The 230,686-nt window shown below is 42.7% G+C and carries 184 protein-coding genes, 3 tRNA genes, 1 pseudogene and 2 riboswitches (2 of these 190 running past the window's edge); of the genes and pseudogenes, 85 read left to right on the top strand and 103 right to left on the bottom strand.

Features of this window, described 5'->3' with window-relative positions; genetic code table 11:
• From msrB to JMW64_RS09235, 4 genes are all read left to right on the top strand, one after another.
• Positions 1–299, top strand: partial view of a peptide-methionine (R)-S-oxide reductase MsrB gene (gene msrB, locus JMW64_RS09250; RefSeq protein ID WP_045448234.1) — the 3' portion only. 127 nt of this gene lie to the left of the window's left edge; 299 of the gene's 426 nt are visible here — the last part of the coding sequence; the start codon falls outside the window, past its left edge; its stop codon occupies positions 297–299.
• A 161-nt stretch (positions 300–460) separates the two neighbouring features.
• Entirely contained in the window at positions 461–946 is a 486-nt protein-coding gene (locus JMW64_RS09245) for a glutathione peroxidase (RefSeq protein ID WP_201554359.1), read from the top strand.
• 304 nt (positions 947–1,250) lie between these two features.
• Positions 1,251–1,326, top strand: a tRNA-Val gene (locus JMW64_RS09240).
• Positions 1,327–1,377: 51 nt separating this feature from the next.
• Positions 1,378–1,454 (top strand) — tRNA-Asp (locus JMW64_RS09235).
• Positions 1,455–1,740: 286 nt separating this feature from the next.
• Here JMW64_RS09235 and JMW64_RS09230 read toward each other — a convergent pair.
• Positions 1,741–3,222, bottom strand: a complete 1,482-nt coding sequence (locus tag JMW64_RS09230) for an ATP-binding protein (protein ID WP_201554357.1) — start codon at positions 3,220–3,222, stop codon at positions 1,741–1,743.
• 1 nt (position 3,223) lies between these two features.
• The gene (locus tag JMW64_RS09225; RefSeq protein ID WP_201554355.1) at positions 3,224–3,991 is read right to left on the bottom strand and encodes a heavy metal response regulator transcription factor; all 768 of its coding nucleotides are present in this window, start codon (positions 3,989–3,991) and stop codon (positions 3,224–3,226) included.
• 223 nt (positions 3,992–4,214) lie between these two features.
• On the opposite strand from JMW64_RS09225, the gene JMW64_RS09220 reads away from it, so the two are divergent.
• The 3 genes from JMW64_RS09220 to copM all read left to right on the top strand — a co-directional run bounded on the left by JMW64_RS09220 (position 4,215) and on the right by copM (position 6,228).
• A complete protein-coding gene (locus JMW64_RS09220) occupies positions 4,215–4,823 on the top strand; it encodes a DUF411 domain-containing protein (protein WP_201554354.1) in 609 nt (202 codons plus the stop codon).
• Between the two features lie 77 nt (positions 4,824–4,900).
• Positions 4,901–5,368 carry a DUF305 domain-containing protein gene (locus JMW64_RS09215; RefSeq protein ID WP_227694161.1) on the top strand — a complete coding sequence of 156 codons (468 nt, stop codon included), beginning with the start codon at positions 4,901–4,903 and terminating at the stop codon, positions 5,366–5,368.
• Between the two features lie 125 nt (positions 5,369–5,493).
• Positions 5,494–6,228, top strand: a complete 735-nt coding sequence (gene copM / locus JMW64_RS09210) for a CopM family metallochaperone (RefSeq protein WP_227694159.1) — start codon at positions 5,494–5,496, stop codon at positions 6,226–6,228.
• A 307-nt stretch (positions 6,229–6,535) separates the two neighbouring features.
• On the opposite strand, the gene JMW64_RS09205 is transcribed toward copM, so the two are convergent.
• Positions 6,536–7,099, bottom strand: a complete 564-nt coding sequence (locus JMW64_RS09205) for a hypothetical protein (RefSeq protein WP_201554352.1) — start codon at positions 7,097–7,099, stop codon at positions 6,536–6,538.
• Between the two features lie 157 nt (positions 7,100–7,256).
• Here JMW64_RS09205 and JMW64_RS09200 point away from each other — a divergent pair.
• Positions 7,257–8,376 (top strand): annotated as a pseudogene (locus tag JMW64_RS09200) (IS3 family transposase).
• 43 nt (positions 8,377–8,419) lie between these two features.
• Here the strand turns inward: JMW64_RS09200 and JMW64_RS09195 are convergent.
• The 8 genes from JMW64_RS09195 to JMW64_RS09160 form a co-directional block, all read right to left on the bottom strand.
• The gene (locus tag JMW64_RS09195; RefSeq protein WP_201539972.1) at positions 8,420–8,734 is read right to left on the bottom strand and encodes a hypothetical protein; all 315 of its coding nucleotides are present in this window, start codon (positions 8,732–8,734) and stop codon (positions 8,420–8,422) included.
• A gap of 126 nt (positions 8,735–8,860) precedes the next feature.
• Positions 8,861–9,334, bottom strand: coding sequence for a hypothetical protein (locus JMW64_RS09190; protein ID WP_201539971.1), 474 nt, complete (start codon positions 9,332–9,334; stop codon positions 8,861–8,863).
• Positions 9,334–10,578 (bottom strand): hypothetical protein, encoded by a 1,245-nt coding sequence (locus tag JMW64_RS09185; RefSeq protein WP_201539970.1) that lies wholly within the window; start codon positions 10,576–10,578, stop codon positions 9,334–9,336. The genes JMW64_RS09190 and JMW64_RS09185 overlap by 1 nt, the downstream gene beginning before the upstream one ends.
• A gap of 9 nt (positions 10,579–10,587) precedes the next feature.
• Positions 10,588–13,278 carry a DUF2345 domain-containing protein gene (locus JMW64_RS09180; protein ID WP_201554350.1) on the bottom strand — a complete coding sequence of 897 codons (2,691 nt, stop codon included), beginning with the start codon at positions 13,276–13,278 and terminating at the stop codon, positions 10,588–10,590.
• A 172-nt stretch (positions 13,279–13,450) separates the two neighbouring features.
• Entirely contained in the window at positions 13,451–14,164 is a 714-nt protein-coding gene (locus tag JMW64_RS09175) for an OmpA family protein (protein WP_201554348.1), read from the bottom strand.
• A gap of 233 nt (positions 14,165–14,397) precedes the next feature.
• Positions 14,398–15,378 carry a type VI secretion system-associated protein TagF gene (tagF, locus tag JMW64_RS09170; protein WP_201554346.1) on the bottom strand — a complete coding sequence of 327 codons (981 nt, stop codon included), beginning with the start codon at positions 15,376–15,378 and terminating at the stop codon, positions 14,398–14,400.
• The gene (gene tssM / locus JMW64_RS09165; RefSeq protein ID WP_201554342.1) at positions 15,375–19,421 is read right to left on the bottom strand and encodes a type VI secretion system membrane subunit TssM; all 4,047 of its coding nucleotides are present in this window, start codon (positions 19,419–19,421) and stop codon (positions 15,375–15,377) included. Before tssM ends, tagF begins: the two co-directional genes overlap by 4 nt.
• Positions 19,422–19,487: 66 nt before the next feature.
• Positions 19,488–21,260, bottom strand: coding sequence for a hypothetical protein (locus tag JMW64_RS09160; protein ID WP_201554338.1), 1,773 nt, complete (start codon positions 21,258–21,260; stop codon positions 19,488–19,490).
• 417 nt (positions 21,261–21,677) lie between these two features.
• Between JMW64_RS09160 and JMW64_RS09155 the strand changes: the two genes are divergently transcribed.
• The 4 genes from JMW64_RS09155 to icmH all read left to right on the top strand — a co-directional run bounded on the left by JMW64_RS09155 (position 21,678) and on the right by icmH (position 25,728).
• A complete protein-coding gene (locus JMW64_RS09155) occupies positions 21,678–22,727 on the top strand; it encodes a M15 family metallopeptidase (protein ID WP_227694156.1) in 1,050 nt (349 codons plus the stop codon).
• Positions 22,728–22,758: 31 nt separating this feature from the next.
• Complete coding sequence (locus JMW64_RS09150; RefSeq protein ID WP_201554337.1) at positions 22,759–23,445, top strand: hypothetical protein; 687 nt, start codon at positions 22,759–22,761, stop codon at positions 23,443–23,445.
• Between the two features lie 9 nt (positions 23,446–23,454).
• A complete protein-coding gene (tssK, locus tag JMW64_RS09145; RefSeq protein ID WP_198330582.1) occupies positions 23,455–24,801 on the top strand; it encodes a type VI secretion system baseplate subunit TssK in 1,347 nt (448 codons plus the stop codon).
• Between the two features lie 114 nt (positions 24,802–24,915).
• On the top strand, positions 24,916–25,728 hold the full coding sequence (gene icmH / locus JMW64_RS09140) for a type IVB secretion system protein IcmH/DotU (protein ID WP_201554331.1): 813 nt from the start codon (positions 24,916–24,918) through the stop codon (positions 25,726–25,728).
• A gap of 259 nt (positions 25,729–25,987) precedes the next feature.
• Here the strand turns inward: icmH and JMW64_RS09135 are convergent.
• Both JMW64_RS09135 and JMW64_RS09130 read right to left on the bottom strand, forming a co-directional pair.
• Positions 25,988–26,063: transfer RNA gene (locus JMW64_RS09135), tRNA-Asn, on the bottom strand.
• A gap of 300 nt (positions 26,064–26,363) precedes the next feature.
• Positions 26,364–27,566 (bottom strand): pyridoxal phosphate-dependent aminotransferase, encoded by a 1,203-nt coding sequence (locus JMW64_RS09130; RefSeq protein WP_201554328.1) that lies wholly within the window; start codon positions 27,564–27,566, stop codon positions 26,364–26,366.
• 541 nt (positions 27,567–28,107) lie between these two features.
• Between JMW64_RS09130 and JMW64_RS09125 the strand changes: the two genes are divergently transcribed.
• From JMW64_RS09125 to JMW64_RS09090, 8 genes are all read left to right on the top strand, one after another.
• Positions 28,108–28,845, top strand: coding sequence for an SDR family NAD(P)-dependent oxidoreductase (locus tag JMW64_RS09125; protein ID WP_201554327.1), 738 nt, complete (start codon positions 28,108–28,110; stop codon positions 28,843–28,845).
• A 70-nt stretch (positions 28,846–28,915) separates the two neighbouring features.
• Positions 28,916–30,631 (top strand): NAD(P)/FAD-dependent oxidoreductase, encoded by a 1,716-nt coding sequence (locus JMW64_RS09120; RefSeq protein ID WP_201554324.1) that lies wholly within the window; start codon positions 28,916–28,918, stop codon positions 30,629–30,631.
• Positions 30,632–30,672: 41 nt separating this feature from the next.
• Positions 30,673–31,653: a DUF1365 domain-containing protein gene (locus tag JMW64_RS09115; RefSeq protein WP_201554315.1), complete on the top strand. Its 981-nt coding sequence runs from the start codon at positions 30,673–30,675 to the stop codon at positions 31,651–31,653.
• A gap of 83 nt (positions 31,654–31,736) precedes the next feature.
• Positions 31,737–33,233 (top strand): SAM-dependent methyltransferase, encoded by a 1,497-nt coding sequence (locus tag JMW64_RS09110; protein WP_201554314.1) that lies wholly within the window; start codon positions 31,737–31,739, stop codon positions 33,231–33,233.
• Positions 33,234–33,334: 101 nt separating this feature from the next.
• On the top strand, positions 33,335–33,745 hold the full coding sequence (locus JMW64_RS09105; RefSeq protein WP_060491490.1) for a DUF2177 family protein: 411 nt from the start codon (positions 33,335–33,337) through the stop codon (positions 33,743–33,745).
• Between the two features lie 126 nt (positions 33,746–33,871).
• Positions 33,872–34,417, top strand: coding sequence for an acyl-CoA thioesterase (locus tag JMW64_RS09100; protein WP_045451264.1), 546 nt, complete (start codon positions 33,872–33,874; stop codon positions 34,415–34,417).
• A gap of 104 nt (positions 34,418–34,521) precedes the next feature.
• On the top strand, positions 34,522–35,643 hold the full coding sequence (locus JMW64_RS09095; protein ID WP_193007306.1) for a cation diffusion facilitator family transporter: 1,122 nt from the start codon (positions 34,522–34,524) through the stop codon (positions 35,641–35,643).
• Between the two features lie 15 nt (positions 35,644–35,658).
• Positions 35,659–36,366 (top strand): DUF2059 domain-containing protein, encoded by a 708-nt coding sequence (locus tag JMW64_RS09090; protein WP_201554313.1) that lies wholly within the window; start codon positions 35,659–35,661, stop codon positions 36,364–36,366.
• 181 nt (positions 36,367–36,547) lie between these two features.
• Here JMW64_RS09090 and dps read toward each other — a convergent pair whose 3' ends face one another.
• Positions 36,548–37,030, bottom strand: coding sequence for a DNA starvation/stationary phase protection protein Dps (dps, locus tag JMW64_RS09085; RefSeq protein WP_045451268.1), 483 nt, complete (start codon positions 37,028–37,030; stop codon positions 36,548–36,550).
• Between the two features lie 371 nt (positions 37,031–37,401).
• Between dps and uvrB the strand changes: the two genes are divergently transcribed.
• The 4 genes from uvrB (at position 37,402) to JMW64_RS09065 (ending at position 43,062) form a co-directional block, all read left to right on the top strand.
• Positions 37,402–39,513 carry an excinuclease ABC subunit UvrB gene (uvrB, locus tag JMW64_RS09080; RefSeq protein WP_025652097.1) on the top strand — a complete coding sequence of 704 codons (2,112 nt, stop codon included), beginning with the start codon at positions 37,402–37,404 and terminating at the stop codon, positions 39,511–39,513.
• A 239-nt stretch (positions 39,514–39,752) separates the two neighbouring features.
• Entirely contained in the window at positions 39,753–40,805 is a 1,053-nt protein-coding gene (locus JMW64_RS09075; protein WP_201554312.1) for a pyridoxal phosphate-dependent aminotransferase, read from the top strand.
• Between the two features lie 548 nt (positions 40,806–41,353).
• Positions 41,354–42,406 carry a pyridoxal phosphate-dependent aminotransferase gene (locus JMW64_RS09070; RefSeq protein WP_227694154.1) on the top strand — a complete coding sequence of 351 codons (1,053 nt, stop codon included), beginning with the start codon at positions 41,354–41,356 and terminating at the stop codon, positions 42,404–42,406.
• A 278-nt stretch (positions 42,407–42,684) separates the two neighbouring features.
• Positions 42,685–43,062: a hypothetical protein gene (locus JMW64_RS09065; RefSeq protein WP_055123844.1), complete on the top strand. Its 378-nt coding sequence runs from the start codon at positions 42,685–42,687 to the stop codon at positions 43,060–43,062.
• A gap of 162 nt (positions 43,063–43,224) precedes the next feature.
• Here JMW64_RS09065 and JMW64_RS09060 read toward each other — a convergent pair whose 3' ends face one another.
• The 3 genes from JMW64_RS09060 to JMW64_RS09050 form a co-directional block, all read right to left on the bottom strand.
• On the bottom strand, positions 43,225–43,614 hold the full coding sequence (locus JMW64_RS09060; protein ID WP_045451282.1) for a hypothetical protein: 390 nt from the start codon (positions 43,612–43,614) through the stop codon (positions 43,225–43,227).
• A gap of 195 nt (positions 43,615–43,809) precedes the next feature.
• Positions 43,810–44,043 (bottom strand): hypothetical protein, encoded by a 234-nt coding sequence (locus JMW64_RS09055; RefSeq protein WP_201554311.1) that lies wholly within the window; start codon positions 44,041–44,043, stop codon positions 43,810–43,812.
• Positions 44,044–44,300: 257 nt separating this feature from the next.
• Positions 44,301–44,816, bottom strand: coding sequence for a hypothetical protein (locus JMW64_RS09050; protein WP_055123847.1), 516 nt, complete (start codon positions 44,814–44,816; stop codon positions 44,301–44,303).
• A 313-nt stretch (positions 44,817–45,129) separates the two neighbouring features.
• On the opposite strand from JMW64_RS09050, the gene recJ reads away from it, so the two are divergent.
• A complete protein-coding gene (recJ, locus tag JMW64_RS09045; RefSeq protein ID WP_201554310.1) occupies positions 45,130–46,959 on the top strand; it encodes a single-stranded-DNA-specific exonuclease RecJ in 1,830 nt (609 codons plus the stop codon).
• 73 nt (positions 46,960–47,032) lie between these two features.
• Here recJ and JMW64_RS09040 read toward each other — a convergent pair whose 3' ends face one another.
• From JMW64_RS09040 to JMW64_RS09010, 7 genes are all read right to left on the bottom strand, one after another.
• A complete protein-coding gene (locus tag JMW64_RS09040; RefSeq protein ID WP_045451289.1) occupies positions 47,033–47,698 on the bottom strand; it encodes a trimeric intracellular cation channel family protein in 666 nt (221 codons plus the stop codon).
• 261 nt (positions 47,699–47,959) lie between these two features.
• Complete coding sequence (locus JMW64_RS09035) at positions 47,960–48,595, bottom strand: trimeric intracellular cation channel family protein (RefSeq protein ID WP_045451292.1); 636 nt, start codon at positions 48,593–48,595, stop codon at positions 47,960–47,962.
• 121 nt (positions 48,596–48,716) lie between these two features.
• On the bottom strand, positions 48,717–49,871 hold the full coding sequence (locus JMW64_RS09030; protein WP_060491479.1) for a multidrug resistance efflux transporter family protein: 1,155 nt from the start codon (positions 49,869–49,871) through the stop codon (positions 48,717–48,719).
• A gap of 61 nt (positions 49,872–49,932) precedes the next feature.
• Positions 49,933–50,664, bottom strand: a complete 732-nt coding sequence (gene queE / locus JMW64_RS09025; protein WP_201554309.1) for a 7-carboxy-7-deazaguanine synthase QueE — start codon at positions 50,662–50,664, stop codon at positions 49,933–49,935.
• Positions 50,665–50,905: 241 nt separating this feature from the next.
• Complete coding sequence (dapD, locus tag JMW64_RS09020; RefSeq protein ID WP_060491477.1) at positions 50,906–51,727, bottom strand: 2,3,4,5-tetrahydropyridine-2,6-dicarboxylate N-succinyltransferase; 822 nt, start codon at positions 51,725–51,727, stop codon at positions 50,906–50,908.
• Between the two features lie 131 nt (positions 51,728–51,858).
• Positions 51,859–52,815, bottom strand: coding sequence for an alpha/beta fold hydrolase (locus tag JMW64_RS09015; RefSeq protein ID WP_201554308.1), 957 nt, complete (start codon positions 52,813–52,815; stop codon positions 51,859–51,861).
• Between the two features lie 135 nt (positions 52,816–52,950).
• The gene (locus JMW64_RS09010; RefSeq protein ID WP_201554300.1) at positions 52,951–54,684 is read right to left on the bottom strand and encodes an amidohydrolase; all 1,734 of its coding nucleotides are present in this window, start codon (positions 54,682–54,684) and stop codon (positions 52,951–52,953) included.
• 534 nt (positions 54,685–55,218) lie between these two features.
• On the opposite strand from JMW64_RS09010, the gene arsS reads away from it, so the two are divergent.
• Genes arsS through JMW64_RS08990 form a run of 4 tightly spaced genes read left to right on the top strand, consistent with a single transcriptional unit; the run spans position 55,219 to position 58,486 of the window.
• Complete coding sequence (gene arsS, locus JMW64_RS09005; RefSeq protein ID WP_201554298.1) at positions 55,219–56,217, top strand: arsenosugar biosynthesis radical SAM (seleno)protein ArsS; 999 nt, start codon at positions 55,219–55,221, stop codon at positions 56,215–56,217.
• Between the two features lie 12 nt (positions 56,218–56,229).
• A complete protein-coding gene (locus JMW64_RS09000; RefSeq protein WP_201554296.1) occupies positions 56,230–57,078 on the top strand; it encodes a DUF547 domain-containing protein in 849 nt (282 codons plus the stop codon).
• Positions 57,079–57,108: 30 nt separating this feature from the next.
• Complete coding sequence (locus JMW64_RS08995) at positions 57,109–57,828, top strand: TIGR04283 family arsenosugar biosynthesis glycosyltransferase (protein ID WP_201554294.1); 720 nt, start codon at positions 57,109–57,111, stop codon at positions 57,826–57,828.
• A 34-nt stretch (positions 57,829–57,862) separates the two neighbouring features.
• A complete protein-coding gene (locus tag JMW64_RS08990; protein ID WP_201554292.1) occupies positions 57,863–58,486 on the top strand; it encodes a TIGR04282 family arsenosugar biosynthesis glycosyltransferase in 624 nt (207 codons plus the stop codon).
• 155 nt (positions 58,487–58,641) lie between these two features.
• Here JMW64_RS08990 and mtnP read toward each other — a convergent pair whose 3' ends face one another.
• On the bottom strand, positions 58,642–59,547 hold the full coding sequence (mtnP, locus tag JMW64_RS08985) for an S-methyl-5'-thioadenosine phosphorylase (RefSeq protein ID WP_201554291.1): 906 nt from the start codon (positions 59,545–59,547) through the stop codon (positions 58,642–58,644).
• Between the two features lie 510 nt (positions 59,548–60,057).
• On the opposite strand from mtnP, the gene JMW64_RS08980 reads away from it, so the two are divergent.
• From JMW64_RS08980 to JMW64_RS08970, 3 genes are read left to right on the top strand one after another with little or no spacing between them, the layout of a single operon-like run.
• Positions 60,058–61,077, top strand: a complete 1,020-nt coding sequence (locus JMW64_RS08980; protein ID WP_201554289.1) for a TAXI family TRAP transporter solute-binding subunit — start codon at positions 60,058–60,060, stop codon at positions 61,075–61,077.
• Positions 61,058–61,618, top strand: a complete 561-nt coding sequence (locus JMW64_RS08975; protein ID WP_227694152.1) for a DUF1850 domain-containing protein — start codon at positions 61,058–61,060, stop codon at positions 61,616–61,618. Before JMW64_RS08980 ends, JMW64_RS08975 begins: the two co-directional genes overlap by 20 nt.
• Positions 61,590–63,680, top strand: coding sequence for a TRAP transporter permease (locus JMW64_RS08970; protein ID WP_201554287.1), 2,091 nt, complete (start codon positions 61,590–61,592; stop codon positions 63,678–63,680). The genes JMW64_RS08975 and JMW64_RS08970 overlap by 29 nt, the downstream gene beginning before the upstream one ends.
• Positions 63,681–63,807: 127 nt before the next feature.
• On the opposite strand, the gene lipA is transcribed toward JMW64_RS08970, so the two are convergent.
• The gene (gene lipA, locus JMW64_RS08965; protein ID WP_060491468.1) at positions 63,808–64,851 is read right to left on the bottom strand and encodes a lipoyl synthase; all 1,044 of its coding nucleotides are present in this window, start codon (positions 64,849–64,851) and stop codon (positions 63,808–63,810) included.
• Between the two features lie 174 nt (positions 64,852–65,025).
• Positions 65,026–65,436, bottom strand: a complete 411-nt coding sequence (locus tag JMW64_RS08960; RefSeq protein WP_227694242.1) for a carboxymuconolactone decarboxylase family protein — start codon at positions 65,434–65,436, stop codon at positions 65,026–65,028.
• Positions 65,437–65,905: 469 nt separating this feature from the next.
• Here JMW64_RS08960 and acnB point away from each other — a divergent pair, with 469 nt between their 5' ends.
• The 3 genes from acnB to JMW64_RS08945 all read left to right on the top strand — a co-directional run bounded on the left by acnB (position 65,906) and on the right by JMW64_RS08945 (position 69,789).
• Positions 65,906–68,509 (top strand): bifunctional aconitate hydratase 2/2-methylisocitrate dehydratase, encoded by a 2,604-nt coding sequence (gene acnB, locus JMW64_RS08955; RefSeq protein WP_201554285.1) that lies wholly within the window; start codon positions 65,906–65,908, stop codon positions 68,507–68,509.
• Between the two features lie 202 nt (positions 68,510–68,711).
• Positions 68,712–69,140 carry a DUF805 domain-containing protein gene (locus tag JMW64_RS08950; RefSeq protein ID WP_201554284.1) on the top strand — a complete coding sequence of 143 codons (429 nt, stop codon included), beginning with the start codon at positions 68,712–68,714 and terminating at the stop codon, positions 69,138–69,140.
• 205 nt (positions 69,141–69,345) lie between these two features.
• Positions 69,346–69,789, top strand: coding sequence for a PACE efflux transporter (locus JMW64_RS08945; RefSeq protein ID WP_201554283.1), 444 nt, complete (start codon positions 69,346–69,348; stop codon positions 69,787–69,789).
• Between the two features lie 127 nt (positions 69,790–69,916).
• On the opposite strand, the gene JMW64_RS08940 is transcribed toward JMW64_RS08945, so the two are convergent.
• Entirely contained in the window at positions 69,917–70,714 is a 798-nt protein-coding gene (locus JMW64_RS08940; protein ID WP_201554282.1) for an enoyl-CoA hydratase/isomerase family protein, read from the bottom strand.
• Positions 70,715–71,186: 472 nt separating this feature from the next.
• Here JMW64_RS08940 and JMW64_RS08935 point away from each other — a divergent pair, with 472 nt between their 5' ends.
• Entirely contained in the window at positions 71,187–71,999 is an 813-nt protein-coding gene (locus JMW64_RS08935; RefSeq protein WP_201554280.1) for an alpha/beta fold hydrolase, read from the top strand.
• Between the two features lie 212 nt (positions 72,000–72,211).
• Here JMW64_RS08935 and JMW64_RS08930 read toward each other — a convergent pair whose 3' ends face one another.
• From JMW64_RS08930 to JMW64_RS08900, 7 genes are all read right to left on the bottom strand, one after another.
• Positions 72,212–73,276 (bottom strand): HpcH/HpaI aldolase/citrate lyase family protein, encoded by a 1,065-nt coding sequence (locus JMW64_RS08930; RefSeq protein ID WP_201554278.1) that lies wholly within the window; start codon positions 73,274–73,276, stop codon positions 72,212–72,214.
• A 213-nt stretch (positions 73,277–73,489) separates the two neighbouring features.
• A complete protein-coding gene (locus tag JMW64_RS08925; RefSeq protein ID WP_201554276.1) occupies positions 73,490–74,686 on the bottom strand; it encodes a cysteine protease StiP domain-containing protein in 1,197 nt (398 codons plus the stop codon).
• A gap of 63 nt (positions 74,687–74,749) precedes the next feature.
• On the bottom strand, positions 74,750–75,577 hold the full coding sequence (locus tag JMW64_RS08920) for an HAD hydrolase family protein (protein ID WP_201554274.1): 828 nt from the start codon (positions 75,575–75,577) through the stop codon (positions 74,750–74,752).
• An 82-nt stretch (positions 75,578–75,659) separates the two neighbouring features.
• A complete protein-coding gene (locus JMW64_RS08915) occupies positions 75,660–76,967 on the bottom strand; it encodes a phosphoribosyltransferase domain-containing protein (RefSeq protein ID WP_201554272.1) in 1,308 nt (435 codons plus the stop codon).
• Positions 76,968–77,013: 46 nt separating this feature from the next.
• Complete coding sequence (locus JMW64_RS08910; RefSeq protein WP_201554270.1) at positions 77,014–78,087, bottom strand: J domain-containing protein; 1,074 nt, start codon at positions 78,085–78,087, stop codon at positions 77,014–77,016.
• 398 nt (positions 78,088–78,485) lie between these two features.
• Entirely contained in the window at positions 78,486–79,730 is a 1,245-nt protein-coding gene (locus JMW64_RS08905) for a trypsin-like peptidase domain-containing protein (protein ID WP_201554269.1), read from the bottom strand.
• 86 nt (positions 79,731–79,816) lie between these two features.
• Positions 79,817–80,980 (bottom strand): ATP-grasp domain-containing protein, encoded by a 1,164-nt coding sequence (locus JMW64_RS08900; RefSeq protein ID WP_201554268.1) that lies wholly within the window; start codon positions 80,978–80,980, stop codon positions 79,817–79,819.
• A 330-nt stretch (positions 80,981–81,310) separates the two neighbouring features.
• Between JMW64_RS08900 and JMW64_RS08895 the strand changes: the two genes are divergently transcribed.
• Positions 81,311–82,600 carry a TerD family protein gene (locus JMW64_RS08895; protein WP_201554267.1) on the top strand — a complete coding sequence of 430 codons (1,290 nt, stop codon included), beginning with the start codon at positions 81,311–81,313 and terminating at the stop codon, positions 82,598–82,600.
• A 105-nt stretch (positions 82,601–82,705) separates the two neighbouring features.
• Here JMW64_RS08895 and JMW64_RS08890 read toward each other — a convergent pair whose 3' ends face one another.
• The 12 genes from JMW64_RS08890 to queC all read right to left on the bottom strand — a co-directional run bounded on the left by JMW64_RS08890 (position 82,706) and on the right by queC (position 95,872).
• Positions 82,706–83,383: a hypothetical protein gene (locus JMW64_RS08890; protein ID WP_201554266.1), complete on the bottom strand. Its 678-nt coding sequence runs from the start codon at positions 83,381–83,383 to the stop codon at positions 82,706–82,708.
• A gap of 117 nt (positions 83,384–83,500) precedes the next feature.
• The gene (locus JMW64_RS08885) at positions 83,501–84,109 is read right to left on the bottom strand and encodes a TerD family protein (protein WP_201554265.1); all 609 of its coding nucleotides are present in this window, start codon (positions 84,107–84,109) and stop codon (positions 83,501–83,503) included.
• Positions 84,110–84,218: 109 nt separating this feature from the next.
• On the bottom strand, positions 84,219–84,971 hold the full coding sequence (locus tag JMW64_RS08880; protein ID WP_045451333.1) for a TIGR00266 family protein: 753 nt from the start codon (positions 84,969–84,971) through the stop codon (positions 84,219–84,221).
• A gap of 171 nt (positions 84,972–85,142) precedes the next feature.
• Positions 85,143–85,718 carry a TerD family protein gene (locus tag JMW64_RS08875; RefSeq protein WP_087813710.1) on the bottom strand — a complete coding sequence of 192 codons (576 nt, stop codon included), beginning with the start codon at positions 85,716–85,718 and terminating at the stop codon, positions 85,143–85,145.
• A gap of 468 nt (positions 85,719–86,186) precedes the next feature.
• Entirely contained in the window at positions 86,187–87,251 is a 1,065-nt protein-coding gene (locus JMW64_RS08870) for a DUF475 domain-containing protein (RefSeq protein ID WP_045445375.1), read from the bottom strand.
• Positions 87,252–87,525: 274 nt separating this feature from the next.
• Positions 87,526–88,101 (bottom strand): TerD family protein, encoded by a 576-nt coding sequence (locus JMW64_RS08865; RefSeq protein WP_055123872.1) that lies wholly within the window; start codon positions 88,099–88,101, stop codon positions 87,526–87,528.
• 275 nt (positions 88,102–88,376) lie between these two features.
• Positions 88,377–90,680 (bottom strand): bifunctional 23S rRNA (guanine(2069)-N(7))-methyltransferase RlmK/23S rRNA (guanine(2445)-N(2))-methyltransferase RlmL, encoded by a 2,304-nt coding sequence (gene rlmKL / locus JMW64_RS08860; RefSeq protein ID WP_201554264.1) that lies wholly within the window; start codon positions 90,678–90,680, stop codon positions 88,377–88,379.
• A gap of 228 nt (positions 90,681–90,908) precedes the next feature.
• Positions 90,909–92,096, bottom strand: a complete 1,188-nt coding sequence (locus tag JMW64_RS08855; RefSeq protein ID WP_227694150.1) for a mechanosensitive ion channel family protein — start codon at positions 92,094–92,096, stop codon at positions 90,909–90,911.
• A gap of 115 nt (positions 92,097–92,211) precedes the next feature.
• Positions 92,212–93,708: a dihydrolipoyl dehydrogenase gene (locus tag JMW64_RS08850; protein WP_201554254.1), complete on the bottom strand. Its 1,497-nt coding sequence runs from the start codon at positions 93,706–93,708 to the stop codon at positions 92,212–92,214.
• 193 nt (positions 93,709–93,901) lie between these two features.
• Positions 93,902–94,399: a peroxiredoxin gene (locus JMW64_RS08845; RefSeq protein ID WP_201554252.1), complete on the bottom strand. Its 498-nt coding sequence runs from the start codon at positions 94,397–94,399 to the stop codon at positions 93,902–93,904.
• A gap of 190 nt (positions 94,400–94,589) precedes the next feature.
• A complete protein-coding gene (locus JMW64_RS08840; protein WP_045445384.1) occupies positions 94,590–94,919 on the bottom strand; it encodes a hypothetical protein in 330 nt (109 codons plus the stop codon).
• 236 nt (positions 94,920–95,155) lie between these two features.
• Entirely contained in the window at positions 95,156–95,872 is a 717-nt protein-coding gene (gene queC / locus JMW64_RS08835; protein WP_167541684.1) for a 7-cyano-7-deazaguanine synthase QueC, read from the bottom strand.
• Positions 95,873–96,300: 428 nt separating this feature from the next.
• Between queC and ttcA the strand changes: the two genes are divergently transcribed.
• Positions 96,301–97,461: a tRNA 2-thiocytidine(32) synthetase TtcA gene (gene ttcA, locus JMW64_RS08830; protein ID WP_201554250.1), complete on the top strand. Its 1,161-nt coding sequence runs from the start codon at positions 96,301–96,303 to the stop codon at positions 97,459–97,461.
• 139 nt (positions 97,462–97,600) lie between these two features.
• Here ttcA and JMW64_RS08825 read toward each other — a convergent pair whose 3' ends face one another.
• From JMW64_RS08825 to ccoN, 6 genes are all read right to left on the bottom strand, one after another.
• Complete coding sequence (locus tag JMW64_RS08825) at positions 97,601–98,182, bottom strand: FixH family protein (RefSeq protein WP_201554248.1); 582 nt, start codon at positions 98,180–98,182, stop codon at positions 97,601–97,603.
• A gap of 345 nt (positions 98,183–98,527) precedes the next feature.
• Positions 98,528–99,937: a cytochrome c oxidase accessory protein CcoG gene (ccoG, locus tag JMW64_RS08820; RefSeq protein WP_201554246.1), complete on the bottom strand. Its 1,410-nt coding sequence runs from the start codon at positions 99,935–99,937 to the stop codon at positions 98,528–98,530.
• A 479-nt stretch (positions 99,938–100,416) separates the two neighbouring features.
• Entirely contained in the window at positions 100,417–101,553 is a 1,137-nt protein-coding gene (ccoP, locus tag JMW64_RS08815; protein WP_201554245.1) for a cytochrome-c oxidase, cbb3-type subunit III, read from the bottom strand.
• The gene (locus JMW64_RS08810) at positions 101,550–101,732 is read right to left on the bottom strand and encodes a CcoQ/FixQ family Cbb3-type cytochrome c oxidase assembly chaperone (protein ID WP_010199605.1); all 183 of its coding nucleotides are present in this window, start codon (positions 101,730–101,732) and stop codon (positions 101,550–101,552) included. Before JMW64_RS08810 ends, ccoP begins: the two co-directional genes overlap by 4 nt.
• Positions 101,732–102,370: a cytochrome-c oxidase, cbb3-type subunit II gene (gene ccoO / locus JMW64_RS08805; protein ID WP_045445396.1), complete on the bottom strand. Its 639-nt coding sequence runs from the start codon at positions 102,368–102,370 to the stop codon at positions 101,732–101,734. Before ccoO ends, JMW64_RS08810 begins: the two co-directional genes overlap by 1 nt.
• Before the next feature lie 9 nt (positions 102,371–102,379).
• The gene (ccoN, locus tag JMW64_RS08800; RefSeq protein ID WP_045445398.1) at positions 102,380–103,861 is read right to left on the bottom strand and encodes a cytochrome-c oxidase, cbb3-type subunit I; all 1,482 of its coding nucleotides are present in this window, start codon (positions 103,859–103,861) and stop codon (positions 102,380–102,382) included.
• Between the two features lie 861 nt (positions 103,862–104,722).
• Here ccoN and JMW64_RS08795 point away from each other — a divergent pair.
• Complete coding sequence (locus tag JMW64_RS08795) at positions 104,723–105,112, top strand: hypothetical protein (RefSeq protein WP_055123882.1); 390 nt, start codon at positions 104,723–104,725, stop codon at positions 105,110–105,112.
• A gap of 130 nt (positions 105,113–105,242) precedes the next feature.
• On the opposite strand, the gene JMW64_RS08790 is transcribed toward JMW64_RS08795, so the two are convergent.
• Positions 105,243–106,217 carry a hypothetical protein gene (locus JMW64_RS08790; protein WP_201554244.1) on the bottom strand — a complete coding sequence of 325 codons (975 nt, stop codon included), beginning with the start codon at positions 106,215–106,217 and terminating at the stop codon, positions 105,243–105,245.
• Positions 106,218–106,675: 458 nt separating this feature from the next.
• On the opposite strand from JMW64_RS08790, the gene JMW64_RS08785 reads away from it, so the two are divergent.
• From JMW64_RS08785 to JMW64_RS08775, 3 genes are all read left to right on the top strand, one after another.
• The gene (locus tag JMW64_RS08785; protein ID WP_055123885.1) at positions 106,676–107,911 is read left to right on the top strand and encodes a lipoprotein-releasing ABC transporter permease subunit; all 1,236 of its coding nucleotides are present in this window, start codon (positions 106,676–106,678) and stop codon (positions 107,909–107,911) included.
• A 155-nt stretch (positions 107,912–108,066) separates the two neighbouring features.
• Entirely contained in the window at positions 108,067–108,747 is a 681-nt protein-coding gene (gene lolD, locus JMW64_RS08780; RefSeq protein ID WP_045451357.1) for a lipoprotein-releasing ABC transporter ATP-binding protein LolD, read from the top strand.
• A 336-nt stretch (positions 108,748–109,083) separates the two neighbouring features.
• Positions 109,084–109,392 carry a hypothetical protein gene (locus JMW64_RS08775; RefSeq protein WP_045451359.1) on the top strand — a complete coding sequence of 103 codons (309 nt, stop codon included), beginning with the start codon at positions 109,084–109,086 and terminating at the stop codon, positions 109,390–109,392.
• A 181-nt stretch (positions 109,393–109,573) separates the two neighbouring features.
• On the opposite strand, the gene JMW64_RS08770 is transcribed toward JMW64_RS08775, so the two are convergent.
• Positions 109,574–110,149 carry a DUF2062 domain-containing protein gene (locus JMW64_RS08770; protein WP_227694148.1) on the bottom strand — a complete coding sequence of 192 codons (576 nt, stop codon included), beginning with the start codon at positions 110,147–110,149 and terminating at the stop codon, positions 109,574–109,576.
• 323 nt (positions 110,150–110,472) lie between these two features.
• On the opposite strand from JMW64_RS08770, the gene JMW64_RS08765 reads away from it, so the two are divergent.
• The 4 genes from JMW64_RS08765 (at position 110,473) to JMW64_RS08750 (ending at position 116,619) form a co-directional block, all read left to right on the top strand.
• Entirely contained in the window at positions 110,473–113,466 is a 2,994-nt protein-coding gene (locus JMW64_RS08765; protein ID WP_201554243.1) for a ComEC/Rec2 family competence protein, read from the top strand.
• A 206-nt stretch (positions 113,467–113,672) separates the two neighbouring features.
• Positions 113,673–114,728 (top strand): signal peptide peptidase SppA, encoded by a 1,056-nt coding sequence (gene sppA / locus JMW64_RS08760; RefSeq protein WP_201554241.1) that lies wholly within the window; start codon positions 113,673–113,675, stop codon positions 114,726–114,728.
• Positions 114,729–114,863: 135 nt separating this feature from the next.
• On the top strand, positions 114,864–115,754 hold the full coding sequence (locus tag JMW64_RS08755) for an alpha/beta hydrolase (RefSeq protein WP_201554240.1): 891 nt from the start codon (positions 114,864–114,866) through the stop codon (positions 115,752–115,754).
• Between the two features lie 76 nt (positions 115,755–115,830).
• Positions 115,831–116,619 (top strand): CPBP family intramembrane glutamic endopeptidase, encoded by a 789-nt coding sequence (locus JMW64_RS08750; RefSeq protein ID WP_227694145.1) that lies wholly within the window; start codon positions 115,831–115,833, stop codon positions 116,617–116,619.
• Between the two features lie 60 nt (positions 116,620–116,679).
• On the opposite strand, the gene dusA is transcribed toward JMW64_RS08750, so the two are convergent.
• From dusA to JMW64_RS08735, 3 genes are all read right to left on the bottom strand, one after another.
• Positions 116,680–117,651: a tRNA dihydrouridine(20/20a) synthase DusA gene (gene dusA / locus JMW64_RS08745; RefSeq protein WP_201554237.1), complete on the bottom strand. Its 972-nt coding sequence runs from the start codon at positions 117,649–117,651 to the stop codon at positions 116,680–116,682.
• Between the two features lie 132 nt (positions 117,652–117,783).
• Positions 117,784–119,085 carry an MFS transporter gene (locus tag JMW64_RS08740; RefSeq protein ID WP_201554236.1) on the bottom strand — a complete coding sequence of 434 codons (1,302 nt, stop codon included), beginning with the start codon at positions 119,083–119,085 and terminating at the stop codon, positions 117,784–117,786.
• 305 nt (positions 119,086–119,390) lie between these two features.
• Positions 119,391–121,031: a phospholipase D family protein gene (locus JMW64_RS08735; RefSeq protein ID WP_201554234.1), complete on the bottom strand. Its 1,641-nt coding sequence runs from the start codon at positions 121,029–121,031 to the stop codon at positions 119,391–119,393.
• A gap of 596 nt (positions 121,032–121,627) precedes the next feature.
• Here JMW64_RS08735 and JMW64_RS08730 point away from each other — a divergent pair.
• The 4 genes from JMW64_RS08730 to JMW64_RS08715 all read left to right on the top strand — a co-directional run bounded on the left by JMW64_RS08730 (position 121,628) and on the right by JMW64_RS08715 (position 125,698).
• Positions 121,628–122,917 carry an O-succinylhomoserine sulfhydrylase gene (locus tag JMW64_RS08730; protein ID WP_201555098.1) on the top strand — a complete coding sequence of 430 codons (1,290 nt, stop codon included), beginning with the start codon at positions 121,628–121,630 and terminating at the stop codon, positions 122,915–122,917.
• Between the two features lie 251 nt (positions 122,918–123,168).
• The gene (locus JMW64_RS08725; protein WP_045445429.1) at positions 123,169–123,498 is read left to right on the top strand and encodes a YbaB/EbfC family nucleoid-associated protein; all 330 of its coding nucleotides are present in this window, start codon (positions 123,169–123,171) and stop codon (positions 123,496–123,498) included.
• Between the two features lie 119 nt (positions 123,499–123,617).
• A complete protein-coding gene (gene recR, locus JMW64_RS08720) occupies positions 123,618–124,211 on the top strand; it encodes a recombination mediator RecR (RefSeq protein WP_201554232.1) in 594 nt (197 codons plus the stop codon).
• A 158-nt stretch (positions 124,212–124,369) separates the two neighbouring features.
• Positions 124,370–125,698, top strand: a complete 1,329-nt coding sequence (locus tag JMW64_RS08715; RefSeq protein WP_201554230.1) for a ribonuclease D — start codon at positions 124,370–124,372, stop codon at positions 125,696–125,698.
• A 39-nt stretch (positions 125,699–125,737) separates the two neighbouring features.
• Here the strand turns inward: JMW64_RS08715 and JMW64_RS08710 are convergent, their stop codons facing one another.
• The 5 genes from JMW64_RS08710 to gcvT form a co-directional block, all read right to left on the bottom strand.
• Positions 125,738–126,427, bottom strand: coding sequence for an esterase/lipase family protein (locus JMW64_RS08710; protein WP_201554225.1), 690 nt, complete (start codon positions 126,425–126,427; stop codon positions 125,738–125,740).
• Between the two features lie 146 nt (positions 126,428–126,573).
• Positions 126,574–129,471, bottom strand: coding sequence for an aminomethyl-transferring glycine dehydrogenase (gene gcvP, locus JMW64_RS08705; RefSeq protein ID WP_201554222.1), 2,898 nt, complete (start codon positions 129,469–129,471; stop codon positions 126,574–126,576).
• A gap of 76 nt (positions 129,472–129,547) precedes the next feature.
• Positions 129,548–130,330, bottom strand: a complete 783-nt coding sequence (locus JMW64_RS08700) for a nitroreductase family protein (protein WP_201554220.1) — start codon at positions 130,328–130,330, stop codon at positions 129,548–129,550.
• A 258-nt stretch (positions 130,331–130,588) separates the two neighbouring features.
• A complete protein-coding gene (gene gcvH / locus JMW64_RS08695; RefSeq protein WP_011280078.1) occupies positions 130,589–130,969 on the bottom strand; it encodes a glycine cleavage system protein GcvH in 381 nt (126 codons plus the stop codon).
• Between the two features lie 69 nt (positions 130,970–131,038).
• Complete coding sequence (gcvT, locus tag JMW64_RS08690) at positions 131,039–132,226, bottom strand: glycine cleavage system aminomethyltransferase GcvT (protein WP_201554218.1); 1,188 nt, start codon at positions 132,224–132,226, stop codon at positions 131,039–131,041.
• 188 nt (positions 132,227–132,414) lie between these two features.
• A riboswitch (glycine riboswitch) is annotated at positions 132,415–132,574 on the bottom strand.
• A 54-nt stretch (positions 132,575–132,628) separates the two neighbouring features.
• Positions 132,629–132,766: riboswitch (glycine riboswitch) on the bottom strand.
• A gap of 235 nt (positions 132,767–133,001) precedes the next feature.
• On the opposite strand from gcvT, the gene JMW64_RS08685 reads away from it, so the two are divergent.
• From JMW64_RS08685 to JMW64_RS08660, 6 genes are all read left to right on the top strand, one after another.
• Complete coding sequence (locus tag JMW64_RS08685) at positions 133,002–133,322, top strand: YcgL domain-containing protein (RefSeq protein ID WP_198330511.1); 321 nt, start codon at positions 133,002–133,004, stop codon at positions 133,320–133,322.
• Between the two features lie 324 nt (positions 133,323–133,646).
• Positions 133,647–134,288 carry a hypothetical protein gene (locus tag JMW64_RS08680; protein ID WP_201554216.1) on the top strand — a complete coding sequence of 214 codons (642 nt, stop codon included), beginning with the start codon at positions 133,647–133,649 and terminating at the stop codon, positions 134,286–134,288.
• A gap of 369 nt (positions 134,289–134,657) precedes the next feature.
• Positions 134,658–135,521 (top strand): AAA family ATPase, encoded by an 864-nt coding sequence (locus tag JMW64_RS08675; RefSeq protein ID WP_201554214.1) that lies wholly within the window; start codon positions 134,658–134,660, stop codon positions 135,519–135,521.
• 39 nt (positions 135,522–135,560) lie between these two features.
• Positions 135,561–137,672, top strand: coding sequence for a hypothetical protein (locus JMW64_RS08670; protein ID WP_201554212.1), 2,112 nt, complete (start codon positions 135,561–135,563; stop codon positions 137,670–137,672).
• A 2-nt stretch (positions 137,673–137,674) separates the two neighbouring features.
• Complete coding sequence (locus JMW64_RS08665) at positions 137,675–138,910, top strand: vWA domain-containing protein (protein WP_201554210.1); 1,236 nt, start codon at positions 137,675–137,677, stop codon at positions 138,908–138,910.
• 326 nt (positions 138,911–139,236) lie between these two features.
• Positions 139,237–140,433, top strand: coding sequence for a globin domain-containing protein (locus tag JMW64_RS08660; RefSeq protein ID WP_201554208.1), 1,197 nt, complete (start codon positions 139,237–139,239; stop codon positions 140,431–140,433).
• Positions 140,434–140,565: 132 nt separating this feature from the next.
• Here JMW64_RS08660 and JMW64_RS08655 read toward each other — a convergent pair whose 3' ends face one another.
• The 5 genes from JMW64_RS08655 to JMW64_RS08635 all read right to left on the bottom strand — a co-directional run bounded on the left by JMW64_RS08655 (position 140,566) and on the right by JMW64_RS08635 (position 146,617).
• The gene (locus JMW64_RS08655) at positions 140,566–141,381 is read right to left on the bottom strand and encodes a phosphodiester glycosidase family protein (RefSeq protein ID WP_201554206.1); all 816 of its coding nucleotides are present in this window, start codon (positions 141,379–141,381) and stop codon (positions 140,566–140,568) included.
• A gap of 72 nt (positions 141,382–141,453) precedes the next feature.
• Entirely contained in the window at positions 141,454–143,256 is a 1,803-nt protein-coding gene (locus JMW64_RS08650; RefSeq protein ID WP_087813738.1) for an FMN-binding glutamate synthase family protein, read from the bottom strand.
• Positions 143,257–143,463: 207 nt separating this feature from the next.
• Complete coding sequence (rtcA, locus tag JMW64_RS08645; protein WP_201554204.1) at positions 143,464–144,567, bottom strand: RNA 3'-terminal phosphate cyclase; 1,104 nt, start codon at positions 144,565–144,567, stop codon at positions 143,464–143,466.
• A gap of 109 nt (positions 144,568–144,676) precedes the next feature.
• Positions 144,677–145,339: a hypothetical protein gene (locus JMW64_RS08640; RefSeq protein WP_201554202.1), complete on the bottom strand. Its 663-nt coding sequence runs from the start codon at positions 145,337–145,339 to the stop codon at positions 144,677–144,679.
• A 45-nt stretch (positions 145,340–145,384) separates the two neighbouring features.
• A complete protein-coding gene (locus tag JMW64_RS08635) occupies positions 145,385–146,617 on the bottom strand; it encodes an RtcB family protein (protein ID WP_201554201.1) in 1,233 nt (410 codons plus the stop codon).
• Positions 146,618–146,871: 254 nt separating this feature from the next.
• Between JMW64_RS08635 and rtcR the strand changes: the two genes are divergently transcribed.
• The gene (gene rtcR, locus JMW64_RS08630; protein WP_201554199.1) at positions 146,872–148,602 is read left to right on the top strand and encodes an RNA repair transcriptional activator RtcR; all 1,731 of its coding nucleotides are present in this window, start codon (positions 146,872–146,874) and stop codon (positions 148,600–148,602) included.
• Positions 148,603–148,675: 73 nt separating this feature from the next.
• Here rtcR and JMW64_RS08625 read toward each other — a convergent pair whose 3' ends face one another.
• Entirely contained in the window at positions 148,676–149,503 is an 828-nt protein-coding gene (locus JMW64_RS08625; RefSeq protein WP_201554197.1) for an IclR family transcriptional regulator, read from the bottom strand.
• A gap of 175 nt (positions 149,504–149,678) precedes the next feature.
• Here JMW64_RS08625 and JMW64_RS08620 point away from each other — a divergent pair, with 175 nt between their 5' ends.
• From JMW64_RS08620 to JMW64_RS08610, 3 genes are all read left to right on the top strand, one after another.
• Positions 149,679–150,863 carry an acyl-CoA dehydrogenase gene (locus JMW64_RS08620; RefSeq protein WP_201554196.1) on the top strand — a complete coding sequence of 395 codons (1,185 nt, stop codon included), beginning with the start codon at positions 149,679–149,681 and terminating at the stop codon, positions 150,861–150,863.
• A gap of 187 nt (positions 150,864–151,050) precedes the next feature.
• Positions 151,051–152,250, top strand: coding sequence for a CaiB/BaiF CoA transferase family protein (locus JMW64_RS08615; protein WP_201554195.1), 1,200 nt, complete (start codon positions 151,051–151,053; stop codon positions 152,248–152,250).
• Between the two features lie 53 nt (positions 152,251–152,303).
• Positions 152,304–153,353, top strand: coding sequence for a histone deacetylase family protein (locus JMW64_RS08610; protein ID WP_201554194.1), 1,050 nt, complete (start codon positions 152,304–152,306; stop codon positions 153,351–153,353).
• Positions 153,354–153,415: 62 nt separating this feature from the next.
• Here JMW64_RS08610 and JMW64_RS08605 read toward each other — a convergent pair whose 3' ends face one another.
• Complete coding sequence (locus JMW64_RS08605; RefSeq protein ID WP_201554193.1) at positions 153,416–154,180, bottom strand: IclR family transcriptional regulator; 765 nt, start codon at positions 154,178–154,180, stop codon at positions 153,416–153,418.
• Between the two features lie 262 nt (positions 154,181–154,442).
• Here JMW64_RS08605 and JMW64_RS08600 point away from each other — a divergent pair, with 262 nt between their 5' ends.
• The 3 genes from JMW64_RS08600 (at position 154,443) to JMW64_RS08590 (ending at position 159,121) form a co-directional block, all read left to right on the top strand.
• On the top strand, positions 154,443–155,918 hold the full coding sequence (locus JMW64_RS08600) for an NAD-dependent succinate-semialdehyde dehydrogenase (protein ID WP_201554192.1): 1,476 nt from the start codon (positions 154,443–154,445) through the stop codon (positions 155,916–155,918).
• A 183-nt stretch (positions 155,919–156,101) separates the two neighbouring features.
• Positions 156,102–157,364 (top strand): 4-aminobutyrate--2-oxoglutarate transaminase, encoded by a 1,263-nt coding sequence (gene gabT / locus JMW64_RS08595; protein WP_193837042.1) that lies wholly within the window; start codon positions 156,102–156,104, stop codon positions 157,362–157,364.
• 314 nt (positions 157,365–157,678) lie between these two features.
• A complete protein-coding gene (locus JMW64_RS08590; protein ID WP_060491417.1) occupies positions 157,679–159,121 on the top strand; it encodes an APC family permease in 1,443 nt (480 codons plus the stop codon).
• Between the two features lie 95 nt (positions 159,122–159,216).
• On the opposite strand, the gene JMW64_RS08585 is transcribed toward JMW64_RS08590, so the two are convergent.
• The 6 genes from JMW64_RS08585 to JMW64_RS08560 form a co-directional block, all read right to left on the bottom strand.
• Entirely contained in the window at positions 159,217–160,590 is a 1,374-nt protein-coding gene (locus JMW64_RS08585) for an NAD-dependent succinate-semialdehyde dehydrogenase (protein ID WP_201554190.1), read from the bottom strand.
• An 83-nt stretch (positions 160,591–160,673) separates the two neighbouring features.
• Positions 160,674–161,801: an agmatine deiminase gene (aguA, locus tag JMW64_RS08580; protein ID WP_193008957.1), complete on the bottom strand. Its 1,128-nt coding sequence runs from the start codon at positions 161,799–161,801 to the stop codon at positions 160,674–160,676.
• A 52-nt stretch (positions 161,802–161,853) separates the two neighbouring features.
• Positions 161,854–162,723 (bottom strand): N-carbamoylputrescine amidase, encoded by an 870-nt coding sequence (aguB, locus tag JMW64_RS08575; protein ID WP_193008956.1) that lies wholly within the window; start codon positions 162,721–162,723, stop codon positions 161,854–161,856.
• A gap of 120 nt (positions 162,724–162,843) precedes the next feature.
• Positions 162,844–164,337: a Na+/H+ antiporter NhaC family protein gene (locus JMW64_RS08570; RefSeq protein ID WP_201554188.1), complete on the bottom strand. Its 1,494-nt coding sequence runs from the start codon at positions 164,335–164,337 to the stop codon at positions 162,844–162,846.
• Positions 164,338–164,540: 203 nt separating this feature from the next.
• Complete coding sequence (locus JMW64_RS08565) at positions 164,541–165,914, bottom strand: NAD(P)/FAD-dependent oxidoreductase (protein WP_201554186.1); 1,374 nt, start codon at positions 165,912–165,914, stop codon at positions 164,541–164,543.
• A gap of 1 nt (position 165,915) precedes the next feature.
• Positions 165,916–167,259 carry a glutamine synthetase family protein gene (locus JMW64_RS08560; protein WP_201554184.1) on the bottom strand — a complete coding sequence of 448 codons (1,344 nt, stop codon included), beginning with the start codon at positions 167,257–167,259 and terminating at the stop codon, positions 165,916–165,918.
• A 467-nt stretch (positions 167,260–167,726) separates the two neighbouring features.
• Here JMW64_RS08560 and JMW64_RS08555 point away from each other — a divergent pair, with 467 nt between their 5' ends.
• Together JMW64_RS08555 and JMW64_RS08550 are read left to right on the top strand one after the other, a co-directional pair.
• Positions 167,727–168,467, top strand: a complete 741-nt coding sequence (locus JMW64_RS08555; RefSeq protein ID WP_201554183.1) for a gamma-glutamyl-gamma-aminobutyrate hydrolase family protein — start codon at positions 167,727–167,729, stop codon at positions 168,465–168,467.
• Positions 168,442–169,185 (top strand): cupin domain-containing protein, encoded by a 744-nt coding sequence (locus tag JMW64_RS08550; RefSeq protein WP_201554182.1) that lies wholly within the window; start codon positions 168,442–168,444, stop codon positions 169,183–169,185. The genes JMW64_RS08555 and JMW64_RS08550 overlap by 26 nt, the downstream gene beginning before the upstream one ends.
• A 163-nt stretch (positions 169,186–169,348) precedes the next feature.
• Here JMW64_RS08550 and JMW64_RS08545 read toward each other — a convergent pair whose 3' ends face one another.
• From JMW64_RS08545 to carA, 8 genes are all read right to left on the bottom strand, one after another.
• On the bottom strand, positions 169,349–170,698 hold the full coding sequence (locus JMW64_RS08545) for a glycosyltransferase (RefSeq protein WP_227694143.1): 1,350 nt from the start codon (positions 170,696–170,698) through the stop codon (positions 169,349–169,351).
• A 149-nt stretch (positions 170,699–170,847) separates the two neighbouring features.
• Complete coding sequence (locus JMW64_RS08540; protein WP_201554180.1) at positions 170,848–171,720, bottom strand: TIGR03915 family putative DNA repair protein; 873 nt, start codon at positions 171,718–171,720, stop codon at positions 170,848–170,850.
• Positions 171,721–171,762: 42 nt separating this feature from the next.
• On the bottom strand, positions 171,763–173,031 hold the full coding sequence (locus JMW64_RS08535) for a putative DNA modification/repair radical SAM protein (protein ID WP_201554178.1): 1,269 nt from the start codon (positions 173,029–173,031) through the stop codon (positions 171,763–171,765).
• 137 nt (positions 173,032–173,168) lie between these two features.
• Positions 173,169–173,783 carry a hypothetical protein gene (locus JMW64_RS08530; protein WP_201554176.1) on the bottom strand — a complete coding sequence of 205 codons (615 nt, stop codon included), beginning with the start codon at positions 173,781–173,783 and terminating at the stop codon, positions 173,169–173,171.
• 184 nt (positions 173,784–173,967) lie between these two features.
• Entirely contained in the window at positions 173,968–174,936 is a 969-nt protein-coding gene (locus tag JMW64_RS08525; protein ID WP_227694141.1) for a hypothetical protein, read from the bottom strand.
• Positions 174,937–175,420: 484 nt separating this feature from the next.
• Positions 175,421–175,897: a transcription elongation factor GreA gene (gene greA, locus JMW64_RS08520; RefSeq protein ID WP_045445504.1), complete on the bottom strand. Its 477-nt coding sequence runs from the start codon at positions 175,895–175,897 to the stop codon at positions 175,421–175,423.
• 395 nt (positions 175,898–176,292) lie between these two features.
• Positions 176,293–179,562 (bottom strand): carbamoyl-phosphate synthase large subunit, encoded by a 3,270-nt coding sequence (gene carB / locus JMW64_RS08515; protein WP_201554174.1) that lies wholly within the window; start codon positions 179,560–179,562, stop codon positions 176,293–176,295.
• A 161-nt stretch (positions 179,563–179,723) separates the two neighbouring features.
• A complete protein-coding gene (carA, locus tag JMW64_RS08510) occupies positions 179,724–180,956 on the bottom strand; it encodes a glutamine-hydrolyzing carbamoyl-phosphate synthase small subunit (RefSeq protein ID WP_201554166.1) in 1,233 nt (410 codons plus the stop codon).
• Positions 180,957–181,392: 436 nt separating this feature from the next.
• Here carA and JMW64_RS08505 point away from each other — a divergent pair, with 436 nt between their 5' ends.
• The gene (locus tag JMW64_RS08505; RefSeq protein WP_201554164.1) at positions 181,393–181,929 is read left to right on the top strand and encodes a gamma carbonic anhydrase family protein; all 537 of its coding nucleotides are present in this window, start codon (positions 181,393–181,395) and stop codon (positions 181,927–181,929) included.
• 102 nt (positions 181,930–182,031) lie between these two features.
• Here the strand turns inward: JMW64_RS08505 and JMW64_RS08500 are convergent, their stop codons facing one another.
• Entirely contained in the window at positions 182,032–182,481 is a 450-nt protein-coding gene (locus JMW64_RS08500) for a hypothetical protein (RefSeq protein WP_201554162.1), read from the bottom strand.
• A 279-nt stretch (positions 182,482–182,760) separates the two neighbouring features.
• Here JMW64_RS08500 and JMW64_RS08495 point away from each other — a divergent pair, with 279 nt between their 5' ends.
• From JMW64_RS08495 to ppnP, 3 genes are all read left to right on the top strand, one after another.
• Entirely contained in the window at positions 182,761–183,462 is a 702-nt protein-coding gene (locus JMW64_RS08495) for an HAD family hydrolase (RefSeq protein ID WP_193216880.1), read from the top strand.
• A 116-nt stretch (positions 183,463–183,578) separates the two neighbouring features.
• Positions 183,579–184,674 (top strand): peptide chain release factor 2 gene (prfB, locus tag JMW64_RS08490; RefSeq protein ID WP_157292386.1). Its coding sequence is split into 2 segments (ribosomal slippage): positions 183,579–183,650 and positions 183,652–184,674, totalling 1,095 coding nucleotides; the frame shifts between segments, so codons are not numbered across the junction.
• A gap of 36 nt (positions 184,675–184,710) precedes the next feature.
• Positions 184,711–184,995 carry a pyrimidine/purine nucleoside phosphorylase gene (gene ppnP / locus JMW64_RS08485; protein ID WP_201554161.1) on the top strand — a complete coding sequence of 95 codons (285 nt, stop codon included), beginning with the start codon at positions 184,711–184,713 and terminating at the stop codon, positions 184,993–184,995.
• Positions 184,996–185,103: 108 nt separating this feature from the next.
• Here ppnP and JMW64_RS08480 read toward each other — a convergent pair whose 3' ends face one another.
• Positions 185,104–185,556 (bottom strand): GNAT family N-acetyltransferase, encoded by a 453-nt coding sequence (locus JMW64_RS08480; RefSeq protein WP_055123932.1) that lies wholly within the window; start codon positions 185,554–185,556, stop codon positions 185,104–185,106.
• A gap of 181 nt (positions 185,557–185,737) precedes the next feature.
• Here JMW64_RS08480 and JMW64_RS08475 point away from each other — a divergent pair, with 181 nt between their 5' ends.
• From JMW64_RS08475 to JMW64_RS08440, 8 genes are all read left to right on the top strand, one after another.
• Positions 185,738–186,868 carry a DNA topoisomerase IB gene (locus JMW64_RS08475; RefSeq protein WP_201554160.1) on the top strand — a complete coding sequence of 377 codons (1,131 nt, stop codon included), beginning with the start codon at positions 185,738–185,740 and terminating at the stop codon, positions 186,866–186,868.
• Positions 186,869–187,082: 214 nt separating this feature from the next.
• Positions 187,083–188,807, top strand: coding sequence for an AMP-binding protein (locus tag JMW64_RS08470; protein ID WP_201554159.1), 1,725 nt, complete (start codon positions 187,083–187,085; stop codon positions 188,805–188,807).
• Between the two features lie 89 nt (positions 188,808–188,896).
• Positions 188,897–189,688: an SDR family NAD(P)-dependent oxidoreductase gene (locus JMW64_RS08465; protein ID WP_201554158.1), complete on the top strand. Its 792-nt coding sequence runs from the start codon at positions 188,897–188,899 to the stop codon at positions 189,686–189,688.
• A 143-nt stretch (positions 189,689–189,831) separates the two neighbouring features.
• Complete coding sequence (locus JMW64_RS08460; protein ID WP_201554156.1) at positions 189,832–190,422, top strand: L,D-transpeptidase family protein; 591 nt, start codon at positions 189,832–189,834, stop codon at positions 190,420–190,422.
• 434 nt (positions 190,423–190,856) lie between these two features.
• Positions 190,857–193,454 carry an ATP-dependent chaperone ClpB gene (gene clpB, locus JMW64_RS08455; protein WP_045445524.1) on the top strand — a complete coding sequence of 866 codons (2,598 nt, stop codon included), beginning with the start codon at positions 190,857–190,859 and terminating at the stop codon, positions 193,452–193,454.
• Positions 193,455–193,643: 189 nt separating this feature from the next.
• A complete protein-coding gene (locus tag JMW64_RS08450; RefSeq protein WP_201554154.1) occupies positions 193,644–194,897 on the top strand; it encodes a PQQ-dependent sugar dehydrogenase in 1,254 nt (417 codons plus the stop codon).
• A 176-nt stretch (positions 194,898–195,073) separates the two neighbouring features.
• Positions 195,074–196,726 carry a BCCT family transporter gene (locus JMW64_RS08445; RefSeq protein WP_201554152.1) on the top strand — a complete coding sequence of 551 codons (1,653 nt, stop codon included), beginning with the start codon at positions 195,074–195,076 and terminating at the stop codon, positions 196,724–196,726.
• A gap of 235 nt (positions 196,727–196,961) precedes the next feature.
• Complete coding sequence (locus JMW64_RS08440) at positions 196,962–198,617, top strand: BCCT family transporter (RefSeq protein ID WP_060491392.1); 1,656 nt, start codon at positions 196,962–196,964, stop codon at positions 198,615–198,617.
• 123 nt (positions 198,618–198,740) lie between these two features.
• On the opposite strand, the gene JMW64_RS08435 is transcribed toward JMW64_RS08440, so the two are convergent.
• From JMW64_RS08435 to dnaQ, 9 genes are all read right to left on the bottom strand, one after another.
• Entirely contained in the window at positions 198,741–199,073 is a 333-nt protein-coding gene (locus tag JMW64_RS08435) for a hypothetical protein (protein ID WP_201554150.1), read from the bottom strand.
• A 319-nt stretch (positions 199,074–199,392) separates the two neighbouring features.
• Positions 199,393–199,764, bottom strand: coding sequence for a DUF3144 domain-containing protein (locus tag JMW64_RS08430; RefSeq protein ID WP_372815298.1), 372 nt, complete (start codon positions 199,762–199,764; stop codon positions 199,393–199,395).
• Positions 199,765–199,836: 72 nt separating this feature from the next.
• Entirely contained in the window at positions 199,837–201,003 is a 1,167-nt protein-coding gene (metK, locus tag JMW64_RS08425) for a methionine adenosyltransferase (RefSeq protein ID WP_045451444.1), read from the bottom strand.
• A gap of 162 nt (positions 201,004–201,165) precedes the next feature.
• Entirely contained in the window at positions 201,166–201,762 is a 597-nt protein-coding gene (locus tag JMW64_RS08420) for a DJ-1/PfpI family protein (RefSeq protein ID WP_201554149.1), read from the bottom strand.
• Positions 201,763–202,087: 325 nt separating this feature from the next.
• A complete protein-coding gene (gene nth / locus JMW64_RS08415; protein ID WP_201554148.1) occupies positions 202,088–202,783 on the bottom strand; it encodes an endonuclease III in 696 nt (231 codons plus the stop codon).
• 111 nt (positions 202,784–202,894) lie between these two features.
• Positions 202,895–203,743: an RnfABCDGE type electron transport complex subunit B gene (locus JMW64_RS08410; protein WP_201554147.1), complete on the bottom strand. Its 849-nt coding sequence runs from the start codon at positions 203,741–203,743 to the stop codon at positions 202,895–202,897.
• A gap of 109 nt (positions 203,744–203,852) precedes the next feature.
• The gene (gene nudC, locus JMW64_RS08405; protein ID WP_201554146.1) at positions 203,853–204,878 is read right to left on the bottom strand and encodes an NAD(+) diphosphatase; all 1,026 of its coding nucleotides are present in this window, start codon (positions 204,876–204,878) and stop codon (positions 203,853–203,855) included.
• Positions 204,879–205,128: 250 nt separating this feature from the next.
• On the bottom strand, positions 205,129–206,811 hold the full coding sequence (locus JMW64_RS08400) for a hypothetical protein (protein ID WP_201554145.1): 1,683 nt from the start codon (positions 206,809–206,811) through the stop codon (positions 205,129–205,131).
• 160 nt (positions 206,812–206,971) lie between these two features.
• A complete protein-coding gene (gene dnaQ / locus JMW64_RS08395; RefSeq protein WP_201554144.1) occupies positions 206,972–208,585 on the bottom strand; it encodes a DNA polymerase III subunit epsilon in 1,614 nt (537 codons plus the stop codon).
• A gap of 328 nt (positions 208,586–208,913) precedes the next feature.
• Between dnaQ and JMW64_RS08390 the strand changes: the two genes are divergently transcribed.
• Together JMW64_RS08390 and JMW64_RS08385 are read left to right on the top strand one after the other, a co-directional pair.
• Positions 208,914–209,471, top strand: a complete 558-nt coding sequence (locus tag JMW64_RS08390) for a hypothetical protein (RefSeq protein ID WP_201554142.1) — start codon at positions 208,914–208,916, stop codon at positions 209,469–209,471.
• Positions 209,472–209,562: 91 nt separating this feature from the next.
• Positions 209,563–209,868 (top strand): hypothetical protein, encoded by a 306-nt coding sequence (locus JMW64_RS08385; RefSeq protein WP_201554140.1) that lies wholly within the window; start codon positions 209,563–209,565, stop codon positions 209,866–209,868.
• 107 nt (positions 209,869–209,975) lie between these two features.
• On the opposite strand, the gene JMW64_RS08380 is transcribed toward JMW64_RS08385, so the two are convergent.
• Positions 209,976–210,386 (bottom strand): YkvA family protein, encoded by a 411-nt coding sequence (locus tag JMW64_RS08380; protein WP_201554138.1) that lies wholly within the window; start codon positions 210,384–210,386, stop codon positions 209,976–209,978.
• Positions 210,387–210,629: 243 nt separating this feature from the next.
• Here JMW64_RS08380 and JMW64_RS08375 point away from each other — a divergent pair, with 243 nt between their 5' ends.
• Positions 210,630–211,907 (top strand): LD-carboxypeptidase, encoded by a 1,278-nt coding sequence (locus JMW64_RS08375; protein WP_201554136.1) that lies wholly within the window; start codon positions 210,630–210,632, stop codon positions 211,905–211,907.
• Positions 211,908–211,939: 32 nt separating this feature from the next.
• Here the strand turns inward: JMW64_RS08375 and JMW64_RS08370 are convergent, their stop codons facing one another.
• A complete protein-coding gene (locus JMW64_RS08370) occupies positions 211,940–212,962 on the bottom strand; it encodes a GlxA family transcriptional regulator (protein ID WP_201554134.1) in 1,023 nt (340 codons plus the stop codon).
• Between the two features lie 201 nt (positions 212,963–213,163).
• Here JMW64_RS08370 and JMW64_RS08365 point away from each other — a divergent pair, with 201 nt between their 5' ends.
• The 5 genes from JMW64_RS08365 to JMW64_RS08345 all read left to right on the top strand — a co-directional run bounded on the left by JMW64_RS08365 (position 213,164) and on the right by JMW64_RS08345 (position 218,752).
• On the top strand, positions 213,164–214,969 hold the full coding sequence (locus tag JMW64_RS08365) for an acyl-CoA dehydrogenase (protein ID WP_201554132.1): 1,806 nt from the start codon (positions 213,164–213,166) through the stop codon (positions 214,967–214,969).
• A 22-nt stretch (positions 214,970–214,991) separates the two neighbouring features.
• Positions 214,992–215,999 (top strand): NADP-dependent oxidoreductase, encoded by a 1,008-nt coding sequence (locus tag JMW64_RS08360; RefSeq protein WP_201554130.1) that lies wholly within the window; start codon positions 214,992–214,994, stop codon positions 215,997–215,999.
• Positions 216,000–216,002: 3 nt separating this feature from the next.
• Positions 216,003–216,785 carry an SDR family NAD(P)-dependent oxidoreductase gene (locus tag JMW64_RS08355; protein ID WP_201554128.1) on the top strand — a complete coding sequence of 261 codons (783 nt, stop codon included), beginning with the start codon at positions 216,003–216,005 and terminating at the stop codon, positions 216,783–216,785.
• Positions 216,786–216,954: 169 nt separating this feature from the next.
• Positions 216,955–217,719, top strand: a complete 765-nt coding sequence (locus JMW64_RS08350; protein ID WP_201554126.1) for an SDR family oxidoreductase — start codon at positions 216,955–216,957, stop codon at positions 217,717–217,719.
• A gap of 220 nt (positions 217,720–217,939) precedes the next feature.
• Positions 217,940–218,752 carry an HpcH/HpaI aldolase/citrate lyase family protein gene (locus JMW64_RS08345; protein ID WP_201554124.1) on the top strand — a complete coding sequence of 271 codons (813 nt, stop codon included), beginning with the start codon at positions 217,940–217,942 and terminating at the stop codon, positions 218,750–218,752.
• 387 nt (positions 218,753–219,139) lie between these two features.
• Here JMW64_RS08345 and JMW64_RS08340 read toward each other — a convergent pair whose 3' ends face one another.
• From JMW64_RS08340 to JMW64_RS08315, 6 genes are all read right to left on the bottom strand, one after another.
• Positions 219,140–222,592: a tyrosine-type recombinase/integrase gene (locus JMW64_RS08340; protein WP_201554122.1), complete on the bottom strand. Its 3,453-nt coding sequence runs from the start codon at positions 222,590–222,592 to the stop codon at positions 219,140–219,142.
• A gap of 6 nt (positions 222,593–222,598) precedes the next feature.
• Positions 222,599–225,028: a site-specific integrase gene (locus JMW64_RS08335; protein ID WP_201554120.1), complete on the bottom strand. Its 2,430-nt coding sequence runs from the start codon at positions 225,026–225,028 to the stop codon at positions 222,599–222,601.
• 1,084 nt (positions 225,029–226,112) lie between these two features.
• Positions 226,113–226,787, bottom strand: a complete 675-nt coding sequence (locus tag JMW64_RS08330) for a HEPN domain-containing protein (protein WP_201554118.1) — start codon at positions 226,785–226,787, stop codon at positions 226,113–226,115.
• A gap of 42 nt (positions 226,788–226,829) precedes the next feature.
• Positions 226,830–227,201, bottom strand: coding sequence for a DUF6985 domain-containing protein (locus tag JMW64_RS08325; protein ID WP_201554116.1), 372 nt, complete (start codon positions 227,199–227,201; stop codon positions 226,830–226,832).
• A 10-nt stretch (positions 227,202–227,211) separates the two neighbouring features.
• On the bottom strand, positions 227,212–227,841 hold the full coding sequence (locus JMW64_RS08320; protein WP_201554114.1) for an HNH endonuclease: 630 nt from the start codon (positions 227,839–227,841) through the stop codon (positions 227,212–227,214).
• Positions 227,838–230,686, bottom strand: partial view of a helicase HerA domain-containing protein gene (locus JMW64_RS08315; RefSeq protein WP_201554112.1) — the 3' portion only. Its footprint extends 412 nt past the window's final position; 2,849 of the gene's 3,261 nt are visible here — the last part of the coding sequence; its start codon lies beyond the right edge, outside the window; it ends in the stop codon at positions 227,838–227,840. The genes JMW64_RS08320 and JMW64_RS08315 overlap by 4 nt, the downstream gene beginning before the upstream one ends.

Here is a 230,686-nt window from a genome sequence, read left to right as displayed (position 1 = left end):
TCTATAACGATGCGACTGATGACGGTATTTATCGCTGCAAAGGCTGCGGTGCGAGCTTATTTGACTCAAGCAATAAATTTGATGCCAGCTGTGGTTGGCCAAGTTTTGACCAAGGAGTTGATAACAGCGCTATCGAGGAGCATGTGGATAATTCGCTGGGCATGACGCGGACAGAAGTGACCTGTAGTAACTGCGGTGCACATTTAGGCCATGTCTTCCCTGACGGCCCAAGCGAGACGACGGGGATGCGCTATTGCATCAATTCTGTGTCTATTGATCTAGATAAATCTGAAAAGTAATTGTTAAAAAAATTGCTTAGAGTATTTTAGAGTCATGGCAGGGAAGCGCGAGATGCTGCCTTGCCAGTTATTAGCATTATTAATGTTTTCACTGTTATTGAAAAATGAGCACGGTTTAAAAGAATATCAAAATAATAACTTAATCGATTTAAGGACAAATGATGAGCACGATTTACGATTTTACTGCTGAGCGCATGGACGGTACTGCACAAGCGTTCTCTGATTATCAAGGTAAGGTGTTATTAATCGTCAATACCGCCAGCAAATGTGGGTTTACGCCGCAATTTGAAGGCCTAGAGGCGCTGTATCAGCAATATAAAGATCAAGGATTGGTCGTTATTGGTTTCCCTTGTAATCAATTTGGCGGGCAAGATCCAGAGAGTAATGATGAGATTGGCGCATTTTGTCAAAAGAACTATGGTGTCAGTTTTCCAATGATGGCGAAGGTTGATGTCAATGGCAAAGATGCTCATCCTATTTTTGATTGGCTCAAAGAGCAAAAGGGTGGTGTATTGACAGATGGTATCAAATGGAATTTTACTAAGTTTTTAATTGGTAAAGATGGACAGGTCATTGACCGCTATGCGCCAACCACCAAACCAGAAGCCATAAAAATGGATATCGAACAAGCATTAGCCAGTAAATAGGATCATGCTTGAAAATTTATTGGTTTTTTATAAAAATATAAATCCAATAAAAACATAGGCTTGTCAGATTAATCAATAAAAACCTATAAAATAGGTTAAAAAACTGAAAATACTGTTTGACAGCCATGTGTAAATCTATATAATACACACCCACAGCAAGGGGACTTAATTAAGTTCAATGTTGTTAGAATTTTTACTGACTTAAAGCGTGACAACTTTAAAGATTAAACTTTCTATAAAATTCCCTTTAAGGAATTTTAACTTGCGAAGCTAAAATTGCACTGCAATTTTTTAACGCTTCTCAGGGTGATTAGCTCAGTTGGTAGAGCGTCTGCCTTACACGCAGAATGTCGGCGGTTCGAATCCGTCATCACCCACCACTCTTTTTAGCGAGTGTCTCTGTAATAAGAGAAGATGCTAAGACGACCTAAGCAGCGGTAGTTCAGTTGGTTAGAATACCGGCCTGTCACGCCGGGGGTCGCGGGTTCGAGTCCCGTCCGCTGCGCCATATTTAGTAAAAAGCTAAAACAAATTTAAACTCTCGAGTTTAAGCAAGTTTCGCCTCAAACATAATTTTGTTTGGGGTTTTTTTGTGTTTAAAATTCCTCTTACAGCCTTTATCTATAAAGGTTGACTATTTTTCTTTATCAACTGATAGGGAATAGTCTATCTTCAATAGTGTATTCTTTATCAGTTTGGTTGCATACATTCTAACTTTTGAAAATCGCTGATCACCCGCTTTCTGACCACCTGTTCGGTGACCAAATGGTGACCATTTCTCGATCAAACCCGCCCTATGATTCTTTTAATAACTGTACGTTAACTTGAAAGTAATACTCATCCTTAATGGTAATACTGACTTTGCCGTTATGGGCATTGACGATCGCTTGTACGATGGCCAATCCCAATCCTGTGCCCGAGTGCTGATTATTGGATTTGTGATGACGATAAAAGCGTTCAAACAGTCTATCTGCTTCCGCTTGAGTTAGAGGCGTCTGCAAGCGATTAGTGATGGTGATGTTTAGCGATGGCTGCTGAGCCGTGTCTTTAAGGGCGTGAGCGTTATGTTTTATGAGGCTAGCAGTCTTAGAAACGGCGGTAATAGTAATGATGCTGTCGCTGGCGGCGTAGTAAATCGCATTGGATATCAAGTTGGCAAATAGCCTTTGTAACAAGCTCTCATCCCCTAATACCACATCAAACTCACCTTTTTTCTCAAAAGAGATACCGCGCTCTTCGGCTATCAGCTCAAAATAATCGATGAGCTTAATTATCAGTGAGTCGGTATCGACAAGATGACGTTGTGAGTCGTAAAGACCTTTTTGAGTTTTTGCCAGCAATAGCATATTGTTAATTAGCAGGGATAGTTGCTTGAGCGTGTCGTGTTGATGATGTAGCTGCTCGACATATTCTTGATGGTCTCTAGGTTTACTGAGCATCACTTGAGTTTGAGTGCTTAACGTTGCCAGTGGTGTGCGCAGTTCGTGAGCAATGTCATCTGAAAACTGTGATAATGAGGCAAAGTTGTGTTCGAGTTTATCCATCATGGCATTATAAGCGTCAGCCAAGGGTCGCAACTCGCTTGGCATTTCAGAGACGATGATTCTATCGTCTAACTGCTCAGCGTTGATACGTGCCATTTTTTGACTGATGGTCGCTAAGGGGGCGAATCCTAAATAGACGCTAAAAGCCGCCACTGATACCAAGATAAAAGTAATCGCAATAAGTATCAGAATAAGATGGTGATTAAACTGGGCAAGGTATTGATGGTGCACATCAATCGGTAGCGCGATGAATGCCAAGCGATTAGAGTGCTCAATGACCAGCGCGCGATAATGACGATGATTAAGCTGCAAGTCAAAGGGTTGATCGCGGTGCTGCTGCCATAGTTTTTCGACCAATTGGGAGTCATTGAGTTTATCAATAAAATCCTTTGGCTGACTATTGATGACTTGTCCATTATGGTCAGTGATAATTGTTTTAACTTCGTAATCTGGTCGAAAGATATCTACCACAGATGATGCTGTATTGGCGAGATGAGCAGGGTCGGCAAGGTTGTCAGAGCGCTGATCATCCGATGTCACCTCTGTCATGTACTGTCGTAAATTAAACGCAGCGTGAGTCAGGATCTCTGAGTCCATTTGTTCAAAATGATCATTAACCGAACGCTGTATCCATATGTACAAAAAAGCTTGAGATATCAGCACACATACCGTTAATACTAGGGTAGTGCGCCACAGTAATGACAAGCGTCGATGCTCCGGTTTATATGCCATGCTATTTCACTTCAACGTGGTTGAGTTTAGAAACTGTATTAGCCTCATTACTCATATCAATGCTAGTTTCATTATTGACTGTAGCGGCGATATTGTCCGCTTCTAGTTTATAGCCCATACCGCGTACGGTATGAATGAGCTTATTTTCAAAGCCATCGTCGATTTTACTTCGTAAGCGTCTTATCGCCACATCAATCACATTGGTATCGCTATCAAAATTCATATCCCATACTTGTGAAGCGATGACAGAGCGGGGCAATACTTCGCCTTGATGCTCAAGTAAAAACTGCAATAGCGCAAATTCTTTGGCCGTCAATTTGATAGAACCTTTATCTCGATGCACGCTACGTTTGGCGATATCCAGTTTTAAATCAGCTATTTGAAGCACTGTGCTGGCGTAATCTGCTTGATTGGCACGGCGTAGTAAGCTTTTGATTCTGACCAACAGCTCAGCGAAGGCAAAAGGTTTAGTGAGATAATCGTCACCGCCAATCTCAAAGCCTTTTATGCGGTCGCTAAGGTCATCTTTTGCGGTCAAAAATAATACAGGGGTGGTGTTACCAGCAGCGCGATAATTACTGACTAATTCAAATCCGCTCACATCAGGCAGCATCACATCCATCACCACGACAGTGAAGTCCTCAGTCATCAGAGCATGATAACCATCTAAACCTGTGGTTTTATGCTCAACGATAAAACCTGCCTCGCTTAAACCTTTTTTGATGTAGTCGCCAAGCGATAATTCATCTTCGACTAACAATACTTTCATAGCATACTCGCACCAATTATTTAGGATGAGATCAATATAAAATGTCTCTATTATTATCAATCATAGAGGAATACTGGTAATAAACCTATGCTCAGTCTAGAAGATGACAAAATTGTCATCTTGGCGTCATCTGACTGTCAGAGTGGCTATGCTAGTTTGGCATCAATACATCCTAATTTTAATATTCAACACCATGAAATATTCAACACTATGAGAAGCCTCTATGATTCCTTTTACCGTTAAGTTTGTTCGAGGGTCAGCGGTCTTATTAACCGCTGCCATATTATCAGCATGTGGACAATCTGACAGCAATGCTTCTAATGCTAGCCCCTCTACTGCCAATGCCTCTAACGCCAGCAGTGGTGAGGCAAACGCTATACAGAGTAGGCAAACAGTGACAGAGACACCAGCCAACAACCCAGACCTGCTCAAGAACGTGTCAGCCACTGTCTATAAAGATGCCAATTGTGGCTGTTGTAAAGAATGGATAGGGCACGCAGAAGATAATGGGTTAACGACAACTGCACATGATGTTGCAGACTTGTCATTATTTAAAGAGCGTTACGGTGTAACTGCTGAGATGCGTTCTTGCCATACCGCCGTTACCAGTGATGGTTATGTCATCGAAGGTCATGTTCCTGCTAAGTATGTGGCTAAGTTTTTGCAAAATCCACCAAAGCAAGCCATTGGTTTGGCGGTACCGGGTATGCCCGTCGGTAGCCCTGGTATGGAATATCAAGATAAGTTTATGCCATACCAAATTATGCAAATCAATAAAGATGGCACAAACCAAGTATACGCTGAGATTGAGTCCGCAGAGCAGCAGCTATAAGTTAATACTTTAGATAGATTTTTTAAATTTCAGCTACTCATTGTAGTACTGATAGCAGCATTGATGGAGACTGACTGATGAATCATACAGAGCAAAAACAGATGAACCCTTATGTAAAGTTCACCCTCATGATTCTGACGTCTACCGTGGTGATGTATATCATGATGTACTTCAATACTTATGAGTGGGATCATATTTATTTTAGTGAGACCAGAGCCTATATGGCGCTATATATGGGCGCAGGCATGGCAGTGATTATGCTCGCCTTTATGAGCAATATGTACAAGAAAACTAAGGTCAATGTAATGATTTATGGTCTTAGTGTGCTGATGTTTGCCGTGGGTATCTGGGGCGTCAGATCTCAAGCAACCGTCGATCAAGTGGATTGGATGCAGGCTATGATACCGCATCATTCAATTGCGATCTTAACCAGCTCAAGAGCCGATATAGAAGACCCTAGAGTACAGCAACTTGCTGACGACATCATCGAAGCACAAAAACGTGAAATCCAAGAGATGCAGGCACTGATCGAAGCATTAGAATAAATAGCCTTAAAACGCACTGCTTTTAGTACATAAATTAAATGATTTTTCCAACTGGTGGATCTTAGCTGATTTGCCAGTTTTTATATGAACCATAACTACCAAATGATCGTAATTAAGGACCTACCATGAAAATGATAAGAAACTCACGTCTTGCCATGCTTGCAGTTAGTGTCAGTGCCGTGATGATGCTTGGCGCTTGTCAGCCGACGAATGATGTAACAGAGGCTACTGTCAAAGACGAGGCGGCTCCCGTTAATAATGCTACAACAGACACTAGCGCGATGGATGCTCATGCAGGTCATGATATGTCAGGCGATGCGATGACGGGCATGCATAGAGAGTATAATGACTCTATGACTAAGATGCATGATGAGATGATGGCAGGCATGGCATACAACGATCCCGATGCTGCCTTTGCTCAAGGAATGCTCGGTCATCATATGGGTGCTGTTGATATGGCAGAGATTCAGCTAAAGTATGGTAAGGATGCAGAAATGCGTCAGTTGGCACAAGAGATTATTGACGCTCAGAAAGCTGAAATTGAGCAAATGCAGAACTGGCTTGCCAACCATCCTGATGCTGCTGAGCCAACGTCTGATACTGAAGCCATGCAGACAGCTTATGCTAAAGGTATGGATACGATGCATAGTGAAATGATGGCAGGTATCGCTGACCCTAACCCAGATATGGCATTTGCTCGTGGTATGTTGCCGCATCATATTGGCGCAGTAGATATGGCAAAGATACAGCTAAAGTATGGCAAAAATGAAGAAATGCGTCAATTGGCACAACAAGTAATTGACGCGCAGCAGCCTGAAATTGAGCAAATGCAAAACTGGATAGCCAAGCATAATAGTTAAATAACGAGTGCTTAAGAATGGATGTATTTTAGATAAAAAGCAGTGTCTTATATTTATTAAGGTACTGCTTCTTCTACTCTATATTTTTTAATCTTTTCTAAAATTCTGCTATTGTCTGTATCAATATTCACGTCGCCACCTTTGTCGACCATAAGCCTTAGAAGGTTGAGTCTCTTAGGTACGCCATTGATATGAGCAAGGCTTGCTAGGATAATATATCTGTGTTTAAACCACCCGAAGATGGCTTAAGTAAAATAGTAAAATACTAACCTTGCTCACCATCAAATTGCCAAATCACCATAACCAACTATTTAGATAACTCATTCACATTGTGTTCGTAGTATAAAGTCGTAGCTGGGCTATTGTAGTTGATGAGAATAGTGTTCTTGACTAATCTCCAATCGAAGACAGTGGCAACTTTAAAAACCTTGAGTTGTGTTGAGTTTGCATCCCTTATAATATCAGCAGCTAAAAGTGCGCTTTCCTCTGAGTTGTAGGTAACTTGATAAGCACCAAGATAACCTTCTCTTAGGTCTTTAATACTAATAACTGTTCCATCTATTGCGCAGGCATCTTTTAAAAAATCAGATCCAAAATCTGAAGTTAGGTTTTTCTCTATCCTTGATTTAGGTGTATTGCTTTTAGTAAAAGTTATGTTAGCTTTGCTAGTTAATAAATTTGATTCTTTAATACCCAGTTTGACAAATTCTTCATACATTAATAATAAAGGTTCACCAGTACAATTATTTTCAATACTAGATTCAATAAAAGTAGTTTCACTTTTTGCGATATTAGGCACGTCTTCAATAGCACTACTTTCTACTGAACACCCTAAAGGTGCAAAAAATAGAAACAGAATAAACTTTTTCATATGGAACCTCTTGATTTTGTAATGCACCATTATTTTTATGACCAAGCATACTAAGGAAGGACTAATGTCCTTCCTCTGATTATGGGACGTACTGAGCTATGCTGAAGAAACCATACACCTAAACTTGGTAAACTAGCGACTTGACAAGGAGTTTACCATGACCAAGAAAATCAGAACTTATAGCACAGAATTCAAAGCAGAAGCCGTCAAGAAGATAGCGGACAACGATGGGAATATTTCAGCGACTGCAAAGCAGCTTGGTATCGCCATGCAGACCTTATCTAATTGGCACAATAAAACCAATCAAGGCAAACTTGCAGGAACAGCTCAATATGATCCTGAACTCATGGCGGTGATCGAAGAAAACAAGCGTCTTAAACGACAGCTCAAAGTTGCTGAAGAGGAACGAGAGATCCTAAATGAGGAGGGATAAAGCGAAGCACTACTTCGCCCCGACGCAAGGGGAGAGCTATGCTCGAGTGAGGCAACGTCGTACTTTGCAAAGCACAGTTAGTCAGGTACGCCTTTATCAAAGATAACCAGCACTTCTTTAGCATCACCACTATGTGCCGCGTGCTAAGTGTTAAGCCATCAAGTTATTACGACTGGATAAATCGCGATATTAGTGACCAACAGATACATCGTAACCAGTCTGAGCTACTGGTTAGGGCTGTTCACAGTGAAACTCGTGAGCGCTATGGTGTTGAGCGACTGCATGCAAAGCTGATAGAGCAAGGGCACGATATTAGCTTGTATATGGTTAGAAGCATTAAAGAAGAACATGACATCAAATGCCGTCGTCACAAACGATTTAAAATCACCACTGACTCCAATCACAACAAGCTTGTCTATCCAAACATACTAAATCAGCAATTTGATGCTAAGCGTCCTAATGAATCGTGGGTCAGTGATATTACTTATATCTGGACCAATGAGGACTGGTTGTATTTAGCTGGAGTCAAAGACTTATACACCAAAGAGCTGGTCGGCTACGCCATTAATAAGCGCATGCCAGCAGATTTAGTCTGCCGTGCACTCAATATGGCAATCAAAAATAAAGGGCCAAGCCAAGGGCTAATTGTACATTCTGATAGAGGCAGTCAGTACTGTAGACATGCTTATCACAAGATCACCAAGACTATAAAACAAGATTTGCAGCCATCAGCGATATCATTGGCTATATTGAGTTGTACTACAACCAAACGAGGATTCAGAAGGGCTTGGGCTATAAAACGCCAAGACAGGTGTGGTTTGACTTTTACCGTCAAGCTGCGTAATTAAAATCTCCCAAGTTTAACTGTACGGATTTGACGGCAGGGGTCAGGGTGCTTCACCAGACTTAATATTGATTTGCGCAGTGGTGGTGGCACTAATACCTTGGCGCTTAGCACCATCTGTAGCAGGATTGATAATACCCATTTTTAGACTGGCAGCGACTTGTCCATCAGCGACGTTGAGCTGTGAGTAAGCTTGTTCTTTGCGATGATCAGTAATCCATTCTGCTAAGCCGTTATCCGTGTTGCGATAACCGCTCTCAATCGCTTGTTCGTTGTCCGTGGCAAATAGGCTAGGGCGAGTCGATGACAGCAGACTACCTGTATTAATCAGATGTTCGCTATCACCGATAGACTGCATGAGGGTTGGATCGTCGTATCAATAGTAGACCTCTTTCAAAATTGATATTTTGTTGACTCTTAATAACGAAGATTCTACAGATAGCGCTGACTTATGCAAGAGGTCTAGTTACTGCTTGAACATTATTTACAAAGTTGGTTTAACTGTATTTTCAAAATAGCTATCGGCTTGGTCAGTGGGAATAGCACATGTAGGATTAAAGGTTAAACTTTGACCTGTTGATTCGCAATTATTAACGTTATATACAGTCTCTTCATCACAATATCGATGTCTAGCATTATTTGCAAGCTTGATATTATATACGAAATATACATCATCATTGTATTGCATTTTATATGCATGGTTTGGAACTAGAGCATTATTATCATCAAAATAAATAACTGTATAGCCATCAAAATCAATAATATATTCTAGTTTAAAGCTGTTAATTTTTTTTCCATTTTTATCGAGCGTATGGAAAAGAGCTTTATCGTTTTTAGTCAGCCTCTGAAAGTCTTGTAATTCGATTGTTGGTTGAATAGATGGTGAACAGACGTTAGTTTTAGCAATACAACCCGTTAATAAAATGGATATGAATATTGTAAAATTAATATTTTTCATTAATAGACCTCTATGTAACCATAATAGTTAGTTGAAAAGTTAGTGACGCTAATACCTCTTCTCGGTAGATCTCTTGGAGAGTTGTTGGGCTCTTCACCCCAAGTAAATATGTTGAATTTTACACGTCCAATATGTAAAGAATCAGTTAATACATTACGTCCATCGCCATCAAAAAGCTGTAAACCGCCTTCATAAACTATCCAGTGAATTGAGTTAATATCTCTATCGCCTTTATTGTTACTAATCATTTTTGGCTGTATCATCATTATTATTTTTTTACCAGATTTATATTTCTTATCCATTTCAAATAATTTATCTATACTAAAATTTCTCTTATTAATTATTGTCTTTCCAACATCTAATAAACCCAAATCATGACTTTTTGTACTGCTATAGCTTGCCACCTCTTTACACATGCGAGTAAGCATTCCCATCCAGTTTACAGCGCCTAATTGGTCAAATGACCCAGTTTCGATACCATCGTATCTTAGATTGCTTTCACTACTACGTGTAGAGGCTAGCACTATCCAATCAACTTCATCCATTTTCATGTTTTTGTAGTCAGAATCGTCAGGCTTTATATCATACATTGAGCTTTTAGGCCTAATACTATAGCCATTACTTAGTTCGTAAATACCTGTTCTATGCAGCTCTACCGCTATTTTTTTGTATAAGCTACTACTACGTTGTATTAAAATATAGTATAGGCAGGCCATGCCGCAGAGTGAGGATTGTGCCTGATCAATTAACCAAGGTTTAGACATTCTTTGCTGTGCTTGAGTCAAGACTTTTTTGCCATCAAAATATCTAAAGCGGTTATGTACAAAGTATTTATTACTAACAGATTTTTTCGGTCGTGCTTGCATATGGCAACTTATTTCGATTTCACAACCTGCCATATCTTTATACTTGTCTTTCAACTCTAGCGTAAACTCAGGTCCTACAGTTATTGCCTTTAACGTTATAAACTTATTCCTAGAGGTACTAGGGCTCATATATTTAATAACCCAAACTATCTTCGTACTTTCGATACCCTTCTTCGAGCCTGCTAACTTAGCTAAGAACTTATAAGTTTTATTAAATACTAAGCCCTTTTTGTCAATTACGCCCGTTCCTTTATTATTTGCACCTATTGTAAGATCGGTTGTTAATTCAAAATTTACTAGCGTCGGTACGCTAATGCTTTGATTGTAGAGATTAAGCGTTCCTAATCTTGAAGAGGCTTTTGTAGTTGTTTTACCCATTTTTTTGTCCTAAATGCTATCGTCAGTTATTTCATGCAACTCAACTACGTTATCGTCTTCATCAAGCTTTAAATAAACTTCAATTTCTTCAGGGTTATTTGAAGAAAAACGTTCAGTTATTCCATGTTCATCAGTCTTTCCCGATATTTGCTCACCAGTAGTAAGATTAGTAGCTTCGTATTCAACAAATGCTAATGGGTTTCCATCATCATCTGTAAACTTGTATGCGATACTATAAAGAGTGCTTAATATTTTCTCATCAGGCAACCCCGCCAACCCCAACCCATCTACATCACCCCCAAACTTATTATGCTTACCAGCCTTCTCCGTAAACTGCTTTGCGGCTATCGTAATATTTGCGCCATCCAAAGTGATACTTGCACCACCAGCGGTCAGTGTAATTTTATTCGTCGCTACTATCTCAACCTCTTTGGTCGAGGAGGCTATATTGACATCTTGCTTAGCCGTGGCTTCAACCTTACCCGTATGGGCGGAGAGGGTGATATTCTCTTTGGCATTGGTCATGCTAAATTGACCATCGGCTATGATATTTAGAGACTCGCTACTGACTTGGTTATGACTCTCCCCACTACTGATCATCATATCTTGCTGCGTAGTACTAATCATCTCACCCATACTTCTGTGAATCAGCGTATCGTCACTGACATAAGCACTGTCTGCTGCGCTATCGATTAGTGTGTAGGGCATCGTTTGATGGGTTTTGGTTTGCTGTTCCTCTGCGATAGTCTCAAGCTGCGTCTTAATCGCTTTGTGGTCATTGACATGACGTCCAAGCCCTGTTGCCAATTGTGTTAAACGTTCGGCTAAGTGCTGACCACCTAATACAGTTTGGGTCAGGGTCGGGGTGTGCTGCTGGTAGTTATGCTGTCTAGATTGCGTATGAGTTTGCGGTTGAGTAGAAAGGACGAGGGCTTCGCCTGATTTTATATTGATTTGAGCGTTAGTAGTCGCATTGATGCCTTCGCGTTTGGCGGTGTCTGATGGATTGATGACCCCCATCTTTAGACTGGCAGATATCCCAGCACTGTCTATTTTTATCTGAGAGTAAGCTTTTTCTGTACGGTGGTCAGTCACCCATTCAGACAGGCCGTTGCCTGTGTTGCGATAACCGCTTTCAATCGCTTGTTCATTGTCCGTGGCAAATAGGCTAGGGCGAGTCGATGACAATAAACTGCCAGTGTTAATTAGATGCTCGCTATCGCCGATAGATTGCATGAGGGTTTGGTCATCCGCTCTATGGGTGAAGTGTGTGCCGTAGTTCGCGCCAGCTTGCGCCTCCAATCGGTTGATAGGCTGAGCTGGACTATCCAGTAAATAGCTGCGCGTGGGCGTCATATGGTTACGGCTATCGATATCGCTTTGCGCTTCGGTGATACCTGTCATCGGCGGTAGGGCATGTCTGCTATATAGGTGACCGACCCATGGGGTATCAGCGGTAATGAGGCACAGCTGAGTTAAATGAATGCCAGATGCTAATGTCGACGCATGACGCTGTTGGTGGCGTGTGCTTTGGGTCAGCCCTGTGACATGCGCCAGACTATTGCGTGCCAAATGAATGATATGAGTAGCACGGTAGTGCTGATTGAGCGCACTGTGATCGACAAGCATAAAAGTATCAGCAACACTCAAATCCGTAGCATGGGCTATGGCATGATAGATGCTATATCGATTTTGATGACTGTTTGCCACGATGGTTGCTTCGTCTATGGTTTCAGTATCTGTTACTGGCGCAAAAGCAGCTGGTGTGTCTAATGTGAGAGTGTGGTTATTCGAATGGCTTACTTCATCAGAGTTACTGCTCATCGCAACGTCAGCGGACTGCGTTGGGTGTGCAACACTGCTGCTATTAAAACGCTGCATCGTTACTGAATTTGGTTGGGTGATGACCTGCTCACTCAATGCCAATACAGGTGCATGGACACGGTCATGTAACACTTGCTGGTAACGCAGCCCGCCAATATTTAGGCTGATTCCATCGCTATCACTTGGATCTGCGGTGGTAATAATGAGCTTTGGTGGACTGTGCTCATTCGTTTGCTCATGGCGCAGATAGGCTGTGAGTCCTTGACGCGCAAGCCGCTCGCAAATATGTGTCCAGTCGCTTATTTGCCACTGGGTCATGCGTGCTGGTGACCAGTTAGCATCTTCACCATTGTTGCTGTCATCGATGATTTCTATATCCAGCGTAGCCGTGCGCTCTGCTACCATCGCTTGTACAGTCAAATGAGTATCAATGTGACCGCGTATATGCTGATGCAGACGATAAGTGATGGGCTGGGCGAGCAGGCGATAATAGCCGTAGCTGCCATCATGATCTAGCTGATGCACAGCCGTTATATAAAGATGACGAAAGCTTAGGCCACTTGGAATATCAAAGCTCAAGGTCAGAGGGCTACCGATGAGATTGGTTAATGGCGTAAAAGGAGGGTGATGCCGCTCATGGATATAAACGTGTAGCACATAAGTGTCGATACCGTGCTGCTGGTGTTGGCGATTACCATTGGGGTTTAGTTGAGCAATGATATCGGCTTCATCAGCGCTATGCATGAGCTTATCTTGCCACGCACCATGAGCATTGATGTCTTGGCGAGCGCTCGGATAGGGCGCTTGAGTGCTGCCTTCACTGGCATAGAGCCGATCAGGGTGCATAGGCAGCACGGTATTGGTCAAGCGTAGCATAGTTATGTCCCTATTTTTTTAGCAGTGGCTCTCTTTTAGCATTGGTGTTTTTTGTAGCATCGATATCTCTAGTAGCAATGACAGTATGTTTTTCAGCATTATCAAACCAGCTATCAGCACTTAACCGTCATTGCTTAGTGACCATTATCGTCATACGTTCTACATAGCGATGTTATTCATTAAGGGTAAATTCGATACGGCGATTGCGAGTGCGACCTTCTTCGTTGTCGTTACTAGCGATAGGATCTGAGTCCCCTTTACCAGTAGTACTGAGACGAGTCGAATTGATGTTTCGACCGATCAAGTATTGTTTGACGGCTTCTGCACGCTTATTTGATAGGGCAAGATTGGCAGTAGAATTGCCGACATTATCGGTATGACCGGTGATAAGAACAGGCTTATCACCGACCCGCTGTAACACCCCTGCCATATCGTCTAAGATACCAAGACCCATCGGCGTTAGATTGGTGCTACCAGACTCGAACTCGACGATACGGTTGCCTAAAGTCTCGTCTATGAGGCGTTGTTCACCTTCTACCACGACCAGCTGGTTTTCTAATTGATAGAGATCAGTTAGGCGCGAGTGAATACGGTTTTGAATGGCTTGCTTTTGCTCAAGGCTGCTTACCTTGCCATGTAAGCTAATGGTCGTCCCATGAATGTCGATACGCCCCTGACGAATGTTAGAGATGTCGCTATCAATGATAGTCGTGGCTATCTGTTGCCAGTTGGTTGGTATACTGATGTTCGAACGTACTTCGATTTCATCTCTGACAGGTTTATCAGGATACTGTGCTTTTAGTTTGTCGAGCAGTTGCTGTTTGTCTGAACTGGTAGCGACCACACCTTTGATGACCACTGGCACATTTTGTGAATTATTTGTCACATGAGTGTCGTTATGTTCCGCAAATACAACGGCGCTCATAGGTAGTGTGATAGCAGCGGCTAATAGCAGGTTTTTCGTGTGATTTGTTCGCTTGGATTTTGTTATTCTAGAGAGGACTTTCATTCAAGTACCTTTTTAATCTGTCTATTGTTGAGCAGTGACTAATTGCAGGGGTATGATGCATGGCGGCTACTATCAGCTGTTACGAATCAGCAGTTATCGTGAGCTATTATTTATTGTGCTAAAAAAGTTTTTTTAAACAATTGCCTGGTATCATACAGATATAAATTGTCTTGTAACAATACTTTATTAAACCGTGTCAATCCAATGTCTTCATCGATATAGCCTTGAGTCCAGTCGCTATGAGCGATGACTACCCAATCTTCAGGATAAGTTTTTTCACTTTCTGATATTTGCTTGAGTATACGTCCATCGGGTTTAGTAAAACTTATGAGCAGGCGATAGCAATTAGCGACACGATATAAGTAGGTATTCAAGTAGAGCTGGTGTGGCTGATAAAAACCATTGATGAGATCGTGCCAAAAAGTGGCCATGTGTATCGAGTTTTCTCTATCAGAGGTAAGTGACCAGCAGATGGCTTTATTCAAGCCATGGAAACCCTTAGTAAAGGTCGGTAAAAATAACAGGCCAGTGGCAATGATTTGCTGTATCAGCTGCGCTTTATCGATGTTCATTAAGATCGCTATATCATGCAACGTAGTGGTATTGATAAAATCATAGTAGTAAGTACTGGCATTATTATCGATGCTGAGTTGGCTATGGTTGAGGTGCTCCATAAGATCGCTATTATCAGTTTTGGATTTAGCCATACTTAAAACTTCATAAGTGTCATTCCAAAGCGCTGATGACTTGACGGGCAGATAGTTCATCCAGTTTTTCGGTTTATCGAGATGAAGCACGCCAAAACCTATCAATGGGTAATTTCTATAGCTACTATCGTGACTAGGGATCAAAACACCGGTGATAATCTCATTAGCTCTAGTGTCGATATGACTGAAATTTAAAAAGGCAAAGTTATGATTGCTGACATTGTCTATCGGAATTCCGCTAAATACACTTTCCGACACGGCTAGCGCTTCGCTGACCCATTCATCAATGGCATTGGTCTCAGAGATATGAGCGCGCGCCCGGACAAAGTCCCCGCGAGCAGGCAATTTTCCAAAATATACTAAAGGCAAAGAGTCTGGAGTCATGGCGTTTGCTCCTGCTCTTCAGTCACGGCTGAACGATCATCAGTAGCCGTCGTGGTATCAGTAGGCGGTTGTACTGGTGGACTATTTTCACTATTGGTATTAGGGACTATAGTAGATACGCGGGCTGGCGGCGTGACATTGCTTGTATTTTGCTCGCCAGTTGGTACTGGCTGATTGGTGCCAGAACCCGCATTGGGAGTATCGCCATCAACAGCATTATTATCAGAAATTGGCCTTGCTGTACGTGTGACACCAAGGGCAATAATCTCCTCTGGTAGTTTCATTCCGGTAAAGGGATTGGTAGAGCGACCTTGATCGGTAGTGGTACTACTGCCGCTGCCGCTGATGATTCTAAAGCGTACAGAGATAGTGATACCGTCACCAGACCATGCCATCTCAAAGATATCATTGCCAAGTTCAGTACGGCGTGCACTGTTAATGAGCCTTTCTACCCCAAAGCTGCCTGCTTCTTCAAAGACAGTAAAGTCTCTGCCATCATAGTCCTTGGCTCGAATACTGGCACCAGGTTGGCTACTTGGATTTGGCCATACAAACGTTGTCCACGCTTGAGTACCCATGCGATAACGCAACTGTTGACCATCGACTACAATGGTATATTCAGTCAAACCGCTGACGGGTAATGGCATAATTTGAAAAGTGGTTTGATTGGCAGCGCCACCAGTATTATTCGCACCAGCAGCGCCTGGGCTATTGCTGCCCATATAATTGGTAAAGTAACGGCCAAAATCAGCGACAAACTGCGGGTTGAGACCCAGACCTGCACCATTCCAGATTTTACTGGAGATTTGATCGCCGCGGCGAATGATAAAGGGCGATAACGTTTCGTTGACGAATCGCGCCACATAGCCATCTTCGCCGAAGAATTGACCGATCTCTGCAGGCGTCGCTTCTAAGTTTGCATTGGCGGTAAAGGGATACTTACTGCCTAAATTATCGAGGAAAGGCTTATAGACCTGCGCTTTCCAAACTTTATTAATCTCAGCCTTAGTGGGCGTCAGCAGCATGTTAAATGAACGAGTCAGTGGCTCACTCAACAACGGACGAACCAGTTGTTTTATTTCAGAGTTGGCTTGACTCAGGATCTGCTCATCTAATATCTGTAGAGATTTGGTTAACTCTGAGCCTTCGGGGCTGAGGGTTTGTGAGGCAAACAACAAAGCATCAGGGCCGATGTCGTCACTACGAGCGATATTGTTAAAACGGGTTCGGATATTGCCTAAACTGACTAAATAGCTGTCTAATAATGACAGATCCTGATTTTCTTCTCTTGGCGTTACTAGCGCGTGTATAGAGGAGAATTCTTGAGCAATCACACCTGAGCTTGCTTGTGCTACAGGCGCGGCGTTACTAGAGCTACCACCATTATTCATCGCAGCTTCTGCTTGTCGTAGCTCAGCAGGGCTTTGACGCAGGATAGTTTGCTTAAACCAGTTGACGAATGAGCGACGAGATTCGCCACCATTGCCAGCTGCTTGATTAGCCGCTTTATTGTCCCATTGAGTTTGGCGATCTACTGTCTCAAACAGGGTTTTTAACGGTGACTCTGTGGCACTAGACAGCTGATTTAATAAGACCGCGTGATCATCGAAGCCTGTGCTATCCCGAACATATACTTGCGATAAAAAACGTTTCCATTCACTGATATATTCTTGCTTATAGCGATTGACCAGATATTGTCGTATCTGTTCAGGGCTACCCGTCAAGGTAAGGTCATCTTGGCTACTGGTGGCCAACACCCAATCATCGGCGACCACTCTCGTAGTAGCAGCTTTATCAATCTCATCACTGACGAAAGCATCCCATGCCTCTTTAGTAAAAGTGCCTGAAATGACATAACTACCAAGCAGTGTTTCATTAGCATTGTTTTGCGTAATCTGTGCAACCGTGACCGATGGGAAGCGGGCAGATGCGCGCATTTTAATCTCAGAGTAAACCCGCTCACGAGCAGGTTGACCTTTGCTAACCTTGGATAAATTGCTACGGGTTTTGTCTATCAGCCCTAAGTCATTTTGGATCAATGGAAAGGCGGGGTCGTCGACATGAGCCAAGGTGAAACTCAAGATACGCTCAGCTTGGCGAATCATCTTGTCACGCGGCATGTCAGCGCGATTGGCTTCGAGCCAGTTGCGCCAAAAACGGGTCATCTGATCACTCAAATGACTGGCCTCTAAATTGTCATGATTGCCAAGCATGAGATAAGCTTTGAGCGCGTTATAAGCATCTTCAACGTCTGTGGGGTCCGACTGGATATAAGCATCATTAACGGCAGCATCAGAGGTGCCATCAGTGCTTGAGTCTTCTGTACGGACTTCTAATTGATCGGCATTGGTATTTACTTCGGTTAAAAACGTTTCGATATTTTGTTTGGTTGGCGCTAAGACGATGATGCTGATGCCGTTATAATATTCTGCTAGCAATTTTTGCTTAAGCTTATCGCCTTGATAGAGGCCAAAACTCAAAGACAGCGGCTTGTCGTCTTCATAGCCTTCAAGCTGCTCGATTCGACTTTGTAGAATATTGAGCGATTCAAGCTGGGATTGTAAATCACCGTTAGAATTTTTTTGTAGCGCTGCGACTTGCTGTAAGTCAGCCACGACACGCTCAGTGAGCTGTTTATTATTGGCATAAGACCATGTCCACAGACCGACAGCCGCACACAAAGTCACGACAGCAGCTAGCGTCGCAAGCGCACGATGACTGCGCTTGTGTCGATTTTTATGCTGCTTGACCAAATGCTTGTCTTTTAAAATAACTTTAGAAAATAGATCTTGTAAAAAATAGGGCTTGTCTGCGGCTTCTTGCTTCGCATTGAGCGGTATCGCAGGTGAGTGCAAATCGTAATTTTGTACCATTTGCAACGTCATTTGGCTGCTAACTTGCCCGTCCTGCAAGGCGCTGGTAAAGTAAAAGCCACGCAATATGGGCTTAAATTGGAAAGGGTTGTCCTCAAACAAAGCATGCATCAGCGTCCGTATCATGGGACGTAATGACTGAAACTCCATTGGGAAAGTCATTAGACTGGGAGATACCGTGCGCTGATGACGTAAGGATAGCTTAGTGGTGCTCAAATCTTTCAAACCATTGACCAATACGCCAAAATGTTCTTCGAATACGTCAGTAATATTGATGTTTTCTGGGTCTTCAGGGTAGGGGATGGTCGCGCCCCATACTTGGCTGCGCTCTTCTTGCTCATAGTCATTAAAGAAGTCACGGAAGCCTGAAATCAAATCCATTTTAGTAAAGACCACATAGACAGGCGCATAAACTTCTAACTGTTCAGTTAAGTCTTGCACACGGCTGCGCAGATTCTTGGCCAAATCCAACGCATAGTTTGGGTCGTTTTTGGTGAGTTCGGCGATACTGACCGCGATGATGATGCCATTGATCGGTGCTTTAGGTCGATTCTTTTTGAGTAGGCTTAAAAATGACAACCATTCTGAGCGATCTTCTTCATAAACGGAGTAACGTCCAGCGGTGTCGAGCAAGATACCTTCAGTCGAAAAAAACCAATCGCAATTACGTGTACCGCCGACGCCTTTAACGGATAGCTTGTTACCTTGTTCCATAAAGGGAAATTTTAAGCCAGAGTGTAGCACTGCAGAGCTTTTGCCTGCGGCTGGATTACCAATGACCATATACCACGGCAGCTCATATAACGCCGCTTTGCCTGTTTGATCGCCAATCTTTGATTTGCGAATGGTTTTAATGGCCTCTTGCATTTGCTGACGTAGCGCTTGCACTTCTTGAGCGTTTTCATCTTTGGCCACATGAGGGCTATCGTCACCTTGGCTCTCGTTGCCATTATCCTCCACTAAGTTTGCCAGCTCATCTGAGGCAAGCTTACGTTTTTTCCACAGATAATAGCCAAGCGCCCCCAGCACCGTACATGTGATTAGGACGCCAATGATTATGACAAAGGTTTTAATAGTCACATAATCATAAAGTAAGACTAGGGCGACTATGAGCCCCAGCGCCAATAATACTCTTGGGTTATAGATAAGATGAAAAAACCTTGAAAACATGCGTGCTACCTAGTATGAACTTAAGATAATAAAACGAGTATTTACCACGACAAAACACCATTAAAACTACGACTCAGATTTTTGAGAAGAGTCTAGCAACCAAAGCATATTGCAGTGCTTATGTTGAGTAATTAAAAATGATCTGTCTGACTCTTGTTGGTCTTCTTTGGCTAAGTCAATGAATAACGATAAGCTGATGAATGGCTTCAACCAATTATTCAATGGCATATAATGCCCTAAATGATGCTCATTTACTAGAGCGCCTTGTGCTATAAATGCTTCAAGAAAGCTCATATACGTTGATAAGTCATAAGGCTGATTTAATGGATTAATGTCAGACATGGCGGTAATGGATATGTCTGTTATAGAAACATTAGTCTTGTTTTTTTCTTTGCTGTTGATGTCAGACGATTTTTTTGCGGGCTTTACTATCTGTTTATCGGTGGTTTTTAGCGTGGTCGTATCGGTCGGCGACAGTGAAAGCATATTGTCTATTAATAGGTTTTTGATAGTCGTTAAATGATTCAAATAGCGACGTTTATCACTCAAAAGCTCAGTGCGATGAGCTGTAGCTATCTCCGTTAATAAAATACGGGTACTAGCGTCAATATTGAGTAGCTCTTGAGCCGCTTGATTCGAGAATAGCAACAGCGCACCCGCCTCAGTAGGAATGACATTGGTCATTTGCTCAGCATACAAATGAGTGTCTAACCATTCTTCACTTATCTGTGAATCTGCAATGAGAATTAAGCAAAGATCCGGCGCAGTTGATTTAGATAAAGGCAGCAGATGTCTATTGATGAATTCTGTAGGTGTGGCAATGGCGGTATTATTAGCTACGGTGTTTGCGATGTCAGTGCTGTCAGTTATGATGGTCGTAATAGCAATCCGTGTATCAGGAATACCGTAAATTGCTAACTGTTCTTTTATGGTCGCGATTAAAAATGCTGAATCGGCGCTGGAAGGTAAGCATAAATAAATAGGAAGATTGGTTAAATGACCAGCAGAGGCTGCTGTCATTTTGTCATCACCGTTCTCTTTACGGCTGTTATTTTCACTACTTACTTCGTTGGCACTCACCAAATAATGTTGCTGCCATTCGGGATGAATATGAATGGCTGCGTTGGACTGAATCGTATCTTGTTGATGATATTGGTAAAAGTATTCGGCAAGGCTAGACAGCATCTCCTCGCTCAAGACTAGCTGCTCATAAATTAATGCCTGTAAACGCAAGGTAGTATCATTTAACGCGGCTTTACGTTCGGTAACTCTCTCATCATCGAGATGGCTATCTAAATCATTGTCTAAATTACTGTTCGAATCTAAATAACGGTCTGAATAGCTATCGTCAAACTCTGAATCTGCTGAATAGGCATCAGAGATATTAGGATATGGTAGGGCAGCGGCATCAGGGAGTCTTGCAATCGGTTTGACCAACATTGGCATACCATCAATATCTGTCAAATCCTCGCTCAATACGGTTAGGTCTGCGTCATTTTCCACCACCTCAGACCAACAGTCTCCTTCTGGTAGGCAGACACGGCTATAGATAAATAACTGATAAGTATTGGGCGGCTTAATAGCGTCTGTTTTATTTGTTGTTCCATCAAGTATCTCTGGTGAATCGGTTGTTTGTTTATTCAGTTTTTTTTGCCACCATGAGAGCGCCATGATAGAGCCAAGAAACAATAAAGGGATGGAAACAAACCATAGTAATAAGCCAGATGAGGTCAGCTGTCGCGCATTGTCTTTAAAGTACATCCAGACCAAAATGAGATACAACACCAAAATCATGACTAAAACAGATCGGCCGTATGACAGTATTTTTTTTGCGCCCACTTATTTAAACTCCCTATTTGTTGGGTTGTTATTATAATTATTACCATGTAGACAAGCTTTTCGATCCAAATTTTATGATATCTACAAGCTTGTTTTTACTATACTAGTTAACTTTATTTGTCTTTTTTATAATTCGATTGTAATGATAGGAATCACTTTGAAAATGTTGTTAAACTATAAATTCGATAACCAGTGAGGGTCTTAGGAATTATTAAGTAAATTTTTATAATGAAATGGTATTTTTAAGTTGTCTGTAGATAAGCGAATGGATAGAAATAAATAAAAATTAGTGTAATTAAGTTAGCTTTATTTTAAAAGGAGATGATTTGTCTATATAATACTGACGAAATCATAATTATCAACGCCTGTTTATTATTATTTTGTTTTTATCGTCTCAACTGTCGCTGACTCTTGCCTATGATTTACTTGACTGTATCGGTCTTTACATTGCTCTCTATCCTCATGATGGTCATGCTTTTTGATCGGCAGCTATGTGGGCGACTATTAGATAAGGTAATGGTGTTTTTTCATCGATTGCCTAGCCTAAAATTCAAGCATCCATCAATAAAGACACCAAAGAAGGTATTTCATTATCGTATCAAGCAGTTTATTCGTTTTATTTCGGATATAGATGTTTCTCGTATTCCAGTGATATCGGCATTGTCTTTTTTGATTGTCATGGCAACGGTTGGATTGTGTTATGCCCTGATTACCAATCATTCTCTGGAGGTTTATCATGCCAACGATACCGTGGCTAGCACGACAAATTTGCAAATCAGCCAACTACTCATAGGAGAGCGTCTGCGTCCGCCGTCGCCTCCGCCAGAGGAGCTGTTTGCTGAACTAGAAGCTGAGATTGCAAGCTATCAAGCTGACAAGACAGAGGAAGGCTATTGGCCAAATAATCAGACAAATATACCTCAGATTGATAGACCGCTCATGCTCCCTGAGCCTGATTTGTCTGACTTAAACACGCAAGATCATAGCACTGGCTATTCAGGTGACATGTTGGCTGCACATCTAAACAACGGTCATATCAATATCAAAAATGCTGACCGTAATTGGCAAAAAATGAACTCAGATTTTGTTCAACGGCTGTTGACTGTGTATAAAGTAATGAGTGACCAATATGGCTATGACATGGTGCTGTTAGAAGGCTATCGTAGCCCTGCAAGGCAAGCAAGACTATTGAAAAAAGGGACTCATGTAACGAAGGCAGGATCATACAAGAGCTATCATCAGTTTGGTTTGGCGGGCGATAGCGCCTTTATCAGAAATGGTAAAATTGTCATAAGCGAAAAGGATCCTTGGGCAATGCGAGGCTATAAATTATATGGTAAAGTAGCCAAATCTGCCGGACTTGTGTGGGGTGGTGATTGGCGCATGATGGATCTTGGGCATGTCGAGCTGCGCAAAAAAGGCGTGCTCGGTCGCCCAGAAATGGCTGAGATTTTGACCAGTCAATAATGATAATAAAAAGCTAAGGTAAACTGAAAGTATGAATAAATGTATGACATTGCCAGTATCATTAATCGCCGCCACTTGCTTGCTAAGTGGTGCGATCGCCGGATGCAGCACTGATAAATTGAGCAAGTTAAATGACAAGGTATCGGCATTGGCAGGAGAGCCTCCTACTATAGATGCCATGAGCCATATCGTTGATAATGGCAAAAATAGTGCTGATTTGCAAAGTTTAAAAGCACAGTTAGAGCTGCAGCAACAGCAGCTAGCGACCATGAATGCTGAGCAGCAAGCATTACAAGAAAAATTGAAGCGTCAGCAGATTACCCTAAATATCAAACCCACCACTAATGCCAATGCAGGGCGTACCAAAGTAGGCACAGCAAGTACGGCCTATATCGCATTTTTGGAGGAGGAGAGTCAGTTTACGGATATTGAAGCGCTGGCTGCCAAAGAGATCAGTATTATTCCAAATCGTGAGAGCAGTCTGACCGTGAACATTCCACAAGACGCGCGCTTTATCGCTATTAAAGTGGGGCTGAGATATACCAAAAAACGTTCACAGTTTCTTATCCCACTTGCCAGTCTCAATTTTGATACGCCACTGGCAATCAATATTGGTGGATGCGATGTCAGCATTACTGAGGGTGTTGACCCAGCACTGGCACCTACATTTACTACCAAACTTAAATATTATCAGCAGCCACTAGTCAGCTGTTCTTAGGAGATTGTCTTGAGTAAACACAGGGTATTATGGGGAGAAGGGTTGTTTTTGCGACCCCAACATTTTCAGATTCAAGACACTTATCATGACTCGCAACGCGCTTTGAGTATGATGCTGGTGCATCCTTATGCTTATGGAGTATCTGATGTTCAGATTGATAAGCAACTTTTGGAAAGCAATTTACTAAGCTTTCAAAGTATTTATGCGGTATTGCCAGATGGTACGATATATCATGCGCCTCGTACCGACACTTTACCGAAAGCCATTACCTTAGATACCCAAGACAATGGCGATGAAGTTTTCGTATTTTTGAGTTTAGAGATTGTCCATAGTGGCGGCAGCAATATACAGACGGATCGTAGTGACAACCCAACACGCTATGTAAGGGGTGCTATTGAGGCGCAAGATCTATATAGCCAAGCGGCTGAAGCAGTCATTGACGTGATTAAACTGTCGCCAAGTTTGCAATTAAGCCATTCTGCGCAAGCGCCTAGCCAAGATACCGTGTCCTTATTGGTAGCCAAGCTCGTGCGTACCACTCAAGGCGTCTATCAAGTCGATGATGATTATATCGTCCCAAGTGTGCATATTACGAGTAACCCTGCGCTTATTGGTCACGTATATCGTTTGATGACGATGATTAATACCAAGTCTACGTCACTGTATGACCATCATCGTCAATCTAACAATGACTTACTGGAGTTTCGCTCCTCAGATATTGCCTCTTTTTGGCTATTGCATACGCTAAATACCGCATACTCTCAGCTCAGTCATTTATATAATAATGCCAAACTACATCCAGAACGCCTTTATGAAGCATTATTAAATGTCGCCAGCCAATTGGCTACTTTTAGCTCATTATATAAGGTGGGCGACTTACCTTCTTATCATCACGATAATGCCAATGACTCATTTGTTAGTATCATTTTAATCATTCGTGAGCTACTCAATACCGTCATTGCCAGTAACTTTATCTCGATTCCATTACGTCAGAATAAGCCATCTTATTATACAGGCGAGCTAAGTAGTGACAAGATCACACGTGGCTCACAGCTGTATCTGTCTGTTAGCTCATCATTGCCGATGCACGAGCTCATCGACATCGTACCACGCCGATTTAAAATTGCGACGCCTGACTCAGTAGAGAAACGTGTGTTGTCAGCGCTGCCAGGCTCTTCTATTTCACATGTCAGTCAAGTACCCAGTGCGATACCAGTGAGACCAGGCTTTAGCTACTTCACCATCGAACCGGTAGGCGAGCTATATGACGAAATGCTCAAATCTGAATCTATCTGTATTTATGTGCCAAATGGCTTTGATGATTTAAAAATAGAGCTGATGGCTATCGTACAGTAGTTCTTTTTGTCTCTAGAGGTGCTGAGGTTGCAAGATGAGTATGCACTAGGGCGCGCTCTCATTTTGAGGACACGCCCTCAGTAGTATTTGAAATAATAAGCATTAGGAATAATCATGTCAGGGAATAATTCAATGGGTTCTGCACCTTCGTTGTTAGATTCAGGCGAGGTGGCTTCAAAGGTCTCAGCAACTGGTCTAGATAAGCGTATCAGTAGTCAGTCGCTGGTAGACATAATGTATGACGGCTTTTACTTGGTGTTTTTATTGCGCAATCATTATTTCAGTACAGAGCCGCGACAATTTCGTCAAAAAATATATGATTTTTTAGACAAGTTCGAGATGAATGCGCGCAAAAAAGGATTTCTGTCAGAAGATATCCATGAAGCTAAGTATGCGTATTGTGCATTGATTGATGAGACCATCATGACATCGCAAGAGCCCGAGTTTCAAATCCTCAAAGATGCTTGGGAGCTAAATCCTTTGCAGTTGGATTTATTTGGCTCACAAATTGCTGGTAATGAGTTCTTTGAGCGTTTAGATGGGCTACGCGAGCAAGGAGAGAGGCGTCTGCCTGCTCTGGAGGTCTATCACTATGCGATGCTGCTTGGCTTTCAAGGGAAGTATCGTTTAGAGGCGCCAGAGAAAATTCGTTATCTTATCTCACGTTTAGGGGATGAAATTGAGCATCTACGGGGTAATAAGAACGAGTTCTCGCCATTTTGGGCGATACCCGACCAAATCAAACACACGCTCACGAGCGAAACGCCACTATGGGTCATACTTACGGTCATGGCAGTGTTGTTGACCGCGATATTTGCTACCATGTGGCAGTTTACCAATAGTTTCTCGAATGAGCAGCTGTCAGCATACGACAATGTGATTCAAGAAAACAAAGAGCAAGCTCATATCTCAATTTTCCTACCTTAATTATTTTCCTTACTTTAAATGCTAACTTTTTTAACAGTTTTTATTTCAGCTGCATACGTTGTGCTGAAATAGAAACTGTTAGGACAGCAAGGTAATGGGTGTTATATCGTTGGCTACTTATTTTTCTACTGAGTTTCATATAAATTTCTTCATGCCAATGAAAAGAACAGCCATAAAAAAACCCTCATCAAAGAGATGAGGGTTTTGGCAAATGCCATAATTGAATTAAAGATAATTCAAGAAATTTACAACTAAAATGTGGCTCTCCAACCTGGGCTCGAACCAGGGACACACGGATTAACAGTCCGTTGCTCTACCAACTGAGCTATTGGAGAATAAGCTGCAAGTGTTTAAAACCTTACAACGAGCCTTAGAAGTCTCTAACGAGTTCTTGCTAAGTGGGGCGTATTCTAGCAAAAATAAAAAATACGTCAAGCCTTTTTTGCATAATTATCAAAGATAATTATTTTAATAAGGGGATAAGGCGTTTTTCGAGGTTTTTTGTCAAAAAATCCAGCAGTCATGAGATAAATAAAAAAGACGCCACATAGGGGATAGGTGGCGTCTTCGTTTATAAGCGCATGTTTAAGCACATACTTAAGCGTAGTAATTTTAAGACAGTGGCTGTTTATTTATTATTCAGTAATGTCTAAATCAGCAACCGCTTTTTCGATACGTGATAAGGCGTCTTTTAGCGTTGCTTCATCAGTCGCGTAAGAGATGCGCATATAGCCACCAAGACCAAAGGCGTCACCAGGCACCACTGCAACGCCAACTTTCTCTAACAACCATGCTGAAAATTCAGTACATGATGACAGGCCAGCGGCTTTGATGAGTGGTTTGATATCAGGATACACGTAGAAAGCGCCATCAGGACGCAGACAGGTAATACCTTTAATCGCGTTCAAACCATCAACGACTAGATCACAACGCTTTTCAAAGGCTTCTACCATTGGCGTGAGCACGCTTTGATCGCCACTGATAGCGGCTTCGGCAGCCACTTGGCTGATCGATGTTGGGCATGAGGTTGACTGTGATTGTACTTTTTTCATCGCCCCAATCAGCTTGGCAGGGCCACCAGCGTAACCAATACGCCAGCCAGTCATCGCATATGCTTTTGACACGCCATTTAAAGTAATTGCCCGCTCTTTTAGCTCAGGTGCTGCATTCAGAATATTATAGAACTTATCGCCCGTCCAGCGGATGTGCTCATACATGTCATCTGACACAACATAAACTTGTGGGTGCTTTTTCAGCACGTCAGCGATGGCTGTTAGCTCATCCAACGTGTAAATCATACCTGTTGGGTTAGAGGGGCTGTTTAGTACCAGCATTTTAGTTTTGTCAGTGATGGCGTCTTCTAATTGCGCAGCGGTGATTTTGAAATCTTGCTCAGCAGGGCATTTGACGATGACTGGCACACCTTCTGCTATGATGACCATGTCAGGATAGCTGACCCAGTAAGGTGCCGGAATGATGACTTCATCACCTGGATTGATAAAGGCTTGCGCAAGGTTAAAAAACGACTGTTTACCACCGACTGATACCAGGATTTCATTGGGCTCATAGCTGATGTTGTTATCACGTTTGAACTTCTCAATGATGGCTTTTTTGAGCTCTGGCGTACCATCGACAGCGGTGTATTTGGTAAAACCGTCATTAATGGCATCGATTGCTGCTTTTTTGATGTGCTCTGGCGTATCAAAATCAGGTTCACCCGCACCCAGACCGATTATGTCTTTACCAGCTGCTTTTAGCTCTTTGGCTTTATTGGTAATCGCTAGCGTAGGCGATGGCTTGATGTTGTTGACGCGGTCAGAGAGGTGCAATTCGCTCATGAGAGATCCTTTTTATAGTGGAGTGGGATTGGTGAAGCACTATCATTAATTGTATAACGTTTGAGATGTCATTAGGACACGATATCAGGCAGTTTCAAAAACTGTCGCAAGGGAAGTTGATTTTTGAAAATAAATAACCGTTAATAAAGACAAGCGCTTTTAACAGGTTGGATATTTTCATGATAAATACGCTGACTAATCAGCCATTTAATGTAAAGCTATTTTTGATTTTTAGTATTGTAGCATGCCGCAATTACGCTGTCTTATAGGGCTAGTAACATAAAACGACAGACCTAAGAGCAATTTTTCCAGTGCGTGAGAGTAGACAGGTTCAGTCAATTAAGAGACGCATTGATTGCGAAACCACAACAATAAATCGATAGCCTTGCGCTATGATTGTTTAGATTTAATAAATAAAATGGATGATACCTTAATAAAAAAAGGTTAATGCCGTCAGCTGACTAAAGGTGATAAGCAAGTATTTGACACCTGAATGCATGGTAAGTTTTGTGCTATCAGCACACATAAAAGGACGTTTACGATGACTGACTCTACTAAGAAATTACATATACTTATTACTGGCGCGACGTCTGGTATTGGCAATCAATTGGCAAAAGACTATCTACTAGAAGGTCATCATGTCTATGCCGTTGGTCGAGACGATAGCGCATTGGCTGAGCTTGAGTCACTAGGCGCAGAAATGATTGATTTAGATCTCATGGATCGGGATAAAGTTATCGACGCTTTTGGAAAAATTGAAGAGGTTGATTTGGCGATTTGTGGCGCTGGCATGTGCGAATATTTGGACATGCCAAACTTCGATAGCGCCTCGTTTATGAAAGTGATGTCGGTAAATATGGGTACGTTGTCACATGCTATCGAAGGGATATTGCCAAAACTAATCGCCTCAAAAGGTCGCTTGGTTGGCATTGGTTCAGCATCTGCTTATGTGCCATTTGCTCGTGCCGAAGCTTATGGCAGCTCAAAGGCTGCCATCCATTATCTAATGAAAACTTTGCAAATCAGCCTTGCACCGCATGATGTGTCGGTAAGTTTGGTCGTGCCTGGTTTTGTCGAGACACCAATGACTAAGCAAAACGATTTTCCCATGCCCTTTATTCAAACAACAGCGGAGGCAAGCCAAGCTATTCGTGATGGTATCGAGAGTGGTCACGATGTGATTGAATTTCCCAAGAAGCTCACATTACCGCTAAAGGTGTTGGGTACGTTGCCAGATTTGGTCTGGCAGCAAGTCAGTGAAAAAATCAATAAAAAATAACTTATATTGAAAAATTGCAAAAAATAAATTACTAAAACAAATTACTAAAAATATGGAAAGGAACGCATCAATGCTGTTTAACCACCGTAAACGTAAGAACCTAGAGACAGTCTCTCATGAAGCCAGCAGCCTCTCAAAACAGACGACTAACGCTCAAGCTAAAAAACGTATTGCTATCATTGGCTCAGGTGTATCAGGATTGACTTGCGCTCATTATCTGGTGGCGCAACATGAAGTGACGGTGTTCGAGGCTAATGATTATATTGGCGGTCATGTAAATACCATCGATGTGGCGCTACAAGACGGCAAAAAAGCAAAGAGCAGCAATGTGGAAAACAGTGCCATAGATACTGGCTTTATCGTCTTTAATGAGCGTACTTATCCCAATTTCTTTCGTCTACTGCATGAGCTGCAAGTGCCGTTTCAATCGACTGACATGAGCTTTTCGGTAAAGAATACAGCGCGCCATTTCGAATACAATGGTCACACGCTCAATACTTTATTATCGCAGCGTAAGAATGCCTTCAATCCAAAGTTTTGGCAATTTATCAAAGATATTTTACAGTTCAATAAGCATATCAAGCAGCTACGCCAAGACTACGAAATGGCACGTAGTAAAGGGCAAGATGTTAGTGTTTTTACTGAGCAAACGCTGGGCAGCTATCTCACAGAAAAAAGTTATGGCAAGCTGTTTATAGACAACTATCTGCTGCCAATGGTTTCTGCCATTTGGTCAACCAGTCTGCATGAAGTACAAGACTTCCCACTGGTGTTTTTTGCACAGTTCTTTGACAATCATGGCTTGCTCGATGTGGTTAATCGTCCGCAGTGGTTTACGATCAAAGGTGGCTCAAAACAGTACGTCAATAAGTTAATTCCACGCTTCATCAAAGCGGGCGGTAAGGTGAGAGTAAACAGTCCCGTACAGTCTGTGGTTCGCGATGGTGAGCAAGTATTATTGACGGTTCAAAATAAAAGCATTACTGACAAAAATATCGAAAGCTTGAACGAAAAATTGGTATTTGACGAAGTTATCTTTGCTTGTCATGCAGACACCGCGCTCAAAATTTTAACAGACGCCAGTAAGGATGAACATGAGGTACTCAGTCATTTTCGCTTTACCAAAAATACCGCCGTACTGCATACCGATGTCAGTGTCCTACCGAACAAGCCGTTGGCATGGGCCAGCTGGAATTATCTGATTGATGAGAGTCTCGCAAATCAAAAAGCGCAAACATCAGCAAAACCAGTGCTGACTTATCACATGAATATTCTGCAACGCCTGACCAAAAAACACAATTATTTGGTTACGCTGAATCCAGAAACCGTTCATGAAAGTATTGATGATAAGCACGTCATTAAACGTATCGATTATAGCCATCCTGTGTTTGATAAAGCGATGATTAAGGCGCAAAGCAAATGGTCGAGTATCTCCGGTAACGACATGCACACACATTTTTGCGGTGCCTATTGGTTTAATGGTTTTCATGAAGATGGCGTACGTAGTGGTCTACGTGTCTGTCAGGCGCTCGGTCATGATATTGCGATAAAGGACGAGGTTGATCCGACTCATCTGCCTGATGCAGAGAGCGCACATACGCCGTTTCGTTATAAAGACCTGCCGGTAAAGGCAGATACCAAATTGCGCACACTTAATAAGCGTGAGGTTGTTACGGCGCTCACCAATCAGGAGCTGATTGAGTACATTGAACGTTTACAACCGACTGTTAAAAATGATGAACCAAAGCGAAAGCGTCGCTTATTTGGTCGTCATAACGTGCAGTGATTTTGGTAGTGAAATCAACGAACACTATTTAAGAGAGTGCTATGTCTATTGAAACCGACACGCCTAATAAGCTGTTACCCCATCAGTTGTTCCATGGGACGACTTGGCACAGTCGGTTACTGCCAAGTGTGCATAAATTTGCGTACCCATACCGTTATTGGGGCATCAATATCAGCGCATTGGCTAAAGGGCTGGAGCTTCCTGAAGTCAGTACAGGTATTAGTAGCAAAAATAAGCTTTTAAAAAAGTTGCTTTCAAAAGGGCGTCTGGTCAAAGGATTGCCATTATTCTCAGCAAAGAAAAAAGCCTTGCAGCAGTTTTGTCCTGATGATTACTTACAAGGTCTACCTTTACAAGAGCTAAATAGCCTAAGTAATTACTTAATAAATGATAAGCAGGATAATGGTCGTTCAAATTCTGTTCAAGCACTTAATCATCGCTTAAACCAAGCGTTTACTGAGCAAACGGGTAGTGCGCCAACAGGCGATATTATTGGAATGCTCGTTTGCCGCAATGCGGGCATATATTTTAGTCCAGTCAATTTTTACTTAGGTTTCGATGAGCAGCAGATACCGTCGCATTTATTGGCAGAAGTCTCTAATACACCATGGGATAAGCGCCATTATTATGGGTTTACACTCAATGGTGCGAATACTGAATTTTGTCATAATAAAGATTTTCATGTCTCACCTTTTAACCCGATCGATCAGCTATATCGTTGGCAGGTTAAGGTAAAAAAGCAGCCGGATAATTGCTTGCAAGTTCGTATTGCTATCGATATCAGCGATGCGCGCGGTGAGGTATTAAAAACGGGTATAAAAATGGCTGGCGTTCCAATGACCGCCATAACGATTCGTAACAGTCTGCGAAAAAATCCGCTAATGAACATGACCTCTGTAACCCGTATTTATTGGCATGCTTTCAAGCTTTATGCGATTAAAAAAGTGCCTTATATTCATTATGATGAAAAACTGGCCGATAGCCAACAGAACAAAGCACCGACTCCAAAAGATATTCTTTGATAGTTGTAGGGCTAACGACCAGCCAAAGAAATTTATCAGCTTAACGCTTAAGCATAGAGCATTTAAACAAGGATGAATATACGATGTCAGCACGACCAACCGACCGAGCACCCGTTTCGACATTAGGAAAATTGACCGCACAGATGAGTAAGGTCGTCAATGAGCGCGCCATTTTTCAGCCCGTCAGTGCGGGAATGAATCAATTGGCAAGAAAACTCATCTTTCGTGCATTAGCGCATATCCAGTTTGGTAGCTTGACTATAGTCGAAGCATTCGATGAGCAAGCACCTAATACCGTTAGCTTTGGTAAAGTATCCGATAGTGTCGCGAGCAGTTCGGCAGTGGGTCGCCATTCACTACACGTCACCTTGATGATTCATGATCCTGCTGTCTATCGGCAGCTGTTGCTTGGCGGCTCTATTGCGCTAGCAGACAGCTATATTAATGGTGAGTGGGATACGGACGATTTGACAGGGCTGATTCGGTTGGCAGCGCGTAACTTGGCGGTGTTGAATAAGTTAGAAAATCGTTTTGCAGGTGTGAGTAAGGCGTTTGAAAAAGCGAAGCATCGGCTACGTAGCAATGATCAGTCTGGTGCCAAGTCCAATATTTTAGCGCATTATGATTTGGGCAATGATATGTATCAGCGGTTTTTGGACGATACGATGATGTATTCAGCAGCAGTCTATCGTACGCCTGATGTATCACTGAGCGCAGCACAGCAGCATAAACTGGCGCTCATTTGCCAGCGATTACAATTGACGCCTGATGATCATGTGATAGAAATTGGCACAGGGTGGGGCGGTTTTGCTATTTATGCCGCCACACATTATGGCTGTCACATAACGACGACGACCATCTCTGATGCCCAGTATGATGAGGCGCAGCGCCGAGTCGATGCGGCAGGACTGTCTGATAAAATTACCTTGCTGAAGCAAGACTATCGTGAGCTGACAGGGCAGTACGACAAGCTAGTCAGTATCGAGATGATTGAAGCCGTTGGGCACGAGTACTTACCGACGTTTTTTGCCAAATGTAATAGCTTGCTCAAACCCACAGGGCTGATGGTGCTGCAAGCGATTACTTTTAACGATCAAAACTACCAAGATTATGTTAATTCAGTTGATTTTATCCAGACGCACATTTTCCCTGGTGGTTGTTTGCTGTCTAATCAAGAGCTGAATACACAGTTTACGGAACAAACCGATATGGTCATCAAGCAGCTACATGATTACGGTTTTGACTATGCTCATACCTTGCGCGACTGGCGTGCGGCGTTTATGGCACAGCGTGAAGAAATTAAGGGGCTTGGTTATGATGATGCCTTTATTCGCTTGTGGGATTTTTATTTTTGTTACTGTGAAGGTGGGTTTTTAGAGCGTACTATCGGCGTGGTACAGTTGACCGCAGTGAAGCCGGATAATATTGATGTGAGGCATTTCTCTGATTTGTCTTCTCATGACACTCTCACCGATGAGCAAAGCAGCCGCCTGATTCACGATATTATGAATTCTCATGAAAGCGGTAATGCCAACAACGGTGATGGCCAAGACGCCTCCAAACGAAACATAGCGTCTTAACAAGTTGCGTTTCAACAGGTAGTGTCTTAACAAACACTGACTTAACAAGCAGTTATGGAAACAAGCTGGGATTAAAAAACGCTAATTAAAAGGATGTGGTTATGGGTTATGTATTTATATATCTGGCTGCTGTGCTTATATTTTTGGGTATTGACGCAGTTTGGCTCAAGACTATGACTGGCTTATTTTATGAAAAGCGTATCGGGCATCTGCTTGCCGATGAGCCAAACATGATTGCTGCTGGCGTGTTCTATATGTTTTATCTACTGGCTCTCTGTGTCTTGATTTTATATCCACAAATTAAAGCAGGCGCTTCGATTGGTCATATATTCTTGCTTGGTGGCTTAATAGGGCTGATGGCCTACGGTACTTATGACTTTACCAGTTTAGCGTTGTACAAAGGTTTTACACTGGATACAGCGTTGGTTGATTTTGCTTGGGGTGGTATCTTGACAGGTTCAGTGAGCGCCATTGTTGCTTGGCTTGCTTATCGTTTTCATTGGTTGAGCTAAAGTTAAATAGCTTAAGATTTACATAACCTAGACCATTCAATGACAGAGTGCCGTTTGTGCTCTCTTGTGAGCTGCTGTATAAATGATACTTACTATTAACACGCCCTAAATCATTCAAGGATTTTTATGCCGCAATACAATACCAGCTCGACTGCCAAAAAAGCCCCATTAAATCATGAGCTATATATGTCGATACTCATGACGCCTGATATGGCGAATTTTATTGGCAATGTGCATGGTGGTGATTTGCTTAAGATGCTAGATCAAGTCGCTTACGCTTGCGCCAGTCGCTATAGCGGCAATTATGTGGTGACGCTGTCTGTTGACCAAGTGATGTTCCGTGAGCCTATATATGTTGGCGAATTGGTTACCTTTGCGGCAAGTGTTAATTATGTGGGGAATACTTCAATGGAGGTCGGTATTCGCGTCGAAGCAGAAGACGTTCGAGCCCGTACTGTACGCCATACCAACAGCTGCTATTTTACGATGGTCGCTATCGATGATAATGGCAAGCCCACACCTGCGCCGCCACTTGATATCAAAAATCCCATGCAGCAATGCCGCGCCGATGCCGCACTAGAGCGTAAAAACCTGCGTCTGGAAAGCTCGCATCGACCCAGTTGTGATATAGGAGATATGATTGGTGAGCTGGCTAATCTTCATGATCGTTAAGACAAATAGACCTTGTACAGTCAGTTAAACGGCTTTCAATATACGGTCTATTAATCTGGTTAAATATATATATCTGCGTTCAAAAAGCCTATATCGAGATTATTATGAGCTTAAAACCATCGGAAGCCGAGTCACACACTCCTGTTTCTCATCAGTCAGCGCCGCATAATAGTCGTGCTCGAGGCACTGGTACGCTCATTAAAGATACCACTTCTGATAGTGATTCTCGTTCTGTATTAGACGGTTCTGCTAAGTCGACCACTAATAAAGACAAGCAACATTCCGCTTCATTGGTAACGGTATTAATTGCCGTTGGAGCCAACATTATCATTGCGATTGCCAAAACGGTAGCAGCATTTATGACGGGTTCTGCTTCTATGATCGCAGAGTCAGCGCATTCGTGGGCAGATGCAGGTAACGGTACCTTATTAATCGTCGCCGAGAAAAAGGCGATCAAACCTGCTGATGAAAGCCATCCCCTCGGCTATGGCAAAGAAGCTTATGTCTGGTCGATGATTGCCGCTTTTGGTGTCTTTATGGCAGGTTCGATTGTCTCCATTTATACTGGTATCACCGAGTGGAATGCTGCGGAAAGCGAGACCAACTATACCATCGGTTTCATTGTATTGGCGATTGCGTTTGTGCTCGAAGGGTTTTCATTAGGGCAAGCTTACTTACAAAGTAAAAAGCATGGTGAAGCGATAAATGTCAGCGCCATTGGCTATGTGGTCGATACGTCAAACCCAACTTTACGTGGCGTATTCTTTGAAGACTTGGCAGCTGTCATTGGCTTGGTTGTCGCTGCTGCTGCCATGGGTATGCATGCTTATACGGGACAGCCGTTTTGGGATGCGCTCGGCTCTATCATTGTCGGAATATTATTGGGTGCGGTAGCCATCTTTTTAATTAGCCGTAACCGTGACTTTTTGGTCGGTTATAAAGTATCAGAGAGGATACATGGCTATGCATTGAGCGAGTTACTCAATCATCCAGATATAGATAGTGTGTCGTACTTACATTTGGAGTGGGTGGGACCCAAAAAGATATTTATGGTGGCGGCAGTCGATATCGCTGGTAATCAAAAAGAAAAAGAGATTGCCCAAAAATTCGAAATTATTGAAAGTCAGTTCCGTGCGAATCCTTTATTTCAGGAAGCTATCCTGACATTATCTGTACCCAATGCCGAAACTTTGAGCTTACCCAATAGTTATAACCAAGATGCCTGATAAAGAGAAACTAATATGAAACTAAGTCTTCAGTCTGCTATAGAGAGCCCTGTTGGGCGTTCAATCATGGTTCGCTCATTAAGTATGGCCGTTGTCACTATTAGCGCAGTAGCCAGTCTGACTCAAGCACAGGCTGAGCTGGTAATTCATAATGGGTCTGCTCAACAGCAAAGCGTAAGTATCAATAGAATAAGTGCGAATAGCGCTTCTATTAACAATACCGCTTTTATGAATAATAATATTTCCCCAACAGATACGTCTATCGTTAAGCTGATGGAAGTGATGCACATTGATGAGCAAATAGAATCTATCGTTAACGGGCAACAAGCGGCTATTAATGCTATCAATGTACAAACGCAAAATCGTACTGAGTCAGTAGGTGATGGTAACTTAAATAAACGCCAACAGGCGCTACAAGAGCAGATTCAAAAAGTGCTAGGTCAATATGCCAAGATAATGACCAATACTATCGGCGATACCACTGACAAGCAGACGTTGACGCAAGCATATATTAAGGCGGCAAAAACTTACTATACGCAAGCGGAAGTTGATGCCCAAATTGATTTTTATGATACAGAAATGGGGCAAAGTATTCTTGCTAAGCAACCACAAATTACCGCCGCTTTTTTACAGCAATCCTTGCCTGATGATACTAGTGAAACTGAGGCACAGCTGGATGAGCTTTTACCGCAGATGCAACAAATAATCCAAGGTGTTTTTTAACTGACAGCTAATAACTGATAATTTAACTATTTTAAAGCCCGTTTCTGAGCGTGAATCTTAAAGTTATTACACATAAATCATTAAACATAAGTTCGTACACACAAAAAAGGTCACTATAAAAGTGACCTTTTTTGCTGATATAGACTCTCTTATTGATATAACTGGTTTGAGTACAAAGATATTATTTCTTTGGCGCATTGGCACCGATGAACCAAGCATCTTTATCCACAGTACGGCTTATTTCTGTTAATAAGTCAGCGGTATCTTCGTCACCCGCATCACCAGCAGCATCAATCCCTTCACGCAATGATGCCGCAATGGTCTTATAACGATTGGTAAGCTCACGAACATGCTGATCGACTTCAGTGATATCAGTAGGGTAAGTCTCTAGGATAGAGTCCTCAACGACGCGTTTAGAGATACCATTGGCTTTACCGCCAAGGATAACAATACGCTCAGCGACCGTATCATAAGCTTCAGTCAAGCGACCATAAGTATCATCTAATAACTGATGAACACCGATAAAGCCAGTACCTTGCAAATTCCAATGACATTGCTTACTGTCCATACTCAAATCAATGAGATTCGCTAGATTAGCGTTCAATAAGTCGATCATTTTCTTTGCGGTTGCGTCATCTATTCCACTTGCGTAACGTTCTCTCATGTTCTACTCCGTTATGTGTATTATTTTAATGAAAATCTCATTTGTTGTTATTGGTATCTTACTAATGAACTACTTGTTGATTCGTTATAAATAATAGCAGCTTAAATGAAGATTGAAAGCCTCAAGCTTTAGGCTTTATTAGGTGGTCGTGTAATGAGTTTGTTAATCATGAAAAGCTTTGTAAATTTAGTAGTTGCTGTGTGCGTTTTTTATAACGAAGGTACTATTTATTCGTTATAAATAGGGCGTGTGACGTCATATATAGATGCTAATATTGTAAGAGAAGATGACAAGATAAAAGCCTTAATTACCTTTAAAAACCCTAGCTTAGACCCCACATTGTTATAAACCTTCAGAAGAAGAAAGCCATTATGCGAATGCCTGAACCGCGCTCGTCGCGTCAGTTAAATCAATTGGCCACTCAGCTCCAAGGTGAAGCTGAAATTAGTGGTGTCAATGCGTCTGGGACGCAAATATCAAGTCGTGCTTTTGAGATGGTTACCGAATTTGAGCCAGCAGGCGATCAACCGCAAGCGATTGAAAAGCTGGTCAACGGTATTAATTCTGGTATGGATGAGCAGTTACTACTGGGTGTAACAGGCTCTGGTAAGACCTATACCATGGCAAAGGTCATCTCTGAGACGCAGCGTCCAACCATTATCATGGCGCATAACAAAACGCTTGCCGCGCAGTTATATGGTGAGTTTAAGTCGTTTTTTCCGAACAATGCCGTTGAGTATTTCGTCAGTTATTATGACTATTATCAGCCGGAAGCCTATGTCGCGGCGAGTGATACCTTTATCGAAAAAGACAGCGCTATTAATGATCATATCGATCAGATGCGCCTGTCAGCGACGCGAGCACTCCTAGAGCGCCGTGATGCAATTATCGTCGCCTCGGTCTCGTGCATTTATGGTTTGGGTGATCCAGAAAGTTATTTAAAAATGCTGCTGCACGTCGTCGTTGGGGACAAAATTGATCGCACTGCTACCATTAAACGTCTTGTTGAAATGCAATATACGCGTAACGAGCTCGATTTTGGGCGTGGTACGTATCGGCTGCGTGGCGAGCTGTTAGATATTTATCCTGCTGAGTCTGAGCAGCTGGCGGTACGTGTGCATTTATTTGATAATGAAGTGGAGAAAATTACTTGGTTTGATCCATTAACAGGTAAGACGGTACGTAGCGTGCCACGTATTACTATCTATCCAAAATCGCATTATGTGACGCCGCGTAATAAACTAGAAGCTGCCAGTCATACCATCCGTGCTGAGCTTGAGCCACGTTTAGAGTATTTCCGTGAAAACAATAAACTGATTGAAGCACAGCGTCTTAAAGAGCGTACTCAGTATGATCTTGAGATGATTCAACAGCTCGGCTACTGTAACGGTATCGAAAACTATTCGCAGCACCTCTCCGGTCGTCCGTCAGGAGAAGCACCGCCGACCTTATTTGACTATATTCCAGAAGACGCACTGCTGTTCCTTGATGAGTCACATGTCACTGTTTCGCAAATCGGTGCAATGTATAAAGGCGATAGATCACGTAAAGAGAACTTGGTCAATTATGGCTTTCGTTTGCCAAGTGCGATGAACAACCGTCCGATGAAGTTTGAAGAGTGGGAGCGTATCAAGCCTAAGACAATCTATGTCAGTGCCACGCCTGCGTTGTATGAGCTAGAGCACAGCGAGCAAGTGGTCGAGCAAGTCGTGCGTCCAACGGGTTTGATTGACCCTGAGATTGAGATTCGTCCTGTATTGACGCAGGTCGATGATGTGTTATCAGAGATTACTAAGCGCCGAGAAAAAGATGAGCGCGTGCTGATTACCACGTTGACCAAGCGCATGTCAGAGGATTTGACCAGTTATCTGAAAGAGTACGATGTCAAAGTGGCCTATTTGCATTCGGATATTGATACCGTTGAGCGTATGCAAATCATTCATGAGTTGCGGACTGGCGTGCATGATGTACTGGTCGGCATTAACCTTTTGCGTGAAGGGTTAGACATGCCAGAAGTGTCATTGGTCGCGATATTTGATGCCGATAAAGAGGGCTTCTTGCGTTCTGAGCGTGCTTTGATTCAGACCATTGGACGAGCCGCGCGTCACATCAACGGTAAAGCCATTCTGTATGCTGATCGCATCACTAACAGTATGCAAAAGGCGATAGACGAGACCGACCGTCGCCGTGAAAAACAAGTAGCATTTAACCTTGAGCACAACATCACACCAAAAGGGGCGCGTCGCAGTATCACCGATAAAATCGATACGGGTGACGATCAGAATGCCAATGACAATCAAGTGATTCCTATCAAGAGCAATCTGCCTGATGTCGATATTAGTATCTTACGCAGTCCTGATTTGCTGGCGAAAGAAATCAATCGTCTTGAAAAGCTTATGAAGCAGATGTCACGTGATTTGAAGTTTGAAGATGCTGCAAAAACGCGTGATAAAGTGCTCGAATTAAAGGCGCATTTGATCTAATAGGTTATTTGAACTGCTGTTAATATCAGTTTGTATCTAACAAAAAGGTGAGTTGCTAATGGCGCAGCTCACCTTTTTTATGGTCTTCTTATGACCAAGATAGCCTCGCTTTTGTTTGAGATTATTAATAACTAATAATTGGTCATATCAAAACTTGTGTTTATATTAAATGCCCCTTAATATGATATCAATGAGCAATATGAACTTATAACAACGGACGTTGAGGCACATAATCCATCATGCAAAATAATAAATTCTTAGAATTAAATGCGAATGAAAACTCACTAGGTATGGCAGATTCTGCCAAACAAGCCATTATAGAGTCTTTAGGCGAGGGCTTTCGTTATCCAGATAATCCACGCGCAGCGCTCATTAGCAAAATTGCCACCATCCATGGTGTGGCAGAAAACCAAATCTCATTAGGCAATGGCTCGACTGAAAATATTCGAGCTACCTTACAAATGTTGCAAAACAAAGCATTAAAAGAGGGCAAGCATTTTCAGATGGTGATTCCTGTGCCAACGTTTGATTGTGCAGAGATGTATGCAAATTCCATTGGCGTGCCTGTGGTCAAGATACCATTAACTGCTGAAAACTATGATTATGATTTTGATGAATTACAAAAAGCAGCTGACGATTTTGATGGCATCAGCCTACTTTATATTTGCAATCCAAACAACCCAACTGGCATCATTACATCAACGCAAAAGCTTAAAACTTGGATAAGTGATGCACCAGATAACCATTACTTTTTATTAGATCAAGCTTACTTGGAGTATGTGTCAGATCCAAGCTTTGAGAGCGGTATTGAGTGGGTGAAACAAGGGTTATCAGACAATCTTATTGTTATTCATACTTTCTCAAAGTTATGTGCCTTAGCCGGTATGCGAGTGGGCTACGCGGTTTCTAACCCGCAAGCAATCGAGGCTGTCGAAGCGTTTATGTCTATGGACAACACCAACTTGTCAGGTGCGGTTGCTGCTATTGCCACGCTAAATGATACCAAGTTTTTAGCGCTAAGTTTGCGCAATACCAATCAGTCGCGCCAGATGATTGAGACAGTATTAGATGACCTTAGATTGCGTTATTTACCCTCACAGACCAATTTTATTTTTCATGAGATAAAAGGTGATTTAAAAACTTATATCGATAGAATGCGCGACCATGGCATCAAGGTTGGTCGCGAGTTCCCACCTGTTACAGGTTTCAACCGTCTAACACTTGGAACGCCTGATGAGATGGCAGCATTTATTAAAGTATTAAAGCTGTTCCGTGAAAAAGGCTGGGTCTAAGTAGTGCATTAAAAAATTGATAATTTGAAATATTGATAAACTAGCAAGACTAGCGCGTGTCCTCAATTCAATCGATTACTTGCTAAATGGGCTAAAAATGGCTAAATTTTGCCAAACATCGTCAAATAGCTTATTAATATCTTGATATTATTTGCGCTACTTTCCTTGTTTAACGGCAATTTATCTCATTTTTATCACCATTTTTAAAATGAGGACACGCCCTAGTTTTAGCAAAAATGCTAAGAATTTTACAAAGTGAGTTGCCTATAGGGTGGCTCTTTTTTATTTAACGGATACTATCAATAAATGAGCATCTTACTCATAACAGCCGCTAACGAGTTTCATCGCTCAGAGCGCTTGTAATCAGGGTAAATGCCACTTACCATAACCATTATTATCCGAATGCATCTCACCATCCATATATAAACCCTACTAAATAATCAGAGTAGCAAAAAAGACGAGCGCAAGTGCTACGGTCCGCTGGCTGAGCGAGTTTGACATTGTTCATCGCATATTTGGTATGGGTATCAATTAGGCGTATTACTATTGTGCTTACCAATCCATTAATAGAATTAAACTCTAACGAAAACTCATTGGGCATGGCAAACTCTGCCAAAAAAGCGGTTATCGATGCTTTAGATATCGGCTTTCGTTATCCAGATGACCAGCGTGCAGCTTTAATCACTAAAGTTGCGAAAATTAATGACGTGACTGAAAGTCAAACATCTCTAGGCAGCGGCTCCAGTGAGAATATCCGCACCGTCGTACAAATGCTGCAAAACAAAGCGTTAAGAGAAGGCAGAAACTTCCAAGTAATTGTGCCGCACCCAACCTTTGCTTATGCGGAACTATATGCAACCTCTATCAATGTGCCCGTGGTAAAAGTAGCACTGATGCCTGAAAGCTATTCTTTTGATTTACAAAATATGCAAAAAGTGGCTGATGATTTTGATGGTATAAGCTTGTTTTATCTCTGCAATCCCAACAATCCTACAGCGACGATTACTGACACAGATGAGTTAAAAGCGTGGGTAGGAACGGCACCAGACCATCATTATTTCTTGCTAGATGAAGCCTACTCAGAATATGTCACTGACCCAAGTTTTGAGAGTGGGATTGCGTGGATAAGAGCGCAGCGCTCAGACAATATTGTCGTGGTTCGGACTTTCTCCAAACTGTGTGCGCTAGCGGGTATGCGTGTCGGCTATGCCGTTGCCAGTCCGCAAATGATCACTGAGCTAGAGGCGTTTATCTCAGTGGATAACACCAATCTGTCTGGTGCTGTCGCTGCGATAGCAACCTTGGATGATGAGGCGTTTTTGGCGTTGAGTTTGCATACTGCCAATCAATCGCGTCAGCTGGTTGAGCAGACATTGGATGAGCTTGGACTACGCTACTTACCATCACAAGCCAGCTTTATATTCCACGAGATCAAAGGCGATGTACAAACCTATATCGATAGGATGTGTGACCATGGCATCGCTGTTGGTCGCGAGTTTGCGCCTATCACTGGCTTTAATCGCTTGACGCTTGGCAGACCTGATGAGATGGCAGTGTTTGTTGAGGTGTTGAAATCGTTTCGTGAGAAAGGCTGGGTGTGATTAAGCCAGATAGAGTAGTTTCATCATTAAAAAAGGGGACGCGCCCTAGTGCACAGCTTCCCTTTTTTATTGCAATAGGATAAAGGAGCCACAGCTAACATTCTATTTTTACCAACATCAAACGCAGTTTTACATATCCTGTCTTAAAAAATATCACGTCATCTTATAGTATTGATTCATAAAGCACGAATGAACAAGCAGCAGATTACATGCTGGACAGTGGCTGTAAAATCAGGTGTGCTAACGTATATTATAATTTTAAGGTCAGGGATATATCCATGTTTGATATCAAATCATTTTTTAAGAGAGAAGTAGAAAAAAAACTCATCAATGTAGATGATTATATTTTTATGCCTGAGCGAGTAGAGATGGAGCTGGAGGGCGGAGTATTAAATTGTGTACTCAACAGTGATGGTCGAGTCGATATTTTTTATAGTAAGCAAGGCGTGACAGAGGTCGGCTCGGCATCACGTAAGCATCCCTTTACGGCATTCGAAACTGAACTATATCATGGCGTTTATGATGACGTTATTAATGATTTGATCAAAGAAGTAGATAAGATTATCGATGGCTCTTCTAAGTATTTTAGTCGCAGCAAGATACTGCCCTTTACAGCAGCTTTGTCACAGAATCCAGTCGACAAAAACAAGTTCTAAGCCAAGTTAATAAGATAAGTGATGGTACAAAGACTTAGCAATAAAAAGGGTGGGTTATTTATAACGCACCCTTTTTATGGTCTTATTTTAATGTCTTAAAACTTGAATGTTGTGCAACCATATCTACCACACATCAGTAGATATATCATATTTTATTTCATTTCATTTCATAAAACTGGTATAGCAACTTTGTAGAGATTTTGCGACGACTTTCGTGACCAGCTGTGTGCGATATTGCGAATCGATAGCAGCATTGCCCAATTCAACGAGTGTCACTTGCTGCGGCGCTTGCTCACTGACGCAGCCACAAACATTACTTTTTACAGCTTCTTGTTGTGTGTCGGTCATAGCCACGCTAGCCACACGCCAAGCAGTTTGCTTTTCAATCTGACTGCGGCATTGGTTATCAATCGCTGATTTAAAGACATTCATACCAATCTCATTGGCAGTACCGATAGCAGTACCTGCATTATTATTCATGCCACCAGTCGTTGTGCATCCAGATAGAGCGAGGGTAGCGAGCATAGCCGTTGATATTAAGATTTTTTTCATGGGTCTGATCCTTTAAGATTTTTATTGGTTTTAAGGTTTATGCTTAATAGAAACTGGCATTTGGTACGAGTTGATGTTTGCTAATTGACACGTATTTTCTCCAAGCAGGTCGTATATTATCAGCAAAACTTATCAATAACACCACCAACTATTATTAGTATTGAATAAAGCTTTTTTTATCAAAGCTTGTCGTTATCAATCCAGCCACGCATAAGGGTGATAATATGCATAGGCTTTATAACCAATATAGCCGACAATCATCAATAAACCACCGACGATAAATAACCAAGTGGTGAGGTGTTCCCACGAACAATCATCAAAACGGTCATTAAATGCCGCCGAAATATTGGCGATGAAAAGAATGATGCAACCCAATAGCAATATCAGTGTTGACGTGAGCTCATAACTATCTACGCTAAAGTTTGGCATACCATAATCCAAAAATAAAATTCATCTTACTTTAACGATTTTAATCAATAAGGCAGGTGAATTGTTCATGAAGTATTGCTATATTTGGGTAGCGTGTCTATTATTTTCTACCGTAAATACTATTTAGCTAAATAGCATTCTGCACAAAGCAGCCAATTCAAACCCATATATGCGTAGCTCAGCACAAAAAAACCAGCTAAGGCAATGGCTCTTAGCTGGTTTTATTTTATAAAGTTAATGTCGGTTTTTTAACTGTTTTAGACATTTTTACCGTGTTGCTTTTGCTGAATATCTTTTGCAAGCTTGTAACACTCATTGATGTGGTCATTGGCGATTTTTTTGAAAATCATATAGCCCATTGTAGCAGCAACCATTTGCCCCCCTAGTGGGATGAATTTCGTTACTTGTTTGGCAGCAATACGACCACCAAAGCCTTGTACGGTCTTTTTAACAATACCACGAGTCGCCATCAACCCTGCAAAATCGACAGTACGATCTTTTAATGCGCCCCAATGAATGGCTCGTGATTCTAAGTCAACTGCCGCCTTACGGTCTTCAAGTAAGCCGAATCGCTCGCTAATGTCAGGTAATAGTTGAGTAAGCATACCTGCGTCTACTGCGACATCAAAAAATGGTACAGGAACGATGGCAACACCAGCAGAATATTTGGCGCGTTTTTTGACCAACTTTTGACATTCCTTTTTTACTTGTTCAAGATCCAAGCTAGGGTCAATGGTATTTGGTAGTTTTTCAGCCAGTGGTGTGGTTTTCATAAAGCATCCTTATATTATAAATGGTTAAAATAAAAAATCTCAATAGATAGCAAGTATCTCAGTTGCTTACCATTTTATGGATTTCTGAGCGGCATACAATCATTGCTTTGTAGCAAAATGCAGAAAAATGCAGTCGCTATACACCGTTTTTGTAAATGAAATATTATGCATATTATATGCACAGAGTATGAATTATTTGCTCTATGCTAGTATTAAAATATGGTTTATCACAATTTACTGCAACAAAAAACGATAAACCAAGCCGCCAAAAATTGTCATTGTGACCCTCTGCTAAAGCCAGTAGAATATGCACATGCTAAATTTAACCCCCCGTTATACCAGCACTCGCATCGACGAGTTGCCCGCCGCGCTGCAACCACTTGCCGCCCAATCATTGACGCTTGCCCGCCTGTATGCAGGTCGCGGCATTACTCAGCCTGATGAGCTAGAGACGCAACTCTCTGCGCTATTGCCAGCCGAAATGCTACATGGTGTCACCGAAGCAGTGCGTCTGTTAGACGTCGCCATCGATGACGGTCAGCGTATCCTTATCGTGGGCGATTTTGACTGTGATGGTGCGACCAGTACCGCATTAATGATGCGTGCGCTTACAAAAATGGGGGCAGTCGTTGACTTTTTAGTGCCCGACCGTTTTAAGTACGGCTATGGTTTGACACCAGAAATTGTCGAATTGGGTATTGAGAAGTATCATCCTGAGGTGATAGTGACCGTCGATAATGGTATCTCAAGCCATGAAGGCGTGGCTCGTGCGCAAGCCGATGGTATCACCGTGATTATTACTGATCATCATTTGACGACTAAAGAAACACCGCCTGCGGAGGCTGTGGTTAATCCCAATCAGCTCGATTGTCACTTCAGCAGTAAAGCGCTCGTAGGAGTGGGTGTGGCATTTTATGTGCTTGGACGCTTGGCTAAGCTGCGCCGCGAAGCTGGTAAATCTACCGTGCAAGTGAGTCAATATTTGGATTTGGTGGCATTAGGAACGATTGCCGACGTTGGGGTGCTTGATAAAAACAATCGCATTTTAGTGCATCATGGACTGGCGGCTATCCGCCAAGGGCGCTGCTCGCTCGGTATCTTGGCACTCCTTGAACAAGCAGGGCGAGATCCTAAACAGTTGCAGGCACAAGATTTTGGGTTTGTCTTAGGACCTCGTATCAATGCCGCTGGTCGTATGGACAATATGCGCATCGGTATTGAGTGTTTGTTGACGGATGACTGGAGTACGGCGCAGCGTTTGGCGCAAGAGCTTGAGCAGTTAAACCGGGCGCGTCGACAGGTAGAAGGTGAGATGCGCGCGCAAGCGGATAACATCGTACAGACATTAGCCGCTGCGGATACAGACATGGACGATGAGGCTACGGCGGATAACCGTGAAAGCGGCGATGTTATTGTTCAAAATAGATCTGAGAAAAAGACGAATAATAATCATAAACGCAGTATCGTTTTATACCAAGATGATTGGCATCAAGGTGTCATCGGCATCGTCGCTGGACGGTTAAAAGAAAGTCATTATTTGCCAAGTATCGTTTTTGCGCCTGCGGATACAGAGCGTACCGCTGAAGATGACCCTATCAAAGGCTCGGCGCGTTCTATCGCTGGCGTGCACATTCGTGATGCGATTGAGCAGGTTGCCGAGCGCCATCCTGATTTAATCAGTCATTTTGGTGGTCATGCGATGGCAGCAGGCTTAACGATCAAACGCCGTAACTTTGATGGGTTTGTTATGGCTTTTAATGACGTCATGGCACAGATGGATGAAGAGATATTTGCAGAGCAAAAATTCACTGATGGCGCGTTGCAGGCGAGTGACTTTAGCTTGTGGTTTGCTGAACACCTAGCTGATGCCAATATTTGGGGTCATGGCTTTGCACCGCCAATATTTGATGGGGTCTTTGAAGTGTTAAGCTTTAAGATATTAAAAGATAAGCACCTTAAGCTTTCGCTGCGTTACCCTGATGTACAATATCCGATTGAAGCAATTTATTTTAACTTTGATAGCGAGATATGGGATTATCGTGCAGAAAAAGCGCATGTATTATTTCAGCTAGACATCAACGAGTGGAACGGCAAACAAAGTCTACAGTTGATGGTAAGGGATTTAGCAGTCATACAGGAATGATGGCATTATCTTATTATAAGATACTCAACCAGTAGCAAATATAGCGTCGACTTTGTTTAAGGTTGACGCTTTTTTAGTATTTCCATTCGATGGTTGGAAACTGCCAGTCATAACGAATAGCGAGCATGCGTAAGGTAAAAATCGTACCCATAGTAGCGATGTCAGCAATCCAAGCTGTCACACCCAGATTGTGTAGTGCGAAATAGAGGATGCCGCCAGCCAAGGCTGCCGAAATATAAATCTCTTGCTGCAACACCAGCGGAATCTCATTGCAGATCATATCGCGGATGATACCGCCGACAATGATGGTAATCACCCCAAGTAATAATGCCACGGGCACATTTGCACCCATACTATCGGCAACCTTGATACCGATTAAGGTAAAAACTGACAGTCCAATAGTATCTGAGAGTTTGAGGAACTTATTAACGCGTTTAGAGTTGGGATGAAAGAATATTTGCATCACTAATGAAGAGAGGGTGATAACAGTCAGGTAGCTCATATCCACCATCCAAAATAGGGGGTGGCGATCTAAAATGACATCACGCACAGTGCCGCCACCGATAGCGGTGACAATAGACACCAGTAAACAACCAAAAACATCGAAATTTTTATGTTTTGCCAGTATCGTGCCTGAAATACTACAAGCGATAATACCAATCATATCAAAAAGATAAATGAGAGAGCGTGGGTCAAACGTAGTGATTAGTGCTGAAGGGTTCAATGCGATAGCCAGCATGAGCAAGTCTCACTAAGTTTGTATGATGATTGTCTGATTATTATAAGCCAATGCAGTAGAGCTTAGGGCGTGTTCTCATTTCAAAAATGATGATAAAAATGAGATAAATTGCCGTCAAACAAGGAAAGTAGCGCAAATAATATTGAGATATTAAGAAGCTATTTGACGATGTTTGGCAAAATTTAGCTATTTTTAGGCCATTTAGAAAGTAAACGATTGAATTGAGGACACGCCCTAGTGTTTAAACCATATGAATCGGTCTTATTTCACCAAACGTATAGAAGGCAGGTGCCAATCAAAACGCAATGCTAGCATCCGTACAGCAAAGATAACGCCCAGCATAATAAATTCATTCAATCCAGCATCTACACCCAAACGGTCAAGCAGCAGATAAGTGATCGAACCTACAATACTAGCAGAGATATAAATCTCGCGTTGAAGTAACAGTGGTATCTCATTACAGATGATATCGCGTAGCAGACCACCAATAATAGCCGTCCAAACCCCCATCATAATAGCGATAATAGCTGACATATCTTGTGTCAATGCTATCTTAAAACCAATCACGCTAAAAGCCGCTAACCCAATGGCATCAAACAGCTTCAATGCCTTATCAATCTTATGATACAGATGAAAGAATATTTGTAAAATAAGCGATGTCACTGTGATGACGATCACATAATTGAGGTCAGTCATCCAAAAGAGCGGATGACGGTCTAGCGCCATATCACGTAGTGTACCGCCGCCGATAGCATTGACCATCGCAACCAAGATACAGCCAGCAATATCAAAGCCTTTGTGCTGTGCCAGCAGTGTACCTGCGATCGCACAAGCAATCACACCAACCATATCTAATAAATATAATAAAATATCAGGAAAAATTAAATCATTAACCATGATTATATTACCAATATAATGGCCATCAAAATAGATTGGCTGGGCTGGGCTGGACTAGTTTGGTTTTGAAGTTGTTTATATCAATAATTTAAATAGAGTTAACCTAACTTTAGGTAGTAGTTTAGCCATCTTTTGCAAATAGAATAAGCCCAACGATAATCAGAGCAATACCTATTAAGCCCATAGCTGATGGCAGGGTATTATTGAGCAATAGCATACCGCCAATTAAGGCAAATATCACTTCACTTGCCTGAGTGGCATCAACCCCAGCCACTTCGCTTGAAGTTTCCGCTTTTTCACGGGCATATAAAAAGATACTGGTTGCCGCCACACCTGCCAATAAAGCCACAAGTAAGGTATTGAATACCTGTTTAGTATCAGGCAAATCCGGATGAACGACAAGACCCAAAACCAACCAAAATGGCAGACTGCCCAAGGTCATTAACCATACTTTGTTAAAGGCATTTTGTAGGAGGGTGGTTTTGATAGCAGGTATACGTGCGATTAAAGTTTGCAGCAAAGAGCTCGGCAAGGTTTGAGTGGGGTGGTTAAGGTTTAAGGAATCGACCGCGTCCGCCGTATAACTCATATCGGCTGACAACGCAGGTGCTTCTGTAATAAGTGAGGTTGTTTTTTTACTAATCTCGTTGGCTTGGATATCAATTTTTTGAGTGCTAGTAGGCGCGGCATTACGCTTGCGAGCGTTGTAAGATACCTGCCAAACCAACTGGTTACCAATGGGATAGCTAAAGGCAGCTACTAGGGCAGGCACGGCACCATAAAGCAGCATATCTTTCATAGGCACTGCATCAGCATCTAGCAAAGAAGCAGCATGCAGTCCTTCACTGATATTGACCAGTACCACGCCAGCAAATACTAATAACGCATATGCAATGAATTTTTTATCAAAACGTTGTCCGAATGCTAGCAAAACGAGTAGGCTTGCGACCACTGTAAACATAAAGGTCGCGGCGACTACCCAGCCTGCGACATGATCAGCCGCGTAGCATATTCCTGTATAAAAAATTCCAAAACCAATACTGCCCGTAATACACCAAAAGCCCCAATGTTGACGGAATATAGTCATCAGCTCTGTAATACGCCCAAAACCATGCTGCATAATTATAATAGCCGTGAGTATTAGCCACATAAATGCATAGCGAAGGCTAGCTGACCAAAACCAATGCCCACCAGCCGCACTCATAACTTCGTTTAACACAAACGTCGAGCTAAAAAATGCCCCCGATAATAAGCCCAATAAAATGAGTTTGACCATACCTATATTCCTATCCTTGGGTCGCTATTTATGTTGAATATCCATTTAGATGATTGGGCTATTATTTGCCTTTAGCATCTGCCCAGATGATTTTATGCAGTTGCAATTGGAAGCGTACGGGCAGAGCGTCAGCCAACATCCACTCTGCGAGTTCGCGCGCCAACAAAGGTACATCGGGGCTGCCGTCGTCGTCGATATCCTCTGCGACATTAAACATCGGAGAGAACCAAACCGTTCCGACCAAATCGTTTAGCTCATGCTCGATCAACATGGCTTTTGCCCAGTCGTAATCAGTACGGTTCATGATGACAAACTTGATTTGGTCATGCTGAGTGAGGTGGTCGAGATTTGACCATAGATTCTTATCGACTTCGCCTGAGCTTGGCGTTTTGAGATCCATGACTTTACTGACCGCTTTTGGCACGTTTGCTACCGTGAGCGCGCCTGCGGTTTCAAGCGAGATTTCATAACCGTCGCTCAGTAAGCGCTTCATTAGTTCAATGGCGTTCGGCTGAGCTAAAGGCTCTCCGCCAGTCAGACAAATACGCTTGCAAGGATAGCTTTTGATGGTCTCTATAATGGTTTCTAGCGACTGCCGCTCGCCGCCAGTAAAGGCGTATTCAGTATCGCAATAGACACAGCGAAGTGGACAGCCAGTCAAGCGTACAAATATCGTTGGCAAGCCTGAGGTCAGCGCTTCACCTTGCAAAGAATAAAAGATTTCTGTCAAACGTAGACCCGCTTCAGGATCAGTGACAGGAATGGCGGCGGTGCGTAATAGTGATTCACTCATAATATGTCAAATACAGTTAAAGATTGCTAATGGGATGAGGCATTTATCAATGGTAATAAAAAGGCAAGTTCTGGTATGGGCGTTTTGCGTTTGGATAAAGCCAAACCAAAAAAAGGGATTATAACGCACCACCCTCTATTAAGCTGCAAAAAAGACGCTGAAGTTTTCTTCAGCGTCTTTAATAAAGAGGATCTGTCGCTGTCCGTACGGTTTGGGTACGAAACTCTAAGTATCAAAAATACTAAGCTAAACGTAATAACTCATTGACTGATGTTTTAGCGCGGGTTTGTGCATCGACTTTTTTGACGATGATAGCAGCATATAAGCTATGCGTACCATCTTCTGATGGCAAGCTACCCGGTACAACAACAGAGCCTGCTGGTACACGGCCACGATGAATCTCACCCGTTTCGCGATCATAAATGCGCGTTGATTGACCAATAAATACACCCATCGAGATAACAGCACCTTCTTCGACGATTACGCCTTCAACGATTTCAGAACGCGCACCGATGAAGCAATTGTCTTCGATGATAGTTGGATTCGCTTGTAATGGCTCTAATACGCCGCCGATACCAACGCCACCTGATAAATGCACATTTTTACCAATTTGGGCACATGAACCCACGGTCGCCCACGTATCTACCATCGCGCCTTGATCGACATACGCGCCGATGTTGACATACGATGGCATCAATACCGCACCTGCTGCGATGAACGAGCCTTTACGAGCAACAGCGGGTGGTACAACACGTACGCCTGATTCTTTGAACTGCGCTTCGGTCCAGTTGGCAAACTTAGTCGGAACTTTGTCATAAAATTGCACATGTTCGCCCGCTGCCTGAACATAGTTGTCGTTTAAGCGAAAAGAGAGCAAGACGGCTTTTTTTGCCCATTGATTGACGACCCATTCGCCATCCTTTTTTTCTGCAACGCGCAATGTGCCGTTATCTAATTGCTCAAGCACTTGATTAATAGCATCACGCACGTCCTGTGGCATCGTGCTTGGGCTGTATTCGTTGCGTTTTTCAAAGGCTTGTTCGATGGTTTGTTGTAATGACATAAAGGTTCCTAAAGTTAGTGGAAGGTAAAGCATATATTATCGTTAAATAACTCGCACGACTTGGCGTAAAAACTTGCTTACCGTATTGTCGCTAATTTGGCGACTTTTAGCAAACGAGTTAACCGCTGCTGTTAATTGTCTGAGCTATGGCTTTCTATCCATTCTAAGATATCTTCATAGACTGTTTGGTGGTCTTTTTCATGCAAAGGCTCATGACGCATATTTGGGTAGAGTTGGATATCTACTTGACTGAAATTTTGCTTGTTTAAGCGCGTGACAATTTTACGGATGCCGTTGCCCATATCTCCGATAGGATCATCTTCGCCGCTGATAAATAGCATCGGGAAGTTTTTTGGGATAGTCATTGCCCAGCCTTTGTTTAAGCCAGTTTCCATCAGAAAGAATAGTGTCATAAAGCCATTATTGGTGAAATCAAAGCCCGTTAAGGGATCTGCTTCATAGGCTTCAATGGCGGCAGGATTTTCAGTTAACCATGCAAATTCTGATGAAGAGATGCGATCTTCAAGCTTACTATTCAAGACTTTATTCATCACCTTGGCAAACATTGCATTTGGTTTTTTAGGTGCTACTTTTGCCAGTACTTTATTGACTGGCAGTAGCACTTTAGTCAAGGGGTTGGCATCTGCTGTACCCATCAAAATAGCACCTGTAAAATTGTGTGCATGGTGCTTTAGGACATTACGCACAATAAACGAGCCCATAGAGTGACCCATTACAAAGTGCGGCACGTCAGGATGGCGGTTTTTTAAGCTATCTGCCATGACAATGACGTCTTTTAGCAGGGACTGTACTGGATGTTCTTCACCAAAAAAACCTAAATCTGCTGATGTTTTGACGGTTTTTCCATGTCCCAAATGGTCATAAGTTGCCACTGCGATACCATTATCCGCTAAAAACTGAGCGAAGTCTGCGTAACGTCCGCTATGCTCTGCCATACCGTGAACAATTAGTAACGTGGCTTTTACCGCTGTGTTTTCATGGCTTGGTTCAAAAAAATTATGATGCAAGTAATGAATATTATCGGAGGAGAGAATGTGGTCGCTACCTGTATCGGTGTTGGTACTCATATAGGATTCCTTAAACAGTTTTAATGAATGTTTTTAATAAATGGCTTTAATGGTTCATCATCTTAATGAATAGCAGGCATGATAATTTGAAATCGCCTGCTAAAATTTGGCTTATTATACGGCGCTTACCATGAACTATTGTACTGGACGTTGGTAAATCGTTTGACCTTCTTTAATGGTTGTGATGACTTTGATGTCTTTGAGCTTGCTTGCCTCTATGGTTAATGGGTTGGCATCTAAGATAACCAAATCAGCTAGTTTCCCTGGCGTCAAGGTGCCTTTGCTGTCCTCTTCAAAATACTCATAAGCGGCATTGCTGGTAATGGCTTTTAACGCTTGATACGGCGTCGCTCGCTCATTTTTACCAATGATTTTACCTGAGCGCGAAGTGCGATTGACTGCTGACCAGACTGTAAATAGCGGGTCAACAGGTGTCACTGTGTCATCAGAGTGATTGGTATATTTAAGTCCCATTCTATCAGCAGTGGCAATCGGGCTTGAAAAGGCGGCACGTTTTTTACCTAAGTTTTTAACGTGTACATCTCCCCAAAAGTAAGTATGGTTGGTAAAGAAGGACGGCACCATATTGTATTTTTTGAATGCGGCTAGCTGATCAGGTCGGGCAAATTGAGCATGAATGGGCACAGTACGGCGATCTTTATCAGCTGCTTGACCAGTCTTTTTGACCGCATACTCGTGTGCCTTGATGAGCATATCGGTTGCGCCATCACCATTATTATGGATAAAGAGCTGATTGTCGCGAGCATAGGCTTTGACAAACGTCTCGTTCAGCTCATCTTGGTTGACACTTGGTAGACCGCGGCAGTCCTTTTCACAATCTGGAACTGGCGTGAGATAAGGTTGGCTAAAATAGGCGGTCTTGCCTTGTGGCGAGCCATCTGCAACGATTTTGGTACCCTGTACTTTAAAGCCGTTTTGATAGGTTTTCCATACGAAGTTTTTATCAGCTAAATTCTCATCTAAGTCACTCACTCCTGCCAGTGCGACCAAGTCAATTTTAAGTTTGTCTGCATCGGCTTGTTTTTGAAAAAACTGAATAGTGTTTCGAGCCGTTGAGCCATTGTGTGCCGTCGTTATGCCATTCTTTGCATAATACTCTTGCGTCTGCTCAAAGAATTTGCCTTGATTCGGCGCTAACACTTCTAGCATATTGCGCACGAACGGATACATCGCCGTTTCTTGTACGAGACCGTTTGGTTCATTAGAGCCTTTAATTCGAGCAATATTACCGCCCGCTGGATTTTTACTGTCAGCAGTGATGTTCATCATGGCCAGCGCCTTGCTGTTTGCGACGCCCATGTGACCACTCGTGTGTTGTAAATACACTGGATTGTTTGGCAGTACTTTATCAATCTCGCTTTTGGTCGGATGACGCCCCTCGGCGAGCTGAGTTTCATCATAACCCCAACCAAAGATCCAGTCGCCATCAGCAATGTTATTGTCTATTTTATACTCTTTTAGCGTTTGCATCATTTTAGGAATACTATCGACTTGACCGATGGGCGGCGGGTTGAGATTGATCTGACCCATGGTGTTCGACACCATATCAAAATGACTGTGCGGATCGATAAAGCTGGGTAATAAGGTTTTATCTTGTAGATTAATCTGCGCGGCATTTTTATATTTCGATTGCGCCTCTTGTAAATTGCCCACATAGGCAATCTTGCCCGCTTGGGTGACTAAGGCTTCAGCCATTTGCGGCTGATCGCCCTCCATCGTGATGATGTTGCCATTGTAATAGACAGTTGCTGAGTTGCTCATATCCTTGGGCGCGGTCTGCATGGTAGTGCAACCTATGACACTCATTAATCCAATGCTCAGTACAGTTGGTTTTAGTAATGTGCTCATATTCATTACGTTATCCTTAAAGGTGATTTGATGCTTACATCCGTGTGTCATAAGCATTGGTACGTGGTGGGCTTTCTATATTCTAAAAGTATTCATATTTTATCAGTGACTGTTGTTTTAAAAGATAGGAATGTTGCAACCAATTTAGCGATAAAGCCTTGTGCGGTCAATGCTATTTAAGAGTTTTGCACTGACAACTGTGGTATTGCCAATTGGATGAGAAGGTCGATCTATAAAGCTGCTGAATATAATATCTTAAAAGCCAAATTGACAAGTGCTGTATGACATCCTACGAGACGTCATGCTCATTTGGCATAAAAGGTGAAAATCACGATATTAGTTGTCAATACTGTTTCACAATCAGGTATGATTAATTAGATAAAACACAAAGTGATAAGACTGGAAATGAGATGATAATTTTATGAAATAGTCATAAGAAGCAATTGCTTGCGTGTGAATTTTTCTTTTTTAACCTTTTATTTTTGCGTCATCCTTTTTGCTTTAGAGGTGCTACCAACGGGGTTTTATACCATTATGAAATCAACTATCGAATTACTCGAGCACACGGATTTCCCAGCGATCAAACGTCGTGAGTTAACCACGCTACAGGTCAATATGGGTTACTTATGCAATATGTCTTGTGTGCATTGTCATGTGGCTGCCAGTCCTTACCGCACAGAGATGATGTCGCGTGAGCTTGTTGAGTTGATTCTAGAAGTCTTGCAAGCAAAAAATATTGAGACGCTTGATTTAACGGGCGGTGCGCCTGAGATGCACGAAGACTTTAAGTATTTGGTCACAGCCGCACGTGCCTTGGGTGTAAAAGTAATTGATCGCTGTAATCTGACTATCCTGATGGAAGAAGGCTTTGAGGACATGGCACAGTTTTTGGCAGACAATGCGGTCGAAGTGGTGGCTTCAATGCCCTGTTATTCATTAGAAAATGTCGATAAGCAGCGCGGCAAGGGCGCATTTGATGACAGTATATTGGGGTTGCATAAGCTCAATGCGCTTGGCTACGGCAAGAAAGGGTCAGAGCTCACGCTGAACCTTGTCTATAACCCGCAAGGTGCGACGCTGCCGCCCAATCAACAGCAACTTGAAGCAGATTATAAGCGCGAGTTAAAAGCGCATTTTGATATCGAATTTCATCAGTTATTTGCCTTGATCAATATGCCCATTCAGCGTTTTGGTGCGGTGCTATTGGCTAAAAACCAATTCCATCCCTATATGGATTTGCTCAAAGCCAATTACGTGGCTGCCAATTTAACCGAAGTCATGTGCCGATCGACCATCAGTGTTAATTGGTTAGGAGAGTTGTTTGATTGTGACTTTAACCAACAATTAGAGATTCCAGTGCCCAACAAGTCCCGTCGGCATCTAAGCGATTTGTTAACGCAAAATCCTGCTGGCGATGATATTGCCATTGCAGATCACTGCTATGGCTGTACGGCAGGGCAGGGAAGTAGCTGCGGTGGTGCGCTAGAGGGAGAGATAACAGAGCAGGCGATAGAAGAAATATCCTCGATTTAACCGGAGTCAATCATGTCAGTATTTAATAGTACAAGACTTAATAGTAAAAGCCTTTTTTTAAGCAGTGGTTTATTAATCAAAGCGGCAGTGACCACCTCTATCCTGTTAGCCAGTATGGCAAGTTATGCGGATTTTAATCACAGCACTTGGGATAGCTTACTTGATAAAAACGTCACTATGACCAATGGTGGCAAAGCATCTGTCGTCAATTATAATGGTATGAAAGCGGATAAGAGCAAGCTTGACAGCTATATGGCGGCGACTAGTAAGGTTAGCCAGTCGGAATTTAACGGCTGGAGTAAAGACGAGCAATTGGCATTTTTGATCAACGTCTATAATGCTGGAACGGTAGAGCTAGTCTTGACCAAGTATCCTAACATCAAGTCGATTAAAGATATTGGTGGAATATTTGGTTCGCCATGGAAACAGGATTTTGTCACGCTATTAGGCAAGAAGCGTTCGCTTGATGACATCGAGCACAATCTAATCCGTGGCTCTAAACGCTATAACGAACCACGTATTCACTTTGCCGTAAATTGTGCGAGCATCGGCTGTCCTGCGCTATTAAATGATGCTTTTACAGGGCGTAAATTAGATAAACAATTAGAGCAAGTGACGAGTAAATTCCTCGCGGATAGCAGTCGAAACCGTCTCAAAGGTAATACGTTAGAGGTCTCGCCAATTTTTAAATGGTATAAAGAAGACTTTGAAACCAACTGGCGCGGCACTAATGATTTAGAAGGGTTTTTGGCTCGTTACAGCTCGTCTTTAGGGCTTAGTAAGTCGCAAACGGCTGAGCTAAAAGCAGGAAAAGTGAAGATTGGTTATACCGATTATAATTGGAGCCTTAATAATAAATAATGGTAACAACAAGTAAGAGTACTGCTAACTATGACGGCTATGGCGACGGTTTCTATCATTATTCCAGTGCTCAATGAGGCAGATAATTTGCCTTTATTGTTTGATAATATCAACAAGCTAAATCCAAACCCGCAGCAAGTAATATTGGTCGATGGTGGTTCAACAGATAATTCTATTGCCATAATCCAAAGTTTTATTAATAAGGTAATGCCTGATAATGATCGTAAAATTGATTGGCAAATGACTGAGTCTAAAGCAGGGCGCGCGCTGCAAATGAATACAGGTGCAGCGTTAGCAACTGGTGAGGTATTACTTTTTTTGCATGCCGATACGCAATTGCCAATGAATGCTATCGAGAGCGTTTCTAAAGCGATGAAACGGGCAGAGTGGGGACGTTTTGATGTGCAAATAGCCAGTCGTCAACCGACACTGCGATTGGTCAGTCAAATGATTAATTGGCGCTCACGGTTGAGCGGAATCGCGATAGGTGACCAAGCCATTTTTATTAGCCAGTTTTTATTTGAGCAAATTGGTGGCTATCCTAACCAAGCGTTGATGGAAGATATTGAGCTTTGCAAACAGTTAAAAGGTATTGCTAAACCTGCTTGTTTAAAAAGTAAAGTCATCACATCAGCAAGACGCTGGCAACAGCATGGCACTTGGCGGACGATTATTTTGATGTGGCATTTACGTTTTGATTATTGGCGCGGCGTATCAGCTGATAATATCAAAGCGCGTTATTATAAATAAAAGAATAAGCTCTTACAAAGAATAAACTCTTACCATGAATCAAAACCAACAAACTTGCATTATTCTTTTCGCCAAGTTCCCCGCACAGGGTATGGCAAAAACGCGCTTGCAGCCAGCTCTTGGTATTGAAGGTGCCGCGCAAATGGCGCATAAACTGCTATTGCATAGTATAGAACAAGCCGTCGCTACCGGCTTTACGATTGAGTTATGTGTCAGTCCTGCGCCAACTGATCCATGCTGGCAAGCGCTTAATTTGCCTGACTCACTGCAATGGTCAGCACAAGCAGAGGGTGATTTGGGTTTGCGTATGTTAACCGCCAGTCAGCAAGCGTTAACACGTTTCGAGCACGTTATTTTGATAGGTACGGACTGTCCGAGTCTTACAACCATTCGTATTCGACAGGCTGCCCAGCAGTTAGAAACACAAGATAGCGTCATGATTCCCGCTTTTGATGGTGGTTATGTACTGTTTGGCTTTAAGCAAGTTGCTGCTCGCTTATTTAGCACTATCGAATGGAGTACGGTGAGCGTAGCAAAGGTTACTCAACAGCGCTTGGCAGAATTGAGCTGGTCTGTAGCGTTGTTAGCGCCTTTGCCTGATATTGATGAGCCTGAAGATTTGTGTTACTTGCCAAATGGCTGGCTTAATGGTTATTGAGAATTGAGAATTGAGAATTGAGAATTGAGAATTGAGAATTGAGAATGCCTTATCATTCGAAGTTTTTAGGTATGAAAAAGCCATCGAGCTATTTTGTTGACCCTATTAGGTTGATTATAGTTCGATGGCTTTTTGATAATCATAAATGCGTATGGCTAAGGTAATAGTGCTGAAAGTCTGGTTTTAGTCTCTTCACTCATCGCCTTTACTGGCGTGACTAACGCTTGAGCTAAAGCCGTATGGGCAATAGAGTCGGGCTGTTCTACAGCGAGTATGGCGACCGCCTGCTTAATCACTGCTTGAGCGTTTTCAGCATTTTTCATTAGATTTCTTATGGCATAATCGGCGCTGACATCCTCTTCGGTAGGATGCCAACTATCAAAATCTGTGACCAATGCTAGCGTCGCGTAAGCCATACTCGCTTCACGAGCAAGCTTAGCCTCTGGCATATTGGTCATACCGATGATGTCAGCATTCATTTGGCGATACCAGTGTGACTCTGCACGAGTGGAAAACTGTGGCCCTTCGATACAGACATACGTGGCTTTTGCATGACATTGACCTTCAGCTATCTGCGCCTGAGTATAAGCACGCGTTAGAATATCCGCGACTTTAGGACATAAAGGATCCGCCATCGCGACGTGTGCCACTGCACCTTCCCCAAAGAAACTGCTGTTTCTATGCTTAGTCATATCGATCATTTGATCGGGAATGACCATATCTAAGGGCTTAAGCGCTTCTCTTAATGAGCCCACTGCCGATACCGAAATGACGTAACGTACGCCCAAAGTTTTGAGGGCATAAATATTGGCACGATAAGGCACTTCGGAAGGGGTGAATTTGTGACCTTGACCATGACGAGTTAGAAAGGCGACCGTCACGCCATTTAATTCACCTAAGACAATATCATCAGAAGGCGTACCGTAAGGCGTCGATATGCTGACACTACGTTTATTGGTTAAATCTTGCATCTGATAAAGACCGCTACCGCCAATGATGGCGATATCAGCGGATACCGATACTGATACTGCCGCTGACTTTTCTACACTAGATATTATCATAAAGGTTTTCCATATTTTTAGAGTAATAGATAACGTTGCCAAGATATGTGGTGACGAATTTGTAAATTTAGACGGGATCTACTTTAAGTGAGCTGCCTTACAAGACAACCGCTTAGGGTTTATATATAAAATATAATCAATCCTACAGTATGATAAAAATGCATTAAGAACGACCATTTAGTCATTTTATATCAGTATTTTTTGGTCAAATAACCTCGTTTATATTTAGATGATTATAAAGGTTTACAATAGACACAGACTTTGGTTAAATGAATTGTATTATGAAACATTGTTCCGCATAGCAAAACTATATTTGGCTATTGATTCATTACAAGAACTGCTGCTCCTTTACTTAAATAGCTTCGCATATCAAGTATGAGTGTAGAGGGAATCTGGATGGCAGTTTATTTATAGCAAGAATTGCTATATTATTACAGGTCTGTAACGCATCACTATTGATATATTGATGTCGTTAAGTGTATTAACTCGATTATTTCAAGGATGAATTCAATGCTCAACTCTCTAAAATCCCCGTTACTTTTATCAGCAATGTTAAGCGCCACTTTAGGTCTGACGGCATGCTCATCACCAAGTTCAGAAAGTACTGACAGTACGGCAACAGATAGCGCTGCTACTGACACTGCCGACGACAAGCTTGACACCAAGTTTCTTACCATCGCCACTGGCGGAGCATCTGGCCCTTATAACATCATTGGCACTTCATTATCAGAGGTCTATGTCAAAACTTTTGGGGTCAACTCAAAAACGCAAACCACTGGCGCTTCAGTCGAAAACGTCAACCTATTAACCCAAGGAAAGGTTGACATGGTGTTGGCGCTCAGTGATGTAGTCACCGACGCGGTCGAAGGCAAAAACAACTTTGATAAGCCGATAACCAACATACAACAGATTGCAGTCTTGTATCCTAATGTGGTGCAAATTGTCACCACCAAAAAATCTGGCATCAAAAATATTGAAGACTTACGTGGTAAGCGCATCGCTGTGGGCGATCAAGGCTCTGGCACAGAAGTAAATGCTCGGACGCTATTAGAAGGGTTTGGTATCACATATGATGATGTGACCGTCGACTATTTAGGCTTTGCGGAAGCAGCGGACGGTATGAAAGCGGGTAAAATTGAAGCAGCTTTCTTTAGTAGTGGTCTGCCAAACTCTTCATTGATGGAGCTAGAGCAGGGTTTAGACTTACAGTTGATTACCATTAATCAAGACAAGCTAAAAGAAATCATCGCAACCAAGCCTTACTTTAAGACTTTTGAGATTCCTGCTGGCACTTATGGCAATGACGCCGCGATTCCAACCGCAGCAATCATGAATGCTCTATTGGTTAGCTCAGAGTTGTCTGAAGCAGATGGTTACAAGCTGACCAAAGCGTTATTTGACAATTTAGACGGTCTAAAAACAGCGCACCAAGCGGCCAATGATATTAGCTTAGCAACCGCTCGTGAAGGTATGGTCGCACCTATCCATCCTGGCGCTAAAAAGTACTATGATGAGCAAGCAGCTAAATAAGCGATTAGGGTTATTAATTGGCGTGGCAGGCATTGCCGCGCTGGTTTGTTTTACGCTATGGCATCTCTTTGTCCGTCAGCCTGTGGTGGAAGTGCGTGTCGCAGGCATCGATGGTGCTAATGATAAAGTTTGCTACTTTGTCGAGCCAAATTTTCAACTGCGCTGGATACACTCTGTAGAAAAACAATGGTGGGAAGAGCAATACCAACGTATAGACAGCAGCAGTACAGAAGACGCTGAATTGCTGCTGACCACCACTTATTTTGAAGCTTTTGGGGCGGGCACACCTTCAACCGAAGCGCTTGCTCCCATACAAAAACCTGGCTATCTGGGTTATCAAATCAATAAGAAATTGCCTCAGCTTAATTGGGTGGTCTCACGGCTTACCAAAGGTGAGATTGACTATGGTAACTACCAGATGCTCATTCATCGCTGGGTGCCAGACTATTCTGAAGTAACGATCATGCCGAAAACGTATGGTTTCATTGATAGATTTAACAAGGATTTGTGTCATGAACTCCCAAGTGATGGATCACAATAATGTGACAACGATGTCAGATAACCATATCAATAACGACTTGCCTATACATTCCAACACGGATGCTGATACTCAGGTCGACGCTGAACTCGAGGCGCAAGCCCACAATAAAGCCATATTAGAAAAGTATGATAGAGAATCCATCACAAGGCACATCACTCAAGGACCAGTGAAGTATTTTATCGCTGGACTTTGCATTTTATATTCACTGTTTCATTTATATATCACCTTTAATCCCATGCCAGCGCTGCTACAGCGCTCTGTACACGTGGGCATTGGTTTTGCCTTAATTTTCTTAATTTTCCCCGCAAGTAAAAAAAGCAGCCGTCAGCGCGTTGCATGGTATGACTGGATTTGGTTTGCTCTGTCATTGTCTGGCATGGCTTATCTGATATATGAATATCAAGATATCGTGACCTCACGTGGCGGTATGGCCAATCAGATGGATGTGATATTTTCGCTGATTACGGTGGTCTGCGTATTAGAAGGTAGTCGCCGTATCACAGGTTGGATTTTACCGATATTGGCAGGGATATTCTTGGCGTATCCGTTTGTCAGCCATTTGGATTTTATGCCAGACCGGTTACTGACTCGTCCTTATGACATGGGTGATATCTTTGGTCAATTATTCCTAAAAACTGAAGGTTTATATTCTGTTGCGATTGGTGCATCGGTCACTTTTATCTTCTTATTTATTCTATTCGGTGCATTCTTAGCGCGCTCGGGAATGGGGCAGCTGTTTAATGATTTGGCATTGGCAATCGCGGGTCACAAAAAAGGTGGTCCGGCAAAAGTAGCAGTGATTTCTAGTGGCTTTATGGGTAGTATTAACGGCTCTGCTTTGTCAAACGTAGTCAGTACTGGTGCCTTTACCATTCCGCTCATGAAAAAGGTTGGTTACCACAAAGATTTTGCGGGTGCCGTTGAGGCAAGTGCCTCTGTTGGCGGGCAAATATTACCGCCAATTATGGGCGCGAGTGCCTTTATCATGGCGGAGACAACAGGCTTGCCGTATAGCACAATTGCGTTGGCGGCCTTATTGCCAGCGATATTGTATTATCTGGGCGTCATTGCGCAGGTGCATTTTCGCGCTGGTCGTCGCGATCTAAAAGGTATCGCTAAAGAAAGCTTGCCAGCCGTGAAAGAAGTGTTAAAAGCCCGCGGTCATATGCTGCTACCGATTGTATTTTTAATTTTCTTATTAATCAGAAACGTGCCCGTTGGTTATGCAGCGGCTTATACCATTGGTTTTACCGTTGTGGTCAGTATGCTGCGTAAAGAAACTAGGATGGGTTTCTCTGATATTTTGGGTGCATTAGAAGATGGCGCACGCCAGTCGCTCGCGGTAATGGCTGCCTGTGCAGTCGTCGGTATTATCATCGGAGTCGTGAGTCTAACCAGCTTTGGAACGGTGATGACCTCATCAATTGTCACACTTGGTGCAGGATCGTTATTTTTCACACTCATTTTGACCATGCTTGCCTCGATGGTATTGGGCATGGGACTGCCGTCTATTCCTGCCTATATTATTACAGCAACGATGGCAGCACCAGCCTTAGCTGGTTTTGATATTCCAATTTTATCAGCGCACATGTTTGTTTTTTACTTTGGTATTTTTGCCAATATTACACCGCCTGTGTGTCTAGCCGCCTTTGCTGGTGCGGGCATATCTGGTGGCGATCCGATGAAGACAGGATTTTTATCGCTGAAACTAGCTTTGGCTGGATTCATCGTGCCATTTATGTTTATCTATAGTCCAGCGATGTTAATGATTGATCCTACTGGGCTTGCAGTAACTGCTAAGGACTTCCCGCTACCACCTATTATCGATATTATCACGGTAGTATTGACGTCAATTACGGGTGTTCTCGCACTTAGTGCAGCATTAGAGGGTTATTTTAAAAGCGATATGAGCCCAGTAACACGCGTTATTTTGGCAATCGGAGCTTTGCTGTTAATCTATCCTGGAATAACGACTGGTCTAGTGGGTGGCGTGATCGTTATTGCTATCGCCATCCTTAATACTAGAAACAGTGGCGAGCCAACGCCAACTTTAACCATTTAAGGCGTTGCGGTTGAAGGTTTTAATAATTCATTAGAGTCATAAAAAAGGGTGAATAACAGTTTATGTTATTCACCCTTTTTACATGCTTAACTTAATTTTTAAGTATTAGCTCATTAAACCCCGACACTTAGCAGCCAAGTTTGCCTTCTGCTGCCAATGCTTTTTTGCTACGAATCGGTGCAGGGCAGTCTTCGCCGTAATATTGACGATCGGCAAAGTAGCTTGAGCGTACCATTGGGCCTGCCCAAATGTTAAAGAAGCCAATTTTTTTACCATAATCCATATAACGCTGGAACTCGTCTGGATGGACGTAACGATCGACAGGCGCGTGGTTTTTACTGGGTTGCAGATACTGACCAACCGTAATCATATCCACGTTATGTGCTTTTAGGTCATCAAGCAATGCATAAATCTCTTCTTCAGTTTCACCAAGGCCAACCATAAAACCGCACTTGGTCGCGATATCAGGGCGACGCTCTTTATAGAGTTTGAGCAAATCTAACGAATGCTGATAGTCAGAACCTGGACGGAAGGCTTTATATAAACGAGGTACGGTTTCGATGTTATGGTTAAAGACATCTGGCGGTGTTTCCGTTAACAAGTCTAATGCTACTTCCATACGACCACGGAAATCTGGTACCAATATTTCAATGAGGCAATTCGGGCTAAGTGCGCGAGATTCATTGAGCACTTCGACGAAATGCGCCGCGCCACCATCTTTTAGATCGTCACGATCCACAGAGGTGATTACCGCATACTTAAGCTGCAAGCCTAAAATAGTCTCGGCAGTGTGGCGTGGCTCATCTGCATCTAGCTCATTCGGACGACCATGACCGACGTCACAGAACGGGCAGCGACGGGTACAGATATCACCCATAATCATAAAGGTAGCCGTACCATCAGCGAAGCACTGCGGCAGGTTAGGGCAGGCCGCTTCCTCACAAACGGTATAGAGCTTTTGCTCACGCAAGGTGGCTTTGATACGAGCTACTTCAGCGGGCGAGGACATTTTAACCCGAATCCAATCTGGCTTTTTCTTTGCCTCGATGGTCGGAATCACTTTAATTGGGATACGGGCAACTTTATCATAGCCACGTAGTTTTTCGCCTTGAATGGCTTTTTTAGGTTTGACCTTAGCAGCAGGCACATGTGTTTGTACGGCAGTTGTCATAATAAAGTATCTCTTAACCCTTTATAGTATAAGGGTTTATGGAATTATTAGAATGTGTTGTGAGTGAGGACATTATAGCAGAAACTTAGGGGCTAATTTTCAATGAATAATGTTTAACTGATCATTTTGAGGTGGATCATTAAGGCTACTATGGTTTGTCTCGCAACCATAGTTTTAAATATCTATATCAATATCCAACTCATTCAGGGTTTCTATGGCAGCACGAAACGCTTCTTGGGTGGCAGGTGCCCCGCAATAAGGCAAGCTGTGCATTAATACTTCTCGAATTTCAGCGACACTTGCGCCATTATTGATGGCACCTCGAATGTGTCCTTTTAGCTCAGTTGGGCTTTTTTGCGCAATTAAAAAAGCAATGGTGATTAATGAGCGGTATTTGCGCGGCAGTACTGAGTCATCTTGCCATGTGCTGCCCCAAGCGTGTTCGATAATCCAGTCTTGTAATGGTTGGGTAAATCCAGTCGCGCTATCGAGTGAGCGTTTGACATGCGCTTCACCCATCACGTCAGTGCGAATTTTGAGACCGTTTTGATAATTAGCGTTACTCTTTATATGGCTGTTTTCCATATCGCTGTTTTCTCTATTTTTGTTTTCCATTGCACTACTATCCATATCATTATCCTTAATGTTTATTCATTTAATATATAGTTAATAAAAGCTGTTTTTTCAAGCGCTATCTTTCCACATGCTATTTTCAAAAGAATATTTTATCAAATAATATCCTACAAAGCGTCTAGCAGTCACAGCGTATGTATTTACTCATAAATCGAGCGGTGCTTGACTAAAATGACAAGCTGTATATCGATTGTGCAAGGCTGCTCAATCATATTGTTGATGGTACTATTTATATAATAAATGTTCAATATGAGCCCTTTATAACCGCTTTATGAGCCTTTTAAAGGCTGAGCCATTAACATTTAGGGCGTTTTAAGCTATGATTGCACCAATAATTATTCCATCTAGTATATAGACGCAGGCGGTCATGCTGACTACCCACGTAATGTACTAATACTCCCAACTGACGAGGACGACTATTGTGTTAGAAGCTTATCGTAAACATGTCGAAGAACGTGCTGAGCTAGGAACGGTTCCGCTACCACTGAATGAAAAACAAGTAGCAGAGTTGGTTGAACTACTGAAGAATCCACCAGCAGGCGAAGACGCGTTCTTGATGAACCTGCTAGAAAACCGTATTCCTGCTGGCGTTGACCAAGCGGCTTACGTTAAAGCGGCGTTTTTAGCAGCGATCCTTAAGGGTGAAACCTCTTCACCACTTATTAGCAAGCAAAAAGCCGTTCAAATCCTAGGCACGATGCAAGGTGGCTATAACGTTCAACCATTGGTTGCTGCACTGGATGACGCGGAAGTGGCACAAGATGCTGCTGAAGCGTTGAAAAAGACATTACTGGTGTTTGACGCGTTCAATGACGTGACTGAAAAAGCAGAAGCGGGCAATGCTATCGCTAAAGAAGTGGTGCAATCTTGGGCTGACGCTGAATGGTTTTTGAACCGTGATGCTGTGCCAGAAAAGACGACTTACACGACGTTTAAAGTGACTGGCGAAACCAACACCGATGACTTGTCGCCTGCGCAAGATGCGTGGAGCCGCCCTGATATCCCATTGCATTCATTGGCTATGCACAAAAACTCTCGCGACGGCATCACTGCTGACGAAGAGGGCATTGTCGGTCCAATGAAGCAAATCGAAGCGTTAAAAGAAAAAGGCCATCCGCTAGCTTATGTCGGCGATGTTGTTGGTACTGGCTCTAGCCGTAAATCCGCGACCAACTCAGTATTGTGGCTCATGGGCGATGATATCCCTAACGTGCCAAACAAACGTGGCGGCGGTCTAGTACTTGGTAACAATATTGCTCCTATCTTCTTTAACACCATGGAAGATTCTGGCGCATTGCCAATCGAAAAAGTAGCCGTTGATAACTTAAACATGGGTGATGTGTTTGACATCTATCCGTATGAAGGCAAAATCACTAAGCATGATTCAGATGAAGTGCTGTCTACGTTCAAATTGAACTCACCTACTTTGCTTGACGAAGTTCGTGCTGGCGGTCGTATTCCTTTAATCGTTGGTCGTGGTTTGACCAATCGTGCCCGCGCGTACATGGGTCTTGGACATTCAGATATCTTTGCTAAGCCAGAAGAGCCAGTTGATACGGGTAAAGGTTTTACCCTAGCGCAAAAAATGGTCGGTAAAGCTTGTGGTCTAGAGGGCGTACGTCCGGGCATGTACTGTGAGCCTAAAATGACGACTGTAGGATCGCAGGATACGACTGGTCCGATGACTCGTGATGAGCTAAAAGATTTGGCTTGCCTAGGTTTCCAAGCAGACTTAGTCATGCAGTCATTCTGTCACACTGCCGCTTATCCAAAGCCAGTTGACGTTGAAACTCAGCACACACTACCTGACTTTATCATGAACCGTGGCGGCGTAAGCTTACGTCCAGGTGATGGTATCATTCACTCATGGTTGAACCGTATGCTACTTCCAGATACCGTTGGTACTGGTGGTGACTCGCATACTCGTTTCCCAATGGGTATCTCTTTCCCAGCGGGTTCTGGTCTAGTAGCATTTGCTGCAGCCACAGGTGTTATGCCACTTGATATGCCTGAGTCTGTCCGTGTCCGTTTCGTTGGCGAACGTCAGGCTGGTATCACGTTGCGTGACTTAGTCCATGCGATTCCTTATCAAGCGATTAAAGAAGGTCTATTGACCGTTGATAAGAAAGGCAAAATCAACGAGTTTAATGGTCGTATCTTAGAGATCGAAGGTCTAGAAGATTTGACCGCTGAGCAAGCGTTTGAGCTATCTGATGCCTCAGCTGAGCGTAGTGCTGCTGGTTGTACCATCACTTTGTCTGAAGCGTCGGTGACTGAGTATTTAAACTCAAACATTACACTACTTAAATGGATGATCTCAGAAGGCTATGGCGATGCGCGTACTATCAGCCGTCGTATCGAGCAGATGCAAGAATGGTTAGCGAACCCAAGCCTATTACGCGCTGATGCTGATGCTGAATACGCCATCGATATGACTATCGATATGAGCACTATCAAAGAGCCTATCCTTTGCTGCCCGAACGATCCAGACGATGCAAAAACGTTGGCTGATGTCGCTGGCGATACCATTGATGAAGTATTCATTGGCTCTTGTATGACCAACATCGGTCACTTCCGCGCTGCGGGTAAACTGCTACAAGACGTACCAGCAGGTAGTTTGAAAACTCGTCTATGGATTGCGCCGCCGACTAAGATGGATGCGCGTCAGTTGATGGAAGAAGGTTACTACAACATCTACGCTCAAGCCGGCGCTCGTACTGAGATGCCAGGTTGTTCACTATGTATGGGTAACCAAGCACGTATCGCACCGAAATCTACGGCGGTATCGACGTCAACTCGTAACTTCCCGAACCGTCTCGGTCAAGGCGCTAACGTATACCTAGCTTCTGCAGAGCTTGCAGCCGTAGCAGCGGTACTTGGTAAATTGCCAACCAACGAAGAATATCAGCAGTACGCTGGTATGCTTGATAGCATGGGCGAGGAAGTGTATCAGTACATGAACTTCGATCGTATGGATTCTTATACTGAAGAAGCCGACAAAATTAACGTTGCTCAGTTGACCTAATCTTGAGAATTAAGTGAAACGTTTTAAAGAAAACCCCGTACCATCATGGTGCGGGGTTTTTTAGTTATAAAATAAAAAAGTATGAATAATTATTTGCAAACTTTTATTGAGTGCTTATAATCGGACTCACTAATTGAAAAACTCAAATTGCAACTTCTACCTCTAGAAATCATTGGTGGTAGAGTTTAGGGAACATAAAGATATGCTTAATAAAGCGACACCGCCACCATTACCAAGAAATATGACTACGGGCAGTCACAACGCTGAAGCAAACTATGGCATGATTGACTGGTTCAAAAAAGGACTCAGAAATTATGTCAATTTTTCTGGTCGTGCTCGCCGTAAAGAGTATTGGTACTTTTTTCTAGTACAAATGGGTGTGATACTCGTTGCAATGCTGCTAGATGCAATAATATTCAGCTCAGAGACATGTTTATTTTATCTAGTAGCGGTGCTTGGTTTATTCCTGCCTGGGCTTGCTGTCACTATCCGCCGCTTACATGACACTAGCCGCTCAGGATGGTGGTTTCTGATAGGTGTGATACCACTGATAGGCTCTATTATATTACTGGTATTTTTAGCGAGTGATACCAAGCCTGAAACCAATAAATGGGGTCTACCAGAAAAATAGGCTGGCTTAGGGCAGGTTAAATGGTTAATAAATCTGTTTACGCTTCTATATAAATGCACTGGCTGATTTTCTACGCTATCTTATGTATAATATAGGGGCAGGCGGAAACCGTGGCTCTGCATTTTACCTCTCTTTTCTATCTCGGGACGGACCGATACTTTGATATGCACTTTGCTGTTTAACTACAGGTGCTTTGGAGTCTTGGTTGATTACTTTATCCCCACTCAAACGTCGTATCGTCTATGTGACTATTTTCGAGCTTATCGCTATCATTTCTTCTACTTTCGTATTGATGAAGCTGAGCGGTAGCGACGCGGCAGAATCCTTACCAGTTGCTGTGATGGTGTCATTGGCAGCAGTGATTTGGAACTTCTTATACAATACAGCTTTTGAAGCGTGGGAACGTCGCAAGCATGTGGCAAAGCGTACCTTACTCATTCGCAGTGCGCATGCATTAGGGTTTGAAGGCGGATTGGTATTGATTTGCTTACCACTTTATATGATTTGGTATGACGTTGGCTTAATCAAAGCTTTTATGATGGAAGCGGCGTTACTGCTATTTTTCTTGGTTTATACCTTTATCTTTACCTTGGGTTTTGACAAGATATTTACCTTACCGCATCACTATAAGACAGCCTCTGATTCTTAAGAGTTAAAAGTGTTACTTAAAGATATGCTTAATACAGAATTTTCTTGATACTGTATGACCCAAAAATAAAAGGCTGCCATTAGGCAGCCTTTTTGATGATAGTGCAAAACAGAGTGTGATCAGGTTATTATTTACCTTGATAAACTGGCTTACGTTTTTCCATAAAGGCGGTAATACCTTCTTTAAAATCATCCGTTTTAGCAAGCATGGTCTGTTGATCCACTTCCATATCGAGCGCTTCATTGAGACCCATATAAGCGTGCGTGTTAATCATATGCTTCATTGACGCCAATGCTTTTCCGGGCAGATTGCTCAGGCGCGTTGCCAATGCCAATACGCTAGCATCCAGCTCGTCGCTACTGACGACCTCATTCACCAAGTTTAAGCGTGCCATATCTTCCGCTTTGAGTTTATCGCCAAGCATGACCATCTCAGTGGTTTTTGCCACACCGATCAATTGATTCAGTAAATAAATGCCGCCAGCATCTGGTATTAGACCGATATTGACAAAGGCTTGCACGAATTTGGCATTGTCAGCGGCTACGCGAAAATCACAAGTCAGTGCCAAGTTCATGCCAGCACCAGCGACGGCACCTTCTAATTTGGCGATAATAGGCTTATGAATATTACGCAACTTTAAGCTAATCTCAGCGACTTCGCCAACCATAAAGTTTAGCTTATTCGACAGTGCCTCGCTTTCCATGCCGTTTTCTAACATCTCACCGATATGCCCGCCACTTGAAAAGTTATTGCCTGCGCCTTGCAGGATGATGACTCTGACGTCTTTATCTTCATCTGCGTTCGTCAGTGCATTCATCATGGCATCTTTGAGCACTGTGCTAAAGGCATTCAGTGTTTTGGGATCGTTCATCGTGATGGTTGCGATATGGTTTTCTACTTGATATTCGACGAGAGGGTGTGACATGGTTGATATCCTTAATTGAGTTTTCTATAAAACGTTTTTGGTAACACTAGCTATTGGCAGTAAATGTGACAAATAATGCAATGCCAAATACTATAGCAGTTTGAGCTTATTATAAAAGCAGGATCTGTGCGCGCTTAAGACATGATTCAGGTATGGTGTTTTTTGCTGCTATCATATTACTAAAATTATTAAACCTACCATTCAAAAATAAGGCTACTATCTGTAGAAAGGTTGAATTATGCTAAGGCATGTCCTCAATTCAATCGAGCATTCTCTAAATGGGTTGAAAATGGCTAAATTTTGCCAAACTGCGTCAAATAGCTGATGAATATCTCGATATTATTTGTGCTATTTTCCTTGTTTGGCAGCAATTTATCTCATTTTTTTCACCATTTTTAAAATGAAGACACGCTCTAGAAGGCAGGTTTTAAAAGACTGATTTTTTATTTATTAAACCAACAAGGAAGTGGTTATGCCAATTATTCATGTCAATAATGTTGAACTTTATTATGAAGACAGCGCGCCAAACGATAAGCAAAAACCCGTCATGGTATTTGCCCATGGTCTGCTGTGGAATACACACCTATTTGACAAGCAAGTTGAGTATTTTAAAGCCGGTTATCGCTGTATTACGTTTGATTTTCGAGGACAAGGTCAGTCTGAAATAACCAAGTCTGGCTATGATATGGAAACCTTAACCGAGGATACATTGGCATTATTAGAGGCACTAGATATTCATAAGTGCCATTTGTTAGGGTTATCGATGGGCGGGTTTGTCGCCCAGCGTGTCGCACTCAAACGCCCTGAGCTATTGCTGTCGCTTACCCTGTTAGAGACTTCTGCTGATCCTGAAGATCCCAAAAACGTGCCGCAGTATCGTAAGCTGGTCAAAGCCATTCGTTGGCTGGGTCTCAAACGCGTGAGTAACAAGGTCATGCCTATTATGTTTGGCAATACTTTTTTGACAGATAAGTTGCGTAAGTCTGATCGTAAGCAGTGGTTAACGATGCTACAAGGCAATCGCAAAGGCGGAGTCATTAAGGCAACGACGGGCGTCATTGAGCGGGCAGGCACCTACGATCAGCTAGGGAGTATTACGGTGCCGACATTAATTGTGGTCGGTGATGAGGACACAGCAACCCCTTATTCAAAGGCTGAACGTATGCATTTTGCGATAGCAGGGTCTAAATTGGCAGTGATCAAGGGCGCTGGTCATACCGCAACCGTAGAAGAGCCTGAGCAGGTCAATCGAGTGGTTAACACCTTTTTAGCGGACTGTGTTTAGTTTTGAGTTGGTCTTGAAATAGCCTTAAATAAGGCATTGTTTTAATAATAATAGAGTAATGAAATCTTTGTGCTAAAAAAAGCCGTTATCTTGAATGTGATAACGGCTTTTTTATTGAGCGCATGTAAGAGGTTACATTTAAAATATTAATTTGAAACTTAGGCGCTTTCGTTCAGATTGAGGGCATGCCCTATTAACCTTAAGATTCTTATTTATAACCGTGCCGTATAGTCATTATTACCGTCATCAAGGGTGCCACATGCCTCGGCACGATTGACGATTTCTGTTGCCCAAGCGCGATGGGTAGCAGGCTCTAGCATAGTATTGTTATATTTAAACACCGCTTTTGCCTCGCTATGCAAGATTGCTTGCGCCTCATCTAAAATGCTCAATGGTACGCAATAGGCTTGTTGCACCAGCGCAATTTGGCTTGGATGAATGACCGTTTTGCCGACCAATCCTAAGCTAACATCGCGGGTTAGCTCTTGCATAAATAGCGTTGGCTGATCCAAATATTCAAAGACAGGAGCTGTTAAATAAAAGCCATGCGGCACAAAGCAGCCGAGCAGCTGATAGGCAAGGGTGCCGATAGGAGTATCATAAACGATGCTGTTTTTGGGACGGCGCAAACGCAATGCTGCAAATAAATCATTGCCACCGATACGCAAGGCAAATACAGGCTGGCTAAAAGCTTCTTTAAAACCGATGGCCAATTCCTGATTATGATGTGGATTAAATAGGGCTGCGGTTTCAAGCGTCGGCATCAATAGTTGCTCAGTACTCAGATTTTGGCAGGCCATACGCCAATTGGATAGGCTATACATGTCGACTTTCGGCATGACAAAGCCATCAATCAAATCGATATGGGCAAAACCTGAGAGCTGCTCTAACATCGCTGGATGACGCGGGCGTATAAATACCAGCGGGCGTGTTGGTTGTTCAATCTGAATGTCGGCATGTTTTGATGGGTCATTGATGCTATCGACATGCGTCGCCCATGTATGCAGCAACGTTTGCAAGCGCTGAAGTGCCAGCTCAACATCACTATGGCTGACGGCATCTTCTAGGCAGATGATAATACTATTAATCGTTGGTAATTTATCACGCTTAATGACTTGCCAAATATCTTGGCGAGTTGCTGGCATGTATAGGCTAGCCCCCAACTGATACGGGTGATGCGCATGTGGTTTGAGCATCGCATGACGCTTAGTAATGAGGTGAGCGTAAGACTGGGTGTTTTGATAAAGAGTAGACTCGTTGTTTTGCATATCTGACATAATTGGCATCATCAATAGTGATAAGTGAATGGTTATAAAATCTAAGAAGTATCATCAAGTGGTATGGCTTAGCAGCAATGACCGCAAACCCAAAAATACGTTTGGTAATGTCAAATTCGTTTAGCCGACAAGAAGGAGTAGTTTTACCTTTTTCTTTCGCTGCTTTGAGTTTGAGACGGGTCTGGTTTATAAAAACCGCGAGTGTAGCAATGATTAATGGTCTTCGCTACGTTGCTTGATAAGCGTGATGGCTTGATAGGGATGTATTTTATCACCTAATACACTAACAATGATATTTCGCTGGGTACATAAATGTCTTAGCAGTATGGTATCAGGATGATCAGCGCTGGCTAATAGTATGCGTTCAGGGTCACGGCGCAATATCGCCCGTGTTGCCTCTGCAATCGTTGGCTTAATGCGGTTACGATTTCTGATAGCGTAGTCTGCTGCCAGCTTGTCGATTAAAGCAGCTGTCTGATAGCGCGGCTGCTGAAACGTCGGAAAGCACTTCAAAGATGGGGCTAATGCACGGCGCGCTGCATCGATATGAGTGATGAAAGCTAAGCTATGGTCGACCTCAATTAAGTTATCATAAAACACGCTGCGGTGTAGCCCCAATGCTGGCTCGGTATATAAACTTCGCGAAATCAGTCCTGATACCGTACTATTTAATAGCCCTGACGGAATTAGCCAGTCATCGATACTAGCTGCAAGCCAAGCAACGCCAGCTGGATCAGCCAGCGTTAATAAGGGAATAACACCTGCGCCTTGATGAAAGATATTGGCAAAGTTTGCATGGTTAGGATCGCTAAATTTTTCTAAACTATGAGCAAGCTCTTGATAAATCGCGCCTTTACCTGTCCAGCCGTCAACAAATACGATAGGACTGTCTGGATAAGCATTCAATAGCATTTGTAACGCAACTGGATCAAGTCCGCGGTCGCGAATGATGCTGATACCATAATGCACGCTCGGCAAAGCATAGCTGCTATTAACGTCTGCTAACGCACGCTGCAATAAAACGCCAACTGGCAAACCTGCGCGCACCAAGCTGACTAAGACTAGCGGGCGCTCATTACTAACGGTATGTTCATTTCGAGATTTTTGAAAAATATGATGTAGCGTATAAGCCAAATTAGCAATATCAGTGGCAGTCCTCTCAGCTCCTTGCTCTAATGCTTGCGTGTATAGCTGCTCATGCATAGCAGTAGGCGCTTGCTCCAAGGTCAACATATCAGAATAATGACGTTGCCCACTTTGAATAAGTGCTTCTTTTTGACTGACTGGCACATCGGCGACCGCGTTTTTAGCGACTATATCGAGCAGTACGGTCACATCACTGGCAAGATAGCTGCCTGAGCCATATGCTTCTAATTTTTGAACATTAGGGTTCGTTATATGATGGGTCATAAAATCATTTCTACTTCTATAAACGGCGGCGATTATTGTTTTTATTTAGGAGGGATTAAGTGTTTAGAATGATTGAGAGCTAAGTCGTTCATGTAACTGACCATGATTGGGCATACCATACCAGTCAAGCAGCTGTAAAAATGGTAAATCAGCCAGACTGTCACCAAAGCCAAAGCTTGGTCGTTGACTGTCTAAATGATGGTCTAGCAGAAATTGTACCGCATGGCGCTTATGAACTGCGTGCGGCAATATCGCTAGATTATTCGCATTCACGTGCACATAAAAATCCTGCTCAAAGTCTCGTATTAACGTTGGCAGTTTTGCAGCGAGATCTACTAATGCTTGATGGTCTTTTTGCGCATGTTTGATAGCCAGATAAATGGTTAATTCTCTATTATCAGCGCCATCACTAAAGCTATCGATATGCGGTGTAAAGACCAGCTGGCTACTGTCATTTTTGCTGTGATTTGCGAATAGCTGGCTCAGCTGCTGCAATTTTTGTTGCAATGGCGCAAGCTTATTATACATATGCTGTTGCCACTGGGCTTGTAACGCACCGTCTTTGTCAAGAATAATCGCGCCATGAGTCAAAACTTGCCAGCTATCAAAAGGCAGTTTTACGCGCTGGATTTCACTACGGTCACGTGCCGTCACTACGATTAGATCAGTGCTAGCAAGTAGCCAGTTAAAAAACGTGGCTTGGCGCTGACTCATAAAACTTAATGGCTCGCCTTGTTTGTTAACGGTTGCGCAAACTAAGTTTTCAGCTTCAGTGGTGGGTAAGTCCCATGCGTCAATTTTACGCTGAGTTTGAAAGAGCGTATCGTCCAAATCCATTAGCGCGTAAGGCTTGAGAATATCAGGATTGGCTTGAAAAAATGGGCTGGTCATAAAGGTGTCCGTAAGGGTTGAATGTGAAAAGCAGAGCTGGATTTAGAGGATGGTTTTAATGGGACAGTTCTTATAAAATAATTTACAGCGTCGGACTCACCACCAATACATTCTCTAAACCTTTCCACATAGCATCAACGCTATCAGTGGACGTTTCCACACACAAGACAATCAAATCCCAATCGCTAGGTGTAACGTTATATGCAAAGTTGGTCATACCAAGCCCATAATTATCATTAAAACTTAGCATCGAGGTAATTGCGCCACCAAGCGCAATCGGTGAGCGGGTTAACGCACTAAAATTAACCGTATTCTTACTATTCTCTATATGCGTATGTTGCGCAAGCCATTCCGCCAATAAGAACGGCAACCAAACAAACTCATTACTGCCCAATACTAGAATTCGCTGTGGCAACTGCTCTTTATCAAACTGCTCTTTCTCAGGTTGAGCTTGCTTGTTAAAAACATTAAAGGCAGTTTGAAACCTTAAAAGATAATGATCAAACCCATCGGTGCTATCTAGGGTTGGGAAACGTCCCCAATTACCAGTATTACCTAGAGACTGACTGCCTGCTTCAGTTGTATCAACCGATGGCATCGTTATCGGTTCGGGATTGGGCGCATCCGTCCAAGTCCATGCACCAGACAGTAGATGATGACGTTGAAAGTGGATATTGGGCAGGCGTTTTGCGATTTGGTCAGACACAGCTTCATTTACATCGGCTGCATTCTGATTCTGGTTTAAAGACCAATCAACCAAAGTGGTAAGATGTACTTGCTCTAGTTGGTCAAGTCCTGCGTTACGAAGGGCAGTGACGACATTGACGCAAGTATTACCCGTCGATGCTTCATCATCCACCATAATCAAGGTTTTGCTCGTTAGTAATTGCGCTTGGGTCACTGTATCTGCACTTTGATAAATGAGATGCTGGCTGGCATGACTGTGGTCTTCGCTGAAAGTGGTTAATAAAGAGTCGCTGCTACTGTCCTTATTGTCATCATGTTGCGCATGCCGCGTAGAGTTCAATAGTAAGGCATTGGGATAACGCGTTTGCAGCGCTTGGTGCACACCGGCAGATAAGCCAACCGCCGTCTCTGCCATACCGATGACTAAAATCGGCTCAGGCAAATCGCTAGGAACCAAATTCGCCAAGTCAGTAAAAGCATGACGCATGGTACTAGGAGCCACTGGAATATGACGACCTAATACTTTTGAGACAAACAAAAAGGCACGTTTTGGGTTAATGCGTTGTGCAAACCCAAGTAAGTCTTCTAATTGATAATCGTTACTTGGTTCTGCCCCATTTTTCGTAGTGGCTGAATTGGTTTGATAGGTTAAATCAAGATTGCCGCGTGGTAGGGTAATGGTGCAGACATAGCTTTTTTTCATGGAAATACTGTTTGTAGTCATATAAAGGTTTCAACGTTATTGAGTGCTAAAATCGTAGTGTTTCTTTTGCAAGGTTTAGTTCTTGAGCTTTTTCTTGAAGTACCAGTTTTACAGATTCAGGTAAGTGAGTGTATTTGTCAGGATGAAAGTCTTTGATCTTTAACCTATAAGCTCTACGCATTTCGTCGATAGTAGCTCCTTCTAACAAACCAAGAACCTTTAATGCTTTTAGATTATCAGAAGCTTCTGTAGGTTTGTCTTGGTTTTTAAGGGTTTCAAAACCAGAGTAAGCATCCTCTAATATTTCATCGCTAATGCCCATTAATTTGCTCAGATTTTTAATCTCTGCTAGACCTTTTTCTATATGCAACCATTTTCCTGACTCTAAGTTATTGATTATTATTCGAGCTGATGCATAGAAAATAGTATTCTTGTCATTAGTAGTATTTGCTCTATTATTGAAATCCTTAACACATTCTCTTAAATCTATTGAAGTACCTGATAAGATTTTCATTTGATTTTTTAAAAAATCTCGTTCTTCTGGATTGTTTTCTATGTGATTTGAAAAAACATTTTTAATAACTTTAATATTGTCTTTGGACCAAGATTTTGAATCATTAGAATCACCTTTTTTTATGGAGTAGTAAGCCAAAATTTTTATTGTAGGAATGAACCATTCCATAATTAAAAAAGAGCTAGAGCTTATACGAATTTCCTCTTGAGATTTGAGTTTATCGAGAATAACGCCATCCTTTAAAAGCGTAATATTAAACTCTAAGGTGATATCTTTATTTCTAGGCAAAATTAAAGCATTGATAGGCACACTTATTGAGTAAGGACCATTATTATCGTTATTGCGAGCACCAGTTATAAAGTTGCCTTCTTCATCATTAAAAATATCATAATAACTTTTTACATTTTGTCCCTGATAAGCAAGTTCAAGAATAACAACTTCTGTTCCATAAGGAATAGTATCCATACTTAAGTGTAGATACTTGCCCTCTAGCTTCGTAGTGTAGGAATAGTTTCTAGTGGCAGTATTGTCTGAAACACTTTCATCGTCATTTGACAAAGCACCTATTATGAAAAAAACAGCAACTAAAATTATTATATAAATCATATCTATTTGCTTACTTTAGTTATTAATTTTTATTGGAATTTTTTCTTACATTTGTACTAAAATTTTTGCTTTGTATATATAGTTTTAAATAAAAAAGGTGCAAGTATTATCACATGCTACTAGAATTAATGCTCTGTGCTTGCTGTACCTACGTAGATAGAAATTGCCAAAAACTCATTTGAGTAGCGGTGTATACTTTTAAAAGTTGGGTAACTATGACTTTCTAATTATTTAAGTTAGATTCTATCAAGGTTAAAATCTTAAAAATAGGGTGTAGCTCAACACTTGTTATTTCTAAGCCGGGTTATTATGATAGCGCGTATCGAAATAATCAACTACTAAATAAATCAAGTGTTTAGATGTATTTATTTAAGGTTTATCGACAATATAGTGAATCATTAACCCTGACATCCTACTAACCACAAAGCACCGCGACTTTGCTTACTCAATTGCGGTGTGGTCAACGCGGCAGCTGTCGTGCGTGACATGCCATATGAGCCAGATGAGTTATCTAAACTCATTCCAGCGCTCGCCAGTAGGGCGGATAATAACTGAAATTTCACCGCATAGTTCATATTTTGTGCATGCTCGTGGACGAGGCTAGACGTCACCATCCCGATAACCTCACCAGTCGGCAGTAATAAAGGGCTGCCACTAGAGCCGGGTTGAATAGGCGCAGTAAATTGCAGATAGCGAATATCATCGCCAAACCCTGTCAGTCCTGAGATGCAGCCTTGCGTTACTTGTAATTGGCTACTCAATCCTGATAACGGAAATCCCAAGGTGGTGATGGTTTCACCTAAATTATCAGTACAACGCTGTGCTAAGGGTAAATAACTTGGCAGCGGCTCGCTTACTCTAATAATGGCTGAATCACTACCGATATCGCTGAGTACCACTTGCGCTTCACGATCGGGTTGCCCTTGCTGACGCACACCAATCATCGCCGCCGATTCAATGACATGATAACAAGTCAGTAAATGATAGGGATCGATAGCAAACGCTGTACCTGTCCAAGTTTCACCAGATTGAACTTGTCTGGGCGGACGCGCATCACTGTTAGGATAACCTTGCTGCTGTGCACGCTGGGTATCTTGGATAAGGGCATGCGTATTTGGCGGACGCATATCGAGGCTAATTTGCACATGATGCTCTAGGCCTGCCAATCCTTGGGTAGAGCTCTCACCAAGGGCACGGCATTTAAATTGTCCATTGCGCCGATATATTTCTAATATGATTGCTGCTTTAACATGGCGCTCACTTGCGATAAATTCATAACGAATATCGCCATTGTTTAGCGTTAAATTTACTTTGCTTAATTCGACAGCGGGTAAGTTGAGGCTTGGCTCATGATAAACATAAGCAATCAATTGTAAAAAGCTTACCCCTTGTTTATCAAATAATGCAGGCAAATCCAGTTGCCATGCGCTTGGATTATCCTTATTATTGAGCTGCGCCCACTCTTTCGGTTCATGCAGATAAGCAGGGCTACAAGCCGCTTTACGATGCTCATCTAAAGGCAGCCATAATAGCCCAAGCTGCTCGCCAAACTTTAGCTGATTTGTCGTCGCAAAAGCGACCGAACAATTCGATTGCGCGATAACCGTATTTGCCCCTAACACTAACGTGGTTTGTGCTGTCATCGCCTGCCTCTTGTTGAATATACTCGGTTGCCGTCGATTTTTACCGCCGATTTATTACTGCCGATTTTTTATTTCATTGTTTTTACTTACTCGCTAGCATCTTCTTCAATCTTTACGCTAACCATAATTGAGCGTACTTGGCAGGGAATGATTTGCTGTGCAATATCCTCAAGTTTTGGTTTATCGGTTAAGCCCAGCCAGTAGCCAAATCCAACTTGGGTTAAATCGACCCCGCTATGGGTGGTGTAATCGATGCCACCAGAGGGGCGACTGTTAATTTCAAGCACACGGTGCTGCCCGTCATCATCGGCCTTGGTTTGTACGCTGACGATACCATCGCAGCCAAAGGCTTTAATCAGTGGAATAACCACATCCATAACCGCTTGCTCGTAGTCGATATGCTGAATTTTCCCCGTTTTATAACGGGTGATGGCAGCCAATACTTCACCATATTCGCAAACGACATCGATAGAGTATTCTTGGCCTGATAAATAAGGCATTAGCAACATGGGAATTGGGCGTTCCTGCACCATGACACTGTTTGCATAGGCATTGATAAACTGCGTGGTATTGATTTTTTTCTCTTCGGTAAAGTATAAATGCTCAAAGCTATCGTACTGTTCCCCATCATTTTTGGCTAAGTCTAGTCGCCAAAATCCTTGTGCAAAGATACCCGTAACCGGTTTGACACATAAGGGCTGATCACCATGCATGTCAAGTAACGCCTCAAGCTCTGCGACGTTATCAAAGCGCCACGCCTCGGCAACGGGAATATCATGCTCATGACACTGCTGCATAAAGGAAAACTTATCATCTATCACTTCTAACGCTGCCACACTCGTTGCACCCGTCAATAAACGAATACCAGCCGCGTCAAAAGCCTCACGGTGGGCTTCGTAATCAATACCATTACGCCCAGTGAGCAATACTTTTACGTTGTTTTTCTGCGCTTGTTCTAACACAAACTGCCAACGCGGAATCAATGGCTCAACTGATTTGAGCACTACTTGCTCATCGTTATCTGCGGTGCTAGTAAAAGGCTCGCGGTAAACGCTATCGGAAAATTCAAAAATCTCAGGTCTATTGTGGCGGTGTGAAGCGATAATGTTGAACGGAGCATCAGCGTGATTTTTTAGGGTTTGTAGGCTGGCTAACATATCACGCTGGCTTGACTGACCTTCAGCTAACCAAACGGCAGGTGATGCGGCAGTTGATGTTGTATGATCGTTATCGTTAGCAGGGGTTTTCATAATTCTCTCAGCATTATCGTAGGTTTTAGATATAATTGAATAATTCACTATCGTCATCGCAACACCATCAGGAATATAAGCAAGCCTCAAACAGCAATCAAAAAACAAGCCGCAATATTGCTAATAGTAGGGGCTATTATATACAAATGCTAAGCGTTATAAATGCTGCTGACAAAATAGCATGAAGGATTTGTAAAAATATTTTTTAGGGTCATTGGCACGTTATTGAACGGTCGTACGCTTTAAAAGTCAGCGGCCATCCATGCTACTATATGACAATTATTAGCATAACAAACACACGCACATAATAAATAATTCAAAGGATGTATGATGAGCCAAATCCAACCTCAACAACTGATTGCTGGTGCCAATGCGCCACTGCCAACAGATCATATTAGCATTCGTATTTTAAGCCAAAGTGCGGTCGATTGCGCGGCATATCGACTGACAACTGACGGTAAAGTACGCGGCGATGGCGACATGATATTTTATGGGCAGACACGTAGCGATGATGGCAGTGTGAGTTTCCGTGGTCATGATAGCGATGGTTTTTTTGATATTAATTTACCTGCGCAGCCTGCAAATATCGAGAAGATAGCATTAGCGTTTTCTAGTGCGCAGACGCTTGCTCAAGTTGGCGATGTCGATATTCAGGTATTGCAAGGCAGCCAAGTGCTGATGACTTGTCAGTTAAGTGCTGCCGGACGTAATGAAAAAGCCATTATTTTAGCGGAATGTTATCGCCGCCAAGGTAGCTGGAAGTTCCGTTTTATCGCCCAAGGTTTTGAAGGGGGGCTGAAGCCTTTGTCTGAGCATTTTGGTGTTGAAATTGCTGATGAAGCGCCTGCTCAAAGCCCTGTACAAAACCAGTCACAAGGTCAAGCTCAGCCCATCAATACGCAGCGCCCAATCAATACGCAGAAGGCAGGTAGTGCACCTAAAACAAGCACGCCGCCGCCAATTCCTACAGCTTCTCCAAATCCGTCAATTAACTTAAGCAAAATCACTTTAACCAAAAATCAGTCTAGCATCAACCTAAAGAAACGTGATGACTTTGGTAAAATCTCTGTTAACTTAAACTGGAATCAAAATCCGACTGCTAATCAGCAAGCACCCAAAAAAGGCTTGTTAGGCGATCTGTTTAAACAACATAAAGCGGGCGGTATTGACCTTGATGTTGGGGCGATGATTCATCTAAAAAATGGTGAAAAAACCTTGATTCAGGCCTTGGGCAATCGCTTTGGTAGCTTAACATCAGCGCCTTACGTGTGTTTGCGTGCTGATGATAGAACGGGACAGGTGAGCGGCGGTGAGTGGCTAGATATTAACGGTCAGCAGTGGTCGCAGATAGAAGAGGTATTTATTTTTGCTTTCATTTATGAAGGTGCACCAAACTGGGCGCAGACCGATGGTGTCGTGACCATTCATGTGCCAGACCAACCCCCGATTGAGACACGTTTGACAGAAGGGACAGGTAATCTCCCAATGTGTGCGATTGCGCGTCTGGTCAATCAAAATGGCAGTATCAACGTTGAGCGTATTAATGAGTACTTTAAAGGCCATCAAGAAATGGACAAAGCCTTTAATTGGGGCTTTAGTTGGAAGCGAGGTAGTAAGTAAGTGCTTGAATAGCACCCCTTAATACAAAAAAACAGCCCCTCTATTGTCAATAGACGGGCTGTTTTTGTAATGCTTATTAATTGTTAGTTGCATTACTTGCTATGTTCAACTTTCAGAAATGCTTTGATTTTCATACCTATCTAACTGAATTTGTAACTGTGTTAGCTTTTTATTAATCATTTCACGATTTTTTGCTGACTTCATCCAATTGGGTAGTCTTGAAGGCATGCTGGCATTACCAGCATCGGCTGTTCTTTCTCTTAATGTTGCATTGATATAACTATGTAATTCAGTTAAATGGTTCTGATTAAATGCCCAAATTTTGCCAAATCGGCAGGGTACTTGTAAGAAAAGAGGAAGCCCAAAATCAGCGTCAATAGCTAACCTTGCATCATAACGTTGGTATTTATTCGCTCTTTCTACGGGTACTGTATTGGTTTTACCACAGTTTGAGCAGTCAATAGCAATAGTAGAGGGTAAAGCTCGTTTATAGGAGGATATTATTTCTTCATTAGCAGTCAATCGTGTACCACAAAAGCTACACGGGCAATCTCCTATTAAATTACATTGACCTACCCAGTCGGCTTGATCTTCATTTTTTACTAATGATAATTGGCAGTGTTTACAGACAAATTTAGCACACCAAACTTTGCGTTCACTTTCTATTCTGTATTGGTATTCATTTTCAACTTTATCTACAGTGTCACATTCGATACAGCATACTATACTTTGCTCGGCATAATAAGTTAGCCTGTAACCGTTATCAATGTGTCTTGCTTGCATATCTCTTTCACACTCTAAGCTTATTTTATTCATATTATAATAATCAAAAAAACAGCTCAACGAAAGTCGTTAAGCTGTTTGTATTGAAAATAATGAAATTTAAAAATAGATCAAAGATTACGCATGCGGCGTGATGGCAGGCATCAAGTCATGAAAAGTACGACCAGAAGCCGTTTCACCAATTGCATGCATTTTCCACTCATTATTATGACGATATACTTTTGCCATAATCATCGCGGTATGCCCACCTTGCGCTGATAAATTGTAGCGGGCGACTTCCTGATTGTTATTGGCATTGATGATACGACAAAATGCATTTTCTACCGTTTCAAAGGTTTGACCAGTGAAACTATTGACGGTAAATACTAGAGAGACGACATTGGCAGGGATTTTTGAAAGATCGACATTGATAACTTCGTCGTCACCATCGCCGTCGCCAGTGCGGTTATCACCAGTATGGACGATACTGCCATCTTTTGATTTCAGCTGACTGAACCAAATCGCATCGATGGCTTGTTTATTAGTATCAAACATGATGCACGAAGCATCTAAGTCAATCGAGTCGCCGCCGCTACCACCACCGAATAATTTGCCCAAGAACCCACCTTTTTTGTCTTGAGGGTTTTGAGCAACGTCCCAGCCTAGACCCAGTTTTACTTGGGTAAGCTCGCCGCCCGCTTCTTTGCTTAGGGAGATTTTCTGACCTTTTTGTAAACTAACTGCCATGTGATATTCCTTATACTACAGTGTTATAGTAATTGTGAGTAGAGGGTTAAATAAAGTCTATAATGACGAGGAGTCGTTGTAACATACAGCTTTAAAAACATAATAATAGCTATAAGATGTTGCCAAGCAAACTGTTACTGCCGCCGCGACCGCCTGAGCTAGTCCCTAAGACGCTTTGTAGCCAGCCTTGGTAGCTATCACGATTACGAGAGCAGATAATGACTTTGCCTGAGCCTGAGAAGTTTAAAACCATACCTTCGCCACTGGTGACCGAATTGATAATATTGCCCATAAAGCCTTTTTTCTTACTGGTGGCGACTGAGAGTTTGTATTCCAAACGCGAGTCCCAACAGACCACATGACCGTTATCAATGATGACGTCTTTACCAGGTTCGACATCAATCTCAAACAATGAGCCGAAACCCGATACCACTACCTGACCTTGACCTTGCGTCTGCATCACCATAAAGCCACCAGTATCACCAAAGACGGCGCCACCTAGATTACGTTGAATCTTAGCCTTCACATCAACGCCCGTTTGCGCCGCGACAAATGCGCCATCGCTTAAAGTATATTGCTGTGCACCGCAATCAATGATTTGCATATCACCGTCGAGCGTTGGCGCAAGTAAACAATCGCCTTCACCATTGACTGCTTCGATTTGCTGTTGAAATAGTGACTCGTCGTTGGCAAAACGACGCATGAGTGATTGCATCAGACCGCCTTGTAGCTTACCTTTTAGCTCAAGGTTTGATTCCATCATCACCATTGCATTGGCTTCACAATAGATGGAGTCGCCTTTTTTGAGGTTACAATGAAGAAATGGTTCAATGGTACCGATCAAGCTAAACGTGGCGGTCATAGGGGGCGAATCCTTATATCAGTATTCTATATGTTTATAAGTCATATCTGTAAGTCGGCTTAACCATAGATATTCGCTAGCCCATTACTTTTAAAGCCATCAAATGCGATAGTAGGGCACACTTGATGGCTTTTCGGGCTTATATTATTAGCGTTAGATGTTAGTTAGCTCTTAAACATTAACGCCATAAGAAGCCGCTAATGGTCCAAGACCACCGCTGAAGCCTTGACCGACGGCACGGAATTTCCAGTCACCACTATGGCGATATAATTCACCAAAAATCATCGCCGTTTCGGTGCTACCGTCTTCTGATAAGTCATAACGTGCGATTTCAGCATCGCCATTGTCGTTAATGACACGGATGTAAGCGTCACCCACTTGACCAAAGTTTTGATTGCGGCTTTGACCTTCATAAATAATCGCACAGATAGCGACTTTGCTTACGTCAGCTGGAATGCTAGCAAGATTGATTTTAATTTTTTCATCATCGCCGTCGCCTTCACCAGTACGGTTATCGCCAGTGTGCTCAACCGCGCCATTGTCTGACTTTAAGTTGTTAAAAAAGATGAAATCTTGGTCATTACGTACTTTACCTGCTTCATTGACCAAAAAGCCAATCGCATCTAAGTCAAACTCTTGACCGTCAGTAGCACGTGGATCCCAGCCAAGACCGACTGTAATATTGGTTAAACCTGGCGCTTCTTTTGATAAGTTTACGTTGCCGCCTTTTGTTAAGCTAATAGCCATATAAATATCCTTTTGATTAATAATTGAGTGGATTGAATGATAAAAAAATAAACTAAAATAGTGCAGTGGTCGATATATAAATGCAAACAATGAATAAATTTACTCGTATGCCACGCCCTGCATATCATTACGATTTACTATACTAAGCGATTGCTTACTAAGCAAGGCGTATTTTGTGTGATTACGATATGATTACTAAGGGACATATCAATGCTGCAAGTCTGATACTTCTTAACCGTTCGAGCAACAGTCGTTAAGGTGTTGTTATCAAAAAGTAAATTAGATCGTCAGGCAGAGCAACATAAAAAAGCACTTATTCAACGGGTATAAAATAAGTGCTTTAAAGCAAAAACGGGTCATACCAACTGCTTTGGTACAACCCGTCTATTTTTAAACTAACTTTATCTATCCACTTTATACTGTTTGATATTAAAAATTTTTGCTTGGTTTTTTAACATCGAACGAGCATCAAGTAATTGATTTGGCTTCTCGCTTACGATAATTGAGTGAAGCGACAAACGCCCAACCAATAAAGGTAATACCAATCAGACCAGTGATAAGCTCTGGTACATGGAATTTCACTGATAGCAGCATGATGATAGCTAAAGCACCGATAGCATAATGCGCGCCATGCTCAAGATAGACATATTCATCAAGGGTGCCTTTGTCGACCAAGAAGATAGTCATCGAACGTACAAACATCGCACCAATAGCCAGACCTAGCATAATAACGATTACGTCATTAGTAATCGCAAATGCGCCAATCACGCCATCGAAACTGAATGAAGCATCAAGGACTTCTAGGTATAAGAAACCGATAATACCACCTTTCATAATCGCGCTAGTTGCAGCACCAGTACTGTTACCTTGAGCGTCTAGTTCTTCTTCAAGATCACCCTCTAACATACCAGAGACCACTTGTACGCCAAGGTAAACTAAGATGCCCCATACGCCAGCGATTAGGACCGCAGCTGATTGCTCAGGCTTGGCAAATGATACGGCAATCATCAAGACGATAAGCGCGACAAACACGCTCATGGCATCGACTTTACCTAATTTTGCCAGACGGCTCTCAAGCCAATCGAACCAGTGTACTTCTTTTTCATCAAAGATGAAGTTTAAGAATACCAGTAACAAGAAAATACCGCCAAATGCTGAGATTTCGGCATGATGCGCCAATAATCTGGCTGAGTATTCTTTAGGATCGTTCAATGCCAAATCGATTACTTGCATCATACCAAGGTCGGCAGTAACAGCAACGATAACAATAGGGAATACCAAGCGCATACCAAAGACGGCAATTAAAATACCTACCGTTAAAAATATCTTTTTCCAAAACTCGTCCCAGCCTTTAAGGACTGAAGCGTTGACCACCGCATTATCAAACGATAATGAAATCTCCATGACGGCCAAAATAGCGGTAATAGATAGGGTGGTTATCATACCGCCCATACCGCCATGTGAATATCCCCACCATGCCGCGACCGCTAGGGCGATGGCTGTGAAAATAAAGTCTAAATAAAAATGTCTCATGACACATCCTGTCTGGTTGCATAAAGCTAAGGTCGGCCTACTATAGGCACAAACCACAAAAAAAGCGGTTATCGCTAACCACTTTTTTTGCATAATTCTAAACGAAACATAAAGCATTACTAGTCATTTAGCTATGAATAATTGTGACTATTTTGCAACCATATTTTACAGCCATTATCATTGCTAATGGTGAGTACAAATAGAGGGCTAATACCTGCTTTATATTTTGAGTTTAATGGTCATATAGTAGTCTAAGCATGAATAAGTTATCACATTAGATAACAACGCCATACTGTTGACACATGGCTTGCAAGCCGCCTGAATAGCCTTGACCAACGGCACGGAATTTCCACTCACCGTTGTGACGATAGACTTCGCCAAATACCATGGCCGTTTCAACAGAGTAATCTTCTGCCAAATCAAAACGTACCACTTCAGTGCCTGTCTCTTCATTCACGACACGAATAAAGGCATTGGCAACTTGACCAAAGTTTTGACTACGAGCCGCCGCATCATGAATAGTAACAGTGACGACAATTTTATCCACATCAGCTGGGACTTGAGTTAGATTCACTTTGACGACTTCATCATCTCCATCACCTTCGCCAGTGCGGTTATCACCAGTATGCTCAACCGCGCCATTATCAGACTTAAGCTGGTTATAGAAAATGAAGTCATGGTCGCCGCGTACTTTACCTGCCGTATTCAGTAAAAACACACTGGCATCAAGATCAAACTCAGCACCAGAAGTTGCGCGTTCATCCCAACCAAGACCGATAAGCAGCTTGGTCAAATTTGGGTCAGTTTTGGTGAGCGATAAGTTACCGCCTTTATTAAGTGATAAAGCCATGGGGTTATCCTTGTTATTAGAGTGATTAAGGGTTTGATAGTTAAGTTATATAAATAAAAACAATCGCAATAGTGGGATTAAAGCGCTCGTAAATCTACGCTTCACGGTTGCTTAGCTATTACTTAGCTAGTATTTAGTGACGCTCTATCATAACAACAAAAAATGACCCAATCAAAGCCGATTGGGTCATTGTTATGTGTACGACAAGACTGACTATAAAAGATGGCGTCTAAATGCGGTGGTCAACCTTCATATCCATCCATAAACCTAAATTATCAGCCCTGACGATGACGAATCTCAAAGCTCTGATGAATCGGCTTTTTAACATCAAAATCAAAACCAATGGTTTTTTGAGTGATATCAATAATTTCATAGCGCTCAGTCAACTGCTCATCGAGCTCAAAGCGGGTAAAGTTATTTGAAAAATATAAAATCCCGTCAGAGGTCAAGCGGTTCATCGCACGATTAATGAGGGCAGAGTGGTCGCGCTGCACATCAAAGGTACCTTGGAACTTTTTCGAATTTGAAAAAGTCGGTGGATCGATAAAGATGACATCAAATTGTTCAGTATTGTCTTTAATCCACTCAAAGATATCGGCTGCGACGAATTGATATTTATTACGGCTAACGTCCAGACCATTTAATACAAAGTTTTGCTTACCCCAGTCTAGATAGTTCTGTGACAAGTCAACGCTGGTGACTTTTTTCGCGCCAGCAAGCGCTGCATGTACACTTGCCGTACAGGTATAAGCAAATAAGTTCAGTACGGATTTATTACGACTGTTGTCTTTGATACGGGCACGCATATTACGGTGATCAATGAACAAACCCGTATCTAAATAGTCCGTAAAGTTGACGTAAAAATAAGCACCATCTTCACGTGCAACATGAAATTTACCACGCTTTTCTGTGGTGTTCTGTTTGCTATATTGGTCATTACCAGACTGGCGTGCACGGGTCTTGATAAATATTTGTTCACGGTTAATACCAAAAACTTCACGAATACCCATTAATGCCAAGTTGAAGCGTTTTTTAGCAGTCTCAGGTGGAATGGTTTTTGGTGGCGCATATTCTTGTACGTGCACATAGTCGCCATATAAGTCGACGGCGACTTTGAAGTCGGGCAAGTCAGCATTGTAAACGCGCAAATTACTAACCTTGTCTTTTTTAGCCAACTTCTTCAGCTTGGACAGGTTTTTTTGCAAGCGGTTGATAAAGTCTTGTCCCTCTTCCACTTCAATCTCACGTTTTTCGAAGCGACTAACGAGATTGCCCGTTTGTCCCGCAATCAACGTGCCATAGCGGAAATAAACGGTGATAGCACCATTATGACAGCGTAAGGTTTTTGGTTCTTTGATAGGTAAGATATCAACTTGCTCAACATTAGATGCCAATATGCCAAGCATCGGATCAATGCCGCTACCAGCAAAGCTGTCTTGCAAAATAAGCCCAATCGCCTGATATAACGGCTTAATCATCTCTTCGTCACCCAAACGTTCACCATAAGGTGGGTTGGTGATGATTAGAGGATTGCTCAATCGACCGTCATCGACTAGTGGCTTCAGAATAGTGCTCAGTTGGTCAAGCGCACGCGTCTCAAGATCAAGCAGTGGTAGTAAATCTTGCAAACCTGCGGCAATCAGGTTTTTCTCTGTTGCTAAAATCGCGCCGCTATCCGCATCAAACCCCAAAATCAGCGGTAATGTATCTGGTTGCTCATTAGCAATTGCTAAGGCTTCGCGGAAGCGTGTCTGGGCATCATCGATCATCTGTTGCCATAAGGCATCGTCATGATGCTGCCATTGATAAAAACCAAATTGATTGGCGGCTTTATCGATACCCACAGCATAATCGCAATGCATGAGTAGTGCTTCAATAATAAAGGTGCCAGACCCACACATTGGATCAATTAGCGCATTATAAAAAGGTGCATTGCCAGCTTCATTTTTCTTGTGCCAGCCTGCACTATATAGTAGAGCCGCTGCCAAGTTTTCTTTGAGTGGCGCTTCAGTCATCGCCACACGATACCCACGGCGATGCAAACTGGTACCTGATAAATCTAAATACAGCTCAGCTTGCTTATCATTCACGGTTGCAAATATAGAAAAGTCTGGGTTTTTACTATCGACGTTAGGACGGCTGTCGTAAACTTCATTGAACGTATCTGCAATCGCATCTTTGATACGTAGCATCGCAAACTGTTGACTGACGGCGACACGCTTGTCGACCGACAGACGAATGGCAAAGGTTTGCTCTAAACTAAACTGCTCAATCCAATTGACCGATTTTGCCAAGCCATAAAGTTGCTCAGCCACATCGTATTCGGCATTGATGTTTTTGCGTTTAATGAGCATTAATACCCGCGAGGCGACACGTGACCACAAACAAATACTATATAAGTCACGCAAAGTACCAGTAACTGCCAGACGGCCTGTACTTTTGATTTCACTTACAATACCAAAACTTGTCAGCTCAGTTTGGAGTGGTGCCTCAAGCCCATCGGCACAGGTGATAATAAGGTCAAGCGACAATTCTGGTGAAGCTGCTGTTAGAGATGCGGGTGCGGTTGTTTCGGTCATACGGATACCTGTGGGCTAAATTGATAAGTAATGCACATCATAAAATAAGACGTTTAACCGCCAATTTTACCATAATTCAGGGCAGGATAGTTTAAAGTGGTGGTGTTTATCAAAGAGAGATTCAGCAACGCTACCTTTCATAAAATCATGCTTATCATACTGAGGATGAAAACCTTACGCCTAAAAATTGTAGGGTAAATTGTTCAAGGGATAAATAATATAATGAGCTTATTTATCCGCTTTGGTCAGTGGTGGTGTTTCTGACACGACCTGCGTCGTAGTCGCAAAAGGTTTAGTGGCAATAGGATAATCCACATCCTTTGGCATAAGCAGACGCATATGAGGATAAGGAGTAGAAATATTAGCGGCGTCAAAGGCACGCTTGATATCTTCTTTTAGACCTTCTTTAATTTTGGGCATGCGCGCGACAGCGGCAGGCTTGACCCAAAAACGCACAATAAAAAACACTCCATACTCACCAATTTCATCCACGGTGGCCGAGGTTTCAGGACGGCTAAGTACCACATCGGTATCAGTAAGCACCTGCAAAATTTCCTTGCGAGCAGTATCGACATCATCTTCAAAGGCGATACGCACACGAATATCGAAACGTATGAAGTTCTTGGAGGTTAAATTGGTCACCTCAGAGGAGGCAACGTTAGAGTTGGGAATAATGACGGTGATGTTGTCTCGCGTCAAAATATGGGTGGTGCGTAACGCAATGAGTACGACGCGACCCTCGTTGTCATTGATATGAATCCAGTCGCCAACCTGAAAAGATTGTTCGAGTAAAATGGTAATACCTGCAATGAAATTAGCAAGCGTTGATTGGGCAGCAAAACCGACTGCTAAGCCCACAATCCCTAAACCTGCGACCAATGAGACGATATCGAAACCAAATTGCGCCATGACGCTGGCAAGTCCGAGTACCAATAGCAGCACTGACAAGATGTTTTGAAGCAGCTGCTCTATAGAAGCATTGAGACCATAATGCTGTAACACCTTATGGATAATCTGTCCAGATGACGCCCAAAGTACATAATAAATACCCGCCCATGTACTGGCTTTTGCAGTAGCTTTGATAGTCTCTGGTTCAAAATAAATCTGACTCATAATGGCAATCAAGCTGGCAACTATCCAGATATAACGCAAGACTGAACGGACAATCTTAGTACGGCGCTCATTCAGGCGGATTTTTGTCCTACTTTGCTTAAGGATGTAAATGGCAAGCCAATAAAAAAATCCCAACACTGCCAGCAGTATTAGGATTTTGATGGCAGTACTAGCGAGCTCTACCGCTTGAGACGACCAATCAAGTGACTCTTCATCGACAGAGCCACCAAGCGCAAGGTAGAGGCTAGTATGCAGGTCACGAACAATCTCTTTAAAAAAATCAGTAATACTAGCGATTGCCATTTTTTGGTCCATGCAGAGTTTTTAAAGTACCTCAAGTCGTCAGTGCTACCAAACACAACATGAGTGATGATTAATACGACACATCCTTGTTTTGAAAGTGTAGCTGAGCTGATGCTTAAAAGCTATCTTCCTGTGTGTCTTGGTACTGATAAGGTATTGCCATTTTGTGTTGAACATCGCGTAACGCGGTACGTAAGCCCTCTAATATCGTAGGATGATAAAAAGGCGTATCGAGCATGGTCTTAACACTCAAATCATTGGTAATCGCTGCCGCTAGAATGTGCCCAATATACTCGGCATCAGGACCCACCATACTAGCGCCTAAGATTCTATCAGTTTTTTTACAGCCATAGATATGTAGCAGGCCACAGTTGACGCCCATCACGCGACTACGTCCTTGATTGTCGAAGCTGACACTACCGATGACATATTCTAAGCTTGTATCCTGCTGAATGTCTGGTAGAGACATGCCGACGTTAACGATTTGTGGTGAGCAAAACACAATCGAGAAGGGCGTGGCGGGCGGGCGAATATGAGCGGCGTCTTCATTCTCGCAGACCATACTTCCAGCGCTATAGCCTTCATCACTGGCCACATGCAATAGTGGGAGATTGGCGTTGGCATCACCAACGATATAGACATCTAAATCACCAATCTGACCTGTTTTTTTATTCAAGTGCTTTGGACGATCTTTGTCGTCAAGCTCAACGCCTAAATGTTCGACTCCCAGCGGTTTGATATTATTGCGGCGACCAGTGGCAACCAGTACATACTCCCCTTGCCATTGTTGCGACTCTCCAGCACTGTCTTCATAATCAATGAACGCGGCTGAATGGTCATTATCCGTGGCTGTTTGCACGCCGACATCGCTGATTTTGCTGCCCAAATGCATGGTCAATTCGCGGCTTAAGCAATCGATAGCTTTGTTATTGATATCATCGTCTTTGAGACCTGCAACACGTTTGACACGATTAAACAAAGTTACTTCTACACCTAAGCGGTTAAAGGCTTGCGCTAGCTCTAATCCGATAGCGCCTGTACCGACGACGGCCATTGTTTTTGGTAAATTTGTGAGCTCAAAGATCGTATCAGAGGTGAGCATGGCGTCACTAAGCTTATCTGCCCAGCCATCTGGGATAAATGGAGAGCTGCCCGTGGCGATGATGATTTTGTCAGCGGCAATCAGCTCATCATTGACTTCAATGAATCCTTGGTTATTGATATGAGCGCGTCCTGAGATTTTTTTGTGATCAGGCCAGCTATCTACTTGAGCTTTGATATAGCTAGCAAAATGAGCACGCTCGTCCCGAACGCGTTGCATGACTTGCTTGCCATCTATCTGGACAGTGGCATGGACGCCAAATTCAGCAGAGTGATTGGCTTCATACGCGCGATCAGCGGCGGCAATCAATAGTTTGCTTGGCATACAGCCGACCGCAATACAAGTGGTCGTCCAGAATCCGTCATTAATAATAACAACATTATCATGGGTTTTACTGGCTTGACGAAAAGCATTTTGCCCAGCAGTACCTGCACCGATAACGGCAACAGATACTTGGCGAGTAGCTTTGGATGCTGTGTTATCCGCTGCAGTATCGGCTTGTTTATTCATATGATTCTCAAGTTATAAGATGTTTAGTATTCAGGGCTGTTTTTTAGATGAGTTTTTTAAGAGATTTCTCTGATAAGAGCTTGCTCTAAAAAATTATTAAAAAACTATTTTTAGCCTCTGATATCAAGCGTTTATCGTAATGATTATTAGCGTCTATTTTAAAATGCTTTTTTATGACTCTTAGTTTTATTGGTTAAGGTGCTAAGGTTTCAAGCAAACGTTCAGTGTAGCCTTTGGCACGTAGATTTCGCTGAGCATGGGTCAGCTCGCCATCTTTGTTAAAGATGAACGCTGAACGGACCAGCCCTAACGTTATTTTGCCGTACATATTTTTTTCTTTAATAACGTCAAAGTATTGGCATAGTTTTTCATCAGTATCGCTGATAAGGGCAATGTTTAAATCATATTTGGTGATGAATTTCTCGTGAGATTCATCACTATCACGTGAGACGCCGATAATGTCATAGCCTAAATCATCAAACTCATGGAGGTGAGCAGTAAATTCGGTTGCTTGAGTGGTACAGCCTGGCGTACTGTCTTTTGGATAAAAGTACAAAATAAGCCCTTTATCAGTATTGGCAATCATCTCTTGGAGATTGATTTCATCATGGATAAAGTTGCCGGCAAGCTTTCGTACTATCGTCACTGGAAAGTCAGGTAAGGTTAGGTTTTCTGTGGTCGGTTTTGCCATTGTAAAATCCTTATTCGTTTTTGTTTATGTCAGTACTTATGTAAGTGCTTATGCCGATTGGTAATCTATGCTGTGTGCTTATTATAAGCAGATTAGCAGCGATTCATCATCAGTTTTACACTTTGCGCCTGCATTGACAACAAAAAAGACTGGCAATAGCCAGTCTTTTGTATATCAAACGAGATGTGTATTACGCTGGTTTTTGTGGCTGTTTTAAATCTAAGCCAACGGTGCATTGCTGCAAATCTTTTTGCATTTTTTTGACGTAAGGCAGTCCAGACGGATCTTTTTTGTCTTGGGCATAGCTCTCAATTTCCCACATCTGACCGATGGTCATGTTGCTACGCACGCCAATAGTGCAATTGCATAGTTTGGTCGCATCGCCTTTGTCAGCGACTTTATATTTGACCGCACCATTAACGCAGGTATTGATGTTATTTTGCTTAATATCGGCAGCGTTTGCTTGTGGCATCACAAAAATGGCAGCTAAAGCTAGGGGTAATAATGGCAACAACTTCATAAATATCCTCTTACGGGTAACATCAATTTTCTAAATTTTGTACTCAAAGTCAAGCAAAAGTACTCATAGTTCGTTGACTAATATGGTTACTTATATCTTGTGATAAATGCAATCGCTCATACCATAACAAGTATGTGAGTTAAAATACAACGGCGGCGTGCTGTGTTAATGCAAGCGAATGTTTCGCTAATGTTGATTGCTATCACGCTTTCATGCAAGTGCAATCCCATCATTAACTAAGATTGATAATGGGTTGGGTCAGTGATGCCCGCCTGAGCAAATCCTTGACGGCGTAGGGCACAGCTGTCACATACACCGCAAGCAAGACCTTGTGCATCGGCTTGGTAGCAAGATATGGTTTGCCCATAATCGACGCCCAATGACAATCCAAGCTCAATGGTTTTTGCTTTTGACAGTTGCTGTAATGGCGTTTGAATGGATAAGTGATGACCGGTAACGCCCGCTTTGGTGGCAAGATTGGCCATATGCTCGAAGGCGGCAATATACTCTGGACGACAGTCAGGGTAGCCTGAGTAATCGACTGAGCTGACGCCAATGACGATATGATTGGCATCGGTCACTTCAGCAACGGCTAGCGCATAAGACAAAAATATCGTATTACGCGCAGGCACATAGGTGTTGGGAATAGCGTCGTTATCGATCTCATCACGCTTTTTATTGGGGAACTTATCCGTATCGCCATCAGGAACAATCATACTGTGATCTGTCAGCGAAGAGCCACCAAGCTGAGCGATATCAATATCGATGATTCTATGATTGACCTCGGCAGTCTCAGCGATGGCTTTTGCCGCGACCAGCTCACTATTGTGGCGTTGACCATAATTAAAACTGACCGCAGTCACCGACGCATAACGTGCCTTGGCCCAATACAAACAAGTCACCGAATCAAGCCCGCCTGACAGCAGCACAACGGCATTTTGGCTTTTATGCAGAGCATTTAAGTCAGTATCGAAGGCTTGATTATTAGAGGTACTTTGCGAAGTAACATTAGTCATAGTGGTATCTATTATTGGTTTGCGAAATGGGTTTGCGAAAAACGACTATTTTAACAAAAATACGCTCATTACAGAACCACGAAGCCATTATAAATACGATATGAAACCTTAATCAGCTCAAATGAGAAGTTTGTTTATAAAAGTGTGGAGCTATCAGCAGTGCTGGTCGAATGTTCAGCATTCTCTAAGCTAAGCCATAAAAAAGACTGAATATTTAATCTGATAGTTTAATCTCATCTTTTCAATCTGTTAGCAAATTTTGTTATAATCGCTGCTTTTAAAGCCACTGTGCTATTACCTCCTTGCTAAAGGCTTTATCCTTCCATTTTTTAGCAAAATTCCCTTGTAAAGATATTGAGTAACTTATGACCGCAGCAACCTTGTTTACGCCACAAATTACGCCTGAAATCGATGATATGTCAGCTGATACAGGTTTGGATAATCATGCTTGGGACGCTGATGGTGATAGCATGGAATATGAGGATGTTGCTGACGATCATACAAATGAAGACAGTATCGCCGCTGCACCGTCAACGTCTACTGAATCAGCAGAGTTCCGTAAACTGCAAAAGAAGCTGCGTAGACAAGTTTCTTGGGCGATTCGTGATTTTAATATGATCGAAGACGGCGATGTGGTGATGGTCTGTGTTTCAGGTGGTAAAGACAGCTATACCTTGCTGGATATTTTACTGTTACTCAAGCGCATCGCCCCGATTAACTTTGATATCGTCGCGGTCAATCTCGATCAAAAGCAACCCGGTTACCCTGAAGATATTTTGCCAGCGTATTTGAACGAGCAGGGCATTGCTCACTATATTTTAGAAAAAGACACTTATAGTATCGTTAAGAGCGTGGTGCCAGAAGGCAAAACTTATTGCTCGGCGTGTTCACGTCTGCGCCGCGGCTCATTATACGGTTTTGCTAAGCAGATTGGCGCAACCAAAATTGCGCTGGGTCATCATCGCGATGATATGTTGGCGACTTTCTTTTTGAATTTATTTCATGGTGGCACTCTTAAATCGATGCCACCGAAATTGCTCAGTGATGACAAGCAAAACCTACTTATTCGTCCATTGGCTTATGTCGAAGAAAAAGACATCATTGAATATGCTCGCTTAAAAGAATTTCCAATTATTCCATGCAACTTATGTGGCAGCCAAACCAACTTACAAAGAGCCATTATCAACGATATGTTGCGGGAATGGGATGATGCCCACCCACAGCGTTTGGCCTCTATTTTTAAAGCCATGCAAAACGTCGCACCGTCGCAACTAGCAGACCGTGAATTGTTTGATTTTGAGCAGTTAAGTCTTGATCGTGATGATAATGAACGTTTGTTTGAAGGAGATAACATCCAAGCTGGCCAGACCGAGAGCTTGGCTGAAATTGGCTTACCTGTATCGCCAAAAACTCAAGCGTTCAATCCGAAGTTTATGAGTGATAAACAGCAACTGCCAGAATCAGATAAAGCGACAGCAGATAATCGTATCACGCAAAAAATCCCAACGATTAATCCGGTTATTTGATGGTTCTATACTGAACCAGCTATCGCTAAAACCTTTAAATTGGCTATAAAAAACCAGCTCATTATCTACTAATGGCTGGTTTTTTTATGTGTTAATAAATCAATTATTAATCATGCTTATAATAGCAAGATTGGTAAAATCAACTTTCTGCAAAAACAGGTAATGGGTCAAAGCTAACTTTTGAACGTGGTAATTTCGCCACATCTTGCATACGCCAGTCATCTTTACCATCACTACTTACTTGTAGATAATATTTTGCTTTTAAAGGATCTATATCTACCTGCGCACTGTATTTATTGCCCTCGACATGTTGAAGTACGACATCGTGATCTTTTTTGATGTCGGTTGCATGTGAGATAGACAGCTCTAGTTTTTCAGGATAAGCCAGAGGATTGCCATTCAGCAGTTTACCTGATTGTAGACTCTGTTCAGGATAATTTAGATAGAATACAACATCACCATTATCTGCAAACTGCATTTCGCCGTGCAAATCTAAGTCATAAGTCAGCTTGTCACGTGACACATCATGATAAAGCGTCTTACCATCCATATACCAGTCGTCACGTACCACGCTATCCCGAATTTGATAAGAGTAATAAACAAAAAAGATACAGGCCACTACGACAAATGCTGGCATGCCAATAACAAAAATAACCACCATGTAATTCTTATACCATGGCTGAGTATCTTGATGCTTAAAATTTGATGCTGGAGTAGACATAAAATACCTATTAATCAGATATCTGCTTATCAGATATCTATACACTGTATCAATGGATAAGCTGACAGCGAAACAGCTGCCAGTTTAATGATAAATCGTCCACCTGCTAGCCACTGACTCACAGGTGAAATATAGAATTATATACTAGGGCGCATCCTCAGTCTGAATGAAAGCACCTAAATGGATTAAAAATGGTTAAATTTTGCCAAACTATATCAAACAGCTGGTTAATAGTACGATATTATCTATACTATTTTCCCAGTTTGGCTGCCATTTATTGCATTTCTATTACCACTTTTAAAATGAGGACGCGCCCTAGCTAAGCTATCAATCGCTCATAAAAACCTACTGCCCTTGAGTAGTAAATACGTTTTGTTTACTGACTTTATACTGACCATCTTCACTGGTCACATTTAGGGTCACTGATGTTTGTTCAAAATCGATGACCTTAGGATCGCCATAAATACTCACAGGCATATCAAAGCTTTCACCTGCTTCTAATGGTACATCGTTGAATCGCAGCGCCAAGCTCAAACCTTCTTGTGGAGCAAGGGTTATTGTATAGGTATGCGGCTCTTGTGTTTTATTAGTCAGCTTGACGATATAGCTGTTTTCAATCATGCCTTGATTATTCACTGAAGACAACTGATTACGGTCACGGCGAATATCAATCTCTAACGGTACACGGTCCGTCAATGCATAAATAACGCCACCACATAAAATAGTAATAACGGCTAAATAAGCAAATAGACGTGGACTGATGACGCGGGTATTTTCTTTTTCTGACAACTGTCGTTCTGTCGTATAACGAATGAGTCCACGTGGATACCCGACTTTATCCATAATTTCATTACAAGCGTCAATACAAGCAGCACATTGGATGCAACCAACTTGCAAGCCATCTCGAATATCAATCCCAGTCGGACAAACCTGTACGCACATGGTACATTCGATACAATCCCCTAAATGTTCAGGATGGGTGCCTTTTTTACGTGCCCCGCGAGGTTCGCCACGTTCATAATCATAAGACACAACTAACGTATCTTTATCAAACATAACGCTCTGAAAACGACCATAAGGACAGATCTGTACGCACATCTGCTCACGCATGTAGCCCGCATTGGCATAAGTGGCAAAGGTAAAGATAAACATTGATACCCATACCCATGTTGGCCAATCAGGAATAGGAATAAAACCAATGGTTTGCCAGCTCTGATATAAATAATCTGTTCCAGCGACATAACTGACAAAAGTTGCCGCGGTAATCACTGAAAATACTAACCAAATAAAATATATCAAAGAACGTTTAAAAGCTTTTTTGGCGCTCATCGGTTCTTTGTCAAACTTGATACGCTTGTTGCGATCGCCAATCACCCATTTTTCAACATATTGATAAAGATGTGTCCAGATCGTCTGAGGGCAGGCATAGCCACACCAAACACGCCCCGCATACACAGTCACCATGAATAAAGTGAATGCGGCAATAATCGCAAAGGCGGCAATGAAGTAAAAATCTTGGGTCAAAAAAGTCATGCCAAAAATATAGTAATGCTGCGAGGGAACATCAAGCCATATTGCTTGCCTACCATTATAACGTAACCACGGCAAAAGCAGAAAAGCGGTTAAAAGCGCATACATCGTGACGACACGAATGTTTTGATAGAAACCGGTGACAAACCTAGGGTGAACTCGATGCTTGGTCGCATCAAGGTCAATTTGCTGTACAGGGATTTTATTGGGTTGTGGTGCTGACATAAACGTGCCTCTTTTAAAAAAGAATCAGTTTGCTGGCATGATGAACAAACATCTTTAATCATCAGATGTATGAGTGTGTGATGTTATCAATGTCAGTAAGTAGCGGATAAAATTTTGAACAGAAAAATATTTTAACCCATCTACCAAATGATCGATTGCAATTAGCTTAATGAGAATGGGTGACTATCTTCTAAATTCGCCACTAATAAGTGGTTTTTAGGTAGTGTCATTTTAGCATTCTCCCTATCATAAATGGGGTAATAATCTTAAAAACCAATCAATATATCAGCATAATGATCGATATATTGGTCGTGCTCTATGCAGTATTAAACTGCATTTCATTTGCTACTCAAATTTTGACAATGCGGTAGCAGTTAATAAACTCTCATCAAAGAGTTTATAAAAAAAGGAGAACTGCAATAACAGTTCTCCCTTTATCAAATCTTATCCACTGATGCTATGACAACCATCTTTAAATATTAATTAGCCGTCGTTTCTACAGTGGTTGCTACTTGAGTAGCGGTTGGTGCTTTAGCAGCAGGTTGAGGGGTTTTATCTGATAATGAGTAAACATAAGCTGCAAGCAGCATAATACGCTCATTACCCAGTTTGGTTTCCCACTCAGGCATCACGCCAGCACGACCATAACGTAAGGTTTCGCGGATGGTCTCACGATCACCACCATATAACCAAATGTCATCTGTCAAGTTTGGCGCGCCAGTAGAAGTCATACCTTTGGCATCTGCACCATGACAAAGTACACAGTTAGTCGGCTCATTAAAGATTGCCTCACCTTGAGTGACTTGAGCTTTATCAAGCTCGTAACCAGGTTGGTTGCCAGATATTGATAGCACGTATTCAGATACCGCACGTACCCCATCTTCACCGATTTGATCACGCCATGCAGCCATACCACCAACTCGACCTTTATGTAGCGTGGTCAAAATGTTTGACGCTTCTCCGCCATATAACCAGTCATTATCAGTTAGATTTGGATAGCCTACCGCACCTTTGGCGTTAGAGCCATGACAGACCGCACAGTTCTGTAAGAACAAACGACTACCAACCTTTAAAGCATTCGGGTTTTCTGAAAGCTTTTCTACATAAGGAGATAGTTCTGCAGTTTTCTCATCAATTTGAGCTTGCAGATCTGCTGGTGGTGTTTCACTGCGGCGCATCGTTGCCTGTAACTCAGCAAGTGCCGCTAAGGTCTCTGTCGCACCACTAGCATCCGCTTTTGCTAAAATGTTTTTCTCAAAGTTATCAGTAAATACTTTGTTATTACTCTCAAGCTCGCTATATAGCTCGTTCTTAGAGGTCCACGGTACAATTTCGCCATCGACTTCTACAGTGGCAATACCTTCCCATTTTGATGGGAAAATACCTGGGAAAAATACCCAATAGGCAACACCCCAAGCGATAGATCCAAAAAATATCACGAGCCACCATTTAGGTAATGGCTTGTCGTACTCTTTGATACCATCATAAGCGTGGCCTGTCGTACCGTCATCTTCTAGTTCTGGCTTGTACTTCAATACCATTAGTAAGACACCGAGGATAGCAGCCCAACACATGATACTTAGTATGGTAATCCAAGAACTCCAAAAAAATGTCATCGTTTATCCTTATTGCGCTGCTCTTCAGACAGAGATTTTATATCCTCGTCATCAAGCGCAAGTTGTGCATCTTCTTCGAAGCGTTTTTTGTTTTTTGGCGAATACGCCCACCATGCAACACCTACGAAGGCAACAAAGGCAGAAACGGTCGCAATTGTTTGTAATTCACCAATACCCATTAGCGCTGTCCTTCCATCGCGGTGCCCAGTTGCTGTAGATAAGCAACCAAAGCATCAAGTTCAGTGGCACCAAGTACAGCATCTGGTGCTCCTTCGATATCCTCTTCAGTGTAAGGTACACCAAAGCGATCACGGAATAGACGCATTTTAGTTTGAACGTTTTCACCATTCACTTCGTTGGTAGCAAGCCACGGGAAGCCAGGCATTACTGATTCAGGTACTAGTGAACGTGGCGCAATCAAATGCTGCTTTTGCCAGTCTTCAGAATAACGACCGCCAACACGTGCCAGATCAGGTCCAGTACGCTTTGAACCCCATAAGAATGGGTGATCCCACGTAGATTCAGCAGCACGCGAGTAAGGTCCATAACGTTCAACTTCAGCACGTAGTGGACGAATCATCTGAGTATGACAAACGTGACAACCTTCACGAATATAGATGTCACGACCCTCAAATTCTAGTGCAGTCCATGGCTCCATAGAGGGCAGGGGAGCATTCACCCCACCTTCTTCAGGACCCTTGTTGTCATATATCAATGGTACGATTTCAACTAGCGTTGCAAAGCTAATAGCAATAACGATACCGATAACCAACAAGCCTGTATTTTTTTCAATAATTTCATGCGGTGTACCAGACATGATCGCTCCTTATACGTTAGCTGCTGAAGGTTTATCAACACTAGGTTCATGATCAGTAGGATCTGCGATATCGACAGGCTTACCTTCTGGCATTTTAAGTGTTTTATAAACGTTATATGCCATCACAAACATACCCGATACATACAATAGGCCACCAAAAGCACGACCAATATATGGGAAATGTGAGAACTCAACTGTATCAACGAAGCTATATACCAATGTACCGTCTGGATTAGTAGCCAGCCACATCATGCCTTGGCCAATACCTGAAATCCACATAGATACGATATAGAAAATAGTACCCGCTGTCGCCAACCAAAAATGCGTGGTGATTAAGCTGATAGAATACATCTTAGGTTTGTTATAAATACGTGGTAACAGTACATATAGCGAACCAATGGTAATCATACCTACCCAACCAAGTGCACCTGAGTGTACGTGACCGACTGTCCAATCCGTATTATGCGATAACGCATTCACTGTCTTAATCGACATCATCGGGCCTTCGAACGTCGACATCGCATAGAACGACAATGCCACAATCATAAAGCGAATGATCGGATCGGTACGTAATTTATCCCAGCTGCCCGATAGTGTTAGCACACCGTTAATCATACCACCCCAAGATGGCGCAAACAGGATGATTGAGAATACCATTGCTAGAGACTGCGTCCAATCTGGAAGCGCTGAATAATGCAAATGGTGACCACCAGCCCACATATATGACGCAATAAGTGCCCAAAAGTGAACGATAGACAAACGATAAGAATAAATAGGACGACCAATCTGTACTGGAACGAAGTAATACATCATTCCTAAGAAAGCTGCCGTTAGATAAAAACCTACCGCGTTATGTCCGTACCACCACTGCACCATCGCATCGGTCGCACCGCCAAATAACGAGTAAGACTTAAATGCGCTAACAGGAATCGCCATGCTGTTTACGATATGCAGTAATGCAATCGTAATAATAAAGGCTGCAAAGAACCAGTTAGCCACATAAATATGTGAGGTTTTACGTTTGATGAGCGTACCGAAGAAAACAATGGCATAAGAGATCCATACCAAGGCAATCAAAATATCGATGGGCCACTCAAGCTCAGCGTATTCCTTGGTCGATGTTAAACCTAAAGGTAGGGTAATAACCGCTGATACGATAACGGCTTGCCAACCCCAAAAGGTAAACCAAGCTAAATAAGGAGCAAATAACCTTGTCTTACAGGTGCGCTGAACAATATAGTAAGACGTTGCGAACAGGGCAGAGCCACCGAACGCAAAAATGACCGCATTGGTATGTAGCGGTCTTAAACGACTAAATGTCAGCCATGGAATGTCAAAGTTAAGTGATGGCCATGCTAACTGTGAAGCAATGAACACACCAATACTCATGCCGACGATGCCCCATACCACGGCCATTATCGTAAAGAATCTTACGATAGTAATTTCGTACTCACGGTCAACTGGGGCGACTGCTGTGTTTTGTAAACTCATTGGATGATTCCTTTACAGCCCGAATTATCAACAGAATTAACTAACTCTCCGCGCTATCTGCATCATAAAAGTAATAGTCAGATAAAAATAGAATCGCGGCACATGCTGTTTTTTGTCTCGCTTATCACCATAATATTATTAACTATCAATCTAAGCTTTCGCTTTATATCAGCTGGTATTGAGGCATAAAGGCGTTTTAAACGCACGACACTCACAGCTGGTCGATAGTAGGATTGTTAATAAATCATTAAGGTGAATAAGAAGATGCGCCGTTTTTGAGCATCAAACATCTAAAGAGGTGAAGTATTTATCTTAATTATTACCAAAAATGCTGTACTAATGAAGATAGATACCAATATCCATAGGGCCATAAAAAGGTACTGACCATAGACGTATGCTAGCGGCGGCTGACAAAAAAACATGTTTGCGTAATGTTTAGTTAAAACTCCCGACTCTGTTTAAGGGTATTGTAACGCAATCCTAATCAAATATCATCAGAACTATGCGGCAAAATACAAACTCTTTGGTAAAAATCTTAGCAAGCAACTTATTATAGCTGTGCAATTTGTCTATTTTATACCCAATTTTATCACGATTCTAGGAATACATTTTGGGGATAGAGGGACAGTAATTACTACGCTTAGATATCATGACCAGCAGCATTTTTGTAACAATGGCCGCATAAGCACTCTAAATAAGTTTTACTTATCATCAAGTCGACCCTTATAATGAGGCTAAATATAAGTGATGATAGCAGTTTTTGTACTGCTATTATGAGCAACTATTTTATCACTTGATATCCAGTCAGGCGAGTGAGCCAAACAACGGTAGCCTGAAATAACACCAATTAAGGACAATAATATGGCAGTTTTTTTGACAGATGAGTGGTTTGAGCAAGTTGAGCAAATGGGTAATGAGGCAGGCGAGCTAAATTTGCCGCCAGCACTGGCGAATATGATCGTCAATCTAAAAGTATCTGACACTGAGCAAGACATCGAAGCAAACTTTGCAAACGGTTTGTTGCATCGCGGCTTGAACGATGCCGCGACAACTACCTTGTTGCTTGACCGCAGTATCTTGCAGTCAATCATCACTGATTTCGATACCAATGAAATTATGGGTGCTTTTATGGGTGGTAAAATTCGCGTTGAAGGCGATATGTCACAACTGATGGCAGTACAAACGGCACGCCCAAGTGCTGAACAAAAAGAGCTATATACTCGTATTAAATCAATGACGACCATGGCTTAATTCTATATTCGCAGGGTTTTATACTGACGATTGTAAGAAGACAAAAAGCCCCTAATGCTTATTAGGGGCTTTTTATTTGATGATACATTTAATGGTCATTCTTAAAAGTAGCGGATGACTCGTAAAGTAGTTAACTGGCTTTTGATTGCTGCGCCGCACTTTGCTGGTTTTCTTTATAGATGGCAGCTTGTAGCCAGACGTTCGCTTGTACGTAGTCATGCACTTTAATAGAAGCCGTCTCTGGCGTGTTGAGCGCGCCGATACGAATCACGAAAGGATCGGCATCTTGTTCGCGTAGTATCACGACATCAAACAGGATAATGGATTTATCATTAAACACTGTTTTTTGCTTGCCGAGCACCTGACCTTGGCACCATGCTTCATCTTCTTGTCCCAAAGTATCACCGAATAGATAGGCACACATGTGACCTAAGTTGATCTCAACTGGTGCCATTTGCGCTTTGGTCTCTGGTTTCCATTCTTTGATTTGCTCTTGCAGATCATCGGGTATTTTTCCATCATTGGCGGCAACGATGTCGTTAAATGCACGGTGGTAGCGGATCGCTTCTTGATCTTCAACCATGATGACTTCGTTTTGCTCACTTAGCTTAATCTCATGTGCCCAAGCGCTAAAGTTCACAAAGTAAGAAGTGTCTCGCTGATATAAATGGCGATTGGTGGTGTAGAGCTGGTCAAAGGCGTAAATAATACTGCCATCAGCGGTACGCAAGCGTAATACAGCATCGTGTGAATTGTCATTGGCAATGATGCGCTCAATCTTACAATTGAGTCCATACGGGCTATCGACACAAGGATAAGCATTGATAAAGCATTCAGGCTTGCCATTTTTCATGGCCAATACTTGATTGATATGACAAGGCTGATTTTCAGACAGCAATAGGCAGCTGTCTTGAGCGCTGACATTGCTATTGAGACCTTTAGGCATGGCCGCCTTTTCGATCATTTTTTGTAGCCATTCTGGCACGTCATGACTCATGTCATCGGTCAGAATACGCCAATGATCGGCGTGACCTGCAGATTGCTCATCAGTCATGGTGATCTTGGTGGGAGATTGGACGTTTTTATATTGATAATTAATGGTCATGAAGATACTCAAAATTAGTCAGCGTGAGGTTTGGACCTGAAACGGCTATTGCTGGCTATCATAAGGCTCTATTTAACACGATAGATTTATGATAGTTGGCAACGTTGTCATCAGTAAAGGGTCAACAAACAACAATGAAATGAATGGTTAATGACAATTGTCCTTAGCATACAATATATAGGTATTGACGCAAGTAATAGCAAGCCCCTCATAAAAAATAGTAACAAAAGCCAGTTTTTTATTAAAAAATACGCCCAGTTTTTGCTAATGACTGGCACATATCAGCCAAATTGTGTCAAACTAGCTCCCTTTTGACGGCTGTCTTTGGCTCGTCTGAAACCCTGTTTTTGTGTTCGATTTATATGTGACTATGGCAAGTGCAGGTGTGAGATGCATTTGCTGTTGCTCGTTTTATAGTATATATAAAGTCGCACGTAGATAAGATAAAGAGTTTGAATATGTTTCGTCCTTTAGCGTTGTTTATCGGCTTACGATACACCCGAGCAGAGCGTAGTAATGGTTTTATCTCCTTTATCTCGCTTATCTCGATGATTGGTTTGACTCTTGGGGTTGCCGTATTGATCACGGTGCTATCAGTCATGAATGGTTTTGATCGGGAGTTAAAAACCCGTATTTTGGGTATGGTCCCGCAAGCAACGGTCGTTTCCACCGAGATTATCAGTGATTGGAAGCAATTGGCTGATAAAATTAAAGAAGATCCTGAAGTGGCAGCTGTAGCGCCCTTTATTCAACTGCAAGGGATGTTGACGTCAAACGGTCAGGTTGCAGGGATTATGGTCACTGGTGTCGATCCTGAATACGAAAAAGATGTCTCTATTATCAATGAACATATGGTTCAAGGCAGTATTGATACTTTACAAAGTGGTGAGTTCAATATTGTACTGGGTGAAGAGATGGTACAGTCTCTAGGGCTGCAACTGGGTGATAAAGTGACGCTAGTGCTGCCAGAGGCATCGCCTTCACCAGCTGGCGTGATACCACGATTCAAGCGCTTTACCTTGACAGGTATTTTTACCATCAGTCCAGAAGTGGATAGTCTCATGGCATTTATCCCGATGGGTGATGCGGCAAAACTGTTGCGTCTGCCAGACGGCGCGCAGGGTGTGCGTATGAAGCTCAATGATATTTTTACCGCTCCAATGGCAGCAGAAAAAGCCGCCGCTATTGCCCCTCAGCAGTTGTATCCTAATGATTGGACACAAACGCATGGCAACCTATTTGGCGCGATTCAAATGGAAAAAGCCATGGTCGGCTTGCTGCTATTTTTAATTATCTTAGTAGCAGCTTTTAATATTGTCTCCAGCCTAGTGATGCTCGTTACCGACAAAAAAGCGGACATTGCGATTCTAAAAACTTTTGGTGCGTCTCCTCGTTTGATTACCCAAGTGTTTATGGTGCAAGGCGTGGTCATCGGTGTGATTGGTACGATTGCTGGCACGATACTGGGCGTGATATTTGCGCTTACAGTGAGTGATATTTTAGGCTTTATTAATCAAGTCTTTAATTTGAACTTGTTTGATGCGTATTTTGTTAATTATTTACCATCAGAGTTGCGTGTACTAGATGTGGTATTGATTACAGGTGCGTCTTTCGTACTGAGCTTTTTGGCAACTATTTATCCAGCACGCCGAGCGGCTAAGATTCAGCCAGCACAGACGTTGCGTTATGAATAAATGATTTTATATGCCGCTTAAGTTTTTATATACAGTTTAAGTTATTAACAATGCTTGTTAGTTAAAATTAATTTTAATGCAAGTTTAGGCTGATAAATTGTTTGTAGCGCTGAATAAAGCATCAATACCAGTATAAATAGAATAAAGGAAAAGCCATGTCTGCCATTTTAGAGGCTAAAAATATCAACAAGATATATGATGAAGGGGCGGTTAGTACGCAAGTACTGACTGGCTTGGATTTGACCGTCCATGCTGGCGAGCGCATCGCCATCGTTGGCACCAGTGGTTCAGGCAAGAGCACTTTGCTACACTTGCTTGGTGGTCTTGATACGCCAACCAGCGGCGAGGTCTGGCTACATGGTCAATTGTTAAATAGTATGAATGAAACTGAGCGCGGTGCCATGCGTAACAAGCATTTGGGATTTATTTATCAGTTTCATCATTTGTTAGCCGAATTTACTGCCATTGAAAACGTTGCAATGCCGTTATTGATGCGACCAGAGGTCTCAACGACTTCAGCAAGAGAGCAAGCAATTGCGATACTAGAAAGTGTCGGACTTGAGCATCGTCTGGCGCATAGACCTGGTGAGCTATCGGGGGGCGAGCGCCAGCGTGTGGCTATTGCCCGTGCTTTGGTTACGAAGCCGTCGCTTATTTTGGCAGATGAGCCAACTGGTAATTTGGACTATGACAATGCGCAAAGCGTGTTTGGATTATTATCAGAGCTGCAAAATACCATGCAAACCGCACTATTAATGGTGACACATGATCGCAATCTCGCGGCGTTGGCGGATCGTCAGTTATTGCTACGCAACGGTCATTGGGAGCAGTATTAACTGTTTTTTAACGCTGCATTTTTTAACGCTTTATTTTTAATAGCGTAAATGGTTATTGTTATTAAGTAGTAGGGTGTGTCCTGATTTAAGTCAATTGATATCTACATGGGCTAAAATTTGTCAAACGTTGTTGAACTGAACCGCTGATTAATATCACTATGATCTGTGTTGTTTCTCTTGTTTAACGGCAATTTGTCTTGCTTTTATCATCATTATTAAATGAGGATATATTCTAGAACGACAAGATTATGTTCAACAGACACTAAGTTTTTAATAAAAATAAACGCAAAATGGGGCTGCAAAATGCCGCCAATTTATTGAAGAAGGACTGTTATTATGGATAGAGATGACGACCCAATCGCTGCTTTTGGCAGTGCCGAAGAAGGCAATGAACCTTTAAAACCCTATATGGATGTGACGTTATTCGAGACAATTGATAAACAGGCACAAATAGATCTATTAACACCCGTTTTTGATGCCATTACTTTGGCTGGCGTTGATTATGATCTAAAAGCTCAAGACAGTGCAACGGGCAAACGCTATACATTGCTTAAAGATGAAAAAGTGGTTGAAGTTTTCGTGATGGACACTAGCCTTACGGACAACATCCTTGCGGCCATAGAAAAGAATAAAGAAGCAGAGTGACTGGTATCAACAAAGAAAATGGCTTTTTTTTAAGTCATAGCCAGCTTAAGGTGATATCGAGACATAGCATAGAAAAATCGAGAGTAGATGGTGTTCTAGATTGCTATCGTTAGCGAATGGTTGACAGTAAAGGGTGGTTCGCTACGTTAAGGTTACCATGACTTGATAACAGCAGCATATATTAGGTTTTAGGTGATTTATCAGAAGGTTCTTGCTGACGTTTTTGCCAGCTCACGACGGTTTTGTAGCGCCAAACTGCCTTAAATGCCAGTCCACAAACGATGCTGGTCACAATTGCTAATATCGTCAAGCCTATGCAAAAAGCAGCAATCGATACCGTGCCGCGATAGGTAATAAATGGATTTGCACCATCTGATAGTGCCCATAAGCTAAAATCAGCAATCATCCTGCCGATAAGCCGCAGACTAATCATCGGTACGTCAAGGATTTTGGCACCGATATAATAGCCTGCATAAAAGATCGGCAAGCTCGTAAGTGGATTGGTAATCCAAGTCAAGCCGAGCGCCATGGGAACATTGGCACGAAAAATTAATGAGCCAACTAGAGCCAGCAGCATCTGCCCTGGCAATGGGAAAAATGCACTAAGCACCCCAATATAGACCGCTTTATTTAAGCTATGTCGATTAAAGTGCCATAATCGTGGATCAGCCAGATGCGGTGCGAACAGTTTTAAGGTGCGGCTTTCTAAGATTTTCTCTGGCGTAGGAAGCAGGTCTTTCAGACGTTTTTGGGGCACAGGATCGCCTTTTGTAATCGTTAGCTACAGTCCGCTCAATCGCATTGATGGTCTGCTATAAAGTAATATTATTCATAAAGTGTACAGCTGAGAATATATAGGATAATGATATCAGATTATCATCATCGCAATATGTCAGTCAGTATAGGGTAATAGTTATATAAATGCTATTGCATGACGTATCAGTTGTTGTTTCTGGTTTTAGTATCAATCTGTGTTTTGGTGTTTCGGTACATTTTCGTCATATTAAGTGGCTATTTATCATAACAAATGGCTTTATTTAGGCAAAAACTAATATTCACCTCATCAAGCAAGGAGCGCTGGTGTACTGGTTGATTGGTAGCTTGATTATTATCGCCATGATGGGCGTTTTGGCAGTCGCAGATAGTATGGCGATACCCACTAGCTCATCGTTAATGGATATATTAAATACTCCCATCTTATCTTTATCGCTCATTATTTTTGCTATTATCCTGATGGTTATTGCCCAGTTTAATGTACCTTCTGCAAAACCCAGCCATTTATCGCAACATACTGCTGGTCTCTCTTTACGTAATCCTTCATATAATATTTCACATAAATCTAAACTCTTCTTTCGTATCTTGAATCATGTTTTAGTTGCTGTATTGGCAATTGGATTAATCGTTGGCAGTGCGCTGCAAGCCCTGATTAGCCATCAACAAGCAGAATTAACAGAAATCACTGAGCCAATGCGTGTGCAAGCATTAGTCACTATCGAAGGGATAAGTGACAGCGTTTATGACGTCGCCACGGACAGTGGCTATCGACAAGTTGCTGTCATTAGTGATATATCACCCTTGGTGTCGGCGTTGGCGGTTGAAGATTTAGATGCCATGACCAGTAACTTTCTAATAGATGAAAATAATAGCCTAAGCAATAATAGATTGTATGAAAATAACTCAAATAACAATAATAATAACGGTAAGGATGGCACGTACCGTGTATTGCTCAATGGTTATCCAAAAAATTCATCAAAACAATCATCCAAGAAAAATTTGGATAATAATCCGTTTGACCGCTTAAATTATTTACAACCTGACGACCAGCTGCTTATGAGTTTAGCGCTTGCACCACTGGCGACCTCTGAGCAAGCGTTGAGCAATCCATCTGGTTTTGACAGTTATCGCTGGCTGCGAGGTCGTCATATTGATGGAGTCGCTAATATATTGACCGTTGGCACATCAAATGTCACCAATACTGAGGTATCAAAGCCAGCATTTGCCTCTTCTTCATATCTGCAGCGTTTTCAGACTTATATTAATCAAGGACGTTGGCAATTACGCCAGCATTTTTATCAAGATTGGTCAACACAGACCACAGCAGCGCAACAGGCAAAAGCGGTCACTTTAAGTTTGCTCACAGGTGATCGCAGTTTAATCAATCGCGATACCAAAGATCTATATCAACTGGCTGGTATTTCACATTTGCTGGCTATCTCTGGCACTCATGTATTGTTTTTAGCGATTATGCTGGCGGGTGCGGCGGTGTTGCTTTTTGATCGGCTATGGCCAAGGATTTATCGTTATGTACCGCGTTGGCAAGTGCGCTGGTGGGTGATGATCGCTGCTGCTTTTATTTATGCGCTATTTACTGGTTTTGATGTACCCGCTGCTCGTACCGCATGGATGTTATTCGCGATAGGTTTGGTACGTTTAACATTATTGCCGGTTAGTACGATGCGGGTGTTGTTTGCATTGGCAGTGTTGATGGCATGGTTTGATCCCTACGTATTATGGCAGGCAGGGTACTGGCTATCTTTTATCGCAGTGGCATTACTCCTTAAATTTGATGATGCATCATATACGCAATCAGCTGTCGTATCAGAAACGGCGTCTGCTCATAATGCCAGTGTAGTAGAGACTGCATTCAAGCGTGTTTGGATAATAGGCAAACGTGTATTCAAATTACAATTTTGGCTATTTATTACTTTATTACCTATTACATTGCTATTATTTGGCAAGGCGTCGCTGTGGGGTCTTGTCATCAATCTGTTTGCTATCGGTTTATTTGGTTGGGTGATTGTGCCGCTTAATCTGTTGGCAGGGCTGTGCTATCTTTTATCACCTGCTATTGCTGATAGTATTTGGCTGCTCGTTAGCGCCATTGTCGCGAAATTGCATGAACTGATAGCGTGGTTAACTTCATTACCAGCATTGTCAGAAGCGTGGCTTTATACCCCCGTGAATGTCGCCATATTGCTGATGGTACTATTAAGTATGTTGCCATGGCTACTACCACGAGGATTTATCAGTCGTTGGCTGGCACTGCCGCCGCTAACCTTATTAATGACGACGATATATGCCAATCAGCAATCACTAACGACGATACCGACCTTGTATATCTTACCAACGGGTGATCCCTATATAAGCGCTGCTTTGTTGCAGTATCCTGTTGTCAATAATGAGCAGTCATCCACAACAAATACGCATAAGACAAACATCAGCTGGCTATTTTTATCTGACCACAGACCCAATGCCGCACGAACGATGCCAAGTAATCTAAAGGCGAATAAGCTGTCGATGACATTGGCGCAGCAGCTGGGTAGCTTGTCAGTTGATACACTAGAAGGTATAGTCGTGCAGAGTAGTAGTGCTGGATTGACGGAGACGCTTACTACTGATAAGACGTATTTAGCTTCTAATGCTAGTGCTTCTGAGCTGTTGCCTTTGACGGTTTTTCAGCTTAATCAGCGTTTACCTATTAGTCAGTATTGGCAAGCAGGGCGCTCTGATCATTGGTTTGCATTTCAGCAAGCCTATAAAGTCACTAGCCAATCCAAGGACATGACGAATATCAGTGTGCAACGCTGTGAACAAGGCAAAACGTGGCAGTTGGGCAATGGTGACTTGTCCATACAAGCATTGACAGGATGGAGCAAAATAGACAGTCCGAGTGTTTGGGATTGTACGGTGGCTATAGATGCCAATTTGCCCATAAGGGTATTAAAGTATAATGCGGCTGATCCACTCAAATCAACACCTGCCACTGCGCAAACACTCACATCAAGTAGCCAGCCACCGACTCATCAAGCCAATATGCCTCAGGCACGTCTGATATTAAATGCAGATACTCATCAGCGTATTTGGCAAATGTGGACATTGTTATGTCCAGTTGAACCACCTGAGCAACCACGCCCTTTTCGTAATGTGACATGGCTAGGACATAGCACATCACAGATAACTGCTGAGGTGATAAATCGTCAAACTATCAATGAAATGATCACTTATGATGACAAAATGCTAGAAGCAACGTTGTCTCTCAATGCGGCAGTAGATACTACCAATATGACGCCATAAAAATATCGCTTATCTAATCAATGTTACAATATAGTGATATTTCCCAGTTATACTATTGAACCATGATTGAAATACCACCATACTTAGCAGCCTATGAATATAGATGACTGTGACCGTATTTGGAGTGACAAGCAGCTCCTTATTACTGACTGTATTTCTATCTTCTCTTTTTATTGCTTTAGACTGTTTCTGACTTAGGAAGTTATATGCCCAACTGGCCACCAGACCCTAACAAACGTCCTGACAATTCGGCAAATCAGCCAGTACCGATGTCGCCGCCAAGCCAGCCGAGTGGACAAGAATGGCGATTGCTTGAAAACACTTTATTGGCTAGTGTGGTCGAGCAACGCCGCGCCCGTCGCTGGAGTATCTTTTTTAAACTATTGACCTTTGGTTATATTTTACTGATATTTCTGACGCTTGGTCGTAGTTGCAGCAGCAGCGCGCCAACGGGTTTAGATGGTGTTGACACGAGCAAGCCGCATTTAGCTGTGGTTGAGCTACAAGGTGTCATTAGTAGTGGCGATGTGGCCAACGCTTATGATGTCAATGAGGCATTGACCCGTGCTTTTGAAAATAGCAATTCAAAGGCGGTAGCATTGGATATCAATTCACCTGGTGGCTCACCAGTACAGTCTGATGAGATTTGGCAGACTATGATGGATTTGCGTAAAGAATATCCAGACAAAAAACTCTATGCAGTGATTGGTGATATGGGTGCTTCTGGCGCGTATTATATTGCTTCTGCGGCGGATGAGATTTATGTGAACCCGTCAAGTTTGGTTGGCTCTATTGGCGTGATTATGCCAAGCTATAACATCAAAGGTTTGATGGATAAAGTGGGCGTAGAAGATCGTACGATTACTGCTGGTGAATACAAAGACATCTTAAGTTTGTCACGTCCGTTAACGGATTATGAAGAAAAACATGTCGAAAAAGTATTAGACAACACCCACAAGCATTTCATTAATGCAGTAAAAGAAGGTCGTGGTGATCGTCTCAAAAATCCTGAACAAAATAAGCTGTTTTCAGGGTTATTCTGGACAGGCGAGCAGTCGATTGAGCTTGGCTTAGCCGATAAGAAAGGCAGCATCGCTAGCTTAGAAAAGCAGTTAGAGCTGGGTAATGTCATCAATTATAGCCCAACAGATCCGTTCCAGTTATTCATGGACCGCTTTGCTGTTAAATTGGGTACGGGCATTGGCTCTAGTGTCAGCCTTGATGTTTTACCGCAAGAAGAAGGTAATGCGCAGATGCGTTAAGCGTTTTATGTTTGAGATTTACTGTGTATGATTGTTGAGGCTGAGCGTATGATTATGCTCAGCCTTAATTGTATATGAGATTCAATGATTATAGAAAATACCCTAAATAGCGACTTAAATCGAAGAGAGCTTGTCATGAGTGATAAAATTAATTTGCCAACTTTTACTGCTTTACCTGTCTCTACAATAACCAACAAACCTGTCCTGCATTTTGCTCATGCAAATGGGATGCCAAGTGCGGTTTATCAACCATTTTTTGAGAAGTTAGCAGAATTTTTTACCATTGAATATATTGCCATGCTGGGTGCAACGCCTGATTATCCAGTCGATGATCATTGGCGTAGTCTTACACAGCAGATTATTGATAGTGTCAAAAATACCTGTGAGAAGCATGGTGTGTCGCAAGTAGTGGCAGTGGGCCATTCGCTGGGTGCGATGTGTACCTTGCAGGCATTGTATCGTGCGCCGCAGTACTTTGCCCAAGCGGTACTCATGGATCCACCTTGGATTTATGGCAAAGTGAGCTTGCTATGGCATTTGGCAAAGACGGCGGATAGATTGCCGATGATGAATAACCGCCTGATGGATAAATTGTCACCAGCTGGCGTGTCTAAGCATCGCCGTGATGTCTGGGATAGCCGCGCAGATGCGTATGATAAGATGCGGCACAAAGGCTTTTTCAAAAACTTTGATGAACGCAGTTTTCAAGGCTATATCGAGCATGGGCTACAAGAACGTGCGGATGGCAAAGTGACATTGGCGATTCCGAAAGCCAGTGAGGTCGCTGTCTTTCGCACCAATCCATCTTGGTATTGGCTGGCACCAAATCATGGACCAAAGCCGCCTGTTACTTTGATTATCGGTCAAGACAGTATCTTTTTAAAACGCCGATTTCCGCAACAAATAAAGTCGCGTTTGAATATTCCTTATGAGACCCATGCCGGTGGTCATATGTTTCCACTTGAGTATCCAGAGTCGGTCTCTCAGCAAGTATTATCATTGATTGAGCAGCAACTACCAACATAATCGCTGATGACTATTTATGCTCATTATTGCTTATGTTAATGCGAGCTGACAAAATATCCGTTTGAGTAATGACTTTATGCTAAAAAATGCTACTGGTTCGCACAATCTTAATACGCCGCCTAAGCGCACGCCGCTATTTTCAAGGTTGGGTGTCTTTCTACTGACTGTTGGTATGCTGATGGCATTTTTTATCAGTCAGCTGCTAGGCGTGTATATCGCTGGCAAGCTAGTCTTACCAGCTTCTAAAAATTCAACCATGGCTGATATCTTCTTTTTTGGTAGTAACGATGGCACCGTGGTCAGCCTCTCTATTATTATAGGCTGCGTGTTATTGATCGCTATTAGCCTTTTGGTGATCCATGTAAGAAGCGGCGATAGTCGGCAGTATTTAGCGCTAAAGCCGTTCTCATTTGCGGTGGGTATGGGATTGCTTGGGCTGCTATTGATATTTATGATTGGCAGTCAGGCATTGACTTATTTACTTGATAAATCGCCATTGCTCTTCGTTGACCCTTTATATCAGTCTGTCAGCTCAGTATGGCTGTTGATATTTGCAATGGTCATTGTCGCGCCAATCTATGAAGAGCTGATATTTCGTGGTCTATTATGGTCAGCGATCGCAGAGCAATTTACTTCGTCAACTTATTCAAAGCATCGAGGGGCGATCGTAGCAAGTGTCGTGACCAGCTTGATATTTGCAGTGATCCATGTGCAGTATGGTATTTATGAAATCAGTACCATCGTGGTACTGGCATTGATATTTTGCTACGCGCGTATCAAGTCAGGCTCGCTGTTGCTGCCGATATTATTGCATATTGTGAATAATGGGGCGGCGATGTGGCAATATATTGCGCAAACCGCCTAAATAAATAATGGCTATTTCGGCATCATTACACTTTTATAGCTGTCATAATGATGGATTTTCTTAAGCATCAGGATTTAGTAGTAACACCTCATCCGCTGCTCGTTTGATATCGTCGATTGTTAGCTGAGGTTTACCACTTAATGCCTGTCGCCATTTGCGCGCACCCGTCAGTCCTTGAAACAACCCTAAATAATGTCTTGTCATCGTTGGCAGTGCTTCACCTTTAGCAATCTGCGCCTCCATATACGGATACAGCTGCGCTAAAATATCTGAACGCTTAGGTGCTGGTTCGTTCCATAAGCTATTGGTTTCTGCTAATAGGTAAGGGTTGTGATAAAACGCGCGACCAATCATCACGCCATCCACATGCTGCAAATGTGCTTCGATGTCTTTAACAGTATCGATGCCGCCATTAATCTCGATATCGAATTGTGGAAAGTCTTGTTTGAGACGATAGACATCCTCATAACGTAGCGGTGGTATCTCGCGATTTTGCTTGGGGCTAAGCCCCTGTAGCCATGCAGTACGTGCATGGACAATAAAGCGTGTACAACCCGCTGCTGCCACTTTTTCTACAAAATCTACCATAAACTCATAACTGTCAAAATCATCGATACCAATACGATGCTTGACGGTTACTGGGATATCGACCGCTGCTTGCATGTGTTTGACCAAATCAGCGACCGTATTAGGCTCAGCCATCAAACACGCACCTATTTTATTATTCTGTACGCGATCAGAGGGACAACCAACATTGATATTGACCTCATCATAGCCATATTGCTGAGCAAATTCAGCACATTGCGTCATCTCGCTAATATCTGCTCCGCCCAACTGTAGTACCAGCGGATGCTCAAGCGTATCAAAGCGCAGATGCCGTGCACGATTGCCATGTATCAGCGCACCCGTACTGATCATCTCGGTGTACAAATAAACATGCGGATTAAAAAGCCGAGCAAAATAACGATAGTCCGTCGTTGTCCAGTCGATCATGGGTGCGACTGAGAGTCGTTTGTTGGTCATATCAACCATGGTTTTGAGCCTTAATATTTTATAATATTGGTGTCTTAAATAAATGAACAAGGTGCAATGTATGAGACATACGATTGCACCTTAATTTTATAATTTCAATCGTTATGCAGATAATAGGCAGCTACCTACTAGCTAAATAATGTGGTCGATTTTTTTGAATTCAGGCAAATTATAAAAATAAATACCCATTATTATGCCGATAAAACCGATAAATGCAATGTAGAGCGCTGGTGAGAAACTCACATACAGAGTGGCATAACCTAGTCCAAAAGGCACAAGCACTCCAACAATACCGTAGGCGATATTATAACAAAAAGCCATTCCTGTTAGTCTTACATTGGTCGGAAATAACTGTACGAGGATGGCAGGTATCATCCCAACGATGCCAGCACAAAAGCCTAAAAGCGCATACATAATGAGGATGTAGTCACCGCTGGCTTGCAGATGGTAAAAAAAGGCAAACATCTGAGCGATCAAAAGAATAGAGCCAACCGTCAGAATCTTACCGAAGTTTTGGTGGTTGGATATTATCCCATAAAAAATACAACCAAAAACCATGAACACTATACCCAGACTGTGTGAGAATCCAAATAAATCGCTGTCTAAGGTAAAACGTAATTCAATCAAATCGGGTAGCAATAGCACAACCACAGTCGTGATGCTAGAAACAATAAGCGTGAGAACCATGCCGATAAATAGCGAATGTTTGCAATGCTTAAAGAGTAAATTGAAGGGTTTGGCAACATAATCGCTTGGTTTTGAGTTTTTCATTTCCAGAAAAAAGGGTGACTCATCTATCCATCGCCACGCCAATAATGGTAATAAACTCAGAATGGCCGCGATGAAAAATGGCAAGCGCCAGCCGTAATTAGCCAATTGCTCAGTCGTCATAGAATTGGTTAACCAAAGAAAAAAGGCATTAGAAAACAACACGCCTACATAAAAACTGGCAGTAACATAGCTACAAGATACTGACGAATATTGGCGCGGCACATGCTCTGCCACAAAAACCCAAGCGAGTGGCACATAAAGACCAAATGCCATGCCTTGTATCAGCCTCAAGACTATAAATAAGGTTGGTGCAATCAACCCCCATTGCCCATAGGTAGGTAAGCAAGCCATCGCCAACAAGCTGGCCGCCGTCACTAATATACTGATCAACAGTATCGGTTTTCGGCCTTTGATATCACCATAACGACCAAAGATGATACCGCCAAGTGGGCGTGCCAAATAGCCAATTGCAAATAGACCAAGCCCTTGTACCTTTGTAATAGCTGGATCGATATTAGCAGGGAAAAAAGCGGTCGCCATGATATCTGCTAGATATAAATAAATCAAAAAATCAAAAAACGCGACTGCGCTGCTAAAGCAGATAAACAGTACGGTGTTTCTGTCTTTAGAGGACATCATTGCATATTGAGAACGAGAAGGCATAATAGGTCGCGCATCCACATATAATAGTATTCGTTAAGCCGATTATTATCTGGATAACCGGCTATAATAAAAAACGACAAATCAATATGAAAAATAATGATTTGCCGAAAAAATAAAGACGTTTGAGCTAAAAGTTATTGAGCAATAAGCATCGGAGTTAAGAGCACTTGAATGAATAGTGCTTAAATGAAAAGCACTCCAACTAAAAAGTATTCAAACTAAAAAAAATTAGGTCAAAGAATCACTCAATAGCGCTGTTATTATGTAAATATGACCAAGTTTTAGAGTGTTTTTGATGATGGCAGCTATAGCAACCAATCAATAGGTAACCATGACATGATAGTCAGCCAGACATGATCGCTGATATCGACGCGTGGCTCTGAATCGTAAACCACTTTTTTATCGTCTTCTATAGTATGCCACTGTAGCTTACCATTATCTGATAGTTTGACTTCATAAGCTTGGTTTAGCAGGTCATCGCTCAGCGCACCATGCAATTGTTTTGCCAGCTCATCATCATTGATGATCACACCCATTTCTGTATTGATATTGGCAGAGCGAGGGTCGACATTATAGGAGCCAATGAATACTTGATAGTCATCAACGGCAAACGTTTTTGCATGTAAACTGGTTGAGGATTGACTACGAGCTTTCCAAAGCTTGTTTTCGCGTTTTTCTTCAGAGGCAGTGGATTTTAGCTCGTAGATTTTGACACCGGCGCGCAGCAAGTTAGGTCGCCATTGACTATAGCCAGAATGCACAGCAGTCACGTCGGTCGCATCAAATGAATTGGTCAAAATCTTAATCTCGATACCAGCTTCAGCCAATTGCACTAAAGTATTGACACCATCTTTGGTGGGTACAAAGTAAGAGGAAATGATGGTTAGCTTTTTGGTTGGGCTGCCTAATAAGGTACGCAATTGATGCACCAAATTGGTATCCGCTGGTACCGTTTTGGTCAGCTTGCCCACATCATCACTCAAAAACTGCATGTCTGTCCAGCGAAAAGGCACGCGTTTATTGACCAAGTCACTGTCTATCGTTGACTCTTCCAGCGCTTCTTTATACACCGTCAAATGATTGTCGCTACCTTTTTCGTCCTGACCGAGCTTGTCCAGTGCCGCTAGGAAATCAGGCGCTGTATTGTTGTCAGGTTTCACTAGCGTTTCGATGTCAAATGACAAAGGCGACGACCAATAGCTTGAAAAACTGTTGTCAATATCTGCGACGACTTTACCGATGAGTAAAACATCCAAATCCGCAAATTGACTATTTTGGTCATTGCTTAAATATTCATTGCCAATATTACGTCCCCCAATGATGGTAATCTGCTTATCAAAAGTCATGCTTTTATTGTGCATGCGGCGATTGATACGTGGCAGACCTGTGACGTAGTTTAATGTTTGAAACTTACGGTGCATCAGCGGATTGATGATTCGTACCGCAATGTTCGGATGACTGGAAAAACGTAATAAATGCTGATCGAAGGTGGCGTCATTATTAAAATCATCTAATAGTAAGCGTACAATGATGCCGCGTTCAGCCGCTTCCCACAGATCTTTCAATAGTAGCTGACCAGCTTGGTCATTATGCCAAATATAATACTGCGCATCGATATTACGTGTGGACATGTCCGTTAATATACTGCGAGAAGCAAAAGCATTGGCACCAGTTACAATGGGGTGGTAGCCGGATAAATCTGGGTGAATATCATTCTGCTCGCTAATCGATGCTACCAAATCAACGTCATTGGTTGCTACTGTGTCACTTTGTCCAGTTTCTTGATTGTCTTCGTGTTGATATAAGTCATGTACTCGTGCTGATAATGCTTGGCTCTCAGGTAAGTGCGGCTGTTTTGGCAAAACCTGACATCCACTAAGACCTAAGGTTAGTCCGAGTGTTAGACTCAACGATAAGTTGCTTGGTTCTATACTGAACATCGACATAAATGAATTACCTTAGTGAGCCTTACATAAAGAAGTATTTGTTAGAAAGTAAGCGTGAGGGCATGTCCTCATTTTTAGTCCATTAAAAAGACTATCAATTGAATGAAGGACATGCGCTAGTGCATCGTTTATTTTACCGATGATAGCACTGATTACGAAGCGTATAACAATATCGCCCAAGACAAAAATTAAATCGCCGCTAAGCTTATCAGCTGTCGTCATCTATGCCTATTATAAATACGTTATTTTTGTTAGATTCAGCGACTTATTCAGTCATTATTTACTTATCGTTTAGATATGCTCTCTCTTTCATCTGTTGTCTAGAAAAAGATATAGTCAATCCTATATAAACCAGATACGGTGTCAGGCTCGCTTAGCCTACTATTTGTAGTACTTTCGCTTGCCTTCCTTGTATCTAAATTATATTGAACCGCCTATAGGTGTGTATTCAAAAATAATATTTAGCCATCGCTTGAAACCAGCTGTGTGGAATAAGTTGACATGATATGATAACGCTGATGCATTCGGTCGATAATCAGAAGAATAAGCAGTCATTTTATATCAATCAAAATACCAATCAAAGCAACGGAATATTTATGAGTCAGTCGCAAGCCCATGATGATAAAAATGTAGATAAATTAGATCCAAACTGGCGCAGTGACGCGCTCAACTTAGCTCTCGATTATGGTATGCAAACCATTGCTGTACGGGCAGGGCAACATCGTACCGATGAGGGTGAGCATTCAGAGGCTATCTTTACTACCAGCTCGTACGTTTATACCTCAGCGGCAGATGCCGCGGCACATTTTAATGGAGACAAGACGGGCAACGTGTACTCACGCCATACCAATCCAAGTGTACGTACCTTTGAGCGTCGTTTGGCAGCGCTTGAAAACGGTGAGCGCGCAGTGGCGACAGCCTCTGGCATGGGCGCGATTTTGACCATGTGCTTGGCATATCTGAAAGCGGGCGATCATTTGCTTGCTGCCAATCAATTATTTGGCTCATCGATTGGTCTATTTAATAATTATATGGCAAAGTTCGGTGTGGAAGTCAGCTACGTTGATTGCTTCGATAATGAGGCGTGGGCAAACGCCGTTCAACCAAATACTAAAGTGATCTATTGCGAAAGCCCAAGTAATCCATTGGCACAGATTTGTGATATTGGCTTTTTAAGCCAGCTGTGTAAAGCCAATGATATCTTATTGGTCGTTGATAATTGCTTTGCCACTCCAGCTTTGCAGCGTCCACTTGATTTGGGTGCCGATGTGGTGATTCATTCTGCCACTAAATATTTAGACGGTCAGGGGCGAGTACTTGGCGGCGCACTAGTTGGCAGTGATAAGCTCATGCAAGAGGCTTTTACTGTGGTACGTTCAGGCGGTATCAGTATGAGTCCATTTAACGCATGGGTATTTACCAAAGGGTTAGAGACGCTGAAACTGCGTATGCAAGCGCATTGTCAAAATGCTAATCAAGTGGCAGAGTTTTTGGTCAATCATCCCAATGTTAGTGCCGTACATTTCTCAGGTTTGAGTGATCATCCTGCTCATGAGCTTGCGACGCGTCAACATCATATGACAGGTGGCTATGGTGCTATCATGGGTTTTGAGGTAAAGGCTTCTGATAGCACTGATTTAAATAGTCGTGATTCGAAATCTGCTGCTTGGCATGTCATTGATTCCACCCAAATGGTTTCTATCACTAATAATTTAGGTGATGCTAAAACCACCATTACCCATCCTGCAACCACCACTCATTTTCGCTTGAGTGCAAAAGAGCGCGCAGAAGCGGGCGTCAAAGATGGTCTTATTCGTTTGTCAGTAGGCTTAGAAGATGTAGAAGATATCATCAAAGATTTGGCGCGTGGTTTAGACAGTTTGTAAAGATAACGGTATAATCGCAGTTAGCACTTTATATGAGGGCGTGTCCTTATTTCAAAAATGGTGATAAAAATGAAATAAATTGCCGTCAAACGAGGAAAATAGCGCAGATAATATCGGGATATTAACCAGCTATTTAACGATGTTTGGCAAAATTTAGCCATTTTTGACCCGTTTAGATATGATCAATTGAATTGAGGACACGCCCTAGTAAAATATCAATCATTTATGATTAAAAAACAAAAGAGGCAACTATGAATATTCAAGCATTAATGCAACAAGCACAAACGATGCAAAAGAAAGTCGAAGCAAACGTTGAAAATGCTAAAAAAGAGCTTGCGAATAAAGAAGTACAAGCTGAAGCGGGCAGTGGTCTGGTAAAAGTCACCATGACGGGTCGCCATGTGGTTAAGCGTTTAACCATCGATCCAAGCTTGCTAGAAGATGAGCCAGATATGATCGAAGATCTTATCGCTGCTGCTATCAATGACGCCGTTCGTCAAGCAGATGCGCTATACGAAGAAACCATGGCTGGCGCGACCTCAGGCATGGGTCTACCACCAGGTATGCAAGGTATGTTCTAAGTCGTTATTTTTTAAGCCAAACACGACATATTAAAGACAAAATGGGGTTGTTATCGACATGATACGACCCCATTTTCATAGCTACGGTTTATAAATTAAGTTAAATAAAGGAAGATGCTTTGCTGACAGCCAAATTTGATCAGCTGGTCAAACAGCTGCGTATTTTGCCGGGTGTGGGTCAAAAAAGCGCCCAACGTATGGCGCTACATCTGCTGACCAAAAAACGTCCACAAGGTATGGCACTTGCCCAAGCGCTTGATGAGGCGATGCGCGATATCGTCGAATGCCAGCGCTGTCACAGCTTTAGTGATGATCACATCTGTCCGCTGTGCCAAGATCCGCGCCGTGATGATAACTTATTATGCGTAGTCGAAACGGCAGCAGACGTGATGGCGATAGAGCAGACCGCCGGTTACCGTGGTCGCTACTTTGTGTTAGGTGGTCACTTATCACCGATTGATGGGATTAGTGCTGACGATTTAAATATTGATCAGCTGGTTTGGCGGGTTAAACAAGAGCCTGTTGAAGAGTTGATTTTAGCGACTGGCACGACTGTCGAAGGGCAGACAACCGCGCACTTTATCAGCGAGGCAGTCAGTCGTCATGTCAATAAGGTCACACGTTTAGCGCAAGGTGTACCAATGGGCGGCGAGCTTGAATACTTGGATAGTATGACACTTGGTCAGGCCATACAAAATCGTTCATTTTTATAGCACACTGACATTTTTCATAGCACTTTTTTATAAAACCCAAGTCTTGTCCATTTTGTTTCATGAAATTGTTATAATTGCACTATTATTATTTTCATTTCTCATTTTATTAAAACGCAGATTAGCGTTTTATTTTCTCCTATTTATGCAGGTATCTGCCCGTGTCCAACAATACTGCAACAGCGTCGACTGCTGCCACCCAATCAAACCTTGCAGACAACATTGCTGCTACTGATGATTTATTAGAACCATCAATCAATTCTAAAATAGAGTCAGCAGATCTACCGCCAGAGCCAGATATTGATGCACTGCTAGATAGTGCCGACGAAGCTGCTGTCACGTGGGTGCGTGAGCAAAATGGTTTAGCTGAAGTTATCGATGCATTGGCAACTTGTGGTCGGGTGGCGTTAGATACCGAATTTATCAAACGTGATACTTACTATCCACGCTTGGCATTGGTGCAACTAAATACTGGCAATCATATTTATTTATTAGATGCCCCGCAGTTGCAACTGACCGAACTGTGGCAGGCATTAGCCAAAGTTGATGTAGCGATTTGGCATGCCTGTGGTGAGGATTTAGGGATTTTTTATCTACTCTCTGGTTGTCCGCCATTGACCAATATATTTGATACGCAAATTGCGTTGTCTTACTTAACGGGTCAATTGCAAATGGGCTATCAGCAAGCGCTTGACGACCAGCTAGACATGCACATTGATAAAGAACAAAGCCAGTCGGACTGGCTGCAACGTCCATTATCAGACGAGCAAGAGCAGTATGCGATTGATGACGTACGCTTTTTGCCAGCACTTTATTTAAGTCTTGAATATGCGTTAAAAAAGCAAGGTTTGTACGATTATGTATGGGCAGATTGCCAGCTTTATGCCAGTGATTTGTATGATACTCAGCATGTTGAAGACAGCGCAATGTACCTAACAATGGCAGATTATCGTTATACTTCACAGCAGATGGCGATACTGCAAGCGGTTGCGACGTGGCGCGAGGAGCTGGCACGTTCGACCAATCAGCCGCGTACGTTTGTGATTAAAAAACAAGCAGTACGTGAGATCATCACTGAAAAACCAAGTAATATGCGAGAGCTTGCGCACAAAACCACGATGCACCGCAGTATGTTGCGCTTATACGGAGAAGAGCTGCTAAAAGTGATAAATCAAGCAAAAAACCTGCACCCTGCTGAATATCCTGATTGCCTATTACCGCCGTATCGCTCAAAAAATAAAGTACTGTCAAAAGCAGTGCAGCAAGCGATCGATGATCACGCACGAGCTATCGGCGTACCTGACAATGTATTGATGCGTAAGAAGTGGCTCGGACAATTGTATGAAGTAATTGCTTTTGATAAAGATTTAAGCGGGTTGCCAGAGGGCTTAAAAGGTTGGCGGAATGACTGGGTCATGAACACCCTGATTCCCGTCATCAAAAAACATAAAATTGAGTTGCAGCAGGGTATGGGGATCAATGTTCGATAAGCCACAAGATTCTATCATAGATAAAAGATGATGCTTTTCTCAAAACGTAAGTTTGTTATGTTCGAACTGTCCATGTTGTAAAAAGTATTTGGTTTGCGCGGCTACTGTTTTATCGACCAGCATCCCAGTATGCGAGACTGGTAAAACTATATGATCCGTGGCAGCCTCTATTTTGGTTTCTTCTATATATACTGTGCCATCGTGTAGTAGATGTTCTACTGATGGTATATTATTTGTCTTACGCAATTTGCGATTATGATATTGCAAAAACAACTGCCCTAGGCCATAAGGACGATTACCCGCAATCACCCCAAGGGTAATATGCTCCGGTAAAGGTGCGACCGTTCCATCTAGCGCATCGACGTACGAGCACCCCACCACAGCTGGGGTCAAGCGCCAAATGTAATCAGCACATACACTGCCTACATGCGGTGTCCCAAGTGTCACGCAGCGTCCTATCTGCCATTGCGGATATGTAGTGACAAAATCACGAATAATCAAACCGCCCAAACTATGACCGACCAAATCTATCGGTTGGTCAGGGTGATGATGGTTTTCTAGCCAGCTATTTAGGCGGGCACTATTGGTTTTGATACCGTCACGCATACTACGATAACCGAATTGATGAGTATCAAATCCTGTTGCTTGCAAGCGTTTGGCCAGTGGTCGCATGATCCAAGCGGTTTGGTGCAGACCATGGATGAGAATGACAAGATTGTTTTTCTGCATAGTTAATTCTAACCAAGTAAATAATGTGAATAGATTGATAGCCATTTTATTATAGCGCTAAATATTAGTGGCAAAATGAAAACCTCCAAATCAGCTGCTGACTTGGAGGTTTATTTTTATATCAACTGTTCATACTTATTTGAAAACTACATATAGTTTTCGATACTTGGGCAAGAACACATGAGGTTCTTATCACCATAAGCGTCATCGACACGTGCTACACTCGGCCAGAACTTATGGGCGCGGATATAAGGCAGTGGGAATGCTGCTGTGTCACGGCTGTATGGGTGCGTCCATTCGCTGTTGGTGACCATCGCCGCGGTATGCGGCGCGTTGACTAGTGGGTTGTCTTCTAACGTCCAACCCTCTTCGCCAGCTTTGGCTTTCATTGCTTCGGCTTTGATAGATTTTAGGGCACTGATGAAACGATCTAATTCTTCTTTAGATTCAGACTCAGTTGGTTCAATCATCAACGTACCCGCAACTGGGAAGCTCATCGTTGGTGAGTGGAAACCGTAATCCATCAAGCGCTTAGCAATATCGCTTTCACTGATGCCCGTCTCTTCTTTCAACGGACGAATATCGATGATACATTCGTGCGCGACGCGACCGTTTTTGCCCGTATAAAGGACAGGGTAGTGGTCTTTTAATTGAGCAGCGACATAGTTAGCATTTAATAGCGCAAGCTCAGTCGCTTTTAGCAGACCATCACGACCCATCATGGCAATGTACATCCATGAAATAGGTAGGATGCTTGCTGAACCATAAGGGGCTGCCGATACGGCCGAGCAGTCTTTTTGCGCATTATGCACAGGGCTCAATGTATGATTGGCCATAAAGGGTGCTAAATGCGATTTCATGCCGATAGGGCCCATGCCTGGACCACCGCCGCCATGCGGGATGCAGAAGGTTTTATGCAAGTTCATGTGCAATACATCAGCGCCAACGTCAGCCGGTTGCATCATGCCAACCTGTGCATTCATATTGGCACCATCCATATAAACCTGACCGCCATGTTTATGGATAAGGTCACAGATTTTACGGATGCCTTCTTCAAACACGCCATGCGTCGATGGATAAGTAATCATCAATGCACCTAGATTGGCACTGTTTTCTTCACACTTAGCAGTTAGATCATCGATATCAACGTTACCATTGTCATCGGTTTTAACCACGATTACTTTCATACCCATCATCATAGCCGTCGCAGGGTTAGTACCGTGCGCTGACTGAGGGATTAAACAAACATCACGGTCAGTTTCACCCAATGATTCGTGATAACGGCGAATCGCTAGCAGACCAGCATACTCACCTGAAGCGCCAGAGTTTGGCTGCATAGACACATCATCAAAACCAGTAATGGCTTTCAGCTGGTCTTGCAAGCTATCAATCATGGCAACATAACCTGTGACTTGGTCACGTGGTGCAAAAGGATGCACGTTAGCAAATTCGGGCCAAGTAATCGGTAGCATCTCACTGGTGGCATTCAGTTTCATGGTACAACTACCCAATGAAATCATGCTGCGGTTCATTGCTAAATCTTTGTCTTCAAGCGATTTTAAATAACGCAGCATTTCGTGTTCAGTATGATGCGAGTTAAATACTGGATGCGATAAAATAGCATCGGTACGCAAGTGTGCACTATCAAGAGAAACGCGAGCGTCTTCTGGTAGGTCATGTGCTTTACTAACAAACAGTTGAGTTAGGACGCTAAAATCTTGTTGATCGCTGGTTTCACTAAACGCGACGCTTAATTTGGTTTCACCAAGACGCCATAAGTTATAACCAACATTGTCAGCATTTTCGAAAATTTGAGTGGCCAGTTTTTCTGAGCCACAATCAACGACGACGCTGTCAAAGAATTGGTCATGTACCACGGTTAAATTACTGTCGTTAGTATTTTTGATGACATCAGCAAAGGCAGTCGCAAACGCATGGATACGAGTAGCGATACGCTTTACGCCATCTGGACCATGATAAACGGCATACATACCGGCTAGGTTGGCAAGCAATACTTGTGAGGTGCAGATGTTTGAGTTGGCTTTTTCGCGGCGGATATGCTGCTCACGAGTTTGTAGTGCCATACGTAGGGCGGTATTGCCTTGTGAATCTTTAGAGACGCCGATGATACGACCAGGCGCTGAGCGCTTGGCTTTGTCAGAGAAGGCAAAGTAAGCAGCATGTGGACCACCAAAGCCCATTGGAATACCAAAACGCTGCGTGCTACCTAAAGCGACGTCTGCGCCCATATCTGCTGGTGATTTTAATAATACCAAACTCATGATGTCACTTACGACACTCACATAAGTTTTGTTTTTCTTCACAGCAGTGATGATGTCGGTTAAATCTTTAACATCGCCTTCAACACCGACATATTGGAATAGCGCACCGAAATAATCGCCTGATTTAGCCAGTTCAAAATCACCAACCACCACTTCCCAACCAAAGTACTTGGCACGGGTATTAATAACATCTAATGTTTGTGGATAGATACGGTCATCAACAAAAAACTGCGTTGATTTGCTTTTGCTGACACGTTTTGACATTGCCATGGCTTCTGCGGCTGCGGTTGCTTCATCAAGCAATGACGCGCCAGCAAGCTCAAGACCAGTCAAATCAATACATACTTGTTGGAAGTTAAGCAAGGCTTCTAGACGACCTTGGGCAATCTCTGCCTGATAAGGCGTATAAGCGGTGTACCAGCCTGGATTTTCAAGGACGTTACGCTGAATGACCGCTGGCATACGTACTGGCGAGTAGCCTTGTCCGATATAGCTCTTATTAACAGTGATGTCATCTGCCATGGTACGCAATTTGGCAAGCGCGGCATGCTCACTCATCGCCACTGGCAAATCTAGCTCTTTATGCAAGCGCACGGGCTCAGGCACGGTATCATTGATGAAGCTCGCCATGTCTTGATAACCAACGGCACTGAGCAGGTCAGCTTGCTTGGTCTCATTAGAGCCTAGATGACGATAGACAAATTCAGCTTCGTTGAATAAACCTTTAAAGGTATCAAACGTTGGGTTTTGCGAGATAGTCATGACAATCCTTGGTTAAGGGAGTAATAAAGGGGTGGCTAAAATAACTAGTAATAATAACTAATGACGGTTTAAGATTTTATACGTAATGAACAAATTGCTTTTGGTCAAAGCGGAACTGGCTGTTGTAAACGCCATTATCAGCGCGTTCGCCAGCACCAATCATCATAATGATATGTTGATCATCACTTAAATTTAATAAGCGCTTCATGGCAGGCTCATCAAAGCCGCCCATCGGACAGCTATCAAAGCCATGCGCGCGTAGTGCAAGCATTAGGTTTTCAGCCGCAAGGGCGGTATTGTTGGTCGCCCAGTTTTTGGTGTCTTCAAAAGTATAGTAAGGTGATTTAATCGGACCTTTTACCCGTCTGACCACTTGAGTCGCACCCCATTTAGCCGCTGATACCACATTGGCAGGTCCTCGTAAGAAGTCCATGGCAACGACTTTGGTATAATAGTCTTTGACTTTTTTTGGTACTGGCTTATCAGGGTATTCGCGCAATATTTGCTTGGCATGGTCATGCCACACATCGGTGCGAGCAACGACTGCGATTAAACGAGCGGCGGTTTTCGCTGCATTTTGATTCATGCAGTTTTTCACCGCGCGTTTGCGCTTGTCCGCATCATCAATCACATAAAATTCCCATGGCTGTAGATTGCTAGAGTTTGGCGCAAGCATGGCCAAACGCAAACAGTCTGCTAACACATCATCAGGTATCTTTGTGTCGGTAAAGCGGCGGACTGAACGACGTGATTCAACCACTTCGCGAAACGCTTGCAGCTGCGGTGTATTATCAGGCGTGGCAAATTTTTCTTGAGAACTTGCTTGAGCGTTTGCTTGATTATCAGTGTCAGGGGTCATGTGAGAATCCATGCTTGAGATTAAGTGATCAACTTGGGGCAGTATTGAGTACGTCTCTTTAATAGCGCCTGACAAGTAATTGATATGAATAAATCAGATAGCGATTGGACGCAATAAATTGAGCGATAAGCATTCTAAGAAAAAGCGTACAGATATCAGCTGACGCCAATATCTGTTATAACAAGCTATGTTTTTTAAGGTTATAAGTAGCGGCATTTAAATAAAACACCACTTTTAAGCGAGAGAGTGAAGATTAGATTACAGCTCGTTTTCGTACTCATCAGCGGTTAGCAGTGCTTCGTAATCAGCGATGTTGTCAGGCTTCATTCTAAAGAACCAACCTTCGCCATATGGGTCAGAGTTGATGATTTCTGGATCGTCTTCTAGTGCTTCGTTGATGGCAACGACTTCACCTGAGATAGGCGCATAAACGTCAGAAGCAGCTTTTACTGATTCAACTACAGAAATTTCGTCATCAACAGCGATGATGTCGCCCACGTCTGGCAATTCAACGAATACCACGTCACCCAATAGGTCTTGAGCATGGTCAGTGATACCAACAGTGATAGTACCGTCGTCTTCTAAGCGTAACCACTCGTGGCTGGCGATGTATTTTAGTTCTGCTGGGATATTGCTCATGGTCTCTCTCCTAAATGATAGAGGATGGTTAACAAAAATAGTGGACGTTAATAATAGGGTTTATAATGCCTACGAGTCAAACTGCTGTTTGCCATTACGGACAAACGGTAGCTTAAGAACACGCACATCAACGAACTTGCCTTTGCCGCGCAGATCGACCTGAACGCTATCATCATCTGATACGCTGGCAGGCACACGGGCAATCGCAATCGAATTTTTTAGACTAGGGGAGAATGTACCACTGGTGATAATGCCAGTTTGCTCATTATCCGTACCTTGATTGATGGTGACGGTCATGCCTTCACGCAATACGCCGCGTGTCGTTAGCAACAAGCCAACTTGCTTCATGGCAGAGTGATCGTCTTTTGACTGTTGACGCTTGCTGACTAAAGCGTCACGACCGACAAAATCACGTTCGTCTTTAAGCGCGAGTGTCCAGCCCATGTTGCATTCGTAAGGACTGACGTTGTCGTCCATGTCATGACCATAAAGGTTCATGCCAGCTTCCATACGCAAGGTATCACGCGCGCCAAGACCGGCAGGTTTAATGCCATTGGCTTTCAATTGTTCAAAAAACGCTGGTGCATCATCACCATGCATGATGACTTCGACGCCATCTTCACCGGTATAGCCAGTCCGAGCAACGAACCAATCTGTGCCTTCGATGTCTGTTAAATCAGCACCAACGAAAGGCTTAAGACCAGCTAAAGTATCTGCCCAGCTAGGTTTGGTTTGCGCCAGTTTTTCAATCGCATTTGGTCCTTGCACGGCAATCATGGCAAGCTCTGGACGCTCGGTGATGCTGATGTCAAAACCTTCGGCGACTTTGTCAAATTGTGCCATGTCTTTATCACGAGTAGCAGCGTTTGAGACGATACGGTATTCAGTAGCGTCTTCGTTCATTAGGTAAACGATTAAGTCATCGATGACGCCGCCTTGCTCGTTGAGCATGCCAGAATATAGCGCTTTACCGACGGTTTTGAGTTTATCGACATCATTGGCCAGTAGCTTTTGTAGCCATGCTTTGGTATCGCTACCTTTGACATCAGCGACGACCATATGTGAGACATCAAACATACCAGCATCAGTACGTACCGCTTCGTGCTCTTCGATTTGCGAACCATAATGAATTGGTAATTCCCAACCAGAAAAGTCCACCAGCTTGCCGTCACTATCAACGTGAGACTGATAAAGAGGTGTGCGTTTAGGGGCTGAAGTGTTGGCGCTTTGAGCAGTATTATCTTGAGTAGTGGTCATAACAAATCCTTATGTGGACATCAGCTGCATTCGATAACCAGTCGTAAAAACAAGTATCAAAGTATGAGGGCTGATGTGCCTTATCATAGTAGCGAGAAGCAATATTGCAAGGTGCAAACATTGCAACCAAGGGTGGCACAGAAAAATAGCGCAATCCGCCAAACAGACGCTGAACGTCGGTTTAAGCAAAAGCCCTATCTGTCCTGTAACCTGAGATTTTCAACACGAACCATCATTGCACGTTTTTAAAAGGATCAGCCTTAAAAAACCAAATTAAATGATGTCGCATTTTCTCCCCTTCGGTGGGTAAGGCGTCGTCCGTCCTTACCGCTCTCCAGATTTGTTATGCCTTATGTTTGGGTGTGCTACGCAATTGATGGTAGACAGCGAAACAGTCGTGACATGTGTTTTTCAGTCCTTTTACCTGAGCGATTGGCAGGGTGGATGCGCCTTCGGTGGTCAAGTAGCAATTATCAGCGCCAGCTCATTAATATGAACGCACCTGATATTGTGCTCAAGACTCTCTCCTGAAAAACGCTTTTATTATGAAAGGTTCAAGGCGCTTTTACAAGTCATCTAGGCGATTAAAGTGAATAATTTTGGCAAAAATTATTTTTTGTGAGAATAATCAATACCGTATCGATAAGTAAAGCGTTTTACGTTTGGTAGGTAGTGGTCAATTTAGCACGAATGCCCATCGTAAAACGTAAAGCGACTACTGATATTCACCCAAAATATGCTAATCTATGGCGATAGTTTCTGATAGGTCATTATTATGCATTGTGATATTTATAAATTCCCCAAACATAACGATATGTATGTCTATATTGCCCGTCCTGATTATCCTGACGATACCGACGAGCTTAAAGATTGGCTTGGCGTATTACCAAAAGATTTTCGTGCCAGTTTAGGGCGCAGTAAATTTGTGATGCACTTGGACTTAGCCAATACGCCGACGCTTGCGCGCGTTGACAAAGAAGAGGTACTGGCAAAATTACAGTCGCAAGGGTATTTTGTACAAATGCCACCGCAAGATGTGATGCGCCGCCAAGCGGAATTACGTGCGCGTGAAGCACAAGACAATATTTATGATTAATGGGTATTTTTGAAGCGAGTTTTTAATCAGCTTCTTTTGGCTATGTTGCATGACAGCCAGCAAGAAAAAGTTTACGACACATTTGCGCTCATGCATTTTGGTAGAAAGTCGTGATAAACTAGCAGGCTATATGAGTGACAAGACAAAATGAGTGACAAGACAAAAAATACGTGGCGAGGCAAAAGGTCGTGTTTCAAGTGCTTATGTCTTAAGGGCTTTTGACGATAATATATTCGATATTATGGTTCGTTGAAACAGCACACTGTCTATCGTTAAGCGCGTAAACGCGCTGCACAATTTATAAACGCAGGTAACTACACACGCATGGACTGGTTAAAAGGTATTATAAACAGCTTACCGCTGGAAGCCATTAGTGATATTCTCGGCGAAATTGCTATTTGGTGGGGACAGCTGGTAAAAGACGTGCCACCCGCAGACTTACCGATGTACGCGTATCTGGGTGGTGTCGTTATTGTGTTGGTATTGTGGTTGTTGGTCGCTCGTATGCTGCCGCGGCCGTTGGGCGGTATGAGTTGGATGATATTGTTTGCTGTGTTATTGGCACCAGGTACTGCCCTTGGCGATCCAAGTGTGATTGCCCCCGCTAGTATCGCCGTGGTTTATGCAATTATGATGAAAGATACGGCAGGCGCGATTACCAATATGCTGCCGATACTCGTCGTGTTAGTGGTTGGCTTGTTTGTGGGCTTCGTCTGGCAGCTTATTCGCGGTGCTTTTGAATCAAGTCTAGACAAAGCGCGCAGTCGTACTGCAGAAGATACACAATCTACCATGCAACTGACGACTGGCAATTATTTGGCAGAAGGCACGACTTTAACCGATCAAGCCACTGTTGCTGAACCGTCTAATAAAACACCTTTAGCGGCTAATCCTAAAGCAGACGTTAGCTTAAAAAAAGACAGCAGTTTAGCTAAAAAGCCTAATATGGAAAAGCTTGATAAGTAGTAAAGTAACATTAATAAAGTGCCATCAGTAAAGTGATATTAAAGTTTTGCTAGCGATGATTGGCTCTGTGCTTTAGGTTATGATAGCTATATAAAAGACGCTATCAATAAAAGTACTGTGAATGAAAAGCACCATAAAAAAGACACCATGCGTGTCTTTTTTTATGAAAAAACGTTTTATAACTGTGCCGACCAACCGTCAAAGGGCGTTCAAGGTATCTATTATTTTTCAACAACTGCGAACGCATGAGTATTTTGGCAATCAATCATGCTGTGCTAATCTAAATGATTATTTATTTGCCATCAATTGCCTTTAATTCTTTTCTGGCTCTTGATAGCCCTAATCTATAACAATAACTGAGACTTGATTATGAGCACGACTGATAAAACGAAAAAAAGCTTTACTGGTACGCAAAATTATATTGCCACTGACGATTTGCAGTTGGCGGTCAACGCCGCGATGACGTTACAAAAACCACTATTGATTAAAGGCGAGCCGGGCACCGGTAAGACATTATTGGCGGAGGAGGTCGCTGAAAGCTTAGGGATGCCGCTGATTACGTGGCACATCAAGTCAACCACTAAAGCGGAGCAAGGGTTGTATGAGTACGATGCCGTATCGCGCTTGCGTGACTCGCAACTGGGTGATGATAAGGTGTATGAGATTGGCAACTATATCAAGCCCGGTAAGTTATGGGAGGCATTTACCAGTAACGAGCGCAGTGTGTTGCTGATTGATGAAATTGATAAAGCCGATATCGAGTTCCCAAATGACTTGCTACATGAGCTTGATAAAATGTCTTTTTATGTCTATGAGACAGGCGAGACCATCACTGCTGCACAGCGTCCTGTGGTTATTATCACCTCAAACAATGAAAAAGAGTTGCCCGATGCTTTCTTGCGTCGTTGCTTCTTCCATTATATTGACTTCCCAGAAGAAGAAACTATGCGTCAAATCATTGACGTGCATTTCCCTAATATCCAAGAAAAGCTGGTCAATGATGCGCTGGATATCTTTTATAAGCTGCGTAATGTCCAAGGGCTTAAAAAGCCGCCATCAACCTCAGAATTGGTCGATTGGTTAACGTTACTACTGGCTGATGATATGGCACAAGCAGAGCTGGAAGAAAATTTGCGTGGTGAAAAATCCATTCCACCGTTATATGGCGCACTGCTCAAAAATGAAGCTGATGTGAGCTTGTTGCAGCGCTTTGCCAATATGATGCGTCGTTAATCCAAATATTGAGTTAAATTTTTAGCTGATGAGTCAACAATGAAGACGTACTTTGAAACTAAGTTTGAAGCCCTAGTTATCGATTTTGGCTATGAAGAGGCATTGGCAAAGATAATCGATATTTTATTATTTCAAAGTAGTACTCCTTCAATACTTAAAAACAAAGTGAATAAATTCACTGACTTTTGGTCTTCAGATTTTATTGTGATACTTCCTAAAAGACATTTGAGTAATGAGAATTTTGTATTTGCTTTGGGTCAATATATACGGTTATCACCTTCATCTATAGACGCTTGTACGTTGAAAGCCCTTCTTAAAATTGACGAAGAGAGTGTCATTAATGCAATACGCCTATCGGGTACTATTGCAAACCCTAATCATCATTCGTGGCATATTTTAAATGAAATAGCGAATCAAGTTGAGTCGTCAAGGTTTGATGGGTTTTTGGATACAGTAAGATATATTCAAACTCAATATCAAGAGCGCATTAATGCATATAAAGATATTAAGAAGCAATTGCAGCTCGATCAAATCACAGCAATGGTATTTAGTAGCTTCTATGCTTATGAATATCTGATGAGTGATACTGATTGTGTAAAAATACCGTATCAAATGGATACTAATGACAACGTTTCTGTTCAAGATATTTGGTCTGTTTTTCATGAAATTATAACAAGCTCAAATATAGAGAAAAATAAGCTAACAGAGAAGAAGTTAGGTCAGACGTTAAAAGCTAAAATGTCTCCTTTCCTATTTAGTGAAAATCTCAATCATTCTCTTATGAAACAATATGAGGATTTTAAACGACTGGTCGCTCATAAAATAGAAATTAATTTATATGAAGATCAAGTCATCAGTGCTTACTGTTATAAGTTGTCAACAAATTACTATTTAGAGAATGGTCAACTGAAATTAGAAACTGAAGCACATGATTCAGATTTTTTCAAAGAGAAGTTTGGAGTTTTATCAGCATATTGGCAGTGGCGCGGCGTTAATACCTTAACAGACAACCCTCATTTTGAACGGTTGGATAGAGGGGAAAATTTAGAATCTAACGCGCTGGCATTAGCTAAAACACAAGGTATTATTTTACAGTTATATGAAGTATACGGCATCGAAAAAGCAGTTTTTGAACAAGATTATGACTTATGTGCTTTAGTTTTTACGATGTTACTGTCGCAGGCGCACTATGTTCATGATTTTCTTGAAGCGTTTAAAAAACTAAGAGACAGTAATAACCAACACGCATTTTCTACCTTAGCGAAACTGATGATAGATGGTGTCTTAATTGGTCAAAATAGAATGCCTATTACTTTCGCTACTCAAAAAGAGAAAGCAATCAAGATGTCAGACTGGATAATTGAGGGTAGTGGCAACCAAAAAGTAAAAGAGATGAGTCGAATTCTTGATTTTTGGTCAAAGGATTTACGTGATGGTAGCGATGCGTTCTATACTGAAAAATCCTTCTATAAAATTGATGACTATCTGTTTGCTCTGCCATGGATGTCAGCTCAAAAAAACTTCAGTACTGCTACCATAAATACTTTTAGAAAAATGTATAAAAATAGAGCCAGTTTGAAGTCTGAAACCGATTTGATGGAAAATAACTTAGCTGGATTGTTAGCTAAATCCAAAGGCAGAGTCTATAGTCAGTATGAGCCTTCGGAATCTGGAGTAGGTGAGATAGATGCCATTGTGGTAACAGATGATAAGGTTTTAATCATTGAGCTTAAATCTAGCTACATCAAAAGTAATGTCAAAGAAATATATGAGTATAGGAACTTTGTTCTCAAAAAAGCAGCTTATCAGCTAGCACGTAAAACCACATATGTTAGAGATATTTTCTTGCCTAGTTTAGGGCTTGATAGTGCTAAATTTAGTATTCATTCGTGGATTGTAGATACTACGTTAGAATTTGACCATGGATATATTGATGGTTTTTTAAAGATTTCTTTTGAAGAGTTATTGATAGTATTGGATAAACATGAAATGTTTATTACAGATATGTTGACTGAAGATATTGCTGTCAAAAACAATCTAGATTTAGCTACGCTCATTCAAAATATTGAGAGTGATAATTTTTGGAAAACGAATTTAGCACTTATTGACCCTAACTCGGATTTTAGCCAAACATTTATGATGAAGAATTAATTATGTTTATCAAATTGTTCTATACCTTACGTACTTATGGTGTGCCCGTCAGTACGCGTGAGCTGCTTGACCTAAATGCCGCGTTAGATCAAGGGCTGATGATGCAGCCAATTGTCTCATCAAAGCAGGAAGATCCAGAGCTGTCTACCTTTGCCAGTCGTGAAGATATGTACCGGCTAATTCGGCTTTGCATGGTCAAAGACGAGCGCCATTTTGATAAATTTGACCGCGCTATGGCAGATTATTTTGAGGGTGTCGACAGCCTGGATATGGATGAGCTATTGGCTAAATTGACGGATATTCCTAAAGAGTGGCTAGATTTAAAGCTCGACCCAAAAAATCTAACCGAAGAGCAGCGCCGACTGCTGAAAAAATACGGCTCGTTAGAGGAGCTGATGAAAGCGCTTGAAGAGCGTCTAAAAGAGCAAAAAGAGCGTCATCAAGGCGGTAGTAAGTGGGTTGGTACAGGCGGTACATCGCCATTTGGTGCCTATGGTGACCATCCAGAAGGCGTGCGCGTTGGCGGTGAATCACGTAAACGTAGCGCCGCTAAAGTCTGGGAGCAGCGTAAATACCGCAACCTTGATGATGACAGTCAGCTTGGTACCCGTCAAATTCAAATGGCACTACGAAACTTGCGCCAGTTTGCTCGTACCGGTAGCGCCGATGAACTAGACATTCATGAGACTATTAAACGCACGGCAAAAAAAGGCGTGCTCGATATCCATATGCAAGCTGAGCGTCGTAATCGTGTCAAAGTATTGATGCTGTTCGATGTGGGCGGCAGTATGGATGTCCATGTTGAAGCCTTAGAAAAGCTATTTTCAGCGGCTAGAAATGAATTTAAAACCTTAGAGTTTTTTTACTTTCATAACTGTTTGTATGACTATGTTTGGAAGGACAATAATCGTCGCCATAGTGCGCCGATGCCAACGTATGAGCTGCTCAATAAATACGGTCGTGAATATCGCGTTATCTTCGTCGGCGATGCGTCAATGTCGCCATATGAGCTGATGACAGTTGGTGGTAGCGTTGAATATATGAACAATGAGGCGGGTATTGTTTGGTTAAAAAGGGTATTGGCGCATTTTGATAAAGTCGCTTGGCTCAATCCTGAAGATCCCGCATATTGGCAATATACCCAAACCATCGTTGAAATTAAGAAACTATTCGACAATAAAATGTATCCGATGACCTTACATGGGGTAGAAGAGATGACCAATTATCTAGCACGTTAATTTTGACGTTTGGATAAAGATACGCCCTAACTTAAAAACCTGTTAATCCCCATATTTTTTGACAAAAGCAGCCGTTATGACAGCATAGCGGCTGCTTTTTTGTCAAAAATAATCAGTTTTGCAGTCACACGGCATTGGTATGCTAAGTAAAGTGTGATAACATTCATTTAAAATGAATGTTATAAATAGATTGATGGTCTTAATAAAGGTTGACGACAGGATTTCACATTTTGTTGGCGCTACTTATTTATTTAAGTCCTTTATTTAAAAGATATCTATTTTCCATTTTTAATTGACCAATACGATAATTTACTAAGAGAAAAAATATGGCTTCACCAAAGACTTTAGAAATCGTCACCGCAACTGTTCCCGTCCTTGAAGAGCATGGAACGGCAATCACCACGGTGTTTTATAAAAATATGTTTGAAGAGCATCCCGAGCTGTTAGACATATTTAACGAAACCAATCAAAAATTGGGTCGTCAACAGACGGCTCTAGCAACGACCGTGTTAGCTGCTGCTAAGCACTTGGATAAATTGGCGACGTTATTGCCACAGGTCACGCAAATCAGCCATAAGCATCGTGCTCTACAGATTTTGCCTGAGCATTATCCTATCGTTGGTAAGCATTTAATTGGTACAATTAAGGAAGTGCTGGGCGAGGCGGCCAATGACGATATCATCGATGCTTGGACTGAAGCTTATGATGAGATTGCCTCAGTATTTATTCAGATTGAACATGGCATGTATGAGGAGGCGATGTGGCAGGGTTTTGCGCCTTTTGTAGTGACTAAAAAGGTAGCAGCTGCTACGGATATTGCTGCTTTTATAGTTGTACCAGCCAATGATAATGCAGAAAGTCATCAAGAGATCGACCTGAGCAAATTGACTTTAACCGCAGGTCAGTACATCACAGTGAAAACAGATCCAAAAGACAGTGACCATGTTGCCCTGCGTCATTACTCTTTGTACTCTGCTAGTACCGATGCAGGCATTCAGTTTGCGGTCAGACGCGACAATCGCAATGAGCATCATGGTTTGGTCTCTAACTATATGCACGACCAATTAGAAGTGGGTGACACGGTTTTATTATCGGCACCAGCAGGTGACTTTGCGCTCAATCAAGACTTGGTACAGCAAAATGAGATTCCGCTAGTATTGATGAGTGCTGGTGTTGGCGTAACCCCTGTGTTATCTATGTTGGAGGCACAAGTATTAGCCAATCCAAAACGACCTATTATCTGGGTTTATGCTTGCCAAAATGATGCGCATCACGCTTTCAATACTGAAGTGGAGACGCTGTTAGAAAAGGCTGAGACTGTAGATAAGCATGTCTTCTATTTTGAGTCTGGACAACTATTAGATGAGGCGTGGCTTGCTCAATTACCTAAGCCTGCTGATATTTATGTCTGTGGCTCGATGCCATTTATGGAAAGCATGATCGATGGGCTAGTGACGCTAGATCACGGTGTTGATAGCGTTCATTATGAACCGTTTGGTCCCAAGATGAGTTTGGGCGGTTAATTTTAGCTATTGTTAGCCATTAACTGTTGCTATTAATAAAAAAAGCACTTGGATGACAAAGTCGTCTCAAGTGCTTTTTATTCAGTGCAATTTATCTTATTTTTATCACTATTTTAAAAATGGATACATCGCCTAATCTTTATTTTCAACCAATCCAACCATCACACCCATCTCTTTTTTATCATGCTTATCAATGCTAGGCGCATATAATGCCGAAGCAATCCCGCCATCTAAAAACAGAGCATTCGGACAGTTTAAGTCATTCTTAAACAACGATGCAAATTGATAAAATGTCACTGGCTCATCGCTATTGACAAATTTTATGTGGCCGTCATCGCAAACACCTGCGCCATTACGAATCTTGAGTGAGGTGCTATCAGGATTAAACTGTGGATGTATCTCGTTATTGATAACCAACATAGGACCTGATTGGGTGGCATACCAAGGCTTCGCTTCGCCGCTGTTAAGCTGCTCGTTTAAGGCGTTACTTTCTGTGATATGTACTTTTCCAACTTTATCCCACCACATCACACCATTGGGTAATAAATGGAAATTGCCACCGCCTTCTTTGAGATTTAGCGATTTGATCTCTTCACCATCAATGATGGTATAGCCAATCGGTGCATAGTTCTCATTGTACATGCCGGCATTCATGGCAAAGCTCAGCGATTGATTGGAGGGCAATGTGGCTAATAACGTCTCAAAGGTGAGCAACGATTTCGTACTATCAGGCTGCTGCCAAAACAATTTCAATGAGTAGCGGCCATCCGTCAAAGCTTCAGCATCAATGCTACAAACACTATAAGAAAATAGTGCATCTTGAGTCTGACACGACCATTTTTGTATCTTGTTGTCAGCAGCATCAGTGCTTATCGGTTGGCAAGCACTGACACTTAGCAACAGTAGGGCGACTGCTCCTAAAGGTAAGGGAAGAGCGAAATTTGGCATCAATGATATATCTTTTATAGTATGGAGTGAGATACAAATAGTCAGGGCTCACGGATTTTTGATCGCTAAATCTCAATCACTGCTAGGCGGAAATTCGCGAAAAGTATTGTTGACGTTACCGATTAACTGCCCACCGCCTGTGATACTTGCAAAGTTGCCAAGGCTCTGTTCCACCGATGTGGTGGTTTCTCTACCTTTATCCCGTGAGTCTTTATTATAAGCAATGAGGGCATCATCATTGGCTAAAAAGCTATCCGGGTTCGCCATGACCCACATCTGATTAAACACATCTGCGCGGGCACTATTATTGAGTAGCGCTCCCTTATCAGTAAAATAAAAGAACTTCGATAATAGTTTTATCTGCCCATCATCGAGGCGGCGCGCGATATGATACGGTTGTAATTGGCTTGGGTGTTGTAAGCCGACCGCACCGACGATACTGGCTAGGGATTTCAGGGTGTTTTTATGGAAGCTTGCGACACGCTCAGCTTTGCTTGGTACATCCAGCGCTTTTTGACGATACGGGTCTTGGGTGGCAACGCCAGTCGGGCAAGTGTTGGTATGGCACGAACGTGATTGAATACAGCCAACAGCAAACATAAAGCCGCGCGCTGAATTACACCAGTCTGCGCCCAAGGCAATCATACGGGCAATATCGAAACCAGAGACGATTTTACCGCTCACGCCAAGTTTGATTTTATCGCGAATGCCTGCGCCGACCAAAGTATTGTGTATTAATAAAAATCCTTCAACCATTGGCATGCCGACATTGTCCATGAATTCGACAGGAGCCGCACCAGTACCGCCTTCTGCGCCATCGATGACGATGAAATCAGGGTAGTTATCGGTTTCAATCATGGCTTTCACAATCGCCATAAACTGCCAAGGCTGACCAACACAAAGTTTGAAGCCCACAGGTTTGCCGCCTGACAACTCACGCAGTTGTTGCCAAAAAGCCACCAATTCTCGCGGGGTGCTAAAGGCTGTATGCGACGAGGGCGACACACAATCTTGACCTGTCGGTACTTGACGGGTATCAGCGATTTCTTGGGTGATTTTCTCCGCGGGTAGCACGCCACCTTTACCAGGTTTTGCCCCTTGGGATAATTTAATTTCAATCATTTTTACTTGTGGATCAACCGCTTTTTCGGCAAAAGACTGCGGGTCAAAATTGCCACTATCATCACGGCAACCAAAATACCCTGTACCTAGCTCCCAAATTAAATCACCACCGAACTTACGATGATAAGGGCTGATAGCTCCTTCACCCGTATCATGAGTAAAGCCGCCCATTTTTGCGCCTTGATTGAGCGCCATAATCGCGTTAGCCGATAAGCTGCCAAAGCTCATCGCCGAGATATTAAATACCGACATATCATGCGGCTGCTGACACCGCTCACCGCCGACCATAATACGAAAATCTTTGTTTTCTAGAGGTTGGCTAATCGCTGATTGTAAAAACCATTCTTTACCATTGGTGTATAAATTATCTAGCGTACCAAAGGCATTGGTGTCACTAACATTCTTAGCACGTTGGTAGATTAGCGCTCGCTGCTGGCGTGAAAACGGTACTTGCTCTTTGTCATTTTCTAGTAAATATTGACGAATTTCAGGACGAAAGTCTTCAAGCACATAACGAATATGTCCGGCAACTGGATAGTTTTTCAAAATAGCATGCTTTGATTGTATGACGTCATAAATTCCCAAGCATACCCCAAACCCACCGAGAATAATTAACCACCAATTTAGCAATAGTAGACCTGCTAAAAATATTAATATAGCAGCGCCAAAGGTACTATAACGCAGCAATAAGCCGACCAAATACGGAGAGTTGGTTTTAGGTTCAGGATTTAGATTGGTACGAGATTGGGGCATGGCTACACTCAACAGTAATACATAAATATTAAAAAGGTGACAATGATTTAAAGAGAGAGTAGGGTAAAAACCACCCTCTTATGACCATTATTGTTAGACACTGACAAAGCGCTCAGATTTATCGCCTACATCATACACATATGATATCACTGCATAGCAGTAATTGGGTAACAGAGTGCTACTGTTGATGTTGCTAGTGGCGTGATTTTAACAGACAACTTGTACCAAAGTTTTCTGCTCATCGATCACTGTAAGCTTAATCTCAACGGGCAAAAATTGCTGAATGAGCCATGCTTGGGTTTCAGTGTGCTTACTAACGACACGCGCGGTAAACTCGCCACCGCCTGCTAATGCCAACGGTAAGAGTAATTGGTCGGTTAAGTATTCATTGACCAGTGAGTCGGTGTTAAATACATAACATTTGACTAAGCCTGATAAACGACAACCTATCTTTTCCGCCGAGCTGCGTTTCTCTCCTAATAAAGTGAACACCTCGGAGTGATGTTCTTTATGATTTTGGGTGTCAGAAACCTCATGAGTGACTTGTGCATAACAGCTATTGCCTTCACCAATGCCTTGCAATTTAAAGCTTTTAGTCGTAATTAGTGTCTTATCAATACCTGCTTCAACCAATGATGCTTGAGCACTGGCAAGCTCACGTTTGCAAATATCGTATTCTAAATTTAATGTATTCGCAGCCAGCTCTATGCCGATAAGCTCTCCACGCTTGGTTAGCTGTAAGGGTGGCGTATTCGCACGGCGCATAAATGGCGTTATCGTCGCTTTAATCATGCCGCCACCAATAGGCGCAAACCCTGCTTGCACGCATTCGATACCCACGTGCATACCCAATTTCGCTAATGCAGGGACGAACGCTTGCTGTAGGAAGTCCGTGGTTGGCGCGAGTGGATTGTGCGTGCCGCCTTTTATTGTTACGGTTGATACCGTTTGTGTGTTGGTATTGGCAAAAAGTAGGGCAGGGAGTAGCGTTTGTAGCACGAGACTTGTACTGCCAGCTGAACCAATATCAAAATGGTAATCACCAGATTGAATCGCATTAGGTGCAAAGCGAAACGATGAGCTACCCAACGCTGCACCTGCCACGGTAGCGTCTGATATTTGCTGCGAGGCTTGTACGCACATCAAGTGCTGACGCATCAATCCAGATTTAGCTCTTCCAGCACGAATATTGGTGATCTCGATTGGTGTGCCTGTGAGCATAGATAACGATAGGGCAGTGCGAATGATTTGCCCGCCACCTTCGCCTGAGCTGCCGTCAATTTTTAGGGTTTTTGGTTTTGTTTTAGTCATGAGTATTTATTATCTTTATTGGCAAATGAGTAGGGCCTCTGCGAGCTTCATTTTGGTACTCTCTTATGTATCAAAGTTCTTTATTCTTACCTTTAAATCATAACAGCCTTCAATAGCTTCCAAAATAATTAAACATAAGGCAATGAAGCCACTCAAAGTATTCACCATCAGATATAAGGATTTGTCTTTGACCTGATTGCTTGCCGTAAAATTTTAGAGATAATTCACCTTTTTCAAAATTTACATTGAAACCGATTTCTTGAGGAAGGTTTTTGTAAATATCTCTTTCTGTAAATTCTTCAAAGTCCATTAAGTCACCATACATACTATCAGGATAATTTTTCAGGAAAATGCTCGTAGCAACTAAAAATAACTCAATGATATCGATATAATTTTCAGCTTCTGAATATTCTATTGCTTCATAATCATGCTCAATTTTATTTCTTATTGTATTTAGCCTATACAAGATTTGAGGTGTTATCACGCCACATTTACCTAAATACTCAAGTTTCGAAGGAAAGTTATTTTTCGATTGTTTATATAGACTATATCCTAAAGAATTACAAAGGGTATCAACACGTCTATGTAAAGCTCGTTTCGAATTTGAGATAGCATTACATATACCTCTTAAGTCTTGAGAGTCTTCTAAGTCTTGTCTCGCAAAACTTATAAATGTTGAGCAGTATGGTTCTGATTCAGTTTCATCTTTGAAAGATTCTGGAGATATATAATACATCTCCAAGTATTCTAATTTAAAATCTTCTATCTTCATGTATACCTCAAATAATTCTAAATTTACAATGATTAGTGGCGCTTCTCACCCCTTAACACAAACCACCTGCCGCAAGGTATGTACCACTTCTACCAAATCACTTTGTGCTTGCATCACATCATCAATGTTTTTATAGGCCGCTGGAATCTCATCAATCACATCCGCATCCTTTCGGCATTCTACACCCGCAGTCTGTGCAATTTGATCGGCGACTGTAAATACCTTTTTCGCTTCAGTGCGTGACATCACTCGACCTGCACCATGCGAGCAAGAGCAAAACGACTCTTCGTTCCCTTTACCACGCACGATGAATGATTTGGCACCCATTGACCCCGGAATGATTCCGTATTCACCAACACGGGCACGGACAGCGCCTTTACGGGTCACAAATACTTCTTCGCCGTAATGCTCTTCTTTAGCCACATAGTTGTGATGACAGTTCACCGCTTTTACGGCAGCATCAAACGGCTTAGGTATGATTTGGTGTAGCGCTTTGATGGCTTTTTCCATCATGATTTCGCGGTTTTTGAAAGCAAAACGCTGCGCCCAACCAACCGCAAACCAATAATCATCAAAGTGCTCTGTACCCTCGGCAAAGTAGGCCAAATCTTTATCTGGCAAATTGATAAACCACTTGCGCATGTCCTCACGTGCCAACTCAATAAAGTAGCGACCAATGGCGTTACCCACACCGCGTGAGCCTGAGTGCAGCATGATCCAAACTTGGTTGGCTTCATCAAGGCACACCTCGACAAAATGATTCCCCGTACCCAGCGTACCCAAATGGTTAAGGTTATTAGTATTTTTAAGTTTAGGGTGCTTTTGGGTTATATAATTAAAGTCATCAACCAGAGTTCCCCAACCGTTCATTACCGTGTCGTCAGGGTTTGCCCACGCGCCCACATCACGATGTGAACCGCGACCCCGCGTTTTACTACGACCATGTGGAATTGCTTTTTCAAGCTCGGTACGCAGACCAAGCAAGCTATCTGGCAAATCTTTTGCGGTTAGGGTGGTTTGTACTGCCATCATTCCGCAGCCGATATCGACGCCAACGGCAGCCGGAATAATCGCGTCTTTGGTGGGCAATACCGTACCGATGGTCGCGCCAATCCCAACGTGTACATCAGGCATCACCGCAAGCCATTTATATACAAACGGCATTTTTGAGGCTTTGATCAATTGCTCGTGCGCTTTTGGGTCAACAGGGACGCCCTTGGTCCAAAGTCTGATAGGCGTTCCACCGTCTTGAATAATATTATGAGTAGTTGGTTGCATGGCATTTTCCTTAGCATTGCGAAGTGTGTTTATTATGAAAGATAATTCTTACTCTATATAATGCTAAGGGCGTGCCAAGTTTTTTAACTGCTAGAAATTATTTTTTAAGTAACTGATAATAAATGGTTTAATTTCTATATACTTTTCAAAAGGAAAAGATTGTTTAATCATGAGCTAAAAATATATAGAAATATATCTAACTAGATAGAAAATAATATACTATTTATTAATGATAATCAGTGATAAGTAATATTATGAACAGTGATCCAAACAACAAAACCGCCGTCATCGGTTTCCTCGGCACTACTTTAGACAATGGCTTTAATGACAAGCGTTGGCAACGTTGGCGTCCAACCGTCAGTTTGGGTCTGCATGATGAGCTGCTCGTTGATGAGCTGCATATCTTGTATAGCAAGCGTGATAAGCGGCTGTTTAAAATAATTAAGAATGACGTGGCACAAGTTAGTCCGAACACTACCGTTATTGGTCATCACGTAGCGTTGACCAGTCCTTGGGATTTTGCCGATGTTTATGCTGAGCTGTATGACTTTGCCGCAGGGTTTGATTTTCAGGACAATACCGATTACTTGCTGCATCTGACCACGGGTACGCACGTGGTGCAGATTTGCTGGTTTTTGTTGGTAGAGGCGGGCTTTATTCCTGCTGATTTGATTCAGACCTCGCCTTGCCCAAGACCCGACCAAGCGGATCCGCAAGGGCGCTATCAAATGATTGACTTGGATGTCTCACGCTATGATGGCTTGCGCGAGCGTTTTGAGGCAGAAAAGCAGCAACATTGGCAAACCTTACAAGCCAATTTAGTCACCCAAAATGCCGCTTATCAAAAGCTTATCTCCAATATCGAAAAGGTCGCAACCCGCTCAACTGCACCCATATTACTGATGGGCGCAACAGGGGCGGGCAAGTCACAATTGGCAGGCCAAATCTACGCGCTTAAAAAAGCCAAAGCCAGCAGCACGCAAGGTAAAAACACGCTTGAACAATTCGTCGAGGTCAACTGCGCCACGCTACGTGGTGACACTGCCATGAGTGTGCTATTCGGTCATGTCAAAGGTGCATTTACGGGCGCTGCGACGAGCCGTGATGGCCTGCTAAAATCAGCCGATGGTGGTTTATTATTTTTAGATGAAATCGGTGAGTTGGGGCTTGATGAGCAAGCGATGCTACTGACTGCATTGGAGGAGCAGCGCTTTTATCCGCTCGGTAGTGATACGCCGATTAGCGTGTCGTTTCAGCTGATGGCAGGTACCAATAAAGACTTGCGGCAAGCGGTCGCTAATGGTGAGTTTCGGGCGGATTTATTTGCGCGTCTCAATACGTGGACGTTCTTTTTGCCATCACTCAAAGACAGGTTAGAAGACTTACCTGCCAATATCGATTATGAACTGGCGCGCTTGGGTAGCGAGCAACAGCAGCAGTATCGATTTACCCCAGAGGCAAGGCAGCTGTATGAATCTTTTGCGATGAGTGTGGATGCAACATGGCAGGGGAACTTTCGTGATTTGACTGCCAGTATGATTCGTTTGACTACACTTGCTGAGAGTAAAGTTATTCGCAATGATGATGTGCAAGCGGAGATTGAGCGCTTAACGCATCTTTGGGATTTGCCTGACAGCTTGGATGGATTGAATAGGTTAGGTAGTGATAGTAAAGGCAATAACGCGAACAAAAGTAGCCTAAGTAATAATGGCTCTGACTCCGTTTTAAATAGTGACACTATTGAACAGGGTAGCCATAATATTTTAAGAAAATATCTCGATGAAGAGATTCTGACAACTATTGATCCGTTTGATGCGGTGCAACTGGCGTATGTGATTGAGGTGTGTATACGTCATAAAAACCAAGCGGCGGCTGGGCGCTATCTGTATGCCAACTCACGCGATAAGCTAAAAATCCCGAACGATAGCGACAGATTGCGTAAGTATCTGCTGAAATTTGGGCTGCGGTTTGATGAGTTAAAATAAAGCATCTTTCATAAGACAAAACCCATCAACTAAGCCATGATGCTTGTACTATAGATTTATCATTTGTTCTCTTTTAAACACCACTGCCAATCCGCTCCGCCAACGCCTGCAACTTAGGTACAATCGTTGCGGCATAATCTTCACTTTTCCAGTTGGCACTTGGCACACTGGCATTAAGCGAATACGCATACTGCCCAGTGGCAACATCAAAGACACCAATAGCCACGGCCAATATATCGGTAGAAAACTCACCGTCTGATACTGTATAGCCATGCGCTTTATAATGCTCTGCGGCGTCAGATAGAGCAGACTGCGCATGGTTATAATCTTCTGTAGATAAATGCTCTTTTAAATTACCTTCAATGACAGTCTGTCTCGCTGGCGAGCTAGCCGCATAAAAAGCGCGTCCAATCGCAGTACGGGCGACGGGCACTGCCGAGCCAACTTGCAAATTTACCGATAGGCGAGCAGGGCTACGACAACAAACGTGATAGCGCATTTCTCCTTCGACTTCGGTTGCTAAATTCACAGAGACTTCGTTTTCACTAGCGAACTGTCGCAGTAATGGCTCAGCTGCCGACACCATGTCGTGACGACTCCATGCAGTGGCGCTAAGTCGCACTGCACTACTGCCTAGTTGATACTGTCCGTGCTCAGTGACACGTAAAAATCCAAGCGTGGTTAAGGTATGGATAAGGCGAGTAATAGTTGCCTTTGGCAGATCTGTCATCTGACACAATTGCTGATGGGTGAGTCGATCATCATGTTCAAATGCTGCGAGTAAAGACAGACCGCGACCCAGTGCGGTAACGAACTGTCGATCATTATCGTCCTTACTTTGCTCAAGAATGGTGGTCATTCGATCGAGTAGTGGCGGAGCTGCCGATATGTTTTTTGTCATTTTATGCTCATTTTATTTGATAAAGGTTTACAGCGACCCGAAACTTTGCTTAAATGGTTTTAAACTATGAAACTGAGTTTCGCACAGCGGAATAAGTAAGTCAATAACCTGTGCAGTCAATTTACTCATTAATCACTACTCGTCGGTCAGGAAGACTGACATCAAGGAGATCCACATGGCAACATCTACGCGTCCAAGTTTCGATTGGGAAGATCCGTTTTTATTACGCGACCAGTTGACTGATGAAGAGCGCATGGTCACGGACAGCGCTCGTCAGTTTTTTCAAAAAGAGCTGATGCCTGGCATTGTTGAAGCCAATCGTAACGAGAATTTTGACCGTAATATCATGCGTCAAATGGGTGAAATGGGTCTGCTTGGTGTCACGATTGAAGGTTATGGTTGTGCCGGTTTATCTAGTGTTGCTTACGGTCTAATTGCCAAAGAAATCGAAGCCGTTGACTCAGGTTATCGTTCAGCGATGAGCGTGCAGTCAAGCTTGGTTATGCATCCTATTCATGCATACGGTACCGAAGAGCAAAGAGAGAGATACTTGCCTAAGCTTGCCACTGGCGAATATGTCGGCTGTTTTGGTCTGACAGAACCAGATTCAGGGTCAGATCCAGCCTCGATGTCGACGCGTGCGCGTGCAGTGGACGGCGGTTATGAGCTGACGGGTAATAAAATGTGGATTACCAACAGTCCTATCGCTGATGTGTTTGTCGTATGGGCAAAAGATGATGCTGGTGAGATTCGTGGTTTCATCTTAGATAAAGGTATGAAGGGTTTATCAGCGCCGAAAATTGAAGGTAAATTTTCATTACGTGCTTCAGTCACGGGTGAAATCGTTATGGACAAGGTATTTGTCCCTGAGGCCAATGCTTTCCCAGACATCCGTGGACTAAAAGGTCCATTTGGCTGCTTAAATAAAGCCCGTTATGGTATCGCATGGGGCGCGATGGGCGCGGCTGAATTCTGTTGGAAAGGGGCGCGTCAATATACGCTAGATCGTAAGCAGTTTGGTCGTCCGCTAGCCGCAACGCAGCTGGTACAGCTAAAGCTGGCCAATATGCAGACTGAAATCACCTTGGGTCTACAAGCGGCACTACGTGTCGGTCGTTTGATGGATGAAGACAACGCAGCGCCTGAGATGATTTCACTGATTAAGCGTAATAACTGTGGCAAGGCACTAGATATCGCACGTATTTCTCGTGACATGCATGGTGGTAATGGTATCTCTGATGAGTTCCATGTCATTCGTCACGTCATGAACTTGGAAGCGGTCAACACTTATGAGGGCACACATGATATCCATGCGCTTATCTTAGGTCGTGCGCAGACAGGTATTCAATCATTCTTTTAAGCGTTTTTAGCTAAAAATGTTTGGTGCAACTGTATTCTATGACGTACGTTATTGTTTGGCTTTTTACGAAGCATATATAAGCAGTAACGTACGTTTTTCAGTTGTTATTCATGATTTAACTGCTTAGCAATTACATCATAAATAACAATTTTATTATCAAAAATACGCCATACAATAAGGGATTATTATGACGGATATGCCAAAAGGTGCATTATACGGTATCAAAGTGCTCGACTTATCGAGAGTATTGGCAGGTCCTTCTTGTACCCAAGTACTTGCAGATTTGGGCGCTGAAGTCATCAAGGTTGAACGTCCGCATATCGGTGATGAAACGCGCCACTGGGCGCCGCCAACATTCAGCGATGACACCTCTGCTTACTACGCTACCATCAATCGTAATAAAAAATCTCTCACCGTCGATATCACCACGCCTGCAGGGCAGGCCATCATTAAGAAACTGGCCACTGATAGTGATATCTTGGTAGAAAATTTCAAAGTGGGCGGTTTGAAAAAATATGGATTAGATTATGACAGTCTAAAACAAGACAATCCGCGCCTTATTTATGCGTCATTGACAGGGTTTGGTCAAACAGGTCCAGATGCCGCGCGCCCTGGTTACGACTATATTATTCAGGGGTTGTCAGGACTGATGAGTATCACGGGTCCGAGCGATGGCGAACCGCATAAAGTTGGCGTCGCAGTGGTCGATTTGTTTGCAGGATTGCAGCTGACGATTGGTATTCAAGCGGCTTTGATTGCTCGTGAGATTACGGGGTTAGGGCAACAGGTAGACGTTGCACTTTTAGATAGTGCGCTTGCCATGCTGGCTAATGTTGGTATGAACCATTTGGCATCCGACAAAGTCCCGCCAAGACTTGGCAATCAGCATCCCAATATCGTGCCTTATCAAGTGTTTGCAGGTCAGGGGGAGGCGCACTTTATCTTAGCTTGCGGCAATGACAGTCAGTTTGCCAAACTTTGTGATGTGCTTGCAGTTGATTGGCATAGCGATGAGCGCTTTAGGATCAATCCACAACGCGTTGCCAACCGCGAGCTGCTGTGTGATGAGCTGAGTAATAAATTTGCCGAGCAACCACGCACTTATTGGTTAGAAGTTTTAGATCAAGCAGGTATTCCGTGCGGAGCGATTCATAATATCGCTGAGGCCTTGGCCATGCCACAAGCGCTGGCACGCGAGATGGTGGTTGATTTTGCCACGCAAGGCAGTCCGGTAAGAGCACTTGGTAGTCCAATCAAACTATCTGCATCACCCGTCACTTATCGGTCACCGCCACCGAAGTTGAGCGAGCATACCGAGAGTACGCTTGCTGATTTGGGCTACGACAGCGACATGATTGCTAAGCTAAAAGCCGATGGCATTGTTTAGTTAAGCATCGAACAAACACCGTTGGAAAAATGTTAAACAAAGGAATGTTAAGCATGAAAATATATATCCATGAAAATCTAAGTCTACATAGACCATTACCTTATTTCTCTTATGGAAAGATGCATGAGCCGTTAGAAATACCAGAGCGTATGGTTGAGTTCTTAAAAGCACCAGCAGCGTTAGGGTTAGAAGTGACGACCGCTACCGATATTGGCATTGGGCCTATATTAGCGGTTCACGATTTTGGTTACGTTGAGTTTCTCAAACATGGCTATGATGACTGGATAGCAGTCGAGGAAGACTTGGGCGCGCAGGTACAAACGGGGATTTTTGTGCCGTATGACAATCCCGGTATCGGTATCATGGCAAAAGCAGCAAAGTATCAAGCGGATGATAGCGCGCCTATCAGCGAGCATTCTTGGACGTCCATTTATTGGTCGGCACAGACTGCACTCAATGCGGCTGAAGCATTGCTGAACGATGATTTATCAGATACCGAGCGTGCCGAAAGTCATATACAGATTTGCTTTTCACGACCGCCTGGTCACCATGCGCGCAAGAGCGCAGCAGGTGGATTTTGTTACCTTAATAACGCCGCCATCATCGCCGAGCATCTACGCCAGAAATACGAAAAAATCGCCATCATAGACACCGACATGCACCACGGACAGGGTATCCAAGAGATATTTTATGATCGCAGCGATGTGCTTTATACCTCGGTTCACGGTGACCCCGTTAACTTTTATCCCGCAGTGACAGGGCATGCGTTTGAAAGGGGCACAGGCGTGGGCGAAGGCTATAACATTAACTTCCCGATGCCACATGGCACCGATGAAGCTGGGTTTTTTGAGTATGTTGATAAATCTATCGAAGCGATGACGCTATTTGACCCTGATGTCATTGTGCATGTCTTAGGTTTTGATGTTTATGAGAACGACCCAGAAGCGAGATGTGCGGTGAGTACGCAAGGATTTAAAATATTGGCACAAAAGATGAAAGCGCTAAACAAACCACTGATTGTTTTAGTCGAGGGCGGTTATTACTTGCAAAAGCTTAATGACAATTTGCAAGCATTTTTATCAGGGCTTATTTCAGAAGATTAACAGTTATCACCAAAATAACTGAAAGAGTGTGAAGTAAGCAAGAAACTAGCAGCGTTTTAACTTTATTTATTATCGATAAAACCCAAACGCTGCTCAATTTGCTGCGCCAATTCAATCAATACCGCGCTGACCTCAGCACGCTTGGACTCATATTCGCCTTGCAAAAAGCTAACCGCCATACCCGCAACGGCATTGCCTGACGCATTGCGAATATAAGTACCCAAACAATACATCCCTTCGCGAAGTTGCCCATCATCGAGTGAGATGCGACTGTTTTGAATGGCGGTCAACTCGGTGGACAAATCGCTAAAGTTATCAACACCGTGTTGGGTAATAGGTGCGGGGAAACCGGTAGCGTAGATAGATTTTATATTATCCATAGAAAAGGTTGAGAGCATGGCTTTGCCCGTGGCAGAGAATACCGCTGGTACGCGAACACCAGCGCGAAAGGTAAAGCCAAGCGGGGCAGGCGCTTCATGACAGGCTAAAAATACCACTTCACCTAAATCAAGTTTAGATAAAGTAACTGTATGTTGAAGAAGAATCGGATACTGGACAATGAGGTCTTTAAATAACTGGATGACGCCTTGCTGCTGCTCATACTTACCCGCCCAATACATCAAATAAGAGCCTAAATGAAAGCGGCTATCGCTGTCTTTATAGATGACATGCTTGGTCAAAAGACTTTGCAAAATATTGTGGGTTGAGCTACGTGGTAGATTGAGCTCTTTCGCAATATGAGCTGCCGTTAAAGGCTGCGCACTGTCGGTAATTAAATCTAAAATCTGAAAGGTTTTGTCCAAGGCAGGAACGGCAGTTGAGCTCATAAGGAACCTATAAAAGTCAGTAAAATTGGGAAAATATAAAAATAACGCGATAAATCATCATTAAAATGAGAATAGGGGTTGCAAATGGCTGGCTATCATTCTTATAATGATGTCTCATATATAGAATATATGTTCAGTATATTGAACACTTAACAAGTTATCAATAATTATTTAAATCATAACCTTCTATTTATTGTTATTCACTTATCGCTATAAATCTGCGAATCCTATTTGCAAACCTCAATTGACAAGGAGCGTCACAATGTCACAACTGTCACAGTCTACGCTACAGCTATCGAACCCAGATCTACTTAAACAGCAGTGTTTCATCAAAGATGGCTGGCATGCCGCTAGTGATGACTCGACTATTGATGTGAGCAATCCTTTCAACGGCGATATCATCGGTACGGTACCAAGCCTGACAACCAACGATGTGAACGACGCGGTTATCGCCTCTCATGAAGCCCAAATCACTTGGGCAGCCAAAACCCCAAAAGAGCGTGCTGAGCTACTACAAAAGTGGGCAGACCTCATCGATGCCAATAAAGAAGATTTGGCTATCATCATGACCGCTGAGCAAGGCAAACCTTTAAACGAGTCGCGCGGTGAAGTGGGCTATGCCAATAGCTTTATCCGCTGGTTTGCCGAAGAAGGCAAGCGTGTTTATGGCGATGTTATCCCTGCCAATCAGTCACAACTGCGCCATGTCGTCCTAAAGCAGCCCGTTGGTGTCTGCGCGGCGATCACGCCTTGGAATTTCCCAGCAGCGATGATTACCCGTAAAGCCGCGCCAGCATTGGCAGCAGGCTGCACGATGATTATCAAACCTGCGACTGAAACGCCATTTTCTGCATTAGCACTGGCTGCCTTGGCTGAGCAAGCAGGTATTCCAGCAGGCGTTATCCAAGTAGTGACGGGTAAATCCTCAACCATCGGCGACATCCTAACGGGCGATGCACGTATTCATAAGCTTTCATTCACAGGCTCTACCGAAGTCGGTCGTACCTTGATGGCTCAATGTGCGACAACCATCAAAAAACTGTCATTAGAGCTGGGCGGTAATGCGCCATTTATCGTTTTTGATGATGCTGATCTGGAAAAAGCGGCTGAAGGCTTAATTGCTTCTAAATATCGTAACGCTGGTCAAACTTGTGTTTGTGCCAACCGTGTCTACGTGCAAGACAGTATTAAAGATGAATTCCTAGATGTGTTTGTGAAAAAAGTCGCTGAACTAAATGTCGGTAACGGTATGGATGAAGGCGTGGATATTGGTCCTTTGATTAATCAAAAGGCGCTAGAAAAAGTGCAAGCGCTACTTAAAGATGCTTTAGACAAAGGCGCGACGCTTATCGCTGGCGGCAGCACCAATGACGCCTCAGAGCTTACTTACAATCCAACGGTCATTACCGATATCAGTGCTGAGATGGATATCGCGCACGAAGAAATATTTGGCCCTATTGCCACTATCTTTACTTTTAAAGATGAAGCAGACGTTATTCGTCAAGCCAACGATACGATTTATGGCTTGGCTGCCTATTTCTACAGTGGCAATTATGCACGTTCATGGCGCGTCACCGAAGGTCTTGAGTACGGCATTATTGGTCATAATACGGGTCTGATTTCTACCGAAGTCGCCCCATTTGGCGGTGTCAAGCAGTCTGGCTTTGGCCGCGAAGGCTCAAAATACGGCATCGAAGAATATGTCGTGACCAAATACTGGTGCTCTGACGTCAGCTAATCATTTAGCGACATGCTCTCTCTTTTAAGGTTTTAATTGTCACACCGTATCGAACGGGATTCAGCACCATGAATCCCCTCTATAGCTAACAACTAACAACTGTTAACTATTAGATAAACCATTCCTCAAAACCGCCATTCAATCATTGGCACTTATGTTAAAAATAAAGAAAAGGACATTCCCATGACGACTACCAATAAATCACTACTTGAGCGCCGTAAAGCTGTTTTACCAACAGGACTTGGCGTTGCCTATCCCATCTTTGCAGAAAAAGCAAAAAACTCAGAAGTTTGGGATGTTGAAGGCAATCGTTATATTGACTTCGTTGGTGGTATCTCAGTACTGAATACGGGACACAGCCATCCAAAAATCACCCAGCGCGTGCATGAGCAACTTGACAAGTTTACCCATACTGCGGCGCAAATGATCAACTACGAATGCTATGTAGATCTTGCCGAAAAACTTTGTGAAAAAGCGCCTATCAGCGGTGAGAAAAAAGCCTTCTTTTTAACGACTGGTGCAGAAGCCGTCGAAAACTGTATCAAGATTGCTCGTGCGAAAACTGGTCGCCCAGGTATCATCTCTTTCGTTGGTGGTTGGCATGGTCGTACTTTAATGTGCATGAGCTTGACAGGTAAAGTGCTGCCGTACAAAAAGAACTTTGGTCCAATGCCAGGCCCTGTATTCCATGCGCTATTCCCAGCTGAAGAGTTGAATGTCACAGAAGCACAAGCGCTGCATAGCCTTGAGATGATTTTTCAAGCGGATATCGATCCTAGCGAAGTGGCAGCGATGATTATCGAGCCAGTACAAGGCGAGGGCGGTTTCCATCAAGTCACCCCATCATTTGCCAAATCTCTACGCGATATCTGCGACGAACATGGCATTGTCTTGATTTTTGATGAAGTGCAGTGTGGTTTTGCCCGTACGGGTACGTTGTTTGCCACCGAGCAGTTGGGCGTTGAGCCTGACTTAATGACCAGTGCCAAGAGCTTGGCAGGTGGTTATCCTATCTCTGCCGTTATCGGTCGCGCCGATATCATGGATGCGCCGCAGGTAGGCGGTTTGGGCGGTACATACTCTGGTAATCCACTGGCTTGTGTGGCTGCACTCGCTGTCATGGAAGTCATCGAAGAAGAAAACCTACTTGAGCGCAGTATTGAGATTGGCGACAAAATCGAAGCCTTCTTAAAGGGCTTAAACTTAAGCAGTATCGGTCATATTCGCCATAAAGGCGCGATGCTCGCGTTTGAGTTAATCGATAGTGATGGCAAGCCTGATGTGGAAGCGACGACTAACCTAAAAGCAAAATCATTTGAGCAAGGTTTATTATTAGCGTCTTGCGGTATGTATGGCAATGCCATTCGCGTGATGGTGCCATTGACGGTTGAAGATGAAGTGCTCCAAGAAGGTCTTGATATTATCAAAGGTATCCTAACCGCTTAATAGGTATTCAGTATTTATTTATTTATAGTGAAATACATCACTTTTAATCAAGCCTCGATCTTGGTTAGAAGGTTATCTTTAATAGCACAGCAAGATTGCCCATATGGCACTCGCTTTGAGTACATTTTTTACAACGGCGCCTTGCAAGTCAAGACGCCGTTGCTGTTTGTACTATTTGAATATGAAACAAGTAGTGCCTAACAGCTTGGATCAAAAGGTATATATGATAATTATGATGGGTACTATCCCACTAAACAAAAGATAGTGTGACCGTCAAGGGTTAACACGGATGACACACAGACAAGGAGCAGGTTATGTCTGAATTAAAAAAATCGTTAGGGACGCTAGATATTATCGCCTTAGCATTCGGTGCTATGGTTGGTTGGGGCTGGGTAGTCTTGGCTGGTGGTTGGATTTTATCTGCCGGGACGTGGGGCGCAATGCTGGCGTTCTTGATAGGCGGCTTGGCAGTGATACTGATTGGTGTGACGTATGCCGAGCTTGCCGCATCGATGCCGATTACGGGCGGTGAGCATACCTATACGCATAGAGCACTGGGGGTAAATGTCTCCTTTATCTGCTCATGGAGTATTTTATTTGGGTATTTTTCGGTGGTCGCGTTCGAGGCGGTTGCCTTGCCGACGGTCGTAGAGTATTTTATCCCCAATTACAATCAAGGATATCTCTGGACCATCGCTGGTTGGGATGTTTATGCCACTTGGGTGGGCGTTGGGATGCTAGGCTCAGTCATCGTCACTTGGCTAAATATCCGCGGTATGGAAGTCAGTGCCTGGTTTCAAAAGACGGCCGTATTGGGCATCTTATTTGTGGGTACGTTGCTGTTCATTGGCGCAGTCATGTTTAATCCTGAAGGCTCAAACTCAGTACAAGCGCCTGCATTCATCGGTGGTATTGGCGGTATGATGGCCGTTATTGTCATGGTGCCGTTTATGTTTGTCGGCTTTGACGTTATTCCGCAAGCGGCAGAAGAAATTGATCTGACTCGTCCTAATATTGGTAAATTTTTGATTTTATCGATTGTCGTTGCGGTAATGTGGTATGTGGGTATCGCTTGGAGTGTTGGCACGACCTTGCCACTCTTACAAGCCGAAAACTCAACGCTCGCCACTGCGGATGCGATGACCAATGCTTGGCATGGCAAATGGGCAGGTATATTGTTAGTGATTGGCGGTGTGCTTGGTATTTTATCAAGCTGGAACGCCTTTTTGATTGGTGGTAGCCGACTACTTTATGCCATGTCAAAAGCACGTATGTTGCCCGCATTTTTAAGCAAGCTGCATCCAAAGTATAAGACGCCGTCGAATGCCATTTTATTGATCGGTGGCTTGGCGACACTAGCACCCTTGTTTGGTCGTAAAATGCTGGTGTGGATCGTAGATGCTGGTGGCTTTGGTATCGTTATTGCTTATACCTGTGTGGCTATCTCATTCTTAGTACTCCGCTACCGCGAGCCTGATATGGTACGCCCATTTAGAATACCAGCAGGTAAGCTTGTGGGCATGATTACGATTGCGCTAAGTTTTGGAATACTCATGCTGTATATGCCAGGTATGCCATCCGCGCTAACCCCTATCGAGTGGTGGATTTTCTTTGGCTGGACAGTCTTAGGTATTGCGTTATATGGCTATGCAAGGGTGAAATATCCAGGTATTAGCGAGTCAATTATGGCAGAAGAGTTACGTGAATTAAAAATCGTTAATCAGTTGTGGTTAAAAGACAATCCACCTAAACAATAGTTTTTCCGATGGGTTATTTTTAATAAAATTGTCCTACAAAAAAAGCCTAACAGTCAATGTTAGGCTTTTTATTTTTCTAAAAATGACTCTATCGATTACGACTTATCACGAATCAACTTATAGTTTAAAAACTCAGTAATACCAAGAGTGCCAAGCTCGCGACCAAATCCTGAGCGTTTAACGCCGCCAAACGGGGTATTGGCTTCGCTACCAGAAGGCGCATTGATAGTGACCATACCGACTTCTAATTTGTCAGCAATCTCAGCGGCTAGCGCAGCATCTTGCGTTTGGATAGAAGCGCCAAGTCCGAAAGGCACATCATTAGCTATCTTGATGGCATGATCGATATCACAAGCTTTGTAGACGACTGCCACAGGACCAAATAGCTCCTCACGATAGACAGCCATGGACTCAGTTACATCTGTCAATACCGCAGGCTTAAACCACGCACCCGGCTTGTCTTTGACCATGCCGCCTTCGACCAATACGGTTGCGCCTGCTTGAATGGCGCTATCGAGCTGTTCTTGCAAGTTAACTGCGGCTGCCTTTGAAGACATTGGACCAATGAAAGTGCCTTCATCAAGCGGATCAGCAAGTGTCATATTGCTTACGGCATTAGTAAACCCTTCAACGAATTTATCATACACAGATTCGACGACGATAAGGCGTTTGGCAGCATTACAGGCTTGTCCTGTATTGCCAAAACGACCAGAAATAGCCCCTTTTATAGCTTGTTCGATATCCGCATCAGCTGCAACGATAAAGGCGTCTGAACCGCCAAGCTCTAGCACGACTTTTTTCAGCGCGCCGCCTGCTATTTTAGCAACCGCTTGCCCAGCTCGCTCAGAGCCTGTTAGCGAAACGCCTTGTACGCGGCTGTCTTCGATGATAGTCGCTGCTTGCTCATTGGTGGCAAACACATTGTTATAGACACCCTCTGGTAAGCCAGCATCTTTTAGGATATCAGCGATGGCTTCTGCAGTCTTAGGACATTGCGGTGCATGCTTTAGAATAACGGTATTGCCTGCCATAAAGTTTGGCGCGACAAAACGTGCCACTTGATAGTGTGGGTAGTTCCACGGCATGATACCTAATAAAGCGCCCACAGGACGTTTTTCTACCGAAGCTGATCCTGAATCAACATCAATGGTACTAGGTGCTAGTAGCTGCTCAGCGTTGTCTGCATAATAGCGATAGATATCGGCAACTAGACCGATTTCACCTTTTGCTTGTGCAACGGGCTTGCCCATCTCATTGGCAACGATACGAGCCAGCTCGTCTTGACGTTCAAGATAAATATCGGCAATTTTATGAAGTATGGTACTGCGCTCATCCAATGAAACCTGACGCCAGTCTTGATAAGCGGTATCGGCTTGTGCAATAGCGTTCTGGATGTCCTGCTTAGTTGCCGTAGGGTAGGTGGCTTCTACTTCGCCAGTGGCTGGGTTATTAACTTGATAATCGCTCATAGCTATGTCCTTTTTTAAAATATTATTGGGTTCAAAATCCATTTGGGTCTATATTTTTATGCGTGTGTTTTTAATTGATGATTTTAGTTAATGCTTTTAATTGATGATTTTGGCTGCTGCTGAGTAATACAGTGAATATTACCACCGCCAAAGACAATCTCCTTTGTGCGTACTCCCACTACCTGATGCTGAGGAAATACTTTTTCAAGCTGCTCGATGGCTAATGAATCATTTTCATCATCATATTGCGGTACGATGATAGCCTCATTACAAATTAAAAAATTGGCATACGAGGCGATACAAACATCGCCAGTATGACGCGTCTTGGCATCGTCAGATTGTTCAATATCATAGTTCTCAGGTAAAGTAACAGGTTGCTTGGTACAGCAAAGCTTATGGACTTTTAGGCGGCGACCTTTGGCATCGGTCATATTTGAGAGCTGCTCATAGGCTTTTTGCGTTGCTTCATAAAATGGATGCTTAGGGTCGTCAGTAAACAAGCAAACCACTTCACCAGGGCGCGCAAAGCAGGCAATATCATCAATATGACCAGTGGTTTCGTCAGGATCGATACCGTCATCAATCCACAGTACTTTTTGTACATTGAGATAGGCTTTTAACGTGTCTTCAATTTGATCTTCGGTTAGGTGCGGGTTACGTCCAGGACTGAGCAAACACATACGTGTGGTCAGAACCGTGCCTTCACCATCGACATGAAATGCACCGCCTTCAATCACAAAGTCATCCGTTCGATAGCGTTTGATATCTAGATGGTCACACAAGCGTTCAGCCAGCTTATCATCGTCATCCCACGGCGAGTATAGCCCGTCATAGTCGCCGCCCCATGCATTGAATGTCCAATCACAAGCGCGTAGCTCACCTTTATCATTGATTAAAAATGTCGGCACAGTATCACGCGCCCACGCATCGTTGCTGGGCATGGATATGACTTCGATATTAGCAGGTAGACTATCGCGGCATGATTGATAATTATCAGGATTGACCAGTACGCCAACCTCACAAAATCTGTTGATTGCTAATGCGACATCAGCATAAGCTTTCTGAGCAGGAATGGCTTGCTGTCGCCAGTTATCAGCACGGTATGGCCATACCATCCATATTTTTTGTATAGGCTCAAATTCTGCTGGCATGTAAAAGCCGTCTTGCTGTGGTGTTGAGCCAGTGATTGATTGGTTCGGTAATAATGACATATAGAGCACCTTATTTGACGATAGCGCGAGTGATCTTGCTTGTTAACAAACTTTATCCATGAGTCAGCAACGTGCCATACATCGATGGACGACGATCACGGAAAACGCCCCATTGCTGACGTTCGATAGCCAGTTGATCTAAGTCAAAAGTCGTACTAAGTATCTGTTCTTTATCTTTAGATGCTTCTTGGATGATCTCACCGCGGCCATCCGTGATAAACGAGCCACCATAGAATTGCATGGTGCTGTCGTTGCCATTTTGGCTGATGGTTTCAGTGCCAATACGATTGGCTGCTACGACTGGCATGAGATTAGCGGCAGCATGACCTTGCATACAGCGTTGCCAATGACCTTTTGAGTCGATGTCCAATGTTGGCTCATCACCAATCGCAGTGGGATAAAACAGTATTTCTGCACCCATTAATGCCATGCTACGAGCACACTCAGGGAACCATTGATCCCAGCAAATACCGACACCGATTTTGGCATACTTGGTTTGCCAAACCTTGAATCCAGTATCGCCGGGGGTAAAGTAGAATTTTTCGGCATAAGGAATGCCATCTGGTATGTGCGTTTTACGATAAGTGCCAAGTATCTCGCCATCGGCATCAATCACGGTCACGCTATTAAAAAAGGTATTGCCTGATTTTTCATAAAAGCTAATCGGTAATACCACTTGCAGCTCTTTAGCCAACTGTTTGAAGTGATTGATGGCCGCATTATCTGCAACTGCGGTCGCAAGGGTAAAGTAATCAAAGTCATGAACTTGGCAGAAGTAAGGCGTCTCAAACAACTCTTGTAGCAAAATGATATTGGCACCCGCTTTGGCGGCTTTGGTGACCAAGTCAGTCGCAGTGGCAATATTTTGTTGTATATCCCAACCACATGCCATTTGAGTCGTAGCAACGGTAACATTGCGCATGATCTAAATCCTTATCGTATTTATTAGTGACTACCACATAAAAGGGCTGTTTTTATTGATTAACGAACAATCTCTCATTGCCCGTTAGTCAATGATTACAATAATAGCGCTAAGGTTGGCTTAAGCCATCATATAACCCAATCCTAAGAAGGTGACGACGGATAAAACCGCGCCGAGCATGGCATAGGGGAACTGGGTAAAAGCATGCTGCATAGGGGAGCAGCCAGCACCTTGCGCGGCAAGTAGCGATGAATCACTAAAGAAGCAAGCATGGCTACCAAATGATGATGCTGATAACAATGCGCCAATCATAAGGGGAGTGCTAACGCCTAGTGCAATAGAGATTGGAAAGACAATCGGCATAGCAAGGACATACAGCCCCCAGCTTGATGATGTGGCAAAAGTTAAAAAAGCCATGACGGCAAATATGACGGCAGGGAAAATAATAATCGTCATATAAGGCGTGATAGCCTCAATCACATATGAGGTCATACCAAGCTCATCATTGATGGCTTTTAAGAAAAAACCGCCGATGACGGTTGAGAGCGGATAAAGCATGACTTTAAAGCCTTTAAAGATGGCTTCAACTTGCGTCTCAAAACTTAAAATGCCTTGCATCCAATAGACAACGACGGTCACAAAACAGGTCAATAATGCACCGCGTAATAGATCGATTTCGAAGTAGACCGTCGAGACAATTAACAAAATCATTGGGAAAGCGAAGTTTGCGATATTGGCTTTGAACGATAGCTTGCGTTTGGCTTGGACGTTTGAGATCAGTTGCTCTTCTACAAAGGCTTCAGGAACAGGATTACCCGCTTTGGCGCGTGCCTCGGCTTTTTTCATCGGTCCCCAGTCACCCAAAATGCCATATGCGACCAAGAATACAATCAAAAGTGCAAACCAAGCATATGCCATATAAGGAATCGCGCTGATATAAAGCCCAATACCTTCACCATCGCCAGCCACGCCGTTTTCTTCTAAAAGACCGGCAAAGTAGACCGCCCAAGTAGAAATAGGCACGATAATACACATCGGTGCGGCAGTTGAATCGACGATATAAGCAAGCTTTTCACGAGAGACGTTATAGACGTCAGTGAGTTTTTTGACGGAGGTTGATACGGCTAGACAGTTTAAATAATCATCAATGAAAACCACCACGCCCAAAGCAAAGGTGGCTAATAATGACTGACGGCGTGACTTAATGATTTTTTGTAGCCATTCACTAAAGCCATCTAGACACCCACTGATCTCAAGCAGTTGAATGAGACCGCCCATCAGACCGCAGACGAGAACAATCCAAATAATGGTTTCATTACCCAGCACCATAGACATGTTGTCTGCAAAAGGGGAGACCAAATCAAAAGGATTGAGCATCACAAGGCCAGCGACACAGCCTGCGATCATGGATTCGAATGGTCGCCTAGAGACAATGGCAGTGACTAATACTAGTAATGTTGGTAGTAAAGATAAGGCGCCCCAAGATTGGTCTGGGGCACGGCTGGTAGATAGCCAAGCAAAAGCCAGATAGATAACGACGGCTACTATGACGGTGAGAAATACTCGCTTATTATGATACTGTCCTTCGACCGCATCATTGAGCTTCATGTTCATATTTACGCTCCCTGTAAAACCTCATTGTTTTTTTAAACAAGCTCTATTCTATGGTTGACGCGCGACAGACAGTAGGACAGTAGCGAATCAACTGTCTATCGCGCCCCATCACAACAATCCGTTGCTATGATAGGTCACTGTAACGACCGCTTTTAAAATAAAAATACTTTATTCAATGTTTATTATTCAAAGTTTTTATGCGTTTACATGCCAGTGGTATCTTTTAGCGCATACCACCATGAGCCCATGACAGAATAAGGGACTCGCAGCGCTCGACCACCTGGGAACGGAATCCAAGGAATTTGTGCAAAAGCATCGAACTCTTTGGTTTTACCATTGATGGCATCGGCTAATATTTGTCCAAATAGATGCGAGCCTGTCACGCCATGACCACTATAACCATGGGCGAAATATACTCGCTCATGTAGTTTGCCCATTTGTGGTACGCGGGAAAAAGACAACGCAAAGTTCCCACTCCACGCATAGTCAATTTTGACGTCACGTAGCTCTGGAAAAATCTTAGTCATGTTTGGTCTAATTTTAGCTGTGATGTCGGCGGGGTCTTGACCACCGTAGACTGTACCACCGCCAAATAACATGCGCTTGTCTGCTGAGAGGCGATAGTAATCCAAAATGTAGCGGACATCTTCGACACAAACATCGGTTGGCAGTAACTGGTCTGCTAAATCACCCAGCGGCTCGGTGGCGATAATTTGCGTCGATACAGGCATAACACGGTCAGTCAGTTTAGGGATAACTTTATTGAGATAGGCATTGCCGCATAGCACCGCTTGCTTACAAGTCACGGTGCCAAACTCTGTGATGACTTTGATAGCATCGTCAGCATATTCAATATCAACCACTAAGGTGTTTTCGTAAATGGTGCCGCCGCCTTGCTCAATGGCCGCTGCCTCACCTAGGGCAAGATTCAATGGATGGAAGTGTCCACCGGAATGATCGATGACCCCGCCTACATAAGCATCTGATTTTATATGCTCTTGAATGCCATTTTTGTCTAGCATTTCTCGGTCATGCATACCATGGCTTTCCCACAGTGCATGCGTTTCTTGTAAATCTTTTAGCTGACCATTATTTAATGCCGCAAAAATGTTTTTTTCTTTGAGATCACAGCTGATATCGTAGTCTCTAACAAAACGACGAATGATTTTGCCACCACGGGTCACGAGCTGACCGACGAAATCTGCATTTTCTTGACCATAAGACTTTTTGATTTTTTGTAGGCTGGCATTTAGACCATTGACAATTTGACCGCCATTACGACCTGATGCGCCCCAACCAATTTGCGCGCCTTCTAAAACCACGACTTCATGATCCGTTTCAATGAGATGCAGGGCAGTGGATAAACCGCTATAGCCGCCGCCAACCACACAGATTTCCACTTGGATGTCATTTTTTAGGGTTGGTCTATCCGGCTTAGGATTACGACTGGCTGCATAATAGCTATCAGGATATTGCCCTTTGTCTGAATAATGTGGGATATTGCGCGTGTTATTCGAGGATAGGTTTTGGTTCGTTGCTGCATTGCCGTTTAAATTGCTCTTTGAGTTATTTGACATATCAAACATCCTGTAAATAGGTGAGGTATTCAAGGTTGGTCACTTGCTGAGCAAAGCGTTTGGCTTCTTGCTTTTTGACCGCGATCAATAGCTCAATCATCTCGCTTGGGAACAGCGAATCAATCACATCACTGCTTTCAAATTTGCGGATGGCGGACAGCCAGTCAAGTGGCAAGGTCTTAAGCTCTGCTTCGTCGTAAGTAATGCTATTAATGGGTTCTGGCGCTTCCAGCTTGTTTTCGATGCCATACAGCATACCTGCCAGTACCGCACTACAGACCAGATAAGGATTGGCATCTGCCCCAGAGACACGGTGCTCGATACGCCGTGCTTTTGAGTCACCACCAGGGATACGTACTGCCGCCGTGCGGTTTTCATAACCCCATGACACATTGTTTGGTGCTAGCGTACCGGGTGTAAAGCGGCGATAAGAATTCACATGTGGGGCAAATAACAACGTGCAATCTGACATGGTCTTTAACAATCCAGCGACTGCATGGCGCAAGATATCTGAGCCTTCATCTGACCCATCATCAAAGACATTATTGCCGTCTTTATCTAATAAGCTGCAATGAACATGAAAACCATTCCCCGACTGTAGACCAAAAGGTTTTGCCATGAATGTCGCGGTGAGTTTACGGCGAGCAGCGACGGCCTTGACGACCTGTTTGAACAAAATGGCATCGTCAGCGGCTTTTAGTGGATCGTCTACGTGTAATAAATTAATCTCAAACTGACCACAGCCATTCTCCGCCAAAGCAGCATCTGCTGGGATATCGAGCTTTTTGCACTGTGCATAAACTTCGTCTAAAAATTCATCGAATTGTAATAGATCATTGATACTCAAAATTGAGGTTTTATTCAGTCTTAGCCCGCTTTTGGGGCGGATAGGTGGTCTTGGGGTTTCGCCTTCAGTATAGTCAACCAAATAAAATTCCAGCTCAGTGGCCATCACTGGAGTCAAACCAAGCGCTTTGAATTTTTTGCTAATGTAATCCAAAACGTGTCTGGCATCACCGTAATAAGGTTCGTTATTTTCTGTATAAAGCCAAACGGGCAATAGCGATGAAGGCGCACTGGTGTTGAGAAGTGGATAGGCGGCACGACCAGTAGGACGGGCAATGGCATCTATATCGCCATTACATTGAGAAGACTCGATGACATCAGCACCCCAAATATCAACGCCTAAGATAGATAAAGGCAATCGTATCGCACCGTCTTCTGCTTTTTCCATTTGATTGAAAGGGATGCGCTTACCACGAAGTAAGCCATTAATATCACCTGCCGCAACATAAACGTATTCTGTGTTGTTTGCAGATTCGACCATTCCATTGGTTGTCGTCATGTCTATTCTTCCTATGAATTTTTAGAATTACTGGGATTATTGTCAATACGGATACTGCTGGCGCATCGTCTTTTAGTGATATTTCTAACCAATGCTTGGTAAAACAGCGATTGATTACCTCTTATTTAAACAGTCTCTATGTGTCTCTTTATATTTCTCAAAACAAATTTTATTAATAATATGAATTCTTTAGATTTCGCTGTTCTTAGCCCTTAACATCGAGATATAAACGTCAACCCTTGTTTAATGTCTCGCTGATGACTTCCAATATAGGTGTGAAAAATATAGTTGTCAATTTTTATTTAAAATTATATTAAATTAATACATTTATTCGATTTTATTATTAATATCGGCAATATTGAAATTTATAGTTTATATTTTATGAGGTGCTGTGTTAAATTTCAGCTAAATAAAGGATTGAGCAATATAGACGATGAGGTCTATTTGTTATAACTAGGGAAGACGGTATGAAAAATTCTAGACCTATTATTGCTATTGTTTCTTGTCATAAGATGGTTGATGGGCAGCCAGCACAAGCGGTGTATCAAAAATATATCGATGCCGTGAATTTTTATGGTGGCAATCCCATACTACTGCCAAATACTGCTGCCGATAGCGAAAACTTTGAGGCGCTACTGAATATCGCAGATGGGATTTTGTTAACGGGAAGTTATAGTAACGTGGCACCAACGCGCTATGGCGCGACGCATATTGAAGCGAAACAAGACTTGGGTCGTGATGAGCTGAGCTTTAAATTGTTGGATTATGCAGACAAGACTGGCACTCCATTACTAGCGGTTTGCCGAGGTTTGCAAGAGATGAATGTGCATTTTGGTGGCACACTACATCCTGATTGGCGGGAAGTAGAGGGGTTTTATGAGCCACATTTAGAGGACAATACTCAGCCACTTGAAGTGCAGTATCAGCCAGTTCATGACGTGATTATTCAAGCAAATGGCAGGCTTGCCGCCTTTGGAGAAAAATGGCACGTTAACTCGCTACATAAACAAGCAATCCATAAAGTAGGCGCGCGTTTATTCGTTGAGGCTCTAGCGCCTGATGGTTTGGTCGAAGCCATCAGCTTGTTGCAACATCCATTTATGATTGGTGTACAATGGCATCCTGAGTTAAATTATGCACAAGACGACTTGTCCAAATTTCTATTCACGGAATTCATTCACTATGCCAGCAAACCCCAAACTGAATAGCACTACTGAAGGCAATGTAGACAATGCCAGCACTGACATTGATATTAATAACAGCATTGACGCTGATGTTGCCAGCGATAAGGCGGCTGATACAGATGACGACATCAGTGAAGATGAGCTGACAGACTCTGAGACAGCGATGTCAGCCGAAAATGACGAGTCGCCAGAAGAGGATATCGGTAAAAAGATCAATCAGCTGCGTCTCGCAAAAGGCTACTCGCAACGTAAGCTTGCGAAATTATCAGGATTAACCAATACTTCTATTAGCTCCATTGAGCGCAATAAAGTCAGCCCAGCAGTGAATACGCTAAAGGCGATTTTAGCGGTGCTGGGTTCTGATTTGACCACGTTTTTTAGTGATGAATGGAAGGAACCAAAGGCGAGAGTCGTAGTAACGCCAAAGGATTTGTTGGAACTGAGTGAACCGAGTAGCAGAGTGTCACTAAGACAGGTATATAACTGTAGTACCACCAAGAATTTGGGTTTTTTGATTGAGGTGTATCAACCGAACAGCTCAACGGAAGAAAAAATCGCCCACGAAGGTGAAGAGATTGGCACCGTTATTGAAGGCAAGATTCTTATCCGTATCGATGAGACGACGTATCTATTAAACCAAGGGGATAGCTACGTGATTGATACCATTCGCCCGCATACTTTTATCAACCCTACTGATGGCGTGACTCGCATTGTTAGTGCGCACACCCCGACGACTTATTAGGTGAGCATTTTAATAGCCATTTAAGTTGATGTTTAAATAACCATAGTGATTTTCCGCGCGGCTTCTAAAAATAGAAGCCGCGTTTTTTTGTATGAAATAATTCATGGTGAAAACACGCCCTAGCAAGCTGTTAGATATTAGCCTAAGTAATAAAGTGGTAGGCTTACAGGTCTTTATGATCTTGAAGCGTTTCTGAGTCAGTAAGCGGATTTAAGGGATTCATCGCTTTAGGTTTTTCTTTGATAAGCTTTACTTTAGTTTGTTTATCGGCTGGTGCAAGCGCGACATAAGCAGACTCAGGCTTCTTACTAGTAGGTTTAGAGGATTTTTTCAGCGTCTTGTTAATTCTTTTGACAGCAGCGGCATCGCTTGCAGCTTGTTCCTCTGCGAGCGAGTCGTCGTATAAACCTTTATAGACAGCGAGGGTTTCTTCAATCATCTCACGCATGGTGAATTTATTGGTCATTTCAGGCCGTGTGATGCTTTCTAATTGATTTCTCACGGCTTTACATAGCGCATTGGCATTATATTTTTTGACCAGCCCTTGAGGATATAGCGGTTGTAAAATCTCACTAAATGCGGCCTGATCCCAACCAATAACGGGTGTACCTAAATGAATCGCTTGTAAGGCGTTGATGCCGATTGATTCAGGCTCATTCGCAAGCGCCATGACGATATTGGCGGCTGAGAGCCATTCACGCATGTCATTACGTTTGCTGCCTACATAAGTAATGCGATCAGCCAACCCTAGTGTATTGGTGCGTTGGCGGAAATCTTCGTGCGCGACGTCACCATCTCTATAATCATCATCCATGATAATGACGTGGATGTTAGGGAACTGCTCTTGCAAGTTGCCCAAAATATCAATCAGCCATTCCTGACCATATTCGTTACCAATAATAGTTGGAAATACCAGCCACTTTTTATGCTCAAGCTCAGGATATTCAGCAAAAGTATGCCGTAACCAATAAACAGATGGATTATGACGATAAGGATAGCGGCGCGTATCGATACCACGGTAGATGCGTTTGATGGCTTTAGGGTCTGCATCTTCTCGGCGCAGGCCTTTTTTTAGATAATTGGTCACACTATCGGAGACGGTAATGATGGTATCGACATCGAGTAGGGCTTGAGAATATTTATTGATCGGATAAAAACCATACATGGTTGACACTAGCTTTGGTATCCGCTTGACACGGGCGCGGCGCAATGCCAAATGCAGTATCCATGCAGGTGTGCGTGAGTGCACATGGATCACGTCAGGGTCGTACTCTTCAATTAAACGCCGCAGCGCCGTGACTTGTAGTAACGACAGCCAAGACTTTTTATTCATGTGTAGCTGATGGTAGTTATTGCCATCACGCTTTAGGCGTTTGACCAGATCATTATCTTCATCGGCGCTAGAGACGATGATGGAGGTATGGCCATTTTTGACCAATGCGCGCCCAAGATGAAAAATACCGCGCTCGGATTCATCATGCTTTAAAGACGATAATAAGCGCATAACTTTCATAATGGCATTGGTGACCAGTTCATAATAACAAGTGGCTATTGTCAGTTAAAAGCCGCCAAAACTCAACCATCAAGATAAAAAGATAATGTTATATGGTCGAGTTTCTAAGAGAGAGACGCATAAAGGCTTGAATCGAAGGATAAAAGTCACTAGCGACGTTTCTGTAAATGCTCAGCATTGGGCAGTACTTGTTTTTCGCTTAAGTATTTCCAATAGCGCTGCGGCAAGTATTGCTTATGCAAACGTGGGTTTTTACGCTCTTTGATGTTGACGTTGGTAAAGTAACCTTGCCAAAATTTTTGATAGCGCTGCTCGTCCTCGCTATGAATACTGGCAGGATTGCGCAGCACGGCATTATCTAAATCAGTGATGGTTTGCAGGGCAGCGGGGCGTTTAGGCGTGCTTTGGCTCTTGTCATAATAAATGCCATAGCCACGGGATAAATCATAAATCGCCCAGTGTTGGTCTTGGTAGCGCTGCCGAAAATGCTCACCAATCAAAGGCAATACATTAAAATCAGGCTCTATTCGCGCAAAATAGATATCGTCAGTGGTATGCTCAAAACGTACAAAGGCTTCCATACGATGTTTCTCACGACCGACTGATTTGACAGTTTGCACCAGCTCTAAAACATTAAGATTACCCAAATCCTCCATGATAGAGCGATTAGGGTAGTCAATGGCATATTTGACCACTTGAAATAGAGTCGTACCGATATTGTCTTTTTCGGATAAAAATCCCCAGAGAATATTGCGCATACCCGAGCGACCTAATAGTTGATTAAGCTTTACTAATACGCGTTCGGCATTATCTTCATCAGTAGTAACGCTAGTCGCTTGTGCGATTAATGAAGGTACATAGCAATCTTGAGCGATTAACTGTAGAGAATCATCGTTTTGCAGTTTATTGGCATAGACATAAAATACCGCACTTAGCCAACCCTCAAAACTTGGCTCATAAAGCACAATGTTGGGCGTTAAGTGACCGACAGTATAGTCGTGGCTTTGCAGCAGTTGTGACATCTACACTCCTATTTATAATAGTAATTATTGAAACAATGCTAATTACAACAGCGCTAGTTGACCGTTGCGTTGATCTTTATATTTGGTCTGCGTCTGTGCCAATACATATTGCCGGAAGTTATCACGCGTTAAATGCGCTAAATGTTCGTTTTTACCAGTCGTTGCGATAAAGTATTTGGCGCGATTGACCGCCGCGCCCATCTTTTTGAGATGATAAAGCGTCAACTGATTAAACTTGCGCGCCTTTACTATCTTTTTAGCCGTCTTGGTGCCGATACCGGGTATACGCACAATCATCTCATAGCTTGCGGTTTGAATATTGACCGGAAAATGCTCACGGTGTCGGATTGCCCAAGCAAGCTTTGGGTCGCAGTCTAAGTCTAGAAATGGCGAGTCAGGTTCAACGATTTCATGCGCGCCAAAACCATAAAAGCGCATTAGCCAGTCCGCTTGATAAAGGCGGTTTTCACGTATCATCGGCACTGGCGTTCCAATCGCTGGCAAGCGGCTGTCGGACAACATCGGTACATAGCCAGAATAGTAAACGCGTTTTAAATCATACTGTTTATAGAAATGACTCGATAACTGAATTACTTGCAAGTCAGTCTCGTTACTAGCGCCAACAATCATCTGACTGGTTTGACCTGCTGGCACAAATTTTGGTGCTTTCTTATGGGTTTTACGGCTCTCTTTGATCGTAATAATTTCAGTTTTAACCGTTTCCATTGGTGCTTTTAGTTCATCATGTGACTTCTCTGGGGCGAGTAAAGCCAAGCCAGATATCGTTGGAATCTCAATATTGACACTGAGACGATCGGCATACAATCCCGCTTCTAATAGCAGCTCTTTAGATGCACCCGGAATGGTCTTCAAATGGATATAGCCATTAAAGCGTTCACGTGTCCGCAATATCTTAGCGACCTCAACCAGTCGCTCCATCGTATAATCGCCACTTTTAAAGATACCTGAGCTCAGAAACAGCCCTTCGATATAGTTACGACGATAAAACTGCATGGTTAAATCAACGACTTCCTCGACGCTAAAAGCAGCACGTGGGGTATCATTGCTTTTGCGTGACGTACAATAAGCGCAATCATAAATACAATGATTGGTTAGCAGTATCTTTAGCAAACTCACACAGCGGCCATCTTCAGTGTAGCTGTGACAAATACCAGTCGCTGAAGCATCACCGAGACCACCGCCTTGGTTCTTGCGTGTACCAGCGGAAGAGGAGCAAGAGACATCATACTTAGCAGCATCTGCTAAGATGTTGAGTTTGCCCTGTAGTCGTTCATAATTGATGGTTGCCATAAGCGGTATTTACCAATGCAGTAATGAAAGACTATTTTAACAAAATTAGCGTTAAGTCATTGTAATTATAGCTAAAATTAAGAAGGTAAACGACAACGGTTGTCGCCTGTGATTATCAAAATCATGTGTTTTTAGGGTTAACGAGAAGTACAAGGATTAGGTAAAGTTTGAACCACTTCTTCTGAGAAGTATTCTTTGACAATAAGACCTCCTTTTTCATTAAACTCAACATTGTACTTGGGGTAAGCTGCAAAAGCATCAGGGTCATAGGTTGAAGGCAAAGCAATTTCTTTATCTGAAAAAAATCGGCTAGCCGTCCATAACTGTCTGTCATGGTTATATGCAACGCTACATTGACTATTTAGTTCAAAGTTGAAATAACGACCAAAGTACTGCTCTTTATCGCCACGGCCAAATAACATATTGGCACCGCACGGATTGCCACAGCCAACGTAAACATGATAAGTATCTTTATCGATTTTTTTAAGCGAGGTATGATTCCAGCCGTAGTGACCGATTCCATCCATAAGTACGATTTCTCTTGCGTTGCCGTCATTTAACGTCTCGCTTTTAAGGATATAACCATCATCGCAATATTCATGCCCATCTTTACTCATATATGCAGTACAAATTTTCGACATATAAAAGCTATCGTCAAATTCTGATTCGAAGGCTTTAGCCCAAGATGTAGCACTTAAAATACAGCCGAAAATAATAAAAGCCAATGAAGAGTAAGAGGTGAAGTTGTACATGCTGCTAATAACCGAATATTTGTTTTGAGTTAAAGGCACTATAGCAAAAGGTTAGTTGTTAAGGAATAAGGTACACTGATCAAAAAGGTCTTGCTGACTAGGAAATTAGCCGGCAAGACCTTTTATTAATTTTAAGATTTATTAAATAACAATATTTTCAAATCTAAACTTTCAAATTTAATTTTTACTGAACCTTCGCACGTATAACAACCGTTTGCGGTGCGTTAGCAGGAAGATCTACCAAGTTCCATTTGAGTCCAGAGTAATTTTCTGTGATGACTACAGTATTGCCAACTTGTTGGATAGTCTGATAACTGTCACCGCCTGTTGTCGCAAGCGTTGGTAGTGGGCTATTCAACGATACCAATTGCACGCCATTTGGCAGTGACACCATGGCATTGATGTCAGTGACGGGTTGTGCCGTGGTATTGGTATAAGTGGTGTGGTATTCGATGATGTCGCCAGGTGCGATATGGTTCGCAGGTACAGCCACTTCGCGACCATCTTTGTTTTTTAATATTTTCATCACTTTGGTTTGTGCATTCACCACGTCAGGCGTACTAAAAATCGGGGTCAGTTGCAGAGCATCTAAAGACGTAGATACTATTTGCGTCGTTGCAGGTTGGTTCGTCACTATGGTTGTCGTTGGTGTATTGATGACTGGCAATTGGGTAGCCGTCGTCACAGGCAATACTTGTGTCACGCTAGTCGTCGGCACGGCTATGACATCAACTTTGCTTGTTTGATTGGTCATCTGGTTGGTCACAGGTACGCTTGTAACCGTGGTGCTTCCTTGGGTGACGACCGTATTGCTCGCACCATTACTGGCTACTTGGCGAACCGTATAGCGTGGAACGTTAGTTACTTGAGTCACAGCATAAGGCATGCCGTCTTGCACAGTGATGCCGTGTGGTGTCGCTGTAATGGTCGCGGTTTTACCGTCAGAATACTGCTCAACGACGGTAGTGCTACTACCAGCAGACGAAGTGATGGCGATTTCAGGCGCAGCATGTGCGGTAGATACCGTCAATAAAGCGCCTGCTAAAATTGTTGGAATAGCAGTGCTTATCACGCTTTTTTTGACGAGGCTGTGCTGGGTAAACGCCTTCTTATTTATAGTCAGTAACGCTGGCATATCGATGTGTATGGTCATAATAGATTCCTTTAAAATAACAGTAAATAAAGCCGCTAATGTAGTAGCAGAAAGCAAAGCGTAAAAAATAACGCTTAGAAAACAACACCTAGAAAAGAAAAACCCCCGTTAAATGAGCATGTAAACCATGTCAAATAACGAGGGTAAAGATACTAATGATAGCCAACGTTCGCTATCTCTCCATCATTATTTTAGTCAGTTGCTAAGCACTTATGTCTAATGCTTATAATAAGACATTTGTAATAGTCACAAGGCTCAGCATCTATACTCGAACAATTATGCGCTAAAACAAACAGACTAAAAAAGCAGCGTTGTGTAACTTCTGCTCTATTCATAATGAGGTTATGTACTAATTTCTACGCTCATTGGCTAAGCAAATTTCCAGCTGATTCGCGTTAAAATACTGCTGTCATCAAAAGCTTTTTATTTATCAAAGAATTGCTATCAAAGGCTTTCTATCCAGATATTTCTCAAATCGGGAAAATTAATCGTAAATCACTTTCATGATTTCGTATTCGACCACGCCTTTTGGCGTTTCAATACGTGCTTCATCGCCTTCAGACTTACCAATCAAACCACGTGCGATCGGTGAATTGACTGAGATTTTACCCGCTTTAAAGTCTGCTTCGTCATCACCAACGATTTTGTATTGTTTTTCTTCTCCGGTGTCCATGTTTTCGATAACGACGCTCACGCCGAATATCACACGACCATCTTTTGGCAATGTTGCAGGATCAATCACTTGCGCGCCGCCAAGTTTGGCTTCGATATCACGGATACGCGCTTCACAAAAACCTTGCTGTTCGCGAGCAGCATGATATTCAGCATTTTCTTTCAAATCGCCGTGTTCACGGGCTTCAGCGATAGAAGCAGTAATGCGTGGACGGTCGATGCTTTTTAACTGTTTTAATTCGGCTTCTAGAGCCGCATGTCCTTGCGGAGTCATGGGATAACGTTGCATGTTTTTTCCTTAAACCAATAACACCACACCATCTCCTACTCTTAGTGAATAGTGAGATGGTGTCAGTGTTGTTGCAATGAGTATGTGAAGATATAAAAAGAATGAGGTTTAGACTGCGTAACAACTAAACACGCGCTTATCTGTGAGCATGGATACACTAACAAACAAGGCACTTTAACCTTACGTAATAAAAAGCATAGTCGCAGTTTAGCCACTATGCTTTTTAGGTCTATCTTTTTAAAACTTTATTTTTTTAAAGTACTACTTTTTTAAGCCGTACGTTTTTTTAAAGCACTACTGTTATATAAAAATCGATAACAAGTTTTGCATCCGCTGTTAAACAAGCGTTGCCGTTATGCTTAATCTACTGAAATTATGCTGCTAAGTCAATAGAGCTAAGCAATAGTCTTTGCTTGTTCGTGCAAATCTTGTAGCTTATAGACCTCAAACGGTAGGTCAATGGCATAAGATTTACAAACCGCGTCTGCCGCACCCAAGGTGGTGACATAAAATACTTTACCTTGCAGGGCACTACGGCGGATAGAGAATGAATCCTCTTGTGCCTGTTTGCCTTCAGTGGTATTGATAATGAGGTCGATTTTACCATTTTTCAAGGCATCGACGATGTGCGGGCGACCTTCGGTAACTTTATTGATTTGCTTGCACTCAATACCGGCGTCGCTCAATATTTTTTGCGTACCAGTGGTTGATACAATGTTAAAACCAAAGTCGACAAGCTGGCGAGCGATAGGGGCGATTTGTGCTTTGTCACTATCACGTACTGAGATAAAGACAGTTTTGGTTTCGCCTTCGGTCGGTAGACCTGGCAGACGTTCATTACTACCGATAATGGCTTTATAAAATGCTTCGCCAAAGGTTTTACCGACGCCCATCACTTCACCGGTTGATTTCATCTCAGGGCTCAAGATTGGATCAACGCCAGGGAACTTCGCAAACGGGAATACCGCTTCTTTGACCGCGAAAAATGCCGGAACGATTTCAGTGGTAAAGCCTTGGTCTTTTAATGAGGTGCCAGCCATGCAGCGTGCCGCGATTTGCGCTAGTGAAGTACCGATACATTTAGAGACAAACGGCACGGTACGGGCAGCGCGAGGGTTCACTTCTAAGATATAAATTGTTTCACCTTTTACGGCAAACTGTACGTTCATTAAGCCGACAACACCAAGCTCTTTTGCCATGGCGACCGTTTGCGCGCGCATCACATCACACAGCTCATCAGATAGCGAGTAAGGCGGCAATGAACAGGCTGAGTCACCAGAGTGCACGCCAGCTTGTTCGATATGCTGCATGATACCGCCAATCACGACGTCTGTACCGTCGCTAACGCAGTCGACATCGACTTCGATAGCATCATCTAAGAATCGGTCTAATAGTACGGGCGCTTCGTTTGATGCTTGTACCGCCGTACGCAAGTAGTGTCTTAACTCGTCTTCGTTATAGACAATTTCCATGGCACGGCCGCCTAGTACATAAGACGGGCGTACAACTAATGGATAGCCCACATCTTTCGCTTTCACCAAGCCATCTTCTAAGCTCGTTGCTAAAGCATTGGTTGGTTGAATAAGGTTCAATTGCTGAATCATATGTTGGAAGCGTTCGCGGTCTTCAGCGCGGTCAATCGCATCAGGGCTAGTACCAATGATTTTTACGCCAGCCGCTTCAAGAGCGCGGGCTAGTTTCAATGGCGTTTGACCACCGAACTGCACAATCACGCCATCAGGATTTTCGATACGGACGATTTCTAGCACGTCTTCTAAGGTAATTGGCTCAAAATACAGACGATCTGAGGTGTCATAGTCGGTTGAAACCGTTTCAGGGTTACAGTTGACCATGATGGTCTCGTAGCCGTCTTCGCGCATCGCAAGGGCAGCGTGTACACAGCAATAATCAAATTCGATGCCTTGACCGATACGGTTAGGACCGCCACCGATAACCATAATTTTCTTGTTATCAGTCGGGTTGGCTTCACATTCGCTATCGTACGTTGAATACATATAAGCGGTGCTGGTGGCAAATTCTGCCGCGCAGGTATCGACGCGCTTATAGACTGGATAGACGTTTAAGTCCCAACGCTTTTTACGTAATTGCTTTTGTGAGACACCAAGCAACTTCGCTAAACGCAAATCTGATAAACCTTTACGCTTAAAGCTGCGTAAGTTCTTCTCAGTTAAACCACCAAAACCTAACGCTTTGACTTGAGCTTCAGTTTTCACGATATCTTCGATTTGTACCAAGAACCATGGGTCGATTTTGGTTAGGTTAAATACTTCATCGACGCTCATACCGATACGGAAAGCATCCGCAATATAATAAATACGTTCAGGCGTTGGAATAGTTAAGCGATTGGTAATCTCGCTACGTGCCTTTTCAATGCTTAGATTACCGTCTTTGATAGCAGCAAAGTCAATTTGCTCATCAAAACCATCATTGCCAGTTTCCATACCACGTAATGCTTTTTGCATCGACTCTTGGAAGTTACGACCAATCGCCATGACTTCACCAACCGATTTCATTTGGGTTGATAAAACACTATCGGCTTGTGGGAATTTTTCAAAGTTAAAACGTGGAATTTTTGTGACTACATAATCAAGCGCAGGCTCAAAGCTGGCTGGCGTTTTGCCACCCGTAATGTCATTTTGCAATTCATCTAGCGTGTAACCAATTGCCAGTTTTGCCGCGATTTTGGCAATTGGGAAGCCAGTGGCTTTTGACGCCAATGCTGATGAGCGTGACACACGTGGATTCATCTCGATGACGACCATACGACCGGTATCAGGGTTAATACCGAACTGAACGTTTGAGCCGCCTGTTTCAACGCCGATTTCACGTAGTACTGCCAATGAGGCATTACGCATGATTTGGTATTCTTTGTCGGTCAAAGTCTGTGCTGGTGCGACTGTGATTGAGTCGCCTGTATGTACACCCATTGGATCAAAGTTTTCGATGGCACAGATGATGATGCAGTTGTCATTTTTGTCACGAACCACTTCCATCTCGTATTCTTTCCAACCGATTAATGATTCATCGATAAGGAGCTGATGGTTTGGTGATAAATCAAAGCCACGCTCACAAATCTCGATAAATTCATCGCGGTTATAAGCGATACCGCCGCCTGAGCCGCCCATGGTGAACGACGGACGAATAATACACGGATAGCCCATTTTTTCTTGGGTCGCAAATGCTTCTTCCATGGTCTCAGCGGTTTCAGCGCGCGGGCATTCAAGACCGATACGCTTCATTGCTTTATCGAACAAGTTGCGATCTTCCGCCATCTCGATAGAGTCTTTGGTCGCGCCAATCAATTCGCAGTTGTACTTGGTCAAGACGCCGTGTTTGTCTAATTCTAAGGCACAGTTTAGAGCGGTCTGTCCGCCCATCGTTGGCAAGATGGCGTCAGGGCGTTCTTTGGCAATGATTTGCTCAACGGTCTGCCAAGTAATTGGCTCAATATAAGTCGCGTCCGCCATGGTAGGGTCAGTCATGATGGTCGCAGGGTTTGAGTTGACCAAGATGACACGGTAGCCTTCTTCTTTTAGTGCTTTACAGGCCTGTGCACCCGAATAATCAAACTCACATGCTTGACCGATGACGATAGGACCTGCGCCTATGATAAGAATGCTTTTTATGTCGATACGTTTTGGCATAGTTAGGGCTACCTTCGTTTGGGTGATATTTTGAGTAATCTGTATTTTAACGATATGTTCGATAATGCTTATCGTGTTTGCTGGGTGCAGCTTGAAGCATCATTTGTGCTTCAAGCTTTATACTTATATTTATTCTCTGTTTGCGGTTAACTATTGATAAGTTACGCTTTCGCCGCTGCCATCATCTCTGCAAACTTATCAAATAGCGGCGCAGCATCATGCGGGCCAGGGCTGGCTTCTGGGTGACCTTGGAAGCTAAAGACCGGCTTATTGGTCAGCTCAATCCCTTGGTTAGTGCCATCGAATAACGAGCGATGGGTAGATTTAACGTTAGCAGGCAGAGTGTCTTCATCAACCGCGAAACCATGATTTTGACTGGTAATCATAACTGTGCCAGCTGCTAAGTCTTGAACTGGATGGTTGGCGCCGTGATGACCGGTTTTCATTTTTATGGTGTTTGCGCCGCTAGCTAGACCAATCAGCTGATGACCTAAGCAGATACCAAAGGTTGGCACATCAGTTTTTTCAATGATATGACGTACGGCATCGATAGCATAGTCGCAGGCTGCAGGGTCGCCAGGACCGTTTGATAAAAAGATACCATCTGGGTTCATCGCCAGCACATCTGCGATAGGCGTTTGTGCAGGAACGACGGTTACATGACAGCCGCGGTCGACTAGCATACGCAGGATATTGGTTTTGCTACCGAAGTCATAAGCGACGACATTGTATTTTGCTTCGATATGCGTACCTAGTTGCTTGAAAAATCCGCCTGTACCGCTATCATGACTGCCAATGGCATCACGGTTAAGTAGGGTATCTGATAAATCCCACGTACCTGCTGTCCATTCGAACGTCTCTTTAGTACAGCATTCTTTTGCCAAGTCCATGCCTTCGATACCAGCAAACTCTTGTGCCAATTTGATGGCTTGTTGCTCGTCAGCAGCGCTGATTGTCTCGCCGTTAGATGCGGTCATAATACAGCCGTTCTGTGCGCCTTTATCACGTAATAGGCGGGTCAATTGGCGCGTATCAATTTCAGCGATAGCGACAGTATCGTTACGTGATAAATAGTCGCTTAATGATTCTGAGTTACGGAAGTTTGAGGTAACCATCGTTGCATCACGGATGATAAGACCGTCTGCCCATACCTGATGACCATTGCCAGACTCAGTGTCCTCGCTATTGGTACCAGTATTGCCGATGTGCGGATAGGTTAGGGTGACCAGCTGGCGCGCATAACTTGGGTCGGTTAGGATTTCTTGGTACCCTGTCATGGCTGTATTAAACACCACCTCACCGACACGATGACCGAGACTGCCGATACTCACACCGCGAAAAATCGTACCGTCTGCTAATGCCAAAATTGCTTGTATTTCTGCCGATGAATTCAAGGTTTGCCTCCGCTGTTATTAGTGAGTGCCATGATTTTCATGATTAAATGTTAGATTAGAAATGGTTTTTTGTATCGCAAAAATTGCTATTAATGGATACTAAAAAATACCTAAACCCAAAATTTTTCCACAAAAAAGCGAGAAGACATTATTGATGGAAACTACAAAACCCACTAGATAGTGAATAGGTAACTTGCATCATGTCCGCTCGCTTAGGCACAGATTTTGCGCATTATATACAATATGCTCGCAGATAGCCAGCCGATTTTTAGATTGAAAGTATGCCTTTAACTATTAGCCGTTAATAGCGCTGGATTTTCCCTTTTGGCTTTGCCACAATGGACAGCAAATCGAGATATCTGGTTTTCATGATTGATTTTTATGATTAGTTTTCATGACTGACCTATTTCATTACTATATATAACAAGGAGCCGTTATGATTTATCAATATTTAGACAAGGTGCCCGAATTCGCGGTACCTTTTAATGGTTGGGTCGCAGACTCAGCACGAGTGATAGGCGATGTCTATTTGGGTCATCAAGCTAACGTGTGGTTTGGGGCAGTGATTCGCGGTGACAATGAACGCATTCATATCGGCGATTATAGTAATGTGCAAGAGAACAGTGTCATTCATACTGATGCAGGCATTGAGGTCAAAATCGGCAATTATGTCACCATTGGTCATTTAGCGATGCTGCACGGCTGCGAAGTCGGTGATAACAGTTTGATTGGTATCGGTGCAGTGGTATTGAATAATGCCAAAATTGGTAAAAATTGCATTATTGGTGCTAAGGCGTTGGTCACTGAAGGCAAAGAGATTCCAGACAATTCACTCGTCATGGGTGCCCCTGCGAAGGTGGTCAAAACCTTAACGGAGGAGCAAGCAGCGATGTTGAAATTATCAGCGATGCATTATGCGGAGCGTTGTCAAAAATTTAAAACGGGCTTAACAGAAGTGGCCATGCCTGATTAAGCAGAAATTTATAAAGAATCCTTGAATTGTCTGATATTGATCTATTGTTTTTATATACATCATGCAAACGTTTCTTATATAGCGGCTTTTTATGCTAACAATTTATACCATCAGCATCATGACCAGCCAAATGATGGCAAAAATGATAATACCAATAATCAGTCCGCGAAAAATATCGTGGCGTATAGAGTAGTCATTAAGGTAAGCGTTATGATTGGTTGTTTCGTTGATGTTGAGCGCATTGACGCTCTCAGCGCCAGCATTTTTACCAACGATAAAACCCATGATTGCGCCCACGACCAACATAAATGGGGTGAATAACCAAAAAACGTCGCCATTACCTATACCAGCTATTGAGCGAATAACCACAATAGCAAGATCGATAAGTAAACCGCCAACGCCGTACATCACACCATTTAAGATCGCATACAGTATACGGTCGAAAGGTGATTGATAGCTTTTACCCAGCTGACGTTGTCTGATTTCTTTGATCGAACGGGCAGGGCGACGCGTTTTACTTGGCAAAACATTTTTGACATCAGGCGCTTCCATGCGATTCTCTATTTTAATTATGAAGTAAGCAAAACAGATACTAGGGCGTATTACTATTTTTAGCTCATTTAGGCGCTTTTTAGGCACTTTCGTTCAGATTGAGGACACAGCCTAACCACAAGTTATATAAATAAATTTACCATAATTTTGTTTGGTAAGCAGTAGCATTCACGAAAAATTATTGAGAAATTTTTTCATATCATTATCTATCTCCAAAGCGGAAGTTATTAAAAACCAGTTGTATTTCTGTCCTTCAACAAACAATAATAAGGTCTCATTATGCAGGCAACACAAGCACAACTTTCTCCAAAAGAGCTGGCACTTTTTGATTTAGACCATACTTTGCTCGACGTCGATAGCGACTATTTATGGGGCGAGTATATCGTCAAACACGACCTCGTAGATGAAGCGCAATACCGCACGGCCAATCAAAAGTTTTACCAAGACTATATCGAAGGTACGCTTGATGCGACGGAATATAATGAATTTGTGGCGCAGTTTTTAAGTAGCTTGCCGATGGATAGATTGCATGAGCTACGAGAAGACTATATTAAAAGTGAAATTGAGCCGCACATACGTCCAAAAGCGATGGAAGTACTTTGTCAGCATGTTGAAAAAGGTCATGAGGTGGTGATTATTTCTGCCACCAATGATTTTGTGGTATCCGCCATTGCCAAGCGTTTTGGTATCGAAGGTGCCAATGTGCTATCAACGCCGCTTGAGATAAAAAATGAGCGCTATACGGGCAAACTTACTGATAAACCAAACTTTAAAGAGGGTAAGATTTACCATCTGAATAAATGGCTAGAGAAGCAGCAATCAGCAGGCACGACTTTTGATAAAACTTATGCTTATTCAGATTCCAAAAATGACATTCCATTGCTTGAGTGGGCGGATGTGGCTATTTGTGTGTCACCCGACGATGCGCTACATGCTCATGCATTGTCGCATCGCTGGGCAGTAGAGGATTGGTCGATTTAGGCTGTTTAACGTTATTTAATATAAAGCCAGTCATAATTAGCCAACTATTTATCGTCAATCTCATTTAAAATAGCGCCATATCAGTGAGATATTTATTTAAAAAGACAGGAAACTTTATGGAAATCAATCCGTATCAAGAACGAATCAAAGATTTATCAGAGCGTGGGCAGGATTTGCGGAGGTATCTTTGACTTCGATGGTAAGCAAGAACGCTTAGAAGAAGTCAATTTAGAGTTAGAAAACCCCGAGCTATGGAATGATCCAGAGCGTGCGACTAAAATTAATAAAGAAAAAAGCCAGCTTGATGGCGTCATCGATGTTGTGGTGTCGCTTGAGAGCACATTAGAAGATGCGTCTGCCATGCTTGAGCTGGCGGTAGAAGCAGAGGATGAGTCTTTGCTGGCGGATGTGCAAGCAGAGCTCGACAATGCGGAGAAACGCGTTGCCGATTTAGAATTCCGTCGCATGTTCAGCGGTGAGATGGATCCTAATAACTGCTACTTAGATATCCAGTCGGGTAGTGGCGGCACTGAGGCGCAGGATTGGGCGGAGATGCTGTTGCGTATGTATACCCGCTGGGCGGAATCGCATGGCTTTAAAGTTGAGGTCATTGAGGTGTCTTCTGGTAGCGTGGCTGGTATTAAATCAGCAACGATTGAGATTAAAGGCGATTATGCTTTTGGTTGGTTACGTACCGAAATCGGCGTGCATCGCTTAGTCCGTAAATCACCATTTGATAGCAATAACGGTCGTCATACCTCGTTTGCTGCCGTATTTGTGTCGCCTGAAATTGATGATAATATCGAAATTGATATCAATCCAGCAGATTTGCGTATCGATACTTATCGCTCATCGGGTGCGGGTGGTCAGCATGTGAACACAACCGATTCTGCGGTACGTATCACCCACGAGCCAAGTGGCGTGGTGGTCACTTGTCAGAACGAGCGTAGCCAGCATGGGAACAAAGCGACGGCGATGAAGTTGCTGCGTGCCAAGCTTTATGAGCTTGAGATGCAAAAACGCATGGAATCTCAGCAAGCGGTCGAGGATGGCAAGTCAGACGTCGGTTGGGGCAGTCAAATTCGCTCTTATGTACTCGATGATTCACGTATCAAAGACTTGCGTACTGGCGTTGAAACCTTTAACACTGGTGCGGTACTCGATGGCGACCTCGATCAATTTATCGAAGCAAGTCTAAAAGCGGGACTGTAAAATAAAATAGTAACTAATATTTAATTAAGGAAAATTATGCCAAGCGTTAATAATTATTTTGATGATAAAGTGACTTCTATCGCGTTTCAAACCGCCACCAAGCCTGCGACTGTCGGCGTCATGGAAATTGGTGAATACGAGTTTGGTACCAGCGAATTTGAAACTATGAGTGTGGTCAGTGGTGCATTGACGGTCAAGCTACCAGAGAGTGATGAGTGGCAAACCTTTAATGCGGGTGAGCAATTTACCGTTGAAGCCAATCAGAAGTTTCAAGTAAAAGTGGCAGTAGAAACGGCTTATTTATGTGTTTATGGTAAATAAGCATTTTTAGAGTAGTAATCAACAGATTAACGCCAAGTGTTTAACGCTTGGCGTTTTTTTATGATTGCATTTTGAGATAAATTTGAGTCATAAAGTATTGGACAACCATTATAAGTTCTTACGATACTGCACCATGTCTGTTTGAGTGGCGATGGCGTCATAGAGTTTGCGCGCCGTGGTGTTGCCCTCTTGTGTCGTCCAATACACACGGTTGCAGTTTTTACTATGAGCGAACTCATACACCTTTTCAATCAATACTCGTCCTACGCCTTGTCCGCGTACCTGTTCATTGACGTATAAATCTTCTAAATAACAACACTCAGTGGTATTCCAAGTATTGGGGTGTAGCACCACATGGGTGATACCTACTAACTTATCGTCCTGCCAAGCACCAAAACCATAAATCGGCACGTTACTATCGAGCAAACTGTGCCACGTGTTTTGGGTGGTACTTGATGGCAGTTGAGTGTCATAAAACGTCAGGTAGCTTTGCCATAAGTTGAGCCAAACATCGTAATCGGCTTTAGATAATGCTGCTATCTTTATAGAGGTATTTTTCATTGTATTTTATTTAAATTAAAGTGTGATTGTTATCGAATTATGGCTTAAAAGCTCATTATTTAGAACCCTTTTAAGCGTGTTTTTTTACACATCGATTACACTTTGCTCGTGGCAAGTAAACAGCAAAAACCATCACAATTCATTATGCTAAAACGACTATTTTATCAATCGAGTATGTATTATGGCGACGCTAAATGACCAAACAACCACGCAAGACATACGCCATGATTATGAAAAACTCGCTCGCCTTGCTAATCTGCGCTATGTCAGTAATGATGAGCTTGGGTTTACGCGTAGGCGTTGGGGGCGCGGGTTTACTTACAAAGATGCCACAGGCAAAACGGTCAAAGACAAAGCCTTGCGACAGCGTTTTGATGCGCTAGTGATACCACCGATGTGGTCAGAGGTTTGGATATGCCAAGATGATAAAGGGCACTTGCAATCGACGGGGCGCGATGACAAAGCACGAAAGCAGTATCTGTATCACCCTGAGTGGGATCGCGTACGTGACCAAGCCAAATTCGATGCCATGATAGGCTTCGCTAGAGCATTGCCGAATCTGCGTGAGCAAGTCGAAAAAGACTTGAAAGCTAAATCATTATCCCGTGAAAATGTCTTATCAGCAGTGGTCAAACTATTAGAAACGACCTTGATTCGTATCGGTAACAGCCGCTATGCCAAGCTCAATAAGAGCTATGGTTTGAGTACTCTACGCAGTAAGCACGTGAGCGAAACTGATAATGGACTGGCGTTTGATTTCGTCGGTAAGAGCGCCAAAGAGCATCATATTGAATTGCAAGATGAGCGTTTGATTGAGATTGTGCAGGCATGTTCTGAGCTACCTGGTTATCAGATTTTTAAATATTTAGATGACGATGGTCACAAGCAAGTCGTCGACAGTAGCGATATCAACGACTATCTACGCACGCATACTAGCGGTCATGGTCGTGACAGTGAGATGTATAGCGGTAATTTATATAGCGCAAAGGACTTTCGTACTTGGATGGCCAGTGTCCTTGCCGCCAGTTACCTGCATGATGAGCTACAGAGCGCTCAGGGCAAAGCAATATTAGCCAGTGAACCTGATAGTAAAGCGCGTCAGCAGCTGGTGACTGATATGGTAAAAAGTGTCGCTGATGAGCTGGGTAATACCCCTGCTGTCTGCCGCTCTTCTTATATTAATCCCATTATTATAGAGCACTTTTTGGCGGGGCAGTTCTTTGAACCTTATAAACAAGCGCGCCGTGGACGTACTAAACAGCATCAAAGTTATGAAGAAAAGGCGCTGCTGGGATTTTTAAGTGGCTGCTGAGTGCTTTGAAATAAAGTTCCATCAAGAGTTTGTGATTGAATTATAAAAATGATACGTTATGTATTGAAATAAATATTAAAATGCGTTACTAATAGAGTCTATGCACATTGATATGTGCGAACAAGCAGAAAAAACAGTTGCTAGGATATGCCTGTTTTTCTGCTGACAATTCTCTTATTTCGCCCGTTACCTGCTATTGCTAAAGGATTAGCTTATGAACACCTCTTCTACAGACCTATCAGTTGTAAATACCACTTCAAATCATACTACACACCCGCCAATGAGCTATAGCGATTACTATCATAACTTTGATATGAACGCGCTATTGACAGAAATATTTGGCGAGCATTTAGACGATCGCTTGAATGCTTATATGGCGTGTTGCGGTCGTCATGTGCGTGATGGTCGCGGTGATAATATTGCACTGGTGCATGAAGATACGTCGGGCAATGTAACGCGCATGAGCTTTGCTGAGCTTGATAAGGCAAGCGCACAAGTCGCCAATTTATTGTTGTCTTATGGCGTACAAGTTGGTGACCAAGTGGCAACCATGCTACCTCGCACTCCTGAGCTGCTCACCATTGTACTCGCGACTTGGCGGATCGGTGCGGTTTATCAACCGTTATTTACCGCCTTTGGCTATGATTCGATTAAGTATCGGATGGACAAAGCCAATACCAAAGTGGTTTTTACCAATCAAGAAAATCGTGGCAAGTTTGACGACTTAGCCAAACAGACCAAAATGGTGCTGGTTGGCAGCAAGGTAGATGCGCAAAGCTGGGGTGATGATAACTACGCTGAAAAGGTCGCAACGCAGTCGCAAACGGTAGACGCGGTTTCATTAAATACCGATGCACCCTTTCTGCAAATGTTTACCTCGGGTACGGTTGGCAAATCAAAAGGCGTTAGTGTGCCGCTAAGTGCGCTCTCAGCGTTTTATCTCTACATGCACTATGCGATTGACTTGCGAGCGGATGATAATTACTGGAACATGGCTGATCCAGGCTGGGCGTACGGTCTTTATTATGCGATTACAGGACCTTTGTTATTAGGGGTAACAACGTATTTTAATGAAGCTGGCTTTGATGCACAAAATACTCGCGATTTTATGGTACGTCATAAGATTAGTAATTTGGCGTCCTCACCGACAGCGTTTCGGATGATGAAATCGAGTGGCGTCTTTGAAGCTGCTCACCATGACAATAATAATGACAATGAGGCTAAATTATCACTGCGCTGTGCCAATTCAGCAGGCGAGACCTTAAATACCGAAGTGGTCAATTGGGTTGAAACCTATTTAAACTGTAAGGTCTGCGATCAGTACGGGCAGACCGAGACAGGGATGACTTGCTGTGAGCACCATGCATTAGCACATGAATGTCCAGTTGGCTCGATGGGCATGGCGCTACCGGGGCATACACTCGTTGTATTAGATGATGATATGAATATATTAGCTGATGGCGAACAAGGACAGCTTGCCGTAGTGGTCAGTCAATCGCCCGCATTTTATTTCCGCGGCTATAGCTGGAACGAAAAAGACGCTTTCGCTGATGATTACTATTTAACAGGCGATGTGGTTGAGCGTCACAGTGATGGCAGCTATTGGTTTTCAGGGCGTGATGACGACATTATCATTACCGCAGGTTATCGCGTTGGACCAACCGATGTTGAAAACACAGTGCTGGAGCATGAGGCAGTCGCAGAGTCAGCGGCAGTTGGCGTGCCAGACGAAGTGCGTGGTCATACCATTAAGTCGTATGTGGTGCTAAAAGACGGTATCGAAGGCACAGACGAGATTGCTAAAGAGATTCAAGATTTGGTGCGCAGACGTTTATCAACTCACGCTTATCCACGTGAGGTTGAGTTTGTAAAAGAGTTGCCAAAAACCCCAAGTGGTAAAATTCAGCGCTTCTTACTGCGCAGTTTGTCTGCGGCTTAATAAAGCGTAATGCACTCATATCGTCAGGTTAAGATAAAAATCGATGACTGATAAAAATAACAGTAAAAATTTTAATAAAAGGAATAATTATGCACATTGAACAACAGAGCTTTTTGGTCACAGGCGGTGCATCAGGTTTGGGAGAGGCAGTGGTTCGTACTATTGTCATTCAAGGCGGTAACGTCGTCATCGCAGATCTGAATGAATCAGCAGGGCAAGCGTTGGTGGCGGAACTAGGCGATAACGTTCGCTTTACACGCTGTGATGTGACCAGTAGTGATGAGGTGCAAGCGGCTGTAGATACGGCTGAAAAAGAATTTGGCGGCTTACAAGGGTCTATTAACTGTGCGGGCATCGCTGTGGTACAAAAGCTCTTAGACCGTGATAACAACCCAGCGGATCTCGATGCTTTTAGTCGTGGCGTCAATATTAATCTTGTTGGCTCTTTTAATGTCGCGCGTTTGGTCGCAGCCAGTATTGCAAAGCGTGTAGCAAATGCCAATAATGCAGACAGCTCCATAGAGAAGAACGCTGATAATGGCGTCATTATTAATACGGCTTCTATCGCAGCTTTTGATGGGCAAGTAGGACAAGCAAGCTATTCATCGTCAAAAGCAGGTGTCGTCGGTCTCACTTTACCGCTAGCACGTGAGCTGGCACGTCATGGTATTCGCGTGATGACTATCGCGCCGGGCGTCTTTGCCACACCGATGATGGAGACTATCCCTGAAAAAGCGCGCGAACAACTAGAGGCGGGCGTACCTTATCCTAAGCGTCTGGGCAATCCCAATGAGTTTGCCAAGTTGGTCATGCATATCATTGATAATGCCTATCTCAATGGAGAAGTCATTCGCTTAGATGGCGCAATTCGTATGGTGTAATGGCATTAACGAAGTTTCTATGTTCAAAAGATCCTAATGTTATTCATGAAATTTTCACAAAAACTGGCATGGTGCTTTGGTAAGTTAATAGCGTGGTATGTTGCCATTTCACTCTCTAACGCTAAACGGAGTTATTAAAGCCTATGTCATTGTTTTCTCTACATTTCAGCAAAAATCCGCGTCGATTGTTTGTCGTGATAGGACTGGGACTGACAACCATTATGAGCACCAGTGCGATAGGGTATGTCAAAACAGCCTCCTCGGATGCAAAAAGTACAGGCAATAATGGTCAGCCTATTTCTAGTACGGTGGTTATCGATAAAGTTTTTGTCGATAAATCCGACCGTATTTTGCAGCTATTGAGTGGTGATAAAGTCATTAAGTCCTATCGTATTGCGCTAGGCGATAGTCCGGTTGGTCATAAAAAGCAGCAAGGCGATGAGCGCACACCCGTGGGGGCGTACATCTTAGATTATAAGAATGAGAACTCTATTGCCCATCGCTCCATCCATATAAGCTACCCCAATGCTGAGGACAAAGCTCGGGCACGATCACGCGGCGTCCATCCTGGTGGCGATATTATGATTCATGGGCAGATGAACGGCTTCGGTCATCTAGCGTGGATTAACCAACAACGTGATTGGACCGATGGTTGCATTGCGGTCACTGATAATGAGATGGATGAGATTATGGCGGCAGTTAAGGTTGGTACATCGATAGAAATTGTAGAGTGAGCGTTATGTTAATGCTGACTATCGTGTAGTAAGTTTCTAGCAGTTACAGCGCATTAAAATCTTTGCTATAGCTGTCTCTTGCTTGCCTTTCATTGTTGAACAAGCTTCTCTTTTGGTTGTTTTTTTATTTATCCTCTTGAAATACTCTCTTAGTGTGCCTATTGATAGTTTGTGATAATATCATTGCTATGGGTAAGGTTTTTACCCATATAAAATCTTACTATTTTTCAGTATTTACTAATAAGTCATAGATATTGATTGACAACTTGCAAAAGTAGGTTGAAATCTTGTATGTTATACCCTATATATATAACAACTAACGGTGATTGAAGCACGATAAAATTGACGATAAGCGCTATGTTTTAAAGGCTGCGCGTTCGGTATTTTATGTTGCATCCACTGACTGATAATACTAATTATAAAAGGACACAATTATGAGGTTCGAAAAATTTACCCAGAAACTACAATCTGCCATTCAAGAAGCACAGAGCCTAGCATTGGGACGTGACCATACAGGTATTGATCCTGTGCATCTGCTTGCAGTATTGCTACAGGATGAGTCTAATTTATCTATCTGCCAACAAGCAGGCGCGTCTATCCCTGCGCTAAAGAATGGTGTGGCAAAGGCGCTCGACAATCAAGCAACGATTAGTGAGCCAACAGGTGATGTGAATTTAAACCCAAATTCGGTTAAAATTTTGAACTTGGCAGACCGTCAAGCACAAAAAGAAGGCGATGATTTTATTGCCACTGAATGGGTGATGTTGGCGCTCGCTGAGCAAGGTGAAACCAAAAAGATATTTGAGAGTGCGGGCGTAACAGCGAGTAAATTAAAAACAGTCATTGAGCAATTGCGAGGTGATGATACCGTGAATAATCAAAATGCTGAAGATCAGCGTGATGCGCTGAATAAATATACGATTAACTTAACTGAGCAGGCGGAACTTGGTAAGCTTGACCCTGTGATTGGTCGCGATGAAGAGATTCGTCGTACCATTCAAGTACTGTCGCGTCGTACCAAAAATAACCCAGTACTGATTGGTGAGCCAGGTGTTGGTAAAACGGCTATCATTGAAGGTTTGGCACAAAAAATCATCAATGGTGACGTACCAGAAGGACTACGCCGCAAAGAAGTGTTGTCGTTAGATTTGGGCTCATTGATTGCGGGTGCAAAATTCCGTGGTGAGTTTGAAGAGCGACTCAAAGCGGTACTTAGCGATTTATCAAAGCAAGAAGGCAATGTCATCTTATTTATCGATGAGTTGCATACTTTAGTAGGTGCTGGTAAAGCCGATGGCGCGATGGATGCCGGTAATATGCTAAAACCTGCGCTTGCGCGTGGTGAGCTACACTGTGTCGGTGCGACAACTCTCGATGAGTATCGCCAGTACATCGAAAAAGATGCGGCTCTTGAGCGTCGTTTTCAAAAGGTACTGGTCGATGAGCCAACGGTCGAAGACACCATTGCGATTTTGCGTGGTCTAAAAGAGCGTTATGAGCTGCATCACGGTGTTGATATCCAAGACAGCGCGATTATTGCTGCTGCGCGGATGAGCCATCGTTATATTACCGATCGCAAGCTGCCAGATAAAGCGATTGACTTGATTGATGAAGCGGCCAGTCGTTTACGTATGGAGATGGACAGCAAGCCTGAAGCCTTAGGTAAGCTTGATAGTCGCTTGATTCAGTTGAAAATGCAGCGCGAAGTGCTCAAAAATGAAGAAGACGCTGGTGCGCAAGCAGAGCGTAAAGTGCTTGATGCACAAATTGAAGAGCTAGAAAAAGAGTACGCTGACCTTAATGAGATTTGGCAAGCAGAAAAAGCCTTGGTCAAAGGCAGTCAGCAGCTAAAAGACGAGCTGGATAAAGCGCGTATTGCTTATGATAAAGCCAGTCGTGAAGGTGATTACGAGACCATGAGTAAGCTGCAGTATGAAACGATTCCGCAGCTAGAGCGCCGCATTACTGAGTCTGACTTGGCAGAACAAAAAGAGCAGACAGGCGAAGGTAGTGGTGTAAAACTGCTACGTAACAAAGTCACGGATAATGAAATTGCCGAAGTCGTAGCGGCAGCAACAGGTATTCCTGTGAGTAAAATGATGCAAGGCGAGCGTGATAAGATGATAGCGATGGAAGAAAAGCTCCATGAACGTGTCATCGGTCAAGATGAAGCAGTCGAAGCGGTCGCCAATGCGGTACGCCGTAGCCGTGCTGGTTTGTCTGATCCGAATCGCCCTTCAGGTTCGTTCTTATTCTTAGGACCAACGGGTGTCGGTAAGACTGAGTTGACCAAGTCACTGGCGAACTTCTTATTCGACTCTGAAGATGCGATTGTTCGTATAGACATGAGTGAGTATATGGAGAAGCACAGTGTCAGTCGTTTGGTGGGTGCGCCTCCAGGTTATGTGGGCTACGAAGAAGGTGGTGCATTAACGGAAGCGGTACGCCGTAAGCCTTATAGTGTGATTTTGTTTGATGAAGTTGAAAAAGCGCACCCTGATGTGTTTAATATCTTGCTACAAGTATTGGACGATGGTCGCTTAACGGACTCACAGGGTCGCGTGGTGGACTTCAAAAACACGGTCATCATTATGACCAGTAACTTGGGTTCGCACAAAATCCAAGAGATGGTCGGTGAAAGTTACGAAGACATCAAAGCTGAGGTGATGGAATCAGTTGGGCAGCATTTCCGCCCAGAGTTTGTCAACCGTATCGATGAGATTGTGGTATTTCATCCGCTCGGTATGTCGCAGATGTCAGGTATTGCTGCGATTCAGTTGGATCGCTTACGTCAGCGCTTGCATGAGCGTGAGATGGATATTGAATTATCAGCTGATGCGATGAACAAACTGGTTGCGATTGGTTATGATCCTGTCTATGGCGCACGTCCACTAAAACGTGCGATCCAGCAGGAAATAGAAAACCCATTGTCATTGAAGCTATTGGCTGGTGATTTTGGCGCAGGAGATATCATCAAAGTCGATGTCGGCGCAGATGATAAGTTGGTGTTTGAGAAACGTAGCATGAATTAATATCTAACCCTAACTGACCGTGGTTTAAAACCAACCTCTTACTTGCCTATTTTTTCTACAGGCAGGTAAGGGGTTTTTTTGTGCGCCATTATTATTTACGGTTTGAGTGCTTTGACTATGTTATAAATAAACTAAGCACTAAAAATTAAACACTAGAAATAAGACATCAACAGTTACGGAGACGACAAAATGACGATCATCAGTATGCAGCACCTAAGCACGCCATTAATGTTACCGATAATGATCAGCGCACTGCTGTTTAGTACTCCTGCTTGCTCCAATCAAACTGCCGTCAATACTCATGAAGACCTAACAGAATATAAAGAAGGGCAAGCCTCTGCTAATGAATCGCTAGCAAGTACCGAAAAACCTGCCTTTATCACCAAGAAAATTGCCACGTTTGATGAACCTTGGGCAATGACAGCATTACCTACCGTTAATAATGAGCCCCCTAAATTACTTGTCACCCAAAAGACAGGCGAGTTATTCATTGTTGATACGGCAACAGGGGCTAAAACAACCATCATTGGTATACCGAAAGTGGCTTATGGTGGGCAAGGTGGTCTTGGCGATATCGTTCTTGCACCAAATTTTGCTACTTCTAATCATGTCTATATGAGCTACGTTGAAGCAGGGAATGACACTGATAATAATAAATTTGGCGCTAAAGTCATCAAAGCGACATTGATAGGATTGGATACAGCCACGCCACGTTTGCAGGATATTACGCCCATTTGGGAGCAAACACCGAAAGTAAAAGGGCAGGGGCATTATAGTCATCGCTTGCTCTTCTCGCCTGACGGAAAATATTTATATATCAGTTCAGGCGAGCGCCAAGAAAAAACACCAGCACAGGATATGAGCGTCAATTTGGGCAAAATTATTAGGTTAAATCTTGATGGCTCAGTGCCAGCAGACAATCCTTTTGTAGATAATAGCAATGACATTGCCGCACAGTTTTGGAGTATAGGACATCGTAATGTATTGGGTATGGCGTTCGATGAAAAAGGTAGGCTTTGGGCGCATGAGATGGGACCACGGGGCGGTGATGAGTTCAATCTCATTGAAAAAGGTCATAACTACGGCTGGCCAATCGTATCAAATGGGCGTAACTATACAGGAACGGATATTCCTGACCATGAGACGCGTCCTGAGTTTACGTCGCCCAAAATTAGTTGGACGCCAGTGATATCGCCATCCTCGATGAGTATTTATAACGCTGGAAAATATAATGATTTCCCAGCGTGGCAAGGTAATGCGCTCATTAGTGGCTTATCATCTAAAGCGCTGATAGTCGTCGATTTTGATGAAAATAGCCGCGCGACTGAGCGCTATCGCTATGATATGGGCGAGCGTATTCGTAGTGTGTTAAATGTAGATGGACAAGTTTGGGTGTTAGAAGATGGCGATAATAGTGGATTATTACAATTGATTCCGCAGTAGTGATTAGTAGCCATTACTCTTCAACTTTCCAAGCGTTTGCACTATTGTCGGTTAGGCTGCTAAATGGTTTTGGTATATTTCTGTCAATAAGAAAAACGTAAATAGCTAATTAGATTTGATAGTTGGTAGGTATCTTGTTAAGGTATTCTTCCTAAAAAACTAAGGCTAACAAACAAATGGATCATGTAAAAGTTGGCAGGTTAGGCCCTTTTCCACGGGTAAGTAAACCTGTGTTTATTACTTCAGCGCTACTTATCGTTGGATTTATTATCTTTGGTGCTTTCTTTACTGAAACCGCTGGTGTGTTATTTAGCTTTTTGCAGAACTTTATTACGGATAAGTTCGGCTGGTTATTTATTATTTTAGTAAATTTAGCATTGTTGCTTTGTATTTATCTCGCGATGAGCCGTTATGGCGATATTCGTCTAGGTGCACAAACTGAGACGCCACAGTACAGTTTGTTCTCATGGATAGGGATGTTGTTCTCTGCTGGTATTGGTATAGGATTGGTGTATTGGGGGACAGCTGAGCCCTTGTATCACTTTATGGCACCACCACTCGGAGAAGCGGAAACGATAGAAGCCGCTAAGCAAGCCATAAATTTTACATTCTTGCATTGGGGCTTACATGCATGGGCGCTATACGCGATTGTTGCATTGTCTTTGGCTTATTTTCACTTTCGCCGTGGCTTGCCGTTATCGATTCGCTCAACGCTTTATCCTCTATTGGGGAAAAAAATCTATGGCTCGTGGGGACACGCCGTTGATATCTTAGCGGTATTTGGTACGATGTTTGGTGTGGTAACGTCGCTTGGTCTTGGCGTTATGCAGATTAATTCAGGACTTGAGCGACTATTTGGTGTTCCTAATAATCTAACGATACAGATCGGTCTGATTGTTTTCGTTACTATTTTAGCTGCTTTTTCCGTCATGATGGGCTTAGACAAAGGTATTAAGCGCTTGAGCGATATTAATATCGGACTGACGGCAATCCTACTCGGGTTTATGGTCATCTTAGGGCCGACGCTTTTTATCTTTGATAGCTATCTTGAAAATGTTGGCAATTATCTTTCGGTAGTTGTACCGCTAGGTCTGTGGGGTGAATCGTATGAAGGTCAAGAAAATTGGCAGTCATCATGGACGATATTTTATTGGGCATGGTGGGTAAGTTGGGCACCGTTCGTTGGCGTATTTATCGCGCGTATCAGTCGTGGTCGTACTATTCGTGAGTTTATATTGGGTGTTTTATTGATTCCCATGCTGATTTTGTTCTTTTGGTTCACCACTTTCGGTGGCGTTGCTATCCATATGGAGCTCTTAGCTGCTATTGATCCCGCTATGGCCAGCCCAGGATTGGTAGAAGCCGTGCAAACGGATTTTGGTAGTGCAATTTTTAAATTGGTTGAATTTTATCCATTGGCACAACCAGTCACCTTAATGATTGTCGTTATGATTGTCCTTTGGTTTGTGACTTCATCCGATTCAGCAAGCTTTGTGATTGATATGTTGACCGCAGGTGGTGATACCAACCCACCAAAAATCCAGCGTTTATTCTGGGCAAGTACGGAAGGTATCATTGCTGCTGTTTTGCTTGCTGCTGGTGGACTAAGTGCATTACAAGCAGCGGCTATCGTTGCAGGATTACCCTTTGTTTTAGTAGTATTTGCGATGATGTATGCGTTACTTCGTGGCTTAAGCCGAGATCGTTTGATACTGTATCGCGCTCAGCAGCACTTTATCACCGAAGAATCCGCAGATCACAACTCAGCCAATGAGTTTGCTGATGAGCACTTATTAAAAGGACCACCTAAAATCGTGAAAGGTGATTAGCAGATTATATATATCAGCCTTAATACTGTTTTTATGAAATGAATCAGGCAGTTAGCTTCTTCTTTTTTACGTAAAAATACAATATAACAATTGTGATTTGAAATCCTAAGATGCATCGTTATCTTAGGATTTTTTTATTTGTTGACCAATAGCAAGGTTATAAAGTGTCTGATTCGATTTGATAGTTGTGCAGTATCTTGTTAAGGTGAGCCCCTTCAAAAATTGAGATGACTAAATGGATCATGTAAAAGTTGGCCGCTTAGGCCCTTTTCCACGGGTAAGTAAACCTGTGTTTTTAACTTCAGCATTATTAATTCTTGTGTTCATTATTTTTGGTGCTCTTTTTAATGAGCAAGCAGAATTGTTGTTTGGTCATGCTAAAGCATTCGTGTCTTTGCGTTTTGGCTGGTTCTTTATTGTGGTGGTCAACTTAACGTTGGTGATGAGTATTTACATGATATTTAGTCGTTATGGCGATATCAGGCTTGGTCATCAAAATGAGAAACCAGAATACAATCTAGTATCTTGGATTGGCATGCTATTTTCAGCGGGCATCGGTATTGGACTGCTCTATTGGGGGACGGCTGAACCCTTGTACCATTTTATGGCGCCGCCGTTAGGAGAAGCTGAAACAGTGGCTGCCGCCAAGCAAGCGATGAATATCTCGTTCTTGCACTATGGTTTGCATGTGTGGGCGCTCTATGGCATGGTCGCGTTGTCATTGGCTTATTTCCATTACCGAGTGGGCTTACCGCTGGCCATCCGTTCGACACTATATCCTATATTGGGCAAAAAGATCTATGGTGGCTGGGGTCATACGGTCGATACACTAGCGGTATTTGGTACGATGTTTGGAGTAGTGACCACTTTAGGTCTTGGGGTGTTGCAAATTAACTCAGGTCTTGAGACGTTATTTGGCATACCCAATAATATTACAGTGCAAATTATTTTGATTGCCTTAATCACTATGTTGGCAGGTCTGTCTCTATTTATGGGGCTAGATAAAGGGATTAAGCGCTTAAGTGATACCAATATATTATTTACTGTGATATTGCTCAGCTTTGTGATTATTTTAGGCCCGACCCAGTTTATCTTTAATAGCTTTGTAGAAAATATTGGCAATTATTTGCATCAAATTGTGCCATTAGGTCTTTGGACAGAATCGTATGATGGTCAAGAAAACTGGCAAGCATCATGGACGATTTTCTATTGGGCATGGTGGATAAGCTGGTCGCCTTTCGTCGGTGTGTTCGTGGCTCGTATCTCTCGTGGTCGAACCATTCGTGAGTTTATCTTAGGGGTGTTATTAATTCCTATTACTATTTTGTTCTTATGGTTCACGGCATTCGGTGGTTCAGCCGTTAATATGGAATTAATGGCAGCCGCTGATCCCAACCTCATTAGTCCTGGCTTGATTGAGGCTGTCCAAGCAGATACTGGCAGTGCCATCTTTAAGCTGATGGAATCTTATCCATTTACGTCAGCTTTGAACTTGCTTATCGTAGTGATGATTGTGCTTTGGTTTGTCACGTCATCGGATTCTGCCAGTTTCGTTATTGATATGTTGACCTCAGGTGGCGATGCCAATCCACCGAAAATTCAGCGCCTATTTTGGGCGGGTACAGAGGGTGTCATCGCTGCCGTACTATTAGCAGCAGGTGGCTTGAGTGCGCTACAAGCGGCTTCCATTGTGTCAGGTTTCCCTTTTGCGATTGTGATAGTCGTTATGATGTACTCCTTATTACGCGGCTTGAGTCGAGATCGTTTGATACTGTATCGCAATCAGCAATGGTTTGTCACCGAAGAGTCAGCAGAGCATAATTCAGCCAATGAGTTTCGTGATGAAGATTTACTGACAGGCCCACCTGATATCGAAAAGCCTGAAGGTTAGATTTTATTGATCTGAAAAATAATAAAAAAGCACCCGCTTATGATTAAGCGGGTGCTTTTTCATGTGATTTAATTGTCTTTTTTCGTTTGATATAAAGTATTTACACAAAGTTATAAAGCAAGGTTATGAGCACTGTCCTTTAATATAACCTACTGCTGCCGTCGTGCCACATGCCGAACATGAGTTGCCCGCAGTGCGATAACTAAATCCTGAGCTGGTTTTTACTTTGACACACACAGGATCATATTGCGCGGTGCACATCGTTTGCTCAGGGTTGTAAGGTGGGCACTTAATGAAAGGGTTATCACTGTTCTGTTGGCTGTGCCCAGTGCTATGAATAGGGGCGGTGTCAGGCGTATCGATGCTTTGGATGTTATTACAGCCAGCTAAGGCAATAGTGACTGATAACCCTAATAATGACAGGCATGATCGCCATGATTTGAATAAGTGGTTCATAATCATATGTCCTTATAAATAGTGTTCGGTAAGTCCCTGTTATCGATAGCTGGTTGCAACCATGTGATGAACAAGGTGGTTTTAATTGATAGTAGCCTATTTATCAGCAGTCATCTACCAAATCATGATTAATAAAAAACCCAAGCCTATGATTAAGCTTGGGTTTGAGCACCACTATAGTCATTCCACTATAAAAATATTACTGCGTTAACCTCGCTTGAAGTATTAAATATACATCTACACTCGGTTGCCTTGTACTACTTTTAAATTGAACTGACTATACCAGCCGTTTTATAAATGCTAGCTAAAGGCGATAGAACTATTTGGCTGCTTTGTCATCTTGATTAAGCTGAACATATTTATCAAAGTTCTGCGCATAATCAGTCAGGTTGTCGCTCAGCATTTGGCGATACTGTTTGACATAAAATTCAACGATATCATCTTTTTCTTTGGCAAAGTCATCGCCTTTGACAAAGCCGATAGAAGCGACAGATGCGCTATAACGTGCGGCTGCATAAAGTAGTGATGCACCTACTTGTCCTGAATGCGCTTCAGAACCCAACTGACTGTTTGCGATACCAATAATGGCATCAGCACGTTGATAAAATGCTTGCATTTCAGGGGTAATCTCAATGTTAGCGTCAACATTGCTTTCTTGAATGTTGCTGTCTTGCATATTGTCTTGAGACATAAGCGACTCCTAATAAGTGTCGGTAATTTTAAATTTATAAAGAAGGTTTGTAGGTGGTGCAACGTGATATTTTTACAAACCAGCGTCTGCTTTTAATATCTCAGCTTTGTCTGTTTTTTCCCACGTAAAAGCAGTTTCAGAGCCAGGACGACCAAAATGACCAAAAGTCGCCGTTTGCTGATACATTGGCTGCAATAAGTTTAGCATACGGGTAATGCCATAAGGGCGCAGGTCAAAATGGGTGCGAATCAGACGGATGATTTCATCATTGCTGATTTTATTCGTACCAAAGGTATTGACAGAGATAGAGGTTGGTTCAGCGACACCAATGGCATAACTGACCTGTATTTCACAGCGCTCAGCGAGTCCTGCCGCAACGATATTCTTAGCCACATAACGCACGGCGTACGCAGCACTGCGATCTACTTTTGAGGGATCTTTACCACTGAATGCACCGCCGCCATGACGCGCCATACCGCCATACGTATCAACAATAATTTTACGACCTGTCAATCCAGCATCACCTACAGGACCGCCAATCACAAACTTACCCGTTGGGTTGATATGATAGCGCGTGCCAGCATGCAATAATTCAGCAGGCAATACTTGTTTGATGATAGATTCCATTATGGCTTCTTGCAGATCTTTTTGCGAGATACTTGGATCGTGTTGCGTTGATAGCACCACGGCATCAATGGCAACAGGCTTGCTACCATCATATCTTAAGGTCACTTGTGCTTTGGCATCTGGACGCAACCACGGCAACTCGCCTGCGCGGCGCAGCTCAGATTGGCGTTCCATCAAGCGATGAGCAAATTCGATAGGGGCTGGCATCAACACGTCAGTTTCATTGCTGGCATAGCCAAACATAAGACCTTGGTCACCTGCGCCTTGCTCTTCAGGGTCGCTACGATCGACACCTTGAGCGATTTCAGGAGATTGTTTGCCGAGCATATTGATGACCGCGCATGTTTCGCCATCAAAGCCTAAGTCTGAGTGGTGGTAACCAATACCGTTTACGGTATCACGCACGATACGCTCAACATCGATATTTGCCGTCGTGGTGACTTCACCCGCTAGTATCACAGCACCTGTTTTAACCAAGGTTTCGCATGCCACGCGTGCATGCAAATCTTCACGTAAGATGGCGTCAAGGATGGCATCTGATATTTGGTCAGCCATTTTATCAGGATGACCTTCGCTCACAGATTCTGAGGTAAATAAGTTGTATTCACGCATAATGGGATCGCTTAATTGCAGGGACTGTATTCTACGAACTCAGTCATTATTAAATGTATATAAAAATAAAAGGCGAAAACGAATAAAAAAATTAGCACATTTTACCGTGTATCGAGGTAAAACTCTAGCGATGGATAATACTAAGAAGTAACTAGGCATGGATTAACCATGGTAAAAGTCATCAATCTCGCTATTTTCTTGCCAGCGATATTCAGTATAGTGAGCGATCTGGCGCGCCGTATCGATGTCATGTCTGTCGGCGATAAAACCAAGCGCCATGTCCATACCTGCACTGACACCTGAGGACGTATAAAATTTGCCATCAACAACCCAGCGTGCTTGCTCGGCCCAATGGACTTTGTCAGATTGCGCTATTACCCATTGCCATGACAGTTTATTAGACGTTGCGCGCTTGTCATCTAAGACGCCAGCCTTAGCCAACAATGCACTACCCGTACAAACGCTAAGTACCCAATCAGCATGGTCAACCAAGGTTATTAACGTCTGCAAAAATGGTCGGTGATTGATTTGCTGGCGAGTACCCATGCCGCCAACCATCAATAAAATATCAGTCTGATGCGCTAACTCGCTGACAGCGATGGTCTGCATCGCAACGCCATGCTTACTGCAAATAATGCCGCCGTTTAATGAGGCAAATTGTAGATGATAATGCTCAGGTAAGCAGCCAAACATCTCGATAGGTCCAAATAGATCCAAAGTCTCAAAATCATCGAATAATAGCGCGGTCAGTGTCTGCATCTGGCTTCCTAATTTTTAAATAATGTTTACAAAAGTAAGTGGGCGTCTATTGCTTTTTTAACCACGCTATTCATGTTTTATTTATATAAAGTAGATAAATTAAACCTTCTATAACTAGGGCGTGTCCTCATTTTAAAAATGGTGATAAAAATGAGATAAATTGCCGTCAAACAAGGAAAATAGCGCACATAATATCGAGATATTAAGAAGCTATTTGACGATGTTTGGCAAAATTTAGCTATTTTTAGCCCATTTAGAAAGTAATTGATTGAATTGAGGACACGCCCTAGAGCAGTTATCGTTCTAAAAGCGATCGTTCTAAAAATTATAACGCCAAAAACTTGGCTTTTTCTTTAAACATACATTCGTCATAAACAGGACACGCCCCGCATTTGGGTGTACGGGCTTGGCAGGTATAGCGCCCGTGTAAAATAAGATAATGATGCGCATCCACGATGAAGTCCTCTGGGATACGCTCGACCAACTTATTTTCAACGATCAAGACATTCTTGCCCGTGGCAAGTCCTGTACGATTACCTACCCGAAAGATATGAGTATCAACCGCCATGGTTGGCTGACCAAAGGCGGTGTTTAACACCACATTGGCGGTTTTGCGCCCGACGCCAGCGAGAGACTCTAAGTCTTTGCGATTATCAGGGACGGTGCTGTCAAATTTCTCAATTAAATCATGGCAAGTTTTGATGACGTTTTTGGCTTTGGCATTATATAAGCCAATATTTTTGATATAAGATTTTAGACCGTCTTCACCCAATGCCAAGATTGCTTCAGGTGTATTTGCTACGGGATATAATTGCTTGGTAGCAATATTGACGCTTACATCCGTCGCCTGCGCAGACAAGATGACCGCGATCAGCAGCTCAAAATTACTCTTATAATTCAATTCCGTAACTGGCTCATCAATCGTCGCTGCCAGCTTTTCAAAAAATGGACGCACGTCACGATTGGGCATTCGTCTCGATGGCGGGGTATCGGCAGTTTTGTGTTTGACGGTTTTACTCATAGTATTCTTACTATTTTTTGGCTATTGATAGTTAATAACTGATACAAGATATCGGGATAAATTCATTTTAGCGATGTTGGGTAGACTGTCTAACAAATGATAATTACGCTATTAAAGCTGACTTAACTCTACTTGCAACGCGTCAAGCTCTACTTGTTTGCTCTCATTTGGACGGACACTTAGCTGCTTTTCTAGTTTTTTAATTTTACTACGAAGCTTCGCTGCGGCAATGGTGTTTTTTGCCTGCGCTTCGCTGATATTCAACGATTGACTAGCGGCATTGTTCAGTTTTGCTTCAACCATGCTGACCACAGGTCTACTATTGCTACTATCAGCCAGCTGTTCGGTAACGCGTCTTAAATGAGTATGATAGCGCTGTCTTAAATCTTCTTGCTCTGTGGTACGTCCAGAGCTAGACAGCTCCCGTTCAACAGTGACCAAGTCGATACAGTCAACTGGACAAGGAGCGATGCAAAGCTCGCAGCCCGTGCATAAATTCGTAAAGATAGTATGCATGTGCTTACCAGTACCGACAATAGCATCGACTGGGCAGGCAGGTATACATTTGGTGCAGCCGATACAATCATCTTCACGGATCACCGCACGTACCTCAGTCGGACGTTCAGAGGTCGCATCTATTGGCCACTGAGAAGGCGCCGCGCTAAGTATCGCTTCATGACTATCTATATTAATGATTTGAGCAATGGCATTGGTAACGGGTTGACCACCGGGTACACATTTATTGTATGGCTCATTGTCAAGCACAATAGCGGCGGCATAAGGTAAGCAGCCGTCTGGGTGCTCGCAAAGTCCACATTGTGTTTGCGGTAGACAAGCATCAATATATGAGATTTTCGCTTGTATGTCCGCAGGTAAGCGCTCTATATGCAAAGTGTCGAACAAGATTGGCAAATTGGTGAGACGGATGTGGGTGCTATTTTTACTAGTGGTGCTTTGCATATGCTTTAAAACCTTGATATCAGTGCTAAGTGCTAAGTGTACTCTGAGCGCTGACATTAGAATAATAGGATAATAACGATATTGATAAATGCTGCATTGATATTATAGATTAAAGCAAAATACCTTGCTCATTGGCAATTTGTGCGATCAGCTCGTAAGCAATGCTACCTTTTGAGGGTATTTTTGGTAAATTTGACAGATCAAAAAAATCGGCGTGCGACAGCTCATCTTCTTGGATAACAATTTCGCCAGCTGCATAAGACGCGCGAAAGCCTAGCATTAAATTAGACGGAAATGGCCATGGCTGACTGCTGACGTAACGAATATCTGATAGGCTGATATTTACCTCTTCTGCCACTTCACGCACTACCGCGTGTTCTAGGCTTTCACCCACTTCTACAAAGCCTGCAATCAAACCGTATAGTAACGGTGGTGGCGACTGTAATAAATGAGGCGCTGTTTTTTGCTGTCCATAACGATGATGATGGGCTAGCAAAATCTGCATTTCACCAGTTTGCGGATTCGGGCGAGTGATAGCCGTGATGACACAGGGTTGTACACGTGGGTATTGGCGCAATCGGCACACTGGACAGACCATCGCACGCTCATCTCGTTTGGCATGAATGGTTGGGGCAGCACAGCGACTACAAAACTGTGTATCTGTTTGCCAGCGCAATAACTGTATCGCTTGGCTAAGCTGATCGGACAAAGCCACGGGCAACTGAGTAATCAGCTGGCGGTAAGGAACAAACGCATTGCCACTGCCCTCAGCGATGATGGGCAGTGCAATATGATGTGCAATTGCATAGTCATAAGTAATAGCGCTAGCCGCTTGTGCAGTAAAGGTGTGGAGAGTATTAATCGAACTGTCGGTACTTTCTAGAGTATCGGAACTTTCTAAAATATCGGCATACTTCAGAGTATCTACACTCGCGTTAGTATGATTGACATCAGGCGACCAGTGACGCGGTGCTAGGCTTTCGAGTAGCGTGACATGACCAACTTGATAAGCAAGCTGGGTCTCCTCATCTGAATGTGTAGCGGATGGGGGTAATTCAAGCTGCACTGGCCACCATCCATTAGGTCGCTGGTGGCATAAAACAGTATCATCACTAAATACAAAAGCGCTGGTCATAGGTAAAATTCCAAACCGGTTACGGTCAGTACGCATCAGTGTTGATACAGACTTTTTTTTAATTGAAGTAAAGTCAATCCTATATCATTCGGATACGGTGTCAGTCAGGCTCGCTCAGCACTACTATTCGTAGTGGTTTCACTCACCTTGTTTATATCCAGATTATATGGGATTGACTATATGTAAATGAAGGGCTATGGCAGCAAAGCCGCCATTTAAATATCATTTTAGTGCTTAAGTATGATAAAAATTAGGCTGCGAGTAGATGACTCAAGCTCTGCTGTCCCACATCTAATGCTTGTTTGCTGACCGGACGATTATGCTCAAAACCATCTAGATGATGATCAACGGCCATAATGACATCAGCGATACAGGCAAGCGTATTGTCTTCAATACGTTGTCCACCTTCGATACGCTGCTGAAGATAATTGGCCAATTGACTGAGCATGCTGGCAGGTGTTGGCAGCTGTAAGAAGCGCACAGCCCCTGCCACTTGGCGCATCATCTCAGGTATGTTCTGGATATTGAGCATATCGCGCTCTGGCTCAGCCAAATAATCGTTAATGGCTTGTTCTGCACTGGCAATAGCGGAACGACTTTCTTGTATCAAAGTATCATTAGCCGTATTGAGCTGATGTAAAGAGATATGCGGGTTATTCAGTGGCAAATAGATGGCCCCTGGTGTGTGCATTTCTGCCATTGCAATGGTGGCGTTTTCAGCATGCATTAATGCCAACAGCAAGTGATCGAAATCATCAGGCGAGGGCGTTTGCCAATGACTAACAGCTTCTGCTGCTACGCTGAGACTATTGGCTGCATTTGATAAACCAAGCAAGCGTAATGCTGAGCTCAATTCTGTTAGCTCTTCGATAATCTGTGCGGTTTGCATATCGATAGGGTTCAATGAATCACCACGTGCGTAGCTATCCACATTTTCTTTGATGGTATTAATTTGGGTCTGAATGATGGTGTTCAGCGTATCGGTCAGGGCGCGATTAGGACCGAATAAGAAACGCTTCATTTGCTCAAGTTGAGCGCTTTCCAAGTGGTTGCTGGCGTATTGCTCGCGTAGTCGTTGCGCTGCATCACTGTCACGCTGGCAAGCAAAACTGACCAAATCAGCAAAACGTTTGTCCATCACAGGCAAGTAGCTTTGGAATTGCTGTTCTAAGTAAATCAGTGTGTGTTTTTGACTCAGATTTAGCGGTAATATCGTGGCAATGTCCGTGACAGCTGCGGTGGCCGCTTGCCAAAATAGACTGCTGGTGTTCGATGCTATCAAAGCACACGCTGCACTCATGGCGTCAAGTTTCTGCTGATCGTCTGGGCTAACGTTGCCATCTTGATTGAGCAGAGCGACTCCAAGACCACTACGATAAGCATAAGTTAGTAGTTCAGTGTCTAGGTTAAGCTCGTCAAGTGGTTGGAAGTTCTGTTCAGGGTTGGCAATGATGACACTACTGCTACCAAAAGCTGCAAAATAGTCTGCTGTGATAGGAGTTTCTTGCCCGTGAGCGTTGAGTTTATTGATAACAGGCAGTAACAAGGTTGGCTCTACCGACTCTGTCAAAAGCACAAACTCGATATAGCGATCCAGTGTCATAATGGCTTCTGATAAGTCCATAATCAAGCTGGTATCGTTATTATTACCATTATCATAGAGGCGCTGTAAACCATTGACAATAGCGGTATTCAAAGCCTCTGCACCAACCAAAGATATCAGCTCAAAGATGCAAGACAGCTGCTTTAGCACAGTGATAGAATCTAATAATAAAGGGGCTTGACTATTATCATCATTAAATTCACTCAGATGAATCTCAGTATCTTTTAAGGTTACGATGATCTCATCATGCAACAAATGTAGCGATGGTAGATTGAAATCAGTAACACTAAGCGTTGGGGCCGTTAACTTCATTTGCGCAGACTGGTTCATAGGTGTTTTTCCATAATGTACTGATGAGAATGGCGATGGTTTAAATGATGATCGAAAAAGCACTTGCTGCTGATGTTTTAATGCTTAATATAACAATAGTCAAGCCTATATTATACAAATGTTATTGCTCAAAGATTGATATCATCAACTTATACGGCAACTACATATTGGCTTTTAGCTCAGGATACGCTTCTGCGAGCGCGGCATACCACTGTTGGTTGGTATTTTCATCCGTAGATGACTCTAGCAACAATGACGCTAAATTGGCAAAACTGGCGTGTGCTGTCTGCCCACCATCTGTTTGCGTGTCTTCTTCGATGGCGAGTGTAACCTGCCCACCTGTCATCGCCAGATAAACTTCTGCTAAAATCTCTGAATCAAGTAAGGCGCCGTGAAAAGTACGATCTTGCTTCCCCACATTTAGGCGACGCACTAAAGCATCTAGGGTGTTTTTTTGCCCAGGATATTGCTGCTTTGCCATGACCAGCGAGTCAGTCACTTGTACGCGCTCGGCAAAGTCGTTCATACCAACTTTGGCAAACTCCATGTTTAAGAAGTTCATATCAAAGGTGGCGTTATGAGCGATGATTTCTGCGCCGTCCATAAAATCATAGAGCGACTGAGCAACTTGATCGAAGGTAGGCTTGTCGGTCAAAAATGCCTCAGAAATACCATGGATACGAATGACTTCATCATCCATGCCGCGCTGTGGATTGATATAAACGTGGAGCTTTTCACCCGTAAATTTACGCCCGATCATCTCCACGATACCGACTTCGATAATACGGTCGCCTTTTAACGGATCAAGACCTGTGGTTTCAGTATCCATAATGAGCTGGCGATCAGACTCATGACGATGGATAGGTTTGGGCAGCAGCGGTATGAAATACGGATTGGCACGGCTGGTGTCGCCGTCGAATTTTGGTGTATTAGCTTCTTCTATGCCAGTAACGGTAGCAGGCACATGATCATTTATCGTCGCATCAGTCATAGACGTTTGGGTTTCCGGCATCTCTATTTTACTCATTGGTTTGCTAGCATTATGCTGATAGCGATCGGCTTCTATTACAGCATCTTTACTCATCATCTCATCGGCAGGGTTTGTATCGTTATCAGTGTCTATGACATCTTCGTCAAGCTCATCATCTGTCATATCCAGACCCAGTGGATCGAAACTTAGCCAGTCATCGTGAGCAGAATTTTGCGCTGTATTAGGCATTATTTGCCCTTTTTTTTTAGCCGTGTCTTCCGGCTCTATGCTCGATAATTCTTCACTGCTGGACGTCACGCCCAAGTTTGCCAGCTCGTCCGCTTTTTCATTGCCTGCATGTCCTGCGTGACCTTTTACCCAATGCCAGTCAACATCGCGCTGCTGGCATAGCTTGTCTAATTGCTGCCAAAGGTCTTGATTGGCGACGGGTTTTTTACTTGCCGTTTTCCAGCCTCTTTTTTTCCAACCCTCTATCCATTCGGTAATGCCTTTTTTGACATAGCTTGAGTCTGTCCAAATCTCGAGGTTGTGCTCATGCGGGCTATGGGTTAGTGCTTGTATTGCGCCCATCAACTCCATGCGATTATTGGTCGTCTCTTTATCACCGCCGTACAAATCTTGTGTACGTCCATCACTAAAAATGAGGTGCGCGCCCCAGCCACCAGCACCGGGGTTGCCTTTACAAGCGCCATCGGTGTAAGCAACTGTTGTATTGGCCTTGGCTGCTAGTGGATTGACGCTGTTAAGACTATTAAGTGGTGCTATGGCGTTATTGTCTGACATAAAAGCTTATTGACCTAATGAATAATAAACATGGAGCAATGCGGTTTTAGTGGCGCTATTTTTCTGCGGGCTAGCACTACCAATTTTAGGTTTGAGTATAGCAAATCTATCCCAGCTATGGGCAGTTGCCGTGCACAAAATCGTAAAAGCACATATCATAATAGTAACGTGACAGTTTTCTGTTAAAATAAGCTTGGCTGCGATAAAGCGTCTATTTATATAGCGAATTATATAGTGAAGAATCTCTGTTCGTTTACTCACTCAGCAGTGTCTATTTATAAAAAATCAACTTGTGAATGCTTAATGTGCTCGAATGCAGGATAACCCTATGATGTCGGTATACTCAAACGTTTTTTATAAAAAATTGACGCCTCTTATGGTCGCTATAACGGCGAGTAGTGCGCTGTTTTTGAGCGCTTGTAATGATAGCAATACTCAAGCCGATACCAAAAAGGTTGAAACTGCAGTAGATTTATCCGTATTTGAAGGCTGCTACACCGTCAGTCATGATGAACCCGCGCAGATAAAAGTCAGCCAACAAAATGGTGCATGGGTCATGCAGATGAAAGAGCCGGCAAGTGCAAAGCGCGTTTGGGATGACGCTGAGCCGCTAGAAGTGATTGAAAATAGCGAAATTCCGCAGTTTTTCTCTATTGACCCTGACAATGTCGATGCGGTCATTGGGCGTCCTGATCGAGTGCTAGTACTGGCTCATGTGAAGCCTGTCTATGCCAATATCGATCCACTCTTAGATAGTGAATACTTATCCTATATTTATCGCGGTGCCAATACCATCTATCGTGTTGAGTGTGATGATGTTAATACCGATATTTTAGCCAATCCACATGCCAATATTGTGATTGATAATGTTAATGAGAGCCTCTAAGCAAGCACGGCTCATAAACAGAATTTATGATCGATAGTTTTGTTTTAAACAGTGTTTTGCTATAAACCATATGTCATTAGAGTTAAGCAATATGAATTTTTTTAGTTACGTGGTATTGGGCGGATTTTCTTATGCAGCTGGTTGGGCAATCAGAACCTATGTACTTGATAAGAAGCCTGAACCTGAGCAACCTTATAATCTAAAGCATCCTGCAATTTTGGCGTACTTAGGCGGTTTCTTTATTCTTATGCTGATTGTTTCGTGGCTGATTGGTCGCTATGCGCTTGGGCATGCTGCTATCGATTTGCCGTTTATTATTATCAATAGCCTCGTTGCAACCTTTGTCTATTCGTTCGGTCTCAATCCAGAAAAAGCGCGTTATGATGTTCCAGATTAACTCACATAAATAATTGCTATTAATGAATAAAAAAGCCACGGCTGATACATTGATTGTCAGTCGTGGCTTTTTATAACCATCATTTCAGGATGGTAGCTTGTATAAAGTTACTTGTTTTTCTTTAAGTCAGTAGCGGTTTTGATAGCGGTTTGTTTTTTCTTCCAAGTTTGATATTTTTGCAAATCTTTTTCGACCAACTTCAAGCAAAAGGTGAGGACTAGCGCATCGTCAATATGACCGATAAAAGGTATGAAGTCTGGAATGATATCGATTGGGTTGAGAGTATAGAGCAGTCCAACCACACCTGCTGAAATGGTCTTGTAGGGAATATCGCGATAGTTCCCTTGATAATAATCTTTAATCAAGCTCATGAATAGCATCAAATCTTTGGCAAAACGCTCAAGATGGCTACTGTCTTTTAGCTTTTCTTGCAGTTTTTCTTCTTCGTTGATGAGGTACTCTAAATCAGTATCCAATATGTCCTCTTTTTTCTGTTTATCAGTCGCTTTCTCAGCCATTATTATTATCCTTATTTAACCGAAATCGGTATTCTCATACTACAACAAAGTCGCGGAATGTGCCAATAGGGCTAGGTTTTTGGTGTAGCATGGCGAAAAATTAAATAGTGGCAAGGGTTGGGCAACTATCATAGCCAAAAAAGCGTTTACAATATGCTGCTGTGCGGTTTAAGCAAGTAGACTGCAAAAATAAAGATGATGCAAAAGTATATTAAAATAAAAATGATAAGGTGGCAGAGAGAGATGTTTTTTAAGAGTCAGTTATTAACAGATGATAGAAACAAAAATGAGCATACAGCGATTGAAACAACATCTGGGCTAAACCGTCGGCAGTTTTTGCGTCGAGTAGGTATCAGTGCGGGTACTGCTGCATTGGCGACGCAAGGTGTTTCTCAGGTATTTGCCGCCAGCCCTATCGACCCTAATAATAGTCCGCAGCTCACCAAGGATGATTTGCCAACCGCGTTATTGGGTGAGCGTTCATCCTCACAGCCGTCACTCACGCAAACACGCTGTATTACGCCAACGATTGAAACGCGACTTTTTGCCAGCTCTAATGTGGGCGGTAGCGATGACCGCAATCAATTGGCATTGGAGCGTATGGCCTGTGCAGGTTTCAAAGTAAATAATCCTACGATTACCAATCGGCAGTATCTGCGTTTTGCTGGTACGGATTCGCAGCGAGCCAGTGATTTACAAAACCTCGCTACTGGTGCAATAGCCGCCCCAAAATTGTTACTCGGCGTGCGCGGCGGCTATGGTGCAATGCGCATATTACCGATGATTGATTGGTTGACGCTAGGACGTATTATGCAGGAGCGCGGCACGATACTGGCGGGCTTTAGTGATGTGACTGCTATTCAGTGTGCGCTATTGGCAAAGGGTGATATGAGCTCACTCGCAGCACCGATGCTCTATAGTGAATTTGGCAAAGCCAAACCTGATGAGATCAGCTGTCGGCAGTTTGTTGAATCGTTAACTAATCCTAACCTCACTATCAATATATCAGACGCATCTCTAACCAGTCAGCAACTCCCTAGCATCTTGACAGGTACTGAGCCAAAAACTATCACTGGCACAATTTGGGGCGGTAATCTGAGTGTGGTATCAGCGCTGGCGGGTAGTGAGTATTTACCACGTATTGACGGCGGCATTGTGTTTTTGGAAGACGTGGGCGAGCAACCTTATCGTATCGAGCGCATGCTATATGACTTATATCTCGCAGGTGTGTTCAAAGGGCAGCAGGCGATTGTGTTTGGGGCATTATCTGGTGCAGGTGAGGACAGCTATGACAAGCGCTATGATGTCGCCACCGTGATTCGTCAACTGCATGAATTGACCGGATTACCCATTTATAGCGGCATGCGCTTTGGTCATATTGGACAAAAGAGTAGCTTTCCACTCGGTGCAACTTGTCAGCTAACACCTAATACTGATGGCGGGTATCAGCTAGCATTTACCGATTATCCAACCATTAAAGCTGATGCTATCCAAGCAGAAGGCTTGTGGCAAAATACTTAAACGCTAAAATTTACTACTATGCATTGCCATGACTAAATCGCTAACCGCGAAAATTTATCTTGATATTCTTTGGGAGTTAGCTCTGTCGCGCGTTTGAATAGGCGTGTGAACGAAGAGATATCATCATAGCCAACTTGCTCGGCAAGCGATTTTATGGTCACATCTCCCACCTCTAATAGGCGTTTTGCCTGCTCAATTCTGACGGCCTGAATATACTCAATCGGGCGCATAGCAACAGCAGACTGAAAGCGCCTGTTCAACGTCCGTGGGGTGATATTGACCATGGTAGCCAACCCGCTTACCTGAATAGTCTGATAAAAATTTTCCTCAATGAATTCTTGTAGCTGCTTAATGAGTTGGTCTGAATGCGGTTTGTGCAACGTCACGTTGGTATAGCTGTTTTGATTGCCTCGTTTACTATCGATGATTTGGGTTTTGGCTACTTGAGTAGAAATCTCACGTCCGCAGTAACGCTCTATTAATAACAATCCCAAATCATAAAATGCACTACCACCTGCCGCACAAAATATATTACCCGACTGACTGTCTGATTTACTCTTTGAGTGCGTGACAAACTGGTTTTCTTGTAAGTCAACGAGCGGAAAGTCCGCCTTGAATTTACTGGCGTAGCCCCAGTGCGTGGTGGCGATTCTATTATCTAATAATCCTGCCTTTGCCAAAAAGAAAGCACCGCTACAGTTGCTGGCTATGTCTGACTTGGTATCTGCCAACCGCGTTAGATGGGGTATTAACGCTGCATTTCGGCTCAGTACCTTATCGATTGAATCACCAATCGTCGGAATCAATAGCAAGTCGCATTCCGCCACGTCCTGAATATCGCAATGCGCTTGCATGATTAATCGATTGCTACATCTGATATCTACGCCACCAACGCTTGCTATCTGCACATTGAATCTTGGCTCTACTGGCTCATCTAAAAATCGTTGCCAACTGACACCCGTAAATGAGAATAAATCTAATGCGCCTGTCAATGCACTGCCGAGCACACCATCGAATCCGATGATGATGACTTTAAAGGGTTTGAAATAAGGCATAGATATCTATTTTCCTTTCGCTGTGCTGAGCAAAATTTAATTTTCTAACCAAAAGCATCAGTTTTTTATCTGAATTCTCGAAATATAAACGCTATTTATGTCGTATTTGACCATAATTATGTCATAAATGACAATACGGTAAGACGTTAAATTAGATTAATATCGATTGATAACCAAATTTAATCAGTTAACGAGAATACTATGGCAGCAGATACGCTAATCAATGACTTTGAGTTACCGTTCCAATTATATGATGTATTGGGCACTGAAAATTTAACCGAGCATTCAAAATTTTCAGAACACAGCCGCGAGACATTCGATGCGGTATTAGATACGGCAAACAAGATCGCGACCGATTTGTTTTTGCCACACAACCATGTTGCAGACAAGAATGAACCGCAGTTCGATGGCAAAAAAGTCAGCATGATAAACGATGTCAAAGTCGCTTTTGATGCGTTTCGTGAGTCGGGCTTTATTGCGGGCCGTTATAGTTTTGAAGATGGCGGCATGCAGTTACCTGAAACGGTTATGACAGCAGTGGCAGGCTACTTTATGGCAGCCAACCCATCAACGACTGCCTATCCGTTTTTGACAACAGCGGCAATCAATGTTATCTCACACTTTGCCAGTGATGATATCAAAGCTGCCTTTATGCCGCGTATGCTGACGGGTGAATTCACTGGAACGATGGCACTAACAGAGCCACATGCTGGCTCATCACTTGCTGATATCAAAACCACTGCAGTAAAACAAGACGATGGCTCGTATCGCGTAAAAGGCAGCAAGATTTATATCTCAGCAGGTGACCACGAACTGTCTGACAATATTGTCCATTTGGTATTAGCCAAAATTCCAGGCGGTCCTGGCGGTGTCAAAGGTATCTCTTTATTTGCGGTGCCAAAGTATCGCTTAAACGATGACTTGTCTGTTGGCGAGCGCAACGACGTGCATTTGACTGGACTCATTCATAAGCTTGGTTATAGAGGTGCTACCTCTACGGCATTGAGCTTTGGTGATGAAGGCGAGTGCCATGGCTATCTCATCGGCGAAGAGCATTTTGGCTTGCGCTACATGTTCAAAATGATGAATGAGGCACGTATCGCGGTTGGTTTTGGTGCATCGATGATTGGCTATCGTGGTTATCAGTATTCGCTCGATTATGCCAAAGACCGTACCCAAGGCCGAATTGCACCGAACAATAAACCTGAAGATGCCGCTACTGCTATCATTCAGCATGGTGACGTAAAGCGTATGTTACTCGCGCAAAAAGCCTACTCTGAAGGCGGCATTTCATTATGTCTATATGGCTCAAACTTGATTGACCGTATCAACACTTGTGAAGACGAAACCCTAAAAAACGAGCTAACAGAGTTATTAGACCTGCTCACGCCAGTACTAAAAGCATGGCCATCTGAGTATGGGCCAAAAGCCAATGATTTAGGTATCCAAGTATTGGGTGGTGCAGGCTATACGCGTGAGTATCAGGCTGAGCAGTTCTGGCGTGACAATCGTCTAAATCCTATTCATGAAGGCACGAATGGCGTGCAGGCATTGGATTTGTCATTTCGTAAGTTATGGCAAAAAGGTGGTCTGGGTATTCAAATCCTCAAACGTGAAATCACACAGGATCTAGAAAATATCACTACACCTGAGAGCGCTAAATTGGCAGGTAAATTGATGCCTTACATGGGTCACTTGAATGAAGTATTGGTGCATCTCAGCAAAGCGTTACAAACCAAAGAAGCCGTGACATTGACGGGCAACGCGCAAGCACTGATGAATATCTTTGCCTCGATTGTGCTGAGCTGGATTTGGATTCGTCAAGCGAGTAAAGCTGAGCAGCTATTAAGTACCACGCAAGATGCTGAGCAACAGAATTTTTATAAAGGTAAGATACAAGCGGCAAAGTATTTTATCGATTGGGAATTACCATTAGTTAAACGCGACATCGAATTATTAACCAACACCAACTCTGTTTGCACTGATATGCAAACAGAATGGTTCTAAAGACAACTCTAAGGAAAGAGACATGACAAAAATGAATAAACAATGGCGCTTAAAAGCAAGACCTGTTGGCGAGCCTAGTGTCGAGACTTGGGATTATACCGAAACAGAAATACCGACGATCACCGATGGTCAGCTGCTGATTAAGGTTGAATATATCTCTATCGATCCGGCGATGCGTGGTTGGCTCAACGATGCCAAATCTTATATCGCACCAGTACAGATTGGTGAAGTCATGCGCGCTGGTACGGTCGGTGAAGTGATTGAGAGTAAGCATGAAAATTTTGCGGTTGGCGACTATGTGGCGGGTCACAATGGCGTACAGTCCTATGCGGTCAGTGATGGCACTGGTCTGCATAAAGTCGATCCAAATCTAGCACCGCTGTCTTATTACTTGGGCGTACTCGGTATGCCGGGTATGACAGGGTATTTTGGTCTGCTAAAAACAGGTCAGCCAAAAGCAGGTGAGACTGTTGTCGTCTCTGGCGCTGCTGGTGCCGTTGGTAGCTTGGTTGGTCAGATTGCCAAGATCAAAGGTTGCCGTGTCGTTGGTATCGCAGGCGGTGCTGAGAAATGTAAATTCTTAGTCGATGAGCTTGGGTTCGATGCAACGATTGACTACAAAAACGAAGATGTGAAAAAAGCATTGAAGAAAACCTGTCCTGATGGAGTCGATGTGTACTTTGACAACGTCGGTGGTGATATCTTGAATGACGTGCTCACACAAATAAACTTGCATGCGCGTATCGTTATTTGCGGTGCGATTAGTCAGTATAACAACACCACAGAAGTCAAAGGTCCCTCGAACTATCTATCATTATTGGTCAATCGTGCCCGCATGGAAGGCATCGTGGTATTCGATAATCTCAAAGAATATCCAGTCGCCATGAAAGACATCGCTGGCTGGATTCAGTCAGGTGATATCAAAGTAAAAGATCATATCGTTGAAGGTATCGAGACGTTCCCAGATACCTTGATGATGCTCTTTAAAGGTGAGAACTTTGGCAAACTGGTACTTAAGGTAGAGGGATAGATCATGACACTGAATACAAACGGAATTGCATCAGATGTAACGGGTAAACGAATTTTAATCACGGGCGGTGCCTCAGGTATCGGCGCAGCAAGCGCATTATTGCTGGCCAGTCGCGGCGCAAAAGTCGTGATCGGTGATATGGCAGAAGAGATGGGTGCTGCGGTTGCCAAGCAAGCTCAAGATGCTGGTAACAGTGTCGTCTTCAAAAAAGTAGACGTGACCAGTGGTGACGAAGTGCGTGCGTTGTTCGACTTCGCAGTAGAAACGCTTGGTGGTCTAGATGTGGTGGTAAACAATGCTGGTATCGACCATAAGCCTTCGCCAATGCATGAGCTAAGCGATGATGACTTTGATCGCAATATCGCCGTGAATTTAAAAGGTGTTTGGCACTGTATGCGTGCTGCCGTCAACTGTATGCTACCTAATGGTGGTGGTCATGTGATCAACGTAGCATCTATTGCTGGCTTGCGTTCAGCACCGATGATCTCAGCCTACAGTGCGGCTAAACACGGCGTTATGGGTCTGACCAAGTCCGCTGCTCACGAATACGCGCGCGCCAATATTCGTTTTAACGCGGTCTGCCCAAGCTTTATCGACACGCCAATGGTACGCAATACCATGGCAACGATGAATGAGCGTGCACAGCAAGCGACCATTAACGCCAGTCCAATGCGGCGTTTGGGTGAAGTTGATGAAGTATCTGGCGCGATTGCATGGTTGGCCAGTGATGAGAGCAGCTTTATGAACGGTCATGCGTTTACCCTTGATGGTGGCATGTTGGCTTAATAGTCAAATAACTGCTAAATCATTACGGTGTTAGCCTCGCTCGATGTACTATGTGTACTATCTACGCTCAGCTGCCTTGTAATGGATTTGCAGTTTTTCGACTATAATTTATTAAGTGGTTACGATAAAAAATTGAAAACTGAATAGCTAATTCAAAATATAAGGAACAATGATGAAAGATTTATTTGATTTAACCGGTAAGGTCGCTTTGGTTACTGGCGCAAGCCGCGGTATTGGCGAATCTATTGCTCGTTTATTGGCATCCAGAGGCGCACATGTAATCGTCTCAAGCCGCAAAATCGATGCTTGCCAAGCAGTTGCTGATAGCATCATCGCAGATGGTCACAAAGCCAGTGCCTTTGCTTGCCACGTGGGCGAGATGGCACAGATTGATGCGATTTTTGAACATATTAAAAGCGAGTTTGGTCAAATCGATATCTTGGTCAATAACGCCGCAGCCAACCCTTACTACGGCCATATCTTAGATACGGATTTAGCCGCTTTCGATAAGACGGTTGAGGTAAACATTCGTGGTTACTTCTTTATGTCGACGGCAGCTGGCAAAATGATGCGCGAGCAGGGCGGCGGCGTGATTTTAAATACCGCATCGGTCAATGGCTTGGTGGCAGGCGACAAGCAAGGCATCTACTCAATCACCAAAGCAGCGGTCATTAGCATGACTAAAGCTTTTGCCAAAGAATGTGGCCCACTCAATATCCGCGTCAATGCGTTGTTGCCAGGTTTAACAGATACCAAGTTTGCCTCTGCCTTGACGACCAATGATAAAGTCTTAAAAATGGCGCTACATGCTATTCCACTAGGACGTGTTGCGAATCCTGACGAGATGGCTGGCACAGTGTTGTATCTAGTGTCTGATGCATCAAGTTATACCACAGGCGCGACTATCGTTGTCGATGGTGGTATGTTGGCTTAGTTAGCCAGTCAGAAGACTTAGAATACCAGTTAAAGAAAGCATGACTATTAAGAACTGCATGAGATTAATTTTCATGCGGTTTTTTTGATTTTTTTTGATTGAATATCTAAGTAGCCTTAGTTTTGTGCTATAGGGTGAATCGCTAATTTTGAATGGGGATCAGCGATATAGTGGCATAATAAAGGTATTAACAGCTACTTGAATAATATGGGAATCAAGCATGAATTCAGTGACCAATCATAAAATAAATATAATCTCTCAAAATAAAACATGGCTATTCGTGCCAGCGACTCGCATTGATAGAGTAGCCAAAGCCTTTGCCAGTAATGCAGATGCTGTCATTTTAGATTTAGAAGATGCTGTGGCTCTAGAGGATAAAGACCAAGCCCGTGCAGCGTTACAACAATATCATGACAGTGCAGATTATCAGCCGATTTGGCTACGTATTAATAAAGCAGGGGGCGGAGAGTTTTTTAAAGACATCGTGCTTTGTCAGAAAATGCCTAATTTGGCTGGTGTGTTGTTAGCCAAAGCTGAACAAGCATCAGATATTGAGAGCGTGCACCAGCTTACTAATTTTTCTGTAATTGCCTTGATTGAGAATGCCATTGGATTGTATCAACTCGATAGTATGGCAAAAGCAGTTGGGTTAGCCGCGTTTAGTTATGGGTTTTTAGATTTATGCAATGATTTGCGGGTACAAGTAGGTACGCCTGCTGCGGATGTCATCGCCAATCAAATCCGCTATCAATTTATTCTGACTTCAAAAGTGCACCAATTGTCCCCACCGATTGATACTGTTTATCCTGATTTTAATGATGAGATAGGACTAAGCGCCCGAGTAAGTTTATGGTCACAGATGGGTATGTCAGGAATGCTGTGTATTCATCCCAAACAAGTAGCTGTCGTCCAGCAGGCATTAAAGCCGACTGACAAAGCATTGTCATTTGCTCAGCGTGTGGTCGAAGAGTATGAGCGCAGTGGACAGGCAGTGTTTGAGATAGATGGTCAACCCCAACCTTGGCAATGTTGACCGCTCGATTTTTATTGAGATATGCAATACTACATTAACCTGTATCTCTTTATATATAAGGGCTTCAAGATAGCTAATAAATTATAACTTTAAGGGTGGATTAAGTAAACGTATTTTTTAGTCTGAATATGGTCACCCTAATATTAGGGTCTTTTGACCACTTACCCCTACTCGAGGGGTAAGCGAAATCCACCGCAATATTAGTTATATTTGATGACTTGATTAGTATTTTCCCTAAAAAGCGGTGAGTCTTTGATTTTTTACTTGCCGTTTCTGGCCTTAAATGCATTGAGATATATTTAAATAATAATTATTATGCAAATGCATGTCCGTCCAATTGAGTATCATATGGTTGTATATCTACCGTATTTTCTCAGGGAATATTTATCAGACTTCATCATCCACTATCATAAAAAGGTGTACTAAAAACTTTAGCAAGCCAGAAAATTCTTTACCATTTGATGCCTGTTCGTTAGTAATACAAATGCCAAATCTGATAGTGCTAGAGTTATAAGGCTTGAAAATGATTTTTGAGGTCTCTGGTTTTTTATCAGTAGTTCTATAGATATCGTTAAGAGCCGCTTTTACATGTTTATTACCTGCAATCATCCACGACTGTGCAGGTAAAAGCCTCACGCTGATCTGTGCAAACCTTAGAAATTCTTCTATATCTTTTACTGGAAATGAAAGATAAGCATTATTAATAGTGATTTTTTGTCTAACTATCTGTAGAAACCACAGGTAATCTGCATGTTGCTGATCACGTAAGCTCCAAACTGATTTTAATATAACGGGTAGGAGCTCATAGTTTTCTCTACTTTTAATGCTCTTTGGTTGTCGTTGATCAGTTGTTTCAATGAAGCGACACTTCCCCTGGCTAGTAGTAATCTGGGCTATTTTCTCAGCGCGTTTGGCAAATATCTGCCCATCTTCTAACTTTATAAATGAATGGTTTGACGATAGTTTGATATCGCCACTTTCCTCTAGCAGATGTAAGAATTTGATGAGTTGATTGATGCCATAGCGGTGAACTCTATCATCTGCCATGTTAGTAGTGAACACATCACTTTCCTTGAACCGATCAGCAATATCAATAGCAAGATTCACTGGAATATCTCGACTTTGATTTAAGGTTATTTTTTTTGTCAACTTGCGAGTATCGGAGATAGATATCTTGTTATCGATAATTGGAATACTATTGGACTTGAGCCTGTCTTTACTAATATCAGTAATATTTTTAAAGATAACGTAATCTAATTGCATTTCTGTATTGGCAATAGCGTATGTAGTCATAAGCATTGCTGAATGAATATAATACTCAAAGCTTCGGTTAGGAGACACATGCCCAGCTATTCCTGAAATGGCATACCATTTATCTTGAGCATCATGATTAACTCCTAACAGCCCAGTTTTTATCTTGGCAATATGTTGATCACTGTAACCAGTTAATGTTTTCACAAGCTGATCGTCAGCATTCAAAATCAGTGATAAATTGGTAATTGCTGTATGTCTAAATGCGTGAAATGTATGGTCCTTTGCTTCTTCGAATAAGCTCAATATTTTTCTCAGTACTGCAAGAGGTTCGGTGTCATCAATTGGGTATTTATCAAATGAGGGACTAAATATATAATCTGTTTTGTGGAGCTCATTCAGTTGTACGTATCGATTAAAAAAGTTTAGTTCCTCATCAGATAGTAATGAAAAGGCTGCTACTCGGCGGATACTACCTTGAGTTTTTGTGCTGCGGTAGATATTTGGACGAATAACTAGCGACGGTTCACCAAGGGTAAATCCTTCAATATCTTCATACCTCAATCCAAGCAATTCTTTCTTCCGCATGCCTGTACGGTATGCTAAAACAAACAACAGTTTGTACATATCGACCTCGAGCGGATCAACAAGCTTTGGTATGTTTAACAGGATTGCTTGATAAGCTAGCGGTGAAATCCATTCGCTACGTACCACTCTTTGTGTTTGAGCTTCTTTAATCCTTACTTTAGGGAAATGATAGTACTTAACCCCTATGTCATGTAGACGCTGCAGCAGCTTTGCTGAGTATTGAGTATCTTTGTTATTACGATAGACAGCTTTATGCTCTAAAATCTCTTCGTAGCATTCTTCAAAATCCTCACTACTATAAGTATTTAAAGGCTGTCCTGATAAGAAATAAAGCCATTCATAAGCTACCGAGCTCAAATAGCCTTGAATAGTTTCTTTTTTGGGACGGGGCGTTGCATTAGATCTAGATAATACAAACTTTATTAAAATATTTTCAGCAATATCACGTTCTTTATTTAACATGTTCGTTAAAGAGTAGTTAATATCATATTCGTTGTCTTTGATTCTTTCTTTTTGCTTACAAGTGCTGTAATGATTGTCTAATTCTTTATAAATACGTTTAACGATATCTATCTTGCGGACTTCGGCCAGCTCAGCATACCTTACGGTATTTTTGCTGACTTTGGATAGAGGTACCTCGACTGATAAAAATGGTTTGTTAGTTTTATACTCTTTATTTATCAAGGTGGAAAAATCATCTGTGAGTAGACCTGTGGTTTTACGCTTGCCTTGTCCAACTCCTATTAGTGCTTGATCAACAAAGACATTAGGCATCATTTCCCAGTGATAACTTGCATAACTTAGCAACCATGATAAAGAAGGAATCTTGCTTTTAGGTACTTTCAAAACCTCACTTAGATTGTTCCTTAGTAATATTTCAATATCTGTGCTTGTCCTAACCTTGAAAATATCGTTAAATTTTCTACATCGGTACAACCAGCATTGGCTGATGACGTCTAGAGAGATTTGCTGAGTAATGTATAAAGAGCTCTTTTTTACATTAGAAGATTCTATTCTTTCGTTACCATAATTTTTTGTAGGGTAACGTACAGAAACAATAACATGATGATCGTTGAAGGCAGTTAAGACTGGTTGATCTAACAGGGTATTGACTAAAGCAACCAGTAATTCTTTATCATTAATCCCGCCAAAAGCTATTAGTGAGAAAACAAGCGACGCTAAGGACTGATTTTGATCTTTACTTGCCGCCGCCCAGTCTGCCATCACTGCTTTAGTTATTTTATTAAAAAGTTTGCCATTTTTTACCCAGTTTTCATCAATTGAGAGTGGATTTTCCTTTACTAGAACAGGTTCGCTAGGTAAGGGGTAGTGATACTCTGATTGCATATAAAACGTGTTGTAGTAGCTAACAAATTTAGTCAAAACCTCCCAAGCATAGCGAAATTGAGCCATTGAAGTATAAATTTTAGAACAGACTTGATGTATCAGTTTTTTTGCTTGTTTTAAAAAACCTTCGAAGTACTGCTCATCAAGTGGGTATGTCGTTAATGCTAACTGTTCTAAATAATCAGCATAATGTACTTCCCATTGGTTTAACTTATTATTATCAGTTGGATTAGGGTGTTTTTCTAGGTAGATATTTTTGTATTTCTCTGTTGAAAGTATCTTGTAGTCGTAAAATTTTTTATCTACGTTCGTTTGATTGACTAGATCTTGAAAGTCTTGGAACGCTTGTTTTTGGATGTCGTCCCATAGAGTTTGAAATATATTCAGCAATTCATACTTTTGATAAGTACGTATTGATACGTCACTTTGGTTTACGCTCAATATGCTTTTATCGCCTTTTCGTTCGGTAAACCCAGCAATGATTTTAGGTGGAAAAATATCTTTATTTATAATTGAAGGATTAACGGGCTGTTTTGTTATATCACGAGTCCTACCTTTTTTCTTAGGTTTAGGTCTCTTAGTTTGATTCGGCTTTGCTAATTCTTTGCGCGGCATGTGGCTGTCGTTATTTGATTTATTTTTTAATGGCTTCATTCGCTATCACATTCTTAAATTCATTTGTTGTGCGATCTTCTCTAAAGTATCACGCACTCGCCAGATTTGTTGCTTGTTTACTGATGAGAATTGACCCAATGCCTCTTGTCGGTTTTTCTCATGACCAATCACTGTGTTGATCAAGATCATTGAGACGTTAAGTTTTTCAAGTTGGGTACGTAAGAAGTGCCGTGTCCAATAAGAGTCCTCAAAAGGCATGTAGTCTGATAATAATTTTGAGATATGGCTTCGCTTAATTTTAATAAGTTCATCGTAACTATCTGATAGCATATTAAGCAGGGTTAACTCATCTTGTTCTTGTGTAATCTGATGAATAAGTTTATCGACCTTAGCAGTCGCATAAGGCTGATAATCGATAAGAAATAATTGGTATTGTTTTAAAATTGCCAAAAGAGTAGGGCACAATGGGATTAGCCGATGGTTTTTGGCCACCTTATTAGGTTTATCTGCAACTTCATACCAACCTACCTCTAAGTCAATATCTTTAACATTAGTCAGTCCATTATTTGGACGAGTACCAGTCAGCAAACAAAATTGGATCCAAATGAGAGCGCTATACCTGTTGAAGTGCTCCTCTCTATTGTCGTCATCATCAACCCACCCCGATAAATTCTGTAAAAAAATATTGACGTATTCTAATGTCAATGCAAACCCAGAGCCGGTAGTAAAATCTGTTCGGGTGCTGGGCTGGTTAATAAAACTATCGTCTAATTGATTGTCATAGTTAAGTAGCTCTATGGCTTGATGATAATGTTTAATAAGAAATTCGTTACTATGACTGCTGTAGTAGGTAGAAGGTGCAAGAGAGGCTGGTATTCGACAAATCAGATCGGCAATATGTTGATTACTACCATGAATATATCTGTGTAAAATAATATGTAAAGCGGTTTCAATACGTACTACTGATAGATAAGGCAGATATATCTCTTCTTTTATAGTGTGGATATAGTCTAGAATGTCCTCTTTATTTGGTAAGTTTCTTGCATGAGAAAGAAATTTTATTAACCCCATTGGCATAGGTAGGCGGATGATGCTTTTTTGATTTTCATGAATACTTTCATCATAACCCTGCTTACGATCAGTGATTTGTAGCTGATACTGCAAATATGCAGTATTTTCTAAAACGGTGAATAACCCAGAATCTGCAATGAAACCAGTTGTTATCAGAAACTCTACAGGAACAGCTGTCATCATTGATAAAAGTAAGATTAAAGAGGCTTTATTGTGTTTATAGTCGTGTCGATGTGAATCTATCGCTAATCTGCCAAAAACCTGTTTTAAGCCTGCTACAGAAAGCGTTCTGACATTAGAGTTAAGCTCTAACTCTCGCTGACTAATATAGCTGTGATGAACGTTTTTCTCTATTCTTTGTAAGGGTTGCATGTAACGAACTTTCTTATCAGGTAAATCTAAACTGACAATTAGTGGACGTTCTAAGGTATCCATGTACTCTTCAATATTTCTAGGTTTTCTGGAGTTTGGTGAATACAGTTCATAATCAAAATTTGATATTGCAGGATACTGATAATATAAATGTGGCGCATCGCTTTCAATATCATATTTATTTTGATTCCAATAATTATTCCCTACCCAAGTTGAACCATCCACAAAATCAGCTAACTGTTCGGTGGCTTCGCTTTTAAAAGGATCTAAATATTTATCTTTCTTTTTGCGCTGGCGAGTAATTTTCTTATTAGGATAGTAGGCTTGCTCAAAGCATTTAACAATCGCATCAAGCTGTTTAAATTTCGTACTGCGAAATTTGACTGTTGCTTCACTTTCCTCAGTGTTTGTTAGTAGCTCTTTTCGTACTTCTTGTTCGTACGCTACTATTCTCAATTGTCCTACAAAGAATAAATAGATGAAGTCTACTGTATTTGATAACCCTTCTAGATCGTCAAGTTTTGGTAATATCTCCCAAATCCATCGATTGTTCTTAGAGTTGGAAAATACTGGTAATTTGAATCGGTTAATTATATTCTTTAAATGCGTCTTTGCTTTTTTGTGATGTGATAATAATAAATACGTGTGAATGGATATGCATAACCATATTATTTCTTTGTGCTCATCATCGCTTAAGTTAGCTAACAAGAAAAGTGGTTGTAGAATCGGAGGTAATGCATTAAGCGTCTTTTTACCGACTTCTTCTTGAAAAAGTAAACCATTTTTTATAGCTATTAATTGCTCTATTAAAGGTGGCGATCGTCGTTGAATGCTTAAATTAATTGAAGTGGCAATTTCCTTTAGTGAGGCTATCCAGTTCTCACTGTAGTTATATTCATCTTCAACGCTTAAAAAATCAACTTGTTCAATAAGCTGGTTATTAGTCAATAGAACGACTTGACTACCATCCTCAGGCATTATATTTCTCGCTATTTTTTGACTTATTCCGCGCGTTATCGTATGTCTTTTCATGAATACTCATGTGTCTGCAAAATAGCAAGATAGAGTAGCTATTGATATTAAATAAATACTGACATTGTTCTGTGGTCAAAATCTTTATCAAATCTTTATGTACTCTATAATAATTTAGATTTTCTTGGCTACGAATGGCTCTATTGATAAAGTTAATAAGTTCATAAAAAATAGTTTCCAGCCTATGAAATTCAGGGAATTCGTTGTTGTTAACGTAGATGCAAAGTAATTGCTTATCTGTAGATTGCTGTATGTGTCTCTTACAAAAGATTGCTAAAATATAGTTATTTAAGAAGATGAATTTTTTGTCTATGATTGTAACAAATGTAGTAGCTGCTAGTGCTCTTTCAATCTCTATCTCAAGAAAACCATCTTCTAGTTTTGATAAGATCTCATAAGTTAGAATGTAAAGTTGCTTAAAATCGTCATGGTAAGTAATAAACTGCTCTGATATATAATTGAGTGAGTATTGTTTTAATTTCACTTTATAATCCATAGTCTGATAGTGTTTCAGGATGTATGCCAAGTAACCAAGGGAAGGGTACAGTCGGAAGCTAACCCGCATAATTAAATTTAGTTGTTATCAAGCTAGGTTTGACGAAAGGAGCTAAACACTTAAGTATGCTTAATGAATATATAGATCAAGGCTATCCTATGTTTTATATGCATGAGAGCGTCTCTGAATATGAAACCTTATAGTTATACAGCGATAGGTAAACCTTGTCTCGATAACTATAATTAGCAAGCAAAAAAATGTACTAAAGTGATTGGTTATTATACAAAATAAGCTATTTATACTTGATTAATTTAAAAAAATATTAACGACAATATATTCTATGAATAGATTAAGTACACGCTAATTCCAATTCTTAAGACCAAGTGCGTGATCCTGATGGACAATGGAAGTTTTCACAAACGCATGTAAAGACTGCTTAATAGGTATGGTAATCGTTTATTATTTCTACTGCCCTACAGTCCTGAGCTAAATCCAGTCGAAAAAATGGTCATAGTATAAATTTCTATGCCAAGGCTGGATAGAAAATAATCTGCCTAAAATAATTTTATAATATAGGATGTTTCAGTTCTATAGTGAACTGACTATATATGCTTCTTTATCTATTACTGGATAGAAAGGTTTACCCCAATCCATCTTGCTATGATGCGCCATCATAATCTCTAGCATTAATGGCAAAATAGAGGACAAAATAGCGCCACTATCCTTGATTTGAGCCCGATTTACTTTGCCATTATGCGTAGCGCCGCCATGAATAATTTGATTGCGTAACGTATATAAGCGGTCGAAAACTACAGCTAGTACTGTATGGGTATCCTTGTTGCTCAATGCGCGATGTACTTTATCTTTTGCGCGTTTAAAGTCCTCCTCCCAAGCCTGTTGACTGATTTGTCCGTTATGGTAGTCCCAAAATGGTTGAAAAGTATACTGGTTTTCTAACAGTATACGAATACTACCAGAATATGTTTCCCATACTAGTTTATAAATTTTTTGGTCAGTATCTAATCGGCATATTAACTGTAAAAAGCGCCGAAACTCACTGCGCTCAGAGCTACTCGCAAATAGCGCCACTTCACGAGCGTAAGCGGCATTAAAGGCTATCCATAAGGTAATAAAGCGAATATCATCATCATTAACACTGACCGCTTTAGCAAGCCAGCTCAAAGAGCGGTGCATACGTAAGCGAAAAGGGTCAGAGAATTCAGACTTTTGGGATTGGTAGCGGTTCAACATTACATCAGGCATTTGATTGGTATCATCTATAGTTTTTCATAGTTAAAAACCGAATTATAGAAAGTCGTCTTGCATAGTCACTTTCTGCTGAGGATGAAGGATAACTGCTATACCATGTTCCTCATCCCAAGAACAATTACATAGTAAGGCAAACTCTCCATCACGGTTAAATTGTAATGCAGTAGGTTGGACCACAGAATTACTAATATTGTTTGTCTTTGTATAATCGTTTAACAGTTCTAAAACTTTTAACTCAAAGTCTGAATGATTGTTATCGAAAAGTTTGTAGGATCGCTCTTGCTCATTAGTAACTTGCTCTCCTTGAAACGCACTGAAAACGCAATCTATTACAAAGTCCTGTCCATTAAGCTTAAATTTGATAGGTTTCCGCCAGCCATATTTAAATGATAGATTTGAAATATCCATTTGACAATCCTTAGTTATTTGTAGTTAGCAGTTGTTTTTTGGCAACAGATATACCACCTTCATGAGGGACGTTATTGTGAACTTCAGAAGGAACAAGTTGCATAGTTTGACAGTCTTTGCATTCATGCCAAGTATAACCATTTTCTTTACGCCAATTGGCAACCTCTCTAGGTGTGCATTCCCACTTTTCAGCAAGCTTTTCATCGGCTTGAGGAAAGTTCTTATTTCTTTCAGTTGTGAAGTTGTCTATTTTTACTTCATCTTTCATTACTTCTGAAAAGTCTGGTTCACCGTCTTTAAAAGATATTCCATCAATACCATATTTTTCCTTGAGCTCACCCCAAGTCAAGTTATCTGGATTAGCGCTCAAAGGTATAAAGTCATCGTCAGGATTCCATACTGAGTTGCCTACTTCACCTATCCACTCACCATTACTTACTGGTAGGTAGGTGCTAGATGGGATGATTTCGACAGACTGTGGATGACGCTCTGTAGACCAAGGCTGATCATTAGCAAATATGTCACCTTCTTTATTTGGCGGAAAGGTATCCCAGCACTCATCTTTAGAGAATATTCTTTCATCAAGAATAGACTTATCAAGTGTTTTGAAAATCTCAGTTTGTTTGATAAACTCAATCATAAAATCATACCCTTAGAACTGTTTTTCCAGGCAGTGCTTAAATCACTATGAATACTGCGTGTCATATTAGCTGATAGTTGAGTTAAATGATTTTTTAGTAAGGTATCCGCTAATACGTTCAGCTCCACCTCACTTGACATAAGAGTTAACTGAGAACTAATCGTTTCTCGTATACCTAATACAGAAAGCAACAAGTTTATTGCATTAGTATGATCGGACCAAATTGTTGTATGACCAGTTTTTTCAACTTGTCGTATCGAATTAAGCAACCCAATCTTATAATTAGTAGCTATGTTATATCTTTTAGCACCATCTTTGAGTATCTGTAAGTCAAACGGCTCTGTCTCATCCATTCGTTTATGCAGTAGCAACCTTGCTAAGTGAAGATTAAACTCTTTACGCTGATTGCCCACAGTAACTTGTGTAGTAGTGGGGCACTCATATGTTTTTTCTTCCCCACTAAAACGGTTGATTTTACAAAGGACAGGCTCTAACCAGTTATTTTGATAAATAACAGCAACGCCTCTAGGTAGCCTTGCAATCTCTTCAAGCTGATCGTCACTGACTGCCGCTGCTTTACCGATCAAGCGACGATCTTGTTCATCAGGCAGTCTCAAAATAATTTTAGTATTGGTATTGCGTATCGCTGAACTGTCTACCGCACTTGGTGATTGGTCAGCTATAATAAAGCCTTCACCGTAAGTACGCATCTCAGCGATAGAATTTGAAAGCATCTCAACGGCTTTACCAGTCACATTTGACCCTTCAGAGCTTTGTTCAGTAGATGTTCGCTTTAAAAGATGATGAGCTTCTTCAAGGATAGTGACGTGTTTAAGGGGTTGATTCATGCCAGAGAATGCCATACGGCGCTCATTAAGGCGCATGATCAATATACCCATAATCAGAGATTTTGTCTCTTGTGAACCAACTCGACTTAAGTCAATAATAACATTAGAGTCAAAAAGTGTATCATTATCAATCTCATCAGAAGCAAAAATCTGACCATTCAAACCGTTGGTCAAACTTTTAACCCGCGTTGCAAGGGAACCAATATAATTACTCTTAACTTCGTCTGAATATGCGGACGTATTAATAACGTTGTTAATTGACTCTAACAAGTCAGTGAAGTTTGGGAAAATATCTTCGGAATAATAATTATATGAGTTATCTATATTCCAACCACTGGCTTCATAAGCTTGAAGAATGGCATCTTTTAGTACAGCAGGCATCGCAGCATACATCGACCAACACACGTTAAATATTTCAACCAGTCTGTCGATATGTTCTAAAACATGAATGCTTTTCGGGAATTTAAAAGGATTAATTTTTAATAGGGGAGCTTGGGAAGGGTTGGTTGAAAAAACATGAACATTATCTAGATGACCAAAGACATGTTTATATTCACCTTTAGTAGGCTCAATAACCAGAAATGGAATATTCTTTTTCTGTAGCTGATACATTAACTCATAGACCGTATTACTTTTGCCTGATCCTGTTGAGCCTGAGATAAATACATGACTGGTCAAATTATCGATATCTAGGCTAACTTTTTGTGGTAAGTCATTCCACAAGTGTCGAATAATACCTAGCTCGATACTTTTATTAGTAGCAATGTTATGACCATCCAATGATTTGACTTGCCTACCAAATGCCTGAGTTTCGACCACAGCAGTGCTAGAAGTAGAGCGGCGTGGCATACTAAGCTGAATAGCCATCTCTTTACCAGAGACTAATGTTGCGGGAGTTAAATATTTAAGCGGTAAGGTATTGAAAAAATTAGCGTTAAGCCTAGGGTGGTTAAGAACCTTCAACCATTCAAGCACACTTTTCATTTTACGATTGTTAGATTTATCCCATGTAGTCAAAGCAAAGTCTTCAGTATCTGAGTTGCCACCACGCATTAAACCTAAGAAGATACTAGCTAGCGTTTCAGATGAGGCAGTGCTATTTCCAATAAAGTACGCAGCTGTTTGCCATCCCCCATAGCGAGATGCTTCATCGACACGCTCTAGCTGTTTATCAATTTTTTTAAGCATTTGCTCAATACTTTTATCGGTCATATCAAGGGTTAGTTGACGGCTTGACCCTATAGTCTGTGTATCTGATTTAGCCGTAGTTTTACTATCAGTGCTTGTTTCACCAGTAGTTCGACCTGCTGCATTGCTAAAGCTAGTACCTTTATTAATTCCTTGCGACTCTGTATAGCTAGTGCCAGTGGTTTGATTTTCAGTGAATGGATCACTGAGCATTCTACCTACATTACTACCAATCATTGAGCCAATACTAGCACCTACTACACCACCTAATGGAGCACTCAACATGCCACCTACTACAGTAGCGCCTAATGTGATAGCCGTTCCACCAAAAGACGCTATTTTAGATTTATTGGTTTGTTCAGAAAGTGATTCTGAAGTCCCATAAGATTTAGAGGTGTTTGTTCCTTCTGTAACGCCAGAGGTTTCAGTTTGGCTTAAGCTATCACTTAATGACTGGCTGAGCCCATGACTGATAGACAAGCTCATAGCTTCACTATCATTTTCACCATACGATACTTGCTGCTTTAGCAGTGGGGAGAGTTGAGTGGCGACACTTTCGTAACCAGACCGAATATGAGAAAGCTGCGTAGGGGTAACTGGCTCAGCTAGGATAATTGCAGAATAATTATGTCCTTCGGCAGCATCAATAAAGCGCTCGAGCCCTTGCATAAAGTGCTCTCTCTCTTCTACAGATAGAGAAGGAACACCAGTAACTGCAGTGACTGACTGGACAGTAGATGTTCCATCATGATTTTCGCAGTATAGACCATCCATTAAAACTTTAGTTTCTGAACCATTGAGTGGCAAAA

This window comes from Psychrobacter immobilis, from assembly GCF_904846065.1.
Taxonomy (GTDB): Bacteria; Pseudomonadota; Gammaproteobacteria; order Pseudomonadales; family Moraxellaceae; genus Psychrobacter; species Psychrobacter immobilis_H.
Note: the sequence above shows the minus strand (reverse complement) of the source record. Positions and strands in the feature narration are given on the sequence as shown.

Bases quoted from the DNA above. Each gene is read 5' to 3' on its own strand.
- JMW64_RS08980 (WP_201554289.1), top strand. From the start codon at position 60,058: ATGCTCAACTCTCTAAAATCCCCGTTACTTTTATCAGCAATGTTAAGC.
- JMW64_RS08940 (WP_201554282.1), bottom strand. From the start codon at position 70,714: ATGTCACACCCTCTCGTCGAATATCAAGTAGAAAACCATATCGCAACC.
- JMW64_RS08390 (WP_201554142.1), top strand. From the start codon at position 208,914: ATGATGTCGGTATACTCAAACGTTTTTTATAAAAAATTGACGCCTCTT.
- JMW64_RS08885 (WP_201554265.1), bottom strand. From the start codon at position 84,109: ATGGCAGTTAGTTTACAAAAAGGTCAGAAAATCTCCCTAAGCAAAGAA.
- JMW64_RS08790 (WP_201554244.1), bottom strand. From the start codon at position 106,217: ATGACCATTAATTATCAATATAAAAACGTCCAATCTCCCACCAAGATC.
- JMW64_RS09225 (WP_201554355.1), bottom strand. From the start codon at position 3,991: ATGAAAGTATTGTTAGTCGAAGATGAATTATCGCTTGGCGACTACATC.
- JMW64_RS09065 (WP_055123844.1), top strand. From the start codon at position 42,685: ATGTTTGATATCAAATCATTTTTTAAGAGAGAAGTAGAAAAAAAACTC.
- JMW64_RS08735 (WP_201554234.1), bottom strand. From the start codon at position 121,031: ATGTCGATGTTCAGTATAGAACCAAGCAACTTATCGTTGAGTCTAACA.
- JMW64_RS08495 (WP_193216880.1), top strand. From the start codon at position 182,761: ATGCAGGCAACACAAGCACAACTTTCTCCAAAAGAGCTGGCACTTTTT.
- gcvP (WP_201554222.1), bottom strand. From the start codon at position 129,471: ATGACTATCTCGCAAAACCCAACGTTTGATACCTTTAAAGGTTTATTC.
- JMW64_RS08655 (WP_201554206.1), bottom strand. From the start codon at position 141,381: ATGCCAAATTTCGCTCTTCCCTTACCTTTAGGAGCAGTCGCCCTACTG.
- JMW64_RS08380 (WP_201554138.1), bottom strand. From the start codon at position 210,386: ATGGCTGAGAAAGCGACTGATAAACAGAAAAAAGAGGACATATTGGAT.
- rlmKL (WP_201554264.1), bottom strand. From the start codon at position 90,680: ATGACCGAAACAACCGCACCCGCATCTCTAACAGCAGCTTCACCAGAA.
- JMW64_RS08320 (WP_201554114.1), bottom strand. From the start codon at position 227,841: ATGATTGAGTTTATCAAACAAACTGAGATTTTCAAAACACTTGATAAG.
- JMW64_RS08640 (WP_201554202.1), bottom strand. From the start codon at position 145,339: ATGAAGATAGAAGATTTTAAATTAGAATACTTGGAGATGTATTATATA.
- JMW64_RS08385 (WP_201554140.1), top strand. From the start codon at position 209,563: ATGAATTTTTTTAGTTACGTGGTATTGGGCGGATTTTCTTATGCAGCT.
- JMW64_RS08530 (WP_201554176.1), bottom strand. From the start codon at position 173,783: ATGTACAACTTCACCTCTTACTCTTCATTGGCTTTTATTATTTTCGGC.
- JMW64_RS08850 (WP_201554254.1), bottom strand. From the start codon at position 93,708: ATGAATAAACAAGCCGATACTGCAGCGGATAACACAGCATCCAAAGCT.
- aguA (WP_193008957.1), bottom strand. From the start codon at position 161,801: ATGTCATTATTACCGAACCAATCAATCACTGGCTCAACACCACAGCAA.
- JMW64_RS08960 (WP_227694242.1), bottom strand. From the start codon at position 65,436: ATGGAAAACAGCCATATAAAGAGTAACGCTAATTATCAAAACGGTCTC.
- lipA (WP_060491468.1), bottom strand. From the start codon at position 64,851: ATGACAACTGCCGTACAAACACATGTGCCTGCTGCTAAGGTCAAACCT.
- queE (WP_201554309.1), bottom strand. From the start codon at position 50,664: ATGAGTGAATCACTATTACGCACCGCCGCCATTCCTGTCACTGATCCT.
- JMW64_RS08895 (WP_201554267.1), top strand. From the start codon at position 81,311: ATGAGCCAAATCCAACCTCAACAACTGATTGCTGGTGCCAATGCGCCA.
- JMW64_RS08330 (WP_201554118.1), bottom strand. From the start codon at position 226,787: ATGCCTGATGTAATGTTGAACCGCTACCAATCCCAAAAGTCTGAATTC.
- nudC (WP_201554146.1), bottom strand. From the start codon at position 204,878: ATGACCAGCGCTTTTGTATTTAGTGATGATACTGTTTTATGCCACCAG.
- JMW64_RS08810 (WP_010199605.1), bottom strand. From the start codon at position 101,732: ATGGGTATTGGTGAATTACAAACAATTGCGACCGTTTCTGCCTTTGTT.
- tssM (WP_201554342.1), bottom strand. From the start codon at position 19,421: ATGTTTTCAAGGTTTTTTCATCTTATCTATAACCCAAGAGTATTATTG.
- gcvH (WP_011280078.1), bottom strand. From the start codon at position 130,969: ATGAGCAATATCCCAGCAGAACTAAAATACATCGCCAGCCACGAGTGG.
- JMW64_RS08935 (WP_201554280.1), top strand. From the start codon at position 71,187: ATGCCAATTATTCATGTCAATAATGTTGAACTTTATTATGAAGACAGC.
- JMW64_RS09015 (WP_201554308.1), bottom strand. From the start codon at position 52,815: ATGAGTACCAACACCGATACAGGTAGCGACCACATTCTCTCCTCCGAT.
- JMW64_RS09155 (WP_227694156.1), top strand. From the start codon at position 21,678: ATGATTTACTTGACTGTATCGGTCTTTACATTGCTCTCTATCCTCATG.
- JMW64_RS09205 (WP_201554352.1), bottom strand. From the start codon at position 7,099: ATGAAAAAGTTTATTCTGTTTCTATTTTTTGCACCTTTAGGGTGTTCA.
- JMW64_RS08470 (WP_201554159.1), top strand. From the start codon at position 187,083: ATGAACACCTCTTCTACAGACCTATCAGTTGTAAATACCACTTCAAAT.
- JMW64_RS08340 (WP_201554122.1), bottom strand. From the start codon at position 222,592: ATGAAGCCATTAAAAAATAAATCAAATAACGACAGCCACATGCCGCGC.
- JMW64_RS09105 (WP_060491490.1), top strand. From the start codon at position 33,335: ATGGGTTATGTATTTATATATCTGGCTGCTGTGCTTATATTTTTGGGT.
- JMW64_RS08525 (WP_227694141.1), bottom strand. From the start codon at position 174,936: ATGACCATACACATCGATATGCCAGCGTTACTGACTATAAATAAGAAG.
- JMW64_RS09180 (WP_201554350.1), bottom strand. From the start codon at position 13,278: ATGCTACGCTTGACCAATACCGTGCTGCCTATGCACCCTGATCGGCTC.
- JMW64_RS09100 (WP_045451264.1), top strand. From the start codon at position 33,872: ATGCCGCAATACAATACCAGCTCGACTGCCAAAAAAGCCCCATTAAAT.
- JMW64_RS09000 (WP_201554296.1), top strand. From the start codon at position 56,230: ATGTCAGTATTTAATAGTACAAGACTTAATAGTAAAAGCCTTTTTTTA.
- JMW64_RS08440 (WP_060491392.1), top strand. From the start codon at position 196,962: ATGGATCATGTAAAAGTTGGCCGCTTAGGCCCTTTTCCACGGGTAAGT.
- JMW64_RS08685 (WP_198330511.1), top strand. From the start codon at position 133,002: ATGCATTGTGATATTTATAAATTCCCCAAACATAACGATATGTATGTC.
- JMW64_RS08925 (WP_201554276.1), bottom strand. From the start codon at position 74,686: ATGACCCATCATATAACGAACCCTAATGTTCAAAAATTAGAAGCATAT.
- JMW64_RS08375 (WP_201554136.1), top strand. From the start codon at position 210,630: ATGTTTTTTAAGAGTCAGTTATTAACAGATGATAGAAACAAAAATGAG.
- JMW64_RS08840 (WP_045445384.1), bottom strand. From the start codon at position 94,919: ATGAAGTTGTTGCCATTATTACCCCTAGCTTTAGCTGCCATTTTTGTG.
- JMW64_RS08475 (WP_201554160.1), top strand. From the start codon at position 185,738: ATGGCGACGCTAAATGACCAAACAACCACGCAAGACATACGCCATGAT.
- JMW64_RS08540 (WP_201554180.1), bottom strand. From the start codon at position 171,720: ATGTCACAACTGCTGCAAAGCCACGACTATACTGTCGGTCACTTAACG.
- JMW64_RS08465 (WP_201554158.1), top strand. From the start codon at position 188,897: ATGCACATTGAACAACAGAGCTTTTTGGTCACAGGCGGTGCATCAGGT.
- JMW64_RS09110 (WP_201554314.1), top strand. From the start codon at position 31,737: ATGTCAGCACGACCAACCGACCGAGCACCCGTTTCGACATTAGGAAAA.
- JMW64_RS08970 (WP_201554287.1), top strand. From the start codon at position 61,590: ATGAACTCCCAAGTGATGGATCACAATAATGTGACAACGATGTCAGAT.
- JMW64_RS09055 (WP_201554311.1), bottom strand. From the start codon at position 44,043: ATGCCAAACTTTAGCGTAGATAGTTATGAGCTCACGTCAACACTGATA.
- JMW64_RS08345 (WP_201554124.1), top strand. From the start codon at position 217,940: ATGAATTCAGTGACCAATCATAAAATAAATATAATCTCTCAAAATAAA.
- mtnP (WP_201554291.1), bottom strand. From the start codon at position 59,547: ATGATAATATCTAGTGTAGAAAAGTCAGCGGCAGTATCAGTATCGGTA.
- gabT (WP_193837042.1), top strand. From the start codon at position 156,102: ATGACGACTACCAATAAATCACTACTTGAGCGCCGTAAAGCTGTTTTA.
- JMW64_RS08420 (WP_201554149.1), bottom strand. From the start codon at position 201,762: ATGCAGACACTGACCGCGCTATTATTCGATGATTTTGAGACTTTGGAT.
- JMW64_RS08350 (WP_201554126.1), top strand. From the start codon at position 216,955: ATGATGAAAGATTTATTTGATTTAACCGGTAAGGTCGCTTTGGTTACT.
- JMW64_RS09075 (WP_201554312.1), top strand. From the start codon at position 39,753: ATGCAAAATAATAAATTCTTAGAATTAAATGCGAATGAAAACTCACTA.
- JMW64_RS08880 (WP_045451333.1), bottom strand. From the start codon at position 84,971: ATGACCGCCACGTTTAGCTTGATCGGTACCATTGAACCATTTCTTCAT.
- dapD (WP_060491477.1), bottom strand. From the start codon at position 51,727: ATGTCATTACAACAAACCATCGAACAAGCCTTTGAAAAACGCAACGAA.
- dps (WP_045451268.1), bottom strand. From the start codon at position 37,030: ATGAGAGAACGTTACGCAAGTGGAATAGATGACGCAACCGCAAAGAAA.
- JMW64_RS09095 (WP_193007306.1), top strand. From the start codon at position 34,522: ATGAGCTTAAAACCATCGGAAGCCGAGTCACACACTCCTGTTTCTCAT.
- JMW64_RS09195 (WP_201539972.1), bottom strand. From the start codon at position 8,734: ATGCAGTCTATCGGTGATAGCGAACATCTGATTAATACAGGTAGTCTG.
- icmH (WP_201554331.1), top strand. From the start codon at position 24,916: ATGTCAGGGAATAATTCAATGGGTTCTGCACCTTCGTTGTTAGATTCA.
- JMW64_RS08615 (WP_201554195.1), top strand. From the start codon at position 151,051: ATGACGGATATGCCAAAAGGTGCATTATACGGTATCAAAGTGCTCGAC.
- JMW64_RS08845 (WP_201554252.1), bottom strand. From the start codon at position 94,399: ATGGCAAAACCGACCACAGAAAACCTAACCTTACCTGACTTTCCAGTG.
- JMW64_RS08865 (WP_055123872.1), bottom strand. From the start codon at position 88,101: ATGGCTTTATCACTTAATAAAGGCGGTAACTTATCGCTCACCAAAACT.
- JMW64_RS08755 (WP_201554240.1), top strand. From the start codon at position 114,864: ATGAGTGATAAAATTAATTTGCCAACTTTTACTGCTTTACCTGTCTCT.
- JMW64_RS08535 (WP_201554178.1), bottom strand. From the start codon at position 173,031: ATGGCAACCATCAATTATGAACGACTACAGGGCAAACTCAACATCTTA.
- tagF (WP_201554346.1), bottom strand. From the start codon at position 15,378: ATGACTCCAGACTCTTTGCCTTTAGTATATTTTGGAAAATTGCCTGCT.
- nth (WP_201554148.1), bottom strand. From the start codon at position 202,783: ATGAGTAAAACCGTCAAACACAAAACTGCCGATACCCCGCCATCGAGA.
- JMW64_RS08610 (WP_201554194.1), top strand. From the start codon at position 152,304: ATGAAAATATATATCCATGAAAATCTAAGTCTACATAGACCATTACCT.
- JMW64_RS09150 (WP_201554337.1), top strand. From the start codon at position 22,759: ATGAATAAATGTATGACATTGCCAGTATCATTAATCGCCGCCACTTGC.
- JMW64_RS08355 (WP_201554128.1), top strand. From the start codon at position 216,003: ATGACACTGAATACAAACGGAATTGCATCAGATGTAACGGGTAAACGA.
- JMW64_RS08730 (WP_201555098.1), top strand. From the start codon at position 121,628: ATGAGTCAGTCGCAAGCCCATGATGATAAAAATGTAGATAAATTAGAT.
- JMW64_RS09130 (WP_201554328.1), bottom strand. From the start codon at position 27,566: ATGAGCGAATTGCACCTCTCTGACCGCGTCAACAACATCAAGCCATCG.
- arsS (WP_201554298.1), top strand. From the start codon at position 55,219: ATGAAATCAACTATCGAATTACTCGAGCACACGGATTTCCCAGCGATC.
- JMW64_RS08585 (WP_201554190.1), bottom strand. From the start codon at position 160,590: ATGAGCGATTATCAAGTTAATAACCCAGCCACTGGCGAAGTAGAAGCC.
- clpB (WP_045445524.1), top strand. From the start codon at position 190,857: ATGAGGTTCGAAAAATTTACCCAGAAACTACAATCTGCCATTCAAGAA.
- JMW64_RS08750 (WP_227694145.1), top strand. From the start codon at position 115,831: ATGCTAAAAAATGCTACTGGTTCGCACAATCTTAATACGCCGCCTAAG.
- JMW64_RS08370 (WP_201554134.1), bottom strand. From the start codon at position 212,962: ATGCCTTATTTCAAACCCTTTAAAGTCATCATCATCGGATTCGATGGT.
- JMW64_RS08635 (WP_201554201.1), bottom strand. From the start codon at position 146,617: ATGCAACCAACTACTCATAATATTATTCAAGACGGTGGAACGCCTATC.
- JMW64_RS09245 (WP_201554359.1), top strand. From the start codon at position 461: ATGAGCACGATTTACGATTTTACTGCTGAGCGCATGGACGGTACTGCA.
- JMW64_RS09125 (WP_201554327.1), top strand. From the start codon at position 28,108: ATGACTGACTCTACTAAGAAATTACATATACTTATTACTGGCGCGACG.
- JMW64_RS08975 (WP_227694152.1), top strand. From the start codon at position 61,058: ATGAGCAAGCAGCTAAATAAGCGATTAGGGTTATTAATTGGCGTGGCA.
- dusA (WP_201554237.1), bottom strand. From the start codon at position 117,651: ATGGTTGATATGACCAACAAACGACTCTCAGTCGCACCCATGATCGAC.
- JMW64_RS09030 (WP_060491479.1), bottom strand. From the start codon at position 49,871: ATGGTCAAACTCATTTTATTGGGCTTATTATCGGGGGCATTTTTTAGC.
- JMW64_RS09035 (WP_045451292.1), bottom strand. From the start codon at position 48,595: ATGGTTAATGATTTAATTTTTCCTGATATTTTATTATATTTATTAGAT.
- JMW64_RS08400 (WP_201554145.1), bottom strand. From the start codon at position 206,811: ATGAACCAGTCTGCGCAAATGAAGTTAACGGCCCCAACGCTTAGTGTT.
- JMW64_RS08480 (WP_055123932.1), bottom strand. From the start codon at position 185,556: ATGAAAAATACCTCTATAAAGATAGCAGCATTATCTAAAGCCGATTAC.
- JMW64_RS08625 (WP_201554197.1), bottom strand. From the start codon at position 149,503: ATGACAAAAAACATATCGGCAGCTCCGCCACTACTCGATCGAATGACC.
- JMW64_RS08665 (WP_201554210.1), top strand. From the start codon at position 137,675: ATGTTTATCAAATTGTTCTATACCTTACGTACTTATGGTGTGCCCGTC.
- ccoN (WP_045445398.1), bottom strand. From the start codon at position 103,861: ATGAGTTTACAAAACACAGCAGTCGCCCCAGTTGACCGTGAGTACGAA.
- JMW64_RS08650 (WP_087813738.1), bottom strand. From the start codon at position 143,256: ATGCCCCAATCTCGTACCAATCTAAATCCTGAACCTAAAACCAACTCT.
- JMW64_RS09040 (WP_045451289.1), bottom strand. From the start codon at position 47,698: ATGCTGGCTATCGCATTGAACCCTTCAGCACTAATCACTACGTTTGAC.
- JMW64_RS09090 (WP_201554313.1), top strand. From the start codon at position 35,659: ATGAAACTAAGTCTTCAGTCTGCTATAGAGAGCCCTGTTGGGCGTTCA.
- JMW64_RS08775 (WP_045451359.1), top strand. From the start codon at position 109,084: ATGGATAGAGATGACGACCCAATCGCTGCTTTTGGCAGTGCCGAAGAA.
- JMW64_RS08555 (WP_201554183.1), top strand. From the start codon at position 167,727: ATGAAAAATTCTAGACCTATTATTGCTATTGTTTCTTGTCATAAGATG.
- JMW64_RS09190 (WP_201539971.1), bottom strand. From the start codon at position 9,334: ATGAAAAATATTAATTTTACAATATTCATATCCATTTTATTAACGGGT.
- JMW64_RS09185 (WP_201539970.1), bottom strand. From the start codon at position 10,578: ATGGGTAAAACAACTACAAAAGCCTCTTCAAGATTAGGAACGCTTAAT.
- JMW64_RS08710 (WP_201554225.1), bottom strand. From the start codon at position 126,427: ATGCAGAAAAACAATCTTGTCATTCTCATCCATGGTCTGCACCAAACC.
- JMW64_RS08950 (WP_201554284.1), top strand. From the start codon at position 68,712: ATGCTTAATAAAGCGACACCGCCACCATTACCAAGAAATATGACTACG.
- JMW64_RS08600 (WP_201554192.1), top strand. From the start codon at position 154,443: ATGTCACAACTGTCACAGTCTACGCTACAGCTATCGAACCCAGATCTA.
- JMW64_RS08855 (WP_227694150.1), bottom strand. From the start codon at position 92,096: ATGGCAATCGCTAGTATTACTGATTTTTTTAAAGAGATTGTTCGTGAC.
- carB (WP_201554174.1), bottom strand. From the start codon at position 179,562: ATGCCAAAACGTATCGACATAAAAAGCATTCTTATCATAGGCGCAGGT.
- ccoP (WP_201554245.1), bottom strand. From the start codon at position 101,553: ATGACATTTTTTTGGAGTTCTTGGATTACCATACTAAGTATCATGTGT.
- JMW64_RS08725 (WP_045445429.1), top strand. From the start codon at position 123,169: ATGAATATTCAAGCATTAATGCAACAAGCACAAACGATGCAAAAGAAA.
- rtcR (WP_201554199.1), top strand. From the start codon at position 146,872: ATGAACAGTGATCCAAACAACAAAACCGCCGTCATCGGTTTCCTCGGC.
- JMW64_RS08605 (WP_201554193.1), bottom strand. From the start codon at position 154,180: ATGAGCTCAACTGCCGTTCCTGCCTTGGACAAAACCTTTCAGATTTTA.
- JMW64_RS09215 (WP_227694161.1), top strand. From the start codon at position 4,901: ATGAATCATACAGAGCAAAAACAGATGAACCCTTATGTAAAGTTCACC.
- JMW64_RS08445 (WP_201554152.1), top strand. From the start codon at position 195,074: ATGGATCATGTAAAAGTTGGCAGGTTAGGCCCTTTTCCACGGGTAAGT.
- ppnP (WP_201554161.1), top strand. From the start codon at position 184,711: ATGCCAAGCGTTAATAATTATTTTGATGATAAAGTGACTTCTATCGCG.
- JMW64_RS08680 (WP_201554216.1), top strand. From the start codon at position 133,647: ATGGACTGGTTAAAAGGTATTATAAACAGCTTACCGCTGGAAGCCATT.
- JMW64_RS08910 (WP_201554270.1), bottom strand. From the start codon at position 78,087: ATGATTTATATAATAATTTTAGTTGCTGTTTTTTTCATAATAGGTGCT.
- ccoG (WP_201554246.1), bottom strand. From the start codon at position 99,937: ATGTCAGCACCACAACCCAATAAAATCCCTGTACAGCAAATTGACCTT.
- lolD (WP_045451357.1), top strand. From the start codon at position 108,067: ATGTCTGCCATTTTAGAGGCTAAAAATATCAACAAGATATATGATGAA.
- JMW64_RS09010 (WP_201554300.1), bottom strand. From the start codon at position 54,684: ATGAGCACATTACTAAAACCAACTGTACTGAGCATTGGATTAATGAGT.
- JMW64_RS08660 (WP_201554208.1), top strand. From the start codon at position 139,237: ATGGCTTCACCAAAGACTTTAGAAATCGTCACCGCAACTGTTCCCGTC.
- JMW64_RS08500 (WP_201554162.1), bottom strand. From the start codon at position 182,481: ATGGAAGCGCCTGATGTCAAAAATGTTTTGCCAAGTAAAACGCGTCGC.
- JMW64_RS09230 (WP_201554357.1), bottom strand. From the start codon at position 3,222: ATGGCATATAAACCGGAGCATCGACGCTTGTCATTACTGTGGCGCACT.
- copM (WP_227694159.1), top strand. From the start codon at position 5,494: ATGAAAATGATAAGAAACTCACGTCTTGCCATGCTTGCAGTTAGTGTC.
- ttcA (WP_201554250.1), top strand. From the start codon at position 96,301: ATGACCGCAGCAACCTTGTTTACGCCACAAATTACGCCTGAAATCGAT.
- aguB (WP_193008956.1), bottom strand. From the start codon at position 162,723: ATGCGCAATGTTACCGTTGCTACGACTCAAATGGCATGTGGTTGGGAT.
- JMW64_RS08545 (WP_227694143.1), bottom strand. From the start codon at position 170,698: ATGAAAGTTATGCGCTTATTATCGTCTTTAAAGCATGATGAATCCGAG.
- JMW64_RS08995 (WP_201554294.1), top strand. From the start codon at position 57,109: ATGACGGCTATGGCGACGGTTTCTATCATTATTCCAGTGCTCAATGAG.
- greA (WP_045445504.1), bottom strand. From the start codon at position 175,897: ATGCAACGTTATCCCATGACTCCGCAAGGACATGCGGCTCTAGAAGCC.
- JMW64_RS09120 (WP_201554324.1), top strand. From the start codon at position 28,916: ATGCTGTTTAACCACCGTAAACGTAAGAACCTAGAGACAGTCTCTCAT.
- sppA (WP_201554241.1), top strand. From the start codon at position 113,673: ATGCCCAACTGGCCACCAGACCCTAACAAACGTCCTGACAATTCGGCA.
- JMW64_RS08890 (WP_201554266.1), bottom strand. From the start codon at position 83,383: ATGCAAGCAAGACACATTGATAACGGTTACAGGCTAACTTATTATGCC.
- JMW64_RS08785 (WP_055123885.1), top strand. From the start codon at position 106,676: ATGTTTCGTCCTTTAGCGTTGTTTATCGGCTTACGATACACCCGAGCA.
- JMW64_RS08450 (WP_201554154.1), top strand. From the start codon at position 193,644: ATGACGATCATCAGTATGCAGCACCTAAGCACGCCATTAATGTTACCG.
- JMW64_RS08550 (WP_201554182.1), top strand. From the start codon at position 168,442: ATGCCAGCAAACCCCAAACTGAATAGCACTACTGAAGGCAATGTAGAC.
- recJ (WP_201554310.1), top strand. From the start codon at position 45,130: ATGCTAAATTTAACCCCCCGTTATACCAGCACTCGCATCGACGAGTTG.
- JMW64_RS08365 (WP_201554132.1), top strand. From the start codon at position 213,164: ATGGCAGCAGATACGCTAATCAATGACTTTGAGTTACCGTTCCAATTA.
- JMW64_RS09060 (WP_045451282.1), bottom strand. From the start codon at position 43,614: ATGAAAAAAATCTTAATATCAACGGCTATGCTCGCTACCCTCGCTCTA.
- JMW64_RS08870 (WP_045445375.1), bottom strand. From the start codon at position 87,251: ATGAGACATTTTTATTTAGACTTTATTTTCACAGCCATCGCCCTAGCG.
- JMW64_RS08325 (WP_201554116.1), bottom strand. From the start codon at position 227,201: ATGGATATTTCAAATCTATCATTTAAATATGGCTGGCGGAAACCTATC.
- JMW64_RS08410 (WP_201554147.1), bottom strand. From the start codon at position 203,743: ATGCAAAGCACCACTAGTAAAAATAGCACCCACATCCGTCTCACCAAT.
- JMW64_RS08905 (WP_201554269.1), bottom strand. From the start codon at position 79,730: ATGACAGCACAAACCACGTTAGTGTTAGGGGCAAATACGGTTATCGCG.
- JMW64_RS08795 (WP_055123882.1), top strand. From the start codon at position 104,723: ATGGCAGTTTTTTTGACAGATGAGTGGTTTGAGCAAGTTGAGCAAATG.
- JMW64_RS08590 (WP_060491417.1), top strand. From the start codon at position 157,679: ATGTCTGAATTAAAAAAATCGTTAGGGACGCTAGATATTATCGCCTTA.
- JMW64_RS08360 (WP_201554130.1), top strand. From the start codon at position 214,992: ATGACAAAAATGAATAAACAATGGCGCTTAAAAGCAAGACCTGTTGGC.
- JMW64_RS09115 (WP_201554315.1), top strand. From the start codon at position 30,673: ATGTCTATTGAAACCGACACGCCTAATAAGCTGTTACCCCATCAGTTG.
- JMW64_RS08700 (WP_201554220.1), bottom strand. From the start codon at position 130,330: ATGACCCCTGACACTGATAATCAAGCAAACGCTCAAGCAAGTTCTCAA.
- JMW64_RS08990 (WP_201554292.1), top strand. From the start codon at position 57,863: ATGAATCAAAACCAACAAACTTGCATTATTCTTTTCGCCAAGTTCCCC.
- JMW64_RS08505 (WP_201554164.1), top strand. From the start codon at position 181,393: ATGATTTATCAATATTTAGACAAGGTGCCCGAATTCGCGGTACCTTTT.
- JMW64_RS08560 (WP_201554184.1), bottom strand. From the start codon at position 167,259: ATGACGACAACCAATGGAATGGTCGAATCTGCAAACAACACAGAATAC.
- JMW64_RS08670 (WP_201554212.1), top strand. From the start codon at position 135,561: ATGAAGACGTACTTTGAAACTAAGTTTGAAGCCCTAGTTATCGATTTT.
- JMW64_RS08335 (WP_201554120.1), bottom strand. From the start codon at position 225,028: ATGAAAAGACATACGATAACGCGCGGAATAAGTCAAAAAATAGCGAGA.
- JMW64_RS08430 (WP_372815298.1), bottom strand. From the start codon at position 199,764: ATGTCTCAAGACAATATGCAAGACAGCAACATTCAAGAAAGCAATGTT.
- JMW64_RS09220 (WP_201554354.1), top strand. From the start codon at position 4,215: ATGATTCCTTTTACCGTTAAGTTTGTTCGAGGGTCAGCGGTCTTATTA.
- JMW64_RS08930 (WP_201554278.1), bottom strand. From the start codon at position 73,276: ATGTCAGATATGCAAAACAACGAGTCTACTCTTTATCAAAACACCCAG.
- rtcA (WP_201554204.1), bottom strand. From the start codon at position 144,567: ATGACTAAAACAAAACCAAAAACCCTAAAAATTGACGGCAGCTCAGGC.
- JMW64_RS08675 (WP_201554214.1), top strand. From the start codon at position 134,658: ATGAGCACGACTGATAAAACGAAAAAAAGCTTTACTGGTACGCAAAAT.
- metK (WP_045451444.1), bottom strand. From the start codon at position 201,003: ATGCGTGAATACAACTTATTTACCTCAGAATCTGTGAGCGAAGGTCAT.
- JMW64_RS08920 (WP_201554274.1), bottom strand. From the start codon at position 75,577: ATGACCAGCCCATTTTTTCAAGCCAATCCTGATATTCTCAAGCCTTAC.
- JMW64_RS08900 (WP_201554268.1), bottom strand. From the start codon at position 80,980: ATGAAAACCCCTGCTAACGATAACGATCATACAACATCAACTGCCGCA.
- dnaQ (WP_201554144.1), bottom strand. From the start codon at position 208,585: ATGTCAGACAATAACGCCATAGCACCACTTAATAGTCTTAACAGCGTC.
- JMW64_RS08825 (WP_201554248.1), bottom strand. From the start codon at position 98,182: ATGTCTACTCCAGCATCAAATTTTAAGCATCAAGATACTCAGCCATGG.
- JMW64_RS08460 (WP_201554156.1), top strand. From the start codon at position 189,832: ATGTCATTGTTTTCTCTACATTTCAGCAAAAATCCGCGTCGATTGTTT.
- ccoO (WP_045445396.1), bottom strand. From the start codon at position 102,370: ATGTCTGGTACACCGCATGAAATTATTGAAAAAAATACAGGCTTGTTG.
- JMW64_RS08565 (WP_201554186.1), bottom strand. From the start codon at position 165,914: ATGTCAAATAACTCAAAGAGCAATTTAAACGGCAATGCAGCAACGAAC.
- JMW64_RS08875 (WP_087813710.1), bottom strand. From the start codon at position 85,718: ATGGCTATTAGCTTAACAAAAGGCGGCAACGTAAACTTATCAAAAGAA.
- JMW64_RS08570 (WP_201554188.1), bottom strand. From the start codon at position 164,337: ATGAACATGAAGCTCAATGATGCGGTCGAAGGACAGTATCATAATAAG.
- gcvT (WP_201554218.1), bottom strand. From the start codon at position 132,226: ATGACCACTACTCAAGATAATACTGCTCAAAGCGCCAACACTTCAGCC.
- JMW64_RS08620 (WP_201554196.1), top strand. From the start codon at position 149,679: ATGGCAACATCTACGCGTCCAAGTTTCGATTGGGAAGATCCGTTTTTA.
- JMW64_RS08915 (WP_201554272.1), bottom strand. From the start codon at position 76,967: ATGAAAAAAAGCTATGTCTGCACCATTACCCTACCACGCGGCAATCTT.
- JMW64_RS08740 (WP_201554236.1), bottom strand. From the start codon at position 119,085: ATGCCTTCTCGTTCTCAATATGCAATGATGTCCTCTAAAGACAGAAAC.
- JMW64_RS08435 (WP_201554150.1), bottom strand. From the start codon at position 199,073: ATGAACCACTTATTCAAATCATGGCGATCATGCCTGTCATTATTAGGG.
- uvrB (WP_025652097.1), top strand. From the start codon at position 37,402: ATGCGAATGCCTGAACCGCGCTCGTCGCGTCAGTTAAATCAATTGGCC.
- JMW64_RS09050 (WP_055123847.1), bottom strand. From the start codon at position 44,816: ATGAAAACCACACCACTGGCTGAAAAACTACCAAATACCATTGACCCT.